This window comes from Pseudomonas sp. Pc102 (assembly GCF_018408275.1).
GTDB classification, from domain to species: Bacteria; Pseudomonadota; Gammaproteobacteria; order Pseudomonadales; family Pseudomonadaceae; genus Metapseudomonas; species Metapseudomonas tohonis.
Genome location: NZ_AP021905.1, coordinates 3093129 through 3319938 on the forward strand (window position 1 = coordinate 3093129; position 226810 = coordinate 3319938).

A 226810-nucleotide genomic window follows, 5' to 3' on the forward strand; every position below is an offset into this window, starting at 1 on the left:
GTGCTGGAGATGGCCCACGCCGGGCGCAACCAGTTGTCTTCGCCGCTGCGGGTCGGCGCCATCTACACCATCGGGCCCTATCTGTTCCCGCACCTGATCCCCCAGTTGCACACCGTGGCGCCGCAGATGCCGCTGTACATCGAGGAGAACTTCACTCACGTGCTGCGCGAGCGACTGCGGGAGGGCGAGCTGGACGCCCTCATCGTCGCCTTGCCGTTCACCGAGCCCGACGTGCTGACCAAGGTGCTCTATGACGAAGCCCTGTGCGTGCTGCTGCCCGCCGAGCACCCCCTGGCGGCGGAGCAGCGTCTGTCGGCGGATGCGCTGGAGGACGCCGAGCTGCTGATCCTCGGCGAGGGGCATTGCTTCCGCGAGCGCGTGCTGGAGGTGTGCCCGGCCACCCAGCGCGCCAGCGTGGAATCCAGTTCCCTGGAGACCATCCGCCACATGGTCGCCTCCGGCCTCGGCGTCTCCGTGCTGCCGCACTCGGCGGTCTCCGGCCATCACTATTCGCCGGGCAGCGTGGCCATCCGTCATTTCAGTGCGCCGGTGCCGTTCCGCCAGGTGGCCATAGCCTGGCGCGCCAGCTTCCCGCGTCCCCGCGCGATCGACGTGCTGGCCGATTCGGTCAGGCTCTGCTCGGTTTCCCGTGGGCCGAACGGGGAGGTTTGAGAGGCGCTAGGACCGCCACTTCTCCAGGGCCGCCTGGCAATCCTCCACCAGCGCCGGCATGTGCGCCTCCAATTCCTGCCAGAGCAGCAGTGCCAGGGCCTCCTGCGCCGCCGTGCGCAGCGGCGCCCATTGCGGGTGGTCGAAGTTGTTGCCTTCCAGGTCGACGTAGGCCTCGTGGCTCAGGGCCTCGCAGGCGGCCAGCAGCGCCTGCAGGCGCGCATGCGACCGAGGCAGAAGACTCGGTTGAGGGGGGGCAATGGCGGAGGGTTTGAGACTAGCCAGCGTCAGGAGGCTGTCAATGGACGACGAGGCACCCTCATGCCCTGTTCCAGCCTTGATCAGGACCATGCGCCATGCGCGGTCAGGCTCATCGGGTAGCGGGCGGAGCTTTCGGCATGACCCGCAGGAAATACTTTGCAAAAGCCCGCTCGTTGAGCGCTTCCCCCGGGATTCTGTAATTTAGCCGCCGTGAAGCCGGGCCCCTCTGGCGGTTAATACCGCGATGTCGGAATCACAGTCTGTACAACTTCGACTGCAAGGAGGGGCTCCAATGACCGCCCTAGATACGTTCCTGTTTTCCGACTTCCTCGGCACCGCCACCTGGCTGTGGCTGGTCTTCTTCGCCGTGGTGTTCGCCCTGCTGGCCTTCGACCTGGGCGTGCTGCATCGCGATAACCGCGAGATCGGCGTCAAGGAAAGCCTGCTGCTCTCCGCCGGCTACATCACCGCCGGCCTGCTGTTCGGGCTCTGGGTGTTCTTCCAGAAGGGCGGCGACGCCAGCATGGATTACCTCACGGGCTTTCTCATCGAAAAGTCGCTGTCGATGGACAACGTGTTCCTCATGGCGATGATCTTCAGCTTCTTGGCCATCCCGCGCGAGTACCAGCACAAGGTGCTGTTCTGGGGAATCATGGGCGTGATCGTCCTGCGTGCGGTGATGATCGGCCTGGGCGCGGCGCTGATCCACGAGTTCAGCTGGATCCTCTACGTGTTCGGCGTGTTCCTGGCCATCACCGGAGTGAAGATGCTGTTCTCCAGGGTGGATGACCACCCGGACCTGGAGAACAACGCGCTGGTGAAGTTCCTGCGCCGGCACATGCGCGTCACCGACAGCCTGCACGGGCAGCGCTTCTTCGTGCGCCAGCCGGACGCCGCCGGCAAGACCGTGCTCTGGGCGACGCCGCTGTTCCTGGCGCTGATCCTCATCGAGTGCGCCGACCTGGTGTTCGCCATCGACAGCGTGCCGGCGATCTTCGCCATCACCCAGGACCCGTTCATCGTCTACACCTCGAACATCTTCGCGATCCTCGGCCTGCGCGCCCTGTACTTCGCCCTGGCGGCGCTGATCCACCGCTTCGCCTACCTGAAGTACGCCCTGGCCCTGGTGCTGGTGTTCATCGGCGCGAAGATCTTCCTGGTGGGCATCATCGGCAAGATCCCGGCGGTGATCTCCCTGAGCGTGACCCTGGGCCTGCTCATTGGCGGCGTGCTGCTGTCGCTGTACAAGACCCGTGGCCAGGCGGCGCAGCCCATCGAGGAAAACCGCGCGAGCTGATGGCGCGGTGTCACACCCGCCCCCTCGCGCACTGACGCGCCGAGGGGGCTTTTTGTTAGGCTGCGCTCCTTTTTTCGCAAGGAGCATCGCTTGGCCCTTTCAGCATGGAAGCACCTGCCCGCGTTGGCGGCCCTGTTCATCGCCACCACGGCGAACGACCATACCCTGCCCAGCACGGTTTACCGGGGCACGGCAGGGGACATGCAGCTGGAGGTCATCCTCCAGTTCGACAGCGCCTGGGACGTCATGGCCGGGTTCGTCGAGACATCGGCCGCCGCCGATCACCTGACCCTGGAAGAGACCCCCTATGACGCCAGCGAGCCGCTGCTGATCAACCTGCGCGACGGCACGCCATTGCCGCCGGCGGCGATCGAACTGCAACCCTTCGCCCTCGACCAGAAGGTGCTGCAAGGGCGCTGGATCGACCTGCGCACCCGCGAGGAGCGTCCGCTGCAGCTGCAACGGGAGCAGGTGTTCCGCGAAGGCTCCAGGGCTGTCTACGAGGCCGACCTGCTGCAGCAGGGCACCAGCCAGGGCATGAGCTTCCGCGTGCATGCACGCAAGGCGGCCAACGAAGCGGTGCCGGTCTTCGACCGCATCACCGTCATCGACAAGGCGAGCGGCGCGACGCGACAGGTGATCGAGGGCCTGGATGCCTACTTCTTCGGCACCGACACCCTGCGGCTGGCCTACCTGGACGATGACGACGTCGTCGACTTCTCCTTCGTGCCCAAGCGCATCCGCGAGAGCGACAAGGCCCTGGCCAGTGGCACGGTGCAGTACTACCTGTACGATCCGGCGTCCGGCCGCTACGCACTGCACGCGGGCCTGACCGAGATGGCCGGCAGCGGCTCGCTGTACCCCGACGCCCACCAGCGCGGGCGCTTCGAATACCGTCCCGAAGGCGGCGATGGCTACCGGCCCGGCACCTTCCACGCGGGTTTCTATCGCCTGGACGCAGGGCAGCGGGTGGTGGCTGAACCGGCCGGGGAGGCCGCGCAATGAGCCGCCTGTTCCGTTCCTGCTTGCGTCTGGCGCTGCTCGCGGCCCCGTGTGGGCCCGGCCTGGCCGGCGCCGTGGATGTCTACCAGGGCACCCTCGGCAAGCAGGCGGTCACCCTGGTGACGTTCCAGCAGAACCGCATCATCCGCGGCGTGTATTTCTATGACCGCTACCGCACGCCGATCCGCCTCAAACCGGTGTTCAGCAACAACGAGCCCAACAACGGCATCGGCATGGACGAACTGGACGCCGGTGGGCTGCCGGCTGCGCGCATCCGTGTGTTCTTCTCGGGCTACTACAAGCGCGATGCCACCCTCAATGGCACCTGGACCGACTACCGCACCGGCAAGAGCCTGCCCATCCACATGAAGCACGTGGCCATGCTGCGCTCCGACGAAGCCTGGCCGGGGGCGACCACGGCGGTGTTGCAGGCGGCCTCCACCGAACGCTTCTACTTCCAGGTGCCGCTGGCCAAGGACGGTGGCACGGCGTCGGCCATCGAGGTGTATGCGAAGAAGACCGGCAAGCGCGTGCAGACCCTGAGCCTGCCGGGCTGCCGCAGCGAGGATGTGGAAACCGTGCAACTGGCGGTGGAGCAGGGCGCTACCCAGTTGCGGGTGGGCAAGCGCTACCGCTGCGCGGGCGTGGCCTTTGCCTGGGACGAGGGCACGGGGCAGTTCGAATCCCTACGTTGAGACGCTCGAGCGGGCGTCTCCCGTGGCTCAGAGGAACTCGGCGCGGATGCGGTCGGTGTCGAACGGGGTGATGCCCTCGCTCAGGCCGAACAGCGTATCGGCCTGCTCGGGCGTGTCCACCCGGCTGCCGCGCGCCTCGGCATGCAGCGCGAACAGGGTGTGCAGGTCCGGGGCGGCGAGGCTGGTCATGGCGCGCAGCATCAGCGTGATGCCGCTGAGGTTGTTGGCGACGTTGTTCCAGCGCGGGTAGCCGCCCAGGCCGATGTCCGTCCAGATCAGGCAACTCTGCTCCAGGTCGATGATGAAGGGCAGGCAGGTCTGCTGGTTGGCGGAGAGGTCGAGGCGGTCTTCCACGGTGCGGGCCTCGAAGACCTCGCCGGAGTTCACATCGCTGCGGGCCATCCAGCCGGCGAAGCATTCCGGCAGGTCGCAATAGGGCTGGTTGGTGTAGCTGTTGACGCAGGGCACCACGAAGCGCAGGCCCTTGTCGCGCAGCAGTTGCAAGTCGAGGTCGATGAACTCGGCGGCGCCCTTGGGAGCGTCGACGATGTCACCGCTGTGGTGGCCGCCGTAGCCGTGCAGGTTGTAGTAGGAGACCACGTCCCGGAAGACGTAGGCGCCGTCGAAGAAGGCGGCGGACAGGTCGATGTCGGTGCGGCTGTGGCCGTTGGTCCACCAGAGGAACAGGCGGATATAGCGCGAGTCGGGCAGTGGCAGGCGGCTGCCGCGCACCAGGGTCCGCAGCGAGCGCGACGCCGAGCGCTGGGCCAGGGGCACCATGCGGTCGACCAGCTCCGGCGCCAGGTAGCAGCGGCCCAGTGGCGGGCGGCTGGCGAAGCGGGCCACCAGGGTGGCGCGGATCAGGGCGATGGCGTCGGCCAGGTGCTCGGGTGCTATCGGTGCGCGCCGGTCCGGGAGGCTCCAGGCGCGGGCGGCATCGCCCTTGGGGAAGAAGGTGCGCAGGGGCGCGTGCCCGCGATGTTCGAACTGCGCCAGGGCCTGCAACAGCACCGGCGTGGCGACCTGCTGGGCGACTTCGGCGAACTGCCCGAGCACGGACCCGGGCTGGGCGCTGATGCGCAGCAGGTGGTCCAGGCGCCGGGCCATTTCGCCGGGGCGGGCGGCCAGCTGCCGCGTGGCGGCCTGGGTGTCGCCGCTTTCCAGGGCATGCTCGACCTGGCCGTTGAACCCCTTGAACGGCAGGTCTTCGCGCAGCACCCTGAAGGCTTGCCAGGCACGTGGGTACTGCTCGCTGTAGTCGCCGGGGTGCAGGCTTTCGCCGAGGCGCTTCCAGCGCTCGGGCCAGCGGCGCATGTCTTCGGTGGGGTCGCCAGTGGCTTCCAGCAACGCCAGCAGCCGGCGCCGTTCGCGGCGCTTGAAGCCCTTGAAACGGCAGGGCTCGACCAGCGAGACATCGCCATCGCAGAGCGCCACGGCCAGGCGCAGCACATCGGTGGCGGTGCCGATCCGCTGGTCGATGAAGCGCTCGGCACGTTCGCCGGGGACGAAGCGCAGCAGCCAGGCGGCGATCAGCGCGAGGTTTTCCTTGAAAGGGATCTCCTCTGGCAGCAGGTCTAGCACCTTGTCGCGGTATTGGCGCACGAACCACTGCAGGTCGGCCTTGTCCTCCACCGACAGCGAGGTGCGCGAGGCGGCCAGGCGGGTGCAGATCAGCTCGAATTCCGCCTGGGTGCCCAGCTCGATCTCACGCGGGTGGCGCTCGTGCAGCAGGGGCACCGGCCGGCTGGGGTCCTGCACGTAGAGGCGGCGCAGGGTCAGGTAGTGGTACACGGCACGCTGGTACAGCTGCGCCTCGTCGAGGGTCAGGCTGCCGGCCGGAAAGTCGGGGAACAGCGGGCGGTATTCGCGGTGCGCGCCGGTCATCGCGGCCAGGTGGCGACGCAGGTCGCGTAGCACCCGCTCTAGCTGTTCGGCGGAGAGGGTCAGCAGGCGTTCACCGAGCGCCTCGGAGAGCACGAAACCGAGCTGCTCGGTTTCCTTTTGCACCATGGCCAACTGGGCCAGGCTGGCGCCACCCTCACCGGGGCTGACCGCGAACTTGCGGCAGCGGCGCAGGAAGATTCCGTTCACGTCTGCTCCTGAAATGAAAAGCCCACCGTGAGGTGGGCGGGTGGGAAGCGGGCACCCTAGATTCAGGGGTAGAAGGAAGGACGCCCATAGCCACGGCGCCGAGGATATTGCAGGCGGCGGGAAAAATGAATCACCCCTTGCAGACGAATGCTCGACGCCTTCGCATCATGGCGATTCCCTCCTGGTCTGCCGCTGGTGGGCACCTTCGCTTCACGCCATGATTGGCCTTTTTGCGCAGGCCGTGGATCGGCCAGGCCCGCTGTGCAGGGAAACCGCGATGCCCATGGAATCGGAACTGGCCTCGGCCGCCTGGCTCTACCTCGGTGGCGAGGGTATCGAGCCCCATTGCCTGGCGACGGACGCCTATGTGACGCCGCTCTGGTGCCTATTGCTGGCCGGCGCCGAGGTGGTGCCGGCGATCACCCCGCCGCAGCAGGAGGCGCAGACCCCCCGGTTCGGCCTGCGCCTGCCGCTGGCCACGGCGCAAGGCAACTGGGCGCAGTTCGATGCCTATATCCGCCGGCACCCCCAGCACCATCGCGTGCCCGCCATCGGGTTGTGCCTGGATGCGGTGGCGGTGTTCCTCAGCAGTGCCGTGACGCGGAGTGGGGCGCCGGTCGAGGCACTGTGGCTGCAGGGCGACCTGGATGCGGTTTCCGGGCCCTTCGACGCCAACACCGATTCGCGTATCGGCTTCTGGAAGTGGAACGCGGACACGCGCCTGCACGCGTTGCAGGCAGGCACGGTCGACCTGCACGACGTCACCCTGGTGCTGGACTACGAGGACCTCGACGAATGGGTGCGGGCCTTCGGCCTGGATACGCTGGACCATCCCTGGTTCCGCGCCTTGAGCCATATCGAGAATTTCAGCGAGTTGCATGCGCCCTTTGGTGAGCTCGCGGAGCCCGTCGAGGCCGAACCGCTGCCAGATGAGTTGGATGAGAGCGATATCGAGCCCGGCGAAGAGGCTGAGCTTGAACTGGGGCTTGAACCAGAGCTTGAAGTGGAGCGGGAGGCGCCCGTGTCCCCTGAAGAGTGGGCGCGCCGTTACACGGCGGGCGACCCCGCTGCGGCGCTGGCGTTGTCCCACCTTGCCGCTGAGCCGGCCCAGGCCATGCGCTGGGCACGATGTGCCTGTGGCCTGGAAGGCACGGCCAAGCCCACCGCGGCGGCCTGGTTGCGGCTGGCGCAGCTGGCGTTCGAACGGGCCGGCAGCCTGGCGGACCTGCAACAGGCGCGCGGCTGGGTGGAGCGTGGGCAGGCGCTGGACCATGAGCTGGATGAGGTCCATGCGCTGCTGTTGCTGCAGGCACGCCTGTGGCTGGATGCCGAGGCTGGGCCGGTGGACGGTGCCCAGGCCTTCGCCGCGCTGGAGCGCCTGTTGCTGCTGAGTGGGCGCAACCAGCCGGAGCACACCGAGGGGCTGCACCTGCTCGGCCTCTGCCGCCGTGACGGGCTGGGTTGCACGGTAGATAAGGAGGCAGCGCGGGTGCTGTGGCGCTCGGCGGCGGCCGATGGCCATGGCCCGGCGACGCAAGCGCTGGTGGCGTTGCTGGCGGCCCAGGCCGAAGCCGAGGAAGACGCCGAAGCGGCCGAGCGGCTGTGGCTGGAAGCACTGAACCACGCCGAGGTTTACCTGGAGTGTTTCGCCGAGGACGGTGCCCCGGAAGTGGCTGCCTTCATGCACGGTTTCTGCGGTGAGCTGGCGTTGCGCACCGATCCCGTCGACTGGGAGGAGGCCGAGGCGCACCTGCTGCGTGCAGCCGAGGCGGGGCATGCCGAGGCCATGGGCCTGTTGGCGGTGGAGGTGTACCGCAATCGCCACAGCCCGCTGCGCGACCTGCGCCGGGCGTTGCACTGGGCCTGGCGCTATGGCGTGGCGAGCGGCGTGCTGAAGTCGGCCGACGCCGGCTGGCAGCGCTGGGTGTTCGCGCTGTTCTGGCTGCTGCGGGGGTAGGGCAGGCGCATCGCCCGGGCCGTTGCGGGCCGGGCGATGGCGCGTTGCATCAGTAGGTGATGCACACCGACTTCACCTCGGTGAAGCCTTCGATGGCGGCCTTGCCGAACTCGCGACCCATGCCCGATTGCTTGTAGCCGCCGAAGGGCAGGTTGGGGTCCACCGGCACGTGGTTGTTGACCCAGACGGTGCCGGCCTCGATGCGCGGGATGAGGTCCATCACCCGGCCCAGGTCGTTGCTCCAGATGCTCGCGGTCAGCCCATAGCGGCTGTCGTTGAGCATGTCCACGGCCTGGTCGAGGTCATCGAAGGGCAGCACCGAGAGCACCGGGCCGAAGATTTCCTCGCGCACCGAGGTCATCCCCTGGGTGACCTTGCCCAGCACCGTGGGCTGCACGAAATAGCCAGGCAGGTCGGGCTGGCCGCCGCCGGTGCAGAATTGCGCGCCTTCCTCGCGGGCGATTGCCAGGTAGCGCAGCACGCTGGCCTGCTGGCGGCGGGAGACCAGGGCGTTGACCTGGGCTTCCGGGTCCATGCCCGCGCCGACCTTCAGTTGCGCCACCTGGGCGGTCAGCGCCTCGACGAAGTCCTGGTAGCGGCTGGCGTGCACGTAGAGGCGCGAAGCGGCGGCGCAGACCTGGCCCTGGTTGAGCAGGCCGCCCCCGATGGCACCGGCCACGGCTTGCTCGATATCGGCGTCGGCCAGCACCAGCATGGGGTTCTTGCCGCCCAGCTCCAGGGTGAAGCGGGTCATGTTGTCCAGCGCCGTGCGGCCGACCTGCTTGCCCACGGCGGTGGAGCCGGTGAAGGACACCTTGTTCACCAGCGGGTGGGCCACCAGCGCCGCACCGGCATCGGCACCGCCCACCAGCACGTTGAAGGCACCCGCCGGGATGCCGGCCTGTATCGCCAGCTCGGCCAGGCGCAGGGCCGTGAGCGGCGTCTCGTCCGCCGGCTTGATGATGATGGTGCAGCCGCAGGCCAGTGCCGGCATCACCTTCCACAGGGCGATCATCATCGGGAAGTTCCACGGCACGATACCGGCGACCACGCCGGCCGGCTCGCGGCGGGTGTAGGCGTTGAAGCGCGCCTGGGCCGGCACGGGGATGGACACGTCCAGCGTCTGGCCTTCGATCTTGGTGGCCCAGCCCGCCATGTAGCGCATGTAATTGACCGAGGCGCCGACCTCCACCGCGCGGGCGAGGTGGATGGACTTGCCTTGGTTGAGGGTTTCCAGCTGCGCCAGTTCCTCGCCATGGGCTTCCACCAGGTCGGCGAAGCGCAGCAGCACCCGCTCGCGCTCGGCGGGGGCCAGTCGGCTCCAGACGCCGGAGCGGAAGGTGCGGTGGGCCGAGGCGACCACGGCGTCCACCTGCGGGGCGTCGGCCTGCAGGGTGCGCGAGAGCACCGCGCCGGTGGCGGGGTTGTGCACCTCGCGCGGGGTGCCTTGTGCGCCCTGGTGCTGTTGGCCGTCGATGAACGAGGCGTGGGTTCGGTCGACGAAGGCGTCGACGCTGGGGAGGGTGTTGATCAGGGCATTGGACACGATCGGCTCCTGGTTCGGGCAGCGGGATGGGGCGCCCGCATGGGGCGTGCCCCAGCTTAAGGAGGGAGCCGGTGCCGGGCTTGACTCTGCCTGCCATGCCGACATGACCCAGCGTGCAGCGGGCGCGGCGTGTCAGGCAGACGCAACGACCTGGCAGCGGTGAGCAAGCGGCGCCGAGGTGCACGTGGGATAGTCGGGGCGTCGTCTGCGAGGGCGACACCATTGTTGCTTGCTCCGTGTCACCATGCTTCGCCGCCGCCCTGGTCATCGGCGGCATTTTTTTGCCCGCATTTTGGCGGGAAGGCGGACGAGGTCGGAGCACAGGGCGTAGTTCGTCGCACGGGTAGAGGTACGCAACCCATGCTGCCGGAGCAGCCGGCAATCACGGTGTGGGATGGGGCCTCGGGGCGATGGGTTTCGCTGCGCTCTACGCCATCCTGCGGGGCGTGCGGGCATGTCAGGCTGCTACAAGAGCAGCGGCAGGCAGGGGCAAGACGCCCGGGGAGGGCGGGCGCAGAGTGTTCGGGAACCTGCGGCTTCGACCGCACCGGCCGTGATGGCCGGATAACGATAAACAAGAACAATGCATTCGAGGGCCCTGACGATGTCGATCGACGCCAAGCTCACCGCACATTTGAATCGAGGTACGGTCGGTTTCCCCACCGCGCTGGCCAGCACCATCGGGCTGATCATGGCCAGCCCGGTGATCCTCACCGCCACCATGGGCTTCGGCATCGGCGGCAGCGCCTTCGCCGTGGCCATGCTGATCGCCATGGTGATGATGCTCGCGCAATCGACCACCTTCGCCGAGGCGGCCTCGATCCTCCCTACCACCGGTTCGGTCTACGACTACATCGCCTGCGGCATGGGGCGCTTCTTCGCCATCACCGGGACCATCGCGGCTTACCTGATCGTCCACGTGTTCGCCGGCACGGCGGAAACCATCCTCGCCGGGGTCATGGCGCTGGTGAACTTCGAGCACCTCAACACCCTGGCCGAATCGGCCGGCGGCTCCTGGCTGCTGGGCGTGGGCTTCGTCATCGTCTTCGGCATCCTCAACGGCTTCGGCGTCAGCGTGTTCGGCAAGGCCGAGGTGATCCTCACCTTCGGCATGTGGACGACGCTGATGGTGTTCGGCATCGCCGGCCTGATCGCCGCGCCCGCCGTGCAACTGGACGGCTGGTTCGGCACCTCGCTGATCGGCACGGACCTGGTGACCATCCTCTCCCTGGTGGGCATGGCGATGTTCATGTTCGTCGGCTGCGAGTTCGTCACCCCGCTGGCGCCGGACTTGCGCAACTCTGCCCGTACCATGCCGCGCGCCATGGCCCTGGGCCTGTTCGGCGTGGCCTCCTGCATGTTCATCTACGGCGCGGCGATGAAGCGCCAGGTGGAGAACGTGGTGCTCGACGAAGCCACCGGCCTGCACCTGCTGGACACGCCCATGGCGATTCCGCAGTTCGCCCAGCAGGTGATGGGCGACATCGGCCCGATCTGGCTGGGCATCGGCTTCCTCTTCGCCGGTGCCGCCACCATCAACACCCTGATGGCCGGCGTGCCGCGCATCATGTACGGCATGGCGGTCGATGGCGCGCTGCCGAAGGTCTTCGCCTACCTGCACCCGCGCTACAAGACGCCGCTGCTGTGCATCGCCGTGGCGGTGTTGATCCCCTGCCTGCATGCCGCCTGGCTGGGCGGCAACACCGACAACATCTTCAACCTGGTGCTGGCCGCCGTCTGCGCCTGGAGCACCGCCTACCTGCTGGTGACGATCTCGGTGGTGATCCTGCGCATCCGTCGCCCGGACCTGCCGCGTGCCTACAAGTCGCCGTTCTTCCCGCTGCCGCAGATCGTCTCCAGCGCCGGCATCCTGCTGGGCATGTGGTTCATCACCCCGCCGGGCATGAACCCCAAGGACATCTACGGCCCCTTCGCCGTGATGCTCGGCCTGACCGCCGCCTACGCGCTGTTCTGGACGGTGGTGGTACAGAAGGTCAATCCGTTCCGCCCGGTGCCGGTGGAGGAGGTGCTGGAGAAGGAATTCGCCGCCGAGCCGGGCATCCACGCCAGCGAGAGCTACGGCCATGCTTCTCGCGCTGCGTGAGTTCTTCGGCAACGGTCGCGCGCCCTCCGGCTATCGGCCGGGGGCGACCCTGGCCCTGGTACGGCGCAACCTGGGCGGCCTCGCTTTCGAGGCGCTGGAGCCGGGCAGGGGGCGCTTCACCCTGGAGGGCGGGCTGAGCTTCGAGGCCCGCGAGCGCACCCAGTCGGAGCTGCTGATGCACCTGGTGCTCACCGAATTCGAACTGCGGGTGCCGACTCGTTCCGAAGGCGTGGCGGTGATCGACCTGCGTCACACAGGCGCCATCCGCCGCCAGGGGCTGGCCTGCGTCCGCCGCCATGGCAATGCGCCCGGACTGGCGGGGGTGATCGCCGCGCTGGAAGGCGACGAGGCGTTGAGGGCGGCGCTGATGCCGCTGGATTTCAAACGCCTGCGCATCGAGCGCGACGGCGATCACTGGCAGGTGCGGCTGGAGCACATGGGCGCCAGCGAGGTGGTCAATCGCATGCCGGCGTTCCGTCGCTACATTCGCCTCGACGACGCGCAGCAGGCCCATCTGCTGAATGCGCTGCCTGCACTGGCCCGGGTGCTGGCAGGATTCTGAGTGGCTTCAGGCCCCTGTCGCGGGGGCCTTCTTCATGCCCGGGATCAGCACCAGCTGGCGCAGGTCGGCGACCCTGAGGTCAACGCTCTTGCCGCTGGGGGACAGCGCCAGTTCGCCGATGGCGTAGACGCGGAAGTAGTCGACTTCTTCCCTCAGCAAACCGTCCAGGTAGCCCTTGAAGCGGTAGGCGTCCATCTGTTCCTTGGAGATGTAGAGGAACACCGGCTTGTTATCGATCCGGTCGTAGAACTTCAGCTTGAAGCCGCTGCCGTAGCGGTCCACCAGCAGCGCGCCGCCCTGCAGCACCCGGTTGGCGTTGCCCAGCCTGGCGTACTTGATCGCCTTGAAGTACGCGCCCAGCGGCATCTCGCCTTCACCCACCACGCGCAGGCGCATGGCCTTGAACTCCTCGTCGCCAAGCTCCAGCCGTGCCTGCCGGTAGCACTCCACCAGGCGCTCCAGGCTGTTGGTGCGCTGGTTGATCGCCTTCTTCTCGGTGCTTGGGGCCGGGGATTCCTCTGGGGTGCCGGCGGGCTTGCGCGCGGGGGCGGTCGGCGTGTCGGGCTTCTCGACGCTGGGCCTGGCCCGTTCGACCGGGGGCTCGAACACGTCGATGTAGTCGTGCAGCTTGCGCCGGGCGTGGCGCTGCCGGGCCTCGGCCTCGCTCTCGCCGGGCAGCCTGCCTTCGGCGTCCTCGTCCTCCTCGTCGGCCATCCATTCGCAATCGGGCGCATGGGCCGAGTGCGGGTTCTCGCGAAAGTGCGCGGCCTTGTAGGTCTCGTTCGGCTGCTTGTCGTAGTTGGCGGCGGTGACCTTGGTGCCCAGCGCGCGGCAGGCCTCGCAGGAGCACAGGAAGTCGAAGCGGCTGCGTGGCTCGGGCAGGGAGAAGAACGCCCGCCGGGCTTCGGCGATGGACAGCACCTCGTCCAGCTGGACGCAGTAGGCACGGGTGATCGGGGCTTTGGTGGGCATCCGGGGCGGTTCCCTGGCTGGGGCATGAGGCGGGATTATGCAGGCTGGCGCGATGGCGGCAAACGCTGCGGGGCTGGAGTGGGTGACGGGCGGGTGCTAGGTTCTTGGCGTGTCGTTATTCAACAAGGAGTGATTCATGGCATCGCACAAGATGAAGGGCCCCAGGACCGCCGGCCTCAAGCCGGGCATGGGCACCGCCCACCCGAAGAGGGGCCGGGGCACCCGCAAGGAGCGCTCGGGCACCCAGGCCCTGGTGATCGCCGGCGGCATCGTCCTGCTGGTCATCGTGCTGGCGGTGCTGGCCCGCTGAGGCGCAGCGAGACCATCGAGAAAGCCCCGGCCAGTGCCGGGGCTTTTCGTTTCAGAGGTCAAGCAGCTGCGGGGCGATGCCGAGGGCGCTGGCGATCTTCTCCCGGGTCGCCTTGCGCGGCCTGGTGGCCTGCTCCTGCTGGGCATAGGCCGGCTGGCTGATGCCGTAGCGTCGACAGAGCTCCCGGATGTTGCTTTGTGGATGCTCGGCCAACAACACGAATTCGCGTCTTATCGACATGGTGGTGCACTCCTGCCACGGCATCGCTCGAACTCCTCATTCGACGGATCCCGTAAGCCTAAATGCGTTACCTATGTCTCCCGACACCTGTCACCTATGCCCCCCGGCTGAACACCGTGCGCACCTCCGCGCGGTGCTGCCGGCGAGTCCGAGGTGCGCGCAGCACACCCTGCGTCCGGAGTGAGCGGCGGCTGCATGCTCCGAGGTCTGGTTGCGGTCCTTCTAGGGCGCCAAAAGCAAAGCCACGTCCCAAGGGCGTGGATGTTTAAGAGGCGCCGGGAATCGCGTTGCCGGGCAGCCGCCCAGCCCCGGGCAATCCGCGCCAGCCGGAGCGGCTGGCACCAAATCTGCATTCGCAGAAGCCGTGGGAGTCCTTGTTGCGCTCGCATAGATAACATGTTAACAATCTCGCAACAAAAACAAGACAACTCCGGAGGTTCGTATGCGTGCTCAAGAAGCTCGTGGCGGTCTGGAAGACTGGCAGGCGGCGCTGCAGTCCATCTGTGGCAGGTTCGAGACCCGGCTGGCGACCAGCCGTTCGCTGTTCATCGGCGAGATCTCCTCGCAGTGCCATTCCGGCCTCACCATGGCGCACCTGCGCACCAATGCCGGGCTCATTTCACGCGCTTCCCTCAAGGCCGACCGCGATGACGATCGCCACTGCTTCCTGATCAGCCAGCGCAGCGGTTTCTCCCGTGTGATGCAGGGTGGCGTCAGCATCGACCTGGCGCCTGGCGAACTGCTGCTGATGGATTCGGTGGGCGCCTGCGAGATCACCCCCTTCGGCCTCATCGACCACGCGTCCCTGCACCTGCCCCGGGTGGCGGTGGAGCGGGCGTTCAAGTCCAAGCAGGCCAAGTTCGGCAAGATTTCCTCCAGCCGTGCCAGCGGCAAGATGCTCCACTTGCTGATGGACCAGCTGTGCCGCGAGCAGGCCGCCTCGGATGACGCCGAAAGCGAGGCCCTGGAGAATGCCTTCATCTCCCTGCTGGAGCCGGCGCTGGGCCAGGACCGCGCGCAAGCCGCATCGAGCGAATCGTTGCAGGGCGCCAACCTGCGCAGCTACGTGCAGAAGATCATCGACGAGTCGCTGTCCCAGCCCAACCTCACGCCCCTGGCCCTGGCCAATCGCCTGGACATCTCGGTGCGCCACCTGTACCGGCTGTTCGAGGAGGAGGGTGACAGCGTCTGCCGCTACATCCAGCGCTCACGCCTGAAGCGCAGCGCCGACGACCTGGCCAACCCCATCCTCAAGGGTGAGTCCATCACCTCGATCGCCTACAAGTGGGGCTTCACCGACTCGGCGCACTTCAGCCGCTCGTTCAAGAAACACTTCGACCGCTCGCCCAAGGACTACCGCGCCGGTGCATTGATGCAGGCGGCCGCCGGGTTCTGACGGCCGCCCCATCGGCTAGCCCAGCCGCGTGGCCAGGTTCTCCACCTGGTCACGCAGGAAGCCGGCGAAGGCCTCGCCCGGTTGCTGCAGCTGGATGAAGGTCAGCATCGGGTCCTCCACCGCAGTGCGCACCCCCGCCAGTTCCTCCATCACCGCCAGGCCACAGAAGGGCACGTAGGCTTCCGCGTAGCCGCCCTCGTGCACTAGCACCAGGCGCCCACCACAGAGCGCATCCGCTGCCTCGCGCAGCAGCGCCGTCATCTCCCGGAACGAGTCGCTGTGCAGCAGCATGCGCGCCAGCGGGTCCACGGCATTGGCGTCGTAGCCGCAGGCGACCACGATCAGCTCCGGGCGGAAGCGCTGTAGCGCCGGCAGCACGATACGACGCATGGCGTGCAGGTAGGCGTCATGCCCGCTGCCGGCCGGCAGGGGGATGTTGATGTTGCTGCCCAGGCCCTCGCCGCGCCCCCGATCCTCCGCGCCGCTGTAGCCCGGTGGGTAGCAGTTCTCCTGGTGCAGCGAGAGGGTCAGCACCTCGTCGTCCTCCTCGTAGATCGACTGGGTGCCGTTGCCGTGGTGCACGTCCCAGTCGATCACCGCGACCCGGCGCAGGCCGTGCTTCACCCGCGCGGCCTCGATGGCGATGGGGATATTGGCGAGGAAACAGAACCCCATGGCCTGGTCGGCGAGGCAGTGATGGCCCGGCGGACGCGACAGCGAGTAGGCGTTGTCCGCTTCGCCGCGCAGCACGCAGTCGACGGCGGCGATGGCCAGGCCGGCGGAGAGCCTGGCGATCTCGTAGCTGCCCGGGCCGATGGGCGCCTCGCTGCCCAGCTCGCCGCCGCCGGCATCGCTCATGGCCTTGAAACGCTCCAGGTAATGCGCCGGGTGGACGCGCAGCAGGTCCTCGTGCGTGGCCGGCTCCGCGCCGCGCTGCAGCAACTGGTGGGAGAGGCCGGAAACATCCAGCAGGCTCTTCAGCCGGCGCTTGGACTCGGGGGATTCGGCGAAGCCCGTGGCGGCCGGCGGCTGCACCCAACCGCCCACGGGCAGGGTCAGGGCGTGCATGCCGGCGCTGTGCCAGAAGCAGAGTTCATCGGAAAAGAAGGCGGTACGGCGGCTCATGGTTGGACTCCGTTGTCGTCGAGGGAAGGGGTGGGCGCGGTGCCGCGCAGGCGGCTGAAGCTGAGGGCGGCGAAGGACAGCAGCAGGCAGGTGGCGCTGAGTAGCAGGACGCCGCGCATGCCGACGCTGCTCTCCAACAGCGGGCCGGCGATGGCCGGGCCCAGGGCGAGGCCGCCGCCGATCAGCAGGTTGGTGGTGTTCATCAGGCGGCCGTCGCGGTCCAGATCGGCCAGGCAGGCGAGGATGAAGGGCAGGGCGAAGGTCCAGGTGTACTTGAACACCAGGGCTGCGGTGGCGAAGCGCGCGAGGCCGGGCTCATCGAGCAGGAGCAGCACGGCGCCGGTCATCAGGGCGTAGCCGAGCAGCAGCATCGTCCCGCGCGGCCAGCGCTGGCCGATCAGCGCGGCACAGGCGGAGCCGGCGATGCCCAGCAGGGTGGCGATGGCGAGGATGCGCCCGCTGCTGGCCGGGTCGATGGCCGCGGCGCTGGCGATGCTGCCGATGAAGGTCCATACGCCGCTGAGCCCGACGTAGAACACCAGCACCGCGAACAGCGCCAGCAGCGCGCGCCAGCCCAGGCCGCCGCGTTCCCTCACCTGCGCCCGGGTGCTCGCGGCCATGCCCTGGAAGCTCCCCGCCAGCGGCAGGCACAGCAGCATCAGCAGGGCCAGGCCCAGGTACAGCGCCTGCAGGCCGAAGCGCGCGAACAGCGGTGGCAGCAGCCACAGGCCGGCGGCGCCGAGCACCAGCTGGCCCATGACCCAGAGGCCATAGACGCGGTCCCGGTCCCGGCTCTGCGCGGCACTGGCGATGCACAGCACCATCAGCGTGCCGCCGGCCAGGGCGCTGACCACGCGCAGCGCCATCAGCGGATGGAAGGCGCTCGCCCAGGCCGAGGCCAGGTTGGCGACGATGAACAGGAGCGCCGCAGCGCGCGCCACCCGTCGCCAGTCCAGGCGTGGCTGCCAGAGGTAGGCGGGCAGGGTGGCCAGGCTCATGGCGGCCAGTTCGGCGGAGAACAGCTGGCCGATCTGCGCCGGGCCGAGGCCGAGCTGGAGGGCGTACTGGGTGGCGATGGCCGGTGCCGCCATCAGCACGCAGGGGACGATGGCGGCGAACAGCACGATGGCCAGCAGGCGGGTGCGGGGCAGCCCCGCAGGGGTGGCGGTGGTCATGGCGATGCCCTCAGAAGACATGGACGAAGCGCAGCAGCAGGTTGTTCTGCTCGAAGGCGTTCTCGGTGGCGACGTTGCGCGTCAGGCCCAGCAGCACCTGGTTGCGCGGGTCCAGCCAGTGGCCCACTTCGAAGCCGAGCTGGGTGTAGCGCTGGTGGGTGTCGTCGAGGGTGCGGCCATTGAGCTCCAGCTCGCCGCCGTCGGCGTGGATCAGGCGCAGGGCGCCGTAGGTGCTGGGGGTGAAGTCGTAGGAGGCGAAGGCTTGCAGGCGGTAGAGCGGCTTCTGCTCCAGGTCCTGGCCGAAGTAGTCGTCGTTCTTGCCGTAGAGCTGGGCTTCGAGGTTGGCCTCCAGCATCCACTTCTCGCCCACGCCCTGGGTGTAGTTGTAGTTGAGGTGCAGGGCCCAGCGGTTGGCGCCCGGGGAGGCGTCGGGGTTGCGTCCGTGGTACTCGCCCACCGGCACCGTGAGCATGGTCAGCAGGCCGCTGTAGGTGCGTGATTGCGGGTCGTTGATGAAGAACAGCGTGCCGCCCACCTGCGGGTCGCCCAGGCCGCGCTCGCTGCTGCGGCTGGCGGCGCCCGGCGCGCGGATGTCGACGTCCACGTAGGGCACGATGAACTGCGGCGTGCACAGGGTGCCGCAGATGTCGGTGAAGATCAGCTGGCGCCAGGCGAAGGCGTTGACCGAGAGGTCGGCCTTGCCGGTGCTGTCGCCCGCGCCGTGGTAGTCGTTGGCGCGGGTCAGCGGCAGGTAGCCGACGCCCAGCACCGTGCCCACCGGTGCGGAGACGAAGTCGCGGGCGTTGAGGTCGGCGGCCTGGACGCTGGTGGCGGCGAGCGCGACGGCGAGGGCGACGACCTGAGGGAGCAGGGGCGAATGGCGGCTGTGCATGTGCAGGGTTCCTCTGGCGGATGGTGAGTGCAGGCAAAAGGCTCCCCGTCCCGCCTTCTTCAGGGCGGGTGGAGGTGGAGCCGGGGAGCGGTTGGGATTAGCCGGGGGTGTGGTGCAGCAGGTGGGCGATGCCCGCCTTGCCGTTGACGCCGAGCTTGTCGTAGATGCTGCGGATGTGATGGCGCACGGTGTTCGGCGCCAGGCCCAGGTCGCGGGCGATCTCCTTGTAGGTGCTGCCGCCGCCGAAGCGCTCGGCGACGTCGGCCTCGCGGGCGCTGAGCTGCGCCAGGGCGGTGCGCGGGCGGGCGCTGAGCAGGAGCAGGTGGCCCACCTCGGTGGCGTCCAGCTGCAGGTGCTGGCCGCGGTAGCCGGCGGCGCCGACCGCCTGGGGCAGGTGCGGACCGTTCCAGCGCGGCCATTCCAGCAGCAGGCGCTCGACGAAACCGTGCTCGGCATAGTGCAGCGTGCCCTGGCGGTCGCATACCGCGAGCGCCAGGGTGTTCGGCCCGTCGAGGGTCTCGCGCAGGGCCACCAGGGCGCGGATCTGGTTGGCGCCCTCGGCGGCCAGCAGGTGCGGCATCACCTGGTCGAGCAGGAAGCGTTCCTCTTCCCCGAAACGCGGCGCGTCCGGGCGGCGGTAGAGCGTCAGGTGCACGCTGAGCTGGGTCTGCGGGTCGATGTGGATCACACAGAGGAATTCGCCGAAGCCGTGCTTGCGGCCCAGCCAGCGCAGACCGGCGGGGGTGTCCGTGGCCTGGCTGTCGACGATCACCGCGCGGCCCGGCCGGGACTGCACCAGGCCGATGGTGATGTCCTGCTCGCGGATCGATTGCCAGTCCTCGACATAGCTCGTGGGCAGGCCGAACACCTGAGAGCTGCGCTCCTCAGGCAGGTCGGCGACCATCGCCGCGTGTCCCCACCAGGCCTTGTCGAAAGCCAGCAACGCCTGCAGGCGCTGCAGGGCATGACGATGGAAACGGGCGAGAGGCTGTTCCTGGGCCAGGCGTTGCAGGTCCAGCACGCAGCCATTGAAGGCGGCGAAACGACAGGCGGGGATGAGGTGTTCGTCGATCTGGCTCATGGGGGTACCTCTCTGCGACTTTGTTGTTCTTGTCGGAGCCGGCGAGCGGCTCTCAGTCATCAGTGGGTGGCCGGTGTCGGGGTGACGGGGCAGGGCCTGGAGCGAGTATCGCCAAGGCTTGCGGGGGTCACCATCCTACAGATGCAGGATAGGCCGGGGACCCCCGCCGGCCCTGGCCTTGGGCGTTCAGCCGGCGGTGGCCGCGAGGGTTTCCGGGAGCGTCGCGCCGCCATCCACCACCAGGGTCTGGCCGGTGATGTAGGACGCCTGGTCCGAGGCGAGGAACAGCATGGCGGCGGCGATGTCGCCAGGCTCCCCGAGGCGCCCCAGGGGCACGCCCCGGGCGATGGCGGTGGCGTGGCCGGCATCGCCGAGGTTGCCCATGGCCGGGGTGCGGATCATCCCCGGTTCCACGCCGTTGACCCGCACGCCCTCGGGGGCCAGCTCCAGCGCCGCATTGCGGATGAAGCCATTGACCCCGGCCTTGGACGCCGCGTAGTGGGTCAGTCCCGGGTAGGCCACCCGGGGCCCGGTCACCGAGGAGGTGACCAGCACGCAGCCCCCGCCCTGGCGCCGGAACAAGGGCAGGGCGCCCTGGGTGAGCCAGAACAGCGCGCCGAGGTTCACCGCCAGGGTGCGCTCCAGCAATGCCGGGCCGATCTCCAGCAGCGGCGTCAGCGGGAAGTAGCCGGCGTTATGCACCAGCACATCGAGCCGGGGGAGGCCGGCGAGCAGCTGCAGGGTGGCGTCGCGGTCGGCGAGGTCGAGGGTGACGGCGCTCACGTCGCAGCCGCCATCGCGCAGCGATCGCGCCAGGGCTTCGGCCGGCACCTGCTGCAGGTCGGCGATCAGCACGTGCGCCCCGCAGGCGGCGAAGCCTTCGACGATGGCGCGGCCGATGCCCTGGGCGCCGCCGGTGACCAGCACGCGGCGCCCGGTGAAGTCGAAGGCGTTCTTCATGGCGTGTCCCCCATGCGTTCGTAGGCGAGGGTGGGCAGGTCGACGATGCTGGAACCGCCGTCGGCCACCAGGGTGGCGCCGGTGAGGATTGAGGCCTCGTCGCTGATCAGGAAGCGACACAGCGCGGCGATTTCCTCCGCCTGCGCCGGGCGGCGCAACGGTACCTCGGCCGTGACCCGTGCATAGGCGGCGTCGAGGCTCTCTTCGTAGTGGCGCATCAGCGGCTGCATCTCCTCGTCGGCCATGGGCGTGCGCACCCAGCCGGGGCACACGCAGTTGACCCGCACGCCTTGCGGCCCGTAGTCCCGCGCGAGCGAGCGGGTGAGACCGAGCAGCGCATGCTTGGCGGTGGTGTAGCCGCACACCTCCGGCCCCGCCGCCAGGGAGGCGATGGAGCCGAGCAGGACGATGCTGCCGCGCCGCTCCAGCAGCGACGGCAGGCAGGCGCGGGCGCTGTGGAAGGCGGTGTCGAGGTTGCCGCGCATGGCGGCCTGCCAGGCGTCGTCGCTGGTGTCGGTGGCGCTGCCCAGGCCGTGGCCGCCGGCGCAGGCGAGCAGGGCGTCGATGCCGCCGAAACGCTCGCGGGTGGCGGCGACGAAGCCGGCCCAGTCAGCGCTGCTGGCGGCGTCGCCCACCAGTACCAGGCCGCCCGTCTCGGCGGCGACCCTCTCCAATGGCTCGCGCCGGCGGCCGATCAGCACCAGGTTGGCGCCTTCGGCCCCGAGGCGTCGGGCGCAGGCTTCACCGATGCCGGTGCCGGCGCCGGTGATCACCACCGTGCGCTCACGCATCGCCATGCACCGTGCGGTTGAGCACATCGCAATGGGAGGCGACGGGGAAGTTGGAGAGGGCGCCGAACTCGCCATCGGCGTAGCCGAAGATCTTGCCGTCGCTGCGGTGGGCCTTGAGGTCGATCATCACCACGCCCAGGGTGGGCACGATCTTCTCGCGCCAGACGAACAGGTACAGCTCATCGGCGATCTTGTAGTAATGGCAGCGGTCGGTGTCGCACAGGCCCTTCTCGACGCCCGCCAGGCACTGCCAGCTGTAGTAGTTCTCGTTGAGGTAGATGTGTTCGTAGACCTCGGTGGGGCTGTAGCGGTAGCGGTTGCGCAGCCCCACCAGCTCGGTGCTCGCCGCATGGGGGCAGGCGCCCGGCTGGAAGGGGCGGTCGAGGGTGCCATGGAAGAACTGCACCTCGACGCCGGTCAGGCTCTTGCCGGCCAGCGCCCGGCCATACAGGCCTTCGCGGGTGGCGGCGGCATCGGGCAGGCGGCCGAGCACGGCGGTGAAGGCGGCGGCGCCGGAGTCCAGCACCAGGCTCACCGACCACTGCTGGCCGAACTCCTCCTTGATGAAATCCACCAGGTAGATGCCCGGGCGCACCGACGTGGCGCGATAGGGCGAACGGCCACTGGATGACCCGTCGGCCAGCGCCCAGTCCAGGTGGCCGTCGGCGAACGCATGGGCAATGCTCCAGCCGTTGTCGAACTGCAGGTCGAAGCGCCTGCCGTCGAGATCGGCCAGGTTGGGCAGGATGAACGCCTCGGGCGCAAAGCCTTCGGCCAGCGCACCTACGGTGATCCAGTCGGATTGGGTGGTCATGGAACGGTCCTCGTTGTGTGGATGAGGACTCAATGGTCGCCAGTCGGGGCGGGTGGGGGTATCAACCGGAAGGTGGAGAAGCCGGAAGCTTGAAGCTTGAAGCTTGAAGCTTGAAGTTTGAAGCCAGAGCCGCTTTTTCTTCCAGCTTCCAGCTTCCAGCTTCCAGCTGCTTTTTCAGGCTGTCCCTTTAGGGACATACCCATCCCCGCCATTTGCCCCGACCATCGCCCCATACCCATCACAAGAAACCGAACGAGGGGAGGGGCGCGATGAACGAGAGCACCACACTGGAGCGGTCCGGCGCGGGCAATGGGGGTGTCAGCTACCAGGCCGTGTCCGCCGGCTATTTCGAGCAGCGCACGCTGCAGCGCCATGCGGGGTTCTTCACCCTGCTGGTGCTGGGCGTGGGCGCGGTGATCGCCGGGCAGTACTCGGGCTGGAACCTGGGCCTGGCGCAGGGCTTCGGCAGCATGCTGGCGGCGACCGTGATCATCGCGGTGATGTACCTGCTGCTGTGCTCGTCCATCGGCGAGATGTCCGCCGCGCTGCCGCACACCGGGGGCGCCTATTCCTTCGCCCGCACCACGCTCGGGCCCTGGGGCGGCTTCAGCACCGGGTTGGCGGAGAACATCGAGTTCATCCTGGCGCCGGCCGGCAACATGTTCTTCATGGGCACCTACCTCTCTGCCATCTTCGGCACCGCGCCGGAGTGGCAGCCCCTGTGGTGGCTGGTGGGCTATGCCTGCATGCTGCTGCTCTCGGTGCGCGGGCTGGGCGTGTCGATGCGCGTGGTGGTGCTGATCACCCTCGCGGCCATCGGCGTGCTGGTGTTCTTCTTCGCCACGGCGATTCCCCATGTCGACTTCGCCGCCAAGGCGCTGAACCTCGCATCGGGTGCGGACGGTACGCCGGTGGAAGTCGCCGGCGGCAACGGGCCCTGGCTGCCCTTCGGCCTGACCGGGGTGATGCTGGCGCTGCCCTTCGGCGTTTACATGTTCCTGGCCATCGAGCAGTTGCCGCTGACCGCCGAGGAGTCCCACGACCCCAGTCGCCACGTTCCGCGTGCGCTGGTGTTCGGCATCCTCATCCTCGCGGCGCTGGCCATCGGCGTGCTGTTCTTCAGCGCGTCCCTCGGGGGTGGCGCCTTCGCCATGAGCAGTTCGGGCGAGCCGCTGCTGGATGGCTTCCGCGAAATCTTCGGGCACACCGCCAGCAAGGTCCTCTCGGCCGTGGCGGTGCTGGGCCTGGCGGCGTCCTTCCTGGCCGGCAGCTTCGCCGCCGGGCGCAACATCTATTCGCTGTCCCGCGCCGGGTACCTGCCCACCGCGCTGTCGGTCACCCACCCGGTGCACAAGACGCCCAACCTCGCCCTGCTGGCCGGCTCGCTACTGGCGCTGACGATCCTGCTGGTGTTCTGGTTCGGCTTCGGCCGCGAGAACAACGCGCTGATGGGCGGGATCATGGTCAGCATGATCGTGTTCGCCGGGATGATCTCCTACATCCTGCAGAGCGTCGCCTTCATCCGCCTGCGCCGCCTGCATCCGGACCTGCCGCGCCCCTACCGCAGCCCCTACGGCGTGCTCGGCGCGCTGGTGGTGATCGGGGTTTCCGCGATCACGCTGATCTACCAGTTCCTCGACCCGCTCTACAAATGGGCGGCCCTGGGCGCCGCCGCCTGGTACCTGGTCGGCATGGCCTACTTCGCCTTCTACCGCCGCCATCGCCTGGTGCTGTCGCCGGAGGAGGCCTTCGCCGTCAGCAGCGGGCGCGACGGGCACCCGCGCTGAAGGCCGCCCACGGGCAAACCCCATGCACGTCGCGTGGCGGGGACCGGTTCGCGCCCTCGTCACGCCCCCTACGAAGCCCTTGAAACAGGAGTTGCCATGCTTTCCAACCAACCACGCCTGCACGGCAAGGTCGCGATCATCAGCGGGGGCGCCGGTGGCTGCGGCGAGGCGGCCAGCCGGCTGTTCGCCCGCGAGGGCGCGGCGGTCGCCATCATCGACCGCAATGCCGAGGCGGCACGCGCCCTGGCGGCGCAGATCGAGGCCGAGGGCGGGCGCGCCATCGGCCTGGGCGCCGACGTGTCCCAGGCCGACCAGGTGGCCGCGGCGGTGGCCGCCAGCCTTGCCGCGCTGGGCCCGGCGGACGTGCTGTTCAACCACGCCGGCACGCTGATCGTGAAGCCCTTCCTGGAGGTGCAGGAAGAGGAGTGGGACTGGCTCATGGCGGTCAACGTCAAGAGCATGTTCCTGATGACCCGCGCGGTGCTGCCGCAGATGCTGGCCAAGGGCAAGGGCAGCATCGTCTGCACCTCGTCCATCTCCGCCCAGTACGCGACGCCGGGGGAGGTGGTCTACAACGCCACCAAGGGCGCCTGCCAGATGTTCGCCCGGGCCATAGCCGTGGAGTTCCGCGACCGTGGCATCCGTTGCAACGCCGTGGCGCCGGGCTTCATCCGCACCGCCCACGGCATGCGCGAACTGCAGGAGCTGCAGGCCATGGGCGTCAACGCCAGCGAAGCCGACATCGCCGCCCAGCAGGGTCGCCTGTGCGAGCCGGAAGAAGTGGCGCGGGCCGCGCTGTTCCTGGCCTCCGACGAGGCCTCCTTCGTCAGCGGCGCGCACTTGTTCGTCGACAACGGGTTTTCGTCCGTGTAGCAGGGAAAGCAGCCGGGCGGGCCCGATGCAGGTGACTGCGTCGGGCTTTTTCATGGGGGGCGCGTAAGGAGTGAGGGTTATCACGGGAGAGGGTGGATGACGCTCTTTTCATCTACCAGCGCAGTGACAGCGGGGCCGCATGAGGCACCGAGTGGGCAGCACTGCGCGCTGCTTGGCGAATGAATGGGTTCTGTCTGCGTCAGCTGTTGGACGATTATTAAAAGGGATTCGCCCGGCAAGGCGAAACAGAAACCACCAGCAAAACTCGGCAATCGGCTTGGCCATAAAGCTTCTAGCAACACTTGACGCAGGTAGAGCCAATGAATTCGTCCCTGCGATTCGGGTGCCTTGCAACAGGGTGATCGGCGAGGCGCTGCTCTTTCCATCCACCGGCGGAGCTGCCGGGAGGTGGACCGTTGAAGCGTGGTCCACCCTGGGGGTTGGAGTGGCTCAGCCCCAGTAGAACCCGGTGGTGTCGGGGAAGGCCGAGGTCAGGCCGGCGCCACCGGCGCCTTTCTTCTGGCCCTTGATGCGCAGGCCATTGGCGCGACCGACCACGTAGTCGCCATTCTCCGTCGTCATGTCCGACAGCGGCCGCTTGAAGTCCGCCGGCGCGACCCAGGCTCTGCCACTGGCCGCGTTCACCTTGGCCGAGCCGTTGTAGGTGTGCGCCGAGGTGCCGCTGGTGAGCGCGCGCTCGATGGTCTTGATCAGTTCGGCCTTGGTGCCCGTGCCGGGGAACATCGACTTGCTGTTGTACGACTGGGTGCCGATCTTGAAGGTGGCGACGTGGGGATAGGGGCAGAGGATGCGCTCGGACAGCGTCTTGCCCGCCCAGCCTGCCAGCTCGCCCTGTTTTGCCTGGGGCACGGCGAGGATGGTGTACTCGGTGATTTTGCTCTTGATGTCGTGGGTCGCATGCCCGCCCGCGCCGTCGTTGGGCTCGGACAGATTGTTGGTGTGCTTGCCGGATTTGAAGATGTGGCAGATCACGTCCTGGTCGAGGGTGTAGCGCTTTTTCATCGGAGTCCGGTTCCTTGCTGCGATTGATCGGATGCGCAGCAAGGTTAGCAACGGATCGGTGATTGGAAAGGCGCCCGGATGGAAGGCCGACGTGTCTGGGGCGGGGTTCGCAGCGTGGGTCACTGCCCGGGGCTGGAGGCGCCCGGTGCACCGGATGAGCTGGCGGCCTGCGCCGTCGGGTAGATACGCACGCGATTGGCGCTGGCTCGTACGGTCCGGTGTTCGTGCAGGCTCTCCTTGTGGGCGTTCTCGTACATCGAGCTGAGCGCGCCGGTATAGCCGTAGACCTTGCATGCGGTGTAGCCGAGGTCGTAGAGCTCATCCGTCAGTGATTGGCTGAAGTTCTGAACGCCCTCCGCGCTGTGGCAGTTGTAGCACTTGATGGTGCCGGCGAAACCCTTCGGCAGGCCCATTTCCTGCAACCGCAGCGCCACCTCGTCGGCGTTGAGGACGAAGTACCTGGCGCGGCTGCCGGCGTAGTTCTCATCCGTTACCTTGAGCAGGTGATTGGACTTATCGAGGATCCGCTGCACGTTGAGCCGATTGCCTTTTTCATCGAGGGTGCAGTTGTCGAAGATGCCTCTCATGCCGGCCACCGAGTGGCCCCGGATGTAGACCTGGTCGTCCTCGCCGAGGCCCCTCAGCATCGGGCTTCCCGTGGAGCCAGGGCAGTACCAGAGCTGATAGATGTCGTGGCATTCGCCATCGAGCACGGAGGATCTCTTTCCCTGATAGCTGTTGATCCAGCTGTTGTTCTTGCTGGTGTATGAAAGCCCCGGCCGGGTCCCGGGCTCGCCCCGGTTGTCCCGGAAGTTATTGGCGTCGGGCATGACGAAGGGCACGAAGAGTATGCGTTTGGCCATTGAAGCGTTCCTCCTTCCTGGTGGACGGCAGACAACGGCCCGGGGGCGCTTGCCGAGAATGTCGACAGACTGTGCAGCGGACGCTGTGCGGGTCTCAATCCTCCGGCAGGTTGTTGAAGATCTTCTCCAGCGTGCCGTTGAGTTTGGTGATCTGCGCTTCGCTGAGGTCCTTGAAACTGTTGGTGAAGATGTGCGCGGTGGTGACCTGGATCTGTTCGGCGGTGCGGCGGCCGGCCTCGGTGATGGAGACCTGGGTGACACGGCCGTCGTTGCTGCAGGGATTGGTGTCCACCAGGCCATCGGCCTTCATGCGGTAGACGATCTTGGTGACGGTGGAGAGCTTGGCGATGGCGTGCTCGGAGATTTCCGAGATGCTCGACTCGCCGTTCTCCTTGAGGATGAACAGGATGCGCCAGCGCGGGATGTCCATGTCGATCTTCTTCAGCGCCTTCTCCATGGCCATGGAATAGCGGCCATGCACCCGTGCCAGCCAGTAGAAGGGGAAGTCTTCCTTGCGGAAGTTGTCGCTGGCGGGGTTGTAGCGGCTCTGGCGTTTCTTCGGGGTGGTCATGGTGACTGCGTGCTGCTGCGGGTGTGGTGGGGGTGATTTATAGGGGGTTGCACGCGGGCTGTCGACAGGCGCTCGCCATTGCCTTGATGCAGGTCAGGTTCGGCGGGGAGGCCGGGGGCCTTGGCGGTGGGCTCGCGGCGGGCTGCGCCGCCGCGAGGGTGGGGCGGGGCGTCAGGCGATCCCCTCGCGCGCGAGGCTGCGGCGGAAGTGCCCGCAGCCCTTGCCCAGCAGGGCCAGGGTCAGCACCACGGCAGCCAGGTTGAGCAGGGAGACCGAGTGGCCGACCAGCGCCGGCGACTGGAACAGGCGGTCGGTGAGCAGCGCCACCAGGGTGGTGCCCAGGCCCAGGCCGATGAGGTTGGAGATGAGCAGGAACAGCGCCGAGACCTGGGCGCGCATCTGGTTGGGCGGGAGGATCTGCATGGCCGCGGTGGAGGCGGGCATGGGGAAGGAGGCGAAGAACATCGCCGGCACCAGCAGCGCGAGCGACAGCCACAGCTCGCCCACCTGGGTGAAGGCAACCGCGGGCACCGCCATGCCGATGGCGCCGATCACCCCGGCGCGGATCGGCGCGTCGGCATGGCCGCGCCTGGCCAGCCAGTCGATCAGCCAGCCGCCGCAGAGCACGCCGCTGGTGTTGGCCAGCAGCACGATCAGCCCGAGGATGTAGCCGGCCTGGCTCGGCGCCAGGCCGAAGTTGCGCATGTAGAAGGCCGGGGTCCAGCTGAGCATGCAGAACAGCGTCATGGCGTAGAAGGAGAAGCCCAGGTAGTGGCAGGTGAAGGTCTGCCGGTGGTGGCCGAGGAAGGCGAAGGCCTGGCCCAGGCTGGGCTTGTGCACCTGGCCGTTGGCATCGAGCTTGAGGCCCTTGCGCGCCGGGTCGCGCACCGTGGCGGCGATCAGCAGGGCGACGAAGAGGCCTGGCAGGCCGACCAGGAAGAAGGTCACCTGCCACGGGCGCATGCTGCCCAGCAGCGGCACGGTCACGCTGTCGAGGTTCTTCAGCAGGTCGATCACGTAGCCGCCGATGAGGAAGGCCACGCCACCGCCGATGAAGGAGCCGATGGAGTAGATGGCCACGGCGCGGCCGAGCTTCTCGCGCGGGAACATGTCGCTGAGCATCGAATAGGTGGCCGGTGACAGCGCCGCCTCGCCGATGCCGACGCCAATGCGCGCGAGGAACATCTGGGTGAAGTTCCTGCTCAGCCCGCAGACGGCGGTGGCGAGGCTCCAGAAGGCGACGCCGATGGCGATGATCCGGGGCCGCGAGAAGCGGTCGGCGAGCAGCGCGATGGGCATGCCCATGAAGGCGTAGAACATCGAGAAGGCCAGCCCGTGGAGCAGGCTGAACTGGGTGTCGGAGAGCTGCAGGTCGTGTTTGATCGGCTCGATCATCAGCGCGAGGATCTGCCGGTCAACGAAGGAGAAGATGTAGGCCACCATGCAGATGGCGACGACGTACCACTCGTAGACGTAACGCTTGCGGGTGGTGTCGGTGGGTGTCTGGCTGGTCATTCGGTTCGGCCCCTCGAGGCGGTGGTGATGAGGTCTGCGGCAGCGTCGAATGGGTGGGGGTAGATCGGTGACGCCTGCGTTACCGATGCGCCTCGCCCGGGTGCGCCCTTTCTTGTTTTCATGCATCGCCAAGTCGCGGAACCCGTCGTCGCGGAGCCCCGTCCCGTCTTTTTATGCGCTTGTTCCCCCGGCCTCTATGCCCCAGGCGCAGCCGCTGTTCCGGCTGCGCAGATTTGCTTTGCGTGGCGTGGAAATTGCTTTCCATTTCCACCATTTCGCGGCGCCTGCAGTGGGCGCGCCGCAGCGACAGCGGGGCCACCAGCATGCTCGACGACGCATCCCTTCTCCAGCGACACCGCCTGTTGAACCCGACCGCCGGGATCGGCGAGATCCGTGACAAGGTCAGCCACTACCTGTGGCCGCACCGGATGCACATGCAGCGCAGCGAGGCACCGAATTCGGCGCTCTACGGCGTGTTCTTCGGCAGCTCCGCGCTGTTCGACCTGCACTACGGCGCACGGGTGGAGATCGATGCCGGCGACATCGCCAGCTACTACCTGGTGCGGGTCACCCTGCAGGGCTCCGGCACCCTCACCCTGGGCCGCCAGAGCGTGGCGATGCAGCAGGGCAGCCTGACCGTCTCCTCGCCCTCCGAGCGCAGCCTGATCCGCATCGACGAGGACTGCCGCAACCTCATCCTGCGGGTCGAGCGCGATGCCCTTGAGCGCCAGCTGCAGCGCTTGCTGGAGCGGCCGCTGAAGCAGCCGCTGCTGTTCGATATCCAGGTGGCGCCGGGGCACCCGGGGATGGCGGCGGTGCGCGAGACGCTGGACTACATCTGCCGCCTGCACCAGGGGCCGATGGCCGCGGGCCTGGCACCGACCCTGGGCAGCGGCCTCTCGGACTACCTGCTTTCGGTGCTGCTGACGCAGTTGCCGCACAACTACTCCGCAGCCCTCAGCGAGGACCGTCGCCAGCCGGTGCCGGTGCACGTGCGCCGGGCCCGCGACTACATCGAGGAACACCTGGACGAACCCATTGCCCTGGCCACCCTGGCCGAGCTCTCCGGCGTCTCCATCCGCACCTTGCAGAACGGCTTCGCCCACTTCCTCCAGCAGTCGCCCACCGACTACGTGCGCAGCCGGCGGCTGGCGCGGGTGCACGAGGCCTTGCAGCGGGCGGGTGCCGGCGACAGCGTCACCGACATCCTCCTGCGCCACGGTGTCAGCAGCTTCGGCCACTTCGCCACCCACTACCGCCGCCAGTACGGCTGCCTGCCTTCGGAGACCCTGCGCAGCGGCTGGTGAGCACCGCCGCTCGGTGCGTCCGGTGAGGGGCAGGTGCGCGCAGCACACCCTACGGGCGAAACGCGGGATGGCTGCACGGCTTTCGCTCCCTTGAAGGGGCGGAAGCATCAGGCACGACTCAGCCGTCGAGAAAGCGCTGGGCCAGGTCCAGCTGGGAGTTGGCCAACTGGTGCAGCTCCTGGCCGATCTGGCTGTTGCGCTGGGCCTGGCCGGCGCTGCATTCGGCCAGCCCGGCGATCTGCGCGATCTGCCGGTTGACCTCCTCGGCGACCTGACCCTGTTGCTCGATGGCGGCCGCCATCTGCAGGCTCATGCCGCTGATCTGCCCGACTTCCCCGCAGATGCGGCGCAGCGCCTGGCGCACCTGCTCCACGTCCTGCCCGGACTGCTGCGCCGCCAGCTCGCCACGGCGCGCGGTGGCCAGGGCCTCGGCGCTGCCGTCGCGCAGGCGCTGGATGGAGTGCTGGATCTGCCCCGTGGAGTCGCGGGTGCGCGAGGCGAGGGTGCGCACTTCGTCGGCGACCACGGCGAAACCGCGCCCCGATTCCCCGGCCCGCGCCGCCTCGATCGCCGCGTTCAGCGCCAGCAGGTTGGTCTGCTCGGCGATGCTCTGGATCACCGTGGCGATGCCGCTGATGGACTCGATGGACTCCGCCAGCCGGCCCACGGCCAGATCGATGTCCGCCACCGACGCGCGCATGCCCTGCATCGAGGCCTGGCTCTGCTCGGCCAGGCGCTCCCCGTCGTGGGCCAACTGGTCGACCTGGGCGGTGGCCTGGGCGGCGTCCTGCAGATTGCGCGACAGCGCCTGGATGGTGGCGCTCATCTCGTGGATGGCCGCCGCCGACTGCTCGGCTTCCTGCAACTGGCGGTCGAGTTGCTCGGCGCCGCTGGCCACCAGTTGCGCGGACTCCTCGCTGCGGGCGCGGAGGATCTCGCCGTTGATGCTGATCCGTGCCATGACCGTGCGCATGCGCAGCTTCTGGCTGTTGAGCGCCATCTCGAACAGGCCGCTGCCGCCGGATGCACTGCAGTAGATCGGTGCCAGCAGCGTGTCGCTGTAAACCTGGGCGTGGCCGCCGAGGGCGCGTTGCAGGTCGCGGCGCTGGGCCGCCCGCCGTTGCCAGGCGGCGCCGAACAGCAGCGCCAGGGCCAGGCCGCCCAGTGCCGGCGCGACATGAGCGCCGAGGGTGGCGCCACCCAGCAGCAGGGCCAGCGCGAGGCCGAGGCCCTGGCCGGCCAGCCACTGGTGCACGCGGCTGGCCAGCGGCAGCGGGGCGCGGCCCTGGCGCAGGCGCGCGTAGAGGGCCTCGGCGCGGCGGCTCTGCGCCGCGTCGATGGGGTGGTAGACGGTGCCCAGGGCCACCAGCTCGCCGCCATCGAACAGCGGCACCACGTAGAGCTGGCTCCAGAAGCTCGCGCCGTCCCGGGTGCGGCCCATCAGCGGGCCGCTCCAGGGCGTGCCGGCGCGCAGTGTGCGCCACATGCGCTCGATCACTGGTGCGGGCATCTGCGGGTGGTTGATCAGCTCGAAGCTCTGGTTCAGCAGCTCTTCGCGGCGGTAGCCGGAGAGCGCCAGGTACGCGTCGTTGCAGGCCAGCAGGCGGCCGTCCGGGGCGAGCCGCGAAATGGGCGGCTCGACGAAGGCGGGCAGGGTGGCGAGGGAGGCGCCCATGCTCACCAGCCCGCGCCGCGTTCGGCCTGCATCTTGCGCACCATGGCGTCGAAGAACTTCACCGCGAAGCCGCTCTCGCGGATCAGCATGGCGGTGAGGTCGGCGCACTTCTGGCTGACGGCTTCGGGTAGCGGGTTGTCCTCGCCGCCGAGGGCGCCGGCCGCGCACTGGATCTCTGCCGCGCGCTGCACCGTCCAGAGCAGGAAGAAGGCCTTGGCGATGCTGCTTTCGCCCACCGCAATGCCGTGGTTGCGCAGCACCAGGATGTGCTTGTCGCCGAGGCTCTGGATCATCCGCGCCTTCTCGTCGTCGAACAGGGTGATGCCCTCGAAGGTGTGGTAGCCGATGCGCCCGTACAGTTGCGCGCCGTAGAAGTCGTGGTGGCCGAAGCCGGCCTTCTTCTGCACCACGGCGGAGATGGGCGTGGTGTGGGTGTGGATCAGGCAGTGGATGTCGTCGCGGGCGCCGTGCACCGCGCTGTGCAGGGCGAAGCCGGCGGGGTTGGCGTCGTAGGGCGAGTCTTCCAGCTTGTGGCCGTCGAGGTCGACCTTGAGCAGGTTGGCCGGGGTCACCTCGCGGTAGTTGAGGCCGAAGGGGTTGACCAGGTAGTGGTGCGCGGGCCCCGGCAGGCGCGCGGAGATGTGGTTGAAGATGGTTTCGGTCCAGCCGAAGAAATCCACCAAGTGGTAGCAGTGGGCGAGCTGCACGCGCAGGGCCCATTCCTCGTCGCTGCAATGCTGGGGCTGGGTGACGGCGATGGCGTTCATGGAAATCTCCTTGTTCAGTGGCTGGCGCTGCGGAAGCGCGCCAGGGCGATGAGGTGGCGGGTGATGGGCATGGGCAGGTCGAGCAGTTCGGCCAGTTCCAGCACGGCGTCGCCGATGGCGGCCAGCTCCAGCGGGCGGCCCTTGTCGTGGTCCTGCAGCATCGAGGTGCGTACCGCGCCCATGCCGGCGCCGAGCTCGAGGAAGGTCTGCGGGTCGATGTCGACCCGTGCGCCGTGGCTGGCGGCCACCAGCAACGCCTCGTTCAGCGTGGCGCGGGCCAGCTCGCGCAGGCCGGGCTGGCTGTAGAGCTGCTCCAGGGTGGCGCCGCTGACCACGGACAACGGGTTGGAGGTGAGGTTGGCGATGATCTTGGTCCACAGCGGGTCGCGGATGCGTTCGCTGGCGCGGGCTTCGATGCCGGCGTCGGCGATCACCGAGCGCAGGCGTTCCAGGCGGGGCGTCAGGCGGTTGTCCGGCTCGCCGACGATCATCAGGTGCGGGTTGCCGGACTCGGCCACGCCGGGCGCCGGGCACTGCGCGGTGATGAACACCACGCAGCCGATCAGCCGCGCCGGATCGAGGGCCGCCAGCAGCGCGCCGTCCGGGTCCACGGCCGTGATGCGGCGCCCGGCGAAGCGCCCGGGCAGGCCGTGGAAGTACCACCAGGGCACGCCGTTGACGACCGGCACCACCATCGTCTCGTCGCCCAGCAACGGCGCGATGCCAGGCAGCAGCCCGGCCAGGGCAGGGGCCTTGGTGCAGAGGAAGACCACATCCTGCCGGCCCAGTTGGCGGGCGTCGTCGCTGGCGTCGACCCGCACCTGATGCGCGCCGTCGAGGTCATTCAGGTGGATGCCGTCGCGGCGGATGATTTCCAGGGTTTCGCCTCGGGCCAGCACGCTGACCCGCTGGCCGCTGGCGGCGAAACGGGCGGCGAGGGTGCAGCCGATGGCGCCGGCACCGGCGATGCAGATACGCAGGGGAGGTTGCTTCATGGGGTCGCTCCATCGAGTGGCCCGCCCGGGATCGCCGGGCGGGCACGGGTCAACCGGCAAGCATGTCCTGATGCTTGCTGGCGAGGCCGAGGTAGGCCTCGATCACGCGCGGGTCATCGGCCAGCTGGGCGGCGGGGCCCTGCATGGCGATGCGCCCGGTTTCCAGTACGTAGGCATAGTCCGCCACGCGCAGTGCCGCACGCGCGTTCTGCTCCACCAGCAGGATGGAGACTCCCTGCTGGCGCAGCGCGGTGATGATGCGGAAGATCTCGCGGGTGATCAGCGGCGCCAGGCCCAGGCTGGGTTCGTCGAGCATCAGCAGCTTGGGCTTGGCCATCAGCGCGCGGCCCACGGCGAGCATCTGCCGCTCGCCGCCGGAGAGGGTGGCGGCCAGCTGGTCGCGACGTTCCCACAGGCGCGGGAACAGCGCGTAGACCTCGGCCAGGGTGGCGGCGTGGCTGCGGTCGCCCCGGCGGTGACGCTGGAATGCGCCCAGCAGCAGGTTGTCGGCCACGCTCATGCTGGTGAACAGCTCGCGCTTCTCCGGCACCAGGCCGAGGCCGCGTGAGACCAGGGTCTCCACCTCCGGCACCGCTTCCAGGCTGCCATCGAACTCGACCCGGCCACGGGAGCCGAGCACGCCCATGATGGCCGAGAGCAGGGTGGTCTTGCCGGCGCCGTTGGGGCCGATGACGGTGACGATCTGCCCCTGGCCGACCCGCAGGCTGGCGTTGGACAGGGCTTCCACCTTGCCGTAGGCGACGCACAGGTCGCTGACCTCCAGCACGGCGTCGGCCACCTGGTTTTGCACGCTCTTGAGGGGTTCGATCTGCATGTTCATCACTCTGCGCCTCCGAGATAGGCTTCCAGCACGGCGGGGTTCTTCTGCACGTCGTCGGGCAGGCCCTGGGCGATGCGCTGGCCGAATTCCATCACCACCACGCGGTCCACCAGGCCCATGACGAAGTCCATGTCGTGCTCCACCAGGAGGATGGCCATGCCTTCGCTGCGCAGGCGGCTGAGGAGCAGGCCGAGGGCCTCCTTCTCCTTGTGGCGCAGGCCGGCGGCGGGCTCGTCGAGCAGCAGCAGGCAAGGGTCGGCGCACAGCGCGCGGGCGATCTCGAGGATGCGCTGCTGGCCGAGGGCGAGGCTGCCGGCCTCTTCATGCAGGTAGTTGCCCAGGCCGACGCGTTCCAGCTGGCGCCGTGCCTCGGCGAGCAGGTCGGCTTCCTCGGCGCGGTCCAGGCGCAGGGCCGACGCCAGCACGCCCTTGCCGCCGCGCAGGTGGGCGCCGATGGCGACGTTCTCCAGCACGCTCATGCCGGGCAGCAGTTTCACGTGCTGGAAGGTGCGGCTCATGCCCATGCCGGCGACACGGCGCGAGGCCAGGCCGTTGATGCGCCTGCCCATGAACAGCACGTCGCCGCTGCTGGGGGTGTCGACGCCGGAGAGCTGGTTGAACAGGGTGCTCTTGCCGGCTCCGTTGGGGCCGATCAGGGCGAGGATCTCGCCGGCGCGCACCTCCAGGCTCATGTCGTTGTTGGCCACCAGGCCGCCGAAGCGCCGGGTGACGTGGCGCGCTTCGAGGATCACCTCGCCGTGGGCCGGGCGCTGCCGTTGCGGCAGCTCGCGGGCGGGGGCTTCGGCCGCCGGCAGGCGCTGGCGGGCACGCAGGCGACTGGGCACCAGGCGCACCAGCAGCGGCCACAGGCCACCCGGTGCGCGCTGCATCAGCAGCACGATGAGCAGGCCGAAGACGATGGTCTCGTAGTTGCCGGTGCTACCCAGCAGGTGCGGCAGCAGGTCCTGCAGCCATTGCTTGAGCAGGGTGAGGATGCCGCTGCCGAGCAGGGCGCCCCAGACGCTGCCGACGCCGCCGATCAGCGCCATGAACAGGTAGTCGATGCCCATGTTGAGGCCGAAGGGCGTGGGGTTCACGAAGCGCTGGGTGTGGGCGTAGAGCCAGCCGGACACCGCCGCGAACACCGCCGAGATGAGGAAGATCACCAGCTTGGAGCGGAAGGTGTCGACGCCCATGGATTCGGCCATCAGCTGGCCGCCCTTGAGTGCGCGGATGGCGCGGCCCTCGCGGGAATCCAGCAGGTTCTGGGTGATCAGCATGGCCAGCAGGAGCACCACCCAGATCAGGTAGAAGACCTTCTCGCCCTTGTCGAGCAGCACGCCGAACAGCGAGATCGACGGCAACCCGCTGACGCCGGTGTGGCCGCCCAGGGATTCCACCGTGCCGAACAGGTAGTACAGCGACAGGCCCCAGGCAATGGTGCCCAGGGGCAGGTAGTGGCCCGAGAGCTTGAGCGTCAGCGCGCCGAGCAGCAGCGCCACCAGGGCGGTGATGGCCACGCCCACCAGCAGCGTCAGCCAGGGCGATGCGCTGGCCCAGGCGAGCCAGGCCGGCAACTGCTCGGCGGTGGTCAGGTAGGCGGTGGTGTAGGCGCCGAGGCCGACGAAGGCCGCCTGGCCGAAGCTGGTCATGCCACCGACGCCGGTGAGCAGGACCAGGCCCAGCACCACCAGGGTGTAGAGGCCGATGTAGTTGAGCAGGGTGACGTAGAACGGCGGCAACGCCAGCGGCGCGATGCCGAGCAGGACGACGAGGCCGAGGATCAGGTAGCGGGGTTTCATTCCTCTTCCTCCACGTGACGACGGGTGAACGAGCGCCAGAGCAGGAAGGGGATGATCAGGGTGAAGACGATGATCTCCTTGTAGGTGCTGGCCCAGAACATCGAGAAGGCTTCGATCAGCCCCACCGAGAGCGCGCCCAGGGCGGCCACCGGGTAGCTCGCCAGGCCGCCGATGATGGCGCCGACGAAGCCCTTGAGGCTGATGATGAAGCCGGAGTCGAAGTACAGCGTGGTGATGGGCGCGATGAGGATGCCCGACAGCGCACCGATGAAGGTGGCGAGGAGGAAGGTGGCCTTGCCCGCCAGGCTCGGCGAGATGCCCATCAGCCGTGCGCCCATGCGGTTGACCGCGGTGGCGCGCAGGGCCTTGCCGTAGAGGCTGCGTTCGAAGAACAGGAACAGGCCGATGATCAGCCCCAGGGAGACGGCTATCACCCACAGCGTCTGGCTGTTGAAGGTCACCGGGCCTAGCTCCAGGCCGGCTTCGGAGAAGGGCGCGGTGCGCGCGCCTTCCGGGCCGAACAGCAGCAGGGCGATGCCGACCATGGCCACGTGCACGGCGATGGAGACGATCAGCAGCACCAGGGAGCTGGCCGAGGCGATGGGCTGGAACACCAGGCGGTAGATCTGCGGGCCCAGGGGCACCACCAGGGCCAGGGTCAGCAGCGCCTGCACCGCCATGGGCAGCTCGGCCAGCGGCAGCAGGCGGATGGCCGCGACCATGGCCAGGGCGTAGGCGAGCTTGGCGAGGATGCGCCTGGGGAAGCGGAAGGCGTGGCTGGAGCGCGCGGCGTCGTACAGGTCCAGCGCGCAGTCGACCAGGGTCAGGCCCAGCAGCAGCCAGACCAGTGCGGTGGGGTGGCCGGCTTGCAGGGTGGCCATGGTCAGCGCGCCATAGGTGACGAACTCTCCCTGGGGGATCAGCAGGATGCGCGTGACGGTGAAGACCAGCAGGATCGACAGGGCCAGCAGCGCGTAGATCGCGCCGTTGGTGATGCCGTCCTGGCCGAGCAGCATGGCTATCTGGAAATTCATGGTGGGAACTCTTGTTGCGGTATGGGGGCGTACGTGTGTGCGGCATGACCGGGGCGTAGGGTGGATGACGCTTTTTCCATCCACCTTTCGGCGTCGGCCCGGGCTCCGCCTGGTGGACAGAAAAGCGCTGTCCACCAGGCGGAGCCCGTGCTCGCGATCAGTTGCCGCGCAGCAGCGTCCAGTTGCCGTTCTTCACCTGGATCAGCTCGCGGCCGCGTTCGTCGAAGCCGCTGTGGTCCTCGGGCGTCATGTTGTAGACGCCCTGGGTGGCGGCCAGCTCGTGGCTCTGCTCCAGCGCGTCACGCAGCGCCGCGCGGAACTCCGGCGTACCCGGCGCGGCCTTGGCGGCGGCCACGGGGATGGCGTTCTGCAGCAGCAGGCCGGCGTCGAAGGTGTTGGCGCCGAAGGTTGCCGGCTTGCTGCCATTGAGCTTCTCGTAGGCGGCGATGTAGTCGGCGGCGACCTTCTTCGAGGGGTGGCTGTCCGGCACTTCGTCCAGCACCAGCATCAGGCTGGCGGCGAGGATGGTGCCCTCGACCTTCTTGCCGCCGAGCTTGAGGAAGTCGGGCAGGGCGGCGCCGTGGGTCTGGTACATCTGCCCGCGGTAGCCCTGGTCGAACAGGGTGGTCTGCGGCATCACTGCAGAGCTGCCGGGCGCGGCGACCAGGACCGCGTCGGGGCGCGCGGCCAGCACCTTGAGGCTCTGCCCGGTGACCGAGGTGTCCTGGCGCTGGAAGCGCTCGTTGGCGACCACCTTGATGCCGTGCTCGGCCGCCATCGCGCCCATCACCTTCGACCAGTTCTCGCCGTAGGGATCGGCGGTGCCGACGAAGCCGAGGGTCTTCACGCCACGGGCGACCATGTCGTCCACCAGCGCCTTGGCGATCAGGTCGTCGTTCTGGGTGGTCTTGAACACCCACTTCTTCTGCTCGTTCATCGGCAGCACCACGGCGGCGGTGCCGACCGGCGCCAGCAGCGGCACCCCGGCCTCGGCGGCGAACTGGATCACGCCCATGGCGTTGGGCGAACCGCTCGGGCCGATGATGGCGTCGACGTTCTCCTCGCTGATCAGCTTCTTCAGCGCCTTGACCGTGGCGGTCGGGTCGCTGCCGTCATCCAGGGCGATGTATTTCACCTGCTGGTCGCCCGCCTGGGTCGGCAGCAGCGGCACGCTGTTCTTCTGCGGCAGGCCCACCAGGGCGATGGGGCCGGTGGAGGAGGTGATGACGCCGACTTTGACGTCGGCCTGCGCAAGGGAGGCGCAGGCGGCGCTCAGGAGCAACGTGGACACAGCTTTCTTGAAGAGCATGACTTTCTCCGAAGAGTTGCAAGGCGATACGGGGCGGTTGTCCGACGGGCGCCGCTTGGCGGGCCCGTGGTCCTTCTTGTTGTGGTGCCCGTGCGCTGCACGCTGCCGAGGGCAGGGCGGCGCCGTCGAGCCCGTGTCGGGCCGAGTGGCGTGTAGGGCGATAGCAGGTTGCATGCCAGGAAAAATCGTTACCCCGTTACGGCGCATTCGCGCAGGGGGCGTTTCGGCACGCCGCGTTCGGGTGCTGGACGAAGGGGCGGCGATGGGGTTCCGGCGGCCATTCGCGCTACGCGGCCGATGCGTCTCGATCCCGCAAGCGACAAGGCGTTGATCTGGATCAATACGGCTTCCGGAAAGCCGATTTCCTGACCGAAAAATCGTGGGTTTTCAGTGTGTAAAAAACCATTTTTAAGGTGGCATTTTTGACCTGTTTTGGGTGCCTGAAATTTCTTTTTCCATGAGGTTCGAGCAGCGGCTTCGATAACGAGACGGGAACAGTTTATTGAATGATTATGTTTATCAACAAATATTCAAACTATTGAAATTAAACGATAAAAATATGATTTATGAGTGAAAAATCCATTTTTAAGGCTGTTACCGAAATGCACGGAAAGGGTGCGTGACGACGAAGAATGCACCGAATCTACACACCGATTTATTTGCCAAAATTCAATTGACATTTCACGTAAATATTCCGATTTTAGATTTAAGCGTTCACCTGCCCCGGCAGGCAGAAGGCTTCCCTGAAAGCGCACAGCGCGAACAACTCGAATACAGGTGAAGGCATGGCGACAGTCGTCGAGAAACTGCAGCTTGGAGGGTCCGGCAGGACCGTGATGGTGAAGGACACCATCGACATCGCCGGCTACCCGACCCGCGCTTCCAGCCGTGCTTTGGAAGAAGCCCCCGACGCCACCCGCAACGCCGATGTGATCCAGGCACTGCTCGATGGCGGCTGCCGCATCATCGGCAAGACCAGCCTCCATGAGCTGGCCTTCGGCACCACCGGGATCAATGCCTGGACCGGCACGCCGGACAACCCTCTTTATCCCGGGCGCATTCCCGGTGGCTCCTCCAGTGGCTCCGCCGTGGCGGTGGCCGCCGGGCTATGCGACTTCTCGCTGGGCACCGACACCGGTGGCTCGGTGCGCATCCCCGCCGCCTGCTGCGGCGTGTTCGGCCTCAAGCCCAGCTTCGGCCGCGTGAGCCGTCGGGGCGTGATGCCGGAACGGTCGACACTCGATTGCGTCGGGCCCTTCGCCCGTGACATGGACATGCTGATCGAGGCCATGGGCCTGATCGCCCCCGGTTTCGGCCCGCTGCCCTCCATAGAGGGCGTGCGCATCGGCGTGGTGCCGGTGCAGGCGCTGGACGAAGTGCAGTTCGCCGTCGATGCGGCCCTGGCCGCCGCGGATTTCCCCCTGCAGACGCTGCCCTTGCCGGGCATGCGCGCCGCCTATGACGCCGGCCTCACGGTGATCAACCGCGAGACCTGGAACGTCTGCCAGCACCTGCTGGCCAGCGGCAAGGTCGGCGCCGATATCGCCGGCCGCCTGGAAGCCGCCGGCACCACCACCGACGAGGCGCTGACGGCAGCCGAGGCCTGCCGCGCGGCCTTCACCGCCGAGGTGGATGCAGCCCTGGCGCAGTGCCCGATCCTCGCCATGCCGACCATGCCCGACTACCCGCTGCCGACCGCCGATGCCGCCGACACCCGCGCGGTGATCGGCATGACCGCCTTCGTACGGCCCTTCAACCTCACCGGCCACCCCGCGCTGAGCATCCCCCTGGTGGGCGCCTCGCAACTGCCGGTGGGCCTGCAACTGATCGCCGCCAAGGGCGCGGACGAGCTGCTTTGCGCAGTCGCCCGCGAGCTGGTCCGGCGCCTGGAGCCCTAACCCATGCCAACCCTGGAGCACACCATGTCTTCGCTAAGCGAGCTGGACTACCAGCGCCCCGTGTCGATCACCGCCAACGACGCGTTCCAGGCGCTGCTCGCCGAGATCCGCGAGCGCGCCCGGAGCGAGGAATTCGACCGGCAGAAATACATCTCCCAGGACATCATCGAGCGCTTCAAGGCGTTGGGCGTGTACCGCGCCCTGGTGCCCAAGCGCTTCGGTGGCGATGAGCGCTCGCCGATGGAGTTCTGCCAGATGATCGAAGACATCTCCATCGCCGACGGGTCCGCCGGCTGGGTGGCGAGCTTCGGCATGAACCCGGTGTACCTGGCCTCGCTGCCGGTGGCGACCCTGGAGAAGGTCTACGCCAACGGCCCGGACGTGGTCTTCGCCGGCGGCATCTTCCCGCCGCAACCGGCCACCTTCGTCGAGGGCGGGCTGGAAGTGAACGGTCGCTGGAAGTTCTCCAGCGGCTGCATGGGCGCCTCGCTGATCGGCGTCGGCATCGCCCCGAAGAACGGCGAGATGCTCGGCCTGCCCCGTCTGGCGGTGATGCCGCGGGACAAGGTGAAGATCGAGGAAACCTGGGACGTGGTGGGCCTGATCGGCACCGGCAGCCACGATGTGGTGATCGACGGCGTGGTGGTGCCCGAGGACTGGACCTTCGTCCGTGGTGGCCCGGCCAACCTCGACGAGCCGATGTTCCGCTACCCGTCGCTGTCCTTCGCCACCCAGGTGCTGTCCGTGGTCGGCCTGGGCGTCGCCCGCGCCGCGCTGGACTACCTCGGCGGCATGGCCAGCGGCCGCTTCTCGGTGACCGGTGCACCGGCGCTCTCCGACCGCCCGCTGGCGCAGATGCAGGTGGCCAAGGCCGAAGCCGAGCTGCGCGCCGCCCGCGCCTGGTTCTACGAGGCGATGGAAAGTGCCTGGGCCAGCATCCTCGCCGGCGACGCGGTGTCGGTGGAGCAGACCAACCTGCTGCGCCTGTCCTCGACCCATGCGACCCGAGTGTCCGCCGACGTGGCGCGCAGCGCGCAGATGCTGTCCGGCATGAGTGGCGTGTACCGCGAGAACCCGCTGTCGCGCTTCGTCAACGACACCCTGGTGATCACCCAGCACGCCTTCATGGGTGACATGACCTACCAGAACGCCGGCGCCATCTTCTTCGGCAACAAGCCGCTGCCCGGCTACCTGTGAATTCCAACTGACTGATCGGTGATTGTGATGAGCGAGAAAAAAGCCCTGCGCGTGCTGTTCTGCATGGGAATCAACCAGAACTTCTTCGATGCCCCGCGCGAGGAGCAACTGGAAGTCTGGGCCGCGTTCAGCGCCATGTGGAACGGCATCCACGACCTCCCCGGCGTGACCGTGTTCGGCAACATGGACGACGACCAGAGCATGGTCGGCCCGTCCACCGGCTACCCCTGGACCACCTACCTGCTGGCCGACGTGCCGGACATCGAGACCGTGCACGCCGCCTGCAACCTGTTCCGCACCACCGCCGTGGGCTCCGGCCCCTACAAGCTGTGGCGCTACTGCAAGGTCGAGGCCCGCACCGGCCGCGAACTGATCATCCAGCGCGCGTGACCGCCATGCCGACCGAAGCCCTGGAGGCGCGCCTGCGCCAGCTGGAAAGCGAGAACGCCATACGCGCCTGCATGAACCGCTACATGGTGCTGTGCGATGCGCTGGACGCCAGCACCCCGCTCGACGAGCTGGCCGGGTTGTTCACCACGGATGCGGTATGGGAAGGCAAGGGGGCGAAGTACGCCAAGAGCTTCGGCGGCTACCGGGGCCGCGAGGCCATCGCCGCGATGTTCGCCACCTACATGGTCGAGCCCGCACACTTCGCCCTCAACGTGCATTTCCTCTGCTCGGAACTGATCCGCGTGGAGGGCGGCGTGGCGACCGGCAGCTGGGTGATGTTGCAGACCTCGACCTTCGCCGCCGGCGGCTCGCACCTCAACGCGGCGCACCTGACAGTGGAGTTCCGCGAGGAGGAGGGCACCTGGCGCATGGCGCACTTCCAGACCGAGAACCTGTTCAGCCGCCCGGTGGATACCTGGAACAGCGCCGCGCACCTGCCGGTGCCGGGCAAGAACCAACAGACGTAGGGTGGGCTTCAGCCCACCGCAGAAAGGCCAGACGTGGGCTCAAGCCCACCCTACAAAGATCGCGCCGACCGGAAGCTCCGCCTTGCCGGCACGGCGAGAAAAATCAAGTCGGCACCCAGCGCCGACGAGGAGTGATCGTGACCAACCTGATCGAAACCGTGAACCTGGCCGCCACCCCGGCCGACCTGGTACTGCATGACCGCGTGCACACCTCGCTCTACACCGACGGGCGCATCTTCGACGAGGAGCTGGAGAAGGTGTTCTACAGCACCTGGATCTGGGTCGCCCACGCCAGCGAGATCCCCGACAGCGGCAGCTACAAGAGCACCTACATCGGCAAGCAGCCGGTGATCGTGGTGCGTGACCGCAAGAAGGACGTGCACGTGCTGCTCAACCGCTGCCGCCACCGTGGCGCCACCGTCTGCGAACACAAGAAGGGCAAGGCCAACAGCTTCGTCTGCCCCTACCACGGCTGGAGCTACGGCCTGGACGGCAGCCTGCGCGGCGTGCCGCACCCGGAGAGCTACGCCGACTGCCTGGACAAGGGCGAACTGCCCCTGGTGAGCCTGCGCGTCGAGCAGTACAACGGCATGATCTTCGCCACCTTCAAGGACGACATCGAGCCGCTGGTGGACTTCCTTGGTCCTGCGAAGAAGTGGATCGACCTGTTCATGAAGCAGGGCGCCGGCTACGGCGTGAAGGTCTCCGGCGAGCACCGCTTCCGCTTCCCCGGCAACTGGAAGATCCAGCTGGAGAACACCACCGACGCCTACCACTTCCCGCTGGTGCACAAGTCGTTCCTGTCCTCGGTGGACGAGCAGACCCTGGAGCTCTTCGACTTCGTGAAGGGCCCGGGCTATGTCGAGGACCTGGGCAACGGCCACAGCGTGATGGTGATGATCCCGGACCTGATCGACCTCGAGGCCGACCTCGACAAACCCATCCCCGAGCGCTTCGAGGCCCTGGCCGATGAGCTGCGCGGCGAAGGCATCGACGAGCAGCAGGTGCGCCGCATCGTCCGCGCCGTCGGCGGCTCGGGCTTCAACCTCAACCTGTTCCCCAACGTCGCCTGCTCCATGGCCTTCTTCCGCGTGCTGCAGCCGATCTCGGTGAACGAGACCGAGATCCACCACGCGGTGATCACCATGGACGGCGGCCCGGCCGTGGCCAACCGCTACCGCCTGCGCCTGCACGAGCACTTCCAGGGCCCGATGGGCTTCGGCACCCCGGACGATTCCGAGGCCTGGGAGCGCGTGCAGAAGGGCGCCCAGGCCGGCACCGACCTGTGGATCATGCTCAACCGCGGCCTGCCGGGCGAGAAGCCCAGCGAGGACGGGCGGGTCAGCGACGTGAGTGCCGAGACCGGCATGCGCGCCGCCTACCAGCAGTGGAAAAAGATGATGTCGGCCTAGGGCGGATCGATATCCAACCCGGATGGCACATGCCGGTAGGAGCGAGCTCTGCTCGCGAACACGGACGCCACGAAAGCTTCGCGAGCAGAGCTCGCTCCTACGGAATGGGGAGAACCCCATTCCTGTGAGCGAAACAAGTGACGGCACTGCTGCTCGACGCACTACTTGAGAGACCGAACATGAACCTTGAATTGCTCAACCACGTCAGCGCCTTCATCTGGCAGGAAGCGGACATGCTCGACCACGGCGAATTCGACGCCTGGCTGGACCTCTGGGCCGACAAGGGGACCTACATCATCCCCATCGACCCCAACGAGACCGACTTCGAGAACACCCTCAACTACGCCTACGACGACCATCACATGCGCAAGCTGCGCGTGCAGCGCCTGATCGGTGGCGAATCCATCTCCACCAGCCCGCGCGCCCGCACCGTGCGCGCCCTGTCGCGCTTCCGCGTGCTGGGCGACGAGGACGGCGTGGTCACCGTGCGCTGTGCACAGAACCTGCGGGAGTTCCGCAAGGACGTGCTCAAGCACTACACCGCCGACATCACCTTCGAGCTCCAGCGCGAAGGCGAGGGCTTCCGCATCCAGCGCAAGCTGATTCAACTCATCAACTCCACCGATACCCTTGCCGGTATCGGCTACATCCTGTGAGGGTCTGCCCATGAGCTGCTGCGCGTCGGCGATACGGCGTCATCAATGGCTTCGAGATGCTCATTTACAGCACGTAAATTCCGCTCTCTCAGCCATTGCTTCCTTGTCTCGCTCTAGCTCGCGAGCCCATGAGCAGACCCTTGGGAGCTTGAAATGAGTCAGATCGCACTCGTCACCGGCGCCGCCCAGGGCCTGGGTTTCGCCATCGCCGGCCGGCTGTTCGCCGCCGGCCATTCGGTGGTGATCACCGACCTGTCGCTGGAACGCGCCCAGGCCGCCGCCGATCGCCTCGACCCGGGTGGCCAGCGCAGCCTGGCGCTGCAGCTCGACGTGGCCAGCAAGGCCGATTTCGAGGCGGCGCTGGGTGCGACCCTGGAGCGCTTCGGCGCGTTGCACGCAGTGGTCAACAACGCCGCGATGACCCTGACGACGCCGGTGATGCAGATCAGCCCCGAGGAGTTCGACCGGGTGCTGAGCCTCAACACCCGCAGCGTGTTCGTCGGCTGCCAGGTGTTCGGCGCGTACATGGCGGCGGCCGGCTACGGGCGCATCGTCAACCTGGCGTCCCTGGCCGGGCAGAACGGCGGCACCGCCACCGGTGCGCATTACGCCGCTTCCAAGGGCGCCATCGTCACCCTGACCAAAGTCTTCGCCAAAGAGCTGGCGGCCAGCGGCGTCACCGTCAACGCCATCGCCCCGGGGCCCATCGAATCCCCGGCGGTGCGCGCGGCGATCCCGCCGGAGCGCATGGAGGGGCTGCTGGCCAATATCCCGGTCAGGCGCCTGGGCGATGCGGATTTCGTCGGCGACCTGGTCGTGCAGTTGACGCGGCCGGAAGCCTACTTCACCACCGGCGCCACCTGGGACGTGAACGGCGGCCTGTACATGCGCTGAGGCGCAACCGAACAACGATGCGACGGCCGCCGAACGGCCGCCTTCTTTCCATGACGTGCAATGCGGGTGAACCCGAGATGACAGAACAACTCCTCAAGGTCGTGGTGCACAAGCGCCAGTTGCAGGGCGACGGCGTCGTCGTCCTCGACCTGCTTCCCGTCGGCGGCACGACGCTTCCTGCCTTCGAAGCCGGGGCCCACGTGGACATCCACGTCGCCCCCGGCCTGGTGCGCCAGTACTCGCTGTGCAGTGATCCGGCCGACTCCAGCCTCTATCGCCTTGGCGTGCTCAAGGACCCGGCCTCGCGCGGGGGCTCCCTGGGCGTGCATGACAGCCTGCTGGAAGGCACCGAGGTGCAGATCAGCACCCCGCGCAACCTGTTCCCGCTGGCCACCGATGCGCGCCGTTCGATCCTCATCGGTGGCGGCATCGGCATCACCCCGATGATCGCCATGGCCCATGCACTGCAGGCTGCCGGCAGCGAGTTCGAACTGCACTACTGTGGCCGTTCGCGCAGCCGCACCGCTTTTCTCGACGAGCTGGCCGCCGCACCCTTCGCCGGGCGCGTGCAGACCCATTTCGACGATGAGCCGGCGCAGAAGCTCGACCTGCCGCGCGTGCTGGGCACGCCCCGGGCCGACGTGCACGTCTACGTATGCGGCCCGGCCGGGTTCATGGACTGGGTGATCGGCGCGGCGCGCGAGGCGGGCTACGCCGAGGCCAACATCCACCGCGAGTACTTCCAGGTCGAGGTCGACGCCAGTGGCGATGCCTTCGAAGTGGTCGCCGCGCGCAGCGGCAAGACGGTGCAGGTGGCCCAGGGGCAGAGCATCCTCGAAGCCCTGGCGACCGTCGGCATCAAGGTGGAGATCTCCTGCGAGCAGGGCGTCTGCGGCACCTGCCTGTGCGACGTGCTGGAAGGCGAACCGGACCACCGCGACGTCTACCTGACCGACGAGGAGAAGGCCGCCAACGACCAGATCCTGGTCTGCTGCTCGCGCGCCAGGACCCCGAAGCTGGTCCTGGACATCTGAATACCGGAGGGTAGAACCATGGTCGACACCACGGGATTTCGTAATGCAATGGCGCTGCTGGGCGGCGCCGTCTCGGTCATCACCACCAATGGCGCCGCCGGGCGCTTCGGCTTCACCGCCTCGGCGGTGTGCAGCGTCACCGACCAGCCGCCGACGCTGCTGGTGTGCATGAACCGCTCCTCGTTCTCCAACGTGCACTTCAAGAGCAACGGCGTGCTCAGCGTCAATGTGCTGAGCGCCGAGCTGAAGGACATCTCGGCGGTATTCGCCAACCGCGAACTGGATTCCGAGCAGCGTTTCGCCGCAGCCAGCTGGAGCACCCTGGAGAGCGGCGCCCCGTTGCTGGACGGCGCGCTGGTGAGCTTCGACTGCCGCATCGCCCAGGCCCATGAAGTGGGTTCGCACACCATCTTCTACTGCGAGGTGCTGGGTATCCGCCACGGCGACAACCGGGAGGGGCTGGTGTACTTCGACCGCGCCTACCACCGCCTCGGCGACGCTTCCAAGGCGGCCTGCTGACACGGGCCGGAGACCGGGGGCGAGCAACGTCCCGGTATTGAAGGTTTCGGTACTCGTTACCGGAAACTTTGCGAGTTATTCCCGCGCAAAGTCTGCTGTATGAAACACATAACAATAAAGGAGGGTGCCCGTTACTTCTGTTCGGGTAACAGGGTCTGTTTCGCCTTTTTGCAGTAAGTGGTCATAAAAACAACACTGCGGATTAACTGCCTGCGTTTGCTGATTTGCCAATTAATCTGCTCCCACTCTAGTGCCTTGCACATGTATTAAAGGAACATCCCATGTTTCAGAAAAGCTGGCTGGCCCGCGGCGTTGCTGCCGCGAGCCTGATGGGTGCGCTCGCGCCGATTACCGCCCAGGCGGACTTCATCGATGATCGGCAAGTGAGCCTCGGCTTGCGCAACTTCTATATCGACCGTGATTACAAGCAGAGCGATGCACCGAAGTCGCGTATCGGCAGCTGGACCCAGGGTTTCGACTTCCGCGCCATCTCCGGTTATACCGAAGGCCCCATTCAGTTCGGCCTCGATCTGTCCGCGCAATATGCCTATCGCCTGGATGGCGGCGGTGGCCGTGGCCCGGACAGCATCATCCCCTACGACGACAGCAAGGGTGAGCAGGTGCGCGACTATGGCCGCGCCGCGCTGACCGCCAAGGTCAGGTACTCCAAGACCGAGTTGAAGATCGGCGAGCACCGGCCGATGCTGCCGGTGGCCTTCATGGACGACTCGCGGCAACTGGTCACCACCTACCACGGCTTCCTGGTCGAATCCCGCGAGATCGACAAGCTCACCCTCACCGGCGGGCGCTTCACCGAGATCAGCGGCCGCGAGTCGTCCGACCGGGAGAAGATGTACCTGTTCAATGGCCCGGACATCAAACGCCGCAGCGACGGCCTCAACTTCGGCGGCGCCACCTACGCCTTCAGCCCCTCGCTCTCGGCCACCTACTTCTACGGCCAGCTGGAGGACATCTACGAGCAGCACTACGGCGGCCTGACCCATAACGCCGACCTGGGGGACGGCTTCGGCCTGAAGACCGACCTGCGCTACTTCGACAACAAGGAGGACGGCAAGGCGCTCTACGGCGAGATCGACAACCGTTCCTACGGGGCCATGACCACCCTGCGCAAGGGCGCCCACGCCATCGGCGTCGGCTACCAGCGCATGCTCGGCGACAGCACCTTCCCCACCCTCAATGGCTATGCGCCGCAGCCGTACCTGGTGAACTGGTCCACCGTCGCCTTCGTCAAGCCCAACGAGAGCTCCTGGCAGCTGCGCTACGACCTGGACTTCGCCGGCTACGGCGTGCCCGGCCTCAAGCTGATGACCCGCTACATGCGCGGCACCGGCATCGACCGGGGCAACAACGCGCTGGACGAGAACGTCGAGAGCGAACGCAACATCTTCCTCAGCTACGTGGTGCAGAGCGGCCCGCTCAAGGGTGTCGGCTTCGAGTGGCGCAACATCGACGTCAAGACCCGCTACGGCAACGGCGCGGCCTCGGGGGCGGACTACAAGGAGAACCGCCTGATCACCACCTACACCTTCAAGTTCTGAGGAGCGGGGCATGAAGGACCGGCCCGGCGTCGTCGCTTCCTGCAAAGGCCGGAAGCGCGCGCCCGGGCCGGACCCAGCCCGTAGGGACGAATTCATTCGCCAAGGGATGCGCAGCGGCCCCGACACAGCATGGGTTTCGCTCCGCTCTACCCATCCTACGAACGGTCCATCCTATGTGCTGCGGGCGGCCCCGACAGGCACGGATTGCGAGCCCGCATGAGGGCGCTTCGCGAGCAGAGCTCGCTCCTACGGATCGTGCGGGTAGTGAGCCCGCGTCCTGTACCAACCCCTTTGTTTTCACCTCGGCCCGGCCACTCCTTTGCGGGCCTTTTTTATTGCGATGCGCCTGCGTGCTCAGGCGTCCTGCGTCACCAGTTGCTCGATCAGCGCCAGGCAGTCCGCCAAGGCCGGGGAGCTGTCGCCGACGCGGCGGCTGATGATGATCGGCGAGGTGGCGTTGCCTTCCAGCAGGCGGGTGTAGCCGATGTCGTCGCGGTGCTGCAGCTGCACCGAGGCGGGCACCAGGGTGATGCCGATGCCGGCGGCGACGAGGCCGATGGCGGTCTGCAGTTCGTTGGTCCACTGCGCCACGCGGATCTGCAAGCCGTGGGTGGCGAACAGCGCGAGCACATGGTCGGCGTAGCTCGGCCGCGGGTTGCCCGGGTAGAGCACGAAGGGCTCGCGAGCGAGGGCCTCGAGACTCGCCGGGGCGGCCAGCAGCGGGTGGCCGGCGGGGAGGGCGGCGACCAGCGGGTCCAGGGTCAGCACCTGCTGCTGGATGGCCGGGTCCTCGATGTGGATGCGGCCGAAGCCGATGTCGATGCGCCCGGCCTTGAGCGCTTCCACCTGCTGCAGCGTGGTCATCTCGTTGAGGCCCAGCTCCAGCTCGGCATCGCTGCGCAGGCGGCGGATCAGCTCCGGCAGCACGCCGTAGAGGGTCGAGGGGGCGAAGCCGATGCCCAGCCAGGTCTTCTCGCCCTGGCCGATGCGCCGGGTGTTGTCGCAGACCTTGGCCAGTTGCTCCAGCAGGGCGCTGGAGTGCTCATGGAAGAAGCGCCCGGCCTCGGTCAGGCGCAACGGGCGGCCGCGCTCGAGCAGGGTGACGCCGAGTTCTTCCTCGAGCTGCTGGATCTGCCGGCTCAAGGGTGGCTGGGCGATATGCAGGCGCTCGGCGGCACGGGTGAAGTTGAGGGTTTCGGCGAGTGCCTGGAAGTAGCGCAGATGGCGAAGCTCCATGGGATCTCCGTGGTGCTGGTTCTATACCTGGCGAGTATGGTGCCAGACAAACTCAATATTGGAACCGGTTCAATCGTGGATTTAGGCTCCGGTTCATTGAAAACAGAACCTGATGGGTATTGAAATGATTTCTACCGCGATCGAGTCCCTCGAAGCGATCATCGTCGACCTGCCGACCATCCGCCCGCACAAGCTGGCGATGCACACCATGCAGAACCAGACCCTGGTGATCCTGCGCATCCGCTGCGCCGACGGCATCGAAGGCATCGGCGAAGCCACCACCATCGGCGGCCTGGCCTATGGCTACGAAAGCCCCGAGAGCATCAAGACCAACCTCGACCGCTACTTCGCGCCGCTGCTGGTCGGCCAGGACGCCAGCAACATCAATGCCGCGATGCAGCGTATCGACCGCACCATCACCGGCAACACCTTCGCCCGCTCGGCAGTGGAGACCGCGCTGCTGGACGCCCAGGGCAAGCGCCTGGGCCTGCCGGTGAGCGAGCTGCTCGGCGGCCGCGTGCGCGACAGCCTGGAAGTGGCCTGGACCCTGGCCAGCGGCGACACCGCCCGCGACATCGCCGAGGGTGAACACATGCTGGAGGTGCGCCGCCATCGCATCTTCAAGCTGAAGATCGGCGCCAACGAGGTGAACCAGGACCTGCGCCACGTCATCGCCATCAAGAAGGCCTTGGGCGACCGCGCCAGCGTGCGCGTGGACGTCAACCAGTACTGGGACGAGGCCGTGGCCCTGCGCGCCTGCCAGGTGCTCGGCGACAACGGCATCGACCTGATCGAGCAGCCCATCTCGCGCAACAACCGCGCCGGCCAGGCCCGCCTCGCGCTGCGCAGCCCGGCACCGATCATGGCGGACGAATCCATCGAGTGCGTCGAGGACGCCTTCAACCTGGCCCGTGAAGGCGCGGCCCCGGTGTTCGCCCTGAAGATCGCCAAGAACGGCGGCCCGCGCGCCGTGTTGCGCACCGCCGCGATTGCCGAGGCGGCCGGGATCGGCCTCTACGGCGGCACCATGCTCGAAGGCAGCGTCGGCACCCTGGCCTCCGCCCACGCCTTCATCACCCTGGCCGAGCTGGCCTGGGACACCGAGCTGTTCGGCCCGCTGCTGCTGACCGAGGAGATCGTCACCGAGCCACCGCGCTACGAGGACTTCCAGCTGCACGTACCGCGCCTGCCCGGCCTCGGCCTGACCCTGGACGAGGAGCGCCTGGCGCGCTTCCGTCGCACCTGATACCGCCTGAAGAAGGAGACACACGCATGCTGTTCCACGTGAAGATGACCGTGAAGCTGCCGCTCGACATGGACCCGGACAAGGCCGCGAAGCTCAAGGCCGACGAGAAGGAACTGGCCCAGCGCCTGCAGCGCGAGGGCAAGTGGCGCCACCTGTGGCGCATCGCCGGGCACTACGCCAACTACAGCGTGTTCGACCTGGCCAGCGTCGAGGAGCTGCATGACACCCTGATGCAGTTGCCGCTGTTCCCCTACATGGAGATCGAGGTCGACGGGCTCTGCCGCCACCCTTCGTCGATCCACCAGGACGATCGCTGATCGCCGCATCGCCCCAGCCAAGCCCGGCCAATAACTACAAGATGAGGTTCCAACCATGACTGTCAAACTCTCCCAGACCGAAAGCGTCCAGCAGTTCTTCAAGCAAGCCTCCGGCCTCGACAACGACCAGGGCAGCCCGCGCATGAAGGCGCTGGTGAACCGCATCCTCCTCGACACCGTGAAGATCATCGAGGACCTGGATGTGACCACCGAGGAATTCTGGAAGGCGGTGGACTACCTCAACCGCCTGGGCAGCCGCCAGGAAGCCGGCCTGCTGGTGGCCGGCCTCGGCGTCGAGCATTACCTCGACCTGCTGCTGGACGCCCAGGACGAAGCCGCCGGCTACAGCGGCGGCACCCCGCGCACCATCGAAGGCCCGCTCTACGTGGCCGGTGCGCCGCTGTCCGAGGGCGAGGCACGCATGGACGATGGCACCGACCCGGGCACCGTGCTGTTCCTCCAGGGCCAGGTGCTGGACGCCGACGGCCAGCCCATCGCCGGCGCCACCGTCGACCTGTGGCACGCCAATACCAATGGCACCTATTCCTACTTCGACAGCACCCAGTCCGAGTTCAACCTGCGCCGCCGCATCATCACCGACAGCGAAGGCCGCTACCGCGCCCGCAGCATCGTGCCCTCCGGCTACGGCTGCCCGCCGGACGGCCCGACCCAGGAGCTGCTCGACAGCCTGGGTCGCCACGGCAACCGCCCGGCGCACATCCACTTCTTCATCTCCGCCCCCGGCCATCGCCACCTGACCACCCAGATCAACCTCTCGGGCGACCAGTACCTGTGGGACGACTTCGCCTACGCCACCCGCGAAGGCCTGGTGGCCGAGGTGCGCTTCATCGAGGACGCCGCCGCAGCCGACGCCCGCGGCATCGAAGGGCGCTTCGCCGAGATCGACTTCGACTTCCAGCTGCAGGCCGCCGCCAAGCCGGATGAAGAAGCGCGCCGCGATCGCGTCCGCGCCCTGGAAGGCTGAGGCTCCCGGTTGCGGCGGGGATTCACCCGATTTTCCCCGCTGTTTTCAACCACGCCGGTGGTCATGCCGGCGTGGTTTTTTTGTGCCCCGGCTCAGGCCGCTAAAGGGACTCCTCATTCTCGCGAACGCGGGAACCCACGGAACGATGGCGCTCCTTCATCCACGCGGCGATGTCGAGCCACACGCCGTTGCCCACCCCGTGGGAGCGAATTCATTCGCGATGGAATATCCGGCCATTGGCAGCCAGGTGCCAGCGGTGGACCTTTCGCGGCTGAAGCCGCTCCCACGGTGAGCCGCAGCATCGTGCCTTTTCCGATCAACGACGCGGTGTCGAATCCAGGGTGTGCAATCGGTTGCACATTCCGAATCCTCCTTGCGCATCCCGCGCAGCCGGTGGCGGGTGGGCCCCCTAGGATCGAGGCTCTTGAACGAGGAGCTTGACCCATGAATATCAGCGTTATCGGCGGTGGACACGGTTGCTACGCAGCAGCCATCGAACTGGCGGAGAAGGGCCATCGCGTATGCCTGTGGCGGCGTGACGGAGTGGCGCTCAAGGAACTGGCGGCGATCGGCAGCCTCACCGTGAAGGACTACCGGGGCACCCGCCAGGTGGCGGTGGGCGGCGAGGGCGCCAACCTCGGCCTGACCGACGACCTGGCCGAAGCCGTGGCCTTCGCCGAGCTGCTGGTGGTCCCGCTGCCGTCCACCACCCATGAGAGCCTGGCACCGGAAATGGCCCCGTTGCTGCGCGACGGCCAGGTGGTGTTCCTGCCGCCCGGCACCTTCGGCAGCTACCTGTTCGCCAAGGCCATGCACGAGGCCGGTAACCGCGCCGAAGTGGCCTTCGCCGAGACCGGCACCTTGCCCTACCTCGCCCGCAAGCATGGCGCGGCGGACGTGGTGATCAGCGGCTACGCCACGCGCCTGCCCACCGGGGTGTTCCCCAGCCGCCTGGCCGAGCCGGCCTTCGCCCTGCTGCGCCAGGCCTACCCGAGCGTCGAGCCGATCGAGGATGGCCTCGCCGGCGCGCTGATGAATGCCGGGCCGATCATCCACCCGCCGCTGATCCTGATGAACGCCGCCCCGCTGGAGCACTTCGAGACCTGGGACATCCACAACGAAGGCACCCAGCCGGCCATCCGCCGCGTGACCACCGCGCTGGATGCCGAGCGCATGGCGTTGCGTGAGGCCCTCGGCTACCCGGCGCCACATTTCCCCCTGGCCGACCACTACAACACCACCGAGGGCGATGAGTGGATGTACGGCCGTGGCGCCCACGGCAAGCTCACCGACAGTGGCGACTGGCGCGAGGACATCGACCTGCAGCGCCACCGCTACATGCTCGAAGACACCCGCCTGGGCCTGTCCTTTCTGGTCTCGGTCGGCCGCTGGGCCGGCGTGCCGATGCCCGTCGCCCAGGGCCTGCTGAGCATCGCCTCGGCGGTGGCCGGCTTCGACCTCTATGCCGAGGGCCGCACCCTGGAACGCCTGGGCCTGGCCGGCCTCAGCCGCGCGGAGATGGCCGAGCTGCTGCGCGAGGGCATCCACTGATGGCCGCGCGCATCGCCGTGGTCGGCGCCGGGCGCATGGGCGAAGGCATCGCCCTGGCCTTCATGCATGCCGGGCTGCCGGTGACCCTCATCGACATCAAGGCCCGCGAGCCCGAGCAGCAGCGGCTGTACTTCGCCAAGGTGCGCGCCAGCCTGGCCCTTGAGCTGCAGACCCTGGTGCGCCTCGGCGTGCTCGACGCTGGGCAGGCGGACGAGGCGCTGGGCCGCGTGCGCCTGTGCGACCGCGACCAGGCGCGGGGCGACCTGGCCTGCGCGGAGCTGGTGTTCGAGGCGGTGCCCGAGGTGCTGGAGGTCAAGCGCGAGTGCTTCGCCTGGCTGAGCGGGCAGTGCGGCGCGGACTGCATCATCGCTTCGACCACCTCCACATTCCTGGTCACCGATCTGGCCGGGCTGGTCAGCCACCCCGGGCGCTTCGTCAATGCCCATTGGCTCAACCCCGCCTACCTGATCCCGCTGGTGGAGGTGAGCCGCAGTGCAGCCACCGACGGCGCTGTGGTCGAGCGCCTGCTGGCGTTGTTGCGCCGGGTGGGCAAGGTGCCGGTGCTCTGCGCCCCGGCGGCGGGCTACATCGTGCCGCGCATCCAGGCCCTGGCGATGAACGAGGCCGCGCGCATGGTGGAAGAGGGCGTGGCCAGCGCCGAGGACATCGACACGGCGATCCGCGTCGGCTTCGGCCTGCGCTTCTCGGTGCTGGGCCTGCTGGAGTTCATCGACTGGGGCGGTGGCGACATCCTCTACTACGCCTCGCGCTACCTGGCCGGCGCCCTCGACCCGCGCTTCGCCTCGCCCCAGGTGATCGCCGACAACATGCACGAGGGGCGCAACGGCCTGCGCGAGGGGCAGGGTTTCTACGACTACGCGGGCGTGGACGTGGAGGCCTACAAGCTGCAACGCCTCGGCGAGTTCACCCGCAAGCTCGACCTGATGGGGCTCGCCCCGCGTTTCAACGGGGCGCTGCAGGAGGCGTGAGCGCGCCTCGTGGCCCCGGTTCCAAGGCGGCGGGCACGGGCCCGCCGGCGTACTTCCATGAACCACGGACCACGAGGCACCCATGCGATTGTTCGAACTGATCACCTTCACCCTGCGCGTGCGCACCACGGCCGATGCCCTGGCGCGCCTGGAAGAGACCCTGGCCGTCGGCAGCCCCGGCTGGACCCTGATGGGTTGCTGGGCCTCGGAGATCGGCCCGCTGAACCAGGTCATCGTGCTGCGCGGCTTCGCCGACGAGCAGGCCCGTCAGGCCGAGCGCGAGCGCTACCTGCTGGCGCGGGATGCCTTCGGCATCGAAGGCTTCATGACCGACATGAAGGTGGAGAACTACACGCTGTTTCCCTTCCTCGAACCCCTGGCGCCGGGCGCACACGGGCCGTTCTACGAGCTGCGGGTGTACGACCTGATTCCCTCCGGCCTGGCGCCGACCCTGGAGGGCTGGAGGAAGGCGGTCGGCCCGCGTACCGGTGCGGGCTATTCCCAGGTCTATGCGGCCTTCTACGCCACCGACGGGCGCACCCCGCGCTACCTGCACATCTGGCCCTACGCGAGCCTCGAGCAGCGCCTCGACGTGCGCACCCGCGCCGTGGCCGATGGCGTCTGGCCGCCGGAAAACTCCGGCCCACAGCTGCGCGACATGCACTCCACCGCATGCCTGCCGGCGCGCTTCTCGCCGTTGCGCTGAGGCTGTGTCTGGCGGTGCTGCGCACCGCTCGGCGAATGAATTCGCCCCTACAGCGTGCAGCAAGAGCTTCGCGAGCAGAGCTCGCTCCTACGGGCTTTCTTTGTGGGAGCGGCTTCAGCCGCGAAAGACCTGCAGCAGGTACAGGGCTGTGGGTGGGCGGATGCTCCATCGCGAATGAATTCGCACCCACAGGGGTGTGCCGGGGTGTCGGGTTGCTCAGGGCATGTAGGGGCGACTTCAGTCGCCAAGCAGGCCGCAGGGCTGCCATTGCTCGGTGCTTCTGGGCGGCACCGCCTGGTGGATGGGAAGAGCGCCATCCACCCTACAAAAACCAGCGAGGGAGCCGGTGGATTTCTTCAGGCAAAAAAAGCCCCGCGACAGGGGCACCGTCGCGGGGCGAGAGGTCGGCCGGGGGGCGGCCGAGCCAGGAGGAGAGGTTTCAGGCCTGGGGTTGCCAGCCGCCGCCGAGGGCCTTGTAGATGGCGACGATGCCGCTGTAGAGCTCCACTTCGGCCTGGGCCTGGGCGTCTTCGGCGGCCAGGCGCTCGCGTTCGGCGTCCAGCAGCACGAGGAAGTCCACGGTGCCTTCGCGGTAGCGCACGGCGGCCTGCTGGGCGGCGGCGCGGGTGGCTTCCGACTGGCGGACCAGGGAGATCAGCCGCTGCTGGCGCTTGGCGTAGTCGCTGAAGGCGTTCTCGGACTCTTCCAGGGCCAGCAGCACCTGCTGCTCGTAACCGGCCAGGGCGCCGTCGGCTTCGGCTTCGGCGCCGCGCAGGCGGGCCCGCACACTGCCGAGGTCGAAGGCGGCCCAGCTGATGGTCGGCGCCACGCCCCAGGCACGGGCGGCGGAGGAGCCGATCTGCGAGCCGCGCCCGGCGGTGAAGCCGAGGAAGCCGGAGAGGCTGACGCGGGGGAACAGGTCCGCCGTGGCCACGCCGACATTGGCGGTGGCGGCGGCCAGCTGGCGCTCGGCGGCGGCGACGTCGGGGCGGCGACGCAGCAGCTCGGCGGGGTCGCCGATGGGCAGTTCCTTGGCGATCACCGGCAGCGGCTTGGGCGCCAGGTCCACGGTCAGCTGTTCCGGGCGCTGGCCGAGCAGGGTGGCGATGCGGTTGCGCGAGCGCACTTCGAGGGCCTGCAGTTGCGGCAGGGTGGCCTCGGTGGCGGCCAGGCGGCCGTCGGCGCGCAGCACGTCGAGCTCGTTGCCGACGCCGGCGTCACGCAACTGCTCGGTCAGGCCACGGGATTCCTGCTGGTTCTTCAGGTTCTCGCGGGCGATGCGTTCACGCAGCTGGGCGCCTCGCAGGTTGCCGTAGGCGTCCACCAGCTCGGCGATCAGGCTGACCTGCAGCTGTTGCAGCTCGGCCTGGGCGACGCCGATCTCGGCATCGCTGGCTTCGATCTGGCGCTGGATGCGGCCGAACAGGTCCAGCTCCCAGGCCATGTCCAGGCCCAGGTCGTAGCGCTCGGCGTTGACCCGTTGCTCGGTCTGGCCGGGCTGCTGGCCCTTGCCGACTTCGGCGCTGGCGCGGCTGGTGATGGTCGGCAGCTGGTCGTTGCCGACGTCGTCGCGGATGGCGCGGGCGGCCCGCAGGCGGGCGAAGGCCACGCGCAGCTCGCGGTTCTGTTCGAGGGACTGCTGCACCAGCTGGTTCAGGGTCGGGTCGTCGAACTGTTGCCACCAGAGGGTTTCGAAGCGGGCGCGGTCGTAGTGGCCGGCGTCCGCGGCAGCGAGCCGCGCGGGCTCGCTGTCGGGGGCCTTGTAGTCCGGGCCCACGGCGCAGGCGCTCAAGGCGAGGGCCAGCAGGGCAGGGGCGAAAGCCTTGTTGATCATGCGTGCAGTTCCTTGAGTTTCTGGGCCTTGGCCGCCTTGCGGGCTTCGCCTTTCTCGACGAAGCCGCGGATCAGCACATAGAACACGGGGGTCAGCAGCAGGCCGAAGAAGGTCACGCCGATCATCCCGCTGAACACCGCTACACCCATGGCGTGGCGCATCTCGGCGCCGGCACCGGAGGACAGCACCAGGGGCACCACGCCCATGATGAAGGCGATGGAGGTCATCAGGATCGGGCGCAGACGCAGGCGGCAGGCTTCCAGTACCGCGGCCAGGCGGTCGAGGCCTTCTTCCTGTTTCTCCTTGGCGAACTCGACGATGAGGATGGCGTTCTTGCACGCCAGGCCCACCAGTACGATCAGGCCGATCTGGGTGAAGATGTTGTTGTCGCTACCGGCGAGGATCACCCCGACGATGGCGGAGAACAGCACGGTCGGCACGATCAGGATCACCGCCAGCGGCAGGCTCCAGCTTTCGTACTGGGCGGCCAGCACCAGGAAGGCCAGCAGTACGCAGAGCGGGAAGATGAAGATCGCGGTGTTGCCGGCGAGGATCTGCTGGTAGGTCAGGTCCGTCCATTCGTAGGTCATGCCGTTGGGCAGCTCGTCCTGCAGCAGCTTGGCGATCGCCGCCTCGGCCTGGCCGGAGCTGTAGCCGGGGGCCGCAGCGCCGTTGATCTCGGCGGTGATGAAGCCGTTGTAGTGCATCACGCGGTCGGGACCGGAGGCGTTGTCGACCTTGACGAAGGTGGACAGCGGGATCATCTCGCCACGGTTGTTGCGCACCTTCAACTGGCCGATCTGCTCGGGTTCGAGGCGGAACGGCTGGTCGGCCTGGACGTTGACCTGGTAGGTGCGGCCGAAGCGGTTGAAGTCGTTCGCATACAGCGAGCCGAGGTAGACCTGCATGGTGTCGAAGATGTCGCTGATGGCGACGCCATGGGTCTTGGCCTTCTCGCGGTCGATGTTGGCATCCACCTGCGGGACGTTGACCTGGTAGCTGGTGAACACCGACATGGGGTTCAGCTCGGGGAGCTGGCGCGCCTTGTTGATGATGTTCTGGGTCTGCTTGTACAGCTCCTCGTAGCCCAGGTTGCCGCGATCCTCCACCTGCAGGCGGAAGCCGCCGATGGTGCCGAGGCCTTGTACGGGCGGCGGCGGGAAGATGGCGATGTAGGCGTCCTGGATGCCGGCGAACTCCTTGTTCAGCTCGGCGGCGATGGCCCCGGCGGACATGGACGGGTCACGGCGCTCATCGAAGGGCTTGAGCGGGGTGAACACGATGCCGCTGTTGGGGCTGTTGGTGAAGCCGTTGATCGACAGGCCGGGGAAGGCCACGGTGTTTTCCACGCCCGGGTGCTTGGAGGCGATCTCGGACATGCGCTTGATCACGGCCTCGGTGCGGTCCAGGGTGGCGGCGTCGGGCAGTTGGGCGAAGGCCACCAGGTACTGCTTGTCCTGCTGCGGCACGAAGCCGGCCGGGGTGCTGGAGAAGCCCATGTAGCCGAGTACCAGGATGCCGCCGTAGATCAGCAGGGCCACCGAGCTGCCGCGCAGCACGCGGCGCACGGTGCCGACGTAGCCATTGCCGGCACGCTCGAAGACGCGGTTGAACGGGCCGAACAGCCAGCCACCGAAGAGCTTGTCGAGGATGCGCGAGAAGCGGTCCTTGGGCGCGTGGTGGTCCTTCAGCAGTACGGCGGCCAGCGCCGGGGACAGGGTCAGCGAGTTGAAGGCCGAGATCACGGTGGAGATGGCGATGGTCAGGGCGAACTGCTGGTAGAACTGCCCGGTGAGGCCGGAGATGAAGGCGGTGGGCACGAACACGGCGCACAGCACCAGGGCGGTGGCGACGATGGGGCCGGTCACTTCCTTCATGGCCTGGCGGGTGGCGTCAACCGGCGACTTGCCGAGGCCGATGTTCCGCTCGACGTTCTCTACGACGACGATGGCGTCGTCCACCACGATGCCGATGGCCAGTACCAGGCCGAACAGCGACAGGGCGTTGAGGGAGAAGCCGAACAGGTGCATCACCGCGAAGGTGCCGATCAGCGAGACCGGTACGGCCACCAGCGGGATGATCGAGGCGCGCCAGGTCTGCAGGAACAGGATCACCACCAGCACGACGAGCACGATGGCTTCGAGCAGGGTGTGCACCACCGCCTCGATGGAGCCGCGCACGAAGATGGTCGGGTCATAGACGATTTCGTAGTCCATGCCCTGGGGGAAGCTCTTCTTCAGCTCGGCCATGCGGCTGCGCACGGAGTCGGAGATCTCGATGGCGTTGGAGCCGGGGCGCTGGAACACCGGGATGGCCACGGCCGGCTGGTTGTTCAGCAGCGAGCGCAGGGCGTACTGGCTGGAGCCCAGCTCGATGCGCGCCACGTCGCGCAGGCGGGTGATCTCGCCGTCGTCGCCGGCGCGGATGATGATGTTCTCGAACTCTTCCTCGGTGACCAGGCGGCCCTGGGTGTTGATCGAGAGCTGGAAGCTGTTGCCGGCATCGGACGGCGGCGCGCCGAGGGCACCGGCGGCGACCTGGCGGTTCTGCTCGCGGATGGCGTTGACCACGTCGGTGGCGGTGAGGTTGCGCGAGGCCACCTTGTTCGGGTCCAGCCAGACGCGCAGGGAGTAGTTGCCCATGCCGAACAGCTGCACGTCGCCCACGCCGTCCAGGCGCGCCAGCTCGTCCTTCACGTTGAGCGCGGCGTAGTTGGACAGGTAGAGCATGTCGTAGCGGTTATCGGGCGAGGTCAGGTGCACCACCATGGTCAGGTCCGGGGAGGCCTTGTCCACGGTCACGCCGAGCCGCTGCACCTCGGTGGGCAGGGTGGGCATGGTGCGGGTGACGCGGTTCTGCACCTGCACCTGGGCGTTGTCCAGGTCGGTGCCCAGGGCGAAGGTGATGGTCAGGGTCAGCTTGCCGTCGTTGGTGGACTGGGAGGACATATAGAGCATGCCCTCGACGCCGACGATGGCCTGCTCCAGGGGGGATGCCACGGTCTCGCCGATCACCTTGGGGTTGGCGCCGGGGAAGTTGGCGCGCACCACCACCGTCGGCGGAACCACTTCGGGGTATTCGCTGATGGGCAGCTGGAACAGCGAGATGGCGCCGCCGATCAGGATCAGCAGCGACAGCACGGCGGCGAAGATCGGCCGCAGGATGAAGAACTGGGAAAAATTCATGTCGTGCTACCTCAACCGCGCGGAGCGACGGCAGGTTTGGCGTTCTGTTCGGCGACGCGGGGCGCGTCGCGGCTTTCCACGCTCTGGCGCAGGCGGGCCAGCTCGGCGAGGGTGCTCTCGTCGGCCATGGGCACGGACTGCGGATCGACGGTGGCGCCGGGCATGGTGTGCTGCAGGCCGTTGACCACGATCTTCTCGCCCTTGGCCAGGCCGTTGCGGATGATGCGCAGGCCCTGGACCTTCGGGCCGAGCTCGATGGAGCGGTAGGCGACCGTGTTGTTCTCGCCCAGCACCAGCACGAACTTCTTGCCCAGGTCGGTGCCGATGGCGTCGTCCTTGATCAGCGCGGCGGGGTAGGTCTCGCTGCCCACCAGCTTGATGCGCGCATAGAGGCCGGGGGTGAAGCGGCCGTCCTTGTTGTCGAACACGGCGCGGCCACGGATGGTGCCGGTGCGCGGGTTGACCTGGTTGTCGAGGAAGTCCAGCTGGCCCAGGTGCGGGTTGCCGGTCTCGCTGGTCAGGCCCAGGTAGACGGGGCTGGCGCCACGGGCGTCGCCGCCGGCCTGGCGGGCCAGTTCGACGTACTTGAGGAAGACGCGCTCGTCGGCATCGAAGTAGGCGTAGACCTTGTCGGTGGACACCACCGAGGTCAGCAGCGACTGGCCGGCGTTGACCAGGTTGCCTTCGGTGATCTCGGCGCGGCTGACGCGGCCGTCGATGGGCGAGGTGATGCGGGTGAAGCTGAGGTTGAGCTTGGCGTTGTCCAGCTCGGCCTGGGTGGCGGCAACGGCGGCCTGGGCTTCCAGGGCGGCGCTGCTGCGGGCATCGGCCAGCTCGGCGGAGATGGCGTTGCTCTGGCGCAGGCGGTCACCGCGACGGGCTTCGTTCAGCGCGCGGGTCTGGCTGGCGCGGGCTTGTTGCAGCTGGGCTTCGAGGCGTTTCACCTCGGCCTGGAAGGGGCGCGGGTCGATCTGGAAGAGCAGGTCGCCCTTCTTCACCAGGCTGCCTTCGCGGAAGGACACGCTGTCGATGTAGCCGGAGACGCGCGGGCGGATCTCGACGGATTCCGGTGCCTCCAGGCGGCCGGTGAATTCGTCCCATTCGTTGATCGGCTGTTGCAGCACTTCGGCCACGCTGACCTTGGCGGCAGCGGGTGCAAGCGTGGCTTCGGGGGCTTTACCGCACGCCACCAGCACCAGCAGGGATGCGAGGGTGAGGCCGGTTCGCCAGGTGGATTTCGTGGACTGTTCCATGTGTAGCTCCGCCAATTGGATTTGTAGATGGGCGGAGTCTGCTGGCTGGCTCGTTCGTGCACGAATCGAACGCCACGAAGATAAATATCACCGTCAGTGATGAATCGTTTTTTTCCATTGATAGTAAGTGGCTTGCCCTGGAAAACCGCACTGGAATGGGGATTTCAGCGGTCCGCCGCACAGTTTTCGAGCATTCACGGGATTGCTTGCAACGGCGAATCGGGGCGGTTCTATCGATAGAAGCGAATGGCTGTTGCTTTTCATCGATTCGGGGCGCGCGGGTGCTTCTTGTAGGAACGAATTCATTCGCGAAGCCTTTCGCGGTTGAAACCGCTCCCGTCAGTGTCATGGCGGGCTCCGCTGGTGGATGAAAAAAGCGTCATCCACCCTACGCAGCGGTCGCGTACGTGCGGCGGGGCTGTAGGGGCGACTTCAGTCGCCAAGCGGTGCTGTAGGAGCGAGCTCTGCTCGCGAAGCTTTGGCGCGGCGACCATGGGTGGGCTGAAGCGGAACGCCGCCCGGCCCACCCTACGGGTTCGGTGGCGCGGGGAGCGCTGTGCACGCGAGTGCGGATCACTCCAGGCTGTCCGGGTCGCCGCAGTACATCTGGATGCGCGAGCGCAGCCAGCGCTCGGCGGGGTCGTTGTCCTGGGCGCCGCGCCAGGCCATGGACAGTTCGAAGGCGCGGCTGCCGTAGGGCGGGTCCTCCACGCGCAGGCCACCGGCGGCGGTGAGGGCGGCGGCGGTGTAGTCCGGCACCACGGCGACGATGTCGGTCCCGGCGAGCAGGGCGCCGAGGCCGTTGAACTGGGGCACGGCCAGCACCACGCGGCGCTTGCGTCCCAGTTTCTCCAGCTCCTCGTCGACGAAGCCGGACAAGTCGCCCGCATAGGACACCAGCGCGTGGGGGCGCGCGCAGTAGTCCTCCAGGCTCAGCGGCCCGGGTACGGCGTCGGCACGCAGGAGCTTGGACTTGGAGCGGCGGATGGTCTTGCGCTTGGCGTTGGCCGGCAGCTCGTCGGTGTAGCTGACACCCACGGAGATCTCGCCGGAGGCGAGCAGGTTGGGCATCAGCAGGTAGTTGGTGCGGCGCACCACCAGCACCACGCCCGGCGCTTCGGCACGCAGGCGGCGGAGCAGGGCGGGCAACAGGCCGAACTCGACGTCGTCGGAAAGGCCGATGCGGAACACCGCGTTGCTGGTGGCCGGGTCGAAATCGGCGGCCCGGCTCACGGCCGTGGAAATGGAGTCCAGGGCCGGGGAGAGCAGGGCGAAGATCTCCACCGCGCGGGCGGACGGCTCCATGCTGCGGCCGGTGCGCACGAACAGCGGGTCATCGAAGAGGGTACGCAGCCGCGCGAGGGCTGCACTGATGGCGGGCTGGCCGAGGAAGAGCTTCTCCGCCGCCCGTGTCACGCTGCGCTCATGCATGAGCGTCTCGAACACGATCAGTAGATTGAGGTCAACTCTACGTAGGTCGTTCCTGTTCATGCAGGGCTACTTCCGAAATGAGTGTGTGAAAAATGAGGCTCTGCAGCGCGGTCGTCAAGGCTCACATCATCCGTGTTTATGACAACTATTGATGCGCGCGGGTGGTTTTAGGGATAAAGCCCGGATAGAGTCCATGGCCATGACAGAGTCACAGGCGAGGTGTGTGATGTCCCGCATGATCCGTTTTCATCAATTCGGCGAGGCCGATGTGCTCAAGCTGGAAGAGCTGCCCACCCCCAAACCGGGGTTCGGCGAAGTTCTGGTGCGCACCCAGGCGCTGGGCGTCAGTTGGAAAGACGTGCTCTGGCGGCAGAACCTGGCCTCCGAACAGGCCCGGCTGCCTGCCGGGCTCGGCTTCGAGCTGGCCGGTGTGGTAGAGGCCGTCGGCGAAGGCGTCGACGACCTGCAGCCCGGCATGGCCGTGGCCAGCTTTCCGTCCGCCACCCCCAATACCTATCCGGCCTGGGGCGACATCGTGCTGATGCCGCGCCGCGCCCTGACCCGCTACCCGGACGTGCTGACCCCGGTCGAGGCCGCCGTGCACTACACGCCGCTGCTGCTGGGCTACTTCGCCCTGGTCGAGCTGGCCAAGGTCAAGCCCGGGCAGCACGTGCTGATCACCGAGGCCGGGCATTGCCTGGCGCCGCAATCGGTGCAGCTGGCCAAGGCGCTGGGGGCGATCGTCATCGCCTCCACCAGCTACCCGGAGAGCCGCCCGTTCCTCAAAGAGCTGGGCGCCGACAAGGTCATCGTCACCGAGGAGCAGGATCTGGTCCTGGAGGTCGAGCGCTTCACCGCCGGCAAGGGCGTCGAAGTGGTGCTGGACCAGTGCGCCGGCCCGCAGATGAAGCTGCTGGGCGATGTCGCCTCGCCGCGCGGCAAGCTGATCCTCTATGGCATCAACGGTGGCAACGATGCGGCCTTCCCGGCCTGCGCCGCCTTCAAGAAGCACCTGCAGTTCTTCCGCCACTGCGTGATGGATTTCACCGGTGATCCGGAAACCGGCCTGGAGCGTGACGAGGCTGCCGTGCAGCGGGCCCTGGCGCACATCAACCAGATGACCGGTGACCGCCTGCTCAAGCCGAGCATCGACCGGGTCTTCGAGTTCGCCGACTTCGTCGAGGCGAGCCGCTACATGGAAACCTGCCCGGCCGGTGGCCGCGTGGTCATCCACGTCGCCGACTGAACCGCGACTGCTGTACCCGATCCGGCGCCTCGTGCGCCGGATTTCGTTTGGGCGGAATCGGCCCGGGGTCGAAGGGGCGCCAGTCTGCGACTGCCGGTGGCCGCTTCGGTAGCAGGATTCTGCAGAATTATTGCCTGATCCTGCCGAAGTGTTTCCGGGCCCGAGACGCGCCCCGCGCGCGCAAGTAGAGTTGTCGCCTGATCCGGAGGGCTGAAACCATGACCACACCCGCAACCCTCGAAGAGCAGGGGCACAGCGCTCCCCTGGGCGCGCAGGCACGCCTCGCACGATTGATTGAACGATTCACCCGGGAGGACGGCATCCATGAGACGCCCATCCCGCGCCTGTCGCTGTTCCGCGCCAGCACCGCCACCGAGCCCATCCACTGTCTCTACGAGCCCGCCCTGGGCATCGTGGTGCAGGGTCGCAAGCAGGCCATGCTCAACGACGAGACCTACATCTATGGCCAATCCCAGTACCTGATCGTCTCCCTCGATTTGCCGGTGATCGGCCAGATCCTCGATGCCAGCCCCGAGGTGCCCTACCTCGGCCTGCGCCTGAACCTGGAGCCCGCGCTCATCAGCCAGATGCTCCTGGAGATGGAGCGCTCGCCCATGGTCACCAGCTCCGCGCGCGGCATTTCGGTGTGCAGCCTGGACGAGCCGCTGCAGGATGCGCTGATCCGCCTGGTGAGCCTGCTCGACACCCCGGATGACATCGCCGTGCTGGCGCCGCTGGTCGAGCGCGAGATCCTCTATCGCCTGCTGCTGGGCGAGCGCAGCGCGCAACTGCGCCAGATCGCCTGTGTCGGCAGCCACACCCAGCGCATCGCCAAGGCCGTCAGCTGGTTGAAGAACAACTATCACCGCCCGCTGCAGATCGGTGCCCTGGCCGGTGAGGTGAACATGAGCACCTCGGCGCTGCACCATCACTTCAAGTCGGTCACCGCGATGAGTCCGCTGCAGTTCCAGAAGCAGCTGCGCCTGCAGGAGGCGCGCCGGCTGATGCTTTCCGAGGCCCTGGACGCCGCCACCGCCGGCAGCCGCGTGGGCTACGAGAGCCCCTCGCAGTTCAGCCGCGAATACAGCCGTCTGTTCGGCGAGCCGCCACAGCGCGATATCGCCCGCCTGCGCCAGAGCGCCTGATACCGCTCCGCTGGTCGTCCCGTCGCCGCAAAGGCGCAGGGACGGCCGGCGAGCTTCTACCCTGAAACAACCGTGCCCTGAACCGGCCCGACCGTGGCCGGCGCCCCATGAATCCATACCCGTAGAGGTGGAAAAGCCGATGATCACCCTGAACCTGAATGGTCAAGACAAGGAACTCGATATCGCCCCCGACATGCCGCTGCTCTGGGCATTGCGCGACGTCGCCGAGATGACCGGCACCAAGTACGGCTGCGGCATGGCCCTGTGCGGGGCCTGCACCGTGCACGTGGATGGCCAGCCGACGCGGGCCTGCATCACGCCGGTATCCATGCTGGTGGGCAAGAAGATCACCACCATCGAGGCGGTGGGCGAGGGCGAAGTGGGCAAGGCGGTACAGGAAGCCTGGCGCAAGCTCGACGTGGTGCAGTGCGGCTACTGCCAGTCGGGGCAGATCATGGCGGCCACGGCTCTGCTGGCGGGCAACCGCAAACCCAGCGACGCCGACATCGATGCCGCCATGAGCGGCAACATCTGCCGCTGCGCCACCTATGTGCGCATCCGTGCGGCCATCCACGAAGCAGCCGGCCAGCTGGCCTGAGGAACGACGACATGGGCAAGATCGAAACCCAGAGCACGCCGGGCAACGGCATCCTCAACATCAGCCGGCGGACCTTCCTGCAGGGCAGCGGCGGGCTGGCCCTGGGCGTGCTCTTCTCGCCGCTCCTGGACGCTGCCGAGATGTTCGCCGCCGATGCGCGCTTCGAACCCAACGCCTTCGTGCGCATCGCTCGCGACGGCACCGTGACCGTGGTCGCCAAGCACGTGGAAATGGGGCAGGGCGCCTACACCGGCCTCGCCACCCTGGTGGCCGAGGAGCTGGACGCCGACTGGAGCCGTGTGGTGGTCGAAGGCGCGCCGGCCAACGCCGCCGTCTACAACAACCTGGCCTTCGGCACCCTGCAGGGCACCGGTGGCAGCAGCGCCATGGCCAACTCCTTCGAGCAGATGCGCAAGGCCGGTGCCAGCGCACGCGCCATGCTGGTGGCCGCCGCCGCCAAGAAGTGGAAGGTGCCGGCCGAGGCCATCACCGTCAGCGATGGCGTGGTCGCCCATGCCGCCTCCGGCAACAAGGCCGGCTTCGGCGAGCTGGCCGAGGCGGCCGCGCAGGAATCGGTGCCCACCGAGGTGAAGCTCAAGCAGCCGAAGGACTTCAAGCTCATCGGCCAGATGACCGCCAAGCGCAAGGACAGCCACGACAAGACCAACGGCAGTGCCGTCTTCACCCAGGATTTCAAGCTGCCCGGCATGCTGGTGGCGGTGGTCGCCTACCCGCCGCGCTTCGGCGGCGTGCCGAAGACGGTGGACGCGAGCAAGGCCAAGGCCATCGCCGGTGTGGTGGAGGTGGTCGAGTTCCGCGACCTGCCCCATGGCCGCGCCGGGGTCGCCGTGCTGGCGAAGAACACCTGGGCCGCGCGCCAGGGGCGCGACGCGCTGGTCATCGAATGGGACGAGAGCAAGGCCTTCAAGCTGGGCAGCGCCGAGATCTTCGCCAAATACCGCGAAAGCGCTGGCAAGCCCGGGCTGATGGCCGCGCGCACCGGTGACGTGGAGGCCGCGCTGGCCAAGCCGGCGAAGCTGATCGAGGCGGACTTCGAATTCCCCTACCTGGCCCACGCGGCGATGGAGCCGATGAACTGCCTGGTCCGGCTCTCCGACGGTGCCTGCGAGCTGTGGAACGGCGAGCAGTGGCAGACTGGTGACCAGGTGACCGTGGCCAAATACCTGGGCATCCCCGTGGAGAAGGTCGCCATCACCCAGCTCTACGCCGGCGGCAGCTTCGGCCGCCGCGCCAACCCGCTTTCCGACTACCCGCTGGAGGCGGTGGCGGTGGCCAAGGCTGCGCGCGACAAGGGCATCAAGGCGCCGGTGAAGTTGGTCTGGACCCGCGAGGACGATACCCGGGGCGGCTACTACCGCCCGGCCTACCTGCACCGCGCGCGCCTGGCGCTGGACGCCGAGGGCAAGCTGCTGGCCTGGCATCACCGCATCGTCGGCCAGTCCATCATCAAGGGCACCGGCATGGAGTCCTTCCTGATCAAGGACGGCATCGACAACACCTCGGTGGAAGGGCTGGCGAACCTCTCCTACGCCGTGCCCAACCTGCAGGTGGAGCTGGCCACCCCCGAGGACATCCACGTCCCGGTGCAGTGGTGGCGCTCGGTGGGCCACACCCACACCGGTTTCGCTGCCGAGGTGCTGATCGACGAAGCGGCGACCACCGCCGGCAAGGACCCTTACGACTACCGCCATGCGCTGCTGGAGAAGCATCCGCGCCATCGTGGCGTGCTGGAACTGGTGGCGGACAAGGCGGGCTGGAAGCAGCCGCTCAAGGCCGGTGGCGAGGGCGAGAAGCGCGGTCGCGGGATCGCCGTGCACGAATCCTTCGGCAGCTACGTGGCGCAGGTGGTGGAGGTGACGGTGAAGGCCGATGGCGCCTACAAGGTGGATCGCGTGGTCTGCGCCGTGGATTGCGGCGTGCCGATCAACCCCGACGTGATCCGGGCGCAGATGGAGGGCGGTATTGGCTTTGGCCTGGCGGCGGCGCTGCACAGCGCGGTGACGCTGAAGGACGGAGTGGTGGAGCAATCCAACTTCCACGACTTCCAGGTGTTGCGGATCAACGAGATGCCGGCCGTGGAGGTGCACATCCTACCGTCCACCGAGCAGCCCACCGGTGTGGGTGAACCCGGGGTGCCGCCCCTGGCGCCGGCACTGGCCAACGCCCTCCATGCGGCGGTGGGCGTGCGCTTGCGGACCCTGCCGTTCCCCGCCCAGGTCAAGGCCTGAGGCGGCGCGACCGGGCCGCCGGAATCAGGCGGCCTGGTTGCGGATCAGCTGGCGCAGGGCACGACGCTCGGCGATGGGCGTCGGGGCCTGGAGCATCTCGAAGGTGCCGTCCTCCTGGCACACGGCGACTTCGGTTTCGAAGTGCAGATGGAATTCATCCAGGGTGACGTGGGTGACCAGGTAGCTGCTGTCGACGAATTTCGAGTGGGCGGTCATGGCTGGCATCTCGGTTCATGGGGCACAAGGCCGATGAGCGAATCTTGCCGGTGCGCTGGCAATCGGAGAATTGAAAGGGGCTGATGGTGAGTATCAGTGATGTCGATGCTTGCCGTTGCGCTGACGCCCGGTGGGGCGGCGTCCTTGTTTCCTCGCCCTCGCGGCGGCTCTATAGTGGGCGCCGGATGCCGGGGCAGACCCCGGCGAGACTGATTGCAAGGAGTGAAACCATGTCCAACCCCGTCACCATGCGCGCCCTCGTGCTCGAGGATTACCAGAGCGGCCGTTTCACCCAGCAGGAGATCGCCCGCCCGGTCGCCGGCGAGGGACAGGTCCTGGTGCGTATCGAGGCCAGCGGGGTCAACCCCATCGACTACAAGATCCGCACCGGCCGGGCGCCCTATGCCGACCCGGTGCTGCCGGCGGTGCTCGGCACCGAGCTGGCCGGCGTGGTCGAGGCGGTGGGCGCGGGCGTCAGCCGCTTCAAGGTCGGTGACGAGGTCTACGGCCTGGTCGGTGGCGTGCGCGGCCTGCAAGGCACCCTGGCCGAGTTCGCCGCGGTGGACTGGCGCCTGCTGGCGCTGAAGCCGAAGAACCTGAGCATGCGCGAAGCCGCGGCACTGCCGCTGGTGTTCCTCACCGCCTGGGAAGGCCTGGTGGACAGCGCGCGCCTGCACGCCGGGCAGACGGTGCTGGTCACCGGTGGTTCCGGCGGCGTGGGCCATATCGCCGTGCAGATCGCCAAGGCCTTCGGCGCCGAGGTCTTCGCCACCGCCTCGCCGGCCAAGCACGAGATGGTGCGCGGCCTGGGCGCCACGCCCATCGACTACCACACCACCAAGGCGGCCGATTACGTCGCGGCCTTCACCGGTGGCAAGGGTTTCGACGTGGTCTACGACACCGTGGGCGGCAGCTCCCTCGACGACGCCCTGGAGTCGGTGCGCATCCGCGGCCATGTGGTCAGCTGTGCCGCCTTCGGCACCCACAGCCTGGCGCCATCCTCGCTGCGGGCGGCGACCGTCAATGGCGTGTTCGTGTTGCTGCCGATGCTCACCGGTGAAGGCCGCGCCCACCACGGCGAAGTCCTCGCCGACGCCACGCGCCTGGTGGAGGCCGGCAAGCTCAAGCCCATCCTCGACCCGCGCCGTTTCACCCTGGCCACGGCCCACGACGCCCACGACGCGGTGGAGCAGGGCACGGCCTTCGGCAAGATCGTCATCGATATCGCCGAGTGATCCCGCAACTGCAGCCGTCGGATGGCTAGGGCCGTGCGAAGCCCATGCCGTGGGGACCACGGATCGATGGGTTTCGCTGCGCTCTACGCCATCCTACGGCTCCAGCGGCACCCATTGCGGGTCGGAAAGCCGTTCCACCAGGCGGTCGAACACCCGCCTTACCCGTGGCGATACCGGCCCGCGCTGGGGCCGGTAGACGAACATCTCCCAGGACGGCGATTCGTCGTCGACCAGCACCCGCACCAGGCGTCCGCTGCGGATGTGCGGCGTCACCAGGTAGCTGGGCAGTTGCCCGAAGCCGACGCCCGCCAGCACCGCCTCGCACTCGCACTCCTGGTCGTCGGTGGTGAAGGCGGCACGCTGCGGTTGCAGCTGGCGGCCCTCGGCGAAGGTCCAGGGCCAGAGGCGCCCGGTGTTGCCGTCGATCAGCGCGGTGGTCGGCAGCCGGTTCAGGGCGTCGATGTCTTCCGGGGCGCCGACGCGCTCGACCAGTGCCGGCGCCCCCACCACGTAGAGCGGCACGGTCGCCGTGGGTCGCGCGATGTAGCGGCGGTCGCGGATGAAGCCCATGCGCACGCCGATGTCGATCTGCTCGTCGACCGAGTCGGTCATCTGGTCCGAGAGGCGCATGTCCAGCACGATCTCCGGGTGCTCGCGCTGCAACTCGGCCAAGAGCGGCAGCACGAAGCGCCGGCCGATGGAGCGCGGTGCGGTGACGCCCACGCGGCCGGCCATCTCGTCCCGGCCGCGGCGGACGTGGCGCTGGAACAGCTGGTCGAAGCTGCCCAGGGTCTCCCGCGCCTGGGCTGCCAGCAGTTCGCCGTAGGCGGTGATCTGCACCTGGCGCGTGCTGCGATGGAACAGCGGCTCGCCCACCAGTTGCTCCAGGTCCTTGATCGCCCGGGTCACCGTCTGCGGGGAGGCGCCGAGGCGCGTGGCGGCTTCGCGGAAGCTGGCGGACTCGGCGGCGATGCAGAAGATGCGCAGCATTTCCATTCGGTTGAGCATGTCGGCGGCCTTCGGATTGTTCCTGATTCTGGAATTCCGCAATCCTAATCCTTCCATTCCCTGAGCGTCATCGGATTTCCATACTGGCCTCCAGCAGCAGGAACCCCTCCTGCCGGCAGCCAACCTGAGGAACCCGACATGAGCAGCAACATCAACGGCAAAGTCATCGTCATCACCGGCGCCAGCAGCGGCCTCGGCGAAGCCACCGCCCGCCACCTGGCCGCCCTGGGCGCCTCGGTGGTGCTCGGTGCGCGCCGCGTCGATCGTCTCGACGCGCTGGTCAGCGAAATCACCGCTGCCGGCGGCAAGGCCGTGGCCTTCGCCACCGACGTCACCGACCCGGCGCAGGTCCGCGCCCTGGTGCAGGGCGGCATCGATGCCTTCGGCCGCATCGACGTACTGGTCAACAACGCCGGACTGATGGCCATCGCGCCGCTCTCCGAAACCCCGCTGGAAGAGTGGGACCGCATGATCGACATCAACATCAAGGGCGTGCTCTACGGCATCGCGGCGGCGCTGCCGGTGTTCCAGGCACAGCGCAGCGGTCAGTTCATCAACGTCGCCTCGGTGGCCGGCCACAAGGTGTTCAGCCCGGGCGGCACCGTGTACAGCGGCACCAAGTTCGCCGTGCGGGCCATCAGCGACGGCCTGCGTCATGAAGTGGGCGGCGACATCCGCGTCACCGTCATCTCCCCCGGCGCGGTGGATTCGGAACTGAAGCTGGGCAGCTCCCACGAGGAGAGCCGCCAGGCCCTGGGCGAGTTCTACAAGCTGGCGATCCCCGCCGAATCCGTCGCCCGGGCCATCGCCTACGCGGTGGAACAACCGGCGGACGTGGACATCAGCGAAGTGGTGCTGCGCCCGACCGTGCAGGACTTCTGATCGAGCGGGCGTACCTGCGCAGCAAAACGAAACGGCCCCCATGGGGCCGTTTTTTCGTTCGAACGTGGACGTGCTTCCCTGGCTGTTCGCCGATTCACTTCGACAAACGCACCGCCAGCTCGTCCACTTCCACGGCCCAGTCGGCGTCCTGCACCAGGGCGTTGCGCAGGAAGGCGCTCTGGGCGTCGTTCCAGAAGGGCGCTTCGTGGATCTTCTGCCCGTCGGCGAGGGGGTGGTCGGCGATGAAGGCCTCGATCCTGTCGTGCCCGGATTCCAGGCCGAGCTGCTCGAAGAGGGTGGCGAGGTTGTGCGGGGTCGTATCCATGGAGGGCTCCGTTACGGATGGGAAAGATGCAGGGACTATAGACCCACGCCCCACGCTTTTAGTGTCGGTGAATCCTGCGCTAAGGTGGCGCGCCCGCCCATGCGGGGTGGGCACCCGAGGAAGGAATCCATCATGCATTTCAATGCCCTGGTCCCGGAGTTGCTGGTCGTCGATTTCGCCCGCAGCCTGGATTTCTACTGCCGTGTCCTGGGGTTCGAAGTGGCGTACCAGCGCCCCGAGCACCGCTTCGCCTACCTGCGCTTCGGCGAGGCCCAGCTGATGCTGGAGGAGGACGACGGCGAGGCCTCGGAGTGGCGGGTCGAGCCCCTGGAAGCGCCGTTCGGGCGCGGACTCAACCTGTCGATCCGCTGCGCCGACGCGCTGGCGTTGATCGCGCGCATCGAGGCGGCCGGGGTGAGGTTGCGGCGCGGAGCCGAGGAGCGCTGGTACCGCCAGGACGAGCAGGCGCACGGTGAACTCAACTTCCTCCTGCAGGACCCGGACGGCTACCTGCTGCGCTTCCACCAGAGCCTGGGGATGCGCGCGTTCGGCGGGGTTCTGCCGGCGCAGGGGTGACGAAGGCTGCGGTACATGAGCCAAGGGCTTCGCGAGCAGAGCTCGCTCCTACGGTTTGTGGCGGGTGTGTGCTGCCTCGCGAAGCGGGAATTCTTTGCCGACGCCACGGAACCCGCGCCGCTGCGCTGGTTCAAATCGGCACTGATTCCTTCACATGCCGATTCCGGAGCTGTCATGCGTACCCACACCAAACTTCTGTTGGCAGGCCTTTGCTTCCTTCCCCTGGCCGGTTGCTTCAAGGGCGAAGTCGACCAGTCGGTGCTTTGCACCTACAGCTCCGATGCCGAGGCGCGCCAGTGCAAGGAAGGCGAGCTGTCCTGGTTCAAGCCGGCCCGCTGGAGCAACGAGCAGTTGCCCCTGAGCGTTGCCGCGGCGTACTGCAACTTCAACCACGAGGTGATGTACAACAACGCAGGCGTCATCTGCGTGTTCACCGAGAAGCGCATGAGCCTGGTGAAGAACAGCCAGTAAGCCCGGCGGGCGCCCACAAAAAAGCCAGCATCACGCTGGCTTTTTTTGTGCCGGTGCGCCGGATCAGCGCTTGCCCATCGAACGGCGCGAGCCGCGCGGTGCCGCTCCGGGGCGCTGGCCGCGGTCGTGGGTCTTGAGGGTCTGGTACCAGGGCACGTTCTGCTTCTTCACGGCCTTGGCCGGGGCGGCCGCCTCGGCGCTGCCTTCGGTCTGGGCCTGTTGCTCGGGGCTGGTGGTTTCGCTGGTGTTCATGGTCGGTCCGGGGGCGCATGGGCGCCGGTTTGATCGTGGTTGGCCGTGTTCGAGGCGCGCAATCATACATCAAGTCGTCTGTGACTGCCGTGGCTTCGGCTGGATGGAAACCGAGCCGGAAGAGGCCGGAAAAGGCCCGACCTGACATGAGTCAAAGTGACTCATTGCCGTTTGGCGGATGATCTCCCCCATCGAAATCCAGCCATTCGGGATACCAAGATGAAGCAGCCAAGCAAGCAGAAACTGACCTGGGCGGCGGCGCTGCTGGCCGTCGTGGCGGTGGCAGCCGGCGCCTGGTGGGTGTTGCGGCCGGTCGGCCTGGGCGAGGGTTTTGCCAGCGGCAACGGGCGGATCGAGGCCACCGAGGTGGACGTGGCGACCAAGCTCGCCGGCCGCGTGGCCGAGATCATGGTGGACGAGGGCGACTTCCTCACCCCCGGCCAGCCGGTGGCGCAGATGGACACCCAGGTGCTGCAGGCGCAGCTGGCCCAGGCCCAGGCCCAGGTGCGCCAGGCCGAGAACGCGCGGCTCACCGCCCAGGCGCTGGTGGCCCAGCGTGAGAGCGAGCAGGCCACGGCCAAGGCGGTGGTCAGCCAGCGCGAGGCGGAACTGGTGGCCACCCAGAAGCGCTTCGCCCGTACCGAGACCCTGGTCAAGCGCAACGCCATGCCCCAGCAGCAACTGGACGACGACCGCGCGGTGATGCAGAGCGCCCAGGCGGCACTGGCCGCCTCGCGCTCCCAGGTGATCTCCGCCCAGGCCGGCATCGAGGCGGCCAAGTCCCAGGTGATCGAGGCGCAGTCGGCCATCGAGGCGGCCAATGCCAGCGTCGCCCGCCTGCAGGCGGACATCGACGACAGCCTGCTCAAGGCCCCCCGCGCCGGCCGCGTGCAGTACCGCGTGGCGCAGCCGGGCGAAGTGCTGCCGGCCGGCGGCAAGCTGCTCAACCTGGTGGACCTGGGCGACGTCTACATGACCTTCTTCCTGCCCGCCGGCCAGGCCGGGCGCGTGCACCTGGGCGACGAGGTGCGGCTGATCATCGACGCGGTGCCGCAGTACGTGATCCCCGCCAAGGTCTCCTACGTGGCCAGCGTCGCCCAGTTCACGCCGAAGTCCGTGGAGACCGCCAGCGAGCGCGAGAAGCTGATGTTCCGCGTCAAGGCGCGCATCGACCCGGCGCTGCTCAAGCAGCACATGACCGCCGTGAAGACCGGTGTGCCCGGCATGGCCTACCTGCGCCTGGATGCCGAACGGCAATGGCCGCAGCACCTGCAGGTGAAGGTGCCCTGATGAACGCCTCCGACGGCAGCGTCGCCCGCCTGGCCGGGGTCAGCCTGGCCTACGGCGAGACCTTCGCCCTGCGCGAGGTCGACCTGGTGATCCCGGCCAACCGCATGGTGGGCCTGATCGGTCCGGACGGCGTCGGCAAGTCCAGCCTGCTGGCGTTGCTGGCCGGCGCGCGGAAGATGCAGCAGGGCGAGATCGACGTGCTGGGCGGCGACATGCGCTCGGCCCGCCACCGCCGCGCCATCTGCCAGCGCGTCGCCTACATGCCCCAGGGGCTGGGCAAGAACCTCTACCCGACGCTGACGGTGGTCGAGAACCTGGATTTCTTCGGCCGCCTGTTCGGCCACGACCGCGCCGAGCGCGAGCGACGCATCGACGACCTGCTGCGCAGCACCGGCCTCGACCCGTTCCGCGAGCGCCCGGCGGGCAAGCTCTCCGGTGGCATGAAGCAGAAGCTCGGCCTGTGCTGCGCACTGATCCACGACCCGGACCTGCTGATCCTCGACGAGCCCACCACCGGCGTCGACCCGTTGTCGCGCAACCAGTTCTGGGAGCTGATCGGCCGCATCCGCGAGGGCCGCGACGGCATGAGCGTGCTGGTGGCCACCGCCTACATGGAAGAGGCCGAGCGCTTCGACAGCCTGGTGGCGATGGACGCCGGGCGGGTCCTGGCCACCGGCAGCCCCGCGGAGATCCGCACCCAGACCGGCACCGACAGCCTGGAAGCGGCCTTCATCGCCCTGCTGCCGGAGGAGAAGCGCCGCGACCACCGCCGCCTGGTGATCCCGCCGCTGCCGCAAGGCGAGCGCGCCGTGGCCATCGAGGCGGACGGGCTGACCTGCCGCTTCGGCGAGTTCGTCGCCGTCGACCGCGTCAGCTTCCGCATCGAGCGCGGAGAGATCTTCGGCTTCCTCGGCTCCAATGGCTGCGGCAAGTCCACCACCATGAAGATGCTCACCGGCCTGCTGCCCGCCAGCGAAGGCAGTTGCGCGCTGTTCGGCCAGCCGGTGGATGCCGGCGACATGGCCACGCGGCGGCGCGTGGGCTACATGTCCCAGGCGTTCTCCCTGTACCGCGAACTGACGGTGCGGCAGAACCTGGTGCTGCATGCGCGGCTGTTCCACCTGCCGGCCGAGCGCATCGAGGCGCGGGTGGCGGCGATGATGCAGCGCTTCGACCTGGCGGGCGTGGCCGACGAGCTGCCCGACGCGCTGCCGCTGGGCATCCGCCAGCGCCTGTCCCTGGCGGTCGCGGTGATCCACGAGCCGGAGATCCTCATCCTCGACGAGCCCACGTCCGGGGTCGACCCGGTGGCCCGCGACGGTTTCTGGGCGCTGATGATCGACCTGTCGCGCAACGATGGCGTGACCATCTTCATCTCCACCCACTTCATGAACGAGGCCGAGCGTTGCGACCGCATCTCGCTGATGCACGCCGGCCGCGTGCTGGCCAGCGACACCCCGGCGAACCTGGTGGCCGCTCGCGGCCTGCCGAGCCTGGAGGCGACCTTCATCGCCTACCTGGAGGAGGCCGCCGGCATCGCCGGCCAGGCCCCTGCCGAGGCGGCCCCGGCGACCCGGCCGACGGAAGCCGCCCGTGCCGGGCGCGGCTTCAGAGCGCAGCGGCTGTTCAGCTATGCGCGGCGCGAGGCCATGGAGCTGCGCCGCGACCCGATCCGCCTGACCCTGGCACTGCTCGGCACCGTGCTGCTGATGTTCATCATCGGCTACGGCATCAGCATGGACGTGGAGGACCTCTCCTATGCGGTGCTCGACCGCGACCAGACCACCACCAGCCAGGCCTACGCACTGAACCTCTCCGGCTCGCGCTACTTCATCGAGCGCGCGCCGATCCAGGACTACGCGGAACTGGACCGGCGCATGCGCAGCGGCGAGCTGAGCCTGGCCGTGGAAATCCCGCCCGGCTACGGCCGTGACCTGAAGCGTGGCGCCAGCCCCGCCATCGGCGTTTGGATCGACGGCTCCATGCCGACCCGCGCCAACACCGTCGCCGGCTACGTGCAGGGCATGCACCTGGGTTACCTCGCCGAGCTGGCCCGGCAGTCGCCCGAAGGGGGCGGCCAGAGTGCCGCCAGCGTCGAGGTGCGCTACCGCTACAACCCGGATGTGGAAAGCCTCAAGGCCATGGTGCCGGCGGTGATCCCGCTGCTGCTGATCATGATCCCGGCGATGCTCACCGCCCTGGGCGTGGTGCGCGAGAAGGAGCTGGGCTCGATCACCAACCTCTACGTCACGCCGGTCACGCGGCTGGAGTTCCTGCTGGGCAAGCAGCTGCCCTACGTGGCGATGGGCATGGTCAGCTTCCTGCTGATGGTGGCCCTGGCGGTGTTTGTGTTCGGCGTGCCGCTCAAGGGCAGCTTCCCGACCCTGGTGCTCGCCGCGCTGTGCTACGTCACGGCTGCCACCGGGCTCGGCCTGTTCCTCTCCACCTTCATGCGCAGCCAGATCGCTGCGGTATTCGGTGTCGCCATCGCCACCATGGTGCCGGCCATCCAGTTTTCCGGGCTGGTGCACCCGGTGTCGTCCCTGGAAGGCGCGGCGGCGCTGATCGGCCAGGCCTATCCCGCCACCCATTTCCTCATCATCAGCCGGGGCGTGTTCTCCAAGGCGCTGGGCTTCGCCGACCTGGCCTACTACTTCGTGCCGCTGTTGCTGACCATCCCGTTGCTCACCCTGTTCAGCGTGCTCGCGCTGAAGAAGCAGGAGGCCTGACCCATGCGCAGCCTGGCCAACATCTTCAACCTCGGGCTCAAGGAATTCCGCAGCCTGCAGCGCGACTACGCGATGCTGGTGCTGATCCTCTGGGCCTTCAGCCTGGGCGTGTACAGCTCCGCCACCGGCATCCCGGAAACCCTGCACCATGCGCCCATCGCGGTGGTCGACGAGGACCGCTCGCAGCTCTCCACGCGCCTGGTCAACGCCTTCCAGCCGCCGTACTTCCGCGTTCCCGAGCTGATCGACCAGGGGCGCATGGACCGGGGCATGGACACCGGCCTCTACACCTTCACCCTGGACATCCCGCCCGACTTCCAGCGCGACGTGCTCGCCGGCCGCAACCCGGCGGTGCAGCTCAACGTCGACGCCACGCAGATCGGCCAGGCCTTCAGCGGCGCGGGCTACATCCAGAACATCGTTTCCACCGAGGTCAACGAGTTCGTCGCCCGCTACCGGGGGGCGAAGGCGATGCCGGCGGAGCTGACGGTGCGCACGCTGTTCAACCCCAACCTGACCCAGGCCTGGTTCGGCGGAGTGATGGAGGTGATCAACCAGATCACCATGCTGTCGATCATCCTCACCGGCGCGGCCCTGATCCGCGAGCGCGAGCACGGCACCGTCGAGCACCTGCTGGTGATGCCGCTGTCGGCGTTCGAGATCATGCTGGCCAAGGTCTGGTCCATGGGCGCGGTGGTGCTGGTGGCCGCCGCGCTGTCGCTGGTGTTCGTGGTGCGCGGCTGGCTGGCGGTGCCCATCGAGGGCTCGCTGGGGCTGTTCCTGGTGGCGGCGGCGCTGCACCTGTTCGCCACCACGTCGATGGGCATCTTCCTCGGCACCGTGGCGCGTTCCATGCCGCAGCTGGGGCTGCTGACCATCCTGGTGCTGATGCCGCTGCAGATCCTGTCCGGGGGCACCACCCCGCGCGAAAGCATGCCCGAGCTGGTGCAGCAGATCATGCTGGCGGCGCCCACCACCCACTTCGTCGCCCTGGCCCAGGGCATCCTCTATCGCGGCGCGGGGCTGGACATCGTCTGGCCGCAATTCCTGGCCATCATCGGCATCGGCAGCGCCTTCTTCTTCGCTGCCCTGGCCCGGTTCCGCCGGACCATCACCCAGATGGCCTAGGCGGCCAGGACCCGCGCCAGCTGCCAGGCGGCGAAACCGAGCAGGAACAGCCCGGCCGCCTGGTCGACACGGCGCAGCAGGCCGGCGTCCAGGTGGTGGCGCACGGCGGCCACGCCCAGCGCCAGGGCCAGCCACCACAGCGCCGAGCCGCAGAACACCCCGGCGACCATCAGCAGCGCGCTCGCCGTACCGGGCGTCGCGCCGGCACCGAGGCCGGCGAAGACCGCGATGAAGGCGAGGATCGTCATGGGGTTGGTGAGCGTCAGCGCGAAGACCGATGCCAGTGCCTTCCAGCCATTGCCGGGCTCGACCAGGGCGGCGGCGCGGCGGGCCGGCGTGGCGCGCAGCAGGCGCAGGCCCATCCAGGCGAGGAAGCCCGAACCGACCAGCGCCAGGGGCGTGGCCAGCGCGACGAAGGCCTGGATCAGCGCCTGCACCCCGAACGCCCCCAGGGCACCGAAACAGGCGTCCGCCAGCGCGGCGCCCAGACCGCTGAGAAAGCCGATGCGGGCGCCGTGGTCCAGGCTGCGCTGGATGCAGAGCAGGCCCACGGGGCCCACGGGTGCGGCGATCGAGAGGCCGATCAGAGCGGATTTGAAGAACAGCGTGAGGTCCATCCGGGCCACCGGTCAGGTCATGGGGATGGCATTATTCTGCGGAGCTGCAGCCGATCTTTGAATGCAGTAACTATGGTAATTATCTGGCTTTGCCTGAATTGATTAGGTGTATGTCGATAGGGGCCTTAAAAATGGAGCTCGATGCCAAATCCTGGAAAATCCTCCAGGCCATTCAGGACGAAGGGCGTATTTCGCTCACCGAACTGGCCAGCCGGGTGGCGCTTTCGCTGCCGGCGACATCGGAGCGCCTCAAGCGCCTCGAAGAGTCCGGGGTGATCGAGGGCTATCGCGCCTGCGTGTCCGCCGAGCATGCCGGCTACGAGGTGATGGCGTTGATCGGCATGACCACGCCCCAGCCGGACAAGGCGCGCCTGGTGGCGCTGCTGCAACAGATGCCGGAGGTGCTGGAATGCCTGCATGTGACGGGGCAGGACTCGTTCATCCTGCGGGTGGTGACGCGCAACATCCGCCACCTGGAACGCTTCGTCGGCAGCATCAACCACTTCGGCGAGACGCGGACGTCCATCGTGATGTCGGCGCCGATTCCGCTGCGCCCTCTGCAGCCACCGGCTACGGCGTCGGAGTGACGGCTGGAAAAGCGGAAGGGTAGAAGCACTGAAGGCGCCTCAAGGGCGCCTTCAGCATTTACGGGCTGGGTACATCGCTCAGACCTCGCACGGGATTCCTGGGTCGGATGGCAACCTGTGCAGCGGCCTGTCAGGAGAAGCGGAAGCCCGGGGTGCGGTCGGAGCCGTCTTCGGCGACACGGAAGCCCGGGGTGCGGTCGGAGCCGTCTTCGGCAACGCGGAAGCCGGGAGTGCGGTCGGAACCATCTTCGGCAACGCGGAAGCCGGGAGTGCGGTCGGAGCCGTCTTCGGCGACACGGAAGCCGGGAGTGCGGTCGGAACCGTCTTCGGCAACGCGGAAGCCCGGGGTGCGGTCGGAGCCGTCTTCGGCAACGCGGAAGCCGGGAGTGCGGTCGGAACCGTCTTCGGCAACGCGGAAGCCGGGAGTGCGGTCGGAACCGTCTTCGGCAACGCGGAAGCCGGGAGTGCGGTCGGAACCGTCTTCGGCGACACGGAAGCCGGGAGTGCGGTCGGAGCCGTCTTCGGCGACACGGAAGCCGGGAGTGCGGTCGGAACCGTCTTCGGCAACGCGGAAGCCCGGGGTGCGCTCGGAGCCATCTTCAGCCAGGCGATTGATGGTGCGTTCGGCGCCACTGGCGACGGTCTGCTGGGTCTGCGCGGCGCCTTGGGGCAGGGCGAACGCGGTAGCGGACAGGGAAGCGATGAACAGGCTGGCAAGGATTTGCTTTTTCATTTTGGGTGCCTCGTGATTTCAAGTGGGGTTGAAAGTGAACACGGGGCCAATGTTACGGATGAAAAATCGATAAAGAAGTGGATATCGGTAATGGTCTACATCGATCCCGTCGATAGTTGAATTGGCATGCTTTTAAATCAATGGTTTACGCCATGAAATGGGGTGTTTTAAGGCCGTTGAAACCTTACGTAAAAGACTTTTTCGCCAAATGATAACAATCTATTAATTCGATTGATTTGGTTGATCACGGCACTTTCCGGGCGTCGCGGCCGGTTGGGCTGTTCAGGGAAGCGAACAGCTGAGTCCAGGGGCGCAACGCGGTGCAAAGGAGCGGGGAGTCACGCTAGGCTATGGCCCTTTCCCACCATCGGATGGCGACATGTCCAGCGAGATCGAAACCCCCTTCAGCAACGAGCCCCTTTCCGCCGTCGAGGTCCGCCTGCTCGGCAGCCTGATCGAGAAGCAGGCCACCACGCCGGAGTCCTACCCGCTGACCCTCAACGCGCTGGTCCTGGCCAGCAACCAGAAGACCAGCCGCGAGCCGGTGATGAACCTGACCGCAGGCCAGGTGGGGCAGGGCATGCGGGTGCTCGAGGGGCGCGGGCTCGCGCGCCTGGTGATGGGCAGCCGGGCCGACCGCTGGGAGCAGCGCGCGGAGAAGACCCTGGAGCTGGTGCACGGCCAGTTGATCCTGCTCGGCCTGTTGCTGCTGCGCGGCCCGCAGACCCTCAACGAGCTGCTGACCCGCAGCGGCCGCATGCATGAGTTCGACGACGTCGAGCAGGTGCAGCACAACCTCGAACGCCTCGCCGCGCGTGGCCTCGTCACCCTGATCCCGCGCCAGTCGGGCCAGCGCGAGGATCGCTACATGCACCTGCTGGGCGAGAAGGCCGACCTCGAAGAACTGCTGGCCGCGCGGCAGAGCGCTCCGGAGCGCAGCGAGAGCCGTGCCGCCAGCGACTCGCGCATCGAGCAGCTGGAGGCCCGTGTCGCCGAACTCGAAGAGCGCCTGGCGCGCCTCGAAGCCCGCTGATTACCCTTCTGCGCAACTCTTTGTCGCCTGGCGCGTTTCGCCGTGCCGGGCGACCTGCCATCCTTTCGCGCAACCCTGATACCCACGCCTGAGGTAGCCATGAAAATCAGCTCGGACTTCGATAGCGGCAATATCGAGGTGAAGGACGCCAGCAATCCGCAGCACCTGTTGCTGGCGATGCGCCCGGACCTCAAGAGCCACCACTTCCAGTGGTTCCATTTCAAGGTCGAGGGCATGACCCCCGGCCAACGCCACGACTTCAGCCTGGTGAACGCCGGCCAGTCGGCCTACGCCCACGCCTGGACCGGCTACAACGCCGCCGCGTCCTATGACCACGTCAACTGGTTCCGCGTACCCAGCCACTTCGACGAGAAAGGCCTGCACTTCGGCCTGCAACCGCGCGAGGGGCAGATCTGGTTCGCCTACTTCGAGCCCTACAGCCGCGAACGCCACGACCGCCTGATCGCCGACGCCCTGGCCAACGCCGGCGCCGAGCTGTTCGCCACCGGCAAGAGCATCGAGGGCCGCGACATCCAGCTGCTGCGGGTCAGCCGCAACCCGGCGGCCCAGCGCAAGATCTGGATCATCGCCCAGCAACACCCCGGCGAGCACATGGCCGAGTGGTACATGGAGGGCGTGATCGAGCGCCTGAAGAACAAGGACGACGCCGAGCTGAACGCGCTGCTGGCCAAGGCCGACCTCTACCTGGTGCCGAACATGAACCCCGATGGCGCCTTCCGTGGCCACCTGCGTACCAACGCCGCCGGCAAGGACCTCAACCGCGCCTGGCAATCGGCCAGCGAGGCCGAGAGCCCCGAGGTGTTCTTCGTCCAGCAGCAGATGCGCAAGGTCGGCGTGGACCTGTTCCTCGACATCCACGGCGACGAGGAGATCCCCCACGTGTTCACCGCCGGCTGCGAAGGCAACCCGGGCTACACCCCGCGCCTGGAACGCCTCGAAGAGGAATTCCGCCGTCGCCTGGTGGAGATGGGCGCCGACTTCCAGACCCGCTACGGCTATGCGAAGGACGAGCCCGGCAAGGCCAACACCACCCTGGCCTGCAACGCCGTCGGCATGGAGTTCGACTGCCTGTCGTTCACCATCGAGATGCCGTTCAAGGACCACGACGACAACCCCAACCCGGAAGCGGGCTGGGACGGCAAGCGCTCCATGAAGCTCGGCCAGGACGTGCTCAGCGTCGCCGCCGCGATGGTCGACACGCTGCGCTGACAGCCGCCGCGCCCCTGCTAAAACGCCGCCTCCCCGTTGCCGGGGAGGCGGCGTTTTTCGTTGTGCGGCCCTCCGATCGCGAGTGCTGCTGGGGCGGCTCGCTCTTCAGTGGGCCCCCGCGTTCGCGGGGGTGACGGTGAGGGCGTGGGCGGCCAGGCAAACCCGTCATCCTCGCGAACGCGGGGATCCATTAGAGCTGGAGCAACCTGCGACCACTCTCGCCCTCAGGCGCGGGCGGGCGCCGCCGCACCGTGGAGGAAGATCTGCTCGAGGATCGCCGCCGAGCCGGATCGGGCCATGCGGCCGCGGCGTTCGGCGTCGACGATGCCGAAGATCAGCGAGAGGAACAGCTCCGAGAGCACCGCCGCGCTGATGTCGATGCGGAACACCCCCTCCTGCTGGCCGCGCAGGAAGAACTTGTCCAGGGCGACGCAGTAGCTCTGCCAGCGGTCGTCCTCGGCCTTCGGATCGAGGGTGTCGGGGTTGTACTGGAACATCAGGAACACCAGCAGCTCGCGGTGCATCAGGTGTTCGCCGATCAGCCTGCGCAGCGCGTCCAGCGGCTCGGCGTGCTGCAGGTCGCCGGCGGAGAGTATCTGGCCGATCACCGTCTCGCCGTGGGTGATGAGCATCTCCACCAGGTTGTCCCGGGTGCCGCAGAAGCGGTGCAGCGTGGCCTTGCTCACGCCGGCCGCTTCCGCCAGCTCCTTCAGCGTGGCGCGCGGACGCTCGACGAAGGCGACGGCCAGCGCCTTGATGAGTCGTTCGTCTTGGGCTGTCAGCGACATGGAAGGGTCCCGTCTTGAATTTCGGATTGGGCGCATTGTGCAGAAAAACCCTCAGTCTTCAACGGTGAAAGACATGATTAATAAAAAAAGATTCAAATGAGACAATGTTGACTCATTTAGATCAATGAAAGATCATGCGCGCCTTTCCAGTCTAGGGTCCGGGTGAAACATGGGCAGATTGCGTGCAGTAGGAATCGTCTCGGTATGGGTTGCAGCCATGGTGCTGGCCGGTTGCGGGGCATCGGGCGAGCCGGAGGCGGTTGCCGAGGTGGCCAGGCCGGTGGACGTCGTGGCGGTGGTGGCCGAGCCGCTGGTCCTGACCAGCGAGCTGCCGGGGCGCATCGAGCCCATGCGTGTGGCCGAGGTGCGTGCCCGGGTGGCGGGCATCGTGGTGCACAAGCGCTTCGAGGAGGGTGCGGACGTCAAGGCCGGCGACCTGCTGTTCCAGATCGACCCGGCACCGCTCAAGGCGGCGGTTTCCCGCGCCGAGGGCGAGCTGGCGCGGGCCGAGGCGACCCTCTTCGAGGCCCAGGCGCGGGTCAAGCGCTACGAGCCCCTGGCCAGGATCGAGGCGGTCAGCCAGCAGGACTTTGACACCGCCACCGCCGACCTGCGCAGCGCCAAGGCGGCGGTGCGTACGGCCCAGGCGGACCTGGAGACCGCGCGCCTGAACCTGGGCTACGCCTCGGTCAAGGCGCCCATCTCCGGTCGCATCGGCCGCGCGCTGGTCACCGAAGGCGCTCTGGTGGGGCAGGGCGAGACCACGCTCATGGCGCGCATCCAGCAGCTCGACCCCATCTACGCCGACTTCACCCAGCCGGTGGCCGACGCCCTGCGCCTGCGTGAAGCGCTCAAGGGCGGCACGCTCTCCGCCGACGACAGCCAGGCGCTGCGCATCCACGTCGACGGCACCGACTACGCACGCCAGGGCGAGTTGCTGTTCACCGACGTCTCGGTGGACCCGGGCACCGGCCAGGTGTCCCTGCGTGGCGAGTTCGCCAACCCCGACGGCGTGCTGCTGCCCGGCATGTACGTCCGGGTGAGCGCGCCCCAGGGCAGCGATGCCAACGCCATCCTGGTGCCCCAGCGTGCCGTGCAGCGTGCGGCCGATGGCAGCGCCCTGGTACTGGTGATCGGCGCTGACGAGCGCGTCGAGGCCCGTCCCGTGCACACCGGTGCCATGCAGGGCGCGCGCTGGCAGATCAGCCAGGGCCTGGCCAGCGGCGACCGCGTGATCGTCGGCGGCCTCACCGGCCTGCAGCCGGGCGCCAAGGTCGAAGCGCGTCCCACCCAGGAGCAACAGGCAGCCCGCCAGTAAGGCCGGTATCGCCGCGAGGAAACGTCCATGTCTCTGTTCTTCATCAAGCGCCCCAACTTCGCCTGGGTGGTGGCGCTGTTCATCTCCCTGGCCGGCCTGCTGGTCATCCCGATGCTGCCGGTGGCCCAGTACCCCGACGTCGCGCCGCCGCAGATCACCATCACCGCCACCTACCCGGGCGCCTCGGCGCAGGTGCTGGTGGACTCGGTCACCAGCGTGATCGAGGAGGAGCTCAACGGCGCCAAGGGCCTGCTGTATTTCGAGTCCACCAGCAACTCCAACGGCACTGGCGAGGTGGTGGTCACCTTCCAGCCCGGCGTCAACCCGGAGCTGGCCCAGGTGGACGTGCAGAACCGCCTGAAGAAGGCCGAGTCGCGCCTGCCCCAGGCCGTACTCACCCAGGGGGTGGAGGTCGAGCAGACCAGCGCCGGCTTCCTGCTCATCTACGCCCTCAACTACAAGGAAGGTGCCCAGCGCAGCGACACCACGTTCCTGGGCGACTACGCCGCGCGCAACATCAACAACGAGCTGCGCCGGGTGGCCGGCGTCGGCAAGCTGCAGTTCTTCTCCTCGGAAGCGGCGATGCGCGTCTGGATCGACCCGCAGAAGCTGGTGGGCTACGGCCTGTCCATCGACGACGTGGGCGCCGCCATCCGTGGGCAGAACGTGCAGGTGCCGGCCGGTGCCTTCGGCAGCTCGCCGGGCAGCACCCAGCAGGAGCTGACCGCCACCCTCGCGGTGAAGGGCACCCTGGACGACCCGCAGGAGTTCGGCCGCATCGTGCTGCGCGCCAACCCCGATGGTTCCTCGGTGAAGCTGGCGGACGTGGCCCGCCTGGAAGTGGGCAGCGAGAGCTACAACTTCTCCTCGCGCCTCAACGGCAAGCCCTCGGTGGCCGGTGCCATCCAGCTGTCCCCGGGCGCCAACGCCATCCAGACCGCCGGGGCGATCAAGCAGCGCCTGGCCGAGCTGTCGGTGAACTTCCCCGACGACGTCGAATACTCGGTGCCCTACGACACCTCGCGCTTCGTCGACGTGGCCATCGAGAAGGTCATCCACACCCTGCTCGAAGCCATGGTGCTGGTGTTCCTGGTGATGTTCCTGTTCCTGCAGAACGTGCGTTACACCCTGATCCCCGCCATCGTGGTGCCGGTGTGCCTGGCGGGCACGCTGAGCGTCATGTACCTGCTGGGCTTCTCGGTGAACATGATGACCATGTTCGGCATGGTGCTGGCCATCGGCATCCTGGTGGACGACGCCATAGTCGTGGTCGAGAACGTCGAGCGGATCATGGCCGAGGAGGGCCTGTCGCCGCGCGCCGCCACGGTCAAGGCGATGGGCCAGGTGTCCGGCGCCATCGTCGGCATCACCCTGGTGCTCTCGGCGGTGTTCCTGCCGCTGGCCTTAATGGCCGGTTCCGTGGGCGTCATCTACCAGCAGTTCTCCCTGTCGCTGGCGGTGTCGATCCTGTTCTCCGGCTTCCTCGCCCTGACCTTCACCCCGGCCCTGTGCGCCACGCTGCTCAGGCCGATCCCCAAGGGGCACCATGAGAAGCGCGGCTTCTTCGGCGCCTTCAACCGCGGCTTCACCGGCCTCACCCAGGGCTACACCCGCCTCAACGGCGGCCTGGTCAAGCGCGCCGGGCGCTTCATGCTGGTGTACGCCGGCCTGGTGGCGCTGCTCGGCTACTTCTACCTGCGCCTGCCGGAATCCTTCGTCCCGGTCGAAGACCAGGGCTACATGATCGTCGACGTGCAACTGCCGCCGGGCGCCACCCGTGCGCGCACCGACGTCACTACCCAGGAGCTGGAGCAGTACCTGGACTCCCGCGAGGCCGTGGCCAACACCTTCCTGGTCATGGGCTTCAGCTTCTCCGGCATGGGCGAGAACGCCGCGCTGGCGTTCCCCACCCTGAAGGACTGGTCCGAGCGCAGCGACGCGCAATCGGCCGGGGCCGAGGCGTTGCTGGCCAACCAGAGCCTCGCCGGCGTCAGCGACGGCGTGATCATGGCCGTGACCCCGCCGCCCATCGACGGCCTGGGCAACTCCGGCGGCTTCGCCCTGCGCCTGCAGGACCGTGGCGGCCTCGGCCGCGAAGCGCTGCTGGCGGCTCGTGACCAGCTGCTGGGCCAGGCCAACGGCAACCCGAAGATCCTCTACGCGATGATGGAAGGCCTGGCCGAAGCGCCGCAGCTGCGCCTGGAGATCGACCGCGAGAAGGCCCGCACCCTGGGCGTCAGCTTCGAGACCATCGGCAGCGCGCTGTCCACGGCGTTCGGCTCCTCGGTGATCAACGACTTCTCCAACGCCGGTCGCCAGCAACGCGTGGTGGTACAGGCCGAGCAGGGCGAGCGGATGACCCCGGAAAGCGTGCTCAAGCTCTACGTCAGCAACGCCAGGGGCGAGCAGGTGCCGCTCTCCGCCTTCGTCACCACCCGCTGGGAAGAAGGCCCGGTGCAACTGGTGCGCTACAACGGCTACCCGACCATCCGCATCTCCGGCGACGCCGCGCCCGGCGTCAGCACCGGCGAGGCCATGGCCGAGCTCGAACACCTGGTGGGCCAGCTGCCCGCAGGCATCGGCTACGAGTGGACGGGCCTGTCGTACCAGGAGAAGGTCGCCAGCGGCCAGGCGGTGCAGCTGTTCGCCCTGGCCATCCTGGTCGTATTCCTGCTGCTGGTGGCGCTCTACGAGAGCTGGGCGATCCCGCTGTCGGTGATGCTCATCGTGCCCATCGGCGCCCTCGGCGCGGTGCTCGCGGTGACCTCGGTCGGCATGCCCAACGACGTGTACTTCAAGGTCGGCCTGATCACCATCATCGGCCTGGCGGCGAAGAACGCGATCCTCATCGTCGAGTTCGCCAAGGAGCTACGAGAGCAGGGCCACAGCCTGCGCGAGGCCGCCATCGAGGCCGCGCGCCTGCGCTTCCGCCCGATCATCATGACCTCCATGGCCTTCATCCTCGGCGTGGTGCCGCTGACCCTCGCCACCGGCGCCGGTGCGGCCAGCCAGCGCGCCCTGGGCACCGGCGTCATCGGCGGCATGCTCAGCGCCACGCTGCTGGGCGTCATCTTCGTGCCCATCTGCTTCGTCTGGGTGCTGTCCCTGCTGCGCAGCCGCCCGGCGGCCAGCCAAGAAACCACCAAGGTCCTGGAGTGATCGCCATGCACAGAAACGCCTTCAGCGCATCGGCGCTCCTGATCGCATTGACCCTGGGCGGCTGCTCCATGGCCCCCACCTACGAACGCCCCGAAGCGCCGGTGGCCGTGCAATGGACCGGCCCCGCCGCCAGGCAGGGCCAGGCCGCCAGCGAGCTGGACTGGCGCACCTTCATCGTCGACGCCGACCTGCGCCGGCTGGTGGGGGAGGCGCTGGCCAACAACCGCTCGCTGCGCCAGACCCTGCTGGACATCGAGCAGGCCCGCGCGCAATACCGCATCCAGCGCGCCGATCGTGTGCCGGGGCTTTCCGCCAGCGCCTCGGGCAGCCGCCAGCGGGTGCCGGGGGACCTCTCCGGCACCGGTGCCTCCACCGTCACCAGCAGCTACCAGGCGGGCCTGTCCCTGCCCGAGTACGAGCTGGACCTGTTCGGCCGGGTGAAGAGCCTCACCGACTCGGCCCTGGAGCAGTACCTGGCCACCGAGGAGGCGGGCCGCAGCGCGCGCATCGCCCTGGTCGCCGAAGTCACCCAGGCCTACCTGACCTACGACGGTGCCCAGCGCCGCCTGGCCCTGACCCGGCAGACCCTGGCCAGCCGCGAGGACTCCCTCGACCTCACCGCCCAGCGCCGCGCCGCCGGTGCCGCCACCGCGCTGGACCACCAGGAAGCCCTCGGGCTGGTGGAACAGTCCCGTGCCGAGCTGGAAGCCAACCAGCGCCAGAAGCAGCAGGCGCTCAACGCCCTGGTGCTGCTGGTCGGCACCCCGGATGCCGCCAAGTCGCTGCCCGAGACGCCCCGTGACGAGCCGCTGCTGATCCAGGACATCGCCCCCGGCGCCCCCTCGGCGCTGCTGGAGCGGCGCCCGGACATCCTCGCCGCCGAGCACCGGCTGAAGTCGCGCAATGCCGATATCGGGGCGGCGCGTGCGGCGTTCTTCCCGCGCATCAGCCTCACCGGCAGCTTCGGCAGTTCCAGCGCCGAGGTGTCCGGCCTGTTCGATGGCGGCTCGCGCTCCTGGAGCTTCATGCCGACCCTGACGCTGCCGATCTTCGACGCGGGCCGCAACGCCGCCAACCTGGACCTGGCCGAAGTGCGCAAGGACGCCGCCGTGGCCGCCTACGAAGGCAGCATCCAGACCGCGTTCCGCGAAGTGGCCGACGCCCTGGCCGCCACCGACACCCTGCGTCGCGAGGAAGCGGCCCGCCGCGCCCTGGCCAACACCAGCAACGAGACCCTGAAGCTGGCCAAGGCCCGCTACGAAGGCGGCGTCGACAGCCACCTGCGCTACCTCGACGCCCAGCGCAGCGCCTTCCTCAACGACTCGACGCTGATCGAGACCAGCACCCAGCGGCAGCTCGCCCTGGTCGACCTGTTCCGCGTCCTGGGTGGCGGCTGGAGCGGTGCCGACGCCGCCGTGGAGAGCCGATGAGAGCGGGCCACCCACCGGGCAACCGCTGGCTGGTCCTGCTGGTGGTGGTCCTGGCCTACCTGCCCATCGTCATCGACATGACGGTGCTGCACATCGCCGTGCCGTCGCTGACCCTGTCCCTCGGGGCCAGCGGCGAGCAGGTGCTGTGGATCATCGACATCTACCCGCTGATCATGGCCGGCCTGCTGGTGCCCATGGGCACCCTGGCGGACCGCATCGGCAGCCGCTTCATGCTGCTCGCCGGCCTGCTGATGTTCGTCGCCATGTCCTGTGCGGCCGCCTACGCACCCACGGCCGTGGCCCTGATCGCCGCCCGCGCCGGCATGGCGGTGGGCGGTGCCATGGTGCTGCCCTGCACCCTGGCGATCATCCGTCGCGCCTTCGAATCGCCCAGGGAGCGGGGCATCGCCCTGGGCCTGTGGGGCACCGTCGCCTCCGCCGGTGCGGCCCTCGGCCCGCTGGTGGGCGGCGCGCTGCTGGAGCACTACTGGTGGGGCTCGGTGTTCCTCATCAACCTGCCGTTGATGGCGATCATCTGGCCCCTGGCCCATGTCCTGGTGCCCCGTGACGAAGGCAGCGCCGTTGGCGGCTGGAAGATCGGCCAGGCGCTGCTGCTGATCGCCGGCATCATCGCTACCGTGCATGCGCTCAAGTCCGGCCTCACGCCCGGCGGCCCGTCCTGGGCCAGCGGCGCCACCTTGCTGCTGGGCCTCGCGCTGCTGGCCGACTTCGTGCGCCGCCAGCTCACCAGTGCCGAGCCGATGCTCGACCTCGGCCTGTTCGCGCGGCCGGCCATCCGCTCCGGCCTGATCATGGCGCTGGTGGTCTCCGGCGCCCTGGCCGGCACCGAATTGACCATCGCCCAGGAGCTGCAGCTGGTACTCGGCCGCACGCCGCTGCAAGCGGGCCTGTTCCTGCTGCCGCTGATGATCGCCGCCGGCGTCGGCGGGCCGCTGGCCGGCTACCTCGTCGCCCTGGTCGGCCTGCGCCGGGTGGCGACCACCACGCTGCTGTGCTCGGCCACGGCATTGGCGGGCCTGGGGTTGAGCAACCTGAACGACGGCGTGTGGGTGGCTGGCCTGCTGGTGTTGCTGGGCCTTGCCCTGAGCACCGGCCTCACCGCATCGTCCATCGCCATCATGGGCGCCGCGCCGGCCAGCAAGGCAGGGGCCGCCGGCGCGCTGGAGGCCACCGGCTACGAGATGGGCACGGGGCTGGGCATCACCGCCTTCGGCGTTCTGCTCTCCAGCGTCTACGGTGCCGCCATCCAGCTGCCGGGCGGCTTGCCCGAGGCCCTGGGGGACCAGGCGGTGCGCTCGCTCGCGGACACCCTGGTCACCGCCGGGCACCTCGACGCCGGCCTGGCCGCGACACTGGCCCACGCCGGGCGCGAAGCCTTCGCCGCGGCCCACGGTACGGTGCTGCTGTCCGCTGCGGTGCTGCTCGCCGGCCTGGCGCTGGTGGTGTTCCTGTCGCTGGGCAGGGAGGAGGGGCGCCAGGCGGCAGCGGCAGGGCACTGAAGGCTGCGCCGGCGCCTCGCGCCGCCTCTTGAACCCCGGCCCCGTGCCGGGGTTCCGCATTCAAGGCCTGTCACAATTTCCACTCATCCCGAAGCCGCCGGCTGCGCTATCGTTGCGCGCTTTCCATCCACGACAGGCGGGTTCCATGCCATTCGTACTGCCCCGGAGCATCGCGCGCTTCATCGACGGCGCCCCCCTGACGCGGGATTGCGTCGGTGAGTCCCCATGCGAAGTCCACGCGTTCGAGCGTGGCAACGATCGCTTCTTCCTCAAGGCGAGCGCCGCCATCTACGCGCCCACCACCTACAGCGTGATGCGCGAGGCCAGCGTCCTGCAGTGGCTAGACGGCAAGCTCCAGGTGCCCGAGGTGGTGGCCTGCGCCGCCGGCGACGGGCATGAATTCATGATCACCCGCGCGGTGCCCGGCAGGCCGCTCGCCGAGCTGATGGAAGACGAGCCCTCCGTGTACCAGGCCTTCGCCGAGGCCCTGCGCCTGCTGCAGGCGGTGCCGGTCGACGGCTGCCCGTTCGATTCCTCGGCCGCCGTGCGCCTGCACGAGCTGGAGTACCTGGTCGACCAGGGGCTGATCGCCGATGACTGGGACCCGGACACCTGGCCCGAGCTGCCGACCCCGCAGGCGCTGATCGCCCACCTGCACGCCAGCGTGCCGACCGAGGACCGGGTCTTCTCCCATGGCGACCTGTGCGACGCCAACCTGTTCATCGACGCCCGTGAACGCCTGCACTTCATCGACCTGGGGCGCGGCGGCCTGGCGGATCGCTGGCTGGACATCGCCTTCGCCCACCGCAACATCGCCGAGGAGCTGTCGCCGGCAACCGCCGACCGCTTCATCGCCCGCATGGGCATTCCGGACCAGCCGGCCAGGCGCCTGTTCTTCGAGCAACTGGACGAGATGTTCTGAGCAGCGCCCGGCACGCTCGCCGAGCGTGCCGGCCTAGCCCATCCGCACTATTTCGCTGGCGCATCGGGGCGGTGACAATCGCCGGTCCCTCTATCAAGGATCGATGCATGAGACTGCCTCGCCCGCTTCTTGCCCTGTCTTCCGCCTTGCTGCTCGCCTTCTCCCTCGCCGGTTGCGTGCCCGAGCCCTACACCAGCGGCTACGGCATGGACGACCCGAGCAACGGGCCGCTGCTGGACAAGATCGACGCCGCGCTGAAGGCGAACATGGCCGTGGTGCTGGTGGCCGACGTGATGCCGCACAAGACGCTGAAAGATGCGCTGACCATGACCCAGTGGACGCCGACGGTGATCTGGCAGAACGAAAACGACCCGAACATCACCTTCGGGCGCCGCTTCAAGACCAACCAGCTGCAGCGCGACCCCAAGCCCAACAACCTGTTCACGGCCTTCGAGGTGCACATCCTGCCGCCCGGCAAGTACCTGCTCACCGGTGGCGACGACTACCAGATCCGCGGCGTGCTCGACGAGGTCGGCGCCCGCAGCGGCCCGGCCGGCTCGGGCAAAGGCCCCAACGGCACCGCGTACCTCTCCACCGAGCTGTACCGCGAGTACTACCGGGAAGAGGTGTGGAAGGACGCCACCTACGGCAGCGAAATCAAGACCCAGCAAGTCTGCACCGCCGTGCATGTGGCCAGCGGCGCCTGCGTGGCCTGGGGCGAGCAGCAGTACAGCCAGACGACCCAGGGCGCGGGGGCCGGCTACTACCAGCAGACCGATTCCCGGGACGTACCCTCGATCAAGGTCCAGGCGCGCCTGCCGGCGGACAAGGCGCTCGCCAGCTTCACCGTCCAGGGCGGGCAACTGGTGCTGGCCCCGCGCATGCACCTGAAGAGCCCCAGCTATGCCTTCCAGAAATCGCAGTGCCGGGCGACCAATGCGCAGAAGATCGAGTGCCCGCTGCAAAACCTGACCGTCTACACCTGGCCGGCGCCCATGGACTTCGCCACCTCCGTCATCTCCCCGCGCTACCTGAGCGATGCGCACCAGCAGATGCTGTCCCGCATCCAGCCCCTGCAACTCACCCCGCTGCGCCACCAGGGCAAGGAAGACCCGATCTGGGGCGTGCCGCTGTCGTTGACCAAGTAGCGCCTCACGCCGGTCGCCAGCCCTACAGCTGGGTCCCGCGCGCCTTATGGCACACCAGCGCGTCCTTCACGTACTCGGTGTAGAGGGCCATGTCGCTGTACAGCCACATGGCCTGGACGCCGCTGCAATAGATGCCTTCCGACTGCGGGCAGGTCTGCACGTCATACAACGGGCGATCGCCGCCCCAGCTGTCCGACGCCTGCTGGGCCGCTTCGGTGGCGGCGCGGATGTATTCGTCCTTCTGCGCGGTTGCCTGGCTTATCGCCAGGTCGTAGCTGCCTACCGACCGCGCCATGCCCAGAATGGGTTTCTTCAGTTCGCTGGCGTTGGCCAGCAGTTCGGGGTGGGAAATATCGGGCCGCACGCCGCTCGCATCGGCGGGGCAGTTGCCGGCGAAGGTGTAGGTCTTCTGCTGTGCCGCCAGCACCCGGGGGCTGGGGCCACCCTGGCTGCCGGAGCCCACCGTGGGCAGGCCCGTATAGGTGCTCGCGCCGGAACCGTCGGTATGGATTCCCGCCGCATTGAACGCGGCCTGCATCACCTGCTGGCCCTGCGCGGCATTACCCGTGTCGTACGCCACCTTACTACCCAAGGCGACGCCGGCGAGGGCGCCGATCATCTTCACCGTGTCCATGCCCGAATCACTGCCTTGCGAGGTGGCGGGCGATTCAGCGGCTGCCGAGGCGTAGCTGGGTGCCGCAGGCGTGGCGCTGGATGTGACGGCGGAGGCGGTGGGTGCCAGGGCGGTGCTGGTTACCGCCCCGGACAGGCTGGTGGGCCTGACCCTGGGCGCGACCTTGGCGTTGGCAGGAGCCCAGTCCCCCATGTCCTTGTAGGACTCGGCGGTGAAAGTGCTCAGGTCGCCCTTCAGGCTGATGACCAGGTGCGGGTCGGGCTTGATGCCGGGCACCCTGGCGGGGATGGAAGTCAGCGAGGTCCGCAGAGTTTCGTAGCTGGAGGCCGGCACCTGGCCGACCACGCCCAGGCGGCCATCCACCACATAGACATCGAGGTAGTTGGCGGCGAGCAACTGGCTGACCTTCTGCTTGAGTCCGGCATCCTTGGCCAGTTGAGCGCTGGAGGCATCCTGCCGAACCAGGGTGAAGGTGTAGACCTCCGCATGAGGAATGGCCGTCACTTCGGAGAACACCGCCTGCTGGGCCTGTGCGCTATCGACCTCGCCCGCCACCAGCACGATGTCGTCATAGGCCTTGAGGATCAGCTTCGGATAACGACTCGAATACGCCTGCGACAGCCTGACCACCGTCGGCCCGATGGCGGCCTTGTAGAGGCGGGCGGCCTCGTAGTCCTGCTGCTGTTGGCGCAGGGCTGCGTTGTGGGTGCTTTCGCAGCCGGCCAGCACCAGTGCCAGGAGGCTCAGGCAGAGGGTTCTGTTCATGTGATTTCCTTATCGGGACCGTATCGGGAGGCGGCAGGGCAAGCGGGTTTCAGGCGTAGCGGGATAATGGCCAATCGCCGGCTTTCGCTCAATAGCCAGCGCCGGCGGGCCCGCCCGACGGTAACTTCCGCGCCCGCTGTTCCGGCCCGCAAGGGCGCTGCGTTACGCTTGCCGTCCCAACGCCCAGGAAGTCTCCCGATGTCCAGCCAGGCCGCCCGGCAGCCGACCCTCAGCGGCCAGCTCGTCGAACTCATTCCCCTCCAGGTGGAACACCGCCAGGCACTGCTGGACGCAGCCGCCGATGGCGAGCTGTGGAACCTGAAGTTCACCGTGGTGCCGGGGCGGGAAACCGTGGACGCCTACATCGCCACCGCGTTGCAGGGCCGCGAGCAGGGCACGGTGATGCCTTTCGTGATCGTCCGCCGCGAGGATGGCCGGGTCATCGGCAGCACCCGCTTCTGGAAGCTCGACCGCCTCAACCGAAAGCTGGAGATCGGCCACACCTGGCTGAGCGAGTCGGCCCAGCGCTCCGGCGCCAACACCGAGGCCAAGTTCCTCCTGCTCAGCCACGCCTTCGAGGTGATGGACATGGTGCGCGTGCAGTTCACCACCGATGAGCTGAACGAGAAGTCCCGCGCCGCCATCCTGCGCCTCGGCGCCCAGCAGGAGGGCATCGTCCGCCACGAACGGATCATGCCCGACGGGCGCAAGCGCAATTCCGTGCGCTTCAGCATCATCGACCCCGAATGGCCCGAGGTGAAGGCGCGCCTGCTGCACCGTATGGCGCGCTGACGCCGGCTGGTCTTCACTCTCCACCCTGGCACCAACCCTCGACGCATGGAGACAACCCGATGAGCAAGGAAAGCAGCAAGGTGGAAGAGGGCGCCCTCGACGCGTCCCGCCTGATCGACGCCCGCATCGCCGAGCTCGCCGACTGGCGCGGCGAAACCCTGGCCAGGGTGCGCGAGCTGATCCGCGCCGCCGATCCGGAGGTGGTCGAGGAGTGGAAGTGGCGCGGCGTGCCCGTGTGGTCCCACGCCGGCATCGTCTGCACCGGGGAGACCTACAAGAGCGCGGTGAAGCTCACCTTCGCCAAGGGCGCCGCGCTGGCCGACCCGGCCGGGCTGTTCAACGCGAGCCTGGAAGGCAACACGCGCCGCGCCATCGACATCCACCCGGGCGAGCGCATCGACGAGGCCGCATTGCAGGCGCTGTTCCTCGCCGCCGTGGCGCTCAATACCGAGCGCCCGGCCAAGCCCCGGAAACGCGCCGGATGACCGAGCTGCCCGGCACGCGGGACTGGGTGCGGCGCAGCGACCACCCGGCGCGGATCGAACGCATCGAGGCCTATTTCGGTGGCCACGGCTACGACCCGCACCGCCACGACACCTACGCCATCGGCCGCACCCTTTCCGGGGTGCAGAGCTTCAGCTACCAGAAGAGCCTGCGCCACAGCCTGCCCGGCGGCACCCTGGTGCTGCACCCCGACGAACTCCACGACGGCATGGCCGGCACCGAGGCCGGCTTCCACTACCGGATGGTCTACGTCGAGCCGGTGCTGATCCAGCAGGTGCTCGGCGGCAAGCCGCTGCCCTTCGTGCCCGGCGGCCTCTCCGACGACCCACGCCTGCGCCGGGCGACCGAAACCTTCATGCAGGCCATCGACCACCCGCTGCAGGCGCTGGAGGAGCAGGACGCCATCTTCGACCTGGCCCAGGCGCTGCAGGCCGTGGGCGGCAAGCGGCGAGGGCGCCGCGCCCTCGACTTCGCCTCGGCCGAGCGTGCGCGGGACTACATCCACAGCCACCTCGGCAGCAACCTCAGCCTGGAGGAACTGGAGCGCGCCAGCGGCCGCGAACGCTGGAGCCTGTCCCGCGATTTTCGCGCGCTCTACGGCACCAGCCCCTACCGCTACCTGACCCTGCGCCGCCTCGACCGCTGCCGGCGCATGCTGCTCGACGGCTTCAGCCTCGCCGACGCCGCCCTGGCCGCCGGCTTCTTCGACCAGAGCCACATGACCCGCCACTTCACCCAGTGCTACGGCCTGCCGCCGTCGCGCTGGCTGCGCATGCACGCCCGCTGAAGCTGCAGGATCGTACAAGAGCGGCGCGGCGGGGCTCGCTAGTCTGGCGGCTCATTCCCAACCCGGAGCCGCACCATGGCCCTTCAGCCCGAATACCAGAGCATCAACCTGCTGCAGAAGACCTCGCTGTTCAGCGAGCAGTGGAACCCCAAGGTCGTCGCCGAGATGAACGACTACCAGTTCAAGGTCGTGCGCATCGAAGGCGACTTCATCTGGCATGCCCACGCCGACACCGACGAAGCCTTCCTGGTGCTCGAAGGCCAGCTGCGCATCGACCTGCGCGACGGCGCCGTCCTGCTCGGCCCCGGCGAGCTCTACGTGGTGCCCAAGGGCGTCGAGCACAAACCCTATGCCGAACGTGAAGTGAAGATGATGCTCATCGAGCCCCGTGGCGTGCTCAACACCGGCGAGGAGGGCGGCGAGCGCACCGCGCAGAACGACGTCTGGATCTGATCGCCCGCCTGCATCGCACCTATTCTCGACAGGCCGTCACGGTTCGAACCGACAGGACAAACACCTGCCGTAGGGTGTGCCGTGCGCACCTCCGCACGGTGCTCCCGGTGAAGCTGAAGCCGGGCTACGCACGCGATCGCACGCAGGGGTAGGGGCGACTTCAGTCGCCCAGCGATGCCCGGCATCGCGCCTTCGTGGGAGCGAATTCATCCGCGATAGGCGGGGGCAGGGTGCAACCACGGCCCCCGCCACGTTGGGCTTCGTCCCTCAGCCCAACCTACGCCGCACGGAAACGGGCCCCGCAGGGCCCGTTCCTTGTTCACGCCGGCGGCTAGAACTCTTCGAGCGGCATGCGCTTCCAGCTCGGCAATTCGCGCAGCGCCGGCTCGTCGTGCACGGCGAGGAACACCGGCAGGTCACCCCGGGCGAGCCAGATCTCGCCCTGCCACTTGAGCACATGCACCTGCTGGTTCGCCCAGCTCATGAAAGCCCGCTTCGGCGCGGCCCCTTCGTCGCGGTGGTGGTCGTACAGCGTCGGCAACACCGCCTCGCTGAGCCAGCGGCCAATGTTGCGGTGCTCCGGGTGGTTGAACCGGTACAGCGCCTTGTAGGCACCGGCATCGCTGATCACCTCCAGCTCCTCGCGCAGCCCGGTGCCGTATTCCAGCAGCACCCAGCGCTTCTGGTACGGGTCCATGCGCTGGGGCAGGCGATAGGGGCGCAGCGCACCGATCATCCGCGCGAAATCCACGGCGACGAACCAGGGCTGGTTGTCGATCATCACGGCGCGCAGGGGGTAGCTGTTGCGGTGGAAGAACAGAGGCGTGTGTGCTTCGTGCATGGGTGTAGCTCCTATCAGTCGGTTCAGGAGCTGCCGCCATCCGCTGTCAAACGAAGGGTGGCAGACCGCGCAGGGTTGACAGACCGGCGATAGGACCCGGCAGACCCGAGGGTCTCCCCACGCGATCTGCCATAAAGCAGTGCAGTTAAAACTGCATGCGAGCACGTGCCTGCAAAAAACGTCCGCCGTTTCTCGCATGCACCTTGCGGCGCAATCGCGCCTATCGGAACGGGCTGTCAAACCCGGTCGCGGGATTTACCGCGACCGGCGAAGGATAGGGAGGTGAGGCGGGGAGGGCAAGTGTTGCATCGCGCGTTACTACTTAAGAGTTTTGTGGAGGATATGGTCAACAGAGTAGAGAGCGTGCGGTACTGGGGCATGAAATAGTTAATCAGGATTTTAATTTCGTTAGTTGAGAGAAGAAACTGGCTTGCGCAAGAAGTATGCAGAATATGGATGAATGGTGCCTTAATAGGAGCTCTAGGATGAGTTCTAACGTGAAACTTCCGTTCCGTCGATGCCGTAAAGTTCCTTCTCTTCAATTACTGAGCGCCAAGCTGCTAGCGTTGGATTCGTAAGTGATTTGTCCGCGAGTCGTTTGCTGGCATGAGCTTTGAAGTCTTTCAGTGGGCAGTAGGCTTCTAGTAGCGATATATTTTTGGGTAAGCTGTATGCGTGGCCATTTGATGAGTCCCAACTGCTGCCTAGATAATGCAATGCAAATTTATCTAACGTCGGGTCGTTTTCTTTGAGGGTTTGGAATATTTCTGGGCATATAGATGGTATGAGTTGGGCCGAAATCCACAAAATGCGGCCTGGTGTACTTGTGTCTAGTAGTGTGTCTTGGTTTGCTGAATTTATTAAGTTACTGCTGAGACTTGATAGTATTCTTTGTTTATTTTGGGTGGGGATGAGTAGATTCTTGTAATCGATTCTGTAGTCGTCAATGTAGCTCTGTGCAATTATTTCCATTGCGCATGAAAGAGAGCGAGAATCTAGTGCGATTTTTTTGATTATGCTTCTTTCTCTGGGTTTATCTGTGCTTCTGATGATTTTTCCGACAGTTTGCAGCGCTGAGTCAACTATGTGGTGGTTGAAGGAGTTTGCTGTCTCACTAGGCTTTTCTATAAAAGGTGGTCGGTCTACGAGTCGGGTGATCGATGTGCAAAGTTCCTGAGGGTCAGAAATTCCTTCCCCTTTTATTGTTTGGCAAACATCTCCGAGGGAGATTACAAAGTCTTCATAATTCTCAGAGTTGAGTCGGGATGTGATTTCTTGTCGCTGGCTTGGAGTCTGCAGATATTGACGGGCAAGTTTGATGCTTATGTCTCCATCTGTCATGCCCAGTTGAAGTGCAATTGCTAGTCTTCCTGGATGGCAGATACAGCCTTCGGCATATGTGCCCTTCCCAAGGGAGAATCCCTCTTCTAAAGAGGCTACTTCGTTGAAAAGGAAGTGGACCAGTCGTTGTGTGGCGTTGCCTCTATTAGAGGCGACGTAGGCTGCGCTTCTTTCTTCGGCTCCTGATTTTATTAGCTCTTCAGATGACTTGTTTATGTGGTAGTTGTCCGCGAGTTTTCCTACAAAGAGATATGGTTTCTTTTTTATTAATTCAAATACTGCAGGAGCTTTAACGGATAAGGCGGATATCCCAAGGATGTCTGATAGTACTACCTCGTCTCGCAATAGCGGTTCGAGTGTCTGGAGTGCGTTGAATACGCGCGTTATATCTCTAGGTAATTCTAGAAGGTCTCGGAGTCCGGAGTTATAAAGGTGTCTGAGGCGCTCCCCTTGATTGGGGAAGCGTTGGTGTCTCGCCTCCGGGTCAAGCTTATCAAACGCATCATTCATCATTCTGCTTCGTGCACTTAAAGATAAGCTAGGCAGAGGCATCCTTACCTGTACTATTTTATCTAGGTAGCTGTGTGCGTAAGGTACTCCGAGTTTTTCGAGTGAACTGCTGACATATGATGAGTCCCATGCTATTACATGGGCTATGTGTGGAAGGTTTCCGACGGATTTGATTATTCGAACCATTTCGAAAACTTCTGGTGGAAATAATCTGTCTATATCGTCAATGAAGATTACTATGGGGTGATTTAATTTTTGAAGTGCGCTTTTTACGTTGTCTTTGTAGGTTTCTAGGTCTGGTGTTTTGTATTCTGATACCGAGCCGCTTAGTTTGCCTACGGCATCAAAGATTGATTTGATTATTGTCGCCCACGGCTCCGCGCCCGGAATAAATTTAACCAAGTCAAAGGCATTGCTGTAGGCTTTTATTTCTTGTGCGGCCTTTTTTGCGTTTTTGCTATGGTCGTTTAGCTTTATGGAGCTTGCTACTCGAGACAGAAAGTGGCGTAGAAGAGCATCCTTGTCTCCTATAAGCCATGGGTTGAAGTGTACAGCTAGAAATGGGTTGGTTTCATTCTTTAGTAGCTCTTCTATCATCGCTAGGGTTGAGGTTTTTCCGCTGCCCCATTCCCCTTCTATAGATAAAACCAGTCCGTCGGCTTTAGATGCGCTCTTTAGTGTCTCTACAGCAATCTCGGCGAAGCCCTTTCGGAATAGTTTGTCTTGCTCAAGGGCCGAGTCTGCTTGTAGTGGTGCATCAGAGTTGATGCTTATTTTTGCTTTCATGCTCTTCTTGCTGCAGCTCGCTGTTCTTAGATATGACGAGTTGATAGAGGGCGCGTCCCGGAGCATGCGAGCTATTTCATGAGCTCCTTGGAGTTGCAGGCCAGCCAGCGCTCCCCGCGCCAGCCGGCCTCCTCGCATCACTCGTGCTCTTTCACCTCAGCCTGCGGCTGCGGCACGCCATTCCGTTCATGCCGGTACACGCTCACCGTTTCGTACACTACCTTGCGCAGGCGGTTGATGCCGCCAATGGGGCGGTGTTCGGGGAGGGCGTGCCAGGGGTTGAAGGAGAGGTTGTCGCAGAATTCGTTCTGCTCGCGGCTATCGAAGTCCTGCGCGGGCACCTTGATGGTGGCGACGGTCTGGAAGGGGGAGATCTTCTCGCTCCAGGCCACGCTGGTGTCTTCGATGGGCATGTAGTACTGCGGGTTCTGCACCTGCACCTGGAGGGCGAAGCAGGCCGGTACGCGGTCCAGGGAGAGGCGCTGGTACAGGGCGTTGCGCAGGAAGTTGGGCAGGTCGGTGTTCTGCTTGGGCAGTTTGTACTCGGGGCAGGATTGCGGGTCGGGGATGACGCGGTACTTGATGTTGGCCTGGCCGAGCTTGTACGGGGAGACGGAGCTGTACACGGTGTCGGTGGGGCTGTCCGGGGCCGGGGCGAGGGTCTGCAGGGCGATCAGCATGTGGCGGATCTCCCAGGTGCGCGGGTCGAGGCTGGGGAAGAAGGCGCCGACCTTCTGGCCGTTGGCCTGGGCTTCGAAGTTGCTGCGGTATTCGGCCACGTCGCGGATGAAGAAGACGTCGTGGTTGAACATCACGAAGTCCTGTTCGTTGGCGTGGTCCGGGGCGTTGAGCAGTTTCTGGCCGGGCACGTCGAGCAGTTTGATGGCCATGCCGCGTGCGTCGCGGGCGCTGTCGAACTGCGGGTAGGCGTTGCCGTTGGAGAGGCGCATCCAGGCTTGCCAGGTCTTGCCCGGTTCGGCGAGCACGCCGGCACGCAGGTCGCTGGCCAGGTCCTTCGCGACCGTGACTTCGGCCTTCACGCAGCCATGGGCCTTGGCGTGGGCGTCACGCATCACGCGGGTGTTGTCGCGGTGCTGTTCGACCACGCGCACGGCCGATTCCATGATGGCCTTGGCGTCGCTGGCCTCGGTCGGGGGGATCTGTTCGTCGGCGGAGACGGGGCCGGAGAATTTCCAGCTGTAGTAGAGCGAGCCGATGCCCCAGCCCAGCAGGCCGACGACGAGGAGGGTGAGGGTGAGCTTGCCGAGGAGGCGGCCGAGCCAGAGCCAGAAGCGCTTGAGCATGGGAGCTGGAGTCCTTGTTGTTCGTTCCCAGGCCCTCCCCGTGGCGGGGAGGGGTGTGACAGCGGTCTATCAGCCTTCGCAGGCGGGGCCGGGCGTCCAGGGCTTGGGCGCTACCGGGCTGAGCTTTTCTTCCAGGCTCTGGTTGCCCATGACCTTGAGGTATTCGATCAGCGCGAGGCGTTCGTCCGGCGAGAGGGCGCGGCCGATGACGCCGTTCTGGCGGCAGCCGTCGCGGAACTCGTGGCCCTGGTTGCTGTTGCCGGTGACGGAGGTCTTGAACAGGAACCCGCCAGGGAACTTGTCGTGCTTGAAGCCGGCGAATTGCGGGTCGTACTCGAAGTTGCCGACGTAGAACTCCTTGGCGCGCTCGGGCACGGGGGAGAGCAGCTGGAAGAGGGTGGGCACCGAGCCGTTGTGCAGGAAGGGCGGGGTGGCCCAGATGCCGTCCAGCGGGCGGGCCTTGTAGGCGCGCAGTTCGCGCACGCCGATCTTTAGGCCGTAGCCGTCCATCTGCTTGCGTTCTTCACCGCTGATGCCGGCCTGCTCGTAGGCGCGGTCTTCGACGTAGGCGGTGAGGTAGGCCAGGCCCTTGGCGCTGGAGATCTTGCTGAAGTCGAGGTCCTGCAGCGGCGGTTTGCTGAACAGGACGACGTCGAGCTTGGAGAGTTGCTCCTTGGTCCAGCCGAGCTTGGTGATGTCGAAGCGGTGATCGGCGATGTTGTCAGCGGTGGTGGGGTCGGTGCCGATCTTGTCGGTGGCGATCATGCGCATCTTCCACTCCGGGTCGCGGTCGGGCGCCAGGCGCTTGTCCACCGGTTGCGGGTTGGGGGCGTGGCAGTAGGCGCAGTTCTCGGCGAACAGGGCGCGGCCCTGGCTGGCGCGGGGCAGGTCGATCTTGCCGAAGACCTCTTCCGGCCAGGTCGGCGGCTTCAGGGTCTTGAGGGTTTCTTCCAGGGTGTGCAGGTCACGCACGCGCACGCTGGAGGCGTAGCGCTGGTCCAGCGGTACCGGCTGGCCGTTCTCCTGGTGCAGGGTGAGGCTGGCGCCGACGCCCAGGGATTCGCCGATGTTGCGGGCCATGGGCTGCATGGCGGAGCCGTTCCACTGCACCCAGTCGAATTTCCAGATGTCCCACAGCTGCGGGTAGCTCACCGGGGCATTGGCGATGCGGTAGTTGGCGGGGTCGATGGCGTCGCCGAACACGCTGTTGGCGATGCGGCCGAAGGCGTCGGTGCGGCCGAAGCCTTCCTCGGTGGGGTAGAGGCCGCGGTGGGTGTCGTTCCAGGCAGTGCCGAGCAGGCGGTCGAGCACGTCCTTGAAGTCGCTGCGCAGTTCGTCCTTGCCCTTGGGGTATTCGCTGCCGAGCACGGTCTTGGCGAAGCGGTTGAACTTGAAGGGGTTGTAGTAGGTGAAGGCCATGCTCATGCCCAGCGCCTGGCCGAAGCCGCCGCCCCTGAGGGTGGGCACGGTGGAGGCGAGGGAGTGCAGGGCGGCGCCGCCGTCGATGCGCACGGCTTGGCCCTTGTAGTGCAGCTCGCCGGTGTGGCAGGCGGAGCAGGTGATGTCGAGGTACTGCTGGCCGGTGTCGTCGTCTTCATGGCGGGCGAAGCCGACGGGCAGGTTGCCGGGGTTGATCTCGGTGGCCTTCTGCAGCGGATCGACGAGGAAGCCGAAGCGGGCGAGGTATTCCGGGCGGGCGAACCTGTCGCTGGAGAAGGGCAGTTCGAGCGCGGTGAACCAGTCGTAGCGCAGGCCCTTAACCGTGGTGCCCTGGGGCGTGTAGTAGTAGGTCTGGCGAGCCTGTTCGTCCCACTGGTTGAGGTAGTGCAGCTGCTCGGGGGCTTTGTAGGTCGGCAGGTTGGGGTTGGCGACGTAATAAAGGACGACGGCCAGGCCCAGGAGGATCAGAACGAGCAGAAGCACCAGCGTGCGACGCAGGATTCGCATCAGATACATCCTTGTAACTAGTGGGGAAAAGCCTACGTTATGCCAATCAATACGGCTATTGGCAAGGTGCTATTACCAATGTCTTGGGCACGGGGCGTTTTGTCGGCTGCGTCATGTTTTCGAGAGGCCGATTCTCCGGGCTTTTTCACTGCGCAGGGCCTGCGCCCGATCGCTTCGGCGTTTTAAGAACCCTTCGCGATGATGCCTATAAGAAATGGTTCCATAGCCCGTCAAAGATATTGCTAGCGTTACAGTTAGAAGCGCCAAACCATTGTTTTTATTGCATTAATCAAAAAATTGGCGCCAAGGATGGGACATGTTGGACACCATCACCCCGACTGCTCGCCGCGTGCTGATGATCGACCCTTGTGAGGAGTGCCGACAGCTGCTGCCGCGCCTTCAGGCCAGCGGCTGGACGGTGGAGAGCCGCGAGTCGCAGCAGGCGCAGGCGGGCGGTTATGACGTCGGCCTGTTGTGCTTGCGGCATGAGCACCTGGACAACCCCGAACGCATCAAGACGCTCATCAGCAGCAGCGGCACCGAGTGGATCGGCCTGCTGGGGCGGGACATCGCGCCCCAGGAGCGGGTGGAGGATTTCGCCGGCGAATGGTTCTTCGACACGGTGGAAGTCCCGGTGGATTCCGCGCGCCTGCAAGGGCTGCTCGGCCGGGCCTTCGGCATCGCTCGGCTGCGTGGCCTCGGCAGCCGCCAGGGTGCCGACCACGAGCTGCTGGGGCAGAGCCGGCCGCTGCGTGACCTGCGCAAGCAACTGGCTAAGTTCGGGCCGCTGGACCGGCCGGTGCTGATCCTCGGCGAGAGCGGCACCGGCAAGGAACTGGTGGCGCGCACGCTGCATCGCTATTCACGCCGCGTGGGCGGGCCCTTCGTGGCCTTCAACTGCGGGGTGCTGGACGAGGCCGGCTGCAGCGCCGCGCTGTTCGGCCCGGCGGGGCGCCTGCAGGCGGCGAGCGGCGGCAGCCTGTTCCTCGATGCGGTGAGCGAGCTGCCGCTGGAGGTGCAGCGCACCCTGATGCACTGCCTGCGTACCCGCAAGCTGCCGCAGCCCCAGGGCCCGGCACGCAGTCTGGACGTGCGCCTGCTGGTGGCCTCGGACCGCGACATCGAGCTGATGGCCGAGCAGGGGCGCTTCCTCCCGGAGCTCTACCAGTTGCTGGCGCCGCACCAGGTGCGCCTGACGCCGCTGCGCCGCCGCCAGGGCGATATCGCGCTGCTGGCCAACTACTTCGCCGATCTCTACAGCCTGGAGTCCGGGCACAAGCCGCGGCAGTTCAGCGAGGAGGCGCTGACCGCGCTGGTGCGCCACCACTGGCCGGGCAACGTGCGCGAGCTGGCCAGCCGGGTGCGGCGCGGCTATGCGCTGGCGGAGGGGGAGCAGATCGAGGCGGCGGACCTGGGGCTGCACAGCGTGCCGATGGACAGCGTGCTGATCGGCACCCTGGACGACTACAAGCGCCGCGCGGAGTACCAGGCGCTGTGCGACGCGCTGGCGCGCTACGGCAACAACCTCAGCCTGGCGGCACGGGTGCTGGGCATCTCGCGGCCGACCTTCTACCGGCTGCTGCACAAGCACCAGCTTCTTTAGGCAGCCAGACTCCGGAGTGTTGACGTAGGGTGTGCTGCGCGCACACGGGAGGGGCTGTCGGAAGCTCCGTGAGGAGGTGCGCACGGCACACCCTGCGGCACGTGTTCATCCTCTGGGGCTTCAATTCGAATGGTCACAACCTGTCTTCCTGGCAAGGCGGCTTGGCCAGACTCCGGAGTGTGGATGTAGGGTGTGCTGCGCGCACCTGGGAGTTCACCGGAGGCACCGCGCGGAGGTGCGCACAGCACACCCTACGGCACGTGTTCATCCTCTGGGGCTTCAATTCGAATGGTCACAACCTGCCCTCTTGGCAAGGGGCTTGGCCAGGCTTCGGAGTGTGGATGTAGGGTGCGCCGCGCGCACCTGGGAGTCCGCCGGAGGCACCGTGCGGAGGTGCGCACGGTGTTCATCCTGCGGGGGCTCAGCTCTTCACAGGCCACCTCGCCCAGGGGGCGTGGTTGGCGAGGCTCACATGAAAAAGGCGCCGGAGAGGCGCCTTTTTCATGGGCATCACGCCGTCAGCTCTGCATCGCCCAGCCGCTGACATCCATGGCGGCCTGGCGCAGCGCTTCGGAGCGGGTCGGGTGCGGATGGCAGATCAGCGCGATGTCTTCGCTGGAGGCGGAGAACTCCATCGCCACGCAGTACTCGCCGATCATCTCGCTGACGCTGGGGCCGACCAGGTGCACGCCCAGCACTTCGTCCGTGCGTTCGTCCGCCAGCACCTTCACGAAGCCTTCGGTCTCGTGGTTGATCTTGGCGCGGCTGTTGGCGGTGAAGGGGAACTTGCCCACCTTGTAGGCGCGGCCCTCGGCCTTCAACTGCTCCTCGGTCTTGCCCACGGTGGCCACTTCCGGGCGCGTGTAGATGACGTTGGGGATGACCTCGTAGTTCACCTCGGCCTTGTGCCCGGCGATGCGCTCGATGCACACGATGGCTTCGTCCTCGGCCTTGTGCGCGAGCATCGGGCCGGAGGTGACATCGCCGATGACCCAGACGTTGGGCGTGGCGCTCTGGTGCTTCTCGTTGGCCAGCATGCCGCGCTTGTCGACGCTCAGGCCCACCGTCTCCAGGCCCAGCCCCTGGGTGTAGGGGCGGCGGCCGATGGCCACCAGCACGTAGTCGGCCTGGAGGTTTTCGGCCTCGCCACCGGCGGCCGGCTCGACGCTGAGTTCGACGCCGCTCTTGCCGCTCTTGGCGCGGGTGACCTTGGAGGCGAGCTTGAACTTCATGCCTTGCTTGGCCAGGGCGCGTTGCAGGGTCTTGCCGGTTTCCACGTCCAGGCCGGGGCAGATGCGGTCGAGGTACTCCACCACCGTGACCTCGGCGCCCAGGCGGCGCCAGACGGAGCCCAGCTCCAGGCCGATCACGCCGGCACCGATCACCACCAGGTGCTTGGGCACCTCGGGCAGGGACAGGGCGCCGGTGGAGTCGAGGATGCGCTTGTTGTCGATCTCCACGCCCGGCAGCGGCGTGGGCTCGGAACCGGTGGCGATGACGATGTGCCGGGCTTCCAGCACCTGCTCCTTGCCGTCGGCACCTTTGACCACGACGCGCCCCGGGCCGTCGATGCGCCCCCAGCCCTTGATCCATTCGGCCTTGTGCTTGCGGAAGAGGAATTCGATGCCCTTGGTCAGCGCGCTCACGCTGTCGGCCTTCTGCTTCATCATCTGCCCGAGGTTGAGCGTGGGCTTGACCTCGATGCCGAGCAGTTCGAATTCCTTGCCGGCAGCGGCCTCGTAGAGTTCGGAGGCGTGCAGCAGCGCCTTGGACGGCATGCAACCGACGTTCAGGCAGGTTCCGCCCAGTGTCTCGCGTCCCTCGACACAGGCCACCTTCAGGCCGAGCTGGCCAGCGCGGATCGCCGCGTTGTAACCACCCGGCCCGCCGCCTATCACTACCACGTCGTATTGGCTCATGAACTTTTCCTCTATCTCTGTTGATGTCTATCGACCCAGCAAGCGTAGTGGAGCTTCACGGCGCGTCCATCGGCTTTGGATGACGGGCGTAATATCCTCGCGCCTGAATGAGCGGTCAAGAAAAGTTCGTATAGGTCAGGGCGCTGTGGGAGCGAATTCATTCGCGAACGGAGCTGCGGGCTCGAGTGGCCCCCCGCGTTCGCGGGGGTGACGGGTAGGGCGAGGCCTCCCAGGCCCCTCGTCATCCTCGCGAACGCGGGGATCCACTGGACAATGCACCGGGCGAGGGACTCGGGTCTTTCGCGAATGAATTCGCTCCCACGAGAGTGGCGCCCGGCATCCGTAGGTTGGGCTGAGGCACGAAGCCCAACGCAGCAGAGCCAGGGGCTGGGTACCGGATGCAGCGCTGCGCACCGATGGGCGAATGAATTCGCCCCTACAGGGGGGACGCGGGTTGCGTTGGTGGGGCTGTGGGGGCGCCCGGCACTCGTAGGTTGGGTAGAGGTACGAAACCCAACATGGCGGAGTTGGGCCCCGTTACGCGATATCCATCAACCGCAGGGTGCTTTCGAAACGCAGGGCTTCGCCGCTGATGGGGTCGACGAAGGCCAGTTCGCGGGCCAGCAGTTGCAGGGGGCGGGCATGGTCGTCGGGGGCCTGGGTGTCGTGCAGGTCGGGGTAGAAGCCGTCGTTGAGGATGCCGGCGCCGAGGGCGGCCATGTGCACGCGCAGCTGGTGCTTGCGGCCGGTCACGGGGTGCAGGGCGTAGCGCCATAGCTGCGGGCCGCGCTCGATCACCTCCAGGCGGGTTTCGGTGTTGGGCTCGCCGTCCACCTGCTGCATGCGGAAGAAGGGCTCGCCCGGCTCCAGGCGGGTGCGCAGGGTGAGGGGGAATGCCAGCTGCGGCAGCGGCGCGGCCACCGCTTCGTAGCGCTTGTGCACGCGGCGCTCACGGAACAGCGCCTGGTAGGCGCCACGGGTGGCCGGCTCGCGGGAGAACAGGACCAGGCCGGCGGTGTGCCGGTCGATGCGGTGCAGCGGCACCAGGCCGGGGATGCCCAGGCGCCGGGTGAGGCGCGCCTGCAGGGTCTGCTCGACGTATTCGCCAGCGGGCATCACCGGCAGGAAGTGCGGCTTGTCGACCACCACCAGGCGCTCGTCCTGGTAGAGCACGTGCTCCTCGAAGGGGATCTCGCGCTCCTGTGCCACCTCGCGGTAGTAGCGCACGCACAACCCCACGTGGTAGGGGCGCAGCGCATCCACCGGGCGGCCCTCGCCATCGGTCACCCGCCCACGCGCCATGCGGTCGAGCCAGGTGGCGCGGTCGATGGCCGGGAAGTGCGCGCAGAGGCAGTCGAGCACCGTCGCCCAGGGGCCCTGGGGCAGGTGCAGCGTGCTGGGGCGCACATTGGGTTCGGTGCTCATGGCCATCTCCGGTCAAGCCTGGCGGGGCGCGCATTAGGCCGCAGCGGGCGCGGGCGGTCAAACCCGGGCGTGTCGGTTTCCCTCCACCCGGCGTGGCGTCATCCGGCAGGGCAAGCGGACCCTTTCACCTGTCGAGCCCATCGGGCTTGAGCCTAGGATCACGGCCACTTCACCGCACGGGCATCGCCCAAGGCAGCCCACGCTTTTCGGGAGCGCATGCTCGTCCCCGCTCTCGGGATGGGTATCCGAGGCGGGGCCGGTGGGACGAACAACGCAAGCAAGGAGACTGACCACGGCACTGGATTTCATCACCGCGGGCGAGCGTCGCCTGGCCGTCGAGCCCTATGGAATGCCGGTCGCCGGCCGGGCCGGGGGTGACGGCGAGGCCCGTACCGTCGGACTGCAGCACCCGGTGCACCATCGGACCCCGGGCCATGCTTGCCGCGTGCAGGTGGAGGTGGACGCATGAATCCCCTCATCACCCTGGCGGAGTGGTCCACGCGCCTCACCAGGGGGCGCATCAGCAGCCGCGAGCTGACCGAGATCATGCTGGAGCGCGCCCAGCGGCACTTCGCCTCCGGCGGCCACGCGTTCATCGAGCTGGACGAGGAGGGCGCCCGCGCCGCCGAGGTGCTGCGGGGCGCCGATGCCTGGCTCATGCCCACCGTGTCCGTATCCCCGCCGCGCCTGGCGGACATCCTCGACGAGGACGCCTACCACCGCACCGACGCGCGGGTGCTGGCCAACCCGAGCGTGGTCAACTTCATCGACGGCTGCGCGCTGTCGATCCCGCTGCCGAAGCACCCCGGTATCGCCCTTGGCGTCTGTGGCCTGGGCGGCCAGGACGCGAGCATCCTGCAATTGGGAGCCAGTATTCAGCGCTGCCTGGGCTGAACCGCCGATGCTTCGAGAGGGCGCGCCCCGAGTACCGGGCTATTTTCATATAAGTCCATTTTTCCGATTCTTATATGGGTTATTCGCGGATAAAGCGTGGTTTCATGAAATTAATTTATATTTGCACAGCCGCGTATAACTCTATAATTCAGCGTATTAACGGCTTTATCCGGGTTTAACACTCGATATGATGAATTTAGGTCTGATCAAGCCCGGCGAAGTGGTCGAGCTGCTCTGCACGCGTTTGCGCCAGGAGCGCCTGTCCCAGCAGATGACCCAGGCGGAGGTGGCCGCCCGAGCCGGCATCGGTGTGGGCACCTTGTCGAATCTGGAGGCCGGGCGCAGCGTGGCGTTCGATAGCGTGGTGCGCGTGGCCATGGTCCTGGGGCGTCTCGGCGAGCTGGAGCGGCTGTTCATGCCGCAGCTGGAAAGCCTGGATGACATCCTCCGCTATGAACAGGGCGCCCAGCGCCAGCGGGTCAAAAGGAAAACCGGCGATGTCTAGACGGGTCGACGTCTACTACGACGGCTGGGGTGCCCATTGGCGCTGGGGGTCGCTGGTTTCCTCGACCGCGCTCACAGGCCGTCCGTTGATCGCCTTCGAGTTCAGCGAAGAAGCGCTGGAGTCGGGGCTGGAGCTGTCAGCCTTGCGCCTGCCCCTCAAGGGGCCACGGCTGCGCAGGGATTTTCCCGATCATCAGCTGTCGCTGCCGGGGCCGGTCTACGACTCGCTGCCCGATGGTTGGGGCATGTTGCTGATGGACCGCCTGTTCAAGCGCCGTGGGCTCAACCCCGCGCAAATCGGCCCTCTGGAACGCCTGACCTACATAGGCTCGCATGCCATGGGGGCGATGTCGTTCGAGCCGGCGGCGGAGTCGCCCCTGTCCTGCGAAGAGGTTCCCCTCGAGCAACTGGCGGCGGAAGTCCAGGCGGTGCTCGATGGCGAGGGCGGGGAATTCCTGCAGCAGTTGATGCTCATGGGCGGCTCGCCCCATGGAGCGCGGCCCAAGGTATTGCTCTATCGCGACCCTGTGAGCGGTCGCTTCAGCACGGCGGCGGCGCCTGGCCTGGAAGCCTGGCTGATCAAGTTCCCGGCGGCCTGGGAGCACCCTGAGGTGTGCGCCGTCGAAGCGCTCTACGCGCAATGCCTGCGCGAATGCGCCATCGAAACCCCGGACACCGAGCACTTCGAGCTACCGAACGGGCGGGCTGCCTTCGCCAGCCGCCGCTTCGACCGGCAGCGGGGCATGCGCGTGCCCATGCAGAGCCTGGCCGCCTTCACCGGCGCGGACTTCCGCACAGCCGGTGCGCTGGATTACACCCATTTCCTGCGGGCGACCCAGTACTGCTGCAATGACGTGCGGGAGAAAGCGATCGCCTTCGAACGGATCGTGTTCAACGTGGTGTTCAACAACCGTGACGATCACCCCAAGAACTTCGCCTACCTGATGTCCGCCAGCGGCCAATGGACGCTGGCCCCAGCCTACGACGTGACCTTCTGCGAAGGACCGGGTGGCTACCACCAGATGGACGTGATGGGAGAGGCGCTGCGCATCACCCGGCAGCACCTGCTCAAGCTCGCAGCGGAGGAGGCGGATCTCACGGCCCGGGACGCTGCTGACATCATCGAGCGGATCCGCCATGTGGCCAGTGGCTTCAGTGCCCGCGCCGAGGGCCGGTTCCCCCACGGCATCACCCGTGACACCTTGCGCACGATCCAGGCGCGCATCGACGACAACATCGCGCGGCTCGGCTGAGTCGCGAACCGCACCACGGATGCGCCACGCCTGCACAAGGCCGGCGCCGCGCTACAATGCGCGCCTGCGTCGGGAACGGCGAGGCGGCGGCGCGTGTCCCATGCACGCGGCCCGGGCCTTTCCCTGCCACCGATTTCAGCTTCGTTTTCACTATGAGGATCGCAGTATGTCTCGCACTTCCATCACCTTCGGCCTGGCGCTCATGGGCGCTCTGCTGGCCGGTTGCAGCTCCACCGACGCGCCGGCGGAGAAGCCCGCCGCCGTTGCCAGCGAGAGCCTGCCGGCCGCTGCGCCTTCCGAGGATGGCCGCTGCTCGTCCGGCCCCGTGCGTTCGCTGGTGGGCAAGGCCGCGACCCCGGACCTGGTCGAACAGGCGAAGAAGGCCGCCGGTGCCAGCGACGTGCGCGTGCTCAAGCCGGGCAGCGTGATGACCCTGGAATACAACTCCCGCCGCCTGAACATCGACACCGATGACGCCAACCTGATCAAGGGCGTCAGCTGCGGTTGAGCCGCCCCCCCCTCCGGGCCCGTGCCTGCGGGCCCGTTTCCTTCCCCGCTTTCTCCCTTTCGCCAACTCGGGTTTCTGTCCACACACGTTGTGGTGCCGTCCTTCACAGGTTGCGGATTCTTCCTCTGTGCCCCTCCGTGCGCACGCTCTAGCATCGTGGCTTCCACCGCTTCCCGCCTGCCCGGACGTCTTCCGTCGCTCCGGCGCGACGCTGCGCGGGAACACTCGCATCAGTTCGACAGGAGTTAGCCATGACACTGCACTTCACCGTGGCCGGCGGGGAATCCCTCGCGTTCGATGTACGCAGCCTGGTGGTCGCCGGCTGGACGGGGCGCGATGCCGACAGCGTCGCCGCGCAGGTACGCGAGCTTGGCGCGCGCTCGCCGGAGACGTTGCCCTGCTTCTATGAACTGTCCGCCGACCTGTTGTGCACCGACGACGGCTTCCAGGTGCCGGGCAGGGACTCCTCGGCCGAGGTCGAGTGCGTGCTCTTCTCCACGGGCACGGCGCTCTATGTCGGCATCGGTTCCGACCACGCGGACCGTCGCGTCGAGGGGTACGACATCGCCGTCTCGCGGCAGCTCTGCCTCAAGCCGGTGGGCCGCGAACTGTGGCGTTTCCATGAAGTGGCGGGGCATTGGGACCAGCTGCGCCTGCGTTGCTGGCGCCATGTCGAGGGGCGTGACGAGCTGTACCAGGCCGGGCTCGCCGCGACGCTGCTGGACCCGCGCGAGCTGATCGCCCTGCGCACCGGCGATGCCAGCCTGCCGGCCGGCACCGCGATGTTCTGCGGCACCTTGCCCTTCATCGGCGACCCCGTGCCCGGGGAGCACTTCAGCGTGGAACTGCACGACCCCGTGCTCGGGCGCAGCCTCAGCCACAGCTACCGGGTGCAGGCGCTGGACTAGCCGGCTAGCCGAGCTTCATCACCACCACGCCGATGGCGATCACCAGGCAGGCCAGCAGGCGGATCGCCGGCATCGGCTCCTTCAGCGCCAGCCAGCCGATCAGCAGGGCGAATACCACGCTGGTCTCGCGCAATGCCGAGACCAGCGCCACCGGTGCCCGGGTCATGGCCCAGATGACGATGCTGTAGGCCAGCAACGACATGGCGCCGCCCGCCAGGCCGCTCTTCCAGTACGGGCCCAGCTGCAGGAACACGCGTGGCCCGCGTTGCACCGCGATCACCAGGGCCATCACCCAGCCATTCACCGCGAACAGCCAGGCGGCGTAGGACAGCGCGTCGCCATTGCTGCGTGCGCCGACCGCGTCGGAGAGGGTGTAGCCGGCGATGAAGGCCGCCGTCATCAGCGAGCAGAACAGCATCGGCCGGCTCAGCCCGGCGCTGCTGCGCCCGCCACGCCAGGCCATCAGCCAGATGCCGATCACCAGGGTCAGCAGGCCAAGCAGCTCGGCATGGTCGAGCCCGTCATGCAGGAACAGCACCGACAGCAGCGCCACGATCAGCGGCGAGCTGCCGCGCGAGAGCGGGTACACCTGGCCGAGGTCGCCGTACTGGTAGGCGCGGGACAGGAAGTTGTTGTAGCCGATGTGCAGCACGGCGGAGAGGATGATCCAGGGCCAGGCGGCCGCGACCGGGAAGGCCACGAAGGGCAGGGCGAGCATCGCCACCAGGCCGGCGGCCATCTGGATCAGGGTGGCGGTGAGCAGGCGGTCGAGGCCGATCTTCAGCAGGGCGTTCCAGCCCGCGTGGAGGGCGGCCGCCGCCATCACCACGAGAAATACCGAGGTGTCCAAACGCGACGTTCCTTGTACCGACGGAGGTGCGGCGCCCAGCGAGGGGCGCCGCGAAAGAGGCGCGATAGTGACACAGCCCGCGCACTGCTGTGAAACCTCCGTGCCTTCTCCGTGGCCCGGGAAGCGCCTCAGTCGATCGGCAGCGCCACCGGGCGGATCGGGGCGGCGTCGGCGCCGCGGAACTTCAGCGAGGCGCCGATGAAGGCGAATTCGTAGACCTTGTCCCGCGACAGGCCTTCGAGGTCCACCAGCTCCATGATCGGCGCGCCCTGCTGGGCCAGCAGGTAGGTGTGCACGGGGATGTAGTTGTCCGGTACCTCGGTGGGGAAGGTCTCGAAGCTGAGGTTGTCCGCTCCCACCACCATGGCGCCGCCGTCCTCGACGAGGAACTTCGCCGCGTCCAGGCTCAGGCCCGGTGGGTTGGTCATGTAGCGCTGGGCGTCCTCGTAGTCGCGCATGCGCCCGGTGCGGATCAGCACCACGTCGCCCTTCTGCAGGCGTACGCCCTGCTTGTTCAATGCCTGCTGCAGGTCCTGGCGGGTTACGCGGTAGCTGTCCGGCAGCAGCTCCACGCCCTTGGCGGCGGGGATGTCGATCAGCACGCCACGGGCGACGATGGGCGGCAGCTTCTCCGCGCCGGTCACGTTCCAGCCGCGGTCGCCCAGGTGGTCGGCGGCGGCGTAGCCGTTCCAGATCCTGCCCTCCAGGCCGAAGTGGTTGAGTGCGTCGATATGGGTGCCCATGTGGGCGTACATCGACACCGCCGAACCGGTGTAGCTGACGTGGCGGTTCATCGCATCGCCGACGCCCATCGGGTCGGCCAGCAGGTTGCCGTGGGGCGTGTGGGTCATCCACATCTGGTAGGGCGGGTCCCCCGCCGCCTGCCAGCTGGGCATGCCGATGAAGTACTCCACGGCCAGGTCGTAGGCCTTGCCACCGCTGAGGCGGCCGAGGATGGCGGCGCGGGACTCGGGGGTGATCAGGTTGAGGCGGCCGATCTCGTCCTTCGGCCCCCAGGGGCTCTTGCCGACTTCCTCGGCGGCGAAGGCGCCCTGGGCCAGGGACAGCAGCAGGGGCAGGGCGGCGAGGCGGGAAAGGGGGCGTGGCAGGGGCATGGCGGTGTTCCTCGTGGTGATGGATGCCGCGATGGTATTTGTCAGCCCTGAAGAGATAATCTCCGCCTCCGCTGAAAGACATTCAACCCGAGGGAAAATATGGACCTGCTCGTTGCCATGCGGACCTTCCGCCGCATCGTCGAGCTCGATGGCTTCAGCAAGGCCGCCGTCGACCTGGGCCAGTCCACCGCTGCGGTGAGCAAGCAGGTCCGCCAGCTGGAGGCGCGCCTGGGCAGCCTGTTGCTGCAACGCACCACCCGGCGCATGAGCCTCACCGACACCGGGCGCGCCTACTTCGCCGAGTGCTGCCGCCTGCTGGACGAGCTGGATGCCCTGGAACACGCCACCGCCCTGGGCACCGGGGAGGTGAGCGGGCGGCTGCGGGTGAACGCACCGCTGTCGTTCAGCCTCAAGGTGCTGTCGCCGCTGCTGGTGGAGTTCATGGCGCTGTACCCGCAACTGAACGTGGAGCTGACCCTGGACGACCACCTGCTCGACCCGGTCTCCGAAGGCTTCGACGTGTCGCTGCGCATCCGCTCCAGCCTGCCCGACTCCAGCCTCATCGCCCGGCGTCTGGGCGAAGTGGAGCAGGTGATCTGCGCGTCGCCCGGCTACCTCGCGACGCGGGGCACGCCCCGGCAGGTGGAGGACCTGTGCGGCCACGACTGCCTCGCCTACCGCCTGGCCGACAACCCCGGCGGCTGGCGCCTGGACGGCCCAAAGGGGCGCGGCGTGGAGCTGCGCACCCGGCTCTCGGTGGACAACAGCCTGATGCTCTGCGACCTGCTGCTGGCCGGTGCCGGCATCGGCGCGCTGCCATCCTTCATCGCCGACCCGCACCTCGCCAGCGGCCAGTTGCAACGGGTGCTCCCGCAACAGCAACTGGCCCGGCGCACCATCTACGCCCTGTACGCCAGCAACCGCCATCTGCAGCAGAAGGTGCGGGTGTTCGTCGACTTCCTGGCACAACGGCTGGCCGGCTGAGGGCGTTTCACAGCGGGTTGCACTGATCGTCTGACTGCAGGGTGTTGTGCATCGAGCGCCGAAAAGGGCCCGGCACCACCCGGAAGGTGAGTACCGGTGTTTTTGTGCGTGCGATTTGACTGAAGTCAGGGTCGTCACTCGCCTATTGCTGCCCAATAGCTGTCTTTTCAGAAATCTCCTACGGAGGGGCAGGCGATGTCCTCAATAGCCCGCGTAGACCCCGGCAGCTGGGGGCCGCGTTCATGAGCAGCTTCGAAAAACATGGCAACCCGGGCCTGGATGCCGTCATGAAGGTCATCGGCGGCAAGTGGAAGGCGCAGATCCTCTACAGCCTCGGCGACGGGGCACGCCGCTTCGGCGAGCTGCGCCGGCAGGTCGGTGGCATCAGCGAAAAGATGCTGGTGCTGCAACTGCGCGAGCTGGAGCTGGAAGGGCTGGTGCTGCGCCGCGACTACCAGCAGGTGCCGCCCCGCGTCGAATACCGCATCACACCGCTGGGCGCCTCCCTGGTGGACGCGCTCAAGGTCCTCGACGACTGGGGCCGACGCCACGGCGGCCAGATCGGCCTGCCACCGAGGGTGATGGAGGACGAATAGGGCACGCGGGTTCCACCCGGCCTACGAGGTTGCGCCGGGCGTAGGGCAGGGTTGCACCTGTTCAGTGGGCCCCGCGTGCGCGGGGGTGACGGTGTGTGGGGATGGTGTGTGCCCCCTCGTCATCCTCGCGAACGCGGGGATCCACTCAAGCCGGCGGGCACGGCGTTGCCTGGTGCGCCGCATCGCGAATGAATTCGCTCCCACAGGGTGGGGCGGGAGGCTGTTCAGTGGGCCCCCGCGTGCGCGGGGGTGACGGTGTGTGGGGATGGTGTGTGCCCCCTCGTCATCCTCGCGCACGCGGGGATCCACTCAACCCAGGGGGCGCGGCGCTGCCGGTCAGATGCGGAAGCTGCCCACCAGGTGCTTGAGGCGCTCGGCCTGTTGTTCCAGGTCGGCGCAGGCGCGCAGGGTGGCCTGGAGGTTTTCCACGCCTTCCTGGTTGAGGGTGTTGATCTCGGTGATGTCCATGTTCAGCGCTTCGACCACGGAGGTCTGTTCCTCGGTGGCGGTGGCGACGGACTGGTTCATGCCGTCGATCTCGCCGATGCGCTGGGTGACGCTGGAGAGGCGTTCGCCGGCCAGGTTGGCGATCTCGACGCTCTGCTGGCTGTAGCGCTGGCTCTCGGTCATGGTGCCGACCGCCTCGCGGGAGCCGACCTGCAGTTCCTCGATCATCTGGTGGATCTCCTGGGCCGAGACCTGGGTGCGGTGGGCGAGGTTGCGCACCTCGTCGGCGACCACGGCGAAGCCACGGCCGGCCTCACCGGCGCGGGCCGCTTCGATGGCGGCATTGAGCGCGAGCAGGTTGGTCTGCTCGGAGATGCCTTTGATCACGTCGAGGATCTGGCCGATGTTGACCGTCTTGCCGGCGAGGGTCTCGATCTGTGTGCTGGAGGCGCTGATCTTGCTGGACAGCTCGTGCATGGCGGTGAGGGTCTTGCCGACCACCTGCTTGCCTTCCTCGGCCAGTTCGCGGGCATCGGAGGCCTGGTGCGAGGCGTCGGCGGCGTTGCGGGCGATCTCCTGGGCAGCGGCGCCCAGTTCGTTGATCGCGGCGGCGACGCTGTTGGTGCGCTGGGCCTGCTCGTCTGAGTTGTGCATCGAGGAGTTGGAGGCGTTGACCACCAGCTTGGCCACTTCGTTGACCTGGATGGTGGCCGAGGACACCTCGCGAATCGACGCGTGGATGCGCGAGACGAAGCGGTTGAAGGCCTGGGCCAGCTCGCCGAATTCGTCCTGGGAATGCACCTCCAGGCGGCGGGTCAGGTCGCCTTCGCCCTCGGCGATGTCGCCCATGGCGCGGCCCATCACCAGCAGCGGCTGCATCAGCACGCGGATCAGCATGCCCAGCAGGATGAAGGTCAGCACCACGGCGATGACGGTGGCGATGATGGCCGAGGTACGGAACTCGCCGAGCATGGAGAAGGCGGCGTCCTGGTCCAGCACCAGGGCGATGTACCAGTCGGTCGACGGCACGCCCTCGATGGGGGTGAAGGAGATGAACTGGGTGCGGCCGTCCACCTCGATCTCGGAGACGCCCGGGCGGATGGCCGGGGTGGCGCCGGGGTAGAGGTCGCCGAGGTTCTTGAGGATGTACTGGTTCTGCGGGTGCAGCAGCACCTTGCCCTGGGCGCTGACCAGGAAGGCGTGGCCGTTGCCCTTGAAGTTCAGCGAGTTGATCAGCCGGGTGATGCTGTCCAGGTCCATGTCGGCACCGGCGACGCCGACGAAGCGGCCATCGACGCGCACCGGGGTGGCGATGGTGATCACCAGCTTGCCCGAGGAGGCGGCGATGTACGGCTCGGTGAGGATGGTGCCCTGGGCGGCGCTGGCGGCCTTGTACCAGCCGCGCTGGCGCGGGTCGTAGTCGGCGGGGCGGTTGCCGGCCGGCACCGAGAACATCAGGCCGTCTTCACCGCCGAAATAGCTGAGCTGGAAGCGCTGGCCATAGACCGGCAGGCCGATGGAGCGGGCCAGTTGTTCCTTCTCGGTGCCGTTGGCGGCGACCTGCTGGCCGAGGGATTCGAGCAGCTGGATGCGGCCTTCGAGCCAGTTCTTGATGTTGCTGGTGGTCAGCGCGCCGAGGTCCTGCAGCGAGTTGTGCACATCGGTACGCAGGGTCTGGCGCTGGCGGTAGTCGTTGAACAGGACGAAGCAGGCGAAGGCGGTGATCATCACCAGGGACGCTGCCAGGAGGATCTTGTGGCTGAATTTCAGGTTGTTGGGCATCGCAAGGTATCCACGTGTTCTGGCAGCGGGTGTGCCTGTTATTCGTCAGCCGGGTTTTGCCAGGCTGCGGGATAGTCGTTACAGCGCGGAGTACGGGGTCGCCGTCTGGCCGCGAACACAGCCAGGGCCTGGCCAGCGCACGAGGCGGGCCTTGGCTGGACGCTGTGGGGGTTCCGCAGGACGCGGAGAAGAGCCCGGGCGCGCTGGCGCCGTGGGGCATGAGGCCGGGTTGCGGGCCTTTGTATCTGCGGGCATTCCATCGCCGAACGTGCCGGCGCGGGAAGCCTGGCGCCGGGCGGCGCGCATGATGGCATTTTGGATGTGACTGGTGAATCCCCCTCGGTCACTTTTGCAGCATCAGGCGGACGAGCGGGTGCAACCGGGTGATACCCGCTCCATGGCTCCCGTGGGAGTGGTTTCAAGCGCGAAAGACCCACAGCCCCACGATGCCAGGTGCCTGCTCCCCTGTAGGGGCGAATTCATTCGCCCAGCGGTGTGCAGCCGTCCAGTGCCCCGACGCCCACGGCCCGGGCCTGGGCCTATATCGCCAGCTCCTTCACCAGCTCCGCCGGCGCGGTCCAGGGCAGGTTGTGGGCTTCGGCGACGCCCCCGTTGGCCAGGCGGCCACGGGCGACGTTGAGGCCGTTGCGCAGGTGCGCGTCGTCGCCCAGGGCCTTGCGCGTGCCCTTGTTGGCCAGGGCGATGACGAAGGGCAGGGTGGCGTTGTTCAGCGCCAGGGTCGCGGTGCGCGCCACGGCGCCGGGCATGTTGGCCACGCAGTAGTGCACCACCCCGTCGACCTTGTAGGTGGGGGCGGCATGGGTGGTGGCGTGGGAGGTTTCGGCGCAGCCGCCCTGGTCGATGGCGACATCCACCAGCACCGCGCCCTCGGCCATCAGCGCCACCATCTCGGCGGTGATCAGCTTGGGCGCGGCGGCGCCTGGGATCAGCACTCCACCGATCACCAGGTCGGCGGCCAGCACCTGCTCGCGCAGGGCCGCATGGGTGGAGCAGAGGGTGGCGATGCGATTGCCGTAAAGCGCATCCAGGCGGCGCAGGGCATCGACGTTGCGGTCCAGCACGGTGACGTCGGCGCCCAGGCCCACGGCCATGGCCACCGCATGGCTGCCGACCACCCCGGCACCGAGCACCACCACCTTGCCCGGGGCCACGCCCGGCACGCCACCGAGCAGCACGCCGCGCCCGCCCCGGGCCTTCTCCAGGCAACTGGCGCCGGCCTGGATGGACATGCGCCCAGCCACCTCCGACATCGGCGCCAGCAGGGGCAGGCGGCCGAGGTTGTCGGTGACCGTCTCGTAGGCGATGCAGGTGGCGCCGGAGGCCATCAGTTCCTCGGTCTGCGGCCGGTCGGGGGCCAGGTGCAGGTAGGTGAACAGCGTCTGGTCGGGGCGCAGGCGCGAGCGCTCTGTGGCCAGGGGCTCCTTGACCTTCACCAGCAGTTGGGCGGTGTAGAAGAGTTCGTCGGCACTGGCGGCGATATGCCCGCCGGCCTCCAGGTAGTCGGTGTCGCTGAAACCGATGCCGGCGCCGGCGTGGGTCTCGATCCAGACCTCATGGCCCAGCCGGTGCAGTTCCGCGACGGACTGCGGCGTCAGGCCCACGCGGTACTCGTGGTTCTTGATCTCCCTGGGTACGCCGATGCGCATGGCCGTCTCCTCTCCAGTCCGGAAGGGTTCCTGCCTGGAGTGTAGAAAAGCCCGCGGGGTTTGCCGGGGTTGAACGAGTGGGCATTTTCGCGGTTGAAACCGCCCTCACGGGATGGCGCAGTTCGTAGGATAGGTCGGGCGGCGTTCCGCGAGCAACGCGAAACCCTCACCTTGCACGCCGGGCATGGGCACGTGCCTTGCGGGATGGCACAGCGCGCAGGCAGCAGGTAGCCCGGACTTCAGTCCGGGGAGTTTCGGCGCTCCGTCAGCATGGGTTTCGCTGCGCTCTACCCATCCTACAAGGGGGTATGGCGGTTGAGGGCCGGTGAAACCCGCGTGCTTGGTCAGCGCGTCGTGACCTCCGCGACGCCGTCCAACCCATCTTGCGGGGCGGGGCTTGCATCAGCGCTTCTGCAGCCACTGCAGGAAGCCGCCCTTGCGGATGGCGGTGGGCTTTTGCAGCAGCAGGGAGTGGCTGGCCTGTTCGCGGAAGGCATGCAGGCGGTTGAGGGCGGTGCGGATTTCGCTGCGCTGTTCCAGGCAGGTTCGGATGTTGTCGCGGTCGATGCGGTACAGGCGGCAGGAGGTGAGGGCGGTGAAGCGGGCGCTGGACGGGGCGTCGTCGATGATGCCTTCCTCGCCCATGATCTCGCCGGGGCCCATGCGCCCGGCCTCGATCCAGGCATCGCCGTCGGGCACCGCCGCCGAGATCACCCCGGTGCCGATCACCAGCAGGTGCCCGGCCACCTCGCCGACATCCAGCACCACCTGGCCGGCCAGGTAGTCGCGGGCGTCCATGGCCTGGGCGATCAGGTCCTTTTCCTCGTTGCCGAGGGCGCGGAAGATCTTCACCTCGTCCAGCAACAGGCGCTGGCGCGCCTGGGGCAGGGCATCGGCCTTCCACACCACGCCGCTGGCTTCCAGGTGGCGATGGGCGAGGTCGAACATCAGGTTGCGCACCTCCACCTTGCTGGTCTTCGGGCCGACGAAGCCGCTCGCCTCGTAGACGTTGACCGAGGCGCCGGCGCTCTTGATCGCCACCTTGGGCGCGGGGACGGCGAGCAGGGCGCTGCAGCCCTGCAGGGTCTTCTCCAGAGCGTCCAGCACCCGGCGCGGGCGCACGCTGGCGGGCACCTCCAGGCTGATGGAAACCCCGTGGACGTCGTTGGGGCGGCTGCTGTTGAGGATCTTCGCCTTGGCCGCCACCGAGTTGGGGATCACCGCCGTGCTGCCCTGGCTGGTAAGCAGATGGGTGGCACGCCAGTCGATCTCGATGACCTTGCCCTCGGTGCCGTCGATGGAGATCCAGTCATCCAGCTGATAGGGCTTGGTGGTGTTGAGGATGATTCCGGAGAACACGTCCGCCAGGGTGCTCTGCAATGCCAGGCCGACGATGATCGCCATGGCGCCGGAGGTGGCCAGCAGGCCCTTGACCGGCAGCTGCATCACGTAGCCGGCCGCCGCGACGATGGCGACGAGGAAGATCACCGCGCCCATCACGTCCTGCAGCAGGCGCCCGGTGTGGCCGCTGCGGGAGATCAGCAGCAGGCCCAGCACCACGGTCAGGGTGCGCGCGCAGTACAGCCACCAGACGATCTCCAGCAGCGTGCCGGTCAGTGCCTGGGCCGTGTCGGCGCCGGGCGGCGGCAGCAGCGGGCTGAGCCCGGCGTTGATGATCAGCGCGCTGTAGGCGAGGAACAGCCCGAGTCGCGCCAGCACCCGCCACGCCGCCGGGTTGGCCGGCAGCAGGCGCCAGGCGATCAGGTCGGCCAGCACCAGGGCAATGCCGAAGATCAGCGGGTAGTTCTGCAGCATGTCGGGCATTCGGGGCCTCGTGGGCGATGTCGGTGGCGGAATCCGGCGCGCAGCATCTCGCCGCGATGCCCCCGGCGCAAGAGGGGCGACGACGGCGTCGCGACAACTGCCATCCTGGCATGCCGTGCGGTGCAGGGCAGCCCCTGGATGTGCCGTGATAGAGAGCCTGGCCATCGCCAGGGCACATCGGGACCAAGCCAGCACATCCATACAAGTCGCTTACCGCCCGGCGCGGCACCATGGCCGTCAATCAACCCGACCGGAGCGACACCATGGCGAACGCCGCCACGACACTGCCGCCGGCTGGGCCGAGTGACTGGGGCCTGCTGTTCCTGCGTGCCAGCGGCGCGCTGCTGCTGCTATGGGTGCACGGCCTGCCCAAGCTGCTGGGCTTCAGCCAGGAGCTGAAGGTGATCGAAGACCCGCTGCACCTGGGCGCGCTGCCGACGCTGCTGCTGGCGATCCTCGCCGAGGTGGCCTGCCCGCTGGCGATCCTCTGCGGCACCCTGACCCGCCTGGCCTGCGTGCCGATCCTGGTCGTGCTGCTAGTCTCGCTCGTCGTCGTGCACCCGGGCTGGACCATCGCCGAAGGCCAGTTCGCCTGGCTGCTGCTGATCGTCTTCACCACCCTGCTGATCAGTGGCCCGGGGGCGCTCGCCTGGCCCCTGCCGCGCCTTTCCGGGCGGGGCGCAACGGCACTGCTACGCTGATTTTTCCGGCGCCGGCTGCCGGCGCTCAACCTCTCGACAGGAGCTGGACATGCCCGATGAACTTACGCGGGAAGTCGTCACCCTGCTGGTACGCCACCGTATCCGCGCGGGTAGCGAGGCCGACTACGAAGCCTGGCTGCGCCGTACCATCACCACCGCCCGGGGCTACCCCGGGCACCTGGGCATCGACGTGATGCGCGGCAACGAGGCCGGCCTCGCACTGTTCACCTGCGTGCTGCGCTTCGCCAGCACCGGGCAGCTGCAGGACTGGCTGGACTCCAGCGAACGCCGCGCCCTGATCGCCGAAGCCGAGCCGCTGCTGGCCGATGGCGACCGCATCGAGGTGCAGGACGAACGCGAGTTCTGGTTCACCCCGCAGGCACCGGACGCCCCCCAGCCGCCGCGCTGGAAGCAGGCCTGCGTGACCTTCCTGGTGATCCTGCCGCTGAGCCTGGTGGTGCCGCTGCTGTGGCAGCCGGCCTTCGCGCGCCTGCCCTGGCTGGGCAGCTACCTGGGCAGCAACCTGGTGATCACCGCGAGCATCGTGCTGCTGGTCGTCTACCTCTTCATGCCCCGTGCCACCCGGCTGTTCGCCGGCTGGCTCAACGCCCGCTGATCGGAGAACACCATGGACAACGACGACACCAACCGGGGCCGCCGCCGCTTCCTCGCCAACAGCTCCGTGCTGGGCGCGGCGGGTGCGCTCTGGTCCGCCCTGCCTTTCGCCGGCATGCCCGGCGCCTCTTTCGCCGCCACTTCGGGAACCGATATGAAAGCTGATCTCATCCTCTTCAATGGCCGCCTGCACACGGTGGATCGCGACAACCCCAGCGCCACGGCCGTGGCCATCAGGGACGGCCGCTTCATCGCCGTCGGCAGCGACGCCGAGGCCATGGCCCTGCGCGGCGACGCCACCCGCGTCGTCGACCTGAAGAAACGCAGCGTCATCCCCGGCCTCAACGACTCGCACCTGCACCTGATCCGCGGCGGCCTCAACTACAACCTGGAGCTGCGCTGGGAAGGCGTGCCGTCCCTGGCCGATGCCCTGCGCATGCTCAAGGAGCAGGCCGACCGCACGCCGACGCCGCAGTGGGTGCGCGTGGTGGGTGGCTGGAACGAATTCCAGTTCGCCGAGAAGCGCATGCCGACCATTGAGGAGTTGAACAAGGCCGCACCGGACACCCCGGTGTTCGTGCTCCACCTCTACGACCGCGCGCTGCTCAACCGCGCCGCGCTCAAGGTGGTCGGCTACACCAGGGATACGCCCAACCCGCCGGGCGGCGAGATCGTCCGCGACAGCCGTGGCGAGCCCACCGGCATGCTGGTGGCGCGGCCCAACGCGATGATCCTCTACTCGACCCTGAGCAAGGGCCCGAAGCTGCCGCTCGAATACCAGGTCAACTCCACCCGCCAGTTCATGCGCGAGCTGAACCGCCTGGGCGTCACCAGCGCCATCGACGCTGGCGGCGGCTACCAGAACTACCCGGAGGACTACCAGGTGATCGAGCAGTTGGCCAAGGAGGACCAGCTCACCGTGCGCATCGCCTACAACCTGTTCACCCAGAAGCCCAAGGAAGAGCTCGAGGACTTCAAGCGCTGGACCGGTTCGGTGAAGTACGGCCAGGGCAACGACTTCCTCCGCCACAACGGCGCCGGCGAGATGCTGGTGTTCTCCGCCGCCGACTTCGAGGACTTCCTCGAACCGCGCCCGGACCTGCCGCAGACCATGGAGCAGGAGCTGGAACCGGTGGTGCGCCACCTGGTGGAGCAGCGCTGGCCCTTCCGCCTGCACGCCACCTATGACGAATCCATCTCGCGCATGCTCGACGTGTTCGAGAAGGTCAACCGCGACATCCCCTTCAACGGCCTGCCCTGGTTCTTCGACCACGCCGAGACCATCACACCCAGGAACATCGAGCGCGTGCGCGCCCTGGGCGGCGGCATCGCCATCCAGGACCGCATGGCCTTCCAGGGCGAGTACTTCGTCGAGCGCTACGGCTCCAAGGCCGCCGAAAAGACCCCGCCGATCCAGCGCATGCTCGCCGAGGGCGTGCCCGTGGGCGCCGGTACCGACGCCACCCGCGTCTCCAGCTACAACCCCTGGACCTCGCTCTACTGGCTGGTCAGCGGCCGCACCGTCGGCGGCCTGGAGCTGTACCCGCAGGGCCTGAGCCGCGCCACCGCGCTGGAGCTGTTCACCCACGGCAGCGCCTGGTTCTCCTCGGAGCAGGGCAAGAAGGGCCAGATCAAGGTGGGCCAGCTGGCCGACCTGGTGGCGCTCTCGGCGGACTACTTCAGCGTCGACGAGGAAGCCATCAAGTGGATCGAATCCGTGCTCACGGTGGTGGACGGCAAGGTGGTGCACGCCGCCGCCGAGTTCGACGACCTCGCGCCGCCGACCGTGCCGGTGCTGCCGGACTGGTCGCCGGTGGCCAAGGTGCCCGGGCACTGGCGCCCGAGTGCGCCGCTGGTGGCGCAGGTGCACCAGTGCGTCGGCCCGTGCGGCGTGCACGCCCACAGCCACGAGCGGGCGCGCCTCTCCAGCGTGCCGGTGAGTGACTTCCAGGGCTTCTGGGGCGCCTTCGGCTGCTCGTGCTTCGCCTTCTGATTCAGGACGGCTGCGCCGCCCCGGGCGACTGAAGCCGCCCCGACAACCTTCCGCCGGCCCCACGTGGCCGGCGTCCAACCGAAGCAAGGAGAAATGCCATGGCTTACCGCTATAACCGCCTCGACAAGAACAACGCCGCCGTGCTGCTGGTCGACCACCAGGCCGGCCTGCTGTCGCTGGTGCGTGACTTCACCCCCGACGAGTTCAAGAACAACGTGCTGGCCCTGGCCGACATCGCCAAGTTCTTCAACCTGCCGACCATCCTCACCACCAGCTTCGAGAACGGCCCCAACGGCCCCATCGTGCCGGAGCTCAAGGCCCTGTTCCCGGATGCGCCCTACATTCCGCGCCCGGGCCAGATCAACGCCTGGGACAACGCCGACTTCGTCAGCGCGGTGAAGGCCACCGGCCGCAAGCAGCTGATCATCGCCGGCGTGGTGACCGACGTCTGCGTGGCGTTCCCGACCCTGTCGGCGCTGGAGGAGGGCTTCGAGGTCTTCGTCGTCACCGATGCCTCCGGCACCTTCAACCCGGTGGTGCGCGACGCCGCCCTCGATCGCATGAGCCAGGCCGGTGCCCAACTGATGAACTGGTTCAGTGTCGGCTGCGAGCTGCACCGTGACTGGCGCAACGACATCGAGGGCTTCGGCGGCATCCTCGGGGGCCATCTGCCGGCCTACGCCAACCTGATCCAGAGCTACAGCCAGAAGCCCTGATCCGCCGACGGCCCCGCAAGGGGCCGTTTGCTGCACGAATCTTCCAGACGCGTTTTTTCCGACGACCGATAATGGCCTTCCGACCGCGCCCGGTGCAGGCTTGCACCCTGGCCCCTGGAGAGCCCCTTGGAACATCGCAACTGGATCGATCTCGCGCAGGACGGTGACACGGGCATCGAGACCATCCGCGCCCATTTCCAGGGCCACGCCTACGACCCGCACTGGCACGACAGCTACCTGGTCGGCGTCACCGAACAGGGGGTGCAGCAGTTCAACTGCCGGCGCCGGCGCAACGTCAGCACGCCGGGGCAGGTGTTCCTGCTGGAGCCGGGCGAGATCCATGACGGCCACGCGCCCACCGAGGAAGGCTTCACCTATTCCACGCTCTACCTCGACCCGCACTGGATCGGGCGCGAGATGCACGCGCTGTTCGAGGACGCCCCGGCCGGCTGCCAGCCGAGCTTCGCCGACACCCTGGCCCACGACCCGACCCTGGCGCATGCCACCCTGCAGGCCTTCAACGCCCTGCACGGCAACGAGGTGCGCATGCTGCGCCAGGCCGCCATCGACAACCTGCTGGCGAAGATGACCGGGCACCTGCACTGGCGCCAGTGCCAGCCACAGGACCCGCGCCTGCCCCGGGTGGCGCTGCGCGCGCGGGACTACCTGCACGCGCACCTGGACGAGGAGATCGGCCTGGATGACCTGGCCCGCGTCACCGGCGTCGACCGCTTCCGCCTCACCCGCGCCTTCAAGGCCGCCTTCGGCCTGGCCCCGCACGCCTACCTGATCCAGCTGCGCCTCGCCCGCGCCCGCACCCTGCTGGCCCGGGGCGACACGCCGGCACAGGTCGCCAGCGCCCTCGGCTTCGCCGACCAGAGCCACCTCGGGCGCTGGTTCCGCCGCGCCTACCGGCTGACCCCGGCGGACTACCGCAAGCGCTGCTCAAAGCTTCCAGACTGAGCCGGGCGCGGCGGTGAACATGGGGCTCGTCTTCACAGGAGCCTCGCCGATGTCCCGTTCCCTCTCGCTTCACCCTCATTGCGGGGGCTGACCATGGAACAGCTGCTGCCTTTCCTGCTGTTCGCCTTCGTCGCCTCCATCACCCCGGGGCCCACCAACATCCTGGTGCTCAGCAACGCCTCGCGCTTCGGCCTGGGGGCGGCGCTGCCCATCGTCCTCGGCGCCTGCTGCGCCGCTGCGGCCATCGTCCTGCTGGTGGGGCTGGGCCTGGGCGAGGCACTGGCCAGCCACCCGCTGTTGCAACGCGCCATGGCCTGGGCGGGCATCGCCTGGCTGAGCTGGCTGGCCTGGCAGATCTTCCGCAGCGAGGCGCGTTCGCTGGACGACCCGGCCGACCCCGGCGCACGCCTCGGCCTGGGCGGCGCCATCGGCCTGCAGCTGGTCAACCCCAAGGTGTGGATGATGGCCCTGGCGGTGGTCGGCGTATTCGCCGGGGAGGGCGCCGACAAGGCCGCGCGGGTGGTGACGCTGTCCCTGGTGTTCCTGCTGGTGTCCATCCCCTGCATGGGCGCCTGGGCGCTGCTCGGCTTCGGCAGCGCCCGCCTGTGGCGCAGCGCCACCGCGCAGAAGCGCTTCAACCAGGCCATGGCGCTGCTGCTCCTGGCCTCGGCCTGGCTCAGCCTGGTGGTCTAGCGCGCATTGTCGGGTACGCCGGCACGATGCCCCACATGGCACCTGTAGGGGCGAATTCATTCGCCCATCGACCTCGCCGCGGGCTGTCCCTGTGGGAGCGGCTTCAGCCGCGAAAGACCTACCGCCGGCACCTGGCTTCGAATGGCCGGATGATCCATCGCGAATGAATTCGCTCCCACGAGGCGTGGCATGCGTGTGGGCTGGAAGGTCGCTTGGTGGATGAAAGAGCGCCATCCACCCTTGTATCTCGACTAAATACCTCCACAGGGGTAATAGTCCCCGACTGATCATCGGGGGAGGGGCTGGAAGTCGTGTCCACCCTTAGGCCTCGAGCCTGCAACGTAGATAGTGCTCCGCCCCTCCACACTCACTCGAAAAATCCGAACGGTATCCAGAGCCTCGAGCTCGCATCTACAAGGTTGGGTCGGGTGCAGTGATGATCGCGTCTGAACGGATCGGAAGGAGTACTCATGCCCAGCGTCATCGGCCTCGACATCGCCAAACACACCTTTGACCTCGCCACCCTGCAGCCCAACGGCAAGTACCGCACCAAGGCCAAGCTGGCCAACGACAAAGCGGGTTTCGCCGTCTTGCGCGACTGGCTGAACAAGCACAGCGAACCCGGTGCCTGGGTCGTGATGGAGGCCACCGGCATCTACCATGAAGCCCTGGCCGAATGGCTGTTGGAGCACGGCTATCGGGTCTGTGTCCTCAACCCGGCGCAGATCGCCCACTACGCCCGTAGCCAGTTGCAGCGGGTGAAGACCGACAAGGTCGACGCCAAGCTGATTGCCGAATACGGCGAGCGCCATCAGGACAGTCTGCGTCCCTGGCAACCCGAGCCCCGTGCCGTGCGGCGCTTGAAAGCCCTGGTACGGCGCCTGGAGGACCTGCGCGAAATCGAGCAGATGGAGCGCAACCGCCTGGAAGTGGCCGATGCCAGCGTCCAGGCCTCGATCCAGTCGGTGCTGGAACATGTCGGGCAGGAGATCGAAGAGACCCTCAAGGCGATCGACGACCACATCGACAACGACCCGGATCTGCGCGGCAAGCGCGACCTGCTGACCAGCATCGACGGGATCGCCGACAAGACCGCTGCCCTGCTCCTGGCGGAGCTGGGCGACCCACTGCGCTTCGCCAACAGCCGCGCCGTCACCGCCTTTGCCGGGCTCAATCCGCGGCTGCAGGAATCCGGGAACCACCGGGGACAAACGCGCATCTCCAAGACGGGCTCATCGCGCCTGCGGGCCGGCCTGTTCATGCCCGCGATCAGCGCCCTGACGTACAACGAGGCGATCAGGGCCCTGAGCGAACGGTTGAGGGCGAAGGGCAAGACCGGCAAGCAGATCGTCTGCGCAGCGATGCGCAAGCTGCTGAGCATCGCCTACGGCGTCTTGAAATCAGGCCGGCCATTTGACGCAAAACTGGCCCTTGCTCACTAGGAATCAAGACGGTATCTACGCCCCGGTCGGCTCCGTCGATCAGGCAGGGCATGTAGGTTGGCGCCGAGCGCAGCGAGGCCCAACACCGCGACGCCCGGCCTCGCTGCGGGCTGCCCCTGTGGGAGCGGCTTCAGCCGCGAAAGACCCGCCGCTGGTACCAGGCTGCGAGTGGTCGGACATTCCATCGCGAATGAATTCGCTTCCAGAGGCTCCGGCAACAGCTTCGCGAGCGGCGGGATTCCAGCCAATAAAAAGCCCGCCATGAAGGCGGGCTCGAAGGTGGAGCGGGGCACTCAATAGTCCATGCCGTCCTCGATGGGGATGCCCTGTTCGCGCATTCGCGCGATCAGCTCGGCGCGGGTGCCGGGCAGGTTGAGCATGTTCACCTTGCGCAGGCGGGTGACTTCCTCGGCGCTGTAGGGCACGTAGCGCGCGGGCATGCTCTTGCCGGCCATGCCGTCCTCGCGCATCAGCCAGTTGAGCAGGTCGGCCAGCTGCGCGTCGTTGAGCGCGGACTGGGACATGCCCGGCACGCGCACGAGGAACTCGCGGCCGCCCTCGACCTTGAGGAAGTTGCCGACGAAATCCTTCATCCGTGGCGTGTCGTTGGCTTTCGAGCCGGTGCCGTCGCCCAGGTGGCAGCCGGCGCATTGCAGCTGGTAGTTCACCGGCGTGCTGTAGCCCGCCTGGGAGATCGGCTTCTGCTGCGCCTCGTTGCCGGGCGCGGCCCGCTGGTGCGGGTCGGGGATGGCCCGGGCGAACGCCGGCGGGGCTGCCATGGCGCAGGCCAGTGCGGCGATCAGCAGTGCTCGCATGACAACCCCTCCGTTCATATCGCCACGCCGCGGATCACCGAGATGGTGCAGTGGTAGATGTGCGACTTGGCGGCCAGGCACCAGTTCACGTCGTTGTTGTTGAAGGGGCGGTAGGCCGGCTCCTCGCTGTCGTTGCGGGTGCAGGCGCACTGGGCGCAGCTGTGCTTACCGCAGCAGTCGTTGTAGGAAATGATGTAGTCCTTGCCGTCCGCCGGGTTGCGGCAGGTGCCGATCCAGGTCACCTGGGACACCTCGGTGCCCGGCGGGCAGGAGGTGACGGTGCCGCCGCAGCAGCTGCAGAGGAAGCCGTCGATTGAGCAGTAGCGCCAGTAGTCGCAGCTGGTCGGGTCGCCCGGGTCGCCGGCCTGGGGCGCCTCGGCGGCCAGGGCCTTGGCGGTGCGGTCGATGGGCAGCAGCACCGGTAGCGCTGCGCCGGCCACCATCAGCGAGCCGAAGCGGGCCAGCAGCTTGCGCCGGGAGGTGGTGTCGGCGACGTGCCGGGCGGAGCGTTCGAACAGGAGGTCGAGCAGTTTCATGGAAGTCTCCCTTCCTTATTGTTGTGCGGAGTGCGAGTGGCCATGGGAGTGGCCGCCGTGCAGGTACTGCTGCAGGGTCGCGCTGCCCAGGTGTTCGGTCTCGAACAGGCTGTCCAGGTGCTCGCGGGAGTTGACCAGGCCCTTGGCGCGCAGGGTGCCGGCCTTGTCGATCAGCGCGGCGTAGGGGAGCTTGCCGATCTGGTAGGTCATGCCCACTTCCGGGCCGACCACGTAGGTGACGTCTTCGAGCTTGTGCTCGCGGATCAGCGCGGCCTGGGCGTCCATGTCGCCGTCGCTGACGTAGACCACCTCCAGGCGGTCGGCCTGTTCCCTGGCGATGGAACGGATGGCCGGCAGCAGGGATTTGCAGATGGGGCAGGTGGGCGAGAGGAAGAACAGCAGCTGTGCCTTCTCGCCGGCGTAGCCGAAGTTCACCGGGCGGCCGTTGCGGTCGGCGGCGGTCACCTTGGGCGCGGCGTCACCGACGGCGACGCCCTTGTCCATCATCAGCGCGCCGGCCGGGGCCAGGCGTGCGTGGAGGACGCCGATCTGGCGCACCAGGCCCATCACGGCGAAGGCCAGGGCGAGCAGCAGGCACCAGAGCAGGATGTTGGAAACGATCAGGCCTTCCATATTTCACCTTCCAATGAGTTTGAGCAGACGGGGGCTGTTGGCCAGCAGGCCATCGGCCGCGGCATAGATGAGCAGGGCGACGGCGGCCGCGGCGATCACCACGAAGCCGTCGAAGACGCCCAGTTCGCGGGCGCCGGGGGTGAGGGTGGCGACCAGCGCCAGGGCCACCAGGACCGCGTTGCGCAGCAGCAGCTGCGGGCGGATGGGCTGGGACTGGTCCGGGCCCGAGCAGCCGCAATCGATGTCGCGACGGCCGCGCCACAGGTTCAGGCCGATGGCGCCGGCATAGGCGGCCAGCAGCAGGGCCGCACCGAGGGCAGCGACGCTGCGGCTGGCGGGCACCAGCAGGGCGAAGGCCAGGGCCACCTCCAGCAGCGGCAGCAGCCGGGCGAAGGGCTTGAGCAGCGCCTTGGGCAGCAGCTGATAGGCCTCCACCTGGTCGCGGAACCGGGCCGGGGCGCGCAACTTGTGGGTCGCGGCGCTGGCCAGGATCACCGCGACGGCGAGGGCGCTGGCGATGATGAAGATCGGGTCGCTGTACATGCGGACCTCCTAGTGGCTGAGGATCTGGATCGGGGTCTTGGCGATCTTTTCCATGGTGCCGGTGTGCTTGCCGCTGGCCAGGTCGAAGACCTCCAGCCCGCCGGTGATGTTGGTGCCCAGCAGCAATGGCTTGTCGTCGTTGGTGGCGGCCAGGCTCCAGATCGGGTTGGGCGCTTCCAGGGTGGCGACCTTCTTGCCGGTCTTCAGGTCGTAGACCCAGACGAAGGGACTCGGGTCTTCCCATTTCATCGGCTCGTGGGCGTCGTGCATCAGCACGTACAGGCGGTTGAGCTTCGGTGCCACGGCCAGCAGCTGCCAGCCACCCGGTGCCCAGCCGGCCTTGCGCTCGGCGTCGGTGGTCAGCGACCAGGGTTCGAGCATCTTCGGCGTGTCGCCGGAGAAGTCCACGCCGCGCACCTCGCCCTCGGTGGTGGTGAAATAGTAGCGGTCGCCCACGGCGATGCCGCGCTCCACCAGCTTCTCGGCGTTGGGGTCGAAGAACGGCGTCTGCGTGCGCGAGGCTTCCTTGCCGCTCTCGTCCAGCTTGATCACCTGCAGCTTGCCGTCGCCGCACAGCGAGGCGAAGGCGCGCTTGCCCACCGGGTAGTTGAGTACGCAGCCGGGGATGGCGATCTCGGCGGTCACCGCCTTGGCCTGGGTGTCGACCACGGTCACCGAGGTGGACGGGGTGAAGTTGTAGACGTAGACGAAACGGTCGTCGCTGCTTGTGCCCAGGGCGTAGCGCTGGGTCAGCATCTCGGCGCGCTTGGTGGGGATCAGCACTTCCCAGGACGGCGACAGGGTCGAGGTGTCCCAGGCGGTCAGCACGTCGGTGCGGGTGCCCCGGGTGCCGCGCGAATAGAACAGGTCGGCGGTGTACAGGCGCTTGCCGTCGCGGCTCAGGGTCGAGGGCGCGGCGAAGCCGGTGCTGACCATGCCGAGCATCTTCTTCTTCTCCGGGTCCACCACCGTCACGCGGCCGGCGACGAAGTTCTCGAACTCTACGTCGACGATGTAGGCGCGGTGCGGTTCGGGCGGGAAGGGCAAGGTCACCTGGCCGATGGTGTCGGCGGGAAGGTCCGCATGGGCGTTCAGCCCCGCCAGCGCAAGGCCGAGGCTCAGCGCTGAGTGGACGAGGATCCTGTTTATTCGCATTAGGGGGGCTCCCTGAATTATTGGTCTGGCGGATCGCGGGTACGTTGGCAGATTTCTGCAGTACCAGTCTGCCTTGTGGCTGTGCCAGGGAAATTGCTCTGTCTGCCAACCCGTTGTCTGCCTGTGCCAGCCGTTGTGCCGGCGTGCCAGGGGTGCGTGCAAGCGCAGCGGGCAGGTGAAAGTGTAGTGCCGGCCACACGGGTTTCACCCGCCCTACGAGGTGGTGCAGGGCGTAGGGTGGAGGTCGCTTTTTACCTCCACCGAGCGGTGTGAAGCCGATGCGCTGATGCCACCGGGATACGCCGCATCGCGAATGAATTCGCTCCCACGAAAAGCAGCCTGTAGGTCGGGTGCAACCCGACGGCTCAGATGCGGAAGCTGCCCACCAGGTGCTTGAGGCGCTCGGCCTGTTGTTCCAGGTCGGCGCAGGCGCGCAGGGTGGCCTGGAGGTTTTCCACGCCTTCCTGGTTGAGGGTGTTGATCTCGGTGATGTCCATGTTCAGCGCTTCGACCACGGAGGTCTGTTCCTCGGTGGCGGTGGCGACGGACTGGTTCATGCCGTCGATCTCGCCGATGCGCTGGGTGACGCTGGAGAGGCGTTCGCCGGCCAGGTTGGCGATCTCGACGCTCTGCTGGCTGTAGCGCTGGCTCTCGGTCATGGTGCCGACCGCCTCGCGGGAGCCGACCTGCAGTTCCTCGATCATCTGGTGGATCTCCTGGGCCGAGACCTGGGTGCGGTGGGCGAGGTTGCGCACCTCATCGGCGACCACGGCGAAGCCACGGCCGGCCTCACCGGCGCGGGCCGCTTCGATGGCGGCGTTGAGCGCGAGCAGGTTGGTCTGCTCGGAGATGCCTTTGATCACGTCGAGGATCTGGCCGATGTCGACCGTCTTGCCGGCGAGGGTCTCGATCTGTGCGCTGGAGGCGCTGATCTTGCTGGACAGCTCGTGCATGGCGGTGAGGGTCTTGCCGACCACATGCTTGCCTTCCTCGGCCAGTTCGCGGGCATCGGAGGCCTGGTGCGAGGCGTCGGCGGCGTTGCGGGCGATCTCCTGGGCGGCGGCGCCCAGTTCGTTGATGGCGGCGGCGACGCTGTTGGTGCGCTGGGCCTGCTCGTCGGAGTTGCGCAGCGAGGCGTTGGAGGCGGCCAGCACCCGTTGTGCGACCTCGTTGACCCGCCCCGTGGCCGAGGCCACCTCGCCCATGGAGGCATGGATGCGTTCGACGAATCGGTTGAAGGCGGCGGCGAGCTTGCCCAGCTCGTCGCGCGAGTGCACGGCCAGGCGACCGGTGAGGTCGCCTTCGCCCTGGGCGATGGCTTCGAGCATGCGCGTCAGGCCTTGCAGCGGACGGGTGATGCGGAAGGCGGCGAACCAGATCAGCAGCACGCCGAGCAGGGCGGCGCCGCTGCCCAGGCCGAACTCCAGGGCGGAGCTGGCCAGGCGCTCGGCGTCCAGCTCCTTCTGCAGGGCTTCGGCCGGGGCCAGCAGCACGCGCTGCGGCACCGTCGCCAGCACACCCCATGGCGCGGCGCCGGGGATGGGCTCCAGTGGCTCCAGGACACGGATGCGCTGCTCGTCCACCAGGCTGCGTGCCTTGGCCTCGCGCAGGCTGCCGAGCACCGCGTCGGCGCCGTCGGGCAGGGCCTGGTCGAGGCGCTTGCCCAGGGCGTTGGCATCGGCGCTATAGCCGGCGACCACGCCACCGTTGCTGAGGATGCCCAGCTGGCCGGCGCCGTCGAACAGCTGGGCGCTGCCGTCCAGGGCGCTGCGCTGCAGGGCGTCGAGGCTGATGTCGAGGCCGACCACGGCGATCACCTTGCCGTTCTCGATCAGCGGGAAGGCGACGCTGGTGACCAGCCGACGGGTGCCGGAGGCGTCGTCGAAATAGGGTTCCAGCAGGCAGGCCCGGCGGCTGTCCCGGGGGCAGGTGTAGAAGGCGTTGTAGGGGCTGCCGCTGGGGCCGGGCGAGGTGTCGGTGAGGATCTGCTCCGGGCCGACCACCGGTTGCAGCTCGCCGGGCTTGCCTTGCACCCAGTACAGCGAGAAGCGCCCGGCGTCGTTGCCGAAGGCCTGGTCCTGGCCGACGAACTGGCTGTCGGCGCCGTCCAGCGCGTCGCGCTCGAAGATGACGAAAAGCCCGAGTAGGTCGGGCTTGGCGAGGACGGCGCTGCGCATCTGTTCGGCCACGCGCTGGCGCAGTTCGGCGGCGGTCAGCTCGCCGGCCGTCGCCCGCGCCCGCAGGTAGAGGACAAAGCGCGACAGGCCCTGGCCGTACTCGTAGGTCTGCAGGAAGGTGCGCTGGATCTGCAGCGCCTGTACGCGGGCCTGGGCCTGCATGTGGGCTTCGGCGGCGTTGGCCAGCATGCGGCTGCTGGAGGCCTTGACGCGTTCGGTGCTGAGCCGGGTCTGGTACAGCGAAAGCCCCACCAGCAGCGCCACTACGAGGATCAGGCAGGCACTGGCGAGCAGGGTGATGCGGCTCTGGATGCTCAGGGAAGGTGTACGCATGGCGTGCTCGGGGGGAAGGGCGGCGGGAGGCCCGCCGCCAGGGGCTCAGAAGTGGCTGGCGAAGACCAGCTGGGTGTAGAGGTTGCGGTCGTTGCTGCCGATCTGGGTGCCGCCGTTGTCGGCGCTGCGGCTGGGCTCGAACAGGCCCACCACCGGCATGATCACCAGGTTGTCGTTGACCGCCCACTCGGCGTAGAGGTCCAGCTCGCGGCCGTCGAAGTTGCCCAGGTTGCGGTCGATGGTGTCGAAGTCGAAATACAGCGCGCCGATGCTCAGGTTCTCCAGCGGGGTGGCCTTCAGCGCCACGTGCTGGACGCGGGTGTTGCTGTTGAAGGGGCCGGCGTAGTTGGCCGCGACCTCGCCCTGGAACCAGGTGCCGTAGCCCCGGTTGAAGCCGAAGAACAGCGGGTCGAAGGCTTCGGAGAAGCGGCTGTAGCGGTAGCTGACGCTGGGGCTCCAGGGCACGTCGGCGAAGGTCCAGCCGGCTTCCAGGTACCAGGCGTCCTCGTTGTCGGCGGTCTTCTTGTCCTGCCAGGCGTATTCGCCGGAGAGGAACAGGTTCTCCACGCCGGCGTTGCCCTGGGCGCGCAGGCTGTAGGTCTTCATGCCGTCGCGGTCGAGCTGGATGGGGGAGGCGTATTCCTCGTCGACGTCGCGGATGTCGATCCAGGTCAGGCCCACGGTGCCTTCCTCGGCCACATGCTCCAGGGTGCCGACGAACAGCTCGGGCCTGGCCTGGGAGCGGTTGTCGGACTTCAGCCACATCAGGTCGCCGCGCCAGCCGTCCTTGCCGCCGATGCGCAGCACGGCGGTCTGGTCGAAGGCCTTGCGCGCTGCCAGCCAGTAGGCGCCGCCACGGTCGAACTCGCCATCGGCCGGCCCGTTGCCCAGGTTCAGCGCGTCGCCGTTGATCAGGAAGCCGTCGCCCACCGAGATGTTCTGGCGGCCGAAGGAGACGTCGATGCCGTCCTCGCCCAGGGCCTCGAACAGGCTGCCGGAGCGCCAGCCGAGGTAGGCGTCCTCGATCTTGGTGGTGCGCTCGTCGCCGTCGGTGAAGCCCGCCGCGTCGCCATCGCCCCAGGTGGCGGAGCTGAGCAGGTTGAACGCGCCATAGCCGGTGCCGGCCCCGCCCAGGCCCTGGTCGCCGCTGATGCCGTACTTGATGTAGCCCTCGCGCCAGCTGGACGAGCCTTTGTCCTTGGTGCCGGTGGTGGCGTAGTTCTTCTGGCTGTGGAAGACGCCGAACACGGCTTCCAGGTCGGCGTTGAGGTGGGTGTCCTCGTCGGCGTAGAGCTCGTAGGCCCCGGCCTGGGTGGCGCAGGCCACCAGCAGGGCCAGGGTCGAAAGGCGGAACAGCGGCGTGACGCGGGTGAGAGTTTGCATGCGTGGGATTCCCGTTGTTGTTGGTGTTGGCGTGGGGGCTCTACGCGGATCGGCCCATGCGGCGATGGTACGTATCGCCCTCGCACGAGCCTTGTGCCTGCTTGCCAACCGCTTGGCTGTGCATGCCAGATTGCGTGGGAATCGTTCGGGTATCGCGGTGGGGAGGGATTGGCGAAAGTGATGGGTTTCGCTTCGCTCTACCCATCCTACGATCGAGCCCCCGTAGGATGGGTAGAGGTACGAAACCCATGCTGTGCAATGCCCGGTATAGGACTCAGGCAGGGCGCTTGAGCACCAGGGTGAGGATGTCGTAGCTGGCGACCAGCTCGCCGTTCTGATTGGTGACTTCCACGTCCCAGGCCACCACGCCCTGGGGTTCGCCCTTGGCGCTCTTCTTGCCCTGGTCGATCTTGCGCTTGCAGGTCAGGCGCGCCTGGAGGGTGTCGCCGATGCCCACCGGGTTGATGAAGCGCAGGGTATCCAGGCCGTAGTTGGCCAGCACCGGGCCCGGGGCCGGGGAGACGAACAGCCCGGCGGCGGCTGAGAGCACGAAGTAGCCATGGGCGATGCGCTTGCCGAACTGGGATTCCTTGGCCGCCAGCTCATCGAAGTGCATGTAGAAGTGGTCCCCCGAGAGGCAGCCGAAGTTGACGATGTCGGCCTCGGTGACGGTGCGGCGGTGGGTGAGCAGGGACTCGCCGACCTGCAGCTCGTCGAACCAGCGGCGGAACGGGTGCACCTCGGTCTCGATCAGCTTGGCGCCACGCACGTATTCGCCGGTGACGGCGGCGAGCATGGTCGGCGAGCCCTGCACGGCGGTGCGTTGCAGGTAGTGTTTCACCGCGCGCAGGCCGCCCAGCTCCTCGCCACCGCCGGCGCGGCCGGGGCCACCGTGCTTGAGCATCGGCAGCGGCGAGCCGTGGCCGGTGGATTCGGCGGCGGATTCGCGATCGAGAATGTGCAGGCGCCCGTGCAGAGCGGCGGCGCGCGGCACCACGTGGGCGGCGACGGCGGGGTCGCGGGTCACCAGGCTGGCCACCAGGCTGCCCTTGCCACGGGCGGCGAGGGCGATGGCTTCGTCGATGTCGTCATAGGCCATCAGCGTGCTCACCGGGCCGAAGGCCTCGATGTCGTGGGCGCCGCCTTCAGCATGCGGGTCGCGGGCACGCAGCAGGGTCGGGGCGAAGAAGGCACCTTCGGCGACGCCTTCACCCTGCGGGGCGAAGCCGTCGCGGGCGCCGAACAGCAGTTCGCTGCCGGCCAGCAGGCTTTCCACCCGCGCGGCGACGTCGGCCTGCTGGGCGTGGGAGGCCAGGGCACCCATCTTCACGCCGTCGACGGCCGGGTCGCCGATCACCACCTTGGCCAGGCGCTCGCGCAGGCGCTCGGCCACGGCGTCGATGTGCTTCGCCGGGACGATGGCGCGGCGGATGGCGGTGCACTTCTGCCCGGCCTTGACCGTCATCTCGCGGGCGACTTCCTTGACGAAGAGGTCGAACTCCGGGTCGTCCGGGGTGATTTCCGGGGCGAGGATGGCGCAGTTGAGCGAGTCCGCCTCGGCATTGAAGGGAATCGAGTGGCGCACCAGGTTGGCGTTCACCCGCAACTTGGCGGCGGTGTCGGCGGAGCCGGTGAAGGTCACCACGTCCTGGCCCTGGAGGCGGTCGAGCAGATCGCCCGTGCCGCCGATCACCAGTTGCAGGCTGCCTTCGGGCAGCAGGCCGGACTCGTGCATCAGGCGCACGGCGGCCTCGGTCAGGTAGCTGGTGGCGGTGGCCGGCTTGACGATGCAGGGCATGCCGGCGAGGAAGCTCGGCGCGAACTTCTCCAGCATCCCCCAGATGGGGAAGTTGAAGGCGTTGATGTGCACGGCGAGGCCGCCGCGCGGCACCAGGATGTGGCTGCCGGCGAACAGGCCCTGCTTGCCCAGCGGGATGGCCGGGCCTTCGTGCACCACGTTGCCCGAGGGCAGCTCGCGGGTGCCGATGCCGGCATAGGCGAACAGGGTGCCGCTGCCGCCTTCGATGTCGATCCAGCTGTCGGCGCGGGTGGCACCGCTGTGGCGCGACAGGGCGTAGAGCTGCTCCTTGCGCTCGTTGAGGTAGAGGCCCAGGGCCTTGAGCCGCGCGGCGCGTTGCTGGAAGTCCAGTGCCATCAGCGCGGGGATGCCGCGGCGGCGGCCGAACTCGACGGCCTCGGCGAAATCCGGGCGCTCTTCATGGGTGCGGAACAGCGCACGGCCGTCGATGGCGCTGTGCAGGGTCTGGGCGCCGTGCTGGCCGATCCAGCGGCCGGCGATGAGGCTCTGCAGGGTGGTGAGGTTGCTCATGGTGGTTCTCCTTGAGGCGGTGTCCGAGGTGTAGGGGCCGCCCGGCTCCGGTAGGAGCACGGGGCGGCCGAGGAGTCAGTGGCGGCTGGCGGCGGCCGCGCCGATGCCGGTCATGGAACGGATGAATTGGGCCAGGTAGCGGCCACGTTCCCGGGTGGCGCGTTCGGAGCGGTCGGTGACCGAGAACAGCCAGGCGCTGGAGAAGGCCAGGGTCATGGAGAACAGCGCCGGGTTGGCGTAGGGGAACAGCGGCTGCTCGTGGTGCAGCACGTTGACCCAGACCGCCGGGCTCGCCACCAGCAGGGCGATGGCCGAGGCCAGGCCTGCCAGGCTGCCGGCGACGGCGCCCCGGGTGGTCAGGCCCTTCCAGAACATGGAGAGGAACAGCACCGGGAAGTTGACCGAGGCGGCGATGGCCAGCACCAGGCCGGAGAGGAAGGCGATGTTCTGCGACTCGAAGAGGATGCCGAGGATCACCGCCAGCACGCCGATGCCCAGGGTGGCGAGGCGGGATACGCGCATCTCCTCGCGCTCGCTGGCCTGGCCCTTGCGCACCACGCAGGCGTAGAGGTCGTGGGACACCGCCGACGCACCGGAGAGCGCCAGGCCGGCGACCACCGCGAGGATGGTGGCGAAGGCCACGGCCGAGATGAAGCCGAGGAACAGGCTGCCGCCCACGGCGTGGGACAGGTGCACGGCGACCATGTTGCCGCCGCCGATGATGGCGCCGGCGGCGTCACGGAATTCGGGGTTGGTGCCGACCATGACGATGGAGCCGAAGCCGACCACGATCAGCAGCAGGTAGAAGTAGCCGATGAAGCCGGTGGCATAGAACACCGATTTGCGCGCTTCCTTGGCGTCGCTGACGGTGAAGAAGCGCATGAGGATGTGCGGCAGGCCGGCGGTGCCGAACATCATGCCGAGCCCCAGGGAGATGGCGTCGACGGGGTTCGACAGCAGCCCGCCCGGGGCCATGATCGCGGTGCCCTTGGCATGCACCGAGGTGGCGGCGGCGAACATCGCCTCGGTGCTGAAGCCGAAGTGCCGGAGCACCATGAAGGCCATGAAGCTGGTGCCCGAGAGCAGCAGCACCGCCTTGATGATCTGCACCCAGGTGGTGGCGAGCATGCCGCCGAAGGTGACGTAGCAGACCATCAGCACGCCCACCAGCAGCACGGCCTGCAGGTAGCTGAGGCCGAACAGCAGCTCGATCAGCTTGCCGGCGCCGACCATCTGCGCCACCAGGTAGAGCAGGGCCACGGTGAGGGTGCCGAAGGCCGCGGTGATGCGGATCGGGCTCTGGTCGAGGCGGTAGGAGACTACGTCGGCGAAGGTGAAGCGGCCCAGGTTGCGCAGGCGTTCTGCGATCAGGAAGAGGATGATCGGCCAGCCGGCGAGCACCCCCAGGGCGTAGAGAAGGCCGTCGTAGCCGTTCATGAACATCATCGCGGAGATGCCGAGGAAGGACGCCGCGCTGATCATGTCGCCCGCGATCGCCAGGCCGTTCTGGAAGCCGCTGAGGCCGCCCCGGCGGTGTAGAAGTCGGCGGTGGAGCGGGTGCGCAGGGCGGCCCAGCGGGTGATGCCGAGGGTGAAGAGGACGAACGCAAGGAACATGTAGATGGCGTTCCAGTTCAACGGCCGCGCGCCGGCATCGGCTGCCAGGGCAGTGCCCGAGGCCAGCAGGGCGGCGGATGCACAGAGGGCGAGGAGGGGCTTCATGGCGCGCACTCCTGCTTGAGCTTGTCGTTCAGCGGGTCGAGCACGCGGTTGGTGCGCGCCACGTAGATGCCGGTGAGGCCGAAGGCCAGCAGGATGATGACCACGCCCACCAGCATGCCGACGCTGGTGACCCCGCCGCTGAGGGAACGACCGAGCAGCTCCGGGGCGAAGGCCACCAGCAGCACGAAGCCGTAGTAGATCGCCAGCATGGCGGCGGTGAGGGACCAGGTCAGGCGCTGCTTGCGCCGGACCAGCTGGATGAAGTCCGGGTGTTGCCGGATGCGATCGAGGTCGTGCGGGGTCATGGTTGCTCTCTCTTTTCTTGTGGTTGTCGAGGCGGTGCAGCGCAAGTGAAGCGGGTGGAGCTGGTGCTTCCTGTAGGAGCGAGCTCTGCTCGCGAAGCCGTGGTCGCGTGTGTGCGTCTGTTCGCGAGCAGAGCTCGCTCCTACGGTTTGTGCTGGCTGGTTGGATCAGAGCTGGTCGAAGTCGAGAACGACTGTGTCGCTCACCGGATAGGACTGGCACGACAGCACGTAGCCGGCGGCCACCTCGTAGTCCTCCAGGGCGAAGTTGCTGTCCATCTCCACTTCGCCCTCGACCACCCGGCACTTGCAGGTGGAGCAGACGCCGGCCTTGCAGGAGTAGGGGAGCTCCAGGCCCTGGGCGTTGCCGGCGTCGAGCAGGCTCTGGCTGTTGCGCGCGAGCGCGAAGCTCACTTCGCGGCCGTCGCTGATCACCGTCACCCGGCTTTGTGCGCTGTCCGCCTCGCGGGCGGCCTCGCGGGCTTCGCGCCTGTGTTCGCTGCCGGCGGCGGCGAACAGCTCGAAGTGGATGCGCTCGGCCGGCATGCCGTTGGCGCGGAGCTGGTCGCGCACGGTCTCGGTCATCGCCTGCGGGCCGCAGATGAACGCGGCGTCCAGGGCGCGCACGTCGATCCAGCGCTGGAACAGCTGGCCGCACTTGTCGGCGTCGATGCGGCCGTTGTAGAGGTCCACGTCCTGCTGCTCGCGGCTGAACAGGAAGATCAGGTTGAGGCGCTGCAGGTAGCGGTTCTTCAGGTCCTCCAGCTGCTCGCGGAACAGTGCGGAGGCACTGGAGCGGTTGCCGTAGAGCAGGGTGACGCGGCTGTGGGGCTCGGTTTCCAGGGTGGTCTTGACGATGGAGAGGATGGGCGTGATGCCGCTGCCGGCGGCGACCGCGAGGTAGTGGCCGCGGCGCACCGGGTCCAGCGGCACGTTGAAGTGGCCGGACGGGGGCATCACCTCCAGGCTGTGGCCGGCCTTGAGCTGCTCGTTGGCCCAGCTGGAGAAGCGCCCGCCCGCCACGCGCTTGACCGCGACGCGCAGCTCGCCGTCGTTGACGCCGGTGCAGATGGAGTAGGAGCGGCGCACTTCCTCGCCGTCCAGCTGGGTGCGCACCACCAGGTGCTGGCCCTGGGTGAAGCGGAAGCTGTCGCGCAGCGCGGCGGGAATGTCGAAGGCGATGGATACGGCGTCTCGGGTTTCCGGGCGCACGTCCTTGATGGTCAGGCTATGGAACTTGCTCATTGTTGTTCTCCCGCGGCTTTGCCGCATGGAGGACGAATACAACCGGTGCCAGTGGCAACGGACTGTGTTCGCTCTCCTATATGCACTTGAAGTAATCGAACGGCTCCAGGCACGCCTTGCAACGGTGCAAGGCCTTGCAGGCCGTGGAGCCGAATTCGCTCAACTGTTCGGTATGCACGCTGCCGCACTGCGGGCAGCGGATTTCCGGGGCGTCCCCCAGCAGGGCGCGCTTGCTGGCGCTGCCGCTGGGCGGGGCGATGCCGTAGGCGCGCAGGCGTTCGCGGCCCTCGTCGCTGATCCAGTCGGTGGTCCAGGCCGGTGCCAGGCGGCGTTCCAGGTTCGGCGCGGCGAAACCGGCGCCTTCCAGCGCCCGTTCGATGTCGCGCTCGATCACCTCGGTGGCCGGGCAACCCGAGTAGGTGGGGGTGACCACCACGTGCAGGTGGCCGCCCTGCCAGTCGAGGGCGCGGACGATGCCGAGGTCGACCACGCTGACCACCGGCACTTCCGGGTCCATCACCTCGCCGAGCACCGACCAGGCGCGCGCCAGGTCGGCGGGCACGCCGGGGCGGGCGCCACGGTCGCTGGCGATCAGCTCACCAGGACGCATCGGGATGGGCCCTCTGCAGGAACTGCATCTCGGCCAGCAGCAGGCCCAGGTGCTCGGTGTGCAGGCCGCGTCGACCGGAGAGGTAGAAGTGGCTGGCCGGCTCCGGCAGCGGCAGGGTGGCGCTGGCAAAGATATCGGCGACCTTGGCCCGCCAGGCAGTGGCGACTTCCGCAGGCTCCGGTGCGATGCCAGCGGCGGCCAGGCGTTGCTCCACCTCGTCGCCGTTCACCAGCTCGACGGTGAAACGCCACACCTCGCGGGTCGCCGCGAGCATGCGCCGGTGGCTTTCCTCGGTGCCGTCGCCCAGGCGCTGCACCCATTCGCTGGAGCGGCGCAGGTGGTAGGTGACTTCCTTGAGGGCCTTGGCGGCGATGCCGGCGATGCGTTCGTCACTGGAGTTGCTGAGGCCGTGGAGCACCTGGAAATGCCAGGCGTCGTAGAGGAACTGCTTGGTGATGGTCACCGCGTAGTCGCCGTTGGGTTGCTCCACCAGCAGCAGGTTGCGGTAGGCGCGCTCGTCACGGCGGTAGGCCAGGTGGTCGGCGTCGCGGCCCTCGCCCTGCAGCTCGGCGGCGTATTCCAGCCAGTTGCGGGCCTGGCCCACCAGGTCGAGGCCGACGTTCATCAGCGCCAGCTCCTCTTCCAGGGCCGGGGCTTTGCCGCACCACTCGCAAAGGCGCTGGCCCTGCACCAGGGCGCTGTCGCCGAGGCGCAGCAGGTATTCGATCAGGTCGTGCTTGGCAGTCATGGCAGGCGCCTCACATGTGGCCGACTTCGGCCGGCAGCTCGTAGAAGCTGGCGTGCCGGTAGACCTTGTCCTCGGCCGGGTCGAACAGCGGCTCCTTCTCGTCGGGGGAAGAGGCGGTGATCAGCGCGGAGGGCACCACCCAGAGGCTCACACCCTCGTTGCGGCGGGTGTACAGCTCGCGGGCGTTCTCGATGGCCATGGCGGCGTCGGCGGCGTGCACGCTGCCGACATGCTTGTGGTTGAGGCCGTGCTTGCTGCGCACGAAGACCTCGAAAAGGGTCCATTCAGACATGGTTTTATCTCCTCGCGTGGGCCTGCTCGTGTCAGGCCGCTTCTTGTTGGTCAGGCGGCGTCGCGCTTCTGTTGTTTACGGGCATGGGCCACCGCGGCTTCGCGGACCCAGGCGCCGTCTTCGATGGCCTTGCGGCGGGTGGCGATGCGCTCGTGATTGCAGGGGCCGTTGCCCTTGAGCACTTCGTAGAACTCGTCCCACTGGATCTCGCCGAAGTCGTAGTGGCCGCGTTCCTCGTTCCACTTCAGGTGCGGGTCCGGCGCGGTGCAGCCGAGCAGCTCCAGTTGCGGCACGGTCTGGTCGATGAAGCGCTGGCGCAGCTCGTCGTTGCCCTGGCGCTTGATCTTCCAGGCCATGGACTGGGCACTGTTGGGGGAGTGTTCGTCGCTGGGGCCGAACATCATCAGCGAGGGCCACCAGAGGCGGTTGATGGCGTCCTGGACCATGTCCTTCTGCGCCTGGGTGCCGTTGCGCATCATGTGCAGGAGGATTTCGTAGCCCTGGCGCTGGTGGAAGGACTCTTCCTTGCAGATGCGGATCATGGCGCGGGAGTAGGGGCCGTAGGAGGTGCGCTGCAGTACCACCTGGTTGACGATGGCGGCGCCATCCACCAGCCAGCCCACCGCGCCCATGTCGGCCCAGCTCAGGGTCGGGTAGTTGAAGATGCTCGAGTACTTGGCACGGCCGCTGTGCAGCTTGGCGACTTCCTCGTCACGGCAGGCGCCCAGGGTTTCCATGGCGCTGTAGAGGTAGAGGCCGTGGCCGGCCTCGTCCTGGATCTTCGCCATCAGCTGCAGCTTGCGCTTGAGGGTGGGTGCGCGGGTCACCCAGTTGCCCTCCGGCAGCATGCCGACGATCTCGGAATGCGCATGCTGGGAAATCTGCCGGATCAGCGTCTGCCGGTAAGCGTCCGGCATCCAGTTCTTCGGCTCGATCTTGATTTCCGCATCGATCTTTTCCTGGAAGGCGCGCTCTTCCGGGGACATCTCCTCCAGCGCCTTCACGCGCTTCACGCCGGTCTCTACCAATTGTGCGTACATGCCGTTCTCCAGCCATGCGGGTTCGTGGGGTGGCTTGGCCATGGCGCTAGTTTTAAATGATACAAAAACAAATATCAAATTAAAAAATGGGTGTCATAAAAGAAAGCGGCAAGGGGGAAGCTGCAAGCGGCAAGTTAGAAGCTGGAAGCTGGAAGCTGGAAGCTGGAAGCTGAGAGCCAAAGCCAAAGCCGAAGCCAGAGCGGGAGCCGGAACCATGGCGATGGGTTGAGGCGCGTGCTGGCTTTTTCTTTCAGCTTCAGGCTTCTAGCTTCCGGCTAGGGGAAAGAGATTCAAAAATTCAGCAGTAACTACGTTGTTCCGTTCCCTTTACTATTTTTAACAATTGCCTTCCAAAGCTTAAAAGACCGGCGTCGCGCGCCTTTGCATACTGCCGGCCTGCCATTGGCATTGGAGGCCTTCATGTTCAGGCGCGGGTGTTCTTCCTTCTGTTTCCATCCGGGTTCCGGCACGGCGTTGGTGGCTTGGCGGGGGCCGGGGTCGTGGTCGTTCGCGGTGCCTTCGTCGGTGGCGCTCGGACGCCTGGCACTGGCGCTGCTGGCCTGTGGGCTGGGGATGGTGGTGCTGGTGGCGGTGCTGCGTCCGTTCTTCGCCTGCGCCGATGGCGGGCTGTGCCTGCCGCTGTTCTCGGCCGAGCTCGGCGAGCTGGTGGGGGTGGTGGTGGCGCTGGAGCTGATGGCCGTCGCCTGGCTGGTGCGCTCGCTGCGCGGGCTCGTCCACGGTAACCGATGAGGCGAGGGACTGATGGAAGCCATCGAAGTACTGCTGGTCACCCCGCATGTGGCCGAGTTGCATGCCCAGGCCCTGGCGGAAGGCGCCACCGAGCTGGCCGCACCCGCGCGCGAGGACTCGGGCCGCCTCGCCTCGCGCCTGCGCTGGGCGGACGGGGTGCTGGTGGCCCTGCAATCCCCAATGCTGGAGCCCTGATCGGGTGTGCGTAGGGTGGGCTTCAGCCCACCGCTCATCTCGCCCTAACGCCGGAGCTGGCCGCTTTTTGTAGGGGCGACTTCAGTCGCCAAGCGGCGCATAGCGCCGCCCCTGTGGGAGCGAATTCATTCGCGAAGAAGTCCCGGGTTGAAGCCCGGGCTACCCGTGCCCATCAGGCGTCGACTATCACCTCGAAGCCGCCATAGATCATGCGTTGCCCGTCGAAGGGCATCTTCTCGGGATCGGGGTGCAGGCGCGGGTCGTCCATGGATTTCTTCATGCCCTCGTCGCGCGCCTGGCGGGAGGGCCAGGTGATCCACGAGAACACCACCGTCTCGTCGTCCTTGCGTTTCACCGCCATGGGGAAGGAGGTCACCTTGCCCTCCGGCACGTCGTCGCCCCAGCACTCGACGACGCTGAGGGCGCCATGGTCCTTGAACACCTGGGCGGCGGTGCGGGCGAGGGCGATATAGGCCTCGCGCTTGGCGGTGGGCACGGGGACGACGAATCCATCTACATAGCTCATGAGCGATCTCCTGGTTCGTGGCGCGCGGCGATCCGCGTGCCGCTCTCGTTCGGTAGTCGTTTCAGGATTGGCGATTGAGACAGGCCCTGGGTGAGTACCGACGGACGGTTGGCAGTACCGCAACGCGTGCGACCTCCAGAGTCGCCGTGTCGTCTTCTCTATCTGGCGTCATCCCGCGACGCGCGATGCGCTATTCCAGCAACCCGGCGAGCAGGCGGGCGACATGCCGCAGTGCCGCGTCTTTTTCCCTGCGGCGATGCCAGGCGAGGTGAAGCGGGAATCCGCTGACCGGGATAGGGGGCGGGAGGACGGCCAGATCGCCGTCGGCAGGCACGATGCGCGAGGGCAGCATGGCGATCATGTCCGATCCGCGCAGCAGGTCGGGAACCATCCCGAAGGAAGGCACGACCAGCCCAACGCGACGGTTGCGCCCGAGCCGCGCCAGTTCGGTGTCCAGCGGGGTGCGCGCCTCGCCCCGGCCCGAGGTGATGATGTGCGGGTAGGCCAGCCAGCTGTCGAGGTCGAAGCCTGCGATGGCCGGGTGGCCTGAGCGCAGCGCGATGACGTATTCCTCGTGCAGCAATTCCTCCCGATGGAGGTCCTCGCTTTCGTCGGGAAAGACCAGATCGCGATGTCGGTCGCGCCGTCGATCAGCGCAATGCGCGCGGCTTCGGCGCCTTGCCAGGGCTGGATCACCAGGTCGATCCCCGGTGCGGTTTCGCCGAGGGCACGTTGTAGCGGGTTGATCACGACCAGCGCCGGATAGTCCGCCATCGCTAGGCGCAGTGTCTGGATGGTTTCGTTCAATGGCACTTCGGGCGGATCGACCAGGTCGATCACGTCCGCCAGCAGCGATTTCAGCGGCGCGCGCAGGGCGAGCGCCTTGGGCGTCAGGCGCATGGTGCCGCGCCCGCGCTCCAGCAGTTCGTCCTGGAACAGATGGCGGCAGCGTTGAAGTGCGGCTGATGCTGCGGGCTGAGACAGGCAAAGCCGGTCAGCGGCACGGCTGACGTGCGCCTCGTCGAGCAATGCGTCGAGGATCACCAGCAGGTTCAGGTCCAGTGAGCGTAAATTCATGGAGTGGATAATAGAGTAGATAACTAATCGATTAGATTAATTTTTTGGCGGCAACCATCATCCCCTCATCCAACCCCGGAGATGGCGATGAACAAGACTCTTCTGCTGCTTTTCCACCCTGATCTGTCCCGCTCGAAGGCCAACGCCGCCATGGCTGGGGCCGCCGCCCACCTGCCTGGCGTAGAGGTGGTGGATATGGTCTCTGCGTATCCCGATGGACTCGACATTTACCGCGACGGCGAGCGCGAGGCGGCGCGGCTGCTTGCTGCCGACCGGATCGTGCTGCAATTCCCGGTGCAGTGGTATTCGACCCCGCCGCAGCTGAAGGCTTGGCAGGACGCGGTGCTGACGCGGATGTTCTACATCACCTATGAAGCCGAAGGCCGCCGCCTGGAGGGCACCCCACTGATGATCGCGGCCACCGCCGGCAACACGGCCGATGCCTATACGGTGGGCGGCCGCAATCTGTTCCCGATGGCAGATCTGCTGGCCCCTTTGCGCGCCACGGCACATCGCTGCGGCCTGGATTGGGCGGAACCTTTCATCCTGTACCAGGCCGACAAGCTCTCGCCCGAGGAAGCCGAGGCTGCCGCCGCGAACTACGCAGGCACGCTCGCCCACTGGATCGCCCGCTCCGCCAAGCCGATGGCCTGAGTCATCGTGGAATGAAAAGCCCCGCCTGCGCGGGGCTGTCGTAGGCACGGCACGCCCATCCCACGGAGCGGCCTCCATAGGATGGGTAGAGCTGCGCGAAACCCATGCGGTGTTGCGGCTCACGCCTTGGCGCGGTTGTCGTAGACGTGGCAGGCCTTGCCTTCGGAGCGCTTCAGCGAATAGGCCGGGCGCAGCACGACGCGCGAGGTGATGCCGATGTAGGTCTTGATGTGGCGGCCCAGCTCGCTGCACAGCGCCAGTTCCTGCGCCTCATCCAGCGGCTCCAGGCCATGGCGGGGTTCGACATGGACTTCCATGCTGTCGAGGTTGCCGGTGCGCGAGAGGTGGATCTCGTAGGTCTCGGCCAGTTGGCGGACCTTGAGCACCTGCTCCTCGATCTGCGTGGGGAAGACGTTGACGCCGCGGATGATCAGCATGTCGTCGCTGCGCCCGGTGATCTTGTCGATGCGCCGCATGGGGCGCGCGGTACCCGGCAGCAGGCGGGTGAGGTCGCGGGTGCGGTAGCGGATCATCGGCAGCGCCTCCTTGGACAGGGAGGTGAACACCAGCTCGCCCATCTGCCCGTCCGGCAGCACCTGGCCGGTCACCGGGTCGATGATCTCGGGGTAGAAGTGGTCTTCCCAGATGGTCGGGCCGTCCTTGGTCTCGGCGCATTCCATGGCCACGCCCGGGCCCATGATTTCCGAGAGGCCGTAGATGTCGAGAGCGGTGATGCCCAGGCGCTCCTCGATGGCGCGGCGCAGTTCGGCGGTCCAGGGTTCGGCGCCGAAGATGCCCAGGCGCAGGGCCAGCTTGTGCGGGTCCAGGCCCTGGCGCTCGATCTCGTCGGCCAGGTTGAGCATGTAGGAGGGGGTGACCATGATGATGTCCGGCTGGAAGTCACGGATCAGCTGCACCTGCTTCTCGGTCTGGCCGCCGGACATGGGGATCACGGTGCAGCCCAGGCGCTCGGCGCCGTAGTGGGCCCCCAGGCCGCCGGTGAACAGGCCGTAGCCGTAGGAGACGTGCACCTTGTCACCCTTGCGGCCGCCGGCGGCGCGGATCGAGCGCGCCACCACGTTGGCCCAGGTGTCGATGTCGTTCTGGGTGTAGCCGACCACGGTGGGCTTGCCGGTGGTGCCGCTGGAGGCGTGGATGCGCACCACCTCTTCCTGGGGCACGGCGAACATGCCGTAGGGGTAGTTGTCGCGCAGGTCGGACTTGCCGGTGAAGGGGAAGCGGGCGAGGTCGTCGTGGCTCTTCAGGTCCTGCGGGTGCACGCCCAGTTCGTCGAAGCGCTGGCGGTACAGGGGCACGTTGCGGTAGGCGTGGTCGAGGCTCCAGCGCAGGCGCTCCAGCTGGTGCTGGCGGAGCTGGTCGACGCTGGCGGTTTCCATCGGGTCGAGCAAGGCGGCATTGGCGATCATGTTCATTTCATCACTCGTATTGTTCTTGTGCGTGGCGCTGGGCGCCTGAGTGCAGGAAGGCAGGATACTCCCGGCCTTCCCGGCCCGGTGTGGCGGTTACAGTTTTTCGATGATCAGGGCGATGCCCTGGCCGACGCCGATGCACATGGTGCAGAGGGCGTAGCGGCCGGCGCGGGCTTCCAGTTCGTGCAGCGCGGTGGTGACCAGGCGCGCGCCGCTCATGCCCAGCGGGTGGCCCAGGGCGATGGCGCCGCCGTTGGGGTTGACCCGTGGATCGTCGTCGGCCAGTTCCAGCTCGCGCAGCACGGCCAGGCCCTGGGCGGCGAAGGCTTCGTTGAGTTCGATCACGTCCATGTCGGCGAGCGACAGGCCGGCGAGGGCCAGCACCTTGCGCGCGGCCGGCACCGGGCCGATGCCCATGATGCGCGGCTCGACGCCGGCGCAGGCCATGGCCACCACCCGGGCGCGTGGCCTGAGGCCGAAGCGCCGGGCGGCATCGGTGCTGGCCAGCAGCAGGGCGCAGGCGCCGTCGTTGACCCCGGAGGCGTTGCCGGCGGTGACGCTGCCGCCTTCGCGGAAGGGCGTGCCGAGGCGCGAGAGCTGCTCCAGGGTGGTGTCGCCGCGCGGGTGCTCGTCCTGCTCCACCCACTTCGACGGGCCTTTGCGCTGGGGGATCTCCACCGGGACGATCTCCTTCGCCAGGCGGCCGCTGGCCTGGGCGGCGGCGGCCTTGAGCTGGCTGCGCAGGGCGAAGGCGTCCTGGTCGGCGCGGCTGATGCCGAACTGCTCGGCGACGTTCTCCGCCGTCTCGGGCATGGAATCGATGCCGTACTGGCGCTTCATCAGGCCGTTGACGAAGCGCCAGCCGATGGTGGTGTCGAACAGCTCCGCGCTGCGGCCGAAGGCCTGCTCGGACTTGCCCATCACGAAGGGCGCGCGGGACATGGATTCCACGCCGCCGGCCAGCATCAGCCCGGCCTCGCCGCAGCGCAGGGCGCGGGCGGCGCTGCCGATGGCATCCAGCCCCGAGCCGCACAGGCGGTTGAGGGTGGTGCCGGGCACCGTGACCGGCAGGCCGGCGAGCAGGGCGGCCATGCGCGCGACGTTGCGGTTGTCCTCGCCGGCCTGGTTGGCGCAGCCGTAGATCACGTCGTCGACGGCGCTCCAGTCCAGCTCGGGGTGGCGCTGCATCAGGGCACGGATCGGCACCGCGCCGAGATCGTCGGCGCGAACGGAGGACAGGGCGCCGGCATAACGCCCGATGGGCGTGCGCACGGCGTCGATGATCAGGGCGTCATTCATGCAGGGATTCCTCGTCGAGCAGGGTGCCGCGCACCTTGTAGGACTTGCCGTGGAACAGGGCGATCAGCTGCCCGTTCTGGTTCTCGATGCGCACGTGGTAGTTGCCGGTGCGGCCACTGCGGCTCTGTTCGGTGGCCTGGGCGGTGAGGGTGTCGCCCAGGTGCGCCGGGGCCACGTAGTCGATGCTGCAGCCGATGGCCACGGTGACTTCGTTGTAGGTGTTGCAGGCGAAGGCGAAGGCCGAGTCGGCCAGGGCGAACAGGTGGCCGCCGTGGCAGGTGCCCACGCCTTGCAGCATGTCGGCGCGCACGCTCATGCCCACGCGCGCGGCACCAGGGGCCACCGAGAGCAGGCGCATGCCCATGGCCTGGCTGGCGGCGTCGCGCTCGTACAGGGTGCTGGCGCAGGCTTCGGCCAGCGACAGGGCTTCACGGTTGGTCATGCAGGGTCCTCCCTTCGGCCACCCGGCGGCGCAGGGCCAGCGAGGGGCGGTAGCGCGGCTCGCCATAGGCGGCCTGCAGGTTGTCCAGGGTGCGCAGCACCTGGGGAAGGCCGATGGCGTCGGCCCAGGCCAGCGGGCCGTGCGGGTAATTGACCCCGGCGCACATGGCCAGGTCGATGTCGGCGGCGCTGGCGACCCCCTGGAGCAGGGCGTCGGCGCCTTCGTTGGCGAGCATGGCCACGGTGCGCAGCACGGCGAGGCCGGGGACGTCCGCCAGCGGGCTGGTGGCGATGCCGGCGCGGGCGAGCAGGGCGACCACGGCGTCGATGGCGGCCTGGCGGGTGCCGGCCGCCCAACTGATGCCGAGGCGTTCGGCGCGGCCGTAGTCGAGGGCGAGGTCCAGCAGCACCAGGTTGTCGAGGCCGTCTTCGCGGGCGCGCTGGGCGGCCAGGCGGCCGTCGCTCAGGGCGAGGGTGGCGTCGCCGACCCTTAGCAGCCCGGCACCGTCGCGGCGGGTGACCTGCACGCCGGCCCGTTCCAGGCGCTGTGCCAGGGGCTGGGCGATACCGAGGTCGCCCTCCAGGGCGCAGGTCTCCACCGTCGCCGTGCTGGCGAGTGTCGAGGGCTGCGGACGTTCGGCGCCTTCGCTGTAGTCATAGAAGCCCCGGCCGCTCTTGCGTCCCAGGCGGCCGGCTTCCACCAGCTCCTTCTGGATCAGCGAGGGCTGGAAGCGGAAGTCGCCGTAGTAGGCGTCGAACACCGAGCAGGTGACGGCGTAGTTGACGTCGTGGCCGATCAGGTCGGTGAGCTCGAAGGCGCCCATGCGGAAGCCGCCGGCCTCGCGCATGAGGGCGTCGAGGGTGGCGCAGTCGGCCGCGCCTTCCTGCAGCAGGCGCAGGCTTTCGGCATAGAAGGGGCGCGCCACGCGGTTGACTATGAAGCCGGGGGTGGAGCGCGCGTGCACCGGCTGCTTGCCCCAGGCGCGGGCGGTTTCGAACAGGCAGCCGGCCAGCGCCGGGTCGCTGTCGAGGCCGGAGACGATCTCCACCAGCGCCATCAGTGGTGCCGGGTTGAAGAAGTGCATGCCGAGCACGCGGCCCGGGTGCCGCAGGCCGGCGGCGAGGCTGGTGATGGACAGCGACGAGGTGTTGCTGGCGAGGATGCAGTCCGGGGCGCACAGCGCTTCCAGGCGTTGCAGCAGCTCGCGCTTGATCTCCAGCTTCTCGACGATCGCCTCGATCACCAGGCCGGCGTCGGCCAGTTCCTCCAGCTCATCGGCCGGGCGCAGGCGGGCGAGGGTGGCGACGTGGGTGGCGGCGTCCAGCTTGCCTTTCTCCACCAGGCGCGCGAGCTGCCGGTCGATGCCGGCGATGGCCTGGGCGGCGGCGCCGGTGCGGGTGTCGTACAGGCGCACCGGATGCCCGGCCTGGGCGGCGACCTGGGCGATGCCGGCGCCCATGGCGCCAGCGCCGATCACGGCCACCGGGGTTTCCTTGTTCAGGGCGTGCATGGGCTCAGCGTCCTTTGAAGCTCGGGGTGCGTTTCTCCATGAAGGCACCGACGCCCTCGCGGTAGTCCTCGCTGCGCCCGGCCAGGCGCTGCAGGTCGCGCTCCAGCTCGAGCTGCTGGTCGAAGCCGTTGTCCAGGCTGGCGTTGAGGGCGCGCTTGATCAGGGCCAGGCCGTAGGTGGGCTGGGTGGCCAGGTGGCGCGCCAGCTTGAGGGCCTCGTCGCGCAGTGCGGCGTCGTCCACCACGCGGTGGATCAGCCCCCATTGCTCGGCCTGCTCGGCGCTCAGCCGCTCGCCCAGCAGGGCCAGGGCCTTGGCACGGGCCATGCCGACCAGGCGCGGCAGGCTCCAGGTGCCGCCGGAATCGGGGACCAGGCCGATCTTGCAGAAGGCCTGGATGAAGCTGGCCGAACGCGCCGCCAGCACTAGGTCGCAAGCCAGCGGGAGGTTGGCGCCGGCACCGGCGGCCACGCCGTTGACCGCGCAGATCACCGGCAGCGGCAGGTCGCGCAGGGCACGGATCAGCGGGTTGTAGAAGCGCTCGATGGACAGCCCCAGGTCGGGCATCTCGGCACCCGGCGCGACATTGCGGTCGGCCAGGTCCTGTCCGGCACAGAAGCCACGGCCTTCGCCGGTGAGCAGCAATACGCGCACCTCCGGGTCCTGGCGCACGCGCTTGAGGGCCTCGCGGACCTCGCCGTGCATGGCGGCGTTGAAGCTGTTCAGCTGTTCGGGGCGGTTGAGGCTGAGGGTGGCGACCCCGGCCTCGATGGAAAACAGGATGTGCTCGAAATTCATGGCGTGCGCTCTATGGAGTCGAGTGGTGGGCGGCCGGGTCAGCGGCCGGTGAATTCGGGGGGCCGTTTCTCGCGGAAGGCGGCGAGGCCTTCTTCGCGGTCGGCTGTGCCGGCCAGCAGGGTGAAGGCGTGGCGCTCGAAGCGCAGGCCGCTGGCGAGGTCGGTGTCTTCGGCCTTGAGCAGCGCCTCCTTGGCCAGTCGCAAGGCGAGGGGTGCCTTGCTGGCGATGACGCGGGCGATGGCCAGGGCGCGCTCGACGGTGAATTCCGGCTGGGTCACTTCGCTCACCAGGCCGGCGCGCTGGGCGTGGCGGGCGTCGATGGCCTCGCCGCTGAGCACCATCTGCATGGCCAGGGACTTGCCCACGGCGCGCAGCAGGCGCTGGGTGCCGCCGGCGCCCGGCATGATGCCGAGGTTGATTTCCGGCTGGCCGAAGCGGGCGTCCTCGCCGGCGATGAGGATGTCGGCGTGCATGGCCAGCTCGCAGCCGCCGCCCAGGGCGAAGCCGTTGACTGCGGCGATCAGGGGTTTGGGGAAGCGGGCGATGCGTTGCCAGTGGGCCTGGCGCGGGTCGTCGAGGATGCCGACCAGGTCGCGCTCGGCCATCTCGTTGATGTCGGCGCCGGCGGCGAAGGCCTTGCGGCTGCCGGTGAGCACCACCACGCGGGTCTGCGGGTCGCGCTCGGCGTCGTCCAGTTCCAGTGCCAGTTCGCCCAGCAGCTGGGTGTTCAGGGCGTTGAGCGCTTCCGGGCGTTGCAGGGTGATGAGGCGCACGCCTCTATCCGGTGGCAGGACGACGAGAGTCTGGGGCATGGAAGGGGCCCTCACGGCGCACGCACGGCATCTGGGCCGGCATTTGTTGTTGGATTGCCAGGCATCCGTCCGAGGGGCGGGCTGGCGTTTGCCGGAGTATACGCATGAAGCGATACAAAACAATAAGTATTGAATTGTATTTGTGTGTCTTTAATGGAGTGTCTTCTTGCGCTTCCTGGCGTGGAAGGTGTTGGCCTTTCGTCTGCGCGTGCGGTTGTTTTCCAGTATTCATGCGGGCTTTGGGCAGCAGTCAGTGGCTTTGCGTCAACCGATACGCGATCGCTGGCTTTATCCGATAAAAATGATGTGATACAAGTTGAGCCATCTGCCGCATCGCTTTTTGTTGCGGTACCCGCTTGCGAGGATCGACCATGAGCCACCTTTTCCTGCTTCAACCCATCGCGCGGGGTGTTGCGCCATGACCTGCTACAGCCTCGACGGCCTGGTTCCGGTGGTCGACCCGAGCGCCTACGTGCACCCGTCGGCGGTGCTGATCGGCGACGTGATCATCGGCCCCAACTGCTATGTGGGCCCGCTGGCCAGCCTGCGCGGCGACTTCGGGCGGATCGTCCTGGAGGAGGGCGCCAACATCCAGGACACCTGCGTGATGCACGGCTTCCCGGAAAGCGACACGGTGGTGGAGCGCAATGGCCATATCGGCCACGGCGCGGTGCTGCACGGCTGCCGCATCGGCGAGGACGCCCTGGTGGGCATGAATGCGGTGGTGATGGATGGCGCCCATATCGGTGCGCGCTCCTTCGTCTCCGCCGCGGCCTTCGTCAAGGCGCGCTTCGCGTGCCCGGAGCAGTCCCTGGTCATGGGCGCCCCGGCCGAGGTGAAGCGCCGCCTCAGCGACGAGGAAGTGGCCTGGAAGCAGCGCGGCACCCGGGAGTACCAGGTGCTGGCGCGACGCTGCATGGCCAGCCTGGTGGCCTGCGAGCCGCTGGCGGCGGTGGAGGCCGGTCGCCCGCGCAACCGCGTCGACGGCCTGCGTCCGAAGGGGGAGTCGGCATGAGTGCGGCTGTGGTCAGCGCGCCGATGCGACGGGTATATTCGGCAACTTTCCAGCGCCCGGTTCGCCCATGACGTCCCTCGCTCCCCTGCAGCACCTCATCACCCGTTTCCAGGAGCAGACGCCGCTGCGCGCCAGCTCCCTGATCATCACTCTCTACGGCGATGCCATCGAGCCCCATGGCGGCACCGTGTGGCTGGGCAGCCTGATCCAGCTGCTGGAGCCGATCGGCGTCAATGAGCGGCTGATCCGCACCTCGATCTTCCGCCTGACCAAGGAAGGCTGGCTCACCGCCGAGAAGGTCGGCCGGCGCAGCTACTACAGCCTCACCGGCACCGGGCGGCGGCGTTTCGAGAAGGCCTTCAAGCGGGTGTACAGCTCCAGCCTGCCGGCCTGGGACGGCTCCTGGTGCCTGGTGATGCTCTCGCAACTGCCCCAGGAAAAGCGCAAACAGGTGCGCGAGGAGCTGGAGTGGCAAGGTTTTGGTGCGATTTCTCCCATCGTGCTGGCCTGCCCGCGTTGCGACCGCATGGACGTGAACGCCACCCTGCAGGACCTCGACGCCCTGGAGGAAACCATCGTCTTCGAGACCACCGCCCAGGATGTACTCGCCTCCAGGGCCCTGCGCATGCAGGTTCGCGAGAGCTGGAACATCGACGAGCTGGCGGCGCACTACAGCGAATTCATCCAGCTGTTCCGCCCGCTGTGGCAGGCGCTGCGCGAACAGGAGGCGCTGCAGCCGCAGGACTGCTTCCTGGCACGAACCCTGCTGATACACGAGTACCGCAAATTGCTGCTGCGCGACCCGCAGCTGCCCGACGAGCTGCTGCCGGGCGACTGGGAAGGGCGTGCGGCGCGCCAGCTGTGCCGCAATATCTATCGCCTGGTGCAAGCCAAGGCCGAGGAGTGGCTCAATGGCGCACTGGAAACCGCAGACGGACCCCTGCCGGATGTCGGCGAAAGTTTCTATCGGCGATTCGGCGGGCTTAAATAGGGCTCCCTGTCTCGAAATGCCCCGGAGGGCGAAGTGCTTGGCGTGTCCCGCCGGGCCGCACCGCAGGTTGCGGGATGGCACGGAGGAAGAATGAACGAAGGTCGCCTCGATGCGGCCTTGAATAACAATAAGAAAGCTAGCCAGAGGCTCCATGGCCATGACTGCACGTGCACTGAGAACCGACCGCTTCGACGAATGGCTGCAGCGGATCAACCAGGTATGCGGACGCTTCTGCGCCAAGACCCTCGGGGATGAATTCTCCGGGGCGGTCCGCGAATACAAGTCCGGCGCCATCAAGCTGAGTTTCGTCGATGTCGCCCAGGCCCGGCTCTATCGCACCGAGCACGAGGTGGCGCAGAGCGACAGCCGGCATTTCTTCGCCGCCTTCCAGCTGCAGGGCGAGGCGAACATGGAGCAGGGCGGCAACCGCGTGCGCCTGGCGCCCGGCGACATCACCCTGATCGACTCCTCGCTGCCCAGCGACTTCACCTACGGCGCCAATTCCCGGCAGCTGTCGTTGATCCTGCCGCGCCACCTGGTGGAGCAGAACCTGCGCTACGGCAGCGTGCGTTGCGCGCAGAAGATCGCCGCCACCTCGCCGATCGCGCTGCTCACCCATCGCCTGGTGCTGGAGGCCAGCCAGCACGAGTGCCTCAGCCAGCACGAGAGCGAGGCGACCCTGGATGCGGTGGTCAGCCTGCTGCGCCCGGCCATCAGCGCCGTCGATGCCGAGGGCGACGTGCATGAGCGGGTGTTCCGCAAGACCCTGGACTTCATCGATGCGCACATCCGTTCCGAGGAGCTGTGCCCGGAGCTGCTGGCACGCGAGGTGGGGGTTTCGGTGCGCGGCCTGTACCGCATGTTCTCGCGCAAGGGGCTGGTGGTGGCGCAATACATCAAGAACCGCCGCCTGGACTTCTGCGCCGAGTCCCTGCGCCTGGGCGGCGCCGAGCAGAAGCTTTCCGCCCTCGGCTATTCCTGGGGCTTCTCGGATTCCAGCTATTTCTCCACCGCCTTCAAGGCGCGCTTCGGCGTTTCTCCCGGCGAGTACCGCAAGCGCTATCAGCACTAGACGATCCTGGGCTGCGCGACTGCAGGGGCGAATTCATTCGCCCAGGCAGCGCGCAGCGCTGCCACAGGGTCCCGATCCGCTCCGTTTCCTGTTTGGATTGCGGGCGGTGATGCGGGCGTGGATGCGGGTGCAGGTGCAGGTGTGGCCAAGAGGGCGGTGCGGGTGGCGGCATGGCGGGCAACTCCGTTGCCCTTGGGCGAATGAATTCGCCCCTACGGGCGTTCCCGGGCGGGTGGGTGCCGGGTTTCTTCGCGAATGAATTCGCTCCCACAAGAGCGGCGCATTTTCTGCGCAAATGAAAACGGCAGCGCCTTGGCGCTGCCGTCGGGTGACCGTGCTTAGCGGATCACATGCCGTAGTTGCGGCGGAACTGGGCGATCAGCTTCTCCGGCTTGGGCTCTTCCTTGGTCAGGACGTAGACCACGCGCTGGCCGTCGGGGCCGCCGCCGATGTCGACGTAGCTGAAGGTGGGCTCGCCGATCTTGTACATGTCCATCATGTCGCCGTAGCGGCTGAACACGTAGATGATGCCTTCTTCGTCACGCAGCTCGCCGTAGAACGGCTGGGCCGGCGGCAGGCTGACGTCCAGGAAGCGCTGGGCGCTGGTCTTGGCTTCCTTGCCCTGGTCGTCGGCCTTGAGGATCAGGGTGATGTCGCGGTCGAAGCCGTCCTTCTTGCCGGTGGCTTTCTTCAGCGGGGCGGTGCCGTTCTGCATGAAGCCGCGATAGGTGGCGTAGTCGTCGAAGACGAACAGCTCCTTCTCGGTCCGGATCTGATACCAGTCCTCGTTGTTCAGCGCCTCGACCTTGGCCGGGGCGGCCGGCTGGGTGCTGCAGGCGGAAACGGCGATGGCCAGCGCGGCCAGGGTCAGCGATTGGATCAGGGTTTTCTTGTAGGGCATTTCATGGTCCTCCCCAGGATTGGTGAGACGCGAATCTGCCCGAGTCGTGTGACGGCGAGATGACGGCGATATGCCAGAAGTATTACGGCAAGGTTTCGGCGCCGGAAACGCCTGCTTTCAAACGCATGCAGGCAAAAGTTAAAGTAAATTCTATATTTTTCAACTCTATATGAATCAAGGAGTTGCGAGCGATTTGTAATCTTGAGTGTGATGAATCGAGCGACCTGCGGAGGCCCGCCTGTGCCCGCTTTTGTGGGAGCGAATTCATTCGCGAAGAAGCACACAGGCGACGCGGATTCGTGCCATGAATCGTCCTTCGGAGCGAGACCCGTAGGAGGGAGCTCTGCTCGCGAATGGCCCTGGCACCCTCCCATTGACCACCGTTGGGCCTCGCTACGCTCGGCGCCAACCTACGGCGGTGTGGCACGGCCCGGGATTGGGTTGTGACACCAGGCATCGCCGGTGGAGGTAAGGAGCGACCTCCATCCTGCATTCCGGGGCAGGCCCTGTTCTGAGAAAAAGAAAAGGCGACGGTTCGCACCGTCGCCTTGAGGGCCCGTTCGGCTGGGGGAGCCTGCGGGGCATCGAGGGTAAAGGGTCAGCCGCGGTAGTAGCGCTGCGGCACGAAGGGGGTCTTGGCGACCTTCATCGCCACGCGCTTGCCACGCACCACGGCCCAGATCTCGCTGTCGAGCGCGGCGTGGGCGGCGTTGACGTAGCCCATGGCCACCGGGCCGCCCAGGGTGGGGCCGAAGCCGCCGCTGGAGACGCGGCCGATGACGGTGCCGTCGGCGTCGACGATCTCGGCGCCTTCGCGCACCGGTACGCGTTCCTGGGGCAGCAGGCCGACGCGCTTGGCGGCCACGCCCTCGCGCTGCTGGGCGAAGATGCGCTCGGCACCGGGGAAGTCGCCGGCGCGCTCGCCATCGGCGCGGCGCACCTTGGAGATGGCCCAGGCCAGGCTGGCGTCGATGGGGGTGGTGGCGGTGTCCATGTCGTGGCCGTAGAGGCACAGGCCGGCCTCCAGGCGCAGCGAGTCGCGGGCGCCGAGGCCGATGGCCTGGACTTCCGGCTCGGCCAGCAGGGCGCGGGCCAGGGCCTCGGCCTTGTCGGCGGGCACGGAGATCTCGTAGCCATCCTCGCCGGTGTAGCCGGAGCGGCTGACGTAGCACTCGACGCCCAGCAGGCGGGCGCTGCCGAACTGCATGAAGGTCATCTTCGCCACCTCGGGCGCCAGGCGTGCCAGCACGGTGACTGCCGCCGGGCCCTGCAGGGCGAGCAGGGCGCGTTCCTCGAACAGCGGCTCGATCTCGCAACGGTCGCCGATGTGCGCGCGCAGGTGGGCCAGGTCCTGGTCCTTGCAGGCGGCGTTGACCACCAGGAACAGCTCGTCCGCCCCCAGGCGCGCCACCATCAGGTCATCGAGGATGCCGCCGTTGGCATCGGTGAACACGGCGTAGCGCTGCAGGCCCACCGGCAGGTCGATGATGTCCACCGGCACCAGGGTCTCCAGGGCCTTGGCGGCGTCGCTGCCACGCAGGCGGATCTGCCCCATGTGGGACACATCGAACAGCCCGGCCTGCTCACGGGTGTGCAGGTGCTCCTTCATCACGCCCAGCGGGTACTGCACCGGCATGTCGTAGCCGGCGAAGGGAACCATTTTCGCTCCGAGTTCGAGGTGGAGGCTGTGCAGCGGGGTCTTGGCGAGGGTCATGGGGATTCCTTCTGTTAGCTGGAAGCTTGAAGCCAGAAGCTGGAAGCGAGAGCAAGAACCGTCTTCAGGCTTCCGGCTTTCAGCTTCAAGCTGCTGTCGATCAACATTCAATGATGTTCACGGCTAGGCCGCCGCGAGCGGTTTCCTTGTATTTGCTCTTCATGTCGGCCCCGGTCTGGCGCATGGTGCGGATGACCTTGTCCAGGGAGATGAAGTGCTGGCCGTCGCCGCGCAGGGCCATGCGGGCGGCGTTGATGGCCTTCACCGAACCCATGGCGTTGCGTTCGATGCAGGGCACCTGGACCAGGCCGCCGACCGGGTCGCAGGTCAGCCCCAGGTTGTGTTCCATGCCGATCTCGGCGGCGTTCTCCACCTGTTGCACGCTGCCGCCCATGACTTCGCACAGCGCGCCGGCGGCCATGGAGCAGGCCACGCCGACTTCGCCCTGGCAGCCCACTTCGGCGCCGGAAATGGAGGCGTTCTCCTTGTAGAGGATGCCGATGGCGGCGGCGGTGAGCAGGAAGCGCTCCACGCCCTCGTCATTGGCACCGGGGACGAAGCGTGCGTAGTAGTGCAGCACCGCCGGGACGATGCCGGCCGCGCCGTTGGTGGGCGCGGTGACCACGCGCCCGCCGGTGGCGTTCTCCTCGTTCACCGCCAGGGCGTAGAGGTTGACCCAGTCGAGCACCGTCAGGCTGTCGCGCAGGGCGGCCTCCGGGCGCTCGCTGAGCTGGCGGAACAGGGCGGCGGCGCGGCGCTTGACCTTGAGCCCGCCGGGCATGATGCCTTCCTTGCGGCAGCCGGCCTTCACGCAGTCCTGCATCACCTGCCAGATGCGCTGCAGCCCGGCGCTGGTCTCCTCGGGGCTGCGCCAGGCCTTTTCGTTCTCGCGCATCAGTGCGCTGATCGAGAGGCCGCTGGCGGCGCAGTGGGCGAGCAGTTCCTTGCCGGTCTTGAAGGGGTAGGCGAGCGGGGTCTGGTCCTCGACGATGCGGTCGTGCCCGGCGGCTTCCTCGTCCACCACGAAACCGCCGCCCACCGAGTAGTACTCGCGCGAGCGCAGCTGCAGCCCGGCGGCATCGAAGGCGCGGAAGATCATGCCGTTGGGGTGGTAGGGCAAGGGCCGGCGGATCATCGCCAGGTGGTCCTTCTCGACGAAGCGGATGGCCTTCTCGCCACCCAGGCGCAGCTCGCCGTCCTTGCGCATGCGCGCCAGGCGGGTGTCGATGTGTTCGGTATCCACGGTGTCGGGCTGTTCGCCTTCCAGGCCGAGCAGCACGGCCTTGTCGCTGCCGTGGCCCTTGCCGGTGGCGCCGAGGGAGCCGTAGAGCTCCACCCGCAGGACTTCCGTGGCGGCCAGCAGGCCTTCGCGGCGCAGGCCGTCGACGAAGCGCGCGGCCGCCCGCATCGGGCCGACCGTGTGGGAGCTGGAAGGGCCGATGCCGATCTTGAACAGGTCGAAGACGCTGAGGGACATGGTGTCGCTCCTGAGCCTGGATCGTGCTCGTTGTTATTGGGTCAGCGTAGACACTGGGGGATATCGGGCCTCGCGGCCCGACGGTCGTTCGGTGGGCCCCGCGTTCGCGGGAGTGACAGGGCACCCGCAAGGCGCCCCGTGCATCGTCATTCCCGCGCAGGCGGGAACCCGCTGGGTCGGTCAGGCGTCCTGGTACGCCTCGATGGACGGGCAGGCGCAGACCAGGTTGCGGTCGCCGAAGACGTTGTCGACACGGCCCACCGGCGGCCAGTACTTGCCGTCCACCAGGCTGGCGGTCGGGTACACGGCCTGTTCGCGGCTGTAGGGGTGGGTCCACTCGCCGACCAGCTCCGCCGCGGTGTGCGGGGCGTTCTTCAGCGGGTTGTCGTTGGCGTCCAGGGCGCCGGTCTCCACCGCGCGGATCTCGTTGCGGATGCGGATCATGGCGTCGCAGAAGCGGTCCAGCTCTTCCTTGGACTCGCTCTCGGTCGGCTCGATCATCAGCGTGCCGGCCACCGGGAAGGACATGGTGGGGGCGTGGAAGCCGAAGTCGATCAGGCGCTTGGCCACGTCGTCGACGCTGATGCCGCTGCTGTCCTTGAGCGGGCGCAGGTCGAGGATGCACTCGTGGGCCACCAGGCCGTTGGTGCCGGTGTAGAGCACCGGGTAGTGCTCTTCCAGGCGACGGGCGATGTAGTTGGCGTTGAGGATCGCCATCTGCGAGGCGCGACGCAGGCCGGCGCCACCCATCATGCGGATGTACATCCAGGTGATCGGCAGGATGCTGGCGCTGCCGAAGGGCGCGGCGCTGACCGCGCCTTCCTTGCGCGCCAGATGGCCGTGGCCGGGCAGGAAGGGCGCCAGGTGGGCCTTGACGCCGATCGGGCCGACGCCCGGGCCGCCGCCCCCGTGGGGGATGCAGAAGGTCTTGTGCAGGTTCAGGTGGGACACGTCGCCGCCGAACTGGCCCGGGGCGCAGAGGCCGACCATGGCGTTCATGTTGGCGCCGTCGATGTACACCTGGCCGCCGTTGGCGTGGATGATCTCGCAGATTTCGCGGATGCCTTCCTCGAACACGCCGTGGGTGGAGGGGTAGGTGATCATGATCGCGGCGAGGCGGTCGCGGTGTTCCTCGGCCTTGGCCTTGAGGTCGGCGATGTCGACGTTGCCGCGGGCGTCGCAGGCGGTCACGACCACGCGCATGCCGACCATGTTGGCGGTCGCCGGGTTGGTGCCGTGGGCCGATTGCGGGATCAGGCAGATGTCGCGCTGGTCGTCGCCACGGCTCAGGTGGTAGGCGCGGATGGCCAGCAGGCCGGCGTACTCGCCCTGGGAGCCGGCGTTGGGCTGCAGCGACACGGCGTCATAGCCGGTGGCGGCGCAGAGCATGGCTTCCAGCTCGGTGGTCAGCTGCTGGTAGCCCTCGGACTGCTCGGCCGGGGCGAAGGGGTGCAGGTTGCCGAACTCGGCCCAGGTGACCGGGATCATCTCGCTGGCGGCGTTCAGCTTCATGGTGCAGGAGCCCAGCGGGATCATGCTGCGGTCCAGCGCCAGGTCCTTGTCGGCCAGCTTGCGCATGTAGCGCATCAGCTCGGTTTCGGAGTGGTAGCGGTTGAATACCGGGTGGGCGAGGATCGCCGACTCGCGCAGCAGCGCGGTGGGCAGGCGGCTGGGGATGGTCGCGGCCAGCTCGGCGAAGGCGGGCAGTGCCTGGCCGTCGGCGAAGATCGCCCACAGCGCTTCGACGCTGGCCTGGGTGGTGGTCTCGTCGAGGGAGAGGCCCAGGCGCTGGTCGTCGACCACGCGCAGGTTGATGCGGTGCTCGCGGGCCTTGGCGTGCAGCTCGGCGGTGCGCGCGCCGGTGGCCAGGGTCAGGGTATCGAAGAAGCTCTGCTGCTCGACGGTGACGCCCAACTTGGCCAGGCCCTGGGCGAGGATGGCGGTGAGCTGGTGCACGCGCTTGGCGATGCGGGTCAGCCCCTGCGGGCCGTGGTACACGGCATACATGCTGGCGATGTTGGCCAGCAGCACCTGCGCGGTGCAGATGTTGCTGGTGGCCTTCTCGCGGCGGATGTGCTGCTCGCGGGTCTGCATGGCCAGGCGCAGGGCCGGCTTGCCGTGGCGGTCGATGGAGACGCCGACGAGGCGGCCCGGCATGTCGCGCTTGAAGGCGTCGCGGGTGGCGAAGTAGGCCGCGTGCGGACCGCCGAAGCCCAGCGGCACGCCGAAGCGCTGGGCGCTGCCCAGGGCCACGTCGGCACCGAACTCGCCCGGGGCCTTGAGCAGGGTCAGGGCCAGCAGGTCGGCGGCCACGGCCACCAGGGCGCCGGCGGCGTGGAAGCGCTCCACCAGCTCGGCGTTGTCGAACAGGTCGCCATTGCTGGCCGGGTATTGCAGCAGCGCGCCGAAGTAGGGGCTGGCGTCGGTCAGCTCGCGCTCGTCACCTACTACCACTTCGATGCCCAGCGGCTCGGCGCGGGTGCGCAGCACGTCGAGGGTCTGCGGGTGGCAGTGGCGGGAGGCGAAGAAGGCGTTGCCGGCCTTGTTCTTCGACAGGCGCTTGCAGAAGGTCATGGCCTCGGCGGCGGCAGTGCCTTCGTCGAGCAGCGAGGCATTGGAGATCGGCAGGCCGGTGAGGTCGCTGATCAGGGTCTGGAAGTTCAGCAGCGATTCCAGGCGGCCCTGGGAGATTTCCGGCTGGTACGGGGTGTAGGCGGTGTACCAGGCGGGGTTTTCCAGCAGGTTGCGCAGGATCGGCGAGGGCGTGTGGGTGCCGTAGTAGCCCTGGCCGATGTAGTTGGTGAACAGCTGGTTCTTGCCGGCGATGGCCTTGATCGCGGCGAGGGCGTCGGCCTCGCTCTGGCCCGGGCCCATGTCGAGCACGCTGGTGCCCTTGATGCTGTCCGGGATGACGCTGGTGCTCAGGGCTTCCAGATCGGCGTAGCCGAGCAGGTCGAGCATGGCCTGGGTATCGGCGTCGCGCGGGCCGATGTGGCGGGCGATGAATTCATTGGCGGTGCCGAGGGCGTTGGTCTGGGTGGGCATGGTCGGGCTCCTCAGGCGTTCTTGATCAGGGCTTCGTACGCGGCGCGGTCCATCAGGTCGGCCAGCACGGCGTTGTCGGCCAGGCGCATGCGGAAGAACCAGCCCTTGCCGAGCGGGTCTTCGTTGACCAGTTCGGGGCTGTCGTTGAGGGTTTCGTTGATTTCGAGCACGTCGCCGTCCAGCGGCATGACGATGTTGCTGGCGGCCTTGACCGATTCCAGCACCGCGACTTCCGCGCCCTGCGCATAGGCCTGGAGCTCCGGCAGCTGAACGAAGACCACGTCACCCAGCGCCTCCTGGGCGTACTCGGTGATGCCCACGGTCACCTGGCCATCGGCCTCCAGGCGCAGCCATTCGTGTTCGGCGGTGAAACGCAACTCGCTCATTCGGAACTCCTCGATGCTTTGGCCCGGTTCTTTGCCGGGCGCTCTATGGACCCCCGCACGGAACGACGTCCCGTGCTGTCTGGTCGGCTAGTTAGCAAGGGTGGTGCCAGGATGGTCATGGCCAGATAAAACAAGGGGTTGGAGGTGATTCGAGAGGTCTTGCACGAAGATGGGTGTAGCGAAAACGCTACAGAAAATGAGGGTTTTCCACGGGGCGCAGGGGGCGTGTCAGGAACGGCGGGGTGCGGGGCCGGATGTTACGGAGTCGTTACGCTGTAGTGAATTCGCTACAGGTCAAGGTTGTCATGAATTAAAATCCATATAAATCAATAAATTAGGATTGTTTTGTAGAAAAATATGAGGTTTTAAGCCGTAGGATGGCGTAGAGCGAAGCGAAACCCATCGAGAAGGTGCCGGGAGCCAGCATGGGTTTCGCTTCGCTCTACCCATCCTACGTGGCGACTCCTTTTAAAATAATCAATTAAAACAGTTGGATATGGAAATATATTGAGGTGTTACATCAGCTTTTGCCGGGTATCCCGTACTTGCGCAAGCGGTGGGCGATGGCGGTGTGCGAGGTCTGCAGCCGTGCCGCCAGCTGGCGCGTGGAGGGGTAGCGGGTGAAGAGCTTTTCCAGCAGCGCGCGCTCGAAGTTCTCCACGGCCTCTTCCAGGCTGTTCACCTCGCCGTCGTTCTGGCGGGCGACGGCGGTGCCGGCGATGTCCAGGTCGCCTATCTCGACGATGCTGCTCTCGCAGATCGCCGCGGCGCGGAAGATCACGTTCTGCAACTGGCGCACGTTGCCGGGCCAGCGGTTACCCAGCAGCGCCGGATAGGTGCCCGGCGCCAGGCGGCAGGGCGGGCGCTGGATCTGGGTGCAGGCCTGCTGCATGAAGAAGCGTGCCAGCAGGAGGATGTCCTGCCCCCGTTCGCGCAGCGGCGGCACGTCCAGGTTGAGCACGTTGAGTCGGTAGAACAGGTCCTCGCGGAAGCTGCCCTCGGCCACCATCTTCTCCAGGTCGCGGTGGGTGGCGCTGAGGATGCGCACGTCCACCTTCACCTCGCGATCGCCGCCCACCCGGCGGAAGCAGCCATCGCTGAGAAAGCGCAGCAGCTTGGCCTGCAGGTAGGGCGACATCTCGCCGATCTCGTCGAGGAACACCGTGCCCTGGTTGGCCAGCTCCAGCAGCCCCGGCTTGCCGCCGCGCTGGGCGCCGGTGAAGGCGCCCGGGGCATAGCCGAACAGCTCGCTTTCGGCGAGGTTCTCCGGCAATGCCGCGCAGTTCAGCGCCAGGAACGGCTGGTTGTGCCGCGCGCTGACGGCGTGGCAGGCCCGCGCCACCAGCTCCTTGCCGGTGCCGGTCTCGCCGTTGATCAGCAACGGCGCGTCCAGGGCCGCCACGCGCAGGGCGCGGGCCTTGAGGGTGCGGATGGGCTGGGAGTCGCCCAGCAGCGCGTCGAAGCCTTCGGCGTGATCGTGGTGCAGGGCCGAGAGGCGCTCGCCGATGCGATTGGGCAGGTAAAGGGTGAGCAGCGCACCGGCCAGGTGCTCGCCTTCGGTGATGGGCACGGCGTCGAGCATCAGCGCCTGGCCCTTGAGCGTCACCTCGCGCAGCGGCAGGCGGAAACCCTGCTCGCGCAGCACGTTGTGCAGGCTGTCGTCGGCGAACAGCTGGGCCAGCGTCGCGCCTTCCAGTTCACCGCCATGCAGGGCCAGCAGCGCCGGGTTGGCCAGCAGCACGCGGCCGTCCCGGTCCACCGCCAGCACCGGGTCGGTCATGGCCGCCAGCAGTGCATCCAGCTGCAGCCGGTGGCGCTGGCCGGGGAGGATGTCCACCACCGTCACCTCCTGCACGCCATGCACCTTGTGCAGCGCGCCGCGCAGCTCGTCCAGCACCTCGGCGCTGAGGGTGGGCGCGTCGATGTAGACGTTCGGCGGGACCATCTCCACCGCGTCCAGGTTGAGGTTGCGCCCGCCCAGCAGGGCGAGGACTTCCTGGGTGATGCCGACGCGATCGATGAAGGTGACGTGAATGCGCATGGAAGGCGGAGCCGCTGGATGAAAGCCGCAGATTATGCCCGCTCGGGGTGGTGCGGGGCCATGGCTTGTGCCGTGCAGCGGAACCGGCCGCCGGTGGCCCCGGAGAAAGTTCGAACTTTGCCCCGCGAGGGGGTTCGGAACTAGCACACCACTTCCGCAACCCGGCGCGGCCCCAGCCGGCCTCCATGCGCCGGTCAGAAGGAGCCAGACCGATGTCCCTGAACACCCCAGCCGAGTCCGCCGCGCGCCTTTCCGGGGCGCTGCAACTGGATGAGGCCCTGGCCTTCCCGCGTATCGCCATCGAGTCCGTCGAGCCCCAGCTGGAGGGCGGCCGCTTCGCCGCCAAGGCCATCGAGGGCGAGGCCCGCACCGTCACGGCGGTGATCTTCGCCGATGGCCACGACAAGCTCGCCGGCCAGGTGCTCTGGCGCCTGGTCGAGGACCCCGAGTGGCAGCGCGTGCCCCTGGAGTTCCTCGGCAACGACCACTGGCAGGCCAGCTTCGTGCCGCCGCGCGTAGGCCGCATGGTGTTCGCCGTGGAAGCCTGGTGGGACCTCTACGGCAGCTACTGCTACGAGCTGTCGAAGAAGCACGGCGCCGGCGTGCCCATCAAGCTGGAGCTGCAGGAAGGCGAGCTGTTGCTGCGCCAGGCCCTGGAACAGGCCCCGGCGGCCCTGGTGGACGAGCTGCAGGCGCTGCTCACGCGCCTGGAGGAGACCCCGTCCATCGACGAGCGCGTGGCCCTGCTGCTGGCGCCCGGGACCGTGGCCGCCGTGACCCGGGTCGAGGCCCATCCCCACCGTGTGCGCAGCCCGCTGTACCCGCTGGACGTGGAACGCAAGCGGGCCGAGTTCGCCAGCTGGTACGAACTGTTCCCGCGCTCGACGGCCAACGACGGCAAGCGCCACGGCACCTTCCGCGACGTCATCGCGCGGCTGCCGGACATCCAGGCCATGGGCTTCGACGTGCTCTACTTCCCACCCATCCACCCCATCGGCCGTACCCACCGCAAGGGGCCGAACAACTCCCTCAAGGCCGGCCCGGACGACCCCGGCAGCCCCTACGCCATCGGCAGCGCCGAGGGCGGCCACGAGGCCATCCACCCGCAACTGGGCAGCCGCGAGGACTTCCAGGCCCTGGTCCAGGCCGCCCGCGAGCACGGCCTGGAGATCGCCCTCGACTTCGCCATCCAGTGCTCCCCGGACCACCCCTGGCTGGCCCAGCACCCCGGCTGGTTCAGCTGGCGCCCCGACGGCAGCATCCGCCACGCCGAGAACCCGCCGAAGAAGTACGAGGACATCGTCAACGTCGACTTCTACGCCCGGGATGCCCAGCCCGACCTGTGGCTGGCCCTGCGCGACGTGGTCAAGGGCTGGGTGGAGCAGGGCGTGACCCTGTTCCGCGTCGACAACCCGCACACAAAGCCGCTGCCGTTCTGGGAATGGCTGATCGCCGACATCCGCGCCGCCCATCCCGAGGTGATCTTCCTCGCCGAGGCCTTCACCCGGCCGGCGGTCATGGCGCGCCTGGGCAAGGTCGGCTTCACCCAGAGCTACACCTACTTCACCTGGCGCAACACCAAGGAGGAGCTCGCCCAGTACTTCACCGAGCTCAACCAGCCGCCCCTGTGCGACTGCTACCGGCCGAACTTCTTCGTCAACACGCCGGACATCAACCCCTTCCCGCTGCACGGCCAGGGCCGCGCCGCCTTCCTCATCCGCGCCGCCCTGGCGACCATGGGTTCCGGCCTCTGGGGCATGTACTCGGGCTTCGAGATCTGCGAGTCGGCACCGGTGCCGGGCAAGGAGGAGTACCTGGATTCGGAGAAGTACCAGCTGCGCCAGCGCGACTACCGGGCGCCCGGCAACATCGTCAGCGAGATCGCCCAGCTCAACCGCATCCGCCGCGCCAACCCGGCGTTGCAGACCCACCTGGGGCTGCAGGTCTACAACGCCTGGAACGACAACATCCTGTACTTCGGCAAGCGCACCGCCGACCGCTCCAACTTCATCCTCATCGCCATCAGCCTCGACCCGCACAACGCCCAGGAGGCGCACTTCGAGCTGCCGCTGTGGGAACTGGGCCTGCCCGAGGACGCCGCCACCCACGGCGAGGACCTGATGAACGGCCACACCTGGACCTGGCACGGCAAGACCCAGTGGATGCGCATCGAGCCCTGGCACCAGCCCTTCGGCATCTGGCGCATCCGCGCCGCGACCTGAGGGCAGAGCCATGGCGAAGAGACAGCGGCCCGCCGCCTTCCTCAACGACCCGCTCTGGTACAAGGACGCGGTGATCTACCAGGTGCACGTGAAGTCGTTCTTCGACTCCAACAACGACGGCATCGGCGACTTCCCCGGCCTGATCGACAAGCTCGACTACATCGCCGAGCTGGGCGTGAACACCATCTGGCTGCTGCCGTTCTACCCCTCGCCACGGCGCGACGACGGCTACGACATCGCCGAATACCGCGGCGTGCACCCCGACTACGGCAGCATGGCCGACGCCCGCCGCTTCATAGCCGAAGCCCACCGCCGCGGCCTGCGGGTGATCACCGAGCTGGTCATCAACCACACCTCCGACCAGCACCCCTGGTTCAAGCGCGCCCGCGAGGCGAAGAAGGGCTCCCGGGCGCGGGACTACTACGTCTGGTCCGACACCGACCAGCACTACCAGGGCACGCGGATCATCTTCCTCGACACCGAGAAGTCCAACTGGACCTGGGACCCGGTGGCCGGGCAGTACTTCTGGCACCGCTTCTACTCCCACCAGCCCGACCTCAACTTCGACAACCCCCAGGTGATGCGCGAAGTGCTCGCCGTGATGCGCTTCTGGCTCGACCTGGGCGTCGACGGCCTGCGCCTGGACGCCATCCCGTACCTGATCGAGCGCGACGGCACCCACAACGAGAACCTCCCCGAGACCCACCAGGTGCTCAAGCGCATCCGCGCCGAACTGGACGCCAAGTACCCCGACCGCATGCTCCTGGCCGAGGCCAACCAGTGGCCCGAGGACACCCAGCTGTATTTCGGCGGCAACGAGAGCGGCGAGGGCGACGAATGCCACATGGCCTTCCACTTCCCGCTGATGCCGCGCATGTACATGGCCATCGCCCAGGAAGACCGGTTCCCCATCACCGACATCCTGCGGCAGACCCCGGACATCCCCGCCAACTGCCAGTGGGCCATCTTCCTGCGCAACCACGATGAGCTGACCCTGGAAATGGTCACCGACCAGGAGCGCGACTACCTCTGGGACTACTACGCCGCCGACCGCCGCGCGCGCATCAACCTGGGGATCCGCCGGCGCCTGGCGCCCCTGGTGGAGCGCGACCGCCGGCGCATCGAGCTGCTCAACAGCCTGCTGCTGTCCATGCCCGGCACGCCGACCCTCTACTACGGCGACGAGATCGGCATGGGCGACAACATCTTCCTCGGCGACCGCGACGGCGTGCGCACGCCCATGCAGTGGTCCATCGACCGCAACGGCGGCTTCTCCCGCGCCGACCCCGCGAGCCTGGTGCTGCCGCCGATCATGGACCCGCTCTACGGCTTCCAGACCATCAACGTCGAGGCCCAGGCGCGCGATCCGCACTCGCTGCTCAACTGGACACGGCGCATGCTCGCCGTGCGCAAGCAGCAGAAGGCCTTCGGGCGCGGCAGCCTGAAGATGCTGTCACCGGCCAACCGCCGCATCCTCGCCTACCTGCGCGAGTACACCGGGCCCGACGGCCGCCACGAGATCGTCCTCTGCGTGGCCAACCTGTCCCGCGCCGCCCAGGCCGCCGAACTCGAGCTCTCCGCCTACGACGGCAAGGTGCCGGTCGAGATGGTCGGTGGCTCGCCATTCCCGCCGATCGGCCAGCTCAACTACCTGCTGACCCTGCCGCCGTACGGCTTCTACTGGTTTCTGCTCGCAGACGAGGCGCAAATGCCCACCTGGCACGTACCCCCCGTGGACCGGCTGCCCGAGCTGCCCACCCTGGTCATCAAGCACGACCTGCAGGAGCTGCTGCGCGGCGCTGCCGGCGGCACCCTGGCGCGGGAATCCCTGCCGGCCTACCTGCCCAAGCGCCGCTGGTTCTCCGGCGACGGCGCGGGCGAGGTGCGCCTGCTCTATGCCGTGCCCTTCGGCGAGGCGGACGAGCTCTGCGTGCTGGCCGAGGTGGAAAGCCGCGACGGCGAGCGCCGCGAGCACTACCAGTTGCCGCTGGCTTTCGTCGCCGAACACCAGGCGGGCAGCGCCGTGCCCGAGCAACTGGCCCTGGCGCGCCTGCGCCGGGGGCGCCAGGTCGGCCTGCTCACCGACGCCTTCACCCTGCCGGGCTTCGTCCGCCAGGTGGTGCGCCAGCTGAGTCGCGGCCAGGTGCTGCGCTGGCAGGGCAGCGAGCTGCAGTTCGCCCCGACCTCGCGCCTGGTGGACTTCATCGGCGCCCTGGACGGCGACGTCAACCTCGTCTCCGCCGAGCAGTCCAACAGCTCGGCGGTGATCGGCGAGAGCATGGTGCTCAAGCTGGTGCGCCGGGTGCTGCCCGGCATCCACCCGGAAACCGAGATGGGCGGCTACCTCACCGAGCAGGGCTTCGCCAACATCCCGCCGTTGCTGGGCGAGGTGCGCCGGGTCGACGAAGCGGGCACCCCGCACACGCTGATGGTGCTGCAGGCCTTCCTCAGCAACCAGGGCGACGCCTGGCAATGGACGCAGAACACCCTGGAACGCGCCGTGCGTGACGAGCTGGCCGGTGGCGTGTCCGGGCTGGAGAGCCAGTACACCGCGCTGGTGGAACTGGAGGCCTTCGCCCGCATGCTCGGCCGCCGTCTCGGCGAGATGCACGAGGTGCTCGCCCGCCCCAGCGACAACCCCGACTTCGGCTACCGGGGCAGCGACACGGCGCAAACCGGCGCCTGGGCCCACAGCGTCGGCGTGCAGCTGCGCGAGGCACTGGAGCGGGTGGCCGAATCCCGCGAAGGCCTTTCCGACTCCGCCCGGGCGCTGGCCGACTGGCTGGGCAGCCACCAGGCCGGGCTGCTGGAGGTGGTCGACAAGCTGGCCCTGCGCAGCGCCGGCGGCATCCGCATCCGCGTGCACGGCGACCTGCACCTGGGGCAGGTACTGGTGGCCCAGGGCGATGCCTTCATCATCGACTTCGAAGGCGAGCCGACCCGCAGCCTGGACGAGCGCCGCGCCCACCACAGCCCGCTGAAGGACGTGGCCGGCATGCTGCGCTCCTTCGACTACGCCGCCGCCATGGCCCTGCGCAACGCCCAGGGCGCCGATGCCTCCAGCGAGGCCGAGGCGGCCCGCCAGCGCATCGCCAGCGCCTACCGCAGCCAGGCCCGCACGGCCTTCCTTGACGCCTATCGGCTGGCCGCCGCCAACCTGCCGCACGCCTGGCACGAGCGTGACGGCGAGGTCGCCGCCCTGGCGCTGTTCAGCATCGAGAAGGCCGCCTACGAAATCCTTTACGAAGCCCGCTACCGCCCCGATTGGCTGGATGTGCCGATGCTGGGGCTGGTGGAACTGGGCCGCCATCTCCTGGGGAGCAAGAAATGAATGATGTGACGATGGAGCAGGGCGCCGACCGCGCCCAGATCGAGGCACTGGTGCGTGCCGAGCACGGCGACCCCTTCGCCTTCCTCGGCCCGCACCATGACGACCAGGGCCCGGTGGTCCGGGCCTACCTGCCGGGCGCCCTGGGCGTCGAGCTGCTGGATGGCGACAGCGGCCAGACCCTGTGCCCCTTCGAACAGGCCGCCACGCCGGGCCTGTTCATCGCCCGGCCCGCGCAGCTGCAGCGCTACCGCCTGCGCATCCACTGGAGCGAAGGCGTGCAGGAAACCGAAGACCCCTACGCCTTCGGCCCGCTGCTGGGCGAGACCGACCTCTACCTGTTCGCCGAGGGCAACCATCGCGAACTGGGCAAGGTCTTCGGCGCCCAGCTCACCGAGCACGAGGGCGTGCCCGGCGTGCGTTTCGCCCTGTGGGCGCCCAATGCCCGGCGCGTCTCCGTGGTGGGCGCGTTCAACGGCTGGGACGGGCGCCGCCACCCCATGCGCCTGCGCCACCCGGCGGGGGTCTGGGAGCTGTTCGTGCCCCGCCTGCAGGCGGGCGAGGTGTACAAGTACGAGCTGCTCGGCCAGCACGGCCTGCTGCCGCTCAAGGCCGACCCGGTGGCCCTGGCCACCGAGCTGCCGCCGGCCACCGGCTCGGTGGTCAGCGCGCCGCTGGACTTCCACTGGCAGGACCAGGACTGGATGGACGGCCGCCAGCGCGGCCAGGCCCATGACCGCCCGCTGTCGATCTACGAAGTGCACGTCGGCTCCTGGCGCAAGGAGGGTGGCAACGACGGCCGCGTGCTCAACTGGCACGAGCTGGCCGAACAGCTGATTCCCTACGTGCAGGAGCTGGGCTTCAGCCATATCGAGCTGCTGCCGATCATGGAGCACCCCTTCGGCGGTTCCTGGGGCTACCAGCCGCTGTCGCAGTTCGCGCCCACCTCGCGCTACGGCAGCCCGCGCGACTTCGCCGCCTTCATCGACGCCTGCCACCGCGCCGGCATCGGCGTCATCCTCGACTGGGTGCCGGCGCATTTCCCCACCGACGCCCACGGCCTGGGCCGCTTCGACGGCACCGCGCTGTACGAGTACGAACACCCCTTCGAGGGCTTCCACCAGGACTGGGACACCTACATCTACAACCTCGGCCGCACCGAGGTGCACGGCTTCATGCTGGCCTCCGCGCTGCACTGGCTGCGCGCCTACCACATCGACGGGCTGCGCGTGGACGCCGTGGCCTCGATGCTCTACCGCGACTACTCGCGCAAGGACGGCGAGTGGATCCCCAACCGCCACGGTGGGCGCGAGAACCTGGAGGCCATCGACTTCCTGCGCCATCTCAACGACGTGGTCGCCACCGAGGCGCCGGGCGCGCTGGTGATAGCCGAGGAGTCCACCGCCTGGCCCGGCGTCAGCCGGCCCACCCGCGAGGGCGGCCTGGGCTTCGCCTACAAATGGAACATGGGCTGGATGCACGACAGCCTGAAGTACGCCAGCGAAGACCCGGTCAACCGCAGCCATCACCACCACCAGCTGACCTTCGGCCTGCTCTACGCCTTCTCCGAGCACTTCATCCTGCCCATCTCCCATGACGAGGTGGTGCACGGCAAGCGCTCGCTGCTGGACAAGATGCCCGGCGACCGCTGGCAGAAGTTCGCCAACCTGCGCCTCTACTTCAGCTTCATGTGGAGCCATCCGGGCAAGAAGCTGCTGTTCATGGGCTGCGAGTTCGGCCAGTGGCGCGAGTGGAGCCATGACAGCGAACTGGACTGGTACCTGCTGCGCTACGGCGAGCACCAGGGCGTGCAGACCCTGCTGCGCGACCTCAACGCCCTGTACCGCGCCGAGCCTGCGCTGCACCAGCTGGACGGCGTCGCCGAAGGCTTCCAGTGGCTGATCGGCGATGACAAGGCAAACAGCGTCTACGCCTGGCTGCGCAAGGGCCAGGACGGCGCGCCCCTGCTGGTGGTGCACAACTTCACCCCCGTGCCGCGCTCGGGCTACCGCATCGGCGTACCGCTGCCCGGCACCTGGCAGGTGCTGCTCAACAGCGATGCCGAAGGGTACGCCGGCAGCAACGCCGGCACCCTCGCCGAAGCGCACGCCGAGGACGAGGCCAGCCACGGCCAGCCCCACTCCCTGGTGCTCGACCTCCCGCCGCTGGGCGCGTTGATCCTCAAGCCCACCTCGACCTAGGTTGGCGTGAGCAAGGCGAGGCCCAACGGTGAGAGGTCGGGCCGGGCGCAAGGGCGAGGTTTGCGTAGGGTGGAGGTCGCTTTTCACCTCCACCAGCGGTGTTTCGCCGGGCCGCGATGGTGGATGGGTGAAGCGCCATCCACCCTACACACTGCGTTGGGCTTCGTGCCTCAACCCAACCTGCATCCGCGCCAGGACGGCTCCAAGTTGTGGGAGCGGCTTCAGCCGCGAAAGACCCACGGCCGGCACAAGGTTTCGCGCGGCCGGACATCCCATCGCGAATGAATTCGCTCCTACAAGGGGCGGTAGCCCGGCTGCAGGCCGTAGGTTGGCGCCGAGCGCAGCGAGGCCCACCGGTGCGGGGCCGGCTCTGCTGCGTTGGGCTTCGTGCCTCAACCCAACCTGCATCCGTGCCAGGACGGCTCCAATTTTGTGGGAGCGGCTTCAGCCGCGAAAGACCCACGGCCGGCACAAGGTTTCGCGCGGCCGGACATCCCATCGCGAATGAATTCGCTCCCACAAGGGGCGGTAGCCCGGCTGCAGGCCGTAGGTTGGCGCCGAGCGCAGCGAGGCCCACCGGTGCGGGGCCGGCTCTGCTGCGTTGGGCTTCGTGCCTCAACCCAACCTGCATCCGTGCCAGGACGGCTCCAATTTTGTGGGAGCGGCTTCAGCCGCGAAAGACCCGCAGCCGGCACAAGGTTTCGCGCGGCTGGACATCCCATCGCGAATGAATTCGCTCCTACGGGAACGGCCCCAGCACCTGGCGGTAATGCTCCGCGCCTTGCGCTGTCTGGCGGGTGAGGGTGAGTTCCAGGCCCTGGGGGTTCTCCACCGGGGTGCCGGTGAGGGCGGTCCAGCCCTTGCCGGGGCGCCAGGTGCGCAGGTCGAAGTCGCTCACGCCACTCATCACCGCCACGCCCTTGCCGGGTGCCGGCAGCGGGTAGCGCGAGCCGGCGCTGGAGGCGGCGCGGTACAGGGTGTCGCCCTCCACCCACCAGCGCACCCGCAGCAGCAGGCCGGGGCGGGACGGGGCGACGCGGACCAGCTCCAGGCGCGGCGGCCCGTTGCCGCCACCGCGCAGTACCAGGGCCGGCGGCCCGGAGCGGATCGGCAGCGCGTCGGCGTCGGCGTCCGGGCGCAGGGGTTCCAGCAGCTCGGTGGTGGCGCGTTGGGCCAGGTCGCGCTGCAACTGGTTGAGCGCGCGCAGCAGCTCATCGTTGCGTTCGGCAGTTGCCTGCAGGTGCGCGTCGCTGCGGCTCACGCTGTCCAGGCCGCGCCAGGCCACCAGCGACACCAGGGCCATCAGCAGGATCGCCACCATCACCTCGATCAGGGTGAAACCATGCTGACCCCTCATCACTGCACCTCGATGCGGCCGGACGGCTCGCGCACGACCCTGACGCTGTTGTGCCCATCCGACAGCTCGATGCGCGCCGGCTCGCCGATCCACTCGGCGTCGATCAGCAGCCAGCGCCCGCTGCTCAGGCGCACGTCCAGCGGGCTCACCTGCCAGGTGCGCGGGCGCAGCTGCGGGTCGCCGGCGAACACCCGCGCATCGGCACCGCCATCTTCCAGGCGCAGGAAGCGGTAACCGCGTGCGTCCGGCTGCCAGGCGATGGCGCGACCGTCAGCGCGGGCCTCGTCCTGGGCACTCTGCAACAGCAGCGCCAGGCGCTTGGCGTCCTCGCGCAGCAGGCGCGCCGGGTCGGGGCGGATGCTCAGGCTCACCGCCGCCGTGGCGATGCCGACGATCACCAGCACCACCATCAGCTCGATCAGGGTGAACCCCCGTTGCGCGTGCCCGGCACACTCGGGAGGAGATGACATAAAACCGTGAAGATCGGCTGCTAGCGTCGGCGCCAGGAATTTCCGGAGAACCGTCGCATGCGCCTTGTCAGCCGCTTCAACCCCGCCGCATGGGTCCAGGGCACCGCACTGGCGGCGACCCTGGCGGGCCTGGTCACCTGGGGCTTGCTGCTGGGCGACCCCGGGCCCCAGCAGGCCCAGGCGCTCAGCCGGGCCCCGCAGCCGGTGCCTGCCGCCGCCCGGGAGGCGGCGCAATGGTTCGCCAGCCGCGCCAGCCAGCTGGACGTGCGCCTCACCGGGCTGTTCGCCGGGGAGCGTGGCGCCGTGGCCATCCTCGCGGTGGACGACGCGCCGCCCCGCGCCTTCCTCGCTGGCGAGAGCCTGGGGGAGGGCGTACGCCTGGACGCCATCGAACGGGACGCGGTGATCATCGCCCGGGGCGGTGAAACCCAGCGCCTGTCCATCGCCCGCCTGCCCGACGCGCCGCCGCTGCCCTCGCTGCGCTGAGTTCACGGCGTCACCTGCAGGCGGTCGCGCGCCACCAGGGTTTCCAGGCGCGCCAGGGGCGGGCCGCCACGTTCACGGTCGTACACGCGCAGGCTCAGTTGCAGCAGGTCGCCCAGCGGGGTCACGCGCTGCTCGCAGCTCAACCGCAGGCGCCCCTGATCACAGTCCAGCACCTTGCGGCCGACACCCGGCAGCCCCTCCAGGCGCAGCTCGGCGAGGCGCGACTGGGCCGCCAGCAGGGCGATGGAACGGTCGCGCAGCAAGCCGTCGGCCTGGGTCATCTGCCCGGCGGCACGCACCGCCGCCGACATGGCCACGGCAACGATGGCCAGCGCCACCAGCACTTCGATCAGGGTGAAACCGGCCGCTTGCCGGGGCGTTGCGTGGGCCTTGCGCATGGGCGGGTCACGGGTCGGTGAAGGAGGCTCCAGCCTAGCGCCGGCGTCTGACGAAACGCTGACGGAAACACCGGAGGACGGCGCCCCCAAACGCGGGCCTATCGGCGCGCAGCCCCCTGCCACGGGCGTCGTGGCGGGGCGCGGGGGAAATCCTCCCGAGGATTTTCAATACCAGTGACATATGCGCTTGGAACAATCCGGGTCGACAGGACGGGCCCGCCTCCACGGAGCGGGCCGAGGCAGACCCAAGGAGTGTCGAGATGGATATCGCGCGGTTCAGCTCCCCGGTTCGCGGCCGGAATGGCCAGCAGGGCTTCACCCTCATCGAGATCATGGTGGTGGTGGTGATCCTCGGCATCCTCGCCGCCATGGTGGTGCCCAAGGTGCTCGACCGCCCCGACCAGGCCCGTGCCACCGCCGCTCGCCAGGACATCGCCGGGCTGATGCAGGCGCTCAAGCTCTACCGCCTCGACCAGGGCCGCTACCCGAGCCAGAACGAAGGCCTGAAGGTGCTGGTGGAACGCCCGGCGAACGCCACCTCGAGCAACTGGCGCTCCTACCTCGAGCGCCTGCCCAACGACCCCTGGGGCCGCCCCTACAACTACCTCAACCCCGGCGCCAACGGCGAGGTGGACATCTTCTCCCTGGGGGCCGACGGCCAGCCCGAGGGCGAGGGCGTCAATGCCGACATCGGCTCCTGGCAGCTGTAGGCCGCGCCGTGCATCCCCTGGCCAGCCAGCGCGGCATGGCGGTGATCAGCGCCTTGCTGATCGCGACTGTCGTGGCGGTCATCGCCGCCGGCATGATCGCCCGCCAGGCGCGCATCACCCGCGCCGTGGAGAGCGAGCAGCAGCGCCTGCAGGGCGCCTGGGCCGCGCGAGGTGCCCTGGAGTGGAGCCGCCAGCGGCTCTGGGAGGAGCGCCTGCGCGAGCCGGCCACCCGTCTCGACCAGGCCTGGGCACAGCCGCTGCGCAACCTGAACCTGGGCGAGGGCGCCGCCTTCGAGGGCGCGATCATCGACGAACAGGGCCGCTTCAACCTGCGCAACCTGGTGCAGGACGACCAGCTCGACCCGCTGGAGATGGCCACCTTCGAACGCCTCTGCGCGCTGCTCGGCGTGCCGCCGGAAGCGGCCTCGCGCATCGCCCGCCGGGTGATCGACGGCTATGCCTATCGCCGCCAGCCGCCCCGCAGCGAGCCGGCCGGCGGCAGCGGTTTCGACAGCGGCCGGCTGACCTCGCCCGAGGCGGAGGATCGCGCCATCGAAGCCAGACGCCCCATGCTGCGCCGCCTGGAGGACCTCGCCGGGCTGCCCGGCGTACCCGCCGACGTGCTGCAGCGCCTGGCGCCCTTCGTCACGCTGCTGCCCATGCCCACCTGGGTCAACGGCAACACCACCTCCGCCGAGGTGATCGCCGCGCGGGTGCCCGGCCTCGGCCTGGAGCGCGCCCGCGCCCTGGTCGCCGAGCGCGACCGCGGGCTGTGGTTCATCAACAGCGGTGACGTGCTCAACCGCCTGCGCATGCCCGACCTGACCACCGAGCGGGTGCGCATCGGCATCACCAGCGAATGGTTCCTGGTGCGCGGGCTGGCCCGCGCCGGAGAGCGTCGCATCCCGGTGGAGGCCCTGCTGCTGCGTGCCGAGGAGAGCCAGCCGCGCATCGTATGGTCGCGGGTGGGCGCATGAACGCGTCGCTGCGGATCGCCCTGCCACCCCTGGCCGGCCTGGGGCCCGACAGCCAGGTGGAACATGCCTGGCTGGATCGCCAGGGCCACCTCGCCAGCGAGGGGCGGGCCAGCCTCGCCGAACTCGGCCGCCAGGCCCGTGGCAAGGCCGTGGAGCTGACCCTGCACCCGGACGACAGCCTGCTGGCCAGCCTCGAACTGCCGCCGCTGCCCGCCGCGCGCCTGGGCGATGCGGTGCGCTGTGCGGCCGATGGCCTGGTGCTCGGGGGCTGCGACGCGCTGCACCTGGTGCACGGCCCGCGCCAGGCAGACGGCCGGGTGCAACTGGCCTGGCTGGAGCGCGAGCGCCTGCAACGCCTGCTGCAGTGCCTGCGCCAGTGCGCGCTGGAGCCCCGTGGCCTGTATGGCGCGCCGTTCTTCCTGGGCGTCGACGCCGGAGCCGCCTGCGCGCAGCTGCGTGACGGCCAGTTGCTGGTGCGTGAGAGCGTTCAGGGCGCCTGGGTGCACCCCCTGCCCGAGGACTGTGCGCCGCGCCTGCTGGAGAGCGGCGAGGCACCGCACTGGCCTGGCGATGTCCCCGGGGGCCTGCCGGGCGAGGCGGTCGGCGCCAGCCGCCGCTGGACCGGCCCGCTGCCCGCCTGCAACCTGCTGCAGGGGCTGGCGGGCCCCGTCCGGGGGCCGCGGCGCTGGGGCCGGGCACTGGCCTGTTGCGCCCTGGCCGTTGGCGTCTGGACCCTCGGGCTCAACCTGCACGCCACCCAGATGGCCCACCAGGGGCAGGCGCTCAAGCAGCAGATGGCGCAGCGGGTGAAACAGGTCTTCCCGCAGTTGCCCGTGGTGCTCAATCCCCTGCAGCAAGCCCGCCAGCAACGCGACGCGCGCCTGGCCGGCGGCAGCCAGGATGGGCCCGGTCGCTTCGCCGCCATGGTGCAGCAGGCCGTGGTCGCCATGCCGTTCGCCCTGGGCACCCTCGAATCCCTCGACTACGACGGCGAGACCCTGCGCCTGGTGCCCCGTGCCGGGGCCCGCAAGCCCCCGGTGGACCCGGCCTGGCAGGCGAGCCTGGCCCAGGCCGGGTTGCAGGCGGCCATCGGCGCGGATGGCTGGAGCCTGAAGCCGCTGCCACCGGGCGACGCCCCCAGCGGCGAGGCCGGCCGCGATGAATGAGCGCCTGCAACGCCTGCGTAGCGCCTGGCACCAGCAGAAGGCCCAGGCCCGCCAGCGCTGGCAGCGGCTGGGCCCGCGCGACCGGCGCATCCTGCGCCTGGCGGCCATCGCGCTGCCGCTGATGCTGCTGTGGTTCGCCCTGATCGAACCGCCCCTGGCGCGCATCGAGCACTGGCAGGCCGAGCTGCCGCGCCTGCGTGCCCAGGCACAGACCCTCGAGGCGGTGCTGGCCGAGGTGCAGGGGCCGGCGGCCCTGGCGCCGGGCGCATCGCTGGAATCGCTGTTGCGCCAGGGGCTGGATGGCAACGGCCTGGCCGGCCACTACCAACTGCACGTGGACGGCCCGCACTGGCAGCTGGAACTGCAAGGCGCCCCGGCGCAAGGGGTGATGGACTGGCTGCTGGGCGTGACCCCGGGCCTGCCGCTGGAGCTGCGCCAGGTGCGGCTGCGGCGCGACGGCGGGACAGAAAGCGAACGGACGGACGCCCGGCTTTCCGGCGTCGTCGGCATGGAACAGGCGCCAGGCGCTAAGGAATCCTCATGAAGCGGTTCGATGGACAAGGGCTGCGGCGACCGCTGCGGCATGGGGCGGCGATTTCCCTCGCGGCGGTGCTCGCCGCCTGCAGCCAGTCCGGCGGCACGCCGCCGCCGCTGCCGATCCCTGCCGCCAGCGAGCTGGGCCGGCCCATGGCGCGGGTGGGGCAGGGTGACGCCCTGGTGGAACGCGAGCGCACCCAGGCCCAGGCCGAGCGCCAGCAGCAGGTGGCGCGGGCGCAGCGCGCGCAACAGGCCGCCCGGCACCCCGGCACGCCGCCCCGGGACACCCGCGCCACCGGGCTGGGCGAGCAGCCGGTGCAGCTGAACTTCGTCGAGGCCGACATCCCCGCCGTGTTGCGTGCGCTGTCGCGCGCCACCGGCCGGCAGTTCCTCGCCGACCCCCGGGTCAAGGGCCAGCTGACCCTGGTCTCCGAGGGCGAGGTGCCGGCCCGTACCGCCTACGACATGCTCCTGGCGGCGCTGCGCATGCAGGGCTTCTCGGTGGTGGAGGTGGGCGGCGTCAGCCAGGTGGTGCCGGAGGCGGACGCAAAGCTGCTCGGCGGCCCGGTCAGCGCCGCCGACCGTCCGGCGGGCAATGGCATGGTCACCCGCACCTACCGCCTGCAGTACGAGAACGCGGTGAACCTGATCCCGGTGCTGCGCCCCATCGTCTCGCCGAACAACCCGATCAACGCCTACCCGGGCAACAACACGGTGGTGGTCACCGACTACGCGGAGAACCTCGAGCGGGTCGCGGCGATCATCGCCAACATCGACGTGCCCGGCTCCATCGACACCGACGTGGTGCCGGTGCAGAACGGCATCGCCACCGACATCGCCGCGATGGTCGCCGAGCTGATGGAGAGCCCGGGCAACGACGCCACGCAGAAGGTCGCGGTGATCGGCGACCCGCGCTCCAACAGCATCATCCTGCGTACCGGCAGCCCCGAACGCAGCGAGCTGGCCCGCCAACTGATCGCCAAGCTCGACAGCGCCCAGGGCAACCCCAGCAACCTGCACGTGGTGTACCTGCGCAACGCCCAGGCCAACAAGCTGGCCCAGGCACTGCGCGGCCTGCTCACCGGTGAGGGCGAGGGCGCCGGGCAGGGCGACGGCAGCCGCGCGCAGCTCAATGGCGGCAACCTCGGCGGCAGCGCGCAGAACACCACGGGCAGCGGCGCAAGCTCCGGCACCTCCACCAGTGGCAACGGGCAGGCCGGCAGCTCCGGTGGCTACGGGCAGTCGGGCGGCGGCCTGCTGTCGGCGGCCAAGGGGCAGGGCGGCCAGGAGGGCGCGGTGGCCTTCTCCGCAAATGGCATCACCGTTCAGGCCGATACCACCACCAACACCCTGCTGATCTCCGCGCCGGACCCGCTGTACCGCAACCTGCGCGAGGTCATCGACCTGCTCGACCAGCGCCGCGCGCAGGTGGTGATCGAGAGCCTGATCGTCGAAGTCAGCGAGGACGACACCAGCGAATTCGGCATCCAGTGGCAGGCCGGCAACCTGGCCGGCAACGGCTGGATCGGTGGCGCCAACCTCGGCGGCGCCGGCCTCAACACCGCCGCCAAGAACAGCATCGACGTGCTGCCGGGCGGCCTCAGCATCGGCAAGGTCTCCGGTGGCGTGGACATCCCCGGCATCGGCCGCGTGCTCGACCTCAAGGTCCTGGCCCGCGCGCTGAAGAGCAAGGGCGGTACCAACGTGCTGTCCACGCCCAACCTGCTGACCCTGGACAACGAGGCGGCGAGCATCTTCGTCGGCCAGACCATTCCCTTCGTCAGCGGCAACTACGTCACCAGCGGCGGCGGCACCAGCAACAACCCGTTCCAGACCATCGAGCGCGAGGAAGTGGGCCTGCGCCTCAACGTGCGGCCGCAGATATCCGAGGGCGGCACGGTGAAGCTGGACATCTACCAGGAAGTCAGCAGCGTCGACGAGCGCGCCGACAACGAGGCCGGAACCGTGACCAACAAGCGCGCCATCGACACCAGCATCCTCCTCGACGACGGGCAGATCATGGTGCTCGGCGGGCTGCTGCAGGACAGCTTCGTGCAGAGCAGCGACGCCGTGCCCGGGCTCGGCAGCCTGCCCGGCATCGGCGCGCTGTTCCGCAGCGACCGCCGCGCACGGACCAAGACCAACCTGATGGTGTTCCTGCGGCCCTACATCATTCGCGACGACGGCGTGGGGCGCAGCATCACCCTCAACCGCTACGACTTCATCCGCCGTGCCCAGGGCGCGTTGCAGCCCGAGCGCAAGTGGCCCCTCAGCGACATGCAGGCGCCGCAATTGCCGCCGGCCGAACAGGCCATGCCGCCGGAGCCGGCCGCGCCGCTGCCGGCCCCGCGGCCCCGGCCCATGCGCGCCGTGCCGTTGCGCCCGGGCGAGCGGCCATGAGCGCGCTGCCCTACGCCTGGGCCCGCGCCCAGCGCCTGCTGCTGCAGGGCGAGGGGGAGGGGGCGGTGCTGCTGGTGAGCCCCAGCACCCCCGGCTGGGCCATAGGCGAGGTGCGCCGCCGCCATGGCGCGACAGCCATCCAGCGGGTCACCGAGGCCGAGTTGGAGGCCCTGCTGGCCAGTGCCTACGCCGATACCGGCAGCGCCGCGGCCGTGGTCGGCGCCGCCGAGAGCGAGGTGGACCTGGACCGCCTGCTGCAGGACATGCCCGAGGTCACCGACCTGCTGGACACGGAGGACGGCGCGCCGGTGATCCGCATGATCAACGCCCTGCTGACCCAGGCCGCGCGGGACGAGGCCAGCGACATCCACATCGAGCCCTTCGAGACCCATTCGGTGGTGCGCTACCGGGTGGACGGCGCGCTGCGCGACGTGGTTGCCCCGCGCAAGGCGCTGCACGCGGCCCTGGTGTCGCGGATCAAGATCATGGCGCAGCTGGACATCGCCGAGAAGCGCCTGCCGCAGGACGGCCGCATCGCCCTGCGGGTGGCCGGGCGGCCCATCGACGTGCGCGTCTCCACCGTGCCCACCGGCCACGGCGAGCGGGTGGTGATGCGCCTGCTGGACAAGCAGGCCGGGCGCCTGCGCCTGGAGACCCTGGGCATGGCGCCGACGCTGCTGGAGCGGCTCGACCGGCTGATCCGCCAGCCCCACGGCATCGTGCTGGTCACCGGGCCCACCGGCAGCGGCAAGACCACCACCCTCTACGCCGCCCTGGCGCGGCTGGATGCCGCCACCAGCAACATCCTCACGGTGGAGGACCCGGTGGAATACGACCTGCCGGGCATCAGTCAGATCCAGGTCAACGCGCGCATCGACATGAGCTTCGCCCTGGCCCTGCGCGCCATCCTGCGCCAGGACCCGGACATCATCATGATCGGCGAGATCCGCGACCTGGAGACGGCGCAGATCGCCGTGCAGGCCTCCCTCACCGGCCACCTGGTGCTGGCCACGCTGCACACCAACGACGCCGTCTCCGCCGTCACCCGCCTCACCGACATGGGCGTGGAGCCCTTCCTGCTGGCCTCCAGCATGCTCGGCGTGCTCGCCCAGCGCCTGGTACGCCGCCTGTGCAGCCAGTGCCGCGAGCCCGACCCGGCCTTTCCCGGGCAGTGGCGCGCGGTGGGCTGCGCGGCCTGCAACCACACCGGCTACAGCGGCCGCACCGGCATCCACGAACTCTTCGTGATCGACGACGACATCCGCCGCCTGATCCACCAGGGCGAGGCCGAGCAACGCCTGCGCGAAGCCGCCCGCGCCGCCGGCATGGCCAGCATGCGCGAGGACGGCGAGCGCTGGGTGCGGGACGGCTTCACCACGCCCGAGGAAATCCTCCGCGTGACGAGGGACGCCTGATGAACCGCTACCGTTTCGAAGCCGCCGACGCCAGCGGCCGCATCGAGAGCGGCACCCTGGAGGCCGACAGCCCGCGCGGTGCCATGGGGCTCTTGCGCAGCCGTGGCCTGACGCCCCTGGAGCTGGCCGAGGAGGAGGGCGGTGGCAGCGCCGCTGGCGGCCTGTTCGCGCCGCGCCTGTCCGATGGCGACCTGGCCTGGGCGACCCGCCAGCTGGCCAGCCTGCTGGCGGCGGGATTGCCCCTGGAGTCGGCGCTATCGGCCACTGTCGAGCAGGCCGAGCGCCGCCACATCGCCGAGACCCTGGGCGCGGTCCGCACCGACGTGCGCAGCGGCATGCGCCTGGCCGAAGCCCTGGCGGCGCGCCCGCGCGACTTCCCCGACATCTACCGCGCGCTGATCGCCGCCGGGGAGGAGTCCGGCAACCTGGCCCAGGTGATGGAGCGCCTGGCCGACTACATCGAGGAGCGCAACAACCTGCGCGGCAAGATCCTCACCGCCTTCATCTACCCCGCGGTGGTGGGGCTGGTGTCCATCGGCATCGTCATCTTCCTCCTCGGCTTCGTCGTGCCCCAGGTGGTCAGCGCCTTCTCCCAGGCGCGCCAGGACCTGCCGGCGCTGACCCGGGTGATGCTCCAGGCCAGCGACTTCGTGCGGGCCTGGGGCGTGCTCTGCTTCGCCGGCATCGCCGGGGCCTTCTGGGGCTGGCGGCTGTACCTGCGCGACGCCGCCGCGCGCCTGGCCTGGCACGCGCGGGTGCTGCGCCTGCCGCTGCTGGGGCGCTTCGTGCTGGGGGTGAACACCGCGCGCTTCGCCTCCACCCTGGCGATCCTCGGCAGCGCCGGCGTACCGCTGCTGCGCGCCCTGGACGCCGCCCGCGAGACCCTGGCCAACGACCGCCTGGCCGCCTGCGTGGCCGACGCCACCCTCGCCGTGCGCGAAGGCATCAGCCTGGCCAGCGCGCTCAAGGCCGGCGGCGTGTTCCCGCCCATCCTCATCCACCTCATCACCAGCGGCGAGAAGACTGGCTCCCTGCCACCCATGCTCGACCGCGCCGCGCAGACCCTGTCCCGCGACATCGAGCGCCGCGCCATGGGCATGACCGCACTGCTGGAGCCGCTGATGATCGTGGTCATGGGCGGCGTGGTGCTGACCATCGTCATGGCCGTGCTGCTGCCCATCATCGAGATCAACCAACTGGTGCAGTAGGGGCGCTCGCTACGACATTGCGTCCCCTGGGGCGAAACGCTTGTAGGGTGTGCTGCGCGCACCTGGGATTTTCCGGAAGCACCGAGCGGCGTTGCGCACGGCACACCCTACGGCACGGGTTCATCCTGCCGAGCCCCTTCGCGAATGAATTCGCTCCCACAAAAAACCACTGACCGGCACCGGCCTTGCCAACACCTGAGCCCCGTCTCCGCGCCACTCGGGTTCATCCTTCCGTCATGCACCGACGGCCCGGGCCAGCAACGGCGGGAGAGCGGGGCCGGCACTCAACGGAAAACGCTCGGCAGCGCTGGCCGAGATGTCAGGAAAGTTTCGTTAACTCCCGAGAAATACTGGAAAAAATCCGTACAGGCTCCCGAGGTTTTTTCCTTTCTCTGTCACCGGAAATTGAGAGCTTCTACCTCGTGGCCAGCCCACCGACGAGCAGGGGAATGTGGCTCGGGGCCAGGCCGCAGCGTGATGCAAGAGCGAACCACTCAACGTCCAGACACGATGAAAGGAGATTCTTCATGTTCAAGCGCAATGTTCTCGCTGTTTCCATGGCCGTCGCCGGCCTGTGCTCCGCCCAGGCCATGGCTGCCGTAGTCGGTGGCGGCGCCACTCTGCCGCAGAACCTGTACAACACCGCTACCGTCCTGCCGTCGGGCTTCAACGCCTACATCGGCGTGGGCAGCGGCGCTGGCAAATCCGCCGTGCTGACCAACGATTCCACCAAGCTGGGCCTGGCTTCCGGCATCACCGTCGACTACGCCGGCAGCGATTCCATCCTGTCCGCCAGCGAGATCTCCACCTACCAGGCCGCTCACCAGTCCCCGGCCGTTCCCACCAGCAGCGCCGCCAACTGGGGCCCGCTGGTCCAGGTTCCCTCGGCCGCCACTTCGGTGACCATCCCCTACAAACTGACCCTGGCCGGTGGCGCCGCGCTGAACAACCTGGACCTGACCAGTGCTCAGCTGTGCGACATCTTCTCGGGCACCATCACCACCTGGAACCAGGTCAACGCCAGCTACCCGGCTACCGCCATCACCGTCGTCTACCGTGCCGGCAGCAGCGGTACCACGGAGATCTTCACCCGTCACCTGAACAGCCAGTGCTCGGCCAAGTTCACCACCAACAGCACCTTCACCACCGCTAACGTCGGTGCCGAGCCGGCGTCCTGGATCGCTGCCACCGGCAGTGCCAACCTGGCCAGCACCGTCGCTTCCACCGAAGGCGCCATCGGCTACGTCGGCCCGGAAGACGTCGATGCCACCAACAACGCCGTAGTGGCCAAGGTCAACGGCCTGCTGCCCACCATCGGCAACGTCACCACAGCGCTGAGCACCATCGCTCCGCCGTCCACCGCCGCTGACCGCGCCGACCCCTCCAAGTGGGTTCCGGTACTGGCCAACCCCGCCAGCGGCTACAAGATCGTGGGCTACACCAACCTGGTGTTCAGCCAGTGCTATAAGGACAGCGCCGACCGCACCGCCATCCGTGACTTCGTTGGCCGCCACTTCAACACCGATGACCTCAACAACAACGACGACGAGATCATCGCCAACAAGCTGATCCCGCTGACCGACAACTGGAAGACTGCTGTTCGCAGCACCTTCTACACCCCGACCAACTCCCTGGCCATCGGCAACACCACCGCCTGCAACGGCATCGGCCGTCCGCTCTAAGCCTCTAACCAGGCACCGCTCCACGAACCGGCAATGGCCTCGCGCCATTGCCGGTTTTCCTGTTTCAGCCGCCTGCCGGGCAGATGAACTTTGCATGACAAAAGTTCGGTCGAGCGCGGCTGCCACCGCCTTGGGTATAGCCATGGCGCGCACCTCAGGGGAGGGCGATGCGCCCGTCTTTCGCGAGAACACAAGGATCCGTAGTGATGCGTTCCCAGCCGAGCAAGCCCGCTTCCCGCACCGCCACCCGCCACGACGGCTTCCTGCCGCTCAAGCCCCTGGCCCAGGCCATCGCCCTGATGCTGCTGGCCGGTGGCGCCCAGGCGGAGCCGGCGTTCAGCGCCGCCTGGTTCGCCGCCAAGGGCGCGGCCCAGGCCTCGGGCGCTACGCGCCCGACCACCCCGGCGCCGGGCACGCCGCCGCCCCTGGCCCAGCAGCAACGGGTGCAGGAGCGCCTGGGGCGCACCTTCGCCAACATGAACAACACGGTGGCGGCCATCGCCGCGGCCCAGGCCGCCCAGGCGGCGGGGCGGGCCGCTGCCTCCAGCGGCCCGCAGACCATTCATAACGGCCTGGGCGGCAACGGCCTCAACGTGGTGATAGGCCCGGACGGCAAGCCGCTGTTCGTCAACGCCGAGGGGCCGGTGCAGACCGACGCCAATGGCAAGGTGCTGGTCTCCATCAAGCAGACCGCCGACAAGGCCATCCTCAACTGGGAGACCTTCAACGTCGGCCGCGATACCACCGTGGCCTTCCAGCAGGACGCCAGTTGGGCCCTGATGAACAAGGTCGGCAACAGCACGGCGCCGAGCCAGATCCAGGGCCAGATCAAGGGCGACGGCACGGTGATGATCCTCAACGGCAACGGCGTGGTGTTCAGCGGCAGCAGCCAGGTCAACGTGCGCAACCTGGTGGCCGCGGCCACCGACTTCAGCGACGAGCAGTTCAAGACCGGCGGCCTCTACAGCGGCAGCAACCCGGCCTTCACCAACGCCCAGGGCGCCATCCGCGTGGAACAGGGTGCGCAGCTCAACACCGCCGCGCCGGCCACCTCCACGGCTGGCGGCGGCTACGTGCTGCTGCTGGGCAAGGAGGTGGACAACGCCGGCACCATTGTCACGCCCAAGGGCCAGGCGCTGCTGGCGGCGGGCGACAGCTTCACCATCCGCAAGGGCTATGGCACCGACGGCAGCCCGACCTCCACCACCCGTGGCAACGAGGTGACCGTCGGCGGCACGGGCACGGTGACCAACAGCGGGGTGATCCTCGCCGCCAGCGGCGACGTGACCCTGGCCGGCCACCAGGTGCGCCAGAACGGCGCGGCCCTGGCCAGCACTTCGGCCGATGCCCGTGGCACGGTGCACCTCACCGCAACCGGCGCCAACGGCAGCGTGACCCTGGGCGAGGGCAGCACCACCGCCATCCTGCTGGACGCCAGCGCCACGGCCCTGGACAGCCAGCGCGATGCGCTGATCGCCCCGGCGGTGACCCAGGATGGCAAGGTGATTCCCGGCGACGCCTACCGCCGCGACCTGTCCCTGGTGCAGATCGACAGCAGCGGCACCGTTGACTTCCAGAAGGGTTCCATCACCCTCGCCACCGGTGGCCAGGTGGCGGTCAACGCCGGCCAGCGCAGCCTGGTGCGTGATGGCGCTGTGATCGACGTCTCCGGCGCCACCGGGGTCAAGGTCGCGATGGAGTCCAACAGCGTCAAGGTCAACCTGCAGGGGAACGAACAGCGCGACTCCTCGGTCAACCGCGATGGCGGCGGCCTGAACAACAACGATGTCTGGGTCGATGTGCGCGACCTGGTGTTCGTGCCCGCCGGCACCAACGGCTATGCCACTGACCGCTGGTACACCGCCGGCGGCCTGCTGGAGGTCGGCGGCTACCTGGGCACCCAGGGCCACAGCGTGGCGGAGTGGATGGCCCAGGGCGGCACCGTCAGCTTCACCGGCAACGAGGTGGTGACCCAGGCCGGCTCGCAGATCAACCTCTCCGGCGGCACCCTGGATGTGCAGGCCGGCACCATCAAGCAGACCTGGCTCAAGGGCGCCGACGGGCGCCTCTACGAGCTCTCCAGCGCACCGGGCGACATCCTCTACACCGGCCTCTACAAGGGCTACGAGGACCACAGCCAGCGCTGGGGCCAGACCGACTACTACTACACTCCGCTGATCGCCCCGAACGAGCGCAAGGAAGGCGGCTACACCGTGGGCCGCGACGCCGGAACCCTGGTGATCGGCACCCGCAACGCCGTGCTGGAAGGCACCCTGGCCAGCGACACCTACCAGGGCGAGCGCCAGACCCGTGGCGCCCAGGCCGGGCTCGACGGCTACAGCCAGTCGCAGAAGGCCGTGGCCCGTGGTGCCCAACTGGTGATGGGCAGCTACACCCCCTGGTACGTGAAGGGCAGCGGCACCCTGGAATATGCCCTGGGCGCCGATGCCAACACCCTGAAAAACGTGATCCTCGGCGAGGGCGGCATCCGCATCGCCGATGGGCTGGACCTGGGTTCGGCCCTGCCGGCCGGCCGCGAGGGCATCCTCTACCTCGACAGTGCCCAGCTCAACGGCTTCAACCTCGGGGCGGTCAAGGTGGCCGCCAGCGAGGGCATCCGCGTCGATGGCGACCTGCAGGTGGCCCCGGCGGGCAACGTCACCCTGTTCGGTCCGAAGGTGGAGGTGAACGCCGACATCACCGCCCATGGCGGCAGCATCCAGCTGGGCAACGTGCTCAACCAGATCACCGCCACCGGCAATGCCGATACCACGCTGGGCGGAGCGGCGTCCGTCACCCTCGCCAGTGGCGCCAGGCTCGATGCCAGCGGCCTGTGGAGCAACCTGCTGCTGGATCCGAACGACAGCCGTGCGCTGGCGTACCTCGATGGCGGCAGCGTCTCCCTGCGCAGCAGCGGCAGCACCCTGCTGGGTAGCGGCAGCCTGGTGGACGTCTCCTCCGGCGCCGCGTTGCTGGCCAGCGGCAAGCTGCAAGGCGGCAAGGGCGGCAACCTGACCCTGGCGGCCAACGCCAACACCGCCAGTGGCGCAGGTGTACTGGGCCTGGGCGGCGAGCTGCGCGGCCAGGGCGTCAAGGGCGGTGGCACCCTGGCGTTGCAGGCCGGCAAGGTGCTGATCAGCGACAGCGCCACCTCGGCCGATGCCGGCACCCTGCTGCTGCGTGGCGACTTCTTCGACAAGGGCTTCTCCGCCTACGAGGTGGCGGGCAACCGCGGCCTGGAAGTGGCCGAGGGCACCCGGGTGGATGTGAGCATGCCGGTGTACCAGCAGGGCGAAGGGGCTGCCAGCCTGGCCACGGGCGGCGCGCCCCGTGACGCCCTGGAAACCTGGACGCCCCCTCTCTACCTGGAGGATGCCGCCAAGGGAATGCTGACCCAGCGCCAGGGGGCCAGCCTGTCGCTGCGCGCCGGCAGCGGCATCACGGCGGTGGGTGATATCGCCACCACCCATCTGCTGGTGGGCAAGGGGGCGATACTCAATGTCGACCCCGGCCAATCCATCGGCCTGGCCGGCATCGGCCAGGTGACGGTGGACGGCACCCTGAACGCATGGGGCGGACGAATCTCGGTCAACTCGATCGTCTCGAACCCGGATATCGCCCTGCAGAAACCGCTGGAGACCTACCAGTCCCTCTGGATCGGCGACAACGCCGTGCTGGATGCCGCCGCCCGCGCCGTCACGGCCGTGGACAGCCGTGGCAATCGCTATGGCACGGTGCGCAACGGCGGCAGCATCGTCATCGGCGGTGAGATCGACCACGCCACGGGCAGCCTAACCGCCACCGACGCCTTCGTGGTGGTGCGCCAGGGCGCGCGCCTGGACGCATCCGGTGCCCAGGCCGTGCTGGACATCCCGGGGCAGGGCGCCACCCCCGTGGCCAGCCATGGCGGCAGCATCGCCTTCGCGTCCACCAGCGGGCTCTATCTGGATGGCCAGTTCAAGGCCGAGGCCGGTGGCGCAGGGGCATCGGGGGGCAGCCTCTCCGTTGCACTCGGTGCCCCGTCCTATCGGATAAACGACCCCAGGGCGACCGATGCAGTACGCCAGGCGCGGGAACTGGTCCTGGCGCAACACCAGGGCGAATCGCTGCCGAGCGGCGTTGAGCCGGGCCAGGGCGCCGCCTGGTTGCGGTACGGAAATGGCCGGCTGGGCGTGGATCAGGTGGTGGGTGGGGGCTTCGACAACCTCTCCCTGCTCAGTACCGGCTTGCTCAGCTTCGACGGGGCGCTGAACCTGGACATGGCCAACGCGCTCAACCTCTATGCCGGTACCTACGGCCTGGCCGAGACGGCCGCTGCAGGATCCATCGTTGATTTGCGGGGTGGCTACCTGCGCCTGGCCGGGGCATCGGGGGCGCCTGCAGACAGCGCAAGTACGGACACCGCCATCCGCGTCGGCAGCTCACAGCGCCCTGCCACGGGTCGGTTGAACCTGTCGGCCAGAGGCCTGCTGGATGTGCGCGATGCCGTCAGGCTGGGCGCCCGGGGCAGCATCCTGATGCTGCAGGGTGGCGCGCAGGTGGTGGACCGTCGGGCCTTCTCCGATGTGCACCTGAGCAGCCAGGGGGACCTGCGGCTGCTGAGCACGGAGGACGCCCGCGCCATGCGCCTGCAAGTGCCCGGCAACCTGGCCATGAGCGCCGCCCAGATCTATACGGGTACTGGTGTCAAAGGGCAGGTGAGTGCATCGAGGATCGACATCGGCCGCAGCGGTAGCGGCCTGCCGTCCGTTCCCTACTCGGCCTTCGGCTCGCTCAGCCTGCAGGCGGACGTCATCAACCAGGGCGGCATCCTGCGCGCGCCGCTGGGCGATCTGATACTCGGCTACCAGGGCGACGCCACCCGCCCCGCCAGCATCGTCAACCTGCTGCCCGGCAGCCTCACCTCGGTCAGCGGTGCCGGCCTGGTGATCCCCTACGGCGGCACGGTGGACGGCAAGACCTGGCTCTACGACGGCGTGTCGCTGTCCAACGACCTGCTCAAGGAAGGGCAGAGCCTGATGCCGGGCAAGGTCGACCTGGTGGGGCAGGTGATCGATGTCGCCCAGGGCGCGGTGGTGGATGTATCCGGCGGTGGCGAACTGGTCGGCGCGGGCTTCGTCTCCGGGCGCGGTGGCTCCACCGATGCGCGCTTCAACCCGCTGATGCAGTACGGCGCCGATGGCTTCCTGCTGCCGGCCCTTGGCAGCAACCCGGTCTACGCCATCGTCCCCGGCGTGCAGGCCGGCTATGCGCCCCAGGGCGGCGAGGGCGGCGCGGTCGACCCCAGGGTGGGCCAGCAGATCACCCTCGGCGCCGGCGTGCCGGGCCTGCCGGCGGGCACCTATACGCTGCTGCCATCCACCTATGCGTTGCTGCCGGGGGCCTTCCGCGTGGAGGTCAACGGCCTGGCCGGGCAGGGCGGCGTCATCGCCACCCAGGCCATGCGCAATGGCTCCTGGTCCACCGCCGGCACCCTCGGCCTGGCCAGCGGCGCGCGGGACAGCCTGGCCAGCCAGGTGATCCTCACCTCGGCCGATGTACTGCGCCGCTACTCCCAGTACAACGAGACCCGCTTCAGCCAGTTCCTCCAGGCCGACGCGGCGCGCCTGGGCATTCCCGCCGCGCTGATGCCCAGGGATGCCAAGGCCTTCAACCTGAGCTTTGCGAACAACACCACCGACCGGCCCAGCTTCAGCTTCGCCGGCGAACTGCTCAAGGCGCGCGGGGAGGGCGGGAGTGGCAGCACCTCCAGCATCACCCAGACCTCCACGGGCAACCTGGAGATCGTCAGGGCCGGGCAGGGCGCCACCGCCGGCTTCAACGGCGTGACCCTGACCGATGAATCCCTCAACGCCATCGGCGCCGGCAGCCTCAACATCGGCGCCTATGCGCGCTCCTTCTACGGCCAGGGCGGCAACTTCATCCAGTTCGACGACGGTGCCAGTAGCACGGGCGGTAGCGTGGCCCGCACCACCAACCTGGTACTGCGCAGCGGTGCGACCCTCAAGGCCCCGGAAGTCTTCCTGGTCACCGCCGGGCCCACCGGCGGCATCACGGTGGAGCAGGGCGCCAGCATCAACACCCTGGGCCAGGGCGCGGCACCCCGTGACTCCCGCGATGGCTACATCTACAAACCGGGCCGCAACAGCGTGCTGGCCGTCTCCAACGGCTACCTGAACATGCTGGCGCCCGACGCCGCCAACCCGCAGGAGCCGCAGAAGGCCCCGGGCAGCATCCGCATCGGTGTGTGCGATGGCGTGTGCAGCGGCACCACCGGGCTCTACTCCGAGGGCACCATCGCCACGGCCACCGACAACGCCTTCGAACTGGGCGAGGCGGTCAACTACGGCACCCGCAACCTGACCCTGGCAGTGGGCGGCATCAACGTCGGCAGTGCCGAGGCGCTGGCCGACCTCGCCGCCCGCAACCTGCTGCCCAGCGGCCTGACCCTCAACCAGCAGGTGCTCGACCGCCTGCTGCGCGGTGACACCAGCACCGGCGCGCCGGCCCTGGAGACCCTGGTGCTGGGCGCTCGCGACTCGCTCAACTTCTTCGGCAATGCCAGCCTGGATACCTACGCGGCCGATGGCAAATCGCGCCTCAAGGAACTGGTGCTGACCACCCCGGCCCTCTACGGCAAGGGCGAGGCGGGCGAGACCGCGCGCATCCACACCTCCAACCTGATCTGGAACGGCGCCCACAACGAGGCCGGTTCCATCATTGCCAGTGGTGCCGGCACCGGCGCGGGCAACCTGGTGATCGACGCCGAGCGCATCGAGTTCGGCTACCAGCCGGACGCGCAACCCACCGCCGCGACGATTCGCGATCGCCTGGCCGTGGGCTTCGCCAACGTCAACCTCAACGCCAGCGAGCGCATCACCGCCAACCACAAGGGCGGCCTTTCGGTGTACCAGCGCCAGGATGGCTATGTCACCGGCAAGGGCTTCCAGTACAGCGGCGGCAACCTGACCATCAGCACGCCGGTGATGACCGGCGGCGCCGGCTCGGTCAACCGCATCACCGCAGGTGGCGATATCCGCGTCAGTGCGCCGAACGGCAGTGCAGTGCCCAGCATCGGCGGAGACGCTTTGGGCGCCGAGCTGTCCCTCAGCGGCCGCAACCTGCTGCTGGAAGGAGCCGTGGTGCTGCCTAGCGGCAAGCTGAGCCTCAAGGCCGAGGCGCAACTGACCCTCACCGATGCCGCGCGCATCGACCTCGCCGGGCGCAAGGTCACCTTCAACGACGTGAACAAGTACAGCTGGGGCGGCGACCTGATCCTGGAAAGCCGCAACGGCGATATCCGCCAGGCGTCCGGCTCGGTGATCGACCTCTCGGCCACGAACAACCAGGCCGGCAGCCTCAAGGCCACCGCCCTGGCCGCGGGTGCCGGCAGCGTCGACCTGCGCGGCAGCATCCTCGGTAGCAGCAGCGGCTATTACGACGCTGGCGGCACCCTGGTGCCGTTCAAGGCCGGCAGCATTGACATCCGTGCCCAGCACCTGGGCGATGGCGAGCTCAGCGACGACTTCGCCGCTCTCAACCAGCGGCTCAACCAGGGCCAGGTGTTCGGTGGCCGCAGCTTCCAGCTCAAGCAGGGCGACCTGGTGATCGGCGATGGCCTCAAGGCCGGGGCGATCGACGTCTCGGTGGACGGCGGCACGCTCACCGTCAACGGCACCGTGGACGCCAGCGGCGAGCGGGTGGGCTCCATCCGCCTGGCCGGCAAGCAGGGCCTGACCATCGGCGGCAACGCACTGCTGGACGCCCACGGCAGCCTGCTGCGGGTGGACAGCTACGGCAAGATCATCGACTCGCCCAACCGCGCCATGGTGGAACTGGGCTCCGGCGACGGCCTGCTGACCCTGGCCGATGGCGCGCGTATCGACCTGCGCCACGGCACCGCTGCTACCAGTGGCCATGACGGCAAGGCCCGCGGCACCCTGGAACTGAACGCCCCGCGCCTGGGCGGCGCCACCGCCGGCGATATCGCCATCGACGCCAGCGGCAGCCTGGACATCCAGGGCGCCAGGCTGATCGCGGTGAACGGTGTGCAGCGCTACGACGACGCACGCGAGGTCACCGACCCCGTCAACGGGCACCGCTACCAGGAGATCGACCAGAACTACCTGGACCAGAAACACACCGACAGCCTGGCCTTCATCGACAACGCACTGGCCAATGGCGCACTGGTCAACGGCAAGCTGGCCGGCCTCAACAACGGCGCCTATGCCGACGCCTTCCACCTGCGCCCGGGCGTCGAGATCGTCAGCAAGACCGCTGATGGCGACCTGGTGGTGCAGGGTGACCTGGACCTTTCCGGCCATCGCTACGCAAGCCTCAATCCCCATGCCCAGAAGCTCAATGGCGTCTACGGCTCGGGCGAGGTGGGCAACCTGGTGATCCGCTCCGGTGGCGACCTCTCCGTGTTCGGCAGCGTCAACGACGGCTTCATGCCGCCGCCGGAAACCCAGGACGACGCCGGCTGGGTGCTGACGCCCGGCAAGCAGATGTTCAATGGCGATGTGGTGGTGCCGCGCGCTGGTATCGAGTTGCAGGATGGCACCGCCTTCCCGGCGGGGACCGTGCTCAACTACGACCTGCCCATCAAGGCCATGACCCTGGCGGCCGGCACGCGCCTGCCAATCGCTGCGACGCTGGATCAGCCTCTGACGCTGCCAGCCGGCACCGTGCTCTCCGGTGATATACGCAACGCCGACAACAGCCTGGCCTATGCGGCAGGTACGCGACTCTCCGCCGATATCACCCTGGCCAAGGACATGATCCTCGGTGCCGGCACGCTGCTGACAGGCGACACGGCGGTCACGGGCATGAACTGGCCCAAGGGCGTGGCGTTGCCGAACAACCCGCTGCGCTCTGTCGACAGCAGCCATCCGGATGTGGTCGTCCAGTCCGGCAGCCTGACCCTGGCCCTGGGGGCGCTCATCCCAGCCGGAACCGACGTCAAGCTCACCGCCGGCGTGGAGAAGATCAACCTGCGTGGCGGGGATGGCAAGGGGCGCAACTGGGCCGCCGCGCAGATGCTGGCCGAAGGCACTCAATCCTGGTCGTTGCGCGCCGTGGCCGGCGCCGATCTGCAGGCGGCAGACACTCGCCTGGTGGACCCCTACGCCGAGCGGGGCGAGCTTCGCGTGGCCGATACGCACTACGGCTACCTGGTGACCGCCAAGCCCGGGCAGCCCACAGGTGGGCGAGTGCTCACGGCAGAAGGCTCGATGGTGTTCTATGGCGACGAGTCCCATGCCGGCAAGCCCGTGGCGGACGTGGCAGCGGAGTTCGCCATCTCCGAGGATGAGGTCTGCGCCTGGGACAGCCTGTGCAAGGCAACGACCGCTCCGCGCACGCTGACGGCCGAAGGCTCCATGACCTTCTATGGGGACGAATCCCACGCCGGTAAATCCGTGGCGGACGTGGCAGCTGAATTCGCCATCACCGAGGACGAGGTCTGTGCCTGGGCCAGCCTGTGCAATGCAGCGGCGTCACCGCGCCTGCTGACTGCCGAGGGCTCCACGGTGTTCTATGGGGACGCGTCCCAGGCGGGGAGGCCCGTGGCGGAAGTCGCATTGGAGTTCGCCATCACTGAGGACGAGGTCTGCGCCTGGGCCAGTTTGTGTAGCGGTGGAGCTACGCAGGCGCCAACGGAATATGAATACGCACTGGGAACCAGTCGCTTCAGTGTGCTTCGAGTCGGTACCGGCGACCTGGACCTGATCAGTGCTGGTGACTTCAGCATGCAGTCCCTGTACGGCATCTATACGGCCGGCACCTCTTCCCTGGATCTGGCCGCGTCAGCGGTCTTCAATCAGCCGCGGGGCTTCACTCAGCTTTCTAACGGCACGCTCGATGCGACGGTACTGGGCAAGAACGGCGGCAGCTACGAAGCCCTGGTCAATGGTGGGGCCAGCAGCCTCTATCGCGCCTGGTACCCCGATCATGGCGGCAACCTGCTGCTTTCCGTCGGCGGCGACCTGACCGGCGATATCCTCGGCTCCAAACTGATGGGCGGTGGCGGACTCGACCAGCCTGAAAGCTCAAGCGTCAGCAGCTGGCTGTGGCGCCAGGGCGGTGGAGCCAACGGCGAGGTGCCCACCGCCTGGTGGATCAACTTCGGCACCTACATGCCCTTCAACGACAACGTCGCCTTCACCGGTTTCACCGGGTTCGGAACCCTGGGGGGTGGCAACCTCGATGTACGTGTCGGCGGCGACGCCGGCATGCTGGCGGCCCGGGGCACCCTGGACAACACCGTCGCCACCCGCAGCCAGGGGCTGGTACTGGCGGTGGGCTCGACCGGGCGCGTGGTGGACGGTGAACTGGTGCCCACCGGCGGTGGCGACCTCGATCTGAAGGTGGGCGGTGGGCTCAACCCGGCCTTGACCGCGCGCGCGATGCTGGACGACCGGAGCCGCCCGGTCGCACAACGCCATGACCTGAATGGCAGCCTGGCCAACCTGCGTGGCGCCGTGCGTGCCAGTGCGGGCTCCTTCGGCGGCATCGAGCAGGTCAATGGGCCGCTGCAGATGTCGCAGGACCCCCGTGAAAGCCGTGCCTACGACCCCTTCAAGGCCACCATGGCCAGCGCCACCGGCGGCCTGGTACTGGTGCCGGGCGACGCCACCATCAGCCTGGACGCCCGGGGTGACCTGGTGCTTGGCGGGGCGGCTGATGCCGGGCGGACCGACGCCCGCAATTGGCAGCCGGTGGATCTCGATGGCGGCAAGAGCATTGGCCGCTCCTGGTTCAGCCTGTGGACCGACCACACGGCCATCGACCTGTTCTCCGCAGGCGGCAACCTCACCCCCTCGACGCAGGTCGGTGAGCTTCCTGCGGGCTCCAACGACAGTGTTCGTAGCGGCCTGGACTACTCCGCCACCGATGGCCGCTTCGTCTACCCGTCGATCCTGCGTGCCACAGCACCGGGCGGCAGCCTCTACTACGGCCCATCGGCGTTGTGGACGGACAACAGCCTGAACACCACCCGCTATTCGTTGTTGCTGGCACCCGGCGGCAGGGCGCAGCTGGAATTCCTGGCAGGCGACTCGATCTATGCCGGGGGTTATGCCATCACGCCCAGCAACGCGCCGGTGTCCAGCCTGGCCACCCCCTTCAACCCGGCGTTCTACTACCTCGACTCCAATGGCTCCAATCAAGGAGACCTGGCTGGTGCCGGGGTCCTCGGGCGCAGCCTGTTCGCCTTTGGTGGCACGGGGACCCGCAGCGCCTATCGCGGTGCCGACGAGCCGGCCCGTTTCTACGCCCTCACCGGCGACATCATCGGGCTGCGTACCGGTGAGCTCATCACCTTCGCCAGTGCACCGAGGGCGGGCGAGACCTGGTACGAAGCGGCTCGCCCGGCGCGCATCATGGCCGGCCGCGATATCGTCAACAGCGGCCAGCTGACCGGCACGCTGCTGTCGCAGTTCGCAGGCCTGGCCACCAGCACCGGCAACCTCTTCATCCACGACGACCCGACCGACATCTCCATCGTCTCGGCCGGCCGCGACATCCTCTACAGCACCTTCAACGTCGCCGGCCCCGGCACCCTGGAGATCAGCGCCGGGCGCAACATCCTGATGGAAGACAAGGCTGCGGTGACCAGCCTCGGCGCCATCGTGCCGGGCGACAACCGGCCGGGGGCGGACATCGTCATGCAGGCCGGCGTCGGCAGTGGCCCGGACTACCTGGCCTTCGCCCAGCGCTACCTGGACCCGGCCAACCGCGTCGAGGCCAGCGGCAGCCTGGCGGGTGGCGGCGTGGCCAAGACCTACGAAGTGGAACTGGCGGCATGGTTGGCCCAGCGCTTCGGCTTCAGCGGCACGAGCGAGGAGGCGCGCGCCTACTACGCCGCGCTGCCGGCTGAGCAGCAACGGGTGTTCGCCCGGGAGATCTACTTCGCCGAGCTGCGTGCCGGCGGCCGCGAGTACAACGACGAAGCCAGCCCGCGCTTCGGCAGCTACCTGCGGGGCCGCAACGCCATCGCCGCGCTGTTCCCCACCCACGACGTGGCCGGCAACCCGATCCTCTACCAGGGCGACATCACGATGTACGGCGGCGCCGGGGTGCACACCAACTTCGGCGGCGGCATCCAGATGCTCACCCCGGGCGGGCAGCAGGTGTTCGGCATCGAGGGCGAGGCACCGCCGCCCACCGCCGGGGTCATCACCCAGGGCACGGGCGACATCCAGCTGTTCGCCAACGGCAGCGTGCTGCTGGGCCAGAGCCGCATCATGACCACCTTCGGCGGCGACATCCTGGCCTGGTCCGCAGCCGGCGACATCAACGCCGGGCGGGGTTCCAAGACCACCCTGGTGTACACGCCGCCGCGTCGGGTCTACGACAACTGGGGCAACGTCACCCTGTCGCCCACCGTGCCCAGCACCGGTGCCGGCATCGCCACCCTGGCGCCCATCGCCGAGGTGCCGCCGGGCGACATCGACCTGCTGGCGCCCCTGGGCACCATCGATGCGGGCGAGGCGGGCATCCGCGTCTCCGGCAACGTCAACATCGCCGCGCTGCAGGTGGTCAACGCCGCCAACATCCAGGTGCAGGGCAAGTCCAGCGGCGTGCCGGTGGTGGCCGCGGTGAACACCGGCGCGCTGTCCTCGGCCAGCTCGGCGGCCAGCTCCGCCAGCGACGCCGCCGAAGGCGTGGCCCGCGACCAGCAGGCCGCCTCGCGCCAGCGCCAGCCGTCGATCTTCACGGTCCAGGTGCTGGGCTTCGGCAACGAGCGCGTGGCGCCCTCCGGCGAAGGCGCCGGCCGCACCCCCACCTACGACCCCGGCAGCAGTGTGCAGGTACTCGGCGCCGGCCAGCTGGACGACCAGGCACGCAACCAGCTGACCCCGGAGGAACAGCGCAACCTGACCCTCTGACCCCACCCCCGGCCGCCCCTCGGAGCGGCACCCCTTTCCCGAGGGCGGCAGGCGACTGCCGCTCTTTTTTTACCTGCGAGAAGGTAGGCCTTGCTCGGCCTCCAACGTCTGCGTGGTTGGCTATTCTCTGCCGCCCTACATGGCTGGCCTGGCTGGAGGCGCATGGTCGGGAAAGGGTTTGAGCGAAGTTCCCGGCGCCATAGTGAGGAGAGGGGTTACGGTTATCGCCAGTTCCACAGCGAGCTGCGTGAACGGGGGCGTCTATGTCACGGGGCCTCAATAAAAATTGAGAACCCCATGCGGCCTATCAGGAACACCAATAGAATCAGGAAGAAAATCCGAATGAAACCACTTCCATAACGAAGTGCTAAAAACACGCCGGTGAGGGCGCCGGCGATATTGCACAGGCTCACCATGCCACCGATAAGCCAGAGCACATTACCTGAAGGCACGAAGAAAAATAGCGCAGCACTGAACGTGCCTAAATTAACGAGCTTGGCCGACGCCGACGCATTGAGAAAATCGAAACCAAAGTACTTTACAAAAACAAACAGCAAAAGACTCCCGCTGCCAGGGCCAAATACGCCGTCATAAAATCCCAATAACGCGCCAAAGAAAACGCCCAGCACAATCTCTTTTGGCCCATGTTCGACAGATCGATGAATCCTGCCTAAATCCTTCTTGGCAAAGGTATAGACAGCCATCACTATCAACACCACAAAGACGACGTACTCCATGGCTTCTTTAGGTATCAATGAAACAGAAAAAGCACCTAGAAAAGAGAAAATAAAAGCAGCGATCATGGTGGGAAGAATTAACGTCCAAGCAATATGTATGCGTCTCAGGTAGCGGGATATGGAAAAGCAATTCCCCAGCAGTACGGCCAGCTTGTTGGTTCCGAAGACCGTCGCCAGGCTTTGCTGAGGTAGCGCATGAAGCAGGGCAGGCACCTGAACAAGTCCCCCGCCTCCAACTGCTGCATCGATTAACCCGCCGCAGAATGCAAAAAAACCCAATGCTACGAGGGTATATTCAATGGTCATAAAAACATCTCTTCACCTTCCACTGTTCACATCATCTCCCGAAGCCGTATCCATGCAGAGATCAGATGAGCGAAACCGCTGATGCGTAGCCGCATCGCACCAGCGGCAATCAGTTTTAAAACACGATCAAGCAGTCAAGGCCTCGTGCAAACTACGGAATGCCTTTCCAACACGGCCGTTATAATCAATCATGATTTCTTTCAAACGATGAATGTCAAACTCCAAGTCGGCGAATCGGCAATAGGCCTGGGCTGCGGCCAATGCATGCAGTCCATGCCTGTTCTCCACCTCTCCTGAATGCCCCATGACATAACCCTTGGCATTCCGAAGCGCCTTCACGTCAGCGCGAAGATCTGGACTGACGGCGTGGAGCTTCTCCTCGATATATTGCGCAATATAGTTATATTCACGACCATTCCAGAGTTCTGACGCCACCGACGTCATCATGGCCTCCAACATGGATCGCTTGTATTCATGGGAATTCAAAGGTGATTTGTTTTCTGCGATGCCCACTCTGTAGAGGAAGCCTGAGAACTCATTGCACCCGGGCACGACATATTGACTTTCGACCCAACGCGAAGCGCCGAACGCGGACGTCATGTATCCGTACATGCCATCGTGCCCTTCATGGCCGAGACCGAAGTCATCCTTGGCCACCTCATGCATATGTGCCATGACATTGTTGTACAGGGATTGCTGGTGAGCAGGAATCGCGCCTGCATCAGCAGCCAAGCGCATGATTATTTTCGCTGAAACCAAGCTTGTGGTCTTATGGGTTTCATTCCAGCCATTAAAAAATTTCAGTACACCTTCATCGACCAATTCTTTCTCTAAAAAGGCATTGAAGCTTTTTTCTGCCCAATCCTGCGACGCTTGCGTTGTTTCATGATTTAGCACGTCATGCATCGCCCGCTGGATAGCTGGCACTTGATCCACATGTGCGGGGATTGCCGCTTTACGCTGATCACCGGAAATCACTCGGCCCGGTATCTTCAAGGCTGCAAAGTGTTTTGGGAGATCTTCAATAAATGCTTCGCCAAATTGCTGCATGGACAGCTCGTGGCGGGGCGCAACAATATCACTTTCCATAACAATAGAATTCATTGCTTAACCTTCTTCCATAAAGTGTGTGAGCGGGTTCGTTATCGCTTGAAGTTAAGGGCGGGCACGAAACTAGGTCACTTGTAGGCGCCAAACAAGTAATTTATAATCACGTCACTATTCACTTTAAATGAATCTTCGGTGCAGCAATGGAACTGTCGCAACTCAAAATGTTTAAAGTGACTGCGGAGCAAGGGAGTATTGTCAAGGCCTCCAAGCTATTGCACTGCGTTCCCTCGAATATTACCAACAGAATAAAGCTGTTGGAGCAGGAACTGGGAGTCAATCTTTTTCTGCGTAAAGGCCGGGGGCTGATCATAAGCCCTTCCGGTGAGTTGCTTCTCGGTTACGTGAACAAGATTCTCGATACTTGCGAAGAAGCGAAAAGAGCGCTTGATCCTGAGGCGACTCCAGCCGGGGTGCTAAAAATAGGCGCTATCGAATCAGCAGCGACTGGCCGCCTACCTGCTCTATTGTCTCGTTACCATGTGCAGTGCCCGAGCGTACAGATGCAATTCAGCACCGGCACCTGGTCGCAATTGGTAGCGGAAGTTATCGGACACAAGTTGGATGGCGCAATCATTGCCGTGAAGAGCGATCACGCTGACATTGCCCAACTGGAAATATACAAAGAGCCATTGATACTGATCGCATCGGAGTCCATAGGTGAAATCACCTCTGCTGATGAGGTCAACAATCTGGATATTTTCATGTGGCCTGAAGGTTGCCCTTACCGCCACGCCCTCGAGCGCTGGCTAAAGACCGCACACATATCAACTCCTATAACCAGCATAGCGAGCTATGGAACTATTCTTGGCTGCGTCAGTGCAGGTGCGGGGGTTTCTCTGGTTCCCTCTGGCGTGTTCGAGCAGTACAAGAAGATTGGCAATATAAAAGGCTATGTCTTCGACGACCTGACGCCAATACAGAATTACTTCATCTGGAACAAGAATATTGGATTGCATCGAGCACGGGATGCCTTTGCAGAGTTGATAACGGATGAGTTCAGAAACATCAGTACATTCCAGGAGCGGTCTGAATGAGCCCGGCATTTTCCACCGACCTCAGACTTCGCTGATATTGAAAGCAGCAAACTGATCAAAGACGAACAGATCACCCGCGCACTCGCGAATAGCGTGACCAGAAGAAGAGGCCCGGCATCAGCCGGGCTTCTTCATTTCGGGCGAGCCGCTTCTGCAGAAATGGCAGAGGTTCCGGGCGCCCCGGACAGCACGTTTCCGAGCGCAGCCCTTGGCGATCCTGGGAGGGGCTGCGAGATCCGCCGCATGGGTTTCGCTGCGCTCTACCCATCCTACGAACACCGAGCGAGGCGCGGGGCAGGGCCGTGCGTAGGGTGGATGCCGCTCTTTGCATCCATCGGGGGTAGCCGGGCATGGGCACCCTGTAATGCCCATTCCAGACGCTTTTCACCCTGCTAGTGGCTCGCCGGAAGCACCGTGCGGCGGTGCGCACGGCACACCCTACGATCCTGCCGGGTCCTCCGATTGAATCCTCACAAGCAGAACCGACGACTCATGACCACGTCCTAAGAACCTGGCTTCCCATGCTCAAATGAAAACGCTCTTTCTGCGTTAGCTTTTGTGGTTTTAAAGCAAGCGCTCAATCACGGTGCTTCCTCCACTCACATGCAAAACTGCCCTTGCAGGCTTTCCCACTGCCTCATATAGTCCGCCCGTTGCGGTCAATCCCGTAGCCGATCTTGGCCGGTCGAACTCTCTAGGTGCACAGGCGCCGCCTATCCGATTGCGGGCGCCTTCTTCTCACACCAGGAGCATCACGTCATGACTCGCGCCGCTCTCGATAACTTCATCTCTTCTGTATTCGCACCCAGCCAACTTTGCAGTGGTGGAGGTGTTCATCATGGCTGACCTGCGCCCGCTCTCCGCCAACCCTTCCGGTTCTTCTGTCCTCTTGCTCGATGGCAGCCGGTCCTACATGGAACTCCAGGAAACAGCCGAGTACCGCCTGGTTGCTGCGCGAGATTTGCTCGCCAGCCTCTCGTGCATGGAGGGCTCCTGTGTCGATGGGCGTGATCTGGCCAATGTGACCGACGCGGCCTATTTGCTGCTGTCGGATGCCAGCGACTTGTTCCGTGCTGCCCGCGAGGCGGTGCGGCGTGATCGCCTGGGCGTTCGTCGCTAAGCCCTTTACGTACCCATGAAGAGGCCCGGCATCCGCCGGGCTTCTTCATTTCAGGCGAGCCGTTTTTGCAGAGATGGCTGAGGTTCCGGGTGCCCCGGACAGCACGTTTTCGAGCGCAGCCCTTGGCGATCCTGGGAGGGGCTGCGAGATCCGCCGCATGGGTTTCGCTGCGCTCTACCCATCCTAGGAAAAGCTGAGCGAGGCACGGGGCTGGGCCGTGCGTAGGGTGGATGCCGCTCTTTGCATCCACCGGTCGGAGGTGGGCAGGTCTCCCCTGTAATACCCATTCCAGACGCTTTTCACCCCGCCAGATCCTTCCCGCCGTCCTCCGTTCATGAAGATTCGATGACAAAAGTTCGGTGGTGCCGTCCGGCCCCGGTCAAGGTGATGTACGGAGCGTCAACGGCGAGGGATATCGCCGAAAGGGAACGTGTCGCCATGGAGGGCGACGACTTTCGCCCGCGGTTTGCGGGCGTGCCGAGGCCAGTGGAACAGGGGCGATGGGGAATATGGACGGTTACTCGAAAGTGGGCATGCAGGAGCTCGACCAGCGTCTGTCGAAGATCGTCGAGGCGGCGCGCAAGAAGCCGGTCTCGGTCTACCGCTACGGCGCGCCCTGGGTGTGGATCGTGTCCCAGGACGATTGGCAGAGCGCGCTCAAGGAGGTCTCCAGCTACATCCCGCCCGGCCATTCGCTGGTCTTGCTGCGGCCGCAGATCGACGAGGTGATGGGCCAGGCCCTGGCCGAGCTGCAGGGCTGGGCCCGGGCGCAGCAGCTGCAGGTGCCGCTGCCGGCCCTGCTGCATGCGCTGCTGCTGCAACTGCTCTATTCGCTGCCCAGCGAGAAGCAGCTCTACGAGCAGCTCAACTACAACCTGCTGTTCCGCTGGTTCGTCGGCCTGGAGCTGAACCAGCGGGTCTGGGGTTTCTCGGTCTTCGTCCGGGACCTGGGGCAGGTGCTGGACAACCCGCAGGCGGTGCGCCTGATCGAGCGGGTGGTAGGCGAGGTGTTCTCCGGCGGCCTGATGCAGATGCCGGAGTTCTCGCTGAACTTCGCCCAGCTGCACACCTGGCTGGCCCGGCACGCGGCCGGCGCACGGCAACGCTGAAGGCGGCCGGCGAACCAACAACGAAACGTTCACTGATGCGGTGCGGCACGCGCGTTCGGGCGCGGCCACGCCTGCACGGAAGGCGGCCCGGGGCATACCGGGCGCCATTTCACGAGGGGGCTGTGTGGGTCATCTGTCATTCAACCAACGAGGCGTCGCCGCGGCCCTGAGCCTGCCGTTCGCGCCGGCCTGCCTGGCGTTGGCGATCCACGCCGCGCCGGTGTCCGCGGAGGAGGGGGCGCAGCCTGCGACGGGCGCCGACACCCCGGCTCGGCTGGTCGACGTCAACGAGTACGTGGTGCGCGGCAACACGGTTCTGGAGGCCCGCGACATCGAGGAGGCGGTCTACCCGTTCCTCGGCCCGCAGCGCAGCCTCGCCGATATCGAGGGTGCCCGCGACGCCTTGCAGCAGCGCTACCAGGGCAAGGGCTACCAGTCGGTGTTCGTCGAGCTGCCGGAGCAGCAGGTGGAAGGCGGCGTGGTCTACCTGCAGGTCAGCGAGACCAAGGTGGGCCGCGTGCGCGTGGTCGGCGCCAGGCACTACTCGCCGGTGGCCATCCTCGACGACGTGCCGGCGCTGGAGGAGGGCAAGGTGCCCGACTTCGCCAAGGTCCAAGGCGAGCTGGCGGCGATCAACCGCAACCCCGGGCGCCAGGTGGTGCCGCTGGTGCGCGAAGGCCAGCGCCCGGGGACCATGGACGTGGACCTGCAGGTGGAAGACAAGAACCCCTGGCAGGCCAGCGTCGGCCTGAACAACGACTACAGCGCCGACACCGAGAAGCTGCGCTCGGTGGTCAGCCTCGGCTACAACAACCTGTTCCAGCGCGGCCACAGCGCCTCGCTGACCTACTTCACCGCCCCCGAGGACCGCGACAACGCCGAGGTCTGGTCCGGCTCCTACGCAGCGCCCCTGGACGAGCGCTGGACGCTGCAGTTCTCCGGCTACCAGTCCGACAGCGACGTGGCTACCATCGGCGGCAGCAACGTGCTCGGCAAGGGCCACTCCTACGGCGTCTCGCTGGTCTACGGCCTGCCGCCGGAAGGCCCCTGGGCCCACTCGCTGTCGGTGGGCGTCGATTTCAAGGATTTCGAGGAGTCGCTGCAATTCGGCGGCGCCGAGGACAAGGTGCCGCTCAAGTACGCCCCCATCACCCTGGGCTACAACGGCTACCGCTACACCGAGGCCTCGCAGCTGGGCCTCGGCCTGGCGCTGGTGGCCGGTACCCGCGAGTTCCTCGGCTACGGCAGCGACGCCGAGGCGTTCGACTACAAGCGCTACCGCGCCAACCCCAGCTTCGCCGTGTTCAAGGGCGACGCCACCTACACCTTCGGTTTCGGCGGCGACTGGCAGTCGTCGACCAAGCTGGGCTTCCAGCTGGCCTCCGGGCCGCTGGTCTCCAACGAGCAGTTCTCCGCCGGCGGCGCCACCAGCGTGCGCGGCTACCTGGCCGCCGAACGCACGGGCGATGACGGCTGGCTGTTCTCCCAGGAGCTGCGCACGCCCTCGCTGGCCGCCTTCCTCGGCAAGGGCCTGGGCGGCTACGTCGAGGACTGGCGCTTCTATGCCTTCGCCGAGGGCGCGCAGCTCTCCCTGCAGGACCCGCTGCCCGACCAGGACGACAGCTACAGCCTCGCCAGCGTCGGCCTGGGCACCCGCGCCACGCTGCGCGAATGGCTGTCCGGCAGCCTCGACTGGGGCTACCCGCTGAAGGATGGCCCCAACACCGAAAAACGAGACCCGCGCGTGCATTTCAGCGTGCAGGCGAACTTCTGACCCCACAGGCACCGACTCCGGAGTGACACACATGCAACGCTTGATCTTCACCGCGCTCATCAGCCTGGGGCTCCTGTACCCGGCGATCGCCAGTGCCTGGTGGCAGGACGACTGGCTCTACCGCAAGCAGATCTCCGTCGACACCACGCCCCAGGGCGCCGCCATCGACCAGGCCGCCGGGCGCACGCCGCTGCTGGTACGCCTGCACACTGGCAACTTCAGCTTCGACGGGGTCAACGAGAACGGCTCGGACATCCGCTTCGTCGCCGCCGACGACAAGACCGTGCTCAACCACCAGGTGGAAAGCTTCGACCCGTTGATGGGCATGGCGCTGATCTGGGTGGACGTACCCCAGGTGGAAGGCGGCCAGCGCCAGGACATCTGGATGTACTACGGCAACGCCAAGGCCCCGGCCACCGGCAATGGCCAGCTGACCTTCGACCCGGACTACAGCCTGGTCTACCACTTCGACGGTGCCGTCGGTGCACCCCCGCGTGACACCACCGCCTACGGCAACCATGGGCAGACGCCGCCCGCCAGCAGTATCGACGGGGTGATCGGCCGCGCCGCCCAGCTCAACGGCCAGCCGCTGATGCTGCCGGCCAGCCCGTCCCTGGCCCTGCCGGCCGGTGGCGCCTTCACCTTCAGCGCCTGGGTGCGTGCCGACCAGGCCGCAGGCGACCAGCTGCTGCTGGCCCGCCGTGATGGTGGCAACGCACTGCTGCTGGGCCTGGCCCAGGGCCTGCCCTTCGTCGAGGTCAACGGCCAGCGCGTCCAGGCCACCCAGGCCCTGGCCGCCGGGCAGTGGCAGCACCTGGCGCTGAGCGCCGACGGCAGCGCCCTGCGCCTGTACGTCAATGGGCGCGAGTCCGGCAGCCTCGCGCTTTCGCTGCCGGCCTTCGCCTCGGTGATCGCCATCGGCGCCGACCTGCCTCAGAGCCAGACCGTGCCCGTGGAAGGCGCCGCCGAAGCCCCGGCGCCAGCCGCCTTCGGTGCCTTCGCCGGGGCCATCGACGAACTGCGCCTGTCCAAGGTCGCGCGCCCGGCGGCGCTGATCCTCGCCGACGCCACCGCCCAGGGCGCCGAATCGCGCCTGGTGGCCTACGGCGTGGATGAAGAGCAGTCCGGCTTCGGCTTCGGCAGCCTCGGCTTCCTGCTCAAGGCGGTGCCGGTGGACGCCTGGGTGATCATCGCCGTGCTGGTGCTGATGATGATCCAGTCCTGGGTGATCATGATCCGCAAGAGCCGCAGCGTGGCCCGCGTGATGCGCGCCAACCAGCTGTTCCGCGAGCAGTTCGCCCGGGTCGGCACCCGCCTGGAGCTGCTCGCCGACGACCGTGCCCTCAACGAGTCCCTGGTGCATTCCTCGCTCTGGCGCCTGTACCAGGTGGCGGTGAAGGAGATCCGTACCCGCCGCGACCAGGGCGCCGACACCTCGTCCATCTCCGCCGCCACCATCGAAGCCATCCGCGCCTCCATGGACGGCGTGCGCACCCGCGAGAACCAGCAGCTGTCCTCGCGCCTGTCGACCCTGTCCAACGCCATCGCCGGCGGCCCCTACATCGGCCTGCTCGGCACCGTGCTGGGCATCATGGTGGTGTTCCTCGGCACCGCCATGGCGGGCGATGTGAACATCAACGCCATCGCCCCCGGCATGGCCGCCGCGCTGCTGGCCACCGCCATGGGCCTGTTCGTCGCCATCCCCGCGCTGTTCGGCTACAACCGCCTGACCACCCGCAACCGCGAAGTCAGCGCCGACATGCGGGTGTTCGTCGACGAGTTCGTCACCCGCCTGGCAGAAGTGCACGGCGAATCCCAGTTCAGCGAAACGGCGCACCGGCGGGGCCTCCATGCCGGCAGCGCGCCGCTGACCGCCTGAGGACGCTGCCATGGCCAACCTGAGCAGCAGCCATGACGACGACGAGGACGCCGCCGTCGACAGCATCAACATCACGCCCCTGGTGGACGTGCTCATGGTGGTGCTGGTGATGTTCATCCTCACCGCCACCGCCCAGGTCTCGGGCATCCAGATCAACCTGCCCAAGGCCAGCGCCGCCATCTCCCTGGCGCAGCCGAAGACCAAGGCCATCTCGGTCAACGACGGCGGCCAGGTGTTCCTCGACGCCTACCCGGTGACCCTGCCGGAGCTGGAGGACCGCCTGCGCACCGAGAAGGCGCTGAACCCCGACTTCCCGGTGATCGTGCGCGGCGACGCCACGGTGCAGTACCAGAAGGTCATCGAAGTGCTCGACCTGCTGCGGCGCCTGGAGCTGTCCCAGGTCGGGCTGGTCACCGGCAAACCGAACCAGGGCTGACCATGACCACCTTTCCCAGCAAGGGCCCCGATAGCGGGCTCGCCGAAGTCCGCAGCGCCGAGCCGACCTGGCGCCGGCCGCTGGCCTGGGGCCTGGGGGCGCTGGTCGCCGCCGGCCTCGCCTGGCTGCTCTGGCAGTGGGCCAACGACATGAGCGGCGTGCGCCGCGAGGCGCCGAAGATCCCCGCGATCATCCCGCTGCCACCGCCGCCGCCCCCACCGCCGGTGCAGGAGAAGCCGCCGGAGCCGGAAACCCCGGTGGAGGAAAAGATCGTCGAGCCGGAACCCACCCCCGAGCCCGAGGAGGTCAAGCCGGAGGAGGAGGCACCGCCGACGCCCGCCGACGACCTGGCCAACCCCATGCAGATGGACGGCGACGCCCAGGCCGGTTCCGACGCCTTCAACATCGGCGCCGGCAAGGGCGGCGGCATGGCCGGCAGCGGCGGCGGGCGCCTGGGCAACGGCACCTACAGCCAGTTCCTCGCCTACGCCTTCCAGCGCCTGATGCGCGACAGCCCCGAGCTGCGCTCGCTGGCCTTCCGCGTGCACCTGGACGTGTGGATCGACCAGGGTGGCCAGGTCACCCGCGTGGAGCTGACCCGTTCCACCGGCGACCCGGAACTCGACGCCAAGGTGCTGGCCGCGCTGCGAGCCTCGCCCGCCCTGGAACGCCCGCCGGCCTCGATGTCGATGCCGGTCCGAATCTCGTTGCAAGGACGCCGGCCCAGCTAGGCCGCGCCACCAAGAACAGCCAAGGAGTAGAACCATGATCTGCAGAATGAGCCGACTGGCGCTGGGGATAGGCGCCGTGGTCGCCGGCCTGGCCGGCCCGGTGCTGGCGCAACCGCCGGCGCCTTCGGAAAACGCCACCATCAACCTGATCCGCCTGCTGGTGCAGCAGGGCGTGCTCAAGCAGGACCAGGCCCAGGCGCTGATCCAGCAGGCCGAGGCCGAGGCCGTGCAGGCCCGCCAGGCCGCCGCCACGGCCCCATCGGCCCCGGCCGGGGTGCCGGGCGAGGTGCGCGTGCAGTACGTGCCGGCCATCGTCCGCGACCAGATCCGCGACCAGGTCAAGGCCGAGGTCATGGCCCAGGCCAAGCAGGAGAACTGGGCCGCGCCCAACACCTTCCCCGACTGGGTGTCGCGCATCAGCCTGGAGGGCGACGTGCGCCTGCGCAGCGAATCGCGCTACTACTCCGACACCAACAGCGACCGCATCGTCGACTTCGCGCGGATCAACGACCGCGGCCCCTACGACATCAACACCAACACCAACCGGCAGCTGCCACCGCTGCTCAACACCCGCGAGGACCGCGAGAACCTGCTGCGCCTGCGTGCCCGCCTGGGCCTGCGCGCCGTGCTCTCGCCGAGCTGGACGGCGGTCATGCGCATCGGCACCGGATCCGACAGCGGCCCGGTGTCCACCACCCAGACCCTGGGTGGCGGCTTCGGCAAGAAGGACCTGTGGCTCGACCAGGGCTACCTCGCCTACAAGCCCGACGAGCGCCTGACCCTCACCGGCGGGCGCATGCCCAACCCGTTCTACACCACCGACCTGCTGTACTCGGGCGACTTGAACTTCGACGGCCTGGCGGCGGTGTTCGACCAGCCGCTGGACCGCGACATGGGGCTGTTCGGCACCCTCGGCGCCTTCCCGGTGGAATACAGCTCCGACACCGCCAGCAGCAACGGCTTCGACAAGGAAAGCAGCAGGAACAACTGGCTCTACGGCGCCCAGCTCGGCGCCCGCTGGCAGCTGGACGCGGACAACAGCGTCAAGGGCGCGCTGGCCTACTACCGCTTCGACGACATCGAAGGCCGGCGCTCCAGCCCCTGTTCCCTGTACTCCGGGCAGCCGGCCTGCGACACCGACGAGTCGCGCCCCGCCTTCATGCAGAAGGGCAACACCCTGATGCAGCTGCGCAACATCGTCATCGACCCGGCCAACCCCACCACCACGCCGCAGCCGCAGTACTTCGGTCTGGCCTCCGAGTTCAACCTGGTGGACCTCAACCTCGCCTGGGACACCGCGCTGTTCCACGACTTCAAGCTGCGCAGCCAGGCCCACTACCTGCGCAACCTGGGCTATGACGAGCTCGAGATCCGCAAGCGCTCGGCCGGCCAGCTGGCCAACAACGTCGACGCCAGCGGCAACATCGAGAGCGGCGATACCGCCTGGATGCTGCAGTTCACCCTGGGCAACGCCCTGGACCTGAAGAAGCACGGCGACTGGAACCTCTACGCCGGCTACAAGCGCATCGAGCCCGATGCCCTGCCGGACGGCTTCAACGACTCGTCCTTCCACCTCGGCGGCACCAACGCCAAGGGCTGGTTCCTCGGCGCCAACTACGGCTTCGACAAGAACATCGTCGGCAGCGTCCGCTGGCTGAGTGCGGAGGAGGTCTACGGCGCGCCCTTCGACATCGATGTCCTGCAACTGGAGGTCAACACGCGCTTCTGACGCGCGTGTGGCCAAGGAGCGAGAGCATGAACACCCGATCGCACACACCGCTGAAGCTGGGCCTGGCCCTGCTGCTGGGGGCCAGCATCGCCAGCGCGGCCTCGGCCGAAGGCATGGAGGAGCGCCTGCGTGCCCAGCTGCGCACCACCACCCAGCAGCTGCAGGCGTTGCAGAGCGAGCAGGCCCAGGCCGCCGCCGCGCGCACCGCGGCCGAGGGGCAGCTGGCGGCGGCCCAGGCGCAGATCAAGCAGCTGACCGCCGAGCTGGCCAAGGCGAAGGGCCAGGCCGAGCAGCTCGCCGGCCAGCAGGACAGCCTGCGCAGCGCCGCCCAGGCCCAGGTCGCGGCCAGCACCCTGCAGGTGGGCAAGTTCAAGCAGGCCTACGACGAACTGCTGGGCCGCGCCCGTGGCATCGAGTCGGCCCGCGCCCAGCTGGCCACCGACCTGGCCACGCGTGACGAACAGGTGCAGCAGTGCACCGCCAAGAACCAGCAGATGTACCAGGTGGCCAAGGACATCCTCGAGGCCTACGAAAAGATCGACGTCAGCGACGTGATGAAGATCCGCCAGCCCTTCGCCGGCAGCGCCCGGGTGAAGTTCGAGGAGCTGGCGCAGACCTACGGCGATGCGCTCTACAAGACCCACTTCGACGCCGCCATGGTGCCCGCCGCCGGCCAGTGACCCACGGGTGCCGGCGCGGCCGGCACCGAACCGCAGACAAGGAACCACGCAATGACCGCCATCGACATGATCCACAGCATCACCCCCGACCAGCTCACCGAGCGCCTGCAGGCCGCCGGCTACCGCGTCAACCGCACCGAGCAGGGCGGCGTGGTGCAACTGCTCAGCGCCAGCCAGGGCATCGGCTTCGCCGTGCGCTTCGGCAACCCGGCCACTGACGCGGGCGCCTACCTCGACTACTGCTTCAGCTGCGCCCTGCGCATCCAGGGCGAGCTGCCGGCGGGCCTCGCCGAGGTGTGGAACGCCAGCCGCCGCTTCGCCCGCCTGTCACGCCAGGGCGAGTTCCTCGTGCTGGAGATGGACGCCATCGTCGCCGCCGGCGTGAGCCCGCAGCACCTGCAGGGCCAGATGGAACTGTGGGACCGCCTGCTGCAGGAGTTCATCGCCTACCTGCGCGACTACAGCCAGGCCATGGCCCGCGAGCAGGCCGCCGCCCAGGCACCGGCCGAAACCGCCGACAGCGAGGCCTGAGCGCGATGAACGTCAAGGGCCGGATGGTCGGCATCGGTGTGCTGGCCGCTGTGGCGCTTGCGGTGGGCCTGGCGCTCGGCTTGCGACCGGGCAGTGCGCCTGAAGCGGCGGTGCAGGCCGCGCCCCAAGTGCAGCAGGCGAGGGTGGCCAGCCAGGCCGCCCCCGCCGAGCGGGCGGTGGCGCGCCTGGGTGAGCTGGAACTGGGCGAGGGCGAGCTGCAGGCGGTGCTGGATGGCCTGCCGCCAGCCACCCGCGAGCAGCTGCGTGCCGACCGGGGCGCCCTGGAAGGCTGGGTGCGCGGGCGGCTGGCGGAGAAGGCCCTGCTGCAGCAGGCCCAGGCCCAGGGCTGGGAAGAGCGCCCCGACATCCAGCGCCTGACCCGCGCCGCCACCGAGCAGATCCTCCTGCGCACCTACCTGGAGTCGGTCAGCCAGGTGCCCGCCGACTACCCCGGCGACGCCGAGCTGCAGGCCGCCTACGAGGCCGGCAAGGACAACTGGATGACCCCCGCGCTGTACCGCGTCAGCCAGATCTTCCTCGCCGTCGGCCCCGGTGCGGCTGAGGAGCAGGTGCGCAAGCAGGCCATCGAGCTGGCCCGCCGCGCGACGGCTGCCAACGCCGATTTCGCCGCCCTGGCGCGCCAGTTCTCCCAGGACGCCGGCACCGCCGAGCGCGGCGGCGACACCGGCCTGCAGCCGCTGGTGCAGTTCGTCCCGGCGATGCGCCAGGTACTCGCCCGCCAGCGCGTGGGCAGCGTGTCCGAGCCGCTGCGCAGCGAGGCCGGCTACCACATCCTCAAGCTCACCGAGCAGCAGCCCGGCCGCGTCGCCAGCCTCGACGAGGTGCGCGACCGCCTGCGCCAGGCCTTGCGTGCGCAACGCCAGCAACAGGTGGCACGGGCCTACCTGGACGGCATGGTCAGCTCGGCGACCCTGAGCATCGATGGTGCGAGCCTCAACCAGGCGCTGGAGCGGGCCCACTGAGACGGCGCCGGGCGGGAGGCCCGGCGCGAGGCAACCTTACGGAGGAGGGTTTATGGCATTGCAGGAGAACGACCACCCGGCAAGCGGCGGCGGCATCGTGAGCGACCACGGGGCCGACGAGGGCTTCGCCGGCCTGGACATGGAGGCGGCGCACTTCTTCGTGGTGGCCGCCCGTTGCGGCTGCTTCATGCAGGCGGCGCGCAGCCTGAGCGTCAAGCCGACACTGCTGCGCAAGAAGCTCGGGGTGCTGGCGGCCTGGGCCGGGCACCCGCTGTTCCAGCACCAGGGCAACGCCCTGGTGCTGAGCCCCGAGGGCCGGCGCCTGCGTACCCAGCTGGCGGCGCGCCTGGCGGTGCTGTCGCCGGGCCTGGCGCAGAACGAAGACCAGCCGCTGGTGCGCATCGCCGTCGCCGAGCCGCTGCTGCACGACATCCTCGGCCGCGACCTGCTGGCCTTCCTCCGCCAGCACGCCAACGTGCGCCTGGAACTGGCACGCCTCGACGAGGGCGAAGCGCCGGCGGCGGACACCGACCTGCGCGTGTGGCTGGCTCCGCCCGGTGACGCCACGCCCTGGCCGGGTTTCGCCAGCGCCCATCAGGTGTGCCTGGCCCAGCTGGAATACCTGCCCCACATCGCCAAGCGCTACTCCCGCGAGACCAGCCGCCCGCGCAGCCTGGTGGAGCTTGCGGACTACATGCTGGTCGACCTCCACGGCTACGCCGGCATCGACGCCCTGCAACCCTGGAACCTGGCCATCGCCGAACGCCGCGCCGGGGTCACCCGGGTCAACTCCTACGAAATGCTCCGGCAGATGATCCAGTGGAGCGCCTGCATCGGCCTGTTGCCCCATTACGTCAGCCAGCTGGACAAGAACCTCATGGCCCTGCCGGCGTTGTTCGAACCACGCATGGACATGCAGGCCTGGCTCGCCGTGCGCGCGGGGGAAGAAGAGCGCGAGGAAGTCCGCCGCCTCGTCGCCCTGGTGCACGCCGCCTTCGATGAGCGCCGGGATTGGTTCTAGCGGAGGCGACCGTCAGCATGGGTTTCGCTTCGCTCTACCCATCCTACGAGCTGCTGGGCTTCAGAACGCCAGCTTCGTAGGTTGGGCTGAGGTACGAAGCCCAACATGACGGGGTCCGGTGTTACGCCGTTGGGCCTCGTTACGCTCGGCGCCAACCTACGGCGATGCGGCGCATCGCTGGGCGACTGAAGTCGCCCCTACAGCGATAGGCGTCACCCCTCATGCGCCCAATCGCGCTGGCGAATCTGCTTGGCCCGGCGTTCGAGCACCAGGTACACCACGCAGGCGATGGCCAGGGGCAGGAGGAAGTAGATGGCGCGGTAGCCGATCAGCGCGGCGAGGAGGGTGCCCTTGGACATCTGGTGCTGCATCAGGGCGATGAACACCGCCTCCAGCACGCCGAGCCCGGCGGGGATGTGGGTGATGACCCCGGCGATGCTGCTGATCAGGAGGATGCCGAGGATCGACGGGTAGAAGGCTTCCCTGGGCAGCAGGATCCAGATCAGCGCCGCCATCAGCGACCAGTTGAGCATGCCCAGGCCGACCTGGATCAGCGCCATGCGCAGGCTCGGCAGGGTCAGCTCCTGGTCGCGGAAGCGCCAGTTGCGGCGCGTGGAGAAGCGGCAGGCGGCGAGGTAGGCGAGGGCGGCGGCCACCAGGGCGAAGCCGATCAGTTGCAGGCCGGTCTCGCCGATCTTCCAGCCTTCGGGCAGGTCCACCAGGCGCAGGGAGAAGACGCAGCCGGCCAGCAGCATGTAGCCCAGCCAGTTGGTGATCAGGCTCAGGCTGAGCACCTTGGTGATGGTCGGCACGTCCAGCCCCAGGCGCGAGTAGAGGCGGTAGCGCAGGGCGATGCCGCCCACCCAGGAGCTGAGGTTGAGGTTGAAGGCGTAGCAGACGAAGGTGACCGGGATGGTCTGCCAGGCCGGCAGCTTGTGCGCGGTGTAGTGGCGGCCCACCAGGTCGAAGCAGCAGTAGGTGGCGTAGCTCGCCGCGCAGGCCAGCCCGGCCAGCGCCAGGGTGGTGGCCTTGTAGTTGGCGATGGCCTGGCGCACTTCCTGCCAGTCGAGGTTCTTCACCAGCATGAACAGCAGCACAGGCACCAGGCAGAAGAAGAACGCCGTCAGGCCGCGCTTGGCCCAGGTCTTCCAGGTGGCCTTGCCCGCGCTCATGAGCTTTTCTCCTGTTGCTCGTAGACCGGCTCGACGCCGGCATCCTCCAGCGGCTGCAGCGACTTGATGCGCGGCGAGTGGGCGGGGAACCAGCCGGCGATGGCCGGGAAGTGCCGCAGGAAGTGGAAGCTGAGGAAGATCAGTGGCGCCCGCCACCAGTGGCCCCGGGTGATGCGCTGCAACGTCACGCGCTTGCACTTGGCGTCGGCGAGCTGCTGCAGGTGGTCGTGCAACTGCCGGTTGAAGGCCGGGTCGCGGATCACCAGGTTGGCCTCCAGGTTCAGCGACAGGCTCAGCGGGTCGAGGTTGCTCGAGCCCACCGTGGCCCATTCGCCGTCCACCAGCGCCACCTTGCCGTGCAGCGGCCGCTGGCAATACTCGTGGATCACCACGCCGTCGCGCAGCAGGTAGTTGTAGAGCAGCCGCGAGCACAGGCGCACCAGCGGCATGTCCGGCTGGCCCTGGAGGATCAGGGTCACCTGTACGCCGCGCCGGGCGGCATTGCGCAGCTCGCGCAGCAGGCGGTAGCCGGGGAAGAAATAGGCATTGGCCACCACCAGCCGCTGCCGGGCCGAGCGCAGCGCGCGCAGGTACTGTTCCTCGATGTCGTTGCGATGGCGCTCGTTGTCGCGGATCGACAGCAGCATGCGGGCAGGCCCGGCCTCGCGGTTTTCCGGCGATTCCGGCAGCAGGCTGTGCACCTCGCTGGCGCTGTGGGACAGCAGCTGGCTGCAGGTACGGTGCAGGTCGCAGACGATGGGCCCGCGCACCGCCACCGCGTAGTCCTGCTTGGCCATGGGGCCGAAGTCGGCGAGGTGATCGGCACAGAAGTTGATGCCGCCGATGAAGCCCAGCTCGCCGTCCACCACCACCAGCTTGCGGTGCAGGCGGCGGAACAGGTTGGTGCGCATGCCCAGCACCCGGGGACGCGGGTCGAACATGTGCAGGTTGACGCCGGCCTCGGTGATCTCGCGGATGTAGCGAGTGCCGAGGTCGGCGGTGCCGTAGCCGTCCACCGTCAGCTCCACGCGCACGCCGCGCCGGGCGGCGGCGATCAGGGTCTCCTTGAGGCGCAGGCCGACCTTGTCCTCGAAGACGATGAAGGTCTCCAGCAGTACTTCGTGGCGGGCCTTGTCGATGGCCTCGAACACCGCCGGGAAGAAGGCCTCGCCATTGATCAGCAACTCGACGTGGTTGCCTTCACGCCAGTTGAATTTCACAGGTGCACCTCCACAAGCAAGGGGGCGTGGTCGGACAGGTGGGACCAGGGCCGGCGCAGCAGCACCTGGGGTGAGTGGCTGGTGGCATTGCGCACGTAGACGCGGTCCAGGCGCAGCAGCGGCCAGCGTGCCGGGAAGCTGCGTGCCGGGGCGCCATAGGCGTTGACGAAGGCCTCGACCATGCCGCGGCTGGCGAGGATGTCGTCGGCGCGCACGCGCCAGTCGTTGAAGTCGCCGGCGACTATCACCGGCGCCAGCGGCGGCAGGCTGTCGAGCAGGCGGCAGAGCAGTTCCAGCTGTTCGCGACGGTGGGCTTCGCGCAGCCCCAGGTGCACGCAGATGGCATGCACCTCGCGGTGGCCGGGCACGTCCAGCACCGAATGCAGCAGGCCGCGTTCCTCGTTGCCGGCGATGGACGCGTCGAGGTTCTCGTAGCGCAGGATGGGGAATTTCGACAGCAGCGCATTGCCGTGGTCGCCTTCCGGGTAGACCGCGTTGCGGCCGTAGGCGAAGTCGGTCCACATGCTGTCGGCGAGGAATTCGTACTGGGGCGTCGGCGGCCAGTTCCTGAAGCGCCTGGCATGCAGCTGGTGGGTGCCGAGCACCTCCTGCAGGAACACCAGGTCGGCACCGAGGGTGCGCACGGCATCGCGCAGCTCCGGGAGGATGAAGCGGCGGTTGAGGGGCGTGAAGCCCTTGTGGGTGTTCACCGTGATGATGCGCAGCTGGTGCACGGCCGGCAGCAGGTCGGTGGCGGGCAAGGGGGCACTGGTGACGGTATTCACAGGTCGGCTCCTTCCAGGGGCTGGCCGGGCTCGGTCTCTAGGTGCCCGGCCAGGCCGAGTCTTTCCAGCAGTTGGCGGGCGTCATAGGGCGCGCGCACCTTGATGTCGTTGTCGAAGTAGCAGTACAGGTCGCGGCTTTTGCGCCGGGCCGGTGCCTTGGCGCTGATCAGCCGGGCGTCCTCGGGCTGGCTGCCACGGGTCCAGGCTTCGATGCGTCGCTGCCAGGCGGCCAGCGCGGCGTCCGAGTAGCCGCTGGCGTAGAGCTGCTTGTCGCCGTGCAGGCGCATGTAGACGAAGTCGCTGGTGAGGTCCTCCGCGTAGGGCCACTTCTTCGCCGTGTCGGCGACCACCAGCGCCACCTTGTGCCGGCGCAGCAGGGCGACGAAGGCCTCGTCGAGGAAGCTGTCGTTGCGGATCTCCACCGCGTGGCGCAGGCGCAGGCCCTTGGGAATGTCCAGGTAGCCCTCCACGTGCATGCGCGCGTCGCTGTGGCGGGCCAGGTCACGGGCGGCGTCGCTGTCGTGGGGCAGGGCTTGGAGAAAGTCGGCGAACAGCGCGGGGTCGAACTTGAAGCTGGGCGGGAATTGCCAGAGCACCGGCCCCAGCTTCCCGCCCAGGCGGAACAGCCCCGAGGCCATGAAGTTGGCCAGGGGCTGCTGCAGCTCGCGCAGGCGCGTCACGTGGGTGATGTAGCGCGGCGCCTTGATGCTGAAGACGAAGTCCTCGGGGGTGTCGGCCGCCCAGCCGGCGTAGCGCTCGGGAGTCTGCAGGGCATAGAAGGAGCCATTGATCTCGATGCTGTTGACGGCGCGGGAGGCGAAGCGCAGCTCCTTCTTCTGCACCAGGCCCCTGGGGTAGAAATCACCCCGCCAGGGGGCGTAGCGCCAGCCGGAAATGCCTATACGGATCTCTGCCATCCTCGCCTCCGCTAGCGACCCGGAGCCGGGTTGGCGGCTGCGAGCGTCCGTTCCAGCTGCGCCTCGTCGGCGATCACTTCTTCGCCACCATCGCCCGCCGGCTGCATCCGCTGTGGGTGCAACTCGACCTTGATCCAGCCGCTCTCGCGGCGGTCGAAGGCCTTGAACGCTTCGATGGCATCGCTCATCGGCTTGACCTGGGTGAGGATCTTGGCCGGGTCGACGCGCTTGTTCAGGGTCAGCTCGATGAGCCTGGGGATGTACTTGCGGTGGTGGCAGTTGCCCATGTTGATGGTCAGGTTCTTGTTCATCGCCAGGCCGATGGGGAAGCTGCGCGCCTGCTGCGGGTAGACGCCGATGATCGACAGGGTGCCGGCCTTGGCCAGGCCTTCGACCGCCCATTGCAGGGCCTGGCTCGGGGCATCGCCCGGGTGCCAGTTGTCGCCGTCCGGGTGGGTGCGCGGGGTCAGCTCGGCCATCTCCCGGCGCATGCGTCCGGCGGCGTGGTGGTCGTGGCAGGCGTGCTCGGCGTCCACCCCCACGGCATCGATGGCGCGGTCGACGCCTATGCCGTCGGTGAGCCGGCGCAGGGTCTTGACCGGGTCTTCCAGGTCGAAGTTGATCACTTCTGCGCCTTGCTGGCGGGCCATGCGCAGGCGGTCGTCGAGGTGGTCGATGGCGAACACCCGGGCGGCTCCCATCAGCTTGGCGCTGGCGATGGCGAACTGGCCCACCGGGCCGCAGCCGAACACCGCCACCGTGTCGCCGGGGGTGACCTCGGCCATCTCGGCACCGAAGTAGCCGGTGGGGAAGATGTCGGACAGCAGGATGGCCTGGTCGTCGCTGATCTCGCTGGGCAGCTTGATCAGGCCGATGTTGGCGTGGGGGATGCGGGCCTTCTCCGCCTGCAACCCATGGAAGGGGCCGGTGGCCTGGGGCCCGCCGTAGAACGCGGTGCCGGCCTCCTTGCCGTTGGGGTTGGCCACGTCGCACTGGGCGTAGTAGCCGGCCCGGCAGTAGGAGCAGTTGCCGCAGGCGATGGTGGAAGGCACCACCACGCGGTCGCCGATCTGCAGGTTGCGCACGTCGTTGCCCAGGGCTTCGACGATGCCGACGCCCTCGTGGCCGAGGATGGTGCCCTTGACCATGCCGGTGACGGTGCCGCGCACGAAATGCAGGTCGGTGCCGCAGATGGCCGAGGCGGTCAGGCGGATGATCGCGTCCGTGGGCGCCTGCAGGGTCGGCTCGGGGACGTCGTCGAGACGGATGTCGCCCACGTCATGGAATACGACTGCCTTCATGGGTGGCTCCTGTTCGGGCCCGGGCCGGTGCTCGCCGGCGACCAGGCATGGAAAACGGCAGGTGCCGGGGCGGCACCTGTGATAGTTCCGACTGGGCGGCAAGGGAGCGGTTCAGGTTTTCTGCCCGTTGGGCACGAGGCGCAGCCCGGGTTTCGGGCCGGCGTGTGGTGGGGTACCGATCGCGAATGAATTCGCTCCTACGTGGGACGGCGCTGCGCACCGCTTGGCGAATGAATTCGCCCCTACAGGTGCGGGAGTCCCGGGAGGCGCGGTGCAGCGCCGTAGGGCGTGCTGCGCGCACCTGGGAAGACGCCGCGCACACCGATGTGAGGCGCGGGGCATCGATGGCGGGGTGGCGGGTGACCCGGGTGAGGCCTCGCGTGTGGCGTGGCACCGATCACGAATGAATTCGCTCCCACACGGGCGGCGCTGCGCACCGCTTGGCGAATGAGTTCGCCCCTCCAGGTGCAGGAGTCCCGGGCGACGCGGTGCAGGGCCGTAGGGTGTGCTGCGCGCACCTGGGAAGACGGCGCGCACACCGATGTGAGGCCCGGGCATCGATGGCGGGGCGGCGGGTGACCCGGGTGAGGCCCGCGTGTGGTGTGGCATCGATCGCGAGTGGACTCGCTCCTACATCAACCCTCGCAGGAATGCGGCGAAGCCTTCCGGCGCGCGGGCGTCGAGGCGGGCGCTGGTGTGCACGGCGGGGCTGCTGCTCCAGGAGATGCGCGCGCCGCTGCGTTCGAAGGCGCGCACCAGGTGCACGTCCTCGTGGGCGGCCAGGGGCGGGAAGCCGCCGGCGCGCAGGTAGGCTTCGGCGCTGAAGCCGAGGTTGGCGCCGTGCACGTGGCGGTGGTCGTCGCGCTGCTGGTAGTGAGCGTGGTAGCGCAGCTGGGCGTCGAGGTGGATGGTGTCCCACTGGGCGATGCGCACGGTGCCGCAGACCACGTCGGCACCCAGGGCCAGCTGTGCGGCCAGCCAGTTGGTGCCGGCGATGCTGTCGGCGTCGGTGCAGGCGATCCAGCGCGCGCCCTCATCCAGCAGTACATGCACGCCGGCGGCTCGGGCCTGGCCGACATTGCGGGCGGCGATGGCCAGGGTGGCGATGCCGGCGGCCTGGGCGATGGCGGCGGAGCCGTCGCTGCAGGCGTCCAGCACGGCCAGCACGCGGACCGGTTCGCCGCCGAGGTCGGGGTGGGCGGCGGCCGCCAGCACCGATTCGATGCAGGCACCCAGCAGCTGTTCCTCGTTGTGCACCGGGATGACGACGCCGATCATGCACCGCGCTCCCGCAGCCCCTCCCGCTCGGCCACCGAGGTGGCGTCGTGGCACCAGACCTCCAGCAGCAGGTCGGGCTCTTCGTGGCGCAGCAGGCGCGGCATGCCCAGGCCCCGGGCCAGGCGTTCATGCACCTGGTCGCCGGTCAGCGGGCAGCCGTCGATCTCCGGCCGCCAATGGCAGGCCAGGAGGGTGCCGCTGCGGTTCAGCGACGCCAGGCAATGCACGATGAGGTGGTCGAGGTCGTCGGCGTCGAGGTAGTAGCACAGCTCGCTGAGGATGATCAGGTCGAAGCGCCCGCCGGGCCACTGCTGCGGCAGGCGCGCCTGCAAAAGGCGCACGTTGGGCTTGTTGGCCAGGCGCTGGGCGGCCAGCTCCACGGCGCGCGCCGAGGTGTCGCAGCACAGCAGGTCGTGGCAGCGGTCGGCCAGGCGCAGGCTCAGCTCGCCATTGCTGCAGCCGGGCTCGAAGACCCTGTCGTAGAAGCCGCGGGGCAGGGCGGCGAGCACCAGGTTGCGCTTGCGCTTCTCGTACCAGCGCTGGCGGAAGGCCCAGGGGTCGCGGCTGTCGCGGTAGAGCCTGTCGAAATAGGTGTCGGCCACGCTCATAGGAAGAACAGCTCGAAGGGCTGCTGCAGGCGTTCCAGGCTGGCGCTGCCGAGCACCGGCGGGCCACCACCGGAGTCGGCGTACAGCTGGCTGGCGAAGGCCTGCACGGCGTGGCGCTTGCGGGCCAGGGTCCAGATGTCGAGCTCGACCTTGCGCGCACGCTCCCAGGGGATGCGCGGGTCTTCCGGGCTCGCCCAGTGCCAGGCCCAGATGGGCACCTCATGGACCAGCGCGCCGATCTCGCTGCCGACTTCGAGGGTGGCCAGCCCCACCGCCTCATGGTCGGCGTGGCCGTCCTCGCGCCAGGTGGTGAAGACCACGTCCGAGGGCTGAAGGTAGGCGGCGAGGAAACGCTTGAGCTCGCCCAGGTGGCGCCCGACGCCGGTGTCGGGGAAGCCGCCGCGCAGCCACTTCAGCTCCGCCACGGGGATGCCCAGGCGATGCAGCGCCTCGGCGCTTTCCTGGGGGCGCACGATGCCGAGGCGATGCGCGGTCCAGTAGGGCGAGCCGGGATGGCTGGCGCTGCCGTCGGTGACCGAGATCAGCAGCACCTGGCGACCCAGCTGGAACAGCAGCTGCAGCAGGCCGCCACAGCCGAGCACTTCGTCGTCCGGGTGCGGCGCGACGATCACCGCGCGGGCTTCCGGTGGCACCAGGCGCTCACAGTCGATGGTCGGTACCAGGCTCAGGTGCTGCGAGGCGTTCCAGGCCTGCAGCGGCGTTCCGTCGCCGTGGATGAGGTGGGCTCTCATGGCATCCAGATCCCCTGTGGGGCCAAGGTGGCGAGGCGGCCGAGGGCGGCGAGGTCGCGCTCGGCATGGCTCTGGCGGAGGTACACCGGCAGGTCGGCGAGCAGCCGTGCCAGGTGCGGGTCGAGGCAGTAGGGCGCCGCGCCCAGGGCGTGGCCGACATGGCGGATGGCGGCCTCGGCGGCGCCTTCGCAGATCGCCCGCAGGCGCCGTACCGGAACTTCGGCGTCGGCGCGCGGCTGGCGGTCGATCCAGGCGGCGCAGTCGCGCAGGGAGCAGGCGGCCGCGTAGAGCTGTGCGTCCAGGGCGCCCAGGTGGGCGAGGGCGTGGGGTTCGTCGTGATCCGCGCCATGCACCCGCAGCGCCTCGCCCAGGGCCTGGGCGGCACCCAGCCAGCAGGCGGCGATGCCGGCGCCGCCGTGCCAGAAGCCGGGGCGTTCCAGGTAGCCGCCGGCAGGCCCGATGCAGTGGGCGCGGGCCTGCTCGAAGTGCACCTCGACGCTGCCGGTGGCGGCCATGCCCACCGCGTTCCAGCCGCCCGTGGCGATGCGCACCCCGGGCTGGTCCAGGGCCACGGCCACCAGCTGCTGGTGGCCGGCCTCGTTCCAGCCGGTGAGCAGCGCGTGGCTGAGCACGGCGGCGCCGGAACACCAGGCCTTGGTGCCATCCAGGCGCACGTCCTGCTGCGAGGTGCGGGCGTTGATGCGCACCCGCGCCTGCGGCGGCTCGGCGGCCCAGACGCCCCAGGTGCTGCCGGGCGGCGGGGCCTCGGCGTCGAGTTCGTGGAGGATGGCCAGGGCGTCGGTGTGGCCTTCGTAGAGCTTGCACAGGCCCAGGTCACGGGCGGCGACCCGGGCCAGCGCCTGCCAGCGCTCCAGGGTGGCGCCGCCGCCCGGCTGGGGCAGGCGGTCGAGGCCCGCCGCCACCAGCGCGGCCAGGCGGCGGCCGAGTTCGGGAGTGTCGGCGCCCGGGCACGGGTACTCCGCCAGGCCGCCTTCCAGGCGGTTGGCGGCGCAGGCCGGGGCGCCCCCCATCAGCCGTCCTCCCGTTGCAGTTCGAAGAGCAGCAGCGAGCGGTTGGTGAGGGTGAACTCCGTGTCGAACTCGTAGCGCTCCAGGGAACGGTCGTCGGGGCGGTTGGTGTCCAGCAGCAGTGTCCAGGCGGTGCCCTGGGCCACTTCCGGCAGGCGGAAGTTGACCACGTCGTGGTGGGCGTTGAGCAGCAGCAGGAGGGTGGCGTCGGCGCCGCTGCGGCGGATGCCGGTGGGTTGCGCGCGGCCGTCCATGAGCATGCCCAGGCAGCGGGCATTGCCGTCCTGCCATTGCTCCTCGGTCATCTCGTTGCCGCAGGGCGACAGCCAGGTGACGTCCTTGACCCCGAGTTCCTCGTTGTACTCGCCCACCAGGAAGCGGCCGCGCCGCAGGATCGGGTAGGCGCGGCGCAGGCTGATCAGCCGCCGGGTGAAGTCCAGCAGGCTGCGGCCCTCGTCGTCGAGTTCCCAGTCGATCCAGCCCAGCTCGTTGTCCTGGCAGTAGACGTTGTTGTTGCCCTGCTGGGTGCGGCTGAACTCGTCGCCCGCCACCAGCATCGGCGTGCCCTGGGAGAGCAGCAGCGTGGCCATCATGTTGCGCATCTGGCGCAGGCGCAGCTCGCGGATGTCCGGGTCGTCGGTGGGGCCTTCGACGCCGTGGTTCCAGGAGTAGTTGTTGTCGCTGCCGTCGCGGTTGCCTTCGTCGTTGGCTTCATTGTGCTTGTGGTCGTAGCTGACCACGTCGCGCAGGGTGAAGCCGTCGTGGGCGGTGACGAAGTTGACCGAGGCGTAGGGCCGGCGGCCGCGCTGGTTGAACAGGTCGCCCGAGGCGGTGAGGCGGCTGGCGAGCCCGGCGATCTGGCCGTTGTCGCCGCGCCAGAAGGCCCGCACGGTGTCGCGGAAGCGGTCGTTCCACTCCACCCAGCCGGGCGGGAAGCCCCCCACCTGGTAGCCGCCCGGGCCGCAGTCCCAGGGCTCGGCGATCAGCTTGAGCTTGCTCAGCACCGGGTCCTGGCGGCAGGCGACGAGGAAGCCGTGGCGCTCGTCGAAGCCGTGCGGATGGCGCCCGAGAATGGTGGCGAGGTCGAAGCGGAAGCCGTCGACGCGCATCTCGGTGGCCCAGTAGCGCAACGAGTCGGTGACCATCTGCAGCACGCAGGGGTGGCTGAGATCGAGGGTGTTGCCGGTGCCCGAGTCGTTGATGTAGTGGCGACGGTTGTCGGGCAGCAGGCGGTAGTAGGTGGCGTTGTCGATGCCGCGCATGCACAGGGTCGGGCCCAGTTCGTTGCCCTCGGCGGTGTGGTTGTAGACCACGTCGAGGATCAGCTCCAGGCCGGCGTCGTGCAGGTGCGCGACCATTTCCTTGAACTCGTTGATGTGGCCGCTGGCGAGGTAGGCCGCGTGGGGCGCGAAGAAGGCCAGGCTGTTGTAGCCCCAGTAGTTGTTCATGCCCTTTTCCAGCAGGTGCTGGTCGTTGACGAAGCCGTGGACCGGCAGCAGCTCGATGGTGGTGATGCCCAGGGAGCGGATGTGCTGCAACAGCTCGGCGTTCATCAGCCCGGCGCAGGTGCCGCGCAGGTGCTTGGGCACGGCGGGGTGGCGCATGCTGGTGCCGCGCAGGTGGGCCTCGTAGATCACCGTGGCGTCCCAGGGCACGCGCACCGCCTTCTGCTCGGGCCAGGTGAAGGCGGGGTCGATGACCTTGGACTTGGGCACGAAGGGCGCGCTGTCGCGCTCGTCGAAGGACAGGTCGCCGTCCTTGTGGCCGATGGTGTAGCCGAACAGCGCCTCGGACCAGCGCAGCCCGCCCATCAGCTGGCGGGCATAGGGGTCGACCAGCAGCTTGTTGGGGTTGAAGCGGTGGCCGGCGTCGGGCTCGTAGGGGCCGTGCACGCGGTAGCCGTAGATCTGCCCGGGGTGGGCGTCGGGCAGGTAGCCGTGCCAGATCTCGTCGGTGTATTCGGGCAGTTCGATACGCTCAAGTTCACGCTCGCCCTTGGCGTCGAACAGGCAGAGCTCCACCTTGGTGGCATGGGCGGAAAACAGCGCGAAGTTGACCCCCAGGCCGTCCCAGGTGGCGCCCAGGGGAAAGGGGTGGCCTTCGGT

189 protein-coding genes and 3 pseudogenes (2 of these 192 only partly in view) are annotated in these 226810 nt (G+C 67.8%); 100 read left to right on the forward strand and 92 right to left on the reverse strand.

Annotation, left to right across the window (positions count from 1 at the left end; genetic code table 11):
* On the forward strand, nt 1-672 hold the 3' portion of the coding sequence (locus PHLH3_RS14345; RefSeq protein ID WP_213630080.1) for a hydrogen peroxide-inducible genes activator. Its footprint begins 231 nt before the window's first position; the window shows 672 of its 903 coding nt (coding positions 232-903); its start codon lies off the left edge, out of view; the stop codon is at nt 670-672.
* A 6-nt stretch (nt 673-678) separates the two neighbouring features.
* On the opposite strand, the gene PHLH3_RS14350 is transcribed toward PHLH3_RS14345, so the two are convergent.
* Nucleotides 679-1020: a hypothetical protein gene (locus PHLH3_RS14350; RefSeq protein WP_213630082.1), complete on the reverse strand. Its 342-nt coding sequence runs from the start codon at nt 1018-1020 to the stop codon at nt 679-681.
* A 202-nt stretch (nt 1021-1222) separates the two neighbouring features.
* On the opposite strand from PHLH3_RS14350, the gene PHLH3_RS14355 reads away from it, so the two are divergent.
* From PHLH3_RS14355 to PHLH3_RS14365, 3 genes are all read left to right on the forward strand, one after another.
* Entirely contained in the window at nt 1223-2227 is a 1005-nt protein-coding gene (locus PHLH3_RS14355; protein WP_213630084.1) for a TerC family protein, read from the forward strand.
* A gap of 90 nt (nt 2228-2317) precedes the next feature.
* Nucleotides 2318-3232: a hypothetical protein gene (locus PHLH3_RS14360; RefSeq protein ID WP_213630086.1), complete on the forward strand. Its 915-nt coding sequence runs from the start codon at nt 2318-2320 to the stop codon at nt 3230-3232.
* A complete protein-coding gene (locus PHLH3_RS14365) occupies nt 3229-3924 on the forward strand; it encodes a hypothetical protein (protein ID WP_213630089.1) in 696 nt (231 codons plus the stop codon). The genes PHLH3_RS14360 and PHLH3_RS14365 overlap by 4 nt, the downstream gene beginning before the upstream one ends.
* 27 nt (nt 3925-3951) lie before the next feature.
* Here the strand turns inward: PHLH3_RS14365 and PHLH3_RS14370 are convergent, their stop codons facing one another.
* Nucleotides 3952-6015, reverse strand: a complete 2064-nt coding sequence (locus PHLH3_RS14370) for a TerD family protein (protein WP_213630091.1) — start codon at nt 6013-6015, stop codon at nt 3952-3954.
* 277 nt (nt 6016-6292) lie between these two features.
* Here PHLH3_RS14370 and PHLH3_RS14375 point away from each other — a divergent pair, with 277 nt between their 5' ends.
* On the forward strand, nt 6293-7972 hold the full coding sequence (locus tag PHLH3_RS14375; RefSeq protein WP_213630093.1) for a hypothetical protein: 1680 nt from the start codon (nt 6293-6295) through the stop codon (nt 7970-7972).
* Nucleotides 7973-8021: 49 nt separating this feature from the next.
* Here PHLH3_RS14375 and PHLH3_RS14380 read toward each other — a convergent pair whose 3' ends face one another.
* Nucleotides 8022-9518 carry an aldehyde dehydrogenase family protein gene (locus tag PHLH3_RS14380; RefSeq protein WP_213630095.1) on the reverse strand — a complete coding sequence of 499 codons (1497 nt, stop codon included), beginning with the start codon at nt 9516-9518 and terminating at the stop codon, nt 8022-8024.
* A 604-nt stretch (nt 9519-10122) separates the two neighbouring features.
* Between PHLH3_RS14380 and PHLH3_RS14385 the strand changes: the two genes are divergently transcribed.
* Together PHLH3_RS14385 and PHLH3_RS14390 are read left to right on the forward strand one after the other, a co-directional pair.
* Complete coding sequence (locus PHLH3_RS14385) at nt 10123-11622, forward strand: APC family permease (RefSeq protein WP_213630097.1); 1500 nt, start codon at nt 10123-10125, stop codon at nt 11620-11622.
* Nucleotides 11603-12184 carry a DUF3156 family protein gene (locus tag PHLH3_RS14390; protein WP_173175787.1) on the forward strand — a complete coding sequence of 194 codons (582 nt, stop codon included), beginning with the start codon at nt 11603-11605 and terminating at the stop codon, nt 12182-12184. Before PHLH3_RS14385 ends, PHLH3_RS14390 begins: the two co-directional genes overlap by 20 nt.
* A gap of 6 nt (nt 12185-12190) precedes the next feature.
* Here the strand turns inward: PHLH3_RS14390 and PHLH3_RS14395 are convergent, their stop codons facing one another.
* Nucleotides 12191-13156: an ATPase gene (locus tag PHLH3_RS14395; RefSeq protein ID WP_213630099.1), complete on the reverse strand. Its 966-nt coding sequence runs from the start codon at nt 13154-13156 to the stop codon at nt 12191-12193.
* Nucleotides 13157-13292: 136 nt separating this feature from the next.
* Between PHLH3_RS14395 and PHLH3_RS14400 the strand changes: the two genes are divergently transcribed.
* Nucleotides 13293-13466: a hypothetical protein gene (locus PHLH3_RS14400; RefSeq protein WP_213630101.1), complete on the forward strand. Its 174-nt coding sequence runs from the start codon at nt 13293-13295 to the stop codon at nt 13464-13466.
* A 147-nt stretch (nt 13467-13613) separates the two neighbouring features.
* Here PHLH3_RS14400 and PHLH3_RS30415 read toward each other — a convergent pair.
* Nucleotides 13614-13730, reverse strand: a pseudogene (locus PHLH3_RS30415) (IS481 family transposase); the annotation flags it as partial.
* Between the two features lie 418 nt (nt 13731-14148).
* On the opposite strand from PHLH3_RS30415, the gene feaR (PHLH3_RS14410) reads away from it, so the two are divergent.
* Nucleotides 14149-15102: a transcriptional regulator FeaR gene (gene feaR, locus PHLH3_RS14410; RefSeq protein ID WP_213630103.1), complete on the forward strand. Its 954-nt coding sequence runs from the start codon at nt 14149-14151 to the stop codon at nt 15100-15102.
* Between the two features lie 15 nt (nt 15103-15117).
* On the opposite strand, the gene PHLH3_RS14415 is transcribed toward feaR (PHLH3_RS14410), so the two are convergent.
* The 7 genes from PHLH3_RS14415 to PHLH3_RS14445 form a co-directional block, all read right to left on the reverse strand.
* A complete protein-coding gene (locus PHLH3_RS14415) occupies nt 15118-16227 on the reverse strand; it encodes a class II histone deacetylase (RefSeq protein ID WP_213630105.1) in 1110 nt (369 codons plus the stop codon).
* A complete protein-coding gene (locus PHLH3_RS14420; RefSeq protein ID WP_213630107.1) occupies nt 16224-17423 on the reverse strand; it encodes an MFS transporter in 1200 nt (399 codons plus the stop codon). The genes PHLH3_RS14415 and PHLH3_RS14420 overlap by 4 nt, the downstream gene beginning before the upstream one ends.
* Entirely contained in the window at nt 17413-18294 is an 882-nt protein-coding gene (locus tag PHLH3_RS14425) for a transporter (RefSeq protein ID WP_213630109.1), read from the reverse strand. The genes PHLH3_RS14420 and PHLH3_RS14425 overlap by 11 nt, the downstream gene beginning before the upstream one ends.
* Nucleotides 18295-18391: 97 nt before the next feature.
* On the reverse strand, nt 18392-19375 hold the full coding sequence (locus PHLH3_RS14430; protein ID WP_213630111.1) for a helix-turn-helix transcriptional regulator: 984 nt from the start codon (nt 19373-19375) through the stop codon (nt 18392-18394).
* A gap of 186 nt (nt 19376-19561) precedes the next feature.
* Nucleotides 19562-20335 carry an SDR family oxidoreductase gene (locus PHLH3_RS14435; RefSeq protein WP_213630112.1) on the reverse strand — a complete coding sequence of 258 codons (774 nt, stop codon included), beginning with the start codon at nt 20333-20335 and terminating at the stop codon, nt 19562-19564.
* Nucleotides 20332-21126, reverse strand: a complete 795-nt coding sequence (locus tag PHLH3_RS14440) for an SDR family oxidoreductase (RefSeq protein WP_213630114.1) — start codon at nt 21124-21126, stop codon at nt 20332-20334. The genes PHLH3_RS14435 and PHLH3_RS14440 overlap by 4 nt, the downstream gene beginning before the upstream one ends.
* Nucleotides 21119-21940: a molybdenum cofactor biosynthesis F family protein gene (locus tag PHLH3_RS14445; protein ID WP_213630116.1), complete on the reverse strand. Its 822-nt coding sequence runs from the start codon at nt 21938-21940 to the stop codon at nt 21119-21121. The genes PHLH3_RS14440 and PHLH3_RS14445 overlap by 8 nt, the downstream gene beginning before the upstream one ends.
* 269 nt (nt 21941-22209) lie before the next feature.
* Between PHLH3_RS14445 and PHLH3_RS14450 the strand changes: the two genes are divergently transcribed.
* Both PHLH3_RS14450 and PHLH3_RS14455 read left to right on the forward strand, forming a co-directional pair.
* Nucleotides 22210-23727 carry an amino acid permease gene (locus PHLH3_RS14450; protein WP_213630119.1) on the forward strand — a complete coding sequence of 506 codons (1518 nt, stop codon included), beginning with the start codon at nt 22210-22212 and terminating at the stop codon, nt 23725-23727.
* 96 nt (nt 23728-23823) lie between these two features.
* A complete protein-coding gene (locus tag PHLH3_RS14455) occupies nt 23824-24600 on the forward strand; it encodes an SDR family oxidoreductase (RefSeq protein WP_213630120.1) in 777 nt (258 codons plus the stop codon).
* A 450-nt stretch (nt 24601-25050) separates the two neighbouring features.
* On the opposite strand, the gene PHLH3_RS14460 is transcribed toward PHLH3_RS14455, so the two are convergent.
* The 4 genes from PHLH3_RS14460 to PHLH3_RS14475 form a co-directional block, all read right to left on the reverse strand.
* Nucleotides 25051-25623: a hypothetical protein gene (locus PHLH3_RS14460; RefSeq protein ID WP_213630122.1), complete on the reverse strand. Its 573-nt coding sequence runs from the start codon at nt 25621-25623 to the stop codon at nt 25051-25053.
* Nucleotides 25624-25742: 119 nt separating this feature from the next.
* Nucleotides 25743-26486 carry a hypothetical protein gene (locus PHLH3_RS14465; protein ID WP_213630124.1) on the reverse strand — a complete coding sequence of 248 codons (744 nt, stop codon included), beginning with the start codon at nt 26484-26486 and terminating at the stop codon, nt 25743-25745.
* A 94-nt stretch (nt 26487-26580) separates the two neighbouring features.
* A complete protein-coding gene (locus tag PHLH3_RS14470; protein WP_021217341.1) occupies nt 26581-27057 on the reverse strand; it encodes a MarR family transcriptional regulator in 477 nt (158 codons plus the stop codon).
* 171 nt (nt 27058-27228) lie between these two features.
* Nucleotides 27229-28572, reverse strand: a complete 1344-nt coding sequence (locus PHLH3_RS14475; protein WP_213630126.1) for an MFS transporter — start codon at nt 28570-28572, stop codon at nt 27229-27231.
* Nucleotides 28573-28826: 254 nt separating this feature from the next.
* On the opposite strand from PHLH3_RS14475, the gene PHLH3_RS14480 reads away from it, so the two are divergent.
* Complete coding sequence (locus PHLH3_RS14480) at nt 28827-29879, forward strand: AraC family transcriptional regulator (protein ID WP_244863041.1); 1053 nt, start codon at nt 28827-28829, stop codon at nt 29877-29879.
* Between the two features lie 118 nt (nt 29880-29997).
* Here the strand turns inward: PHLH3_RS14480 and PHLH3_RS14485 are convergent, their stop codons facing one another.
* The 7 genes from PHLH3_RS14485 to PHLH3_RS14515 form a co-directional block, all read right to left on the reverse strand.
* Nucleotides 29998-31554 (reverse strand): methyl-accepting chemotaxis protein, encoded by a 1557-nt coding sequence (locus PHLH3_RS14485; RefSeq protein ID WP_213630128.1) that lies wholly within the window; start codon nt 31552-31554, stop codon nt 29998-30000.
* A 2-nt stretch (nt 31555-31556) separates the two neighbouring features.
* The gene (locus PHLH3_RS14490) at nt 31557-32321 is read right to left on the reverse strand and encodes a class II aldolase/adducin family protein (protein WP_213630129.1); all 765 of its coding nucleotides are present in this window, start codon (nt 32319-32321) and stop codon (nt 31557-31559) included.
* Nucleotides 32322-32335: 14 nt separating this feature from the next.
* Complete coding sequence (locus tag PHLH3_RS14495; RefSeq protein ID WP_213630131.1) at nt 32336-33316, reverse strand: 2-dehydropantoate 2-reductase; 981 nt, start codon at nt 33314-33316, stop codon at nt 32336-32338.
* A 49-nt stretch (nt 33317-33365) separates the two neighbouring features.
* Nucleotides 33366-34157 (reverse strand): ABC transporter ATP-binding protein, encoded by a 792-nt coding sequence (locus PHLH3_RS14500; RefSeq protein WP_173178061.1) that lies wholly within the window; start codon nt 34155-34157, stop codon nt 33366-33368.
* Nucleotides 34157-35959, reverse strand: coding sequence for a branched-chain amino acid ABC transporter ATP-binding protein/permease (locus PHLH3_RS14505; protein WP_213630133.1), 1803 nt, complete (start codon nt 35957-35959; stop codon nt 34157-34159). Before PHLH3_RS14505 ends, PHLH3_RS14500 begins: the two co-directional genes overlap by 1 nt.
* Nucleotides 35956-36993 (reverse strand): branched-chain amino acid ABC transporter permease, encoded by a 1038-nt coding sequence (locus tag PHLH3_RS14510; protein ID WP_213630135.1) that lies wholly within the window; start codon nt 36991-36993, stop codon nt 35956-35958. The genes PHLH3_RS14505 and PHLH3_RS14510 overlap by 4 nt, the downstream gene beginning before the upstream one ends.
* 157 nt (nt 36994-37150) lie before the next feature.
* Nucleotides 37151-38302 carry an ABC transporter substrate-binding protein gene (locus tag PHLH3_RS14515; RefSeq protein ID WP_213630136.1) on the reverse strand — a complete coding sequence of 384 codons (1152 nt, stop codon included), beginning with the start codon at nt 38300-38302 and terminating at the stop codon, nt 37151-37153.
* A 619-nt stretch (nt 38303-38921) separates the two neighbouring features.
* On the opposite strand from PHLH3_RS14515, the gene PHLH3_RS14520 reads away from it, so the two are divergent.
* The 11 genes from PHLH3_RS14520 (at nt 38922) to PHLH3_RS14570 (ending at nt 48388) form a co-directional block, all read left to right on the forward strand.
* Nucleotides 38922-39083 (forward strand): hypothetical protein, encoded by a 162-nt coding sequence (locus tag PHLH3_RS14520; protein ID WP_213630138.1) that lies wholly within the window; start codon nt 38922-38924, stop codon nt 39081-39083.
* 4 nt (nt 39084-39087) lie between these two features.
* Nucleotides 39088-40200, forward strand: a complete 1113-nt coding sequence (locus PHLH3_RS14525) for an amidase (protein ID WP_213630140.1) — start codon at nt 39088-39090, stop codon at nt 40198-40200.
* Nucleotides 40201-40224: 24 nt separating this feature from the next.
* Nucleotides 40225-41397, forward strand: a complete 1173-nt coding sequence (locus tag PHLH3_RS14530; RefSeq protein WP_213630141.1) for an acyl-CoA dehydrogenase family protein — start codon at nt 40225-40227, stop codon at nt 41395-41397.
* A 27-nt stretch (nt 41398-41424) separates the two neighbouring features.
* Complete coding sequence (locus PHLH3_RS14535; protein WP_213630143.1) at nt 41425-41787, forward strand: IacB protein; 363 nt, start codon at nt 41425-41427, stop codon at nt 41785-41787.
* Between the two features lie 5 nt (nt 41788-41792).
* Nucleotides 41793-42314, forward strand: a complete 522-nt coding sequence (locus PHLH3_RS14540; protein WP_213630145.1) for a nuclear transport factor 2 family protein — start codon at nt 41793-41795, stop codon at nt 42312-42314.
* 137 nt (nt 42315-42451) lie between these two features.
* Nucleotides 42452-43726, forward strand: coding sequence for an aromatic ring-hydroxylating dioxygenase subunit alpha (locus tag PHLH3_RS14545; protein WP_173178069.1), 1275 nt, complete (start codon nt 42452-42454; stop codon nt 43724-43726).
* Between the two features lie 179 nt (nt 43727-43905).
* Entirely contained in the window at nt 43906-44382 is a 477-nt protein-coding gene (locus tag PHLH3_RS14550; RefSeq protein ID WP_173178070.1) for an aromatic-ring-hydroxylating dioxygenase subunit beta, read from the forward strand.
* Nucleotides 44383-44535: 153 nt separating this feature from the next.
* Nucleotides 44536-45276 carry an SDR family NAD(P)-dependent oxidoreductase gene (locus PHLH3_RS14555; RefSeq protein ID WP_213630147.1) on the forward strand — a complete coding sequence of 247 codons (741 nt, stop codon included), beginning with the start codon at nt 44536-44538 and terminating at the stop codon, nt 45274-45276.
* Between the two features lie 77 nt (nt 45277-45353).
* Nucleotides 45354-46310 (forward strand): PDR/VanB family oxidoreductase, encoded by a 957-nt coding sequence (locus tag PHLH3_RS14560; protein ID WP_213630149.1) that lies wholly within the window; start codon nt 45354-45356, stop codon nt 46308-46310.
* Between the two features lie 18 nt (nt 46311-46328).
* Nucleotides 46329-46829, forward strand: a complete 501-nt coding sequence (locus PHLH3_RS14565) for a flavin reductase (protein ID WP_111262706.1) — start codon at nt 46329-46331, stop codon at nt 46827-46829.
* A 281-nt stretch (nt 46830-47110) separates the two neighbouring features.
* Nucleotides 47111-48388 carry an OprD family porin gene (locus tag PHLH3_RS14570; RefSeq protein WP_213630151.1) on the forward strand — a complete coding sequence of 426 codons (1278 nt, stop codon included), beginning with the start codon at nt 47111-47113 and terminating at the stop codon, nt 48386-48388.
* A 354-nt stretch (nt 48389-48742) separates the two neighbouring features.
* On the opposite strand, the gene PHLH3_RS14575 is transcribed toward PHLH3_RS14570, so the two are convergent.
* A complete protein-coding gene (locus PHLH3_RS14575) occupies nt 48743-49624 on the reverse strand; it encodes a LysR family transcriptional regulator (RefSeq protein ID WP_173178074.1) in 882 nt (293 codons plus the stop codon).
* A 124-nt stretch (nt 49625-49748) separates the two neighbouring features.
* Here PHLH3_RS14575 and PHLH3_RS14580 point away from each other — a divergent pair, with 124 nt between their 5' ends.
* From PHLH3_RS14580 to PHLH3_RS14605, 6 genes are all read left to right on the forward strand, one after another.
* Nucleotides 49749-50870 carry a muconate cycloisomerase family protein gene (locus PHLH3_RS14580; protein WP_213630152.1) on the forward strand — a complete coding sequence of 374 codons (1122 nt, stop codon included), beginning with the start codon at nt 49749-49751 and terminating at the stop codon, nt 50868-50870.
* A 26-nt stretch (nt 50871-50896) separates the two neighbouring features.
* On the forward strand, nt 50897-51187 hold the full coding sequence (catC, locus tag PHLH3_RS14585) for a muconolactone Delta-isomerase (protein ID WP_021217318.1): 291 nt from the start codon (nt 50897-50899) through the stop codon (nt 51185-51187).
* Nucleotides 51188-51242: 55 nt separating this feature from the next.
* A complete protein-coding gene (gene catA, locus PHLH3_RS14590) occupies nt 51243-52172 on the forward strand; it encodes a catechol 1,2-dioxygenase (RefSeq protein WP_213630153.1) in 930 nt (309 codons plus the stop codon).
* Between the two features lie 444 nt (nt 52173-52616).
* The gene (locus tag PHLH3_RS14595; RefSeq protein ID WP_213630154.1) at nt 52617-53723 is read left to right on the forward strand and encodes an NAD/NADP-dependent octopine/nopaline dehydrogenase family protein; all 1107 of its coding nucleotides are present in this window, start codon (nt 52617-52619) and stop codon (nt 53721-53723) included.
* The gene (locus PHLH3_RS14600) at nt 53720-54712 is read left to right on the forward strand and encodes a 3-hydroxybutyryl-CoA dehydrogenase (RefSeq protein ID WP_244863071.1); all 993 of its coding nucleotides are present in this window, start codon (nt 53720-53722) and stop codon (nt 54710-54712) included. The genes PHLH3_RS14595 and PHLH3_RS14600 overlap by 4 nt, the downstream gene beginning before the upstream one ends.
* An 82-nt stretch (nt 54713-54794) precedes the next feature.
* Nucleotides 54795-55418 (forward strand): NIPSNAP family protein, encoded by a 624-nt coding sequence (locus tag PHLH3_RS14605; RefSeq protein ID WP_213630156.1) that lies wholly within the window; start codon nt 54795-54797, stop codon nt 55416-55418.
* 439 nt (nt 55419-55857) lie between these two features.
* On the opposite strand, the gene PHLH3_RS14610 is transcribed toward PHLH3_RS14605, so the two are convergent.
* The 4 genes from PHLH3_RS14610 to PHLH3_RS14625 all read right to left on the reverse strand — a co-directional run bounded on the left by PHLH3_RS14610 (nt 55858) and on the right by PHLH3_RS14625 (nt 63181).
* The gene (locus PHLH3_RS14610; RefSeq protein WP_213630157.1) at nt 55858-57252 is read right to left on the reverse strand and encodes a TolC family protein; all 1395 of its coding nucleotides are present in this window, start codon (nt 57250-57252) and stop codon (nt 55858-55860) included.
* Nucleotides 57249-60437, reverse strand: a complete 3189-nt coding sequence (locus PHLH3_RS14615; protein WP_213630158.1) for an efflux RND transporter permease subunit — start codon at nt 60435-60437, stop codon at nt 57249-57251. Before PHLH3_RS14615 ends, PHLH3_RS14610 begins: the two co-directional genes overlap by 4 nt.
* Nucleotides 60438-60448: 11 nt before the next feature.
* On the reverse strand, nt 60449-61690 hold the full coding sequence (gene mexE / locus PHLH3_RS14620; RefSeq protein ID WP_173178082.1) for a multidrug efflux RND transporter periplasmic adaptor subunit MexE: 1242 nt from the start codon (nt 61688-61690) through the stop codon (nt 60449-60451).
* A 573-nt stretch (nt 61691-62263) separates the two neighbouring features.
* The gene (locus tag PHLH3_RS14625) at nt 62264-63181 is read right to left on the reverse strand and encodes a LysR family transcriptional regulator (RefSeq protein ID WP_228723450.1); all 918 of its coding nucleotides are present in this window, start codon (nt 63179-63181) and stop codon (nt 62264-62266) included.
* A 166-nt stretch (nt 63182-63347) separates the two neighbouring features.
* On the opposite strand from PHLH3_RS14625, the gene PHLH3_RS14630 reads away from it, so the two are divergent.
* The 4 genes from PHLH3_RS14630 (at nt 63348) to PHLH3_RS14645 (ending at nt 68359) form a co-directional block, all read left to right on the forward strand.
* On the forward strand, nt 63348-64367 hold the full coding sequence (locus PHLH3_RS14630; RefSeq protein ID WP_111262690.1) for a zinc-dependent alcohol dehydrogenase family protein: 1020 nt from the start codon (nt 63348-63350) through the stop codon (nt 64365-64367).
* A 218-nt stretch (nt 64368-64585) separates the two neighbouring features.
* Nucleotides 64586-65512, forward strand: a complete 927-nt coding sequence (locus tag PHLH3_RS14635; RefSeq protein WP_213630160.1) for an AraC family transcriptional regulator — start codon at nt 64586-64588, stop codon at nt 65510-65512.
* 139 nt (nt 65513-65651) lie between these two features.
* The gene (locus PHLH3_RS14640; protein ID WP_213630162.1) at nt 65652-66110 is read left to right on the forward strand and encodes a (2Fe-2S)-binding protein; all 459 of its coding nucleotides are present in this window, start codon (nt 65652-65654) and stop codon (nt 66108-66110) included.
* A gap of 11 nt (nt 66111-66121) precedes the next feature.
* Nucleotides 66122-68359, forward strand: coding sequence for a xanthine dehydrogenase family protein molybdopterin-binding subunit (locus PHLH3_RS14645; protein ID WP_213630164.1), 2238 nt, complete (start codon nt 66122-66124; stop codon nt 68357-68359).
* Nucleotides 68360-68383: 24 nt separating this feature from the next.
* On the opposite strand, the gene ptrC is transcribed toward PHLH3_RS14645, so the two are convergent.
* The gene (gene ptrC, locus PHLH3_RS14650) at nt 68384-68575 is read right to left on the reverse strand and encodes a type III secretion system co-regulatory protein PtrC (protein ID WP_173178088.1); all 192 of its coding nucleotides are present in this window, start codon (nt 68573-68575) and stop codon (nt 68384-68386) included.
* Nucleotides 68576-68805: 230 nt separating this feature from the next.
* Between ptrC and PHLH3_RS14655 the strand changes: the two genes are divergently transcribed.
* The gene (locus PHLH3_RS14655; RefSeq protein ID WP_213630166.1) at nt 68806-69810 is read left to right on the forward strand and encodes a zinc-dependent alcohol dehydrogenase family protein; all 1005 of its coding nucleotides are present in this window, start codon (nt 68806-68808) and stop codon (nt 69808-69810) included.
* Between the two features lie 93 nt (nt 69811-69903).
* Here PHLH3_RS14655 and PHLH3_RS14660 read toward each other — a convergent pair whose 3' ends face one another.
* Nucleotides 69904-70818: a LysR family transcriptional regulator gene (locus tag PHLH3_RS14660; RefSeq protein WP_213630168.1), complete on the reverse strand. Its 915-nt coding sequence runs from the start codon at nt 70816-70818 to the stop codon at nt 69904-69906.
* 138 nt (nt 70819-70956) lie between these two features.
* On the opposite strand from PHLH3_RS14660, the gene PHLH3_RS14665 reads away from it, so the two are divergent.
* On the forward strand, nt 70957-71700 hold the full coding sequence (locus PHLH3_RS14665) for an SDR family oxidoreductase (protein ID WP_213630170.1): 744 nt from the start codon (nt 70957-70959) through the stop codon (nt 71698-71700).
* A 94-nt stretch (nt 71701-71794) separates the two neighbouring features.
* On the opposite strand, the gene PHLH3_RS14670 is transcribed toward PHLH3_RS14665, so the two are convergent.
* Nucleotides 71795-72025, reverse strand: coding sequence for a DUF2789 domain-containing protein (locus PHLH3_RS14670; RefSeq protein ID WP_173178091.1), 231 nt, complete (start codon nt 72023-72025; stop codon nt 71795-71797).
* 129 nt (nt 72026-72154) lie between these two features.
* Here PHLH3_RS14670 and PHLH3_RS14675 point away from each other — a divergent pair, with 129 nt between their 5' ends.
* Nucleotides 72155-72601 (forward strand): VOC family protein, encoded by a 447-nt coding sequence (locus PHLH3_RS14675; RefSeq protein ID WP_213630563.1) that lies wholly within the window; start codon nt 72155-72157, stop codon nt 72599-72601.
* Nucleotides 72602-72775: 174 nt separating this feature from the next.
* Nucleotides 72776-73072 (forward strand): hypothetical protein, encoded by a 297-nt coding sequence (locus PHLH3_RS14680; RefSeq protein ID WP_173178092.1) that lies wholly within the window; start codon nt 72776-72778, stop codon nt 73070-73072.
* A gap of 63 nt (nt 73073-73135) precedes the next feature.
* On the opposite strand, the gene PHLH3_RS14685 is transcribed toward PHLH3_RS14680, so the two are convergent.
* Nucleotides 73136-73324 (reverse strand): hypothetical protein, encoded by a 189-nt coding sequence (locus PHLH3_RS14685; protein ID WP_213630172.1) that lies wholly within the window; start codon nt 73322-73324, stop codon nt 73136-73138.
* Between the two features lie 219 nt (nt 73325-73543).
* Here PHLH3_RS14685 and PHLH3_RS14690 point away from each other — a divergent pair, with 219 nt between their 5' ends.
* The 3 genes from PHLH3_RS14690 to PHLH3_RS14700 are packed head-to-tail and all read left to right on the forward strand — an operon-like array spanning nt 73544 to nt 78471.
* The gene (locus PHLH3_RS14690) at nt 73544-74614 is read left to right on the forward strand and encodes an HlyD family efflux transporter periplasmic adaptor subunit (protein ID WP_213630174.1); all 1071 of its coding nucleotides are present in this window, start codon (nt 73544-73546) and stop codon (nt 74612-74614) included.
* Entirely contained in the window at nt 74614-77343 is a 2730-nt protein-coding gene (rbbA, locus tag PHLH3_RS14695; protein ID WP_213630176.1) for a ribosome-associated ATPase/putative transporter RbbA, read from the forward strand. The genes PHLH3_RS14690 and rbbA overlap by 1 nt, the downstream gene beginning before the upstream one ends.
* A gap of 3 nt (nt 77344-77346) precedes the next feature.
* Nucleotides 77347-78471 (forward strand): ABC transporter permease, encoded by a 1125-nt coding sequence (locus PHLH3_RS14700; protein WP_213630178.1) that lies wholly within the window; start codon nt 77347-77349, stop codon nt 78469-78471.
* Here the strand turns inward: PHLH3_RS14700 and PHLH3_RS14705 are convergent.
* A complete protein-coding gene (locus PHLH3_RS14705; RefSeq protein ID WP_173178097.1) occupies nt 78468-79088 on the reverse strand; it encodes a LysE family transporter in 621 nt (206 codons plus the stop codon). The two genes, PHLH3_RS14700 and PHLH3_RS14705, sit on opposite strands and share 4 nt — an antisense overlap.
* Nucleotides 79089-79219: 131 nt before the next feature.
* Here PHLH3_RS14705 and PHLH3_RS14710 point away from each other — a divergent pair, with 131 nt between their 5' ends.
* Complete coding sequence (locus PHLH3_RS14710) at nt 79220-79675, forward strand: Lrp/AsnC family transcriptional regulator (RefSeq protein WP_173178098.1); 456 nt, start codon at nt 79220-79222, stop codon at nt 79673-79675.
* Nucleotides 79676-79805: 130 nt separating this feature from the next.
* Here the strand turns inward: PHLH3_RS14710 and PHLH3_RS14715 are convergent, their stop codons facing one another.
* Nucleotides 79806-80408, reverse strand: a complete 603-nt coding sequence (locus tag PHLH3_RS14715) for a hypothetical protein (RefSeq protein ID WP_213630180.1) — start codon at nt 80406-80408, stop codon at nt 79806-79808.
* Between the two features lie 379 nt (nt 80409-80787).
* On the opposite strand from PHLH3_RS14715, the gene PHLH3_RS14720 reads away from it, so the two are divergent.
* Nucleotides 80788-81441, forward strand: a complete 654-nt coding sequence (locus PHLH3_RS14720) for a DUF480 domain-containing protein (protein WP_173178100.1) — start codon at nt 80788-80790, stop codon at nt 81439-81441.
* Nucleotides 81442-81540: 99 nt separating this feature from the next.
* Nucleotides 81541-82671, forward strand: coding sequence for a M14-type cytosolic carboxypeptidase (locus PHLH3_RS14725; RefSeq protein ID WP_213630182.1), 1131 nt, complete (start codon nt 81541-81543; stop codon nt 82669-82671).
* 224 nt (nt 82672-82895) lie between these two features.
* On the opposite strand, the gene PHLH3_RS14730 is transcribed toward PHLH3_RS14725, so the two are convergent.
* Nucleotides 82896-83459, reverse strand: coding sequence for a TetR/AcrR family transcriptional regulator (locus PHLH3_RS14730; RefSeq protein WP_213630184.1), 564 nt, complete (start codon nt 83457-83459; stop codon nt 82896-82898).
* Between the two features lie 169 nt (nt 83460-83628).
* On the opposite strand from PHLH3_RS14730, the gene PHLH3_RS14735 reads away from it, so the two are divergent.
* From PHLH3_RS14735 to PHLH3_RS14760, 6 genes are all read left to right on the forward strand, one after another.
* Nucleotides 83629-84777 carry a MexC family multidrug efflux RND transporter periplasmic adaptor subunit gene (locus PHLH3_RS14735; protein ID WP_213630186.1) on the forward strand — a complete coding sequence of 383 codons (1149 nt, stop codon included), beginning with the start codon at nt 83629-83631 and terminating at the stop codon, nt 84775-84777.
* 27 nt (nt 84778-84804) lie between these two features.
* Nucleotides 84805-87936 carry an efflux RND transporter permease subunit gene (locus PHLH3_RS14740; RefSeq protein ID WP_213630188.1) on the forward strand — a complete coding sequence of 1044 codons (3132 nt, stop codon included), beginning with the start codon at nt 84805-84807 and terminating at the stop codon, nt 87934-87936.
* Between the two features lie 5 nt (nt 87937-87941).
* Complete coding sequence (locus PHLH3_RS14745; RefSeq protein ID WP_213630190.1) at nt 87942-89366, forward strand: efflux transporter outer membrane subunit; 1425 nt, start codon at nt 87942-87944, stop codon at nt 89364-89366.
* Nucleotides 89363-90886: an MFS transporter gene (locus tag PHLH3_RS14750; protein ID WP_213630192.1), complete on the forward strand. Its 1524-nt coding sequence runs from the start codon at nt 89363-89365 to the stop codon at nt 90884-90886. The genes PHLH3_RS14745 and PHLH3_RS14750 overlap by 4 nt, the downstream gene beginning before the upstream one ends.
* 145 nt (nt 90887-91031) lie before the next feature.
* The gene (locus tag PHLH3_RS14755) at nt 91032-91808 is read left to right on the forward strand and encodes an APH(3') family aminoglycoside O-phosphotransferase (protein ID WP_213630194.1); all 777 of its coding nucleotides are present in this window, start codon (nt 91032-91034) and stop codon (nt 91806-91808) included.
* A 107-nt stretch (nt 91809-91915) separates the two neighbouring features.
* On the forward strand, nt 91916-92956 hold the full coding sequence (locus tag PHLH3_RS14760; protein WP_213630195.1) for a hypothetical protein: 1041 nt from the start codon (nt 91916-91918) through the stop codon (nt 92954-92956).
* 22 nt (nt 92957-92978) lie between these two features.
* Here the strand turns inward: PHLH3_RS14760 and PHLH3_RS14765 are convergent, their stop codons facing one another.
* The gene (locus PHLH3_RS14765; protein ID WP_213630197.1) at nt 92979-94355 is read right to left on the reverse strand and encodes a hypothetical protein; all 1377 of its coding nucleotides are present in this window, start codon (nt 94353-94355) and stop codon (nt 92979-92981) included.
* 198 nt (nt 94356-94553) lie between these two features.
* On the opposite strand from PHLH3_RS14765, the gene PHLH3_RS14770 reads away from it, so the two are divergent.
* From PHLH3_RS14770 to PHLH3_RS14785, 4 genes are all read left to right on the forward strand, one after another.
* A complete protein-coding gene (locus tag PHLH3_RS14770) occupies nt 94554-95147 on the forward strand; it encodes a GNAT family protein (protein ID WP_213630199.1) in 594 nt (197 codons plus the stop codon).
* A gap of 59 nt (nt 95148-95206) precedes the next feature.
* On the forward strand, nt 95207-95632 hold the full coding sequence (locus tag PHLH3_RS14775; protein ID WP_213630200.1) for a DUF1801 domain-containing protein: 426 nt from the start codon (nt 95207-95209) through the stop codon (nt 95630-95632).
* Nucleotides 95629-96438, forward strand: coding sequence for an AraC family transcriptional regulator (locus PHLH3_RS14780; protein ID WP_213630202.1), 810 nt, complete (start codon nt 95629-95631; stop codon nt 96436-96438). The genes PHLH3_RS14775 and PHLH3_RS14780 overlap by 4 nt, the downstream gene beginning before the upstream one ends.
* Nucleotides 96439-96513: 75 nt before the next feature.
* Nucleotides 96514-96891: a cupin domain-containing protein gene (locus PHLH3_RS14785; RefSeq protein ID WP_213630204.1), complete on the forward strand. Its 378-nt coding sequence runs from the start codon at nt 96514-96516 to the stop codon at nt 96889-96891.
* A 331-nt stretch (nt 96892-97222) separates the two neighbouring features.
* Here the strand turns inward: PHLH3_RS14785 and PHLH3_RS14790 are convergent, their stop codons facing one another.
* From PHLH3_RS14790 to PHLH3_RS14805, 4 genes are all read right to left on the reverse strand, one after another.
* Nucleotides 97223-97732 carry a BRO family protein gene (locus tag PHLH3_RS14790; protein ID WP_213630206.1) on the reverse strand — a complete coding sequence of 170 codons (510 nt, stop codon included), beginning with the start codon at nt 97730-97732 and terminating at the stop codon, nt 97223-97225.
* A 492-nt stretch (nt 97733-98224) separates the two neighbouring features.
* Nucleotides 98225-100369, reverse strand: coding sequence for a P-loop NTPase fold protein (locus PHLH3_RS14795; protein ID WP_213630207.1), 2145 nt, complete (start codon nt 100367-100369; stop codon nt 98225-98227).
* A 137-nt stretch (nt 100370-100506) separates the two neighbouring features.
* Nucleotides 100507-101673 (reverse strand): catalase family protein, encoded by a 1167-nt coding sequence (locus tag PHLH3_RS14800; protein WP_213630209.1) that lies wholly within the window; start codon nt 101671-101673, stop codon nt 100507-100509.
* A 69-nt stretch (nt 101674-101742) separates the two neighbouring features.
* Nucleotides 101743-103620 (reverse strand): di-heme-cytochrome C peroxidase, encoded by a 1878-nt coding sequence (locus PHLH3_RS14805; protein WP_213630211.1) that lies wholly within the window; start codon nt 103618-103620, stop codon nt 101743-101745.
* 316 nt (nt 103621-103936) lie between these two features.
* Between PHLH3_RS14805 and PHLH3_RS14815 the strand changes: the two genes are divergently transcribed.
* Nucleotides 103937-105223, forward strand: coding sequence for a sigma-54 dependent transcriptional regulator (locus tag PHLH3_RS14815; protein WP_173178116.1), 1287 nt, complete (start codon nt 103937-103939; stop codon nt 105221-105223).
* 518 nt (nt 105224-105741) lie between these two features.
* Here PHLH3_RS14815 and lpdA read toward each other — a convergent pair.
* Together lpdA and PHLH3_RS14825 are read right to left on the reverse strand one after the other, a co-directional pair.
* On the reverse strand, nt 105742-107142 hold the full coding sequence (gene lpdA / locus PHLH3_RS14820) for a dihydrolipoyl dehydrogenase (protein ID WP_213630215.1): 1401 nt from the start codon (nt 107140-107142) through the stop codon (nt 105742-105744).
* A 537-nt stretch (nt 107143-107679) separates the two neighbouring features.
* Nucleotides 107680-108567 carry a pseudouridine synthase gene (locus PHLH3_RS14825; RefSeq protein WP_213630217.1) on the reverse strand — a complete coding sequence of 296 codons (888 nt, stop codon included), beginning with the start codon at nt 108565-108567 and terminating at the stop codon, nt 107680-107682.
* A 465-nt stretch (nt 108568-109032) separates the two neighbouring features.
* Between PHLH3_RS14825 and PHLH3_RS14830 the strand changes: the two genes are divergently transcribed.
* The 5 genes from PHLH3_RS14830 to PHLH3_RS14850 all read left to right on the forward strand — a co-directional run bounded on the left by PHLH3_RS14830 (nt 109033) and on the right by PHLH3_RS14850 (nt 112634).
* A complete protein-coding gene (locus PHLH3_RS14830; RefSeq protein ID WP_213630218.1) occupies nt 109033-109461 on the forward strand; it encodes a hypothetical protein in 429 nt (142 codons plus the stop codon).
* Nucleotides 109462-109648: 187 nt separating this feature from the next.
* A complete protein-coding gene (locus PHLH3_RS14835; RefSeq protein WP_244863042.1) occupies nt 109649-109966 on the forward strand; it encodes a helix-turn-helix transcriptional regulator in 318 nt (105 codons plus the stop codon).
* Complete coding sequence (locus PHLH3_RS14840; protein ID WP_213630220.1) at nt 109959-111218, forward strand: type II toxin-antitoxin system HipA family toxin; 1260 nt, start codon at nt 109959-109961, stop codon at nt 111216-111218. The genes PHLH3_RS14835 and PHLH3_RS14840 overlap by 8 nt, the downstream gene beginning before the upstream one ends.
* 166 nt (nt 111219-111384) lie before the next feature.
* Complete coding sequence (locus tag PHLH3_RS14845; protein WP_213630222.1) at nt 111385-111726, forward strand: I78 family peptidase inhibitor; 342 nt, start codon at nt 111385-111387, stop codon at nt 111724-111726.
* A gap of 251 nt (nt 111727-111977) precedes the next feature.
* A complete protein-coding gene (locus tag PHLH3_RS14850) occupies nt 111978-112634 on the forward strand; it encodes a DUF2848 family protein (RefSeq protein ID WP_173178123.1) in 657 nt (218 codons plus the stop codon).
* A 4-nt stretch (nt 112635-112638) separates the two neighbouring features.
* Here PHLH3_RS14850 and PHLH3_RS14855 read toward each other — a convergent pair whose 3' ends face one another.
* A complete protein-coding gene (locus PHLH3_RS14855; protein WP_173178124.1) occupies nt 112639-113484 on the reverse strand; it encodes an EamA family transporter in 846 nt (281 codons plus the stop codon).
* 128 nt (nt 113485-113612) lie between these two features.
* A complete protein-coding gene (locus PHLH3_RS14860; protein ID WP_213630224.1) occupies nt 113613-114599 on the reverse strand; it encodes a cyclase family protein in 987 nt (328 codons plus the stop codon).
* Between the two features lie 99 nt (nt 114600-114698).
* Here PHLH3_RS14860 and PHLH3_RS14865 point away from each other — a divergent pair, with 99 nt between their 5' ends.
* Together PHLH3_RS14865 and PHLH3_RS14870 are read left to right on the forward strand one after the other, a co-directional pair.
* Nucleotides 114699-115583 (forward strand): LysR family transcriptional regulator, encoded by an 885-nt coding sequence (locus PHLH3_RS14865; RefSeq protein WP_213630226.1) that lies wholly within the window; start codon nt 114699-114701, stop codon nt 115581-115583.
* A 242-nt stretch (nt 115584-115825) separates the two neighbouring features.
* On the forward strand, nt 115826-116179 hold the full coding sequence (locus tag PHLH3_RS14870; protein WP_173178127.1) for a helix-turn-helix domain-containing protein: 354 nt from the start codon (nt 115826-115828) through the stop codon (nt 116177-116179).
* 336 nt (nt 116180-116515) lie between these two features.
* Here PHLH3_RS14870 and PHLH3_RS14875 read toward each other — a convergent pair whose 3' ends face one another.
* The 3 genes from PHLH3_RS14875 to PHLH3_RS14885 form a co-directional block, all read right to left on the reverse strand.
* Nucleotides 116516-118408 carry a methyl-accepting chemotaxis protein gene (locus PHLH3_RS14875; protein WP_213630228.1) on the reverse strand — a complete coding sequence of 631 codons (1893 nt, stop codon included), beginning with the start codon at nt 118406-118408 and terminating at the stop codon, nt 116516-116518.
* Nucleotides 118409-118947: 539 nt separating this feature from the next.
* Nucleotides 118948-120075 (reverse strand): alanine dehydrogenase, encoded by a 1128-nt coding sequence (gene ald / locus PHLH3_RS14880; protein ID WP_213630230.1) that lies wholly within the window; start codon nt 120073-120075, stop codon nt 118948-118950.
* 402 nt (nt 120076-120477) lie between these two features.
* Entirely contained in the window at nt 120478-121899 is a 1422-nt protein-coding gene (locus PHLH3_RS14885) for a mechanosensitive ion channel family protein (RefSeq protein ID WP_213630232.1), read from the reverse strand.
* A gap of 263 nt (nt 121900-122162) precedes the next feature.
* Here PHLH3_RS14885 and PHLH3_RS14890 point away from each other — a divergent pair, with 263 nt between their 5' ends.
* The 7 genes from PHLH3_RS14890 (at nt 122163) to PHLH3_RS14920 (ending at nt 129022) form a co-directional block, all read left to right on the forward strand.
* Nucleotides 122163-122600: a DoxX family membrane protein gene (locus PHLH3_RS14890; RefSeq protein ID WP_213630234.1), complete on the forward strand. Its 438-nt coding sequence runs from the start codon at nt 122163-122165 to the stop codon at nt 122598-122600.
* Between the two features lie 49 nt (nt 122601-122649).
* The gene (locus PHLH3_RS14895) at nt 122650-123216 is read left to right on the forward strand and encodes an antibiotic biosynthesis monooxygenase (protein WP_213630236.1); all 567 of its coding nucleotides are present in this window, start codon (nt 122650-122652) and stop codon (nt 123214-123216) included.
* A gap of 153 nt (nt 123217-123369) precedes the next feature.
* A complete protein-coding gene (locus PHLH3_RS14900) occupies nt 123370-125208 on the forward strand; it encodes an amidohydrolase (RefSeq protein WP_213630567.1) in 1839 nt (612 codons plus the stop codon).
* Between the two features lie 98 nt (nt 125209-125306).
* A complete protein-coding gene (gene ycaC / locus PHLH3_RS14905; RefSeq protein ID WP_213630238.1) occupies nt 125307-125924 on the forward strand; it encodes an isochorismate family cysteine hydrolase YcaC in 618 nt (205 codons plus the stop codon).
* Nucleotides 125925-126050: 126 nt separating this feature from the next.
* Nucleotides 126051-126887, forward strand: coding sequence for an AraC family transcriptional regulator (locus PHLH3_RS14910; protein ID WP_213630240.1), 837 nt, complete (start codon nt 126051-126053; stop codon nt 126885-126887).
* Between the two features lie 93 nt (nt 126888-126980).
* The gene (locus tag PHLH3_RS14915) at nt 126981-127580 is read left to right on the forward strand and encodes a LysE family translocator (RefSeq protein WP_173180353.1); all 600 of its coding nucleotides are present in this window, start codon (nt 126981-126983) and stop codon (nt 127578-127580) included.
* Between the two features lie 470 nt (nt 127581-128050).
* Nucleotides 128051-129022 (forward strand): IS110 family transposase, encoded by a 972-nt coding sequence (locus tag PHLH3_RS14920; RefSeq protein ID WP_213624885.1) that lies wholly within the window; start codon nt 128051-128053, stop codon nt 129020-129022.
* Between the two features lie 293 nt (nt 129023-129315).
* Here the strand turns inward: PHLH3_RS14920 and PHLH3_RS14925 are convergent, their stop codons facing one another.
* From PHLH3_RS14925 to paaA, 15 genes and pseudogenes are all read right to left on the reverse strand, one after another.
* Nucleotides 129316-129837: a cytochrome C gene (locus PHLH3_RS14925; RefSeq protein ID WP_173180354.1), complete on the reverse strand. Its 522-nt coding sequence runs from the start codon at nt 129835-129837 to the stop codon at nt 129316-129318.
* 14 nt (nt 129838-129851) lie between these two features.
* Nucleotides 129852-130373 carry a methylamine dehydrogenase light chain gene (locus PHLH3_RS14930; RefSeq protein ID WP_021217250.1) on the reverse strand — a complete coding sequence of 174 codons (522 nt, stop codon included), beginning with the start codon at nt 130371-130373 and terminating at the stop codon, nt 129852-129854.
* A gap of 15 nt (nt 130374-130388) precedes the next feature.
* On the reverse strand, nt 130389-131006 hold the full coding sequence (gene mauD, locus PHLH3_RS14935; RefSeq protein ID WP_173180355.1) for a methylamine dehydrogenase accessory protein MauD: 618 nt from the start codon (nt 131004-131006) through the stop codon (nt 130389-130391).
* Nucleotides 131007-131009: 3 nt separating this feature from the next.
* Nucleotides 131010-131549 carry a MauE/DoxX family redox-associated membrane protein gene (locus tag PHLH3_RS14940; RefSeq protein WP_173180356.1) on the reverse strand — a complete coding sequence of 180 codons (540 nt, stop codon included), beginning with the start codon at nt 131547-131549 and terminating at the stop codon, nt 131010-131012.
* Between the two features lie 9 nt (nt 131550-131558).
* Entirely contained in the window at nt 131559-132704 is a 1146-nt protein-coding gene (locus PHLH3_RS14945; RefSeq protein ID WP_213630242.1) for an amine dehydrogenase large subunit, read from the reverse strand.
* A 365-nt stretch (nt 132705-133069) separates the two neighbouring features.
* Nucleotides 133070-135214 (reverse strand): methyl-accepting chemotaxis protein, encoded by a 2145-nt coding sequence (locus PHLH3_RS14950; protein WP_213630244.1) that lies wholly within the window; start codon nt 135212-135214, stop codon nt 133070-133072.
* 45 nt (nt 135215-135259) lie between these two features.
* Nucleotides 135260-136597 (reverse strand): hypothetical protein, encoded by a 1338-nt coding sequence (locus PHLH3_RS14955; protein ID WP_213630246.1) that lies wholly within the window; start codon nt 136595-136597, stop codon nt 135260-135262.
* Nucleotides 136598-136871: 274 nt separating this feature from the next.
* Entirely contained in the window at nt 136872-138926 is a 2055-nt protein-coding gene (paaZ, locus tag PHLH3_RS14960) for a phenylacetic acid degradation bifunctional protein PaaZ (protein ID WP_213630248.1), read from the reverse strand.
* Between the two features lie 75 nt (nt 138927-139001).
* Nucleotides 139002-140647: pseudogene (locus PHLH3_RS14965) on the reverse strand (cation acetate symporter).
* Complete coding sequence (locus PHLH3_RS14970) at nt 140644-140952, reverse strand: DUF485 domain-containing protein (RefSeq protein WP_173179668.1); 309 nt, start codon at nt 140950-140952, stop codon at nt 140644-140646. Before PHLH3_RS14970 ends, PHLH3_RS14965 begins: the two are co-directional and overlap by 4 nt.
* A 165-nt stretch (nt 140953-141117) precedes the next feature.
* Nucleotides 141118-142194 carry a 1,2-phenylacetyl-CoA epoxidase subunit PaaE gene (gene paaE / locus PHLH3_RS14975; protein ID WP_213630250.1) on the reverse strand — a complete coding sequence of 359 codons (1077 nt, stop codon included), beginning with the start codon at nt 142192-142194 and terminating at the stop codon, nt 141118-141120.
* 76 nt (nt 142195-142270) lie between these two features.
* Nucleotides 142271-142804, reverse strand: coding sequence for a 1,2-phenylacetyl-CoA epoxidase subunit PaaD (gene paaD, locus PHLH3_RS14980; RefSeq protein WP_213630252.1), 534 nt, complete (start codon nt 142802-142804; stop codon nt 142271-142273).
* A complete protein-coding gene (gene paaC / locus PHLH3_RS14985) occupies nt 142791-143552 on the reverse strand; it encodes a 1,2-phenylacetyl-CoA epoxidase subunit PaaC (protein ID WP_213630255.1) in 762 nt (253 codons plus the stop codon). Before paaC ends, paaD begins: the two co-directional genes overlap by 14 nt.
* A gap of 10 nt (nt 143553-143562) precedes the next feature.
* Complete coding sequence (gene paaB, locus PHLH3_RS14990) at nt 143563-143844, reverse strand: 1,2-phenylacetyl-CoA epoxidase subunit PaaB (RefSeq protein ID WP_111262632.1); 282 nt, start codon at nt 143842-143844, stop codon at nt 143563-143565.
* 50 nt (nt 143845-143894) lie between these two features.
* Entirely contained in the window at nt 143895-144884 is a 990-nt protein-coding gene (gene paaA / locus PHLH3_RS14995; RefSeq protein WP_213630257.1) for a 1,2-phenylacetyl-CoA epoxidase subunit PaaA, read from the reverse strand.
* 525 nt (nt 144885-145409) lie between these two features.
* On the opposite strand from paaA, the gene PHLH3_RS15000 reads away from it, so the two are divergent.
* Nucleotides 145410-145634 carry a hypothetical protein gene (locus PHLH3_RS15000; protein WP_213630258.1) on the forward strand — a complete coding sequence of 75 codons (225 nt, stop codon included), beginning with the start codon at nt 145410-145412 and terminating at the stop codon, nt 145632-145634.
* Between the two features lie 12 nt (nt 145635-145646).
* The gene (locus tag PHLH3_RS15005) at nt 145647-145829 is read left to right on the forward strand and encodes a hypothetical protein (protein WP_213630260.1); all 183 of its coding nucleotides are present in this window, start codon (nt 145647-145649) and stop codon (nt 145827-145829) included.
* A gap of 172 nt (nt 145830-146001) precedes the next feature.
* On the opposite strand, the gene PHLH3_RS15010 is transcribed toward PHLH3_RS15005, so the two are convergent.
* The 3 genes and pseudogenes from PHLH3_RS15010 to PHLH3_RS30425 form a co-directional block, all read right to left on the reverse strand.
* On the reverse strand, nt 146002-146355 hold the full coding sequence (locus tag PHLH3_RS15010) for a DUF1428 domain-containing protein (RefSeq protein WP_173179653.1): 354 nt from the start codon (nt 146353-146355) through the stop codon (nt 146002-146004).
* A 190-nt stretch (nt 146356-146545) separates the two neighbouring features.
* A complete protein-coding gene (locus tag PHLH3_RS30815; protein ID WP_348529847.1) occupies nt 146546-147343 on the reverse strand; it encodes a LysR substrate-binding domain-containing protein in 798 nt (265 codons plus the stop codon).
* Nucleotides 147295-147432 (reverse strand): annotated as a pseudogene (locus tag PHLH3_RS30425) (LysR family transcriptional regulator); the annotation flags it as partial. The pseudogene PHLH3_RS30425 and the gene PHLH3_RS30815, both read right to left, overlap by 49 nt.
* Nucleotides 147433-147519: 87 nt before the next feature.
* On the opposite strand from PHLH3_RS30425, the gene PHLH3_RS15020 reads away from it, so the two are divergent.
* A complete protein-coding gene (locus PHLH3_RS15020; RefSeq protein ID WP_213630262.1) occupies nt 147520-148086 on the forward strand; it encodes an NAD(P)H-dependent oxidoreductase in 567 nt (188 codons plus the stop codon).
* Between the two features lie 119 nt (nt 148087-148205).
* Here PHLH3_RS15020 and paaK read toward each other — a convergent pair whose 3' ends face one another.
* The 6 genes from paaK to paaF all read right to left on the reverse strand — a co-directional run bounded on the left by paaK (nt 148206) and on the right by paaF (nt 154375).
* Nucleotides 148206-149519 carry a phenylacetate--CoA ligase PaaK gene (paaK, locus tag PHLH3_RS15025; RefSeq protein WP_213630264.1) on the reverse strand — a complete coding sequence of 438 codons (1314 nt, stop codon included), beginning with the start codon at nt 149517-149519 and terminating at the stop codon, nt 148206-148208.
* A gap of 90 nt (nt 149520-149609) precedes the next feature.
* A complete protein-coding gene (pcaF, locus tag PHLH3_RS15030) occupies nt 149610-150815 on the reverse strand; it encodes a 3-oxoadipyl-CoA thiolase (RefSeq protein WP_213630266.1) in 1206 nt (401 codons plus the stop codon).
* Nucleotides 150808-151257, reverse strand: a complete 450-nt coding sequence (gene paaI / locus PHLH3_RS15035; RefSeq protein ID WP_173179643.1) for a hydroxyphenylacetyl-CoA thioesterase PaaI — start codon at nt 151255-151257, stop codon at nt 150808-150810. Before paaI ends, pcaF begins: the two co-directional genes overlap by 8 nt.
* Nucleotides 151244-152767 (reverse strand): 3-hydroxyacyl-CoA dehydrogenase PaaH, encoded by a 1524-nt coding sequence (gene paaH / locus PHLH3_RS15040; protein WP_213630268.1) that lies wholly within the window; start codon nt 152765-152767, stop codon nt 151244-151246. The genes paaI and paaH overlap by 14 nt, the downstream gene beginning before the upstream one ends.
* A 4-nt stretch (nt 152768-152771) precedes the next feature.
* On the reverse strand, nt 152772-153563 hold the full coding sequence (gene paaG / locus PHLH3_RS15045) for a 2-(1,2-epoxy-1,2-dihydrophenyl)acetyl-CoA isomerase PaaG (RefSeq protein ID WP_213630270.1): 792 nt from the start codon (nt 153561-153563) through the stop codon (nt 152772-152774).
* Between the two features lie 38 nt (nt 153564-153601).
* On the reverse strand, nt 153602-154375 hold the full coding sequence (paaF, locus tag PHLH3_RS15050; protein ID WP_213630272.1) for a 2,3-dehydroadipyl-CoA hydratase PaaF: 774 nt from the start codon (nt 154373-154375) through the stop codon (nt 153602-153604).
* 166 nt (nt 154376-154541) lie between these two features.
* Here paaF and PHLH3_RS15055 point away from each other — a divergent pair, with 166 nt between their 5' ends.
* The 4 genes from PHLH3_RS15055 (at nt 154542) to feaR (PHLH3_RS15070) (ending at nt 157453) form a co-directional block, all read left to right on the forward strand.
* On the forward strand, nt 154542-154685 hold the full coding sequence (locus tag PHLH3_RS15055) for a hypothetical protein (RefSeq protein WP_213630274.1): 144 nt from the start codon (nt 154542-154544) through the stop codon (nt 154683-154685).
* Nucleotides 154686-154793: 108 nt separating this feature from the next.
* A complete protein-coding gene (paaY, locus tag PHLH3_RS15060; RefSeq protein ID WP_213630276.1) occupies nt 154794-155390 on the forward strand; it encodes a phenylacetic acid degradation protein PaaY in 597 nt (198 codons plus the stop codon).
* A 67-nt stretch (nt 155391-155457) separates the two neighbouring features.
* The gene (paaX, locus tag PHLH3_RS15065) at nt 155458-156381 is read left to right on the forward strand and encodes a phenylacetic acid degradation operon negative regulatory protein PaaX (RefSeq protein ID WP_043247187.1); all 924 of its coding nucleotides are present in this window, start codon (nt 155458-155460) and stop codon (nt 156379-156381) included.
* Between the two features lie 157 nt (nt 156382-156538).
* Nucleotides 156539-157453, forward strand: a complete 915-nt coding sequence (gene feaR / locus PHLH3_RS15070) for a transcriptional regulator FeaR (RefSeq protein WP_173179630.1) — start codon at nt 156539-156541, stop codon at nt 157451-157453.
* Between the two features lie 346 nt (nt 157454-157799).
* Here feaR (PHLH3_RS15070) and PHLH3_RS15075 read toward each other — a convergent pair whose 3' ends face one another.
* The 6 genes from PHLH3_RS15075 to PHLH3_RS15100 all read right to left on the reverse strand — a co-directional run bounded on the left by PHLH3_RS15075 (nt 157800) and on the right by PHLH3_RS15100 (nt 167017).
* Nucleotides 157800-158354 (reverse strand): hypothetical protein, encoded by a 555-nt coding sequence (locus PHLH3_RS15075; protein ID WP_111262645.1) that lies wholly within the window; start codon nt 158352-158354, stop codon nt 157800-157802.
* 598 nt (nt 158355-158952) lie between these two features.
* Entirely contained in the window at nt 158953-160068 is a 1116-nt protein-coding gene (gene gcvT / locus PHLH3_RS15080; protein WP_213630278.1) for a glycine cleavage system aminomethyltransferase GcvT, read from the reverse strand.
* 100 nt (nt 160069-160168) lie between these two features.
* Complete coding sequence (locus tag PHLH3_RS15085; protein ID WP_213630280.1) at nt 160169-161545, reverse strand: L-serine ammonia-lyase; 1377 nt, start codon at nt 161543-161545, stop codon at nt 160169-160171.
* Between the two features lie 180 nt (nt 161546-161725).
* A complete protein-coding gene (gcvP, locus tag PHLH3_RS15090; protein ID WP_213630282.1) occupies nt 161726-164590 on the reverse strand; it encodes an aminomethyl-transferring glycine dehydrogenase in 2865 nt (954 codons plus the stop codon).
* Nucleotides 164591-164601: 11 nt separating this feature from the next.
* Nucleotides 164602-164976 (reverse strand): glycine cleavage system protein GcvH, encoded by a 375-nt coding sequence (gcvH, locus tag PHLH3_RS15095; RefSeq protein WP_173179622.1) that lies wholly within the window; start codon nt 164974-164976, stop codon nt 164602-164604.
* A 520-nt stretch (nt 164977-165496) separates the two neighbouring features.
* The gene (locus PHLH3_RS15100; protein WP_213630284.1) at nt 165497-167017 is read right to left on the reverse strand and encodes a sigma-54-dependent transcriptional regulator; all 1521 of its coding nucleotides are present in this window, start codon (nt 167015-167017) and stop codon (nt 165497-165499) included.
* Between the two features lie 212 nt (nt 167018-167229).
* Here PHLH3_RS15100 and PHLH3_RS15105 point away from each other — a divergent pair, with 212 nt between their 5' ends.
* The 3 genes from PHLH3_RS15105 to glgB are packed head-to-tail and all read left to right on the forward strand — an operon-like array spanning nt 167230 to nt 174768.
* On the forward strand, nt 167230-169239 hold the full coding sequence (locus PHLH3_RS15105) for an alpha-1,4-glucan--maltose-1-phosphate maltosyltransferase (protein ID WP_213630285.1): 2010 nt from the start codon (nt 167230-167232) through the stop codon (nt 169237-169239).
* Between the two features lie 10 nt (nt 169240-169249).
* The gene (gene treS, locus PHLH3_RS15110; RefSeq protein WP_213630287.1) at nt 169250-172570 is read left to right on the forward strand and encodes a maltose alpha-D-glucosyltransferase; all 3321 of its coding nucleotides are present in this window, start codon (nt 169250-169252) and stop codon (nt 172568-172570) included.
* A complete protein-coding gene (gene glgB / locus PHLH3_RS15115; protein ID WP_213630289.1) occupies nt 172567-174768 on the forward strand; it encodes a 1,4-alpha-glucan branching protein GlgB in 2202 nt (733 codons plus the stop codon). The genes treS and glgB overlap by 4 nt, the downstream gene beginning before the upstream one ends.
* 739 nt (nt 174769-175507) lie before the next feature.
* Here glgB and PHLH3_RS15120 read toward each other — a convergent pair.
* Nucleotides 175508-176125 carry a prepilin-type N-terminal cleavage/methylation domain-containing protein gene (locus PHLH3_RS15120; RefSeq protein WP_213630291.1) on the reverse strand — a complete coding sequence of 206 codons (618 nt, stop codon included), beginning with the start codon at nt 176123-176125 and terminating at the stop codon, nt 175508-175510.
* Nucleotides 176125-176595, reverse strand: a complete 471-nt coding sequence (gene gspH / locus PHLH3_RS15125) for a type II secretion system minor pseudopilin GspH (RefSeq protein ID WP_175384263.1) — start codon at nt 176593-176595, stop codon at nt 176125-176127. The genes PHLH3_RS15120 and gspH overlap by 1 nt, the downstream gene beginning before the upstream one ends.
* Nucleotides 176596-176652: 57 nt before the next feature.
* On the opposite strand from gspH, the gene PHLH3_RS15130 reads away from it, so the two are divergent.
* On the forward strand, nt 176653-177081 hold the full coding sequence (locus tag PHLH3_RS15130; RefSeq protein ID WP_213630292.1) for a type II secretion system protein N: 429 nt from the start codon (nt 176653-176655) through the stop codon (nt 177079-177081).
* A gap of 2 nt (nt 177082-177083) precedes the next feature.
* Here the strand turns inward: PHLH3_RS15130 and gspI are convergent, their stop codons facing one another.
* On the reverse strand, nt 177084-177479 hold the full coding sequence (gene gspI, locus PHLH3_RS15135; protein ID WP_213630294.1) for a type II secretion system minor pseudopilin GspI: 396 nt from the start codon (nt 177477-177479) through the stop codon (nt 177084-177086).
* A gap of 260 nt (nt 177480-177739) precedes the next feature.
* Between gspI and gspG the strand changes: the two genes are divergently transcribed.
* The 9 genes from gspG (at nt 177740) to PHLH3_RS15180 (ending at nt 200464) form a co-directional block, all read left to right on the forward strand.
* Nucleotides 177740-178189 (forward strand): type II secretion system major pseudopilin GspG, encoded by a 450-nt coding sequence (gene gspG / locus PHLH3_RS15140; protein ID WP_173180200.1) that lies wholly within the window; start codon nt 177740-177742, stop codon nt 178187-178189.
* A 35-nt stretch (nt 178190-178224) separates the two neighbouring features.
* Nucleotides 178225-179166, forward strand: a complete 942-nt coding sequence (gspK, locus tag PHLH3_RS15145; protein ID WP_213630569.1) for a type II secretion system minor pseudopilin GspK — start codon at nt 178225-178227, stop codon at nt 179164-179166.
* Complete coding sequence (gene gspL / locus PHLH3_RS15150) at nt 179163-180332, forward strand: type II secretion system protein GspL (protein ID WP_213630296.1); 1170 nt, start codon at nt 179163-179165, stop codon at nt 180330-180332. Before gspK ends, gspL begins: the two co-directional genes overlap by 4 nt.
* Nucleotides 180325-180876 carry a type II secretion system protein GspM gene (gspM, locus tag PHLH3_RS15155; protein ID WP_213630298.1) on the forward strand — a complete coding sequence of 184 codons (552 nt, stop codon included), beginning with the start codon at nt 180325-180327 and terminating at the stop codon, nt 180874-180876. The genes gspL and gspM overlap by 8 nt, the downstream gene beginning before the upstream one ends.
* Nucleotides 180873-183269 (forward strand): type II secretion system secretin GspD, encoded by a 2397-nt coding sequence (gspD, locus tag PHLH3_RS15160; protein WP_213630300.1) that lies wholly within the window; start codon nt 180873-180875, stop codon nt 183267-183269. Before gspM ends, gspD begins: the two co-directional genes overlap by 4 nt.
* Nucleotides 183266-184684 carry a type II secretion system ATPase GspE gene (gene gspE / locus PHLH3_RS15165; RefSeq protein WP_213630302.1) on the forward strand — a complete coding sequence of 473 codons (1419 nt, stop codon included), beginning with the start codon at nt 183266-183268 and terminating at the stop codon, nt 184682-184684. The genes gspD and gspE overlap by 4 nt, the downstream gene beginning before the upstream one ends.
* On the forward strand, nt 184684-185892 hold the full coding sequence (gene gspF / locus PHLH3_RS15170) for a type II secretion system inner membrane protein GspF (RefSeq protein ID WP_213630304.1): 1209 nt from the start codon (nt 184684-184686) through the stop codon (nt 185890-185892). The genes gspE and gspF overlap by 1 nt, the downstream gene beginning before the upstream one ends.
* Nucleotides 185893-186419: 527 nt before the next feature.
* On the forward strand, nt 186420-187574 hold the full coding sequence (locus tag PHLH3_RS15175) for a substrate-binding domain-containing protein (RefSeq protein ID WP_213630305.1): 1155 nt from the start codon (nt 186420-186422) through the stop codon (nt 187572-187574).
* A gap of 206 nt (nt 187575-187780) precedes the next feature.
* Nucleotides 187781-200464, forward strand: coding sequence for a filamentous haemagglutinin family protein (locus PHLH3_RS15180; protein ID WP_213630306.1), 12684 nt, complete (start codon nt 187781-187783; stop codon nt 200462-200464).
* A 266-nt stretch (nt 200465-200730) separates the two neighbouring features.
* Here the strand turns inward: PHLH3_RS15180 and PHLH3_RS15185 are convergent, their stop codons facing one another.
* Together PHLH3_RS15185 and PHLH3_RS15190 are read right to left on the reverse strand one after the other, a co-directional pair.
* On the reverse strand, nt 200731-201507 hold the full coding sequence (locus tag PHLH3_RS15185; RefSeq protein ID WP_213630307.1) for a TSUP family transporter: 777 nt from the start codon (nt 201505-201507) through the stop codon (nt 200731-200733).
* Between the two features lie 126 nt (nt 201508-201633).
* A complete protein-coding gene (locus tag PHLH3_RS15190; protein ID WP_213630308.1) occupies nt 201634-202611 on the reverse strand; it encodes a hypothetical protein in 978 nt (325 codons plus the stop codon).
* Nucleotides 202612-202757: 146 nt separating this feature from the next.
* Here PHLH3_RS15190 and PHLH3_RS15195 point away from each other — a divergent pair, with 146 nt between their 5' ends.
* From PHLH3_RS15195 to PHLH3_RS15250, 12 genes are all read left to right on the forward strand, one after another.
* Entirely contained in the window at nt 202758-203651 is an 894-nt protein-coding gene (locus PHLH3_RS15195) for a LysR family transcriptional regulator (protein WP_213630309.1), read from the forward strand.
* A gap of 838 nt (nt 203652-204489) precedes the next feature.
* Nucleotides 204490-204771: a hypothetical protein gene (locus tag PHLH3_RS15200; RefSeq protein WP_213630310.1), complete on the forward strand. Its 282-nt coding sequence runs from the start codon at nt 204490-204492 to the stop codon at nt 204769-204771.
* A 728-nt stretch (nt 204772-205499) separates the two neighbouring features.
* Nucleotides 205500-205880, forward strand: coding sequence for a transposase (locus tag PHLH3_RS30670; protein WP_280527459.1), 381 nt, complete (start codon nt 205500-205502; stop codon nt 205878-205880).
* A gap of 220 nt (nt 205881-206100) precedes the next feature.
* Entirely contained in the window at nt 206101-207654 is a 1554-nt protein-coding gene (locus PHLH3_RS15210) for a ShlB/FhaC/HecB family hemolysin secretion/activation protein (protein ID WP_244863072.1), read from the forward strand.
* Between the two features lie 31 nt (nt 207655-207685).
* Complete coding sequence (locus PHLH3_RS15215; RefSeq protein ID WP_213630312.1) at nt 207686-209533, forward strand: MotA/TolQ/ExbB proton channel family protein; 1848 nt, start codon at nt 207686-207688, stop codon at nt 209531-209533.
* Between the two features lie 10 nt (nt 209534-209543).
* On the forward strand, nt 209544-209969 hold the full coding sequence (locus tag PHLH3_RS15220) for a biopolymer transporter ExbD (RefSeq protein ID WP_021221719.1): 426 nt from the start codon (nt 209544-209546) through the stop codon (nt 209967-209969).
* Nucleotides 209970-209971: 2 nt separating this feature from the next.
* Nucleotides 209972-210700 (forward strand): energy transducer TonB, encoded by a 729-nt coding sequence (locus tag PHLH3_RS15225; protein WP_213630314.1) that lies wholly within the window; start codon nt 209972-209974, stop codon nt 210698-210700.
* A gap of 34 nt (nt 210701-210734) precedes the next feature.
* A complete protein-coding gene (locus tag PHLH3_RS15230; RefSeq protein ID WP_213630316.1) occupies nt 210735-212429 on the forward strand; it encodes a putative porin in 1695 nt (564 codons plus the stop codon).
* 26 nt (nt 212430-212455) lie between these two features.
* Complete coding sequence (locus PHLH3_RS15235) at nt 212456-213109, forward strand: DNA repair protein (RefSeq protein ID WP_213630318.1); 654 nt, start codon at nt 212456-212458, stop codon at nt 213107-213109.
* A 51-nt stretch (nt 213110-213160) separates the two neighbouring features.
* Nucleotides 213161-213640: a YbjN domain-containing protein gene (locus PHLH3_RS15240; RefSeq protein WP_213630320.1), complete on the forward strand. Its 480-nt coding sequence runs from the start codon at nt 213161-213163 to the stop codon at nt 213638-213640.
* Nucleotides 213641-213645: 5 nt separating this feature from the next.
* A complete protein-coding gene (locus tag PHLH3_RS15245; protein WP_244863044.1) occupies nt 213646-214623 on the forward strand; it encodes a peptidylprolyl isomerase in 978 nt (325 codons plus the stop codon).
* A gap of 52 nt (nt 214624-214675) precedes the next feature.
* The gene (locus PHLH3_RS15250; protein ID WP_213630322.1) at nt 214676-215644 is read left to right on the forward strand and encodes a LysR family transcriptional regulator; all 969 of its coding nucleotides are present in this window, start codon (nt 214676-214678) and stop codon (nt 215642-215644) included.
* A 212-nt stretch (nt 215645-215856) separates the two neighbouring features.
* On the opposite strand, the gene PHLH3_RS15255 is transcribed toward PHLH3_RS15250, so the two are convergent.
* The 10 genes from PHLH3_RS15255 to glgX all read right to left on the reverse strand — a co-directional run.
* The gene (locus PHLH3_RS15255; protein WP_213630324.1) at nt 215857-216816 is read right to left on the reverse strand and encodes a lysylphosphatidylglycerol synthase domain-containing protein; all 960 of its coding nucleotides are present in this window, start codon (nt 216814-216816) and stop codon (nt 215857-215859) included.
* Nucleotides 216813-218036, reverse strand: coding sequence for a cardiolipin synthase ClsB (gene clsB, locus PHLH3_RS15260; RefSeq protein WP_213630325.1), 1224 nt, complete (start codon nt 218034-218036; stop codon nt 216813-216815). The genes PHLH3_RS15255 and clsB overlap by 4 nt, the downstream gene beginning before the upstream one ends.
* Complete coding sequence (locus tag PHLH3_RS15265) at nt 218033-218821, reverse strand: endonuclease/exonuclease/phosphatase family protein (protein ID WP_213630327.1); 789 nt, start codon at nt 218819-218821, stop codon at nt 218033-218035. The genes clsB and PHLH3_RS15265 overlap by 4 nt, the downstream gene beginning before the upstream one ends.
* Nucleotides 218818-219738: a DUF72 domain-containing protein gene (locus tag PHLH3_RS15270; protein ID WP_213630329.1), complete on the reverse strand. Its 921-nt coding sequence runs from the start codon at nt 219736-219738 to the stop codon at nt 218818-218820. The genes PHLH3_RS15265 and PHLH3_RS15270 overlap by 4 nt, the downstream gene beginning before the upstream one ends.
* 11 nt (nt 219739-219749) lie before the next feature.
* The gene (locus PHLH3_RS15275) at nt 219750-221039 is read right to left on the reverse strand and encodes a zinc-dependent alcohol dehydrogenase (RefSeq protein WP_213630331.1); all 1290 of its coding nucleotides are present in this window, start codon (nt 221037-221039) and stop codon (nt 219750-219752) included.
* Nucleotides 221040-221669: 630 nt separating this feature from the next.
* A complete protein-coding gene (locus PHLH3_RS15280; protein WP_213630334.1) occupies nt 221670-222317 on the reverse strand; it encodes a glycosyltransferase in 648 nt (215 codons plus the stop codon).
* Complete coding sequence (locus tag PHLH3_RS15285) at nt 222314-222925, reverse strand: class I SAM-dependent methyltransferase (RefSeq protein WP_213630336.1); 612 nt, start codon at nt 222923-222925, stop codon at nt 222314-222316. Before PHLH3_RS15285 ends, PHLH3_RS15280 begins: the two co-directional genes overlap by 4 nt.
* Nucleotides 222922-223677, reverse strand: a complete 756-nt coding sequence (locus PHLH3_RS15290) for a PIG-L family deacetylase (protein WP_213630341.1) — start codon at nt 223675-223677, stop codon at nt 222922-222924. Before PHLH3_RS15290 ends, PHLH3_RS15285 begins: the two co-directional genes overlap by 4 nt.
* Entirely contained in the window at nt 223674-224708 is a 1035-nt protein-coding gene (locus PHLH3_RS15295) for an acyl-CoA dehydrogenase (protein WP_244863045.1), read from the reverse strand. Before PHLH3_RS15295 ends, PHLH3_RS15290 begins: the two co-directional genes overlap by 4 nt.
* Nucleotides 224708-226810, reverse strand: the 3' portion of a protein-coding gene (glgX, locus tag PHLH3_RS15300; protein ID WP_213630342.1) for a glycogen debranching protein GlgX. Its footprint extends 24 nt past the window's final position; only the last 2103 of its 2127 coding nucleotides appear in the window; its start codon lies off the right edge, out of view; it ends in the stop codon at nt 224708-224710. The genes PHLH3_RS15295 and glgX overlap by 1 nt, the downstream gene beginning before the upstream one ends.

What these genes read in the sequence shown, in the direction of transcription:
- PHLH3_RS14550 (WP_173178070.1), top strand. Translation starts at nt 43,906, where the DNA reads ATGAACCTTGAATTGCTCAACCACGTCAGCGCCTTCATCTGGCAGGAA.
- PHLH3_RS14385 (WP_213630097.1), top strand. Translation starts at nt 10,123, where the DNA reads ATGTCGATCGACGCCAAGCTCACCGCACATTTGAATCGAGGTACGGTC.
- paaD (WP_213630252.1), bottom strand. Translation starts at nt 142,804, where the DNA reads ATGCGTCCTGGTGAGCTGATCGCCAGCGACCGTGGCGCCCGCCCCGGC.
- gspK (WP_213630569.1), top strand. Translation starts at nt 178,225, where the DNA reads ATGGCGGTGATCAGCGCCTTGCTGATCGCGACTGTCGTGGCGGTCATC.
- PHLH3_RS14735 (WP_213630186.1), top strand. Translation starts at nt 83,629, where the DNA reads ATGGGCAGATTGCGTGCAGTAGGAATCGTCTCGGTATGGGTTGCAGCC.
- paaG (WP_213630270.1), bottom strand. Translation starts at nt 153,563, where the DNA reads ATGAATTTCGAGCACATCCTGTTTTCCATCGAGGCCGGGGTCGCCACC.
- PHLH3_RS14560 (WP_213630149.1), top strand. Translation starts at nt 45,354, where the DNA reads ATGACAGAACAACTCCTCAAGGTCGTGGTGCACAAGCGCCAGTTGCAG.
- PHLH3_RS14610 (WP_213630157.1), bottom strand. Translation starts at nt 57,252, where the DNA reads ATGATCAACAAGGCTTTCGCCCCTGCCCTGCTGGCCCTCGCCTTGAGC.
- PHLH3_RS15190 (WP_213630308.1), bottom strand. Translation starts at nt 202,611, where the DNA reads ATGAATTCTATTGTTATGGAAAGTGATATTGTTGCGCCCCGCCACGAG.
- PHLH3_RS14350 (WP_213630082.1), bottom strand. Translation starts at nt 1,020, where the DNA reads ATGGTCCTGATCAAGGCTGGAACAGGGCATGAGGGTGCCTCGTCGTCC.
- PHLH3_RS15280 (WP_213630334.1), bottom strand. Translation starts at nt 222,317, where the DNA reads ATGATCGGCGTCGTCATCCCGGTGCACAACGAGGAACAGCTGCTGGGT.
- PHLH3_RS14830 (WP_213630218.1), top strand. Translation starts at nt 109,033, where the DNA reads ATGAATCCCCTCATCACCCTGGCGGAGTGGTCCACGCGCCTCACCAGG.
- PHLH3_RS15105 (WP_213630285.1), top strand. Translation starts at nt 167,230, where the DNA reads ATGTCCCTGAACACCCCAGCCGAGTCCGCCGCGCGCCTTTCCGGGGCG.
- paaC (WP_213630255.1), bottom strand. Translation starts at nt 143,552, where the DNA reads ATGACTGCCAAGCACGACCTGATCGAATACCTGCTGCGCCTCGGCGAC.
- PHLH3_RS15185 (WP_213630307.1), bottom strand. Translation starts at nt 201,507, where the DNA reads ATGACCATTGAATATACCCTCGTAGCATTGGGTTTTTTTGCATTCTGC.
- paaE (WP_213630250.1), bottom strand. Translation starts at nt 142,194, where the DNA reads ATGAGCAAGTTCCATAGCCTGACCATCAAGGACGTGCGCCCGGAAACC.
- catC (WP_021217318.1), top strand. Translation starts at nt 50,897, where the DNA reads ATGCTGTTCCACGTGAAGATGACCGTGAAGCTGCCGCTCGACATGGAC.
- PHLH3_RS15175 (WP_213630305.1), top strand. Translation starts at nt 186,420, where the DNA reads ATGTTCAAGCGCAATGTTCTCGCTGTTTCCATGGCCGTCGCCGGCCTG.
- PHLH3_RS14640 (WP_213630162.1), top strand. Translation starts at nt 65,652, where the DNA reads ATGATCACCCTGAACCTGAATGGTCAAGACAAGGAACTCGATATCGCC.
- PHLH3_RS15130 (WP_213630292.1), top strand. Translation starts at nt 176,653, where the DNA reads ATGCGCCTTGTCAGCCGCTTCAACCCCGCCGCATGGGTCCAGGGCACC.
- ptrC (WP_173178088.1), bottom strand. Translation starts at nt 68,575, where the DNA reads ATGACCGCCCACTCGAAATTCGTCGACAGCAGCTACCTGGTCACCCAC.
- gcvT (WP_213630278.1), bottom strand. Translation starts at nt 160,068, where the DNA reads ATGACCCTCGCCAAGACCCCGCTGCACAGCCTCCACCTCGAACTCGGA.
- PHLH3_RS14415 (WP_213630105.1), bottom strand. Translation starts at nt 16,227, where the DNA reads ATGAGCCGCCGTACCGCCTTCTTTTCCGATGAACTCTGCTTCTGGCAC.
- PHLH3_RS15235 (WP_213630318.1), top strand. Translation starts at nt 212,456, where the DNA reads ATGAACACCCGATCGCACACACCGCTGAAGCTGGGCCTGGCCCTGCTG.
- PHLH3_RS15230 (WP_213630316.1), top strand. Translation starts at nt 210,735, where the DNA reads ATGATCTGCAGAATGAGCCGACTGGCGCTGGGGATAGGCGCCGTGGTC.
- PHLH3_RS14690 (WP_213630174.1), top strand. Translation starts at nt 73,544, where the DNA reads ATGAAGCAGCCAAGCAAGCAGAAACTGACCTGGGCGGCGGCGCTGCTG.
- PHLH3_RS14510 (WP_213630135.1), bottom strand. Translation starts at nt 36,993, where the DNA reads ATGAATTTCCAGATAGCCATGCTGCTCGGCCAGGACGGCATCACCAAC.
- PHLH3_RS14630 (WP_111262690.1), top strand. Translation starts at nt 63,348, where the DNA reads ATGTCCCGCATGATCCGTTTTCATCAATTCGGCGAGGCCGATGTGCTC.
- PHLH3_RS15120 (WP_213630291.1), bottom strand. Translation starts at nt 176,125, where the DNA reads ATGAGGGGTCAGCATGGTTTCACCCTGATCGAGGTGATGGTGGCGATC.
- PHLH3_RS15005 (WP_213630260.1), top strand. Translation starts at nt 145,647, where the DNA reads ATGGAAGCCATCGAAGTACTGCTGGTCACCCCGCATGTGGCCGAGTTG.
- gspL (WP_213630296.1), top strand. Translation starts at nt 179,163, where the DNA reads ATGAACGCGTCGCTGCGGATCGCCCTGCCACCCCTGGCCGGCCTGGGG.
- feaR (WP_213630103.1), top strand. Translation starts at nt 14,149, where the DNA reads ATGCGTGCTCAAGAAGCTCGTGGCGGTCTGGAAGACTGGCAGGCGGCG.
- PHLH3_RS14355 (WP_213630084.1), top strand. Translation starts at nt 1,223, where the DNA reads ATGACCGCCCTAGATACGTTCCTGTTTTCCGACTTCCTCGGCACCGCC.
- PHLH3_RS14720 (WP_173178100.1), top strand. Translation starts at nt 80,788, where the DNA reads ATGTCCAGCGAGATCGAAACCCCCTTCAGCAACGAGCCCCTTTCCGCC.
- PHLH3_RS14425 (WP_213630109.1), bottom strand. Translation starts at nt 18,294, where the DNA reads ATGCACAGCCGCCATTCGCCCCTGCTCCCTCAGGTCGTCGCCCTCGCC.
- PHLH3_RS14475 (WP_213630126.1), bottom strand. Translation starts at nt 28,572, where the DNA reads ATGACCAGCCAGACACCCACCGACACCACCCGCAAGCGTTACGTCTAC.
- PHLH3_RS14825 (WP_213630217.1), bottom strand. Translation starts at nt 108,567, where the DNA reads ATGAGCACCGAACCCAATGTGCGCCCCAGCACGCTGCACCTGCCCCAG.
- PHLH3_RS14395 (WP_213630099.1), bottom strand. Translation starts at nt 13,156, where the DNA reads ATGCCCACCAAAGCCCCGATCACCCGTGCCTACTGCGTCCAGCTGGAC.
- PHLH3_RS14895 (WP_213630236.1), top strand. Translation starts at nt 122,650, where the DNA reads ATGCCCGATGAACTTACGCGGGAAGTCGTCACCCTGCTGGTACGCCAC.
- PHLH3_RS14375 (WP_213630093.1), top strand. Translation starts at nt 6,293, where the DNA reads ATGCCCATGGAATCGGAACTGGCCTCGGCCGCCTGGCTCTACCTCGGT.
- PHLH3_RS14745 (WP_213630190.1), top strand. Translation starts at nt 87,942, where the DNA reads ATGCACAGAAACGCCTTCAGCGCATCGGCGCTCCTGATCGCATTGACC.
- PHLH3_RS14765 (WP_213630197.1), bottom strand. Translation starts at nt 94,355, where the DNA reads ATGAACAGAACCCTCTGCCTGAGCCTCCTGGCACTGGTGCTGGCCGGC.
- PHLH3_RS14465 (WP_213630124.1), bottom strand. Translation starts at nt 26,486, where the DNA reads ATGGCCAAACGCATACTCTTCGTGCCCTTCGTCATGCCCGACGCCAAT.
- PHLH3_RS14920 (WP_213624885.1), top strand. Translation starts at nt 128,051, where the DNA reads ATGCCCAGCGTCATCGGCCTCGACATCGCCAAACACACCTTTGACCTC.
- ald (WP_213630230.1), bottom strand. Translation starts at nt 120,075, where the DNA reads ATGCGCATCGGCGTACCCAGGGAGATCAAGAACCACGAGTACCGCGTG.
- PHLH3_RS14500 (WP_173178061.1), bottom strand. Translation starts at nt 34,157, where the DNA reads ATGAACATGCAGATCGAACCCCTCAAGAGCGTGCAAAACCAGGTGGCC.
- PHLH3_RS14685 (WP_213630172.1), bottom strand. Translation starts at nt 73,324, where the DNA reads ATGAACACCAGCGAAACCACCAGCCCCGAGCAACAGGCCCAGACCGAA.
- PHLH3_RS14445 (WP_213630116.1), bottom strand. Translation starts at nt 21,940, where the DNA reads ATGACCACCCAATCCGACTGGATCACCGTAGGTGCGCTGGCCGAAGGC.
- lpdA (WP_213630215.1), bottom strand. Translation starts at nt 107,142, where the DNA reads ATGAGCCAATACGACGTGGTAGTGATAGGCGGCGGGCCGGGTGGTTAC.
- PHLH3_RS14535 (WP_213630143.1), top strand. Translation starts at nt 41,425, where the DNA reads ATGAGCGAGAAAAAAGCCCTGCGCGTGCTGTTCTGCATGGGAATCAAC.
- PHLH3_RS14715 (WP_213630180.1), bottom strand. Translation starts at nt 80,408, where the DNA reads ATGAAAAAGCAAATCCTTGCCAGCCTGTTCATCGCTTCCCTGTCCGCT.
- PHLH3_RS14770 (WP_213630199.1), top strand. Translation starts at nt 94,554, where the DNA reads ATGTCCAGCCAGGCCGCCCGGCAGCCGACCCTCAGCGGCCAGCTCGTC.
- gcvP (WP_213630282.1), bottom strand. Translation starts at nt 164,590, where the DNA reads ATGCCCACCCAGACCAACGCCCTCGGCACCGCCAATGAATTCATCGCC.
- PHLH3_RS14505 (WP_213630133.1), bottom strand. Translation starts at nt 35,959, where the DNA reads ATGAAACCCCGCTACCTGATCCTCGGCCTCGTCGTCCTGCTCGGCATC.
- gspG (WP_173180200.1), top strand. Translation starts at nt 177,740, where the DNA reads ATGGATATCGCGCGGTTCAGCTCCCCGGTTCGCGGCCGGAATGGCCAG.
- PHLH3_RS14655 (WP_213630166.1), top strand. Translation starts at nt 68,806, where the DNA reads ATGTCCAACCCCGTCACCATGCGCGCCCTCGTGCTCGAGGATTACCAG.
- PHLH3_RS14850 (WP_173178123.1), top strand. Translation starts at nt 111,978, where the DNA reads ATGACACTGCACTTCACCGTGGCCGGCGGGGAATCCCTCGCGTTCGAT.
- paaF (WP_213630272.1), bottom strand. Translation starts at nt 154,375, where the DNA reads ATGCCCCAGACTCTCGTCGTCCTGCCACCGGATAGAGGCGTGCGCCTC.
- gspE (WP_213630302.1), top strand. Translation starts at nt 183,266, where the DNA reads ATGAGCGCGCTGCCCTACGCCTGGGCCCGCGCCCAGCGCCTGCTGCTG.
- PHLH3_RS14970 (WP_173179668.1), bottom strand. Translation starts at nt 140,952, where the DNA reads ATGACCCCGCACGACCTCGATCGCATCCGGCAACACCCGGACTTCATC.
- PHLH3_RS15200 (WP_213630310.1), top strand. Translation starts at nt 204,490, where the DNA reads ATGGCTGACCTGCGCCCGCTCTCCGCCAACCCTTCCGGTTCTTCTGTC.
- PHLH3_RS14945 (WP_213630242.1), bottom strand. Translation starts at nt 132,704, where the DNA reads ATGCGAATAAACAGGATCCTCGTCCACTCAGCGCTGAGCCTCGGCCTT.
- PHLH3_RS14740 (WP_213630188.1), top strand. Translation starts at nt 84,805, where the DNA reads ATGTCTCTGTTCTTCATCAAGCGCCCCAACTTCGCCTGGGTGGTGGCG.
- PHLH3_RS14570 (WP_213630151.1), top strand. Translation starts at nt 47,111, where the DNA reads ATGTTTCAGAAAAGCTGGCTGGCCCGCGGCGTTGCTGCCGCGAGCCTG.
- PHLH3_RS15295 (WP_244863045.1), bottom strand. Translation starts at nt 224,708, where the DNA reads ATGGGGGGCGCCCCGGCCTGCGCCGCCAACCGCCTGGAAGGCGGCCTG.
- PHLH3_RS14725 (WP_213630182.1), top strand. Translation starts at nt 81,541, where the DNA reads ATGAAAATCAGCTCGGACTTCGATAGCGGCAATATCGAGGTGAAGGAC.
- PHLH3_RS14890 (WP_213630234.1), top strand. Translation starts at nt 122,163, where the DNA reads ATGGCGAACGCCGCCACGACACTGCCGCCGGCTGGGCCGAGTGACTGG.
- gspH (WP_175384263.1), bottom strand. Translation starts at nt 176,595, where the DNA reads ATGTCATCTCCTCCCGAGTGTGCCGGGCACGCGCAACGGGGGTTCACC.
- PHLH3_RS14760 (WP_213630195.1), top strand. Translation starts at nt 91,916, where the DNA reads ATGAGACTGCCTCGCCCGCTTCTTGCCCTGTCTTCCGCCTTGCTGCTC.
- PHLH3_RS15220 (WP_021221719.1), top strand. Translation starts at nt 209,544, where the DNA reads ATGGCCAACCTGAGCAGCAGCCATGACGACGACGAGGACGCCGCCGTC.
- PHLH3_RS14670 (WP_173178091.1), bottom strand. Translation starts at nt 72,025, where the DNA reads ATGGATACGACCCCGCACAACCTCGCCACCCTCTTCGAGCAGCTCGGC.
- PHLH3_RS14440 (WP_213630114.1), bottom strand. Translation starts at nt 21,126, where the DNA reads ATGCGTGAGCGCACGGTGGTGATCACCGGCGCCGGCACCGGCATCGGT.
- PHLH3_RS14795 (WP_213630207.1), bottom strand. Translation starts at nt 100,369, where the DNA reads ATGAAAGCAAAAATAAGCATCAACTCTGATGCACCACTACAAGCAGAC.
- PHLH3_RS14870 (WP_173178127.1), top strand. Translation starts at nt 115,826, where the DNA reads ATGAGCAGCTTCGAAAAACATGGCAACCCGGGCCTGGATGCCGTCATG.
- PHLH3_RS14665 (WP_213630170.1), top strand. Translation starts at nt 70,957, where the DNA reads ATGAGCAGCAACATCAACGGCAAAGTCATCGTCATCACCGGCGCCAGC.
- PHLH3_RS14680 (WP_173178092.1), top strand. Translation starts at nt 72,776, where the DNA reads ATGCGTACCCACACCAAACTTCTGTTGGCAGGCCTTTGCTTCCTTCCC.
- PHLH3_RS14565 (WP_111262706.1), top strand. Translation starts at nt 46,329, where the DNA reads ATGGTCGACACCACGGGATTTCGTAATGCAATGGCGCTGCTGGGCGGC.
- paaA (WP_213630257.1), bottom strand. Translation starts at nt 144,884, where the DNA reads ATGTACGCACAATTGGTAGAGACCGGCGTGAAGCGCGTGAAGGCGCTG.
- PHLH3_RS14625 (WP_228723450.1), bottom strand. Translation starts at nt 63,181, where the DNA reads ATGAACAGGAACGACCTACGTAGAGTTGACCTCAATCTACTGATCGTG.
- PHLH3_RS14660 (WP_213630168.1), bottom strand. Translation starts at nt 70,818, where the DNA reads ATGCTCAACCGAATGGAAATGCTGCGCATCTTCTGCATCGCCGCCGAG.
- glgB (WP_213630289.1), top strand. Translation starts at nt 172,567, where the DNA reads ATGAATGATGTGACGATGGAGCAGGGCGCCGACCGCGCCCAGATCGAG.
- PHLH3_RS15245 (WP_244863044.1), top strand. Translation starts at nt 213,646, where the DNA reads ATGAACGTCAAGGGCCGGATGGTCGGCATCGGTGTGCTGGCCGCTGTG.
- PHLH3_RS15290 (WP_213630341.1), bottom strand. Translation starts at nt 223,677, where the DNA reads ATGAGAGCCCACCTCATCCACGGCGACGGAACGCCGCTGCAGGCCTGG.
- PHLH3_RS14390 (WP_173175787.1), top strand. Translation starts at nt 11,603, where the DNA reads ATGCTTCTCGCGCTGCGTGAGTTCTTCGGCAACGGTCGCGCGCCCTCC.
- PHLH3_RS14460 (WP_213630122.1), bottom strand. Translation starts at nt 25,623, where the DNA reads ATGAAAAAGCGCTACACCCTCGACCAGGACGTGATCTGCCACATCTTC.
- PHLH3_RS14555 (WP_213630147.1), top strand. Translation starts at nt 44,536, where the DNA reads ATGAGTCAGATCGCACTCGTCACCGGCGCCGCCCAGGGCCTGGGTTTC.
- gspM (WP_213630298.1), top strand. Translation starts at nt 180,325, where the DNA reads ATGAATGAGCGCCTGCAACGCCTGCGTAGCGCCTGGCACCAGCAGAAG.
- PHLH3_RS14785 (WP_213630204.1), top strand. Translation starts at nt 96,514, where the DNA reads ATGGCCCTTCAGCCCGAATACCAGAGCATCAACCTGCTGCAGAAGACC.
- PHLH3_RS14780 (WP_213630202.1), top strand. Translation starts at nt 95,629, where the DNA reads ATGACCGAGCTGCCCGGCACGCGGGACTGGGTGCGGCGCAGCGACCAC.
- PHLH3_RS15085 (WP_213630280.1), bottom strand. Translation starts at nt 161,545, where the DNA reads ATGTCCCTCAGCGTCTTCGACCTGTTCAAGATCGGCATCGGCCCTTCC.
- paaH (WP_213630268.1), bottom strand. Translation starts at nt 152,767, where the DNA reads ATGCACGCCCTGAACAAGGAAACCCCGGTGGCCGTGATCGGCGCTGGC.
- PHLH3_RS14540 (WP_213630145.1), top strand. Translation starts at nt 41,793, where the DNA reads ATGCCGACCGAAGCCCTGGAGGCGCGCCTGCGCCAGCTGGAAAGCGAG.
- PHLH3_RS15100 (WP_213630284.1), bottom strand. Translation starts at nt 167,017, where the DNA reads ATGCGCATTCACGTCACCTTCATCGATCGCGTCGGCATCACCCAGGAA.
- treS (WP_213630287.1), top strand. Translation starts at nt 169,250, where the DNA reads ATGGCGAAGAGACAGCGGCCCGCCGCCTTCCTCAACGACCCGCTCTGG.
- PHLH3_RS15285 (WP_213630336.1), bottom strand. Translation starts at nt 222,925, where the DNA reads ATGAGCGTGGCCGACACCTATTTCGACAGGCTCTACCGCGACAGCCGC.
- PHLH3_RS15010 (WP_173179653.1), bottom strand. Translation starts at nt 146,355, where the DNA reads ATGAGCTATGTAGATGGATTCGTCGTCCCCGTGCCCACCGCCAAGCGC.
- PHLH3_RS15020 (WP_213630262.1), top strand. Translation starts at nt 147,520, where the DNA reads ATGAACAAGACTCTTCTGCTGCTTTTCCACCCTGATCTGTCCCGCTCG.
- PHLH3_RS14950 (WP_213630244.1), bottom strand. Translation starts at nt 135,214, where the DNA reads ATGCGTACACCTTCCCTGAGCATCCAGAGCCGCATCACCCTGCTCGCC.
- rbbA (WP_213630176.1), top strand. Translation starts at nt 74,614, where the DNA reads ATGAACGCCTCCGACGGCAGCGTCGCCCGCCTGGCCGGGGTCAGCCTG.
- PHLH3_RS15075 (WP_111262645.1), bottom strand. Translation starts at nt 158,354, where the DNA reads ATGCCCTACAAGAAAACCCTGATCCAATCGCTGACCCTGGCCGCGCTG.
- PHLH3_RS14530 (WP_213630141.1), top strand. Translation starts at nt 40,225, where the DNA reads ATGTCTTCGCTAAGCGAGCTGGACTACCAGCGCCCCGTGTCGATCACC.
- mexE (WP_173178082.1), bottom strand. Translation starts at nt 61,690, where the DNA reads ATGGAACAGTCCACGAAATCCACCTGGCGAACCGGCCTCACCCTCGCA.
- PHLH3_RS14750 (WP_213630192.1), top strand. Translation starts at nt 89,363, where the DNA reads ATGAGAGCGGGCCACCCACCGGGCAACCGCTGGCTGGTCCTGCTGGTG.
- PHLH3_RS14815 (WP_173178116.1), top strand. Translation starts at nt 103,937, where the DNA reads ATGTTGGACACCATCACCCCGACTGCTCGCCGCGTGCTGATGATCGAC.
- PHLH3_RS14365 (WP_213630089.1), top strand. Translation starts at nt 3,229, where the DNA reads ATGAGCCGCCTGTTCCGTTCCTGCTTGCGTCTGGCGCTGCTCGCGGCC.
- PHLH3_RS14755 (WP_213630194.1), top strand. Translation starts at nt 91,032, where the DNA reads ATGCCATTCGTACTGCCCCGGAGCATCGCGCGCTTCATCGACGGCGCC.
- PHLH3_RS14580 (WP_213630152.1), top strand. Translation starts at nt 49,749, where the DNA reads ATGATTTCTACCGCGATCGAGTCCCTCGAAGCGATCATCGTCGACCTG.
- PHLH3_RS14705 (WP_173178097.1), bottom strand. Translation starts at nt 79,088, where the DNA reads ATGGACCTCACGCTGTTCTTCAAATCCGCTCTGATCGGCCTCTCGATC.
- PHLH3_RS14420 (WP_213630107.1), bottom strand. Translation starts at nt 17,423, where the DNA reads ATGTCTTCTGAGGGCATCGCCATGACCACCGCCACCCCTGCGGGGCTG.
- PHLH3_RS15240 (WP_213630320.1), top strand. Translation starts at nt 213,161, where the DNA reads ATGACCGCCATCGACATGATCCACAGCATCACCCCCGACCAGCTCACC.
- PHLH3_RS14885 (WP_213630232.1), bottom strand. Translation starts at nt 121,899, where the DNA reads ATGCCCGACATGCTGCAGAACTACCCGCTGATCTTCGGCATTGCCCTG.
- PHLH3_RS14925 (WP_173180354.1), bottom strand. Translation starts at nt 129,837, where the DNA reads ATGCGAGCACTGCTGATCGCCGCACTGGCCTGCGCCATGGCAGCCCCG.
- PHLH3_RS14845 (WP_213630222.1), top strand. Translation starts at nt 111,385, where the DNA reads ATGTCTCGCACTTCCATCACCTTCGGCCTGGCGCTCATGGGCGCTCTG.
- catA (WP_213630153.1), top strand. Translation starts at nt 51,243, where the DNA reads ATGACTGTCAAACTCTCCCAGACCGAAAGCGTCCAGCAGTTCTTCAAG.
- PHLH3_RS14525 (WP_213630140.1), top strand. Translation starts at nt 39,088, where the DNA reads ATGGCGACAGTCGTCGAGAAACTGCAGCTTGGAGGGTCCGGCAGGACC.
- paaY (WP_213630276.1), top strand. Translation starts at nt 154,794, where the DNA reads ATGACCTGCTACAGCCTCGACGGCCTGGTTCCGGTGGTCGACCCGAGC.
- PHLH3_RS15255 (WP_213630324.1), bottom strand. Translation starts at nt 216,816, where the DNA reads ATGAGCGCGGGCAAGGCCACCTGGAAGACCTGGGCCAAGCGCGGCCTG.
- PHLH3_RS14730 (WP_213630184.1), bottom strand. Translation starts at nt 83,459, where the DNA reads ATGTCGCTGACAGCCCAAGACGAACGACTCATCAAGGCGCTGGCCGTC.
- PHLH3_RS15215 (WP_213630312.1), top strand. Translation starts at nt 207,686, where the DNA reads ATGCAACGCTTGATCTTCACCGCGCTCATCAGCCTGGGGCTCCTGTAC.
- PHLH3_RS14875 (WP_213630228.1), bottom strand. Translation starts at nt 118,408, where the DNA reads ATGCCCAACAACCTGAAATTCAGCCACAAGATCCTCCTGGCAGCGTCC.
- PHLH3_RS15275 (WP_213630331.1), bottom strand. Translation starts at nt 221,039, where the DNA reads ATGAAGGCAGTCGTATTCCATGACGTGGGCGACATCCGTCTCGACGAC.
- PHLH3_RS14805 (WP_213630211.1), bottom strand. Translation starts at nt 103,620, where the DNA reads ATGCGAATCCTGCGTCGCACGCTGGTGCTTCTGCTCGTTCTGATCCTC.
- paaZ (WP_213630248.1), bottom strand. Translation starts at nt 138,926, where the DNA reads ATGAGCAACCTCACCACCCTGCAGAGCCTCATCGCCGGCCGCTGGATC.
- PHLH3_RS15225 (WP_213630314.1), top strand. Translation starts at nt 209,972, where the DNA reads ATGACCACCTTTCCCAGCAAGGGCCCCGATAGCGGGCTCGCCGAAGTC.
- PHLH3_RS14800 (WP_213630209.1), bottom strand. Translation starts at nt 101,673, where the DNA reads ATGCTCAAGCGCTTCTGGCTCTGGCTCGGCCGCCTCCTCGGCAAGCTC.
- PHLH3_RS15180 (WP_213630306.1), top strand. Translation starts at nt 187,781, where the DNA reads ATGCGTTCCCAGCCGAGCAAGCCCGCTTCCCGCACCGCCACCCGCCAC.
- PHLH3_RS14635 (WP_213630160.1), top strand. Translation starts at nt 64,586, where the DNA reads ATGACCACACCCGCAACCCTCGAAGAGCAGGGGCACAGCGCTCCCCTG.
- PHLH3_RS14865 (WP_213630226.1), top strand. Translation starts at nt 114,699, where the DNA reads ATGGACCTGCTCGTTGCCATGCGGACCTTCCGCCGCATCGTCGAGCTC.
- PHLH3_RS14915 (WP_173180353.1), top strand. Translation starts at nt 126,981, where the DNA reads ATGGAACAGCTGCTGCCTTTCCTGCTGTTCGCCTTCGTCGCCTCCATC.
- PHLH3_RS14835 (WP_244863042.1), top strand. Translation starts at nt 109,649, where the DNA reads ATGATGAATTTAGGTCTGATCAAGCCCGGCGAAGTGGTCGAGCTGCTC.
- PHLH3_RS14485 (WP_213630128.1), bottom strand. Translation starts at nt 31,554, where the DNA reads ATGGGCGCCTCCCTCGCCACCCTGCCCGCCTTCGTCGAGCCGCCCATT.
- gspD (WP_213630300.1), top strand. Translation starts at nt 180,873, where the DNA reads ATGAAGCGGTTCGATGGACAAGGGCTGCGGCGACCGCTGCGGCATGGG.
- feaR (WP_173179630.1), top strand. Translation starts at nt 156,539, where the DNA reads ATGACTGCACGTGCACTGAGAACCGACCGCTTCGACGAATGGCTGCAG.
- PHLH3_RS14400 (WP_213630101.1), top strand. Translation starts at nt 13,293, where the DNA reads ATGGCATCGCACAAGATGAAGGGCCCCAGGACCGCCGGCCTCAAGCCG.
- ycaC (WP_213630238.1), top strand. Translation starts at nt 125,307, where the DNA reads ATGGCTTACCGCTATAACCGCCTCGACAAGAACAACGCCGCCGTGCTG.
- mauD (WP_173180355.1), bottom strand. Translation starts at nt 131,006, where the DNA reads ATGGAAGGCCTGATCGTTTCCAACATCCTGCTCTGGTGCCTGCTGCTC.
- PHLH3_RS14575 (WP_173178074.1), bottom strand. Translation starts at nt 49,624, where the DNA reads ATGGAGCTTCGCCATCTGCGCTACTTCCAGGCACTCGCCGAAACCCTC.
- gspF (WP_213630304.1), top strand. Translation starts at nt 184,684, where the DNA reads ATGAACCGCTACCGTTTCGAAGCCGCCGACGCCAGCGGCCGCATCGAG.
- pcaF (WP_213630266.1), bottom strand. Translation starts at nt 150,815, where the DNA reads ATGAATGACGCCCTGATCATCGACGCCGTGCGCACGCCCATCGGGCGT.
- PHLH3_RS14790 (WP_213630206.1), bottom strand. Translation starts at nt 97,732, where the DNA reads ATGCACGAAGCACACACGCCTCTGTTCTTCCACCGCAACAGCTACCCC.
- PHLH3_RS14495 (WP_213630131.1), bottom strand. Translation starts at nt 33,316, where the DNA reads ATGAAGCAACCTCCCCTGCGTATCTGCATCGCCGGTGCCGGCGCCATC.
- PHLH3_RS14435 (WP_213630112.1), bottom strand. Translation starts at nt 20,335, where the DNA reads ATGAAGAACGCCTTCGACTTCACCGGGCGCCGCGTGCTGGTCACCGGC.
- PHLH3_RS14455 (WP_213630120.1), top strand. Translation starts at nt 23,824, where the DNA reads ATGCTTTCCAACCAACCACGCCTGCACGGCAAGGTCGCGATCATCAGC.
- PHLH3_RS15250 (WP_213630322.1), top strand. Translation starts at nt 214,676, where the DNA reads ATGGCATTGCAGGAGAACGACCACCCGGCAAGCGGCGGCGGCATCGTG.
- PHLH3_RS14840 (WP_213630220.1), top strand. Translation starts at nt 109,959, where the DNA reads ATGTCTAGACGGGTCGACGTCTACTACGACGGCTGGGGTGCCCATTGG.
- paaK (WP_213630264.1), bottom strand. Translation starts at nt 149,519, where the DNA reads ATGAACATGATCGCCAATGCCGCCTTGCTCGACCCGATGGAAACCGCC.
- PHLH3_RS30670 (WP_280527459.1), top strand. Translation starts at nt 205,500, where the DNA reads ATGGGCCAGGCCCTGGCCGAGCTGCAGGGCTGGGCCCGGGCGCAGCAG.
- PHLH3_RS14605 (WP_213630156.1), top strand. Translation starts at nt 54,795, where the DNA reads ATGCGATTGTTCGAACTGATCACCTTCACCCTGCGCGTGCGCACCACG.
- PHLH3_RS14955 (WP_213630246.1), bottom strand. Translation starts at nt 136,597, where the DNA reads ATGCAAACTCTCACCCGCGTCACGCCGCTGTTCCGCCTTTCGACCCTG.
- PHLH3_RS14710 (WP_173178098.1), top strand. Translation starts at nt 79,220, where the DNA reads ATGGAGCTCGATGCCAAATCCTGGAAAATCCTCCAGGCCATTCAGGAC.
- PHLH3_RS14470 (WP_021217341.1), bottom strand. Translation starts at nt 27,057, where the DNA reads ATGACCACCCCGAAGAAACGCCAGAGCCGCTACAACCCCGCCAGCGAC.
- PHLH3_RS14430 (WP_213630111.1), bottom strand. Translation starts at nt 19,375, where the DNA reads ATGAGCCAGATCGACGAACACCTCATCCCCGCCTGTCGTTTCGCCGCC.
- paaB (WP_111262632.1), bottom strand. Translation starts at nt 143,844, where the DNA reads ATGTCTGAATGGACCCTTTTCGAGGTCTTCGTGCGCAGCAAGCACGGC.
- PHLH3_RS14700 (WP_213630178.1), top strand. Translation starts at nt 77,347, where the DNA reads ATGCGCAGCCTGGCCAACATCTTCAACCTCGGGCTCAAGGAATTCCGC.
- PHLH3_RS14615 (WP_213630158.1), bottom strand. Translation starts at nt 60,437, where the DNA reads ATGAATTTTTCCCAGTTCTTCATCCTGCGGCCGATCTTCGCCGCCGTG.
- PHLH3_RS14775 (WP_213630200.1), top strand. Translation starts at nt 95,207, where the DNA reads ATGAGCAAGGAAAGCAGCAAGGTGGAAGAGGGCGCCCTCGACGCGTCC.
- paaX (WP_043247187.1), top strand. Translation starts at nt 155,458, where the DNA reads ATGACGTCCCTCGCTCCCCTGCAGCACCTCATCACCCGTTTCCAGGAG.
- PHLH3_RS15195 (WP_213630309.1), top strand. Translation starts at nt 202,758, where the DNA reads ATGGAACTGTCGCAACTCAAAATGTTTAAAGTGACTGCGGAGCAAGGG.
- PHLH3_RS14490 (WP_213630129.1), bottom strand. Translation starts at nt 32,321, where the DNA reads ATGAACGCCATCGCCGTCACCCAGCCCCAGCATTGCAGCGACGAGGAA.
- PHLH3_RS14595 (WP_213630154.1), top strand. Translation starts at nt 52,617, where the DNA reads ATGAATATCAGCGTTATCGGCGGTGGACACGGTTGCTACGCAGCAGCC.
- PHLH3_RS14645 (WP_213630164.1), top strand. Translation starts at nt 66,122, where the DNA reads ATGGGCAAGATCGAAACCCAGAGCACGCCGGGCAACGGCATCCTCAAC.
- PHLH3_RS14940 (WP_173180356.1), bottom strand. Translation starts at nt 131,549, where the DNA reads ATGTACAGCGACCCGATCTTCATCATCGCCAGCGCCCTCGCCGTCGCG.
- PHLH3_RS14860 (WP_213630224.1), bottom strand. Translation starts at nt 114,599, where the DNA reads ATGCCCCTGCCACGCCCCCTTTCCCGCCTCGCCGCCCTGCCCCTGCTG.
- gspI (WP_213630294.1), bottom strand. Translation starts at nt 177,479, where the DNA reads ATGCGCAAGGCCCACGCAACGCCCCGGCAAGCGGCCGGTTTCACCCTG.
- PHLH3_RS14900 (WP_213630567.1), top strand. Translation starts at nt 123,370, where the DNA reads ATGAAAGCTGATCTCATCCTCTTCAATGGCCGCCTGCACACGGTGGAT.
- paaI (WP_173179643.1), bottom strand. Translation starts at nt 151,257, where the DNA reads ATGACCAACCGTGAAGCCCTGTCGCTGGCCGAAGCCTGCGCCAGCACC.
- PHLH3_RS14450 (WP_213630119.1), top strand. Translation starts at nt 22,210, where the DNA reads ATGAACGAGAGCACCACACTGGAGCGGTCCGGCGCGGGCAATGGGGGT.
- PHLH3_RS14515 (WP_213630136.1), bottom strand. Translation starts at nt 38,302, where the DNA reads ATGCTCTTCAAGAAAGCTGTGTCCACGTTGCTCCTGAGCGCCGCCTGC.
- gcvH (WP_173179622.1), bottom strand. Translation starts at nt 164,976, where the DNA reads ATGAGCGAGTTGCGTTTCACCGCCGAACACGAATGGCTGCGCCTGGAG.
- PHLH3_RS15270 (WP_213630329.1), bottom strand. Translation starts at nt 219,738, where the DNA reads ATGGCAGAGATCCGTATAGGCATTTCCGGCTGGCGCTACGCCCCCTGG.
- PHLH3_RS14930 (WP_021217250.1), bottom strand. Translation starts at nt 130,373, where the DNA reads ATGAAACTGCTCGACCTCCTGTTCGAACGCTCCGCCCGGCACGTCGCC.